Source organism: Spiroplasma apis B31 (genome assembly GCF_000500935.1).
In the GTDB taxonomy this organism is placed as follows: domain Bacteria; phylum Bacillota_I; class Bacilli_A; order Mycoplasmatales; family Mycoplasmataceae; genus Spiroplasma_A; species Spiroplasma_A apis.
The window spans coordinates 403701-634386 of record NC_022998.1; the positions used below are offsets into that span (position 1 = coordinate 403701).

166 protein-coding genes, 2 tRNA genes and 1 CRISPR repeat array (2 of these 169 only partly in view) are annotated in these 230686 nt (G+C 26.1%); of the genes, 148 read left to right on the forward strand and 20 right to left on the reverse strand.

Features of this window, described 5'->3' with window-relative positions; genetic code table 4:
• From efp to SAPIS_RS01920, 13 genes are all read left to right on the forward strand, one after another.
• Positions 1-381: the 3' portion of an elongation factor P gene (gene efp / locus SAPIS_RS01860; protein ID WP_023789138.1), read on the forward strand. It extends 177 nt beyond the left edge of the window; only the last 381 of its 558 coding nucleotides appear in the window; its start codon lies off the left edge, out of view; it ends in the stop codon at positions 379-381.
• Positions 382-400: 19 nt separating this feature from the next.
• Complete coding sequence (locus SAPIS_RS01865) at positions 401-694, forward strand: MMB_0454 family protein (RefSeq protein ID WP_023789139.1); 294 nt, start codon at positions 401-403, stop codon at positions 692-694.
• Between the two features lie 285 nt (positions 695-979).
• Positions 980-3082, forward strand: coding sequence for a hypothetical protein (locus SAPIS_RS01870; protein WP_023789140.1), 2103 nt, complete (start codon positions 980-982; stop codon positions 3080-3082).
• Position 3083: 1 nt separating this feature from the next.
• Complete coding sequence (locus SAPIS_RS01875) at positions 3084-7520, forward strand: ABC transporter permease (RefSeq protein WP_023789141.1); 4437 nt, start codon at positions 3084-3086, stop codon at positions 7518-7520.
• 9 nt (positions 7521-7529) lie between these two features.
• Positions 7530-9491 (forward strand): hypothetical protein, encoded by a 1962-nt coding sequence (locus SAPIS_RS01880; RefSeq protein WP_023789142.1) that lies wholly within the window; start codon positions 7530-7532, stop codon positions 9489-9491.
• 207 nt (positions 9492-9698) lie between these two features.
• Entirely contained in the window at positions 9699-11507 is a 1809-nt protein-coding gene (locus SAPIS_RS01885; RefSeq protein ID WP_023789143.1) for a hypothetical protein, read from the forward strand.
• 202 nt (positions 11508-11709) lie between these two features.
• On the forward strand, positions 11710-12936 hold the full coding sequence (locus SAPIS_RS01890) for a hypothetical protein (RefSeq protein WP_023789144.1): 1227 nt from the start codon (positions 11710-11712) through the stop codon (positions 12934-12936).
• An 88-nt stretch (positions 12937-13024) separates the two neighbouring features.
• Complete coding sequence (locus SAPIS_RS01895; protein WP_023789145.1) at positions 13025-14380, forward strand: hypothetical protein; 1356 nt, start codon at positions 13025-13027, stop codon at positions 14378-14380.
• A gap of 131 nt (positions 14381-14511) precedes the next feature.
• The gene (locus SAPIS_RS01900; RefSeq protein ID WP_041612578.1) at positions 14512-15045 is read left to right on the forward strand and encodes a hypothetical protein; all 534 of its coding nucleotides are present in this window, start codon (positions 14512-14514) and stop codon (positions 15043-15045) included.
• Between the two features lie 54 nt (positions 15046-15099).
• Entirely contained in the window at positions 15100-16389 is a 1290-nt protein-coding gene (gene tig / locus SAPIS_RS01905) for a trigger factor (RefSeq protein ID WP_023789147.1), read from the forward strand.
• 102 nt (positions 16390-16491) lie between these two features.
• Positions 16492-18873: an endopeptidase La gene (gene lon, locus SAPIS_RS01910; protein ID WP_023789148.1), complete on the forward strand. Its 2382-nt coding sequence runs from the start codon at positions 16492-16494 to the stop codon at positions 18871-18873.
• A 64-nt stretch (positions 18874-18937) separates the two neighbouring features.
• Positions 18938-20176 carry a replication-associated recombination protein A gene (locus SAPIS_RS01915; RefSeq protein WP_023789149.1) on the forward strand — a complete coding sequence of 413 codons (1239 nt, stop codon included), beginning with the start codon at positions 18938-18940 and terminating at the stop codon, positions 20174-20176.
• A 26-nt stretch (positions 20177-20202) separates the two neighbouring features.
• Positions 20203-20982 (forward strand): hypothetical protein, encoded by a 780-nt coding sequence (locus SAPIS_RS01920; protein ID WP_023789150.1) that lies wholly within the window; start codon positions 20203-20205, stop codon positions 20980-20982.
• A gap of 26 nt (positions 20983-21008) precedes the next feature.
• On the opposite strand, the gene SAPIS_RS01925 is transcribed toward SAPIS_RS01920, so the two are convergent.
• Complete coding sequence (locus SAPIS_RS01925) at positions 21009-23330, reverse strand: hypothetical protein (RefSeq protein ID WP_023789151.1); 2322 nt, start codon at positions 23328-23330, stop codon at positions 21009-21011.
• A 126-nt stretch (positions 23331-23456) separates the two neighbouring features.
• On the opposite strand from SAPIS_RS01925, the gene SAPIS_RS01930 reads away from it, so the two are divergent.
• The 4 genes from SAPIS_RS01930 to SAPIS_RS01950 all read left to right on the forward strand — a co-directional run bounded on the left by SAPIS_RS01930 (position 23457) and on the right by SAPIS_RS01950 (position 32440).
• On the forward strand, positions 23457-24935 hold the full coding sequence (locus tag SAPIS_RS01930) for a hypothetical protein (RefSeq protein WP_023789152.1): 1479 nt from the start codon (positions 23457-23459) through the stop codon (positions 24933-24935).
• Entirely contained in the window at positions 24936-28742 is a 3807-nt protein-coding gene (locus SAPIS_RS01935) for an ABC transporter permease (RefSeq protein ID WP_023789153.1), read from the forward strand.
• A gap of 795 nt (positions 28743-29537) precedes the next feature.
• The gene (locus tag SAPIS_RS05400) at positions 29538-31307 is read left to right on the forward strand and encodes an ATP-binding cassette domain-containing protein (protein ID WP_023789155.1); all 1770 of its coding nucleotides are present in this window, start codon (positions 29538-29540) and stop codon (positions 31305-31307) included.
• Positions 31308-31933: 626 nt separating this feature from the next.
• The gene (locus SAPIS_RS01950) at positions 31934-32440 is read left to right on the forward strand and encodes a hypothetical protein (RefSeq protein ID WP_023789156.1); all 507 of its coding nucleotides are present in this window, start codon (positions 31934-31936) and stop codon (positions 32438-32440) included.
• A 30-nt stretch (positions 32441-32470) separates the two neighbouring features.
• Here the strand turns inward: SAPIS_RS01950 and SAPIS_RS01955 are convergent, their stop codons facing one another.
• A complete protein-coding gene (locus tag SAPIS_RS01955) occupies positions 32471-32896 on the reverse strand; it encodes a hypothetical protein (protein ID WP_051372140.1) in 426 nt (141 codons plus the stop codon).
• A 67-nt stretch (positions 32897-32963) separates the two neighbouring features.
• Here SAPIS_RS01955 and SAPIS_RS01960 point away from each other — a divergent pair, with 67 nt between their 5' ends.
• The 15 genes from SAPIS_RS01960 (at position 32964) to rbfA (ending at position 51480) form a co-directional block, all read left to right on the forward strand.
• Positions 32964-33539 carry a DJ-1 family glyoxalase III gene (locus SAPIS_RS01960; protein WP_023789158.1) on the forward strand — a complete coding sequence of 192 codons (576 nt, stop codon included), beginning with the start codon at positions 32964-32966 and terminating at the stop codon, positions 33537-33539.
• A gap of 125 nt (positions 33540-33664) precedes the next feature.
• On the forward strand, positions 33665-35503 hold the full coding sequence (locus SAPIS_RS01965) for a hypothetical protein (protein WP_023789159.1): 1839 nt from the start codon (positions 33665-33667) through the stop codon (positions 35501-35503).
• 247 nt (positions 35504-35750) lie between these two features.
• Positions 35751-37619 carry a hypothetical protein gene (locus tag SAPIS_RS01980; protein WP_023789160.1) on the forward strand — a complete coding sequence of 623 codons (1869 nt, stop codon included), beginning with the start codon at positions 35751-35753 and terminating at the stop codon, positions 37617-37619.
• A gap of 208 nt (positions 37620-37827) precedes the next feature.
• Positions 37828-39678, forward strand: a complete 1851-nt coding sequence (locus SAPIS_RS01985) for a hypothetical protein (RefSeq protein ID WP_023789161.1) — start codon at positions 37828-37830, stop codon at positions 39676-39678.
• A 295-nt stretch (positions 39679-39973) separates the two neighbouring features.
• Positions 39974-41428, forward strand: coding sequence for an NCS2 family permease (locus tag SAPIS_RS01990; RefSeq protein WP_023789162.1), 1455 nt, complete (start codon positions 39974-39976; stop codon positions 41426-41428).
• A gap of 23 nt (positions 41429-41451) precedes the next feature.
• Positions 41452-41979: a phosphoribosyltransferase gene (locus tag SAPIS_RS01995; protein WP_023789163.1), complete on the forward strand. Its 528-nt coding sequence runs from the start codon at positions 41452-41454 to the stop codon at positions 41977-41979.
• Between the two features lie 385 nt (positions 41980-42364).
• Positions 42365-44008, forward strand: coding sequence for an ABC transporter permease (locus SAPIS_RS02000; protein ID WP_023789164.1), 1644 nt, complete (start codon positions 42365-42367; stop codon positions 44006-44008).
• 27 nt (positions 44009-44035) lie between these two features.
• Positions 44036-45661: a hypothetical protein gene (locus SAPIS_RS02005; RefSeq protein ID WP_023789165.1), complete on the forward strand. Its 1626-nt coding sequence runs from the start codon at positions 44036-44038 to the stop codon at positions 45659-45661.
• 16 nt (positions 45662-45677) lie between these two features.
• A complete protein-coding gene (locus SAPIS_RS02010; RefSeq protein WP_023789166.1) occupies positions 45678-46427 on the forward strand; it encodes an ABC transporter ATP-binding protein in 750 nt (249 codons plus the stop codon).
• Between the two features lie 233 nt (positions 46428-46660).
• On the forward strand, positions 46661-47104 hold the full coding sequence (locus tag SAPIS_RS02015; protein WP_023789167.1) for a lipoprotein: 444 nt from the start codon (positions 46661-46663) through the stop codon (positions 47102-47104).
• 249 nt (positions 47105-47353) lie between these two features.
• A complete protein-coding gene (gene nusA, locus SAPIS_RS02020) occupies positions 47354-48682 on the forward strand; it encodes a transcription termination factor NusA (RefSeq protein ID WP_023789168.1) in 1329 nt (442 codons plus the stop codon).
• Positions 48683-48689: 7 nt separating this feature from the next.
• Entirely contained in the window at positions 48690-48962 is a 273-nt protein-coding gene (gene rnpM, locus SAPIS_RS02025; RefSeq protein ID WP_023789169.1) for an RNase P modulator RnpM, read from the forward strand.
• Positions 48962-49255: a L7Ae/L30e/S12e/Gadd45 family ribosomal protein gene (locus SAPIS_RS02030; RefSeq protein WP_023789170.1), complete on the forward strand. Its 294-nt coding sequence runs from the start codon at positions 48962-48964 to the stop codon at positions 49253-49255. The genes rnpM and SAPIS_RS02030 overlap by 1 nt, the downstream gene beginning before the upstream one ends.
• Positions 49256-49271: 16 nt before the next feature.
• A complete protein-coding gene (gene infB / locus SAPIS_RS02035; protein WP_023789171.1) occupies positions 49272-51134 on the forward strand; it encodes a translation initiation factor IF-2 in 1863 nt (620 codons plus the stop codon).
• A 1-nt stretch (position 51135) separates the two neighbouring features.
• Positions 51136-51480: a 30S ribosome-binding factor RbfA gene (gene rbfA / locus SAPIS_RS02040; RefSeq protein WP_023789172.1), complete on the forward strand. Its 345-nt coding sequence runs from the start codon at positions 51136-51138 to the stop codon at positions 51478-51480.
• 106 nt (positions 51481-51586) lie between these two features.
• Here rbfA and SAPIS_RS02045 read toward each other — a convergent pair whose 3' ends face one another.
• Positions 51587-52288, reverse strand: a complete 702-nt coding sequence (locus SAPIS_RS02045; RefSeq protein WP_023789173.1) for a hypothetical protein — start codon at positions 52286-52288, stop codon at positions 51587-51589.
• A 96-nt stretch (positions 52289-52384) separates the two neighbouring features.
• Here SAPIS_RS02045 and SAPIS_RS02050 point away from each other — a divergent pair, with 96 nt between their 5' ends.
• The 3 genes from SAPIS_RS02050 to SAPIS_RS02060 are packed head-to-tail and all read left to right on the forward strand — an operon-like array spanning position 52385 to position 55646.
• Positions 52385-53098: an RsmE family RNA methyltransferase gene (locus SAPIS_RS02050; RefSeq protein ID WP_023789174.1), complete on the forward strand. Its 714-nt coding sequence runs from the start codon at positions 52385-52387 to the stop codon at positions 53096-53098.
• A 24-nt stretch (positions 53099-53122) separates the two neighbouring features.
• On the forward strand, positions 53123-54319 hold the full coding sequence (locus SAPIS_RS02055) for a hypothetical protein (protein WP_023789175.1): 1197 nt from the start codon (positions 53123-53125) through the stop codon (positions 54317-54319).
• Complete coding sequence (locus SAPIS_RS02060) at positions 54312-55646, forward strand: hypothetical protein (protein WP_023789176.1); 1335 nt, start codon at positions 54312-54314, stop codon at positions 55644-55646. Before SAPIS_RS02055 ends, SAPIS_RS02060 begins: the two co-directional genes overlap by 8 nt.
• A gap of 28 nt (positions 55647-55674) precedes the next feature.
• Here SAPIS_RS02060 and SAPIS_RS02065 read toward each other — a convergent pair whose 3' ends face one another.
• On the reverse strand, positions 55675-56259 hold the full coding sequence (locus SAPIS_RS02065; protein ID WP_144083784.1) for a hypothetical protein: 585 nt from the start codon (positions 56257-56259) through the stop codon (positions 55675-55677).
• 57 nt (positions 56260-56316) lie between these two features.
• On the opposite strand from SAPIS_RS02065, the gene truB reads away from it, so the two are divergent.
• The 9 genes from truB to SAPIS_RS02110 all read left to right on the forward strand — a co-directional run bounded on the left by truB (position 56317) and on the right by SAPIS_RS02110 (position 63299).
• The gene (gene truB, locus SAPIS_RS02070) at positions 56317-57243 is read left to right on the forward strand and encodes a tRNA pseudouridine(55) synthase TruB (RefSeq protein WP_023789178.1); all 927 of its coding nucleotides are present in this window, start codon (positions 56317-56319) and stop codon (positions 57241-57243) included.
• Positions 57230-57982, forward strand: a complete 753-nt coding sequence (locus SAPIS_RS02075) for a nucleotidyl transferase family protein (RefSeq protein ID WP_023789179.1) — start codon at positions 57230-57232, stop codon at positions 57980-57982. The genes truB and SAPIS_RS02075 overlap by 14 nt, the downstream gene beginning before the upstream one ends.
• A 109-nt stretch (positions 57983-58091) precedes the next feature.
• Positions 58092-58358, forward strand: a complete 267-nt coding sequence (gene rpsO, locus SAPIS_RS02080) for a 30S ribosomal protein S15 (RefSeq protein ID WP_023789180.1) — start codon at positions 58092-58094, stop codon at positions 58356-58358.
• Between the two features lie 62 nt (positions 58359-58420).
• Positions 58421-59638 (forward strand): FGGY family carbohydrate kinase, encoded by a 1218-nt coding sequence (locus SAPIS_RS02085; protein ID WP_023789181.1) that lies wholly within the window; start codon positions 58421-58423, stop codon positions 59636-59638.
• A 147-nt stretch (positions 59639-59785) separates the two neighbouring features.
• Complete coding sequence (locus SAPIS_RS05175; RefSeq protein ID WP_023789182.1) at positions 59786-60346, forward strand: hypothetical protein; 561 nt, start codon at positions 59786-59788, stop codon at positions 60344-60346.
• A gap of 223 nt (positions 60347-60569) precedes the next feature.
• Positions 60570-61499, forward strand: a complete 930-nt coding sequence (gene miaA, locus SAPIS_RS02095) for a tRNA (adenosine(37)-N6)-dimethylallyltransferase MiaA (RefSeq protein ID WP_023789183.1) — start codon at positions 60570-60572, stop codon at positions 61497-61499.
• 21 nt (positions 61500-61520) lie between these two features.
• Positions 61521-62300, forward strand: coding sequence for a MurR/RpiR family transcriptional regulator (locus SAPIS_RS02100; RefSeq protein ID WP_023789184.1), 780 nt, complete (start codon positions 61521-61523; stop codon positions 62298-62300).
• A gap of 139 nt (positions 62301-62439) precedes the next feature.
• Positions 62440-62513 (forward strand) — tRNA-Gly (locus tag SAPIS_RS02105).
• A gap of 57 nt (positions 62514-62570) precedes the next feature.
• Positions 62571-63299, forward strand: a complete 729-nt coding sequence (locus tag SAPIS_RS02110; RefSeq protein WP_023789185.1) for a DxFTY motif-containing membrane protein — start codon at positions 62571-62573, stop codon at positions 63297-63299.
• Positions 63300-63302: 3 nt separating this feature from the next.
• Here the strand turns inward: SAPIS_RS02110 and SAPIS_RS02115 are convergent, their stop codons facing one another.
• Entirely contained in the window at positions 63303-64103 is an 801-nt protein-coding gene (locus SAPIS_RS02115) for a phosphotransferase (protein ID WP_023789186.1), read from the reverse strand.
• A gap of 53 nt (positions 64104-64156) precedes the next feature.
• On the opposite strand from SAPIS_RS02115, the gene rdgB reads away from it, so the two are divergent.
• The 30 genes from rdgB to SAPIS_RS02260 all read left to right on the forward strand — a co-directional run bounded on the left by rdgB (position 64157) and on the right by SAPIS_RS02260 (position 113817).
• On the forward strand, positions 64157-64765 hold the full coding sequence (rdgB, locus tag SAPIS_RS02120) for an RdgB/HAM1 family non-canonical purine NTP pyrophosphatase (RefSeq protein ID WP_023789187.1): 609 nt from the start codon (positions 64157-64159) through the stop codon (positions 64763-64765).
• 117 nt (positions 64766-64882) lie between these two features.
• Entirely contained in the window at positions 64883-65398 is a 516-nt protein-coding gene (locus SAPIS_RS02125) for a tRNA (cytidine(34)-2'-O)-methyltransferase (protein WP_023789188.1), read from the forward strand.
• Positions 65399-65434: 36 nt separating this feature from the next.
• Positions 65435-66799 (forward strand): DEAD/DEAH box helicase, encoded by a 1365-nt coding sequence (locus SAPIS_RS02130; RefSeq protein ID WP_023789189.1) that lies wholly within the window; start codon positions 65435-65437, stop codon positions 66797-66799.
• Positions 66800-66870: 71 nt separating this feature from the next.
• Positions 66871-68376 (forward strand): AAA family ATPase, encoded by a 1506-nt coding sequence (locus SAPIS_RS02135; protein ID WP_023789190.1) that lies wholly within the window; start codon positions 66871-66873, stop codon positions 68374-68376.
• 21 nt (positions 68377-68397) lie between these two features.
• The gene (locus tag SAPIS_RS02140; RefSeq protein ID WP_023789191.1) at positions 68398-70065 is read left to right on the forward strand and encodes a vWA domain-containing protein; all 1668 of its coding nucleotides are present in this window, start codon (positions 68398-68400) and stop codon (positions 70063-70065) included.
• Positions 70066-70085: 20 nt separating this feature from the next.
• A complete protein-coding gene (locus SAPIS_RS02145; RefSeq protein WP_023789192.1) occupies positions 70086-70448 on the forward strand; it encodes a hypothetical protein in 363 nt (120 codons plus the stop codon).
• 179 nt (positions 70449-70627) lie between these two features.
• Positions 70628-72166, forward strand: a complete 1539-nt coding sequence (fib, locus tag SAPIS_RS02150) for a cytoskeletal motor fibril protein Fib (protein WP_023789193.1) — start codon at positions 70628-70630, stop codon at positions 72164-72166.
• Between the two features lie 74 nt (positions 72167-72240).
• Positions 72241-72651: a hypothetical protein gene (locus SAPIS_RS02155; protein WP_023789194.1), complete on the forward strand. Its 411-nt coding sequence runs from the start codon at positions 72241-72243 to the stop codon at positions 72649-72651.
• A gap of 67 nt (positions 72652-72718) precedes the next feature.
• Positions 72719-74479, forward strand: a complete 1761-nt coding sequence (locus SAPIS_RS02160) for a YitT family ABC transporter (RefSeq protein WP_023789195.1) — start codon at positions 72719-72721, stop codon at positions 74477-74479.
• Positions 74480-74560: 81 nt separating this feature from the next.
• On the forward strand, positions 74561-74836 hold the full coding sequence (locus SAPIS_RS02165; RefSeq protein ID WP_023789196.1) for a hypothetical protein: 276 nt from the start codon (positions 74561-74563) through the stop codon (positions 74834-74836).
• 9 nt (positions 74837-74845) lie between these two features.
• The gene (locus tag SAPIS_RS02170; protein ID WP_144083785.1) at positions 74846-78742 is read left to right on the forward strand and encodes a protein translocase SecDF, variant type; all 3897 of its coding nucleotides are present in this window, start codon (positions 74846-74848) and stop codon (positions 78740-78742) included.
• Between the two features lie 17 nt (positions 78743-78759).
• Positions 78760-79272 (forward strand): adenine phosphoribosyltransferase, encoded by a 513-nt coding sequence (locus SAPIS_RS02175; protein WP_023789198.1) that lies wholly within the window; start codon positions 78760-78762, stop codon positions 79270-79272.
• 822 nt (positions 79273-80094) lie between these two features.
• The gene (locus SAPIS_RS02180; RefSeq protein WP_023789199.1) at positions 80095-80814 is read left to right on the forward strand and encodes a hypothetical protein; all 720 of its coding nucleotides are present in this window, start codon (positions 80095-80097) and stop codon (positions 80812-80814) included.
• A 112-nt stretch (positions 80815-80926) separates the two neighbouring features.
• Positions 80927-83233: a RelA/SpoT family protein gene (locus SAPIS_RS02185; protein WP_023789200.1), complete on the forward strand. Its 2307-nt coding sequence runs from the start codon at positions 80927-80929 to the stop codon at positions 83231-83233.
• Positions 83234-83297: 64 nt separating this feature from the next.
• A complete protein-coding gene (locus SAPIS_RS02190) occupies positions 83298-85034 on the forward strand; it encodes an ABC transporter (protein ID WP_023789202.1) in 1737 nt (578 codons plus the stop codon).
• 108 nt (positions 85035-85142) lie between these two features.
• Positions 85143-85961, forward strand: coding sequence for a hypothetical protein (locus SAPIS_RS02195; RefSeq protein WP_023789204.1), 819 nt, complete (start codon positions 85143-85145; stop codon positions 85959-85961).
• Between the two features lie 584 nt (positions 85962-86545).
• Positions 86546-88195 (forward strand): amino acid permease, encoded by a 1650-nt coding sequence (locus SAPIS_RS02200; RefSeq protein ID WP_023789205.1) that lies wholly within the window; start codon positions 86546-86548, stop codon positions 88193-88195.
• A gap of 311 nt (positions 88196-88506) precedes the next feature.
• Positions 88507-90108 (forward strand): APC family permease, encoded by a 1602-nt coding sequence (locus SAPIS_RS02205; RefSeq protein WP_023789207.1) that lies wholly within the window; start codon positions 88507-88509, stop codon positions 90106-90108.
• Positions 90109-90387: 279 nt separating this feature from the next.
• Positions 90388-92835, forward strand: coding sequence for a glucose PTS transporter subunit IIA (locus SAPIS_RS02210; protein ID WP_023789208.1), 2448 nt, complete (start codon positions 90388-90390; stop codon positions 92833-92835).
• Entirely contained in the window at positions 92822-94258 is a 1437-nt protein-coding gene (locus tag SAPIS_RS02215; protein ID WP_023789209.1) for a glycoside hydrolase family 1 protein, read from the forward strand. Before SAPIS_RS02210 ends, SAPIS_RS02215 begins: the two co-directional genes overlap by 14 nt.
• A gap of 434 nt (positions 94259-94692) precedes the next feature.
• On the forward strand, positions 94693-98142 hold the full coding sequence (gene cas9, locus SAPIS_RS02220) for a type II CRISPR RNA-guided endonuclease Cas9 (protein WP_023789210.1): 3450 nt from the start codon (positions 94693-94695) through the stop codon (positions 98140-98142).
• A gap of 6 nt (positions 98143-98148) precedes the next feature.
• Positions 98149-101747: a CRISPR direct-repeat array (repeat unit 36 nt; unit sequence GTTTTAGTTATCTGACATATCTAAGGAATAGACGAC).
• 228 nt (positions 101748-101975) lie between these two features.
• Entirely contained in the window at positions 101976-102917 is a 942-nt protein-coding gene (gene cas1 / locus SAPIS_RS02225; RefSeq protein WP_023789211.1) for a type II CRISPR-associated endonuclease Cas1, read from the forward strand.
• A 10-nt stretch (positions 102918-102927) separates the two neighbouring features.
• Positions 102928-103236, forward strand: a complete 309-nt coding sequence (cas2, locus tag SAPIS_RS02230) for a CRISPR-associated endonuclease Cas2 (RefSeq protein ID WP_023789212.1) — start codon at positions 102928-102930, stop codon at positions 103234-103236.
• Positions 103236-104408 (forward strand): hypothetical protein, encoded by a 1173-nt coding sequence (locus SAPIS_RS02235; protein ID WP_023789213.1) that lies wholly within the window; start codon positions 103236-103238, stop codon positions 104406-104408. The genes cas2 and SAPIS_RS02235 overlap by 1 nt, the downstream gene beginning before the upstream one ends.
• A gap of 822 nt (positions 104409-105230) precedes the next feature.
• On the forward strand, positions 105231-108053 hold the full coding sequence (locus SAPIS_RS02240) for a hypothetical protein (protein ID WP_023789214.1): 2823 nt from the start codon (positions 105231-105233) through the stop codon (positions 108051-108053).
• Positions 108054-108322: 269 nt separating this feature from the next.
• Positions 108323-108517, forward strand: a complete 195-nt coding sequence (locus tag SAPIS_RS05405; RefSeq protein WP_327194847.1) for a hypothetical protein — start codon at positions 108323-108325, stop codon at positions 108515-108517.
• A gap of 508 nt (positions 108518-109025) precedes the next feature.
• Entirely contained in the window at positions 109026-111146 is a 2121-nt protein-coding gene (locus SAPIS_RS02245) for a UvrD-helicase domain-containing protein (RefSeq protein ID WP_023789215.1), read from the forward strand.
• A gap of 112 nt (positions 111147-111258) precedes the next feature.
• Positions 111259-112107: a type II restriction endonuclease gene (locus SAPIS_RS02250; RefSeq protein WP_023789217.1), complete on the forward strand. Its 849-nt coding sequence runs from the start codon at positions 111259-111261 to the stop codon at positions 112105-112107.
• Position 112108: 1 nt separating this feature from the next.
• A complete protein-coding gene (locus SAPIS_RS02255) occupies positions 112109-112921 on the forward strand; it encodes a DNA adenine methylase (protein ID WP_023789219.1) in 813 nt (270 codons plus the stop codon).
• A gap of 176 nt (positions 112922-113097) precedes the next feature.
• A complete protein-coding gene (locus SAPIS_RS02260) occupies positions 113098-113817 on the forward strand; it encodes a GntR family transcriptional regulator (protein ID WP_023789221.1) in 720 nt (239 codons plus the stop codon).
• Positions 113818-113848: 31 nt separating this feature from the next.
• On the opposite strand, the gene SAPIS_RS02265 is transcribed toward SAPIS_RS02260, so the two are convergent.
• Both SAPIS_RS02265 and SAPIS_RS02270 read right to left on the reverse strand, forming a co-directional pair.
• A complete protein-coding gene (locus SAPIS_RS02265) occupies positions 113849-114853 on the reverse strand; it encodes a PfkB family carbohydrate kinase (protein WP_023789223.1) in 1005 nt (334 codons plus the stop codon).
• Positions 114841-115479 (reverse strand): bifunctional 4-hydroxy-2-oxoglutarate aldolase/2-dehydro-3-deoxy-phosphogluconate aldolase, encoded by a 639-nt coding sequence (locus SAPIS_RS02270; RefSeq protein ID WP_023789224.1) that lies wholly within the window; start codon positions 115477-115479, stop codon positions 114841-114843. Before SAPIS_RS02270 ends, SAPIS_RS02265 begins: the two co-directional genes overlap by 13 nt.
• Before the next feature lie 139 nt (positions 115480-115618).
• On the opposite strand from SAPIS_RS02270, the gene SAPIS_RS02275 reads away from it, so the two are divergent.
• From SAPIS_RS02275 to SAPIS_RS02380, 22 genes are all read left to right on the forward strand, one after another.
• Positions 115619-117310 carry a PTS transporter subunit IIC gene (locus SAPIS_RS02275; protein ID WP_023789225.1) on the forward strand — a complete coding sequence of 564 codons (1692 nt, stop codon included), beginning with the start codon at positions 115619-115621 and terminating at the stop codon, positions 117308-117310.
• Positions 117300-117938, forward strand: a complete 639-nt coding sequence (locus SAPIS_RS02280) for a hypothetical protein (RefSeq protein WP_023789226.1) — start codon at positions 117300-117302, stop codon at positions 117936-117938. The genes SAPIS_RS02275 and SAPIS_RS02280 overlap by 11 nt, the downstream gene beginning before the upstream one ends.
• Positions 117939-117947: 9 nt before the next feature.
• Positions 117948-118790, forward strand: a complete 843-nt coding sequence (locus SAPIS_RS02285; protein WP_041612584.1) for an SDR family oxidoreductase — start codon at positions 117948-117950, stop codon at positions 118788-118790.
• Position 118791: 1 nt separating this feature from the next.
• A complete protein-coding gene (gene uxaC / locus SAPIS_RS02290) occupies positions 118792-120186 on the forward strand; it encodes a glucuronate isomerase (protein ID WP_023789228.1) in 1395 nt (464 codons plus the stop codon).
• Position 120187: 1 nt separating this feature from the next.
• The gene (locus tag SAPIS_RS02295; protein WP_166484597.1) at positions 120188-120901 is read left to right on the forward strand and encodes a copper homeostasis protein CutC; all 714 of its coding nucleotides are present in this window, start codon (positions 120188-120190) and stop codon (positions 120899-120901) included.
• Positions 120885-121943, forward strand: a complete 1059-nt coding sequence (uxuA, locus tag SAPIS_RS02300; protein WP_023789230.1) for a mannonate dehydratase — start codon at positions 120885-120887, stop codon at positions 121941-121943. Before SAPIS_RS02295 ends, uxuA begins: the two co-directional genes overlap by 17 nt.
• Before the next feature lie 977 nt (positions 121944-122920).
• Entirely contained in the window at positions 122921-123055 is a 135-nt protein-coding gene (locus SAPIS_RS05595; RefSeq protein WP_407636228.1) for an IS3 family transposase, read from the forward strand.
• A 61-nt stretch (positions 123056-123116) separates the two neighbouring features.
• Positions 123117-124766 (forward strand): chemosensory receptor, encoded by a 1650-nt coding sequence (locus tag SAPIS_RS02305; protein WP_023789231.1) that lies wholly within the window; start codon positions 123117-123119, stop codon positions 124764-124766.
• A 1975-nt stretch (positions 124767-126741) separates the two neighbouring features.
• Positions 126742-127305, forward strand: a complete 564-nt coding sequence (locus tag SAPIS_RS02315) for a lipoprotein (protein ID WP_023789233.1) — start codon at positions 126742-126744, stop codon at positions 127303-127305.
• A gap of 1347 nt (positions 127306-128652) precedes the next feature.
• Positions 128653-129972 carry a hypothetical protein gene (locus SAPIS_RS02320; RefSeq protein WP_023789234.1) on the forward strand — a complete coding sequence of 440 codons (1320 nt, stop codon included), beginning with the start codon at positions 128653-128655 and terminating at the stop codon, positions 129970-129972.
• A gap of 8 nt (positions 129973-129980) precedes the next feature.
• Positions 129981-130700 (forward strand): ATP-binding cassette domain-containing protein, encoded by a 720-nt coding sequence (locus SAPIS_RS02325; RefSeq protein WP_023789235.1) that lies wholly within the window; start codon positions 129981-129983, stop codon positions 130698-130700.
• On the forward strand, positions 130687-131541 hold the full coding sequence (locus SAPIS_RS02330; protein ID WP_023789237.1) for a hypothetical protein: 855 nt from the start codon (positions 130687-130689) through the stop codon (positions 131539-131541). Before SAPIS_RS02325 ends, SAPIS_RS02330 begins: the two co-directional genes overlap by 14 nt.
• Before the next feature lie 7 nt (positions 131542-131548).
• Positions 131549-132481, forward strand: coding sequence for a hypothetical protein (locus tag SAPIS_RS02335; RefSeq protein WP_023789239.1), 933 nt, complete (start codon positions 131549-131551; stop codon positions 132479-132481).
• Positions 132481-135258 carry an endo-beta-N-acetylglucosaminidase gene (locus SAPIS_RS02340; protein ID WP_023789241.1) on the forward strand — a complete coding sequence of 926 codons (2778 nt, stop codon included), beginning with the start codon at positions 132481-132483 and terminating at the stop codon, positions 135256-135258. Before SAPIS_RS02335 ends, SAPIS_RS02340 begins: the two co-directional genes overlap by 1 nt.
• Positions 135259-136004: 746 nt before the next feature.
• A complete protein-coding gene (locus SAPIS_RS02345) occupies positions 136005-137426 on the forward strand; it encodes a lipoprotein (RefSeq protein ID WP_023789243.1) in 1422 nt (473 codons plus the stop codon).
• A 614-nt stretch (positions 137427-138040) separates the two neighbouring features.
• Positions 138041-138358 (forward strand): SemiSWEET family sugar transporter, encoded by a 318-nt coding sequence (locus tag SAPIS_RS02350; protein WP_023789245.1) that lies wholly within the window; start codon positions 138041-138043, stop codon positions 138356-138358.
• Positions 138359-138634 carry a SemiSWEET family sugar transporter gene (locus SAPIS_RS02355; RefSeq protein WP_023789247.1) on the forward strand — a complete coding sequence of 92 codons (276 nt, stop codon included), beginning with the start codon at positions 138359-138361 and terminating at the stop codon, positions 138632-138634.
• A gap of 81 nt (positions 138635-138715) precedes the next feature.
• Entirely contained in the window at positions 138716-139438 is a 723-nt protein-coding gene (locus SAPIS_RS02360; RefSeq protein WP_051372143.1) for a DeoR/GlpR family DNA-binding transcription regulator, read from the forward strand.
• Between the two features lie 3 nt (positions 139439-139441).
• Positions 139442-140380, forward strand: coding sequence for a 1-phosphofructokinase (locus SAPIS_RS02365; protein ID WP_023789251.1), 939 nt, complete (start codon positions 139442-139444; stop codon positions 140378-140380).
• A gap of 10 nt (positions 140381-140390) precedes the next feature.
• Positions 140391-142742, forward strand: coding sequence for a PTS fructose transporter subunit IIABC (locus SAPIS_RS02370; protein WP_023789253.1), 2352 nt, complete (start codon positions 140391-140393; stop codon positions 142740-142742).
• Positions 142743-143665: 923 nt separating this feature from the next.
• Positions 143666-144034: a hypothetical protein gene (locus SAPIS_RS02375; protein WP_023789255.1), complete on the forward strand. Its 369-nt coding sequence runs from the start codon at positions 143666-143668 to the stop codon at positions 144032-144034.
• A 1-nt stretch (position 144035) separates the two neighbouring features.
• Positions 144036-144746, forward strand: a complete 711-nt coding sequence (locus tag SAPIS_RS02380; RefSeq protein ID WP_023789257.1) for a hypothetical protein — start codon at positions 144036-144038, stop codon at positions 144744-144746.
• Between the two features lie 1453 nt (positions 144747-146199).
• Here the strand turns inward: SAPIS_RS02380 and SAPIS_RS02385 are convergent.
• On the reverse strand, positions 146200-146637 hold the full coding sequence (locus tag SAPIS_RS02385) for a DDE-type integrase/transposase/recombinase (RefSeq protein ID WP_023789259.1): 438 nt from the start codon (positions 146635-146637) through the stop codon (positions 146200-146202).
• A gap of 996 nt (positions 146638-147633) precedes the next feature.
• Here SAPIS_RS02385 and SAPIS_RS02390 point away from each other — a divergent pair.
• Positions 147634-148344 carry an ABC transporter ATP-binding protein gene (locus SAPIS_RS02390; RefSeq protein WP_023789261.1) on the forward strand — a complete coding sequence of 237 codons (711 nt, stop codon included), beginning with the start codon at positions 147634-147636 and terminating at the stop codon, positions 148342-148344.
• 66 nt (positions 148345-148410) lie between these two features.
• Positions 148411-149658, forward strand: coding sequence for an FtsX-like permease family protein (locus SAPIS_RS02395; protein WP_235049099.1), 1248 nt, complete (start codon positions 148411-148413; stop codon positions 149656-149658).
• Between the two features lie 126 nt (positions 149659-149784).
• Here the strand turns inward: SAPIS_RS02395 and SAPIS_RS02400 are convergent, their stop codons facing one another.
• The gene (locus tag SAPIS_RS02400) at positions 149785-150756 is read right to left on the reverse strand and encodes an ATP-binding cassette domain-containing protein (protein WP_084203611.1); all 972 of its coding nucleotides are present in this window, start codon (positions 150754-150756) and stop codon (positions 149785-149787) included.
• A complete protein-coding gene (locus SAPIS_RS02405) occupies positions 150710-151369 on the reverse strand; it encodes an ABC transporter transmembrane domain-containing protein (RefSeq protein ID WP_023789267.1) in 660 nt (219 codons plus the stop codon). The genes SAPIS_RS02400 and SAPIS_RS02405 overlap by 47 nt, the downstream gene beginning before the upstream one ends.
• Positions 151370-152832: 1463 nt before the next feature.
• On the opposite strand from SAPIS_RS02405, the gene hisS reads away from it, so the two are divergent.
• From hisS to SAPIS_RS02560, 29 genes are all read left to right on the forward strand, one after another.
• Positions 152833-154068 (forward strand): histidine--tRNA ligase, encoded by a 1236-nt coding sequence (gene hisS / locus SAPIS_RS02415; RefSeq protein ID WP_023789271.1) that lies wholly within the window; start codon positions 152833-152835, stop codon positions 154066-154068.
• Between the two features lie 5 nt (positions 154069-154073).
• Positions 154074-155795 (forward strand): aspartate--tRNA ligase, encoded by a 1722-nt coding sequence (aspS, locus tag SAPIS_RS02420; RefSeq protein ID WP_023789273.1) that lies wholly within the window; start codon positions 154074-154076, stop codon positions 155793-155795.
• 87 nt (positions 155796-155882) lie between these two features.
• Positions 155883-157367, forward strand: a complete 1485-nt coding sequence (locus SAPIS_RS02425) for an HsdM family class I SAM-dependent methyltransferase (protein ID WP_023789275.1) — start codon at positions 155883-155885, stop codon at positions 157365-157367.
• Complete coding sequence (locus SAPIS_RS02430) at positions 157348-158094, forward strand: hypothetical protein (protein ID WP_023789277.1); 747 nt, start codon at positions 157348-157350, stop codon at positions 158092-158094. The genes SAPIS_RS02425 and SAPIS_RS02430 overlap by 20 nt, the downstream gene beginning before the upstream one ends.
• Positions 158078-159931 carry an AIPR family protein gene (locus tag SAPIS_RS02435; protein WP_023789279.1) on the forward strand — a complete coding sequence of 618 codons (1854 nt, stop codon included), beginning with the start codon at positions 158078-158080 and terminating at the stop codon, positions 159929-159931. The genes SAPIS_RS02430 and SAPIS_RS02435 overlap by 17 nt, the downstream gene beginning before the upstream one ends.
• Positions 159932-160156: 225 nt before the next feature.
• Positions 160157-162361: a PTS transporter subunit EIIC gene (locus SAPIS_RS02440; protein WP_023789281.1), complete on the forward strand. Its 2205-nt coding sequence runs from the start codon at positions 160157-160159 to the stop codon at positions 162359-162361.
• Positions 162349-163203, forward strand: coding sequence for a 1-phosphofructokinase family hexose kinase (locus SAPIS_RS02445; RefSeq protein WP_023789283.1), 855 nt, complete (start codon positions 162349-162351; stop codon positions 163201-163203). Before SAPIS_RS02440 ends, SAPIS_RS02445 begins: the two co-directional genes overlap by 13 nt.
• Positions 163204-163612: 409 nt before the next feature.
• Complete coding sequence (locus SAPIS_RS02450; protein ID WP_023789285.1) at positions 163613-165415, forward strand: lipoprotein; 1803 nt, start codon at positions 163613-163615, stop codon at positions 165413-165415.
• Positions 165416-165683: 268 nt separating this feature from the next.
• Positions 165684-169175, forward strand: coding sequence for an AAA domain-containing protein (locus SAPIS_RS02455; protein WP_023789287.1), 3492 nt, complete (start codon positions 165684-165686; stop codon positions 169173-169175).
• Complete coding sequence (locus SAPIS_RS02460) at positions 169175-169717, forward strand: hypothetical protein (protein WP_023789289.1); 543 nt, start codon at positions 169175-169177, stop codon at positions 169715-169717. The genes SAPIS_RS02455 and SAPIS_RS02460 overlap by 1 nt, the downstream gene beginning before the upstream one ends.
• A gap of 269 nt (positions 169718-169986) precedes the next feature.
• The gene (locus SAPIS_RS02465; RefSeq protein ID WP_023789291.1) at positions 169987-171816 is read left to right on the forward strand and encodes a hypothetical protein; all 1830 of its coding nucleotides are present in this window, start codon (positions 169987-169989) and stop codon (positions 171814-171816) included.
• A gap of 398 nt (positions 171817-172214) precedes the next feature.
• Complete coding sequence (locus SAPIS_RS02470; protein WP_023789293.1) at positions 172215-172700, forward strand: helix-turn-helix domain-containing protein; 486 nt, start codon at positions 172215-172217, stop codon at positions 172698-172700.
• A gap of 2 nt (positions 172701-172702) precedes the next feature.
• Positions 172703-173281 carry an IS3 family transposase gene (locus tag SAPIS_RS02475; protein ID WP_023789295.1) on the forward strand — a complete coding sequence of 193 codons (579 nt, stop codon included), beginning with the start codon at positions 172703-172705 and terminating at the stop codon, positions 173279-173281.
• Positions 173257-173526 (forward strand): IS3 family transposase, encoded by a 270-nt coding sequence (locus SAPIS_RS05600; RefSeq protein WP_041612588.1) that lies wholly within the window; start codon positions 173257-173259, stop codon positions 173524-173526. The genes SAPIS_RS02475 and SAPIS_RS05600 overlap by 25 nt, the downstream gene beginning before the upstream one ends.
• 384 nt (positions 173527-173910) lie before the next feature.
• Positions 173911-174195 (forward strand): integrase catalytic domain-containing protein, encoded by a 285-nt coding sequence (locus tag SAPIS_RS02485; protein ID WP_023789297.1) that lies wholly within the window; start codon positions 173911-173913, stop codon positions 174193-174195.
• A 373-nt stretch (positions 174196-174568) separates the two neighbouring features.
• On the forward strand, positions 174569-176221 hold the full coding sequence (locus tag SAPIS_RS02490; protein WP_023789299.1) for a hypothetical protein: 1653 nt from the start codon (positions 174569-174571) through the stop codon (positions 176219-176221).
• A gap of 385 nt (positions 176222-176606) precedes the next feature.
• Entirely contained in the window at positions 176607-177692 is a 1086-nt protein-coding gene (locus SAPIS_RS02500; RefSeq protein WP_041612590.1) for a hypothetical protein, read from the forward strand.
• A 395-nt stretch (positions 177693-178087) separates the two neighbouring features.
• The gene (locus SAPIS_RS02505; protein WP_041612592.1) at positions 178088-179914 is read left to right on the forward strand and encodes a hypothetical protein; all 1827 of its coding nucleotides are present in this window, start codon (positions 178088-178090) and stop codon (positions 179912-179914) included.
• A gap of 711 nt (positions 179915-180625) precedes the next feature.
• Complete coding sequence (locus SAPIS_RS02510; RefSeq protein ID WP_023789307.1) at positions 180626-181975, forward strand: DUF2130 domain-containing protein; 1350 nt, start codon at positions 180626-180628, stop codon at positions 181973-181975.
• 202 nt (positions 181976-182177) lie between these two features.
• Entirely contained in the window at positions 182178-182876 is a 699-nt protein-coding gene (locus SAPIS_RS02515) for a GntR family transcriptional regulator (RefSeq protein WP_023789309.1), read from the forward strand.
• Positions 182877-182892: 16 nt separating this feature from the next.
• Positions 182893-184794: a PTS transporter subunit EIIC gene (locus tag SAPIS_RS02520; RefSeq protein ID WP_023789311.1), complete on the forward strand. Its 1902-nt coding sequence runs from the start codon at positions 182893-182895 to the stop codon at positions 184792-184794.
• A 17-nt stretch (positions 184795-184811) separates the two neighbouring features.
• Positions 184812-186260: a glycoside hydrolase family 32 protein gene (locus SAPIS_RS02525; protein WP_023789313.1), complete on the forward strand. Its 1449-nt coding sequence runs from the start codon at positions 184812-184814 to the stop codon at positions 186258-186260.
• A gap of 3 nt (positions 186261-186263) precedes the next feature.
• Positions 186264-187187, forward strand: a complete 924-nt coding sequence (locus tag SAPIS_RS02530; RefSeq protein ID WP_023789315.1) for a carbohydrate kinase family protein — start codon at positions 186264-186266, stop codon at positions 187185-187187.
• A 1009-nt stretch (positions 187188-188196) separates the two neighbouring features.
• Complete coding sequence (locus tag SAPIS_RS02535) at positions 188197-189966, forward strand: ATP-binding protein (RefSeq protein WP_023789317.1); 1770 nt, start codon at positions 188197-188199, stop codon at positions 189964-189966.
• Between the two features lie 3 nt (positions 189967-189969).
• The gene (locus tag SAPIS_RS02540; protein ID WP_023789319.1) at positions 189970-191466 is read left to right on the forward strand and encodes a Z1 domain-containing protein; all 1497 of its coding nucleotides are present in this window, start codon (positions 189970-189972) and stop codon (positions 191464-191466) included.
• Positions 191467-192390 (forward strand): hypothetical protein, encoded by a 924-nt coding sequence (locus SAPIS_RS02545; RefSeq protein ID WP_023789320.1) that lies wholly within the window; start codon positions 191467-191469, stop codon positions 192388-192390. It begins immediately after the preceding gene.
• The gene (locus tag SAPIS_RS02550; RefSeq protein ID WP_023789322.1) at positions 192374-193813 is read left to right on the forward strand and encodes a phosphoadenosine phosphosulfate reductase domain-containing protein; all 1440 of its coding nucleotides are present in this window, start codon (positions 192374-192376) and stop codon (positions 193811-193813) included. Before SAPIS_RS02545 ends, SAPIS_RS02550 begins: the two co-directional genes overlap by 17 nt.
• Entirely contained in the window at positions 193789-194679 is an 891-nt protein-coding gene (locus SAPIS_RS02555) for a hypothetical protein (protein ID WP_023789324.1), read from the forward strand. The genes SAPIS_RS02550 and SAPIS_RS02555 overlap by 25 nt, the downstream gene beginning before the upstream one ends.
• A 1-nt stretch (position 194680) precedes the next feature.
• Positions 194681-196216, forward strand: a complete 1536-nt coding sequence (locus SAPIS_RS02560) for a DUF262 domain-containing protein (RefSeq protein WP_023789326.1) — start codon at positions 194681-194683, stop codon at positions 196214-196216.
• A 407-nt stretch (positions 196217-196623) separates the two neighbouring features.
• Here SAPIS_RS02560 and SAPIS_RS02565 read toward each other — a convergent pair whose 3' ends face one another.
• Both SAPIS_RS02565 and SAPIS_RS05180 read right to left on the reverse strand, forming a co-directional pair.
• The gene (locus SAPIS_RS02565; protein WP_023789328.1) at positions 196624-196971 is read right to left on the reverse strand and encodes a hypothetical protein; all 348 of its coding nucleotides are present in this window, start codon (positions 196969-196971) and stop codon (positions 196624-196626) included.
• Positions 196972-197189: 218 nt separating this feature from the next.
• Entirely contained in the window at positions 197190-197651 is a 462-nt protein-coding gene (locus tag SAPIS_RS05180; protein WP_023789330.1) for a hypothetical protein, read from the reverse strand.
• A gap of 686 nt (positions 197652-198337) precedes the next feature.
• Here SAPIS_RS05180 and SAPIS_RS02570 point away from each other — a divergent pair.
• From SAPIS_RS02570 to selB, 11 genes are all read left to right on the forward strand, one after another.
• A complete protein-coding gene (locus SAPIS_RS02570; protein WP_023789332.1) occupies positions 198338-198976 on the forward strand; it encodes a hypothetical protein in 639 nt (212 codons plus the stop codon).
• A 106-nt stretch (positions 198977-199082) separates the two neighbouring features.
• Entirely contained in the window at positions 199083-199628 is a 546-nt protein-coding gene (locus SAPIS_RS02575; protein WP_023789334.1) for a hypothetical protein, read from the forward strand.
• 142 nt (positions 199629-199770) lie between these two features.
• A complete protein-coding gene (locus tag SAPIS_RS02580) occupies positions 199771-201612 on the forward strand; it encodes a hypothetical protein (protein WP_023789336.1) in 1842 nt (613 codons plus the stop codon).
• 95 nt (positions 201613-201707) lie between these two features.
• The gene (prdC, locus tag SAPIS_RS02585; protein ID WP_023789338.1) at positions 201708-203030 is read left to right on the forward strand and encodes a proline reductase-associated electron transfer protein PrdC; all 1323 of its coding nucleotides are present in this window, start codon (positions 201708-201710) and stop codon (positions 203028-203030) included.
• A 39-nt stretch (positions 203031-203069) separates the two neighbouring features.
• The gene (gene prdA, locus SAPIS_RS02590) at positions 203070-204911 is read left to right on the forward strand and encodes a D-proline reductase (dithiol) proprotein PrdA (protein ID WP_023789340.1); all 1842 of its coding nucleotides are present in this window, start codon (positions 203070-203072) and stop codon (positions 204909-204911) included.
• Complete coding sequence (locus SAPIS_RS02595; RefSeq protein ID WP_023789342.1) at positions 204911-205102, forward strand: CBO2463/CBO2479 domain-containing protein; 192 nt, start codon at positions 204911-204913, stop codon at positions 205100-205102. The genes prdA and SAPIS_RS02595 overlap by 1 nt, the downstream gene beginning before the upstream one ends.
• Positions 205103-205114: 12 nt before the next feature.
• Positions 205115-205831, forward strand: a complete 717-nt coding sequence (gene prdB / locus SAPIS_RS02600; protein WP_023789347.1) for a D-proline reductase (dithiol) protein PrdB — start codon at positions 205115-205117, stop codon at positions 205829-205831.
• A 28-nt stretch (positions 205832-205859) separates the two neighbouring features.
• Positions 205860-206879 (forward strand): proline racemase family protein, encoded by a 1020-nt coding sequence (locus SAPIS_RS02605; protein WP_023789349.1) that lies wholly within the window; start codon positions 205860-205862, stop codon positions 206877-206879.
• Position 206880: 1 nt separating this feature from the next.
• Complete coding sequence (locus SAPIS_RS05185; protein ID WP_023789351.1) at positions 206881-208440, forward strand: sulfite exporter TauE/SafE family protein; 1560 nt, start codon at positions 206881-206883, stop codon at positions 208438-208440.
• A 44-nt stretch (positions 208441-208484) separates the two neighbouring features.
• A complete protein-coding gene (locus SAPIS_RS02615) occupies positions 208485-209237 on the forward strand; it encodes a hypothetical protein (RefSeq protein ID WP_023789353.1) in 753 nt (250 codons plus the stop codon).
• Positions 209238-209239: 2 nt separating this feature from the next.
• Entirely contained in the window at positions 209240-211087 is a 1848-nt protein-coding gene (gene selB, locus SAPIS_RS05190) for a selenocysteine-specific translation elongation factor (RefSeq protein WP_023789355.1), read from the forward strand.
• A 138-nt stretch (positions 211088-211225) separates the two neighbouring features.
• On the opposite strand, the gene SAPIS_RS05415 is transcribed toward selB, so the two are convergent.
• The 6 genes from SAPIS_RS05415 to selD form a co-directional block, all read right to left on the reverse strand.
• Positions 211226-211323, reverse strand: a tRNA-OTHER gene (locus SAPIS_RS05415).
• Positions 211324-211337: 14 nt separating this feature from the next.
• A complete protein-coding gene (locus SAPIS_RS02625) occupies positions 211338-211682 on the reverse strand; it encodes a hypothetical protein (RefSeq protein ID WP_023789357.1) in 345 nt (114 codons plus the stop codon).
• A complete protein-coding gene (locus SAPIS_RS02630) occupies positions 211667-211927 on the reverse strand; it encodes a hypothetical protein (protein ID WP_023789359.1) in 261 nt (86 codons plus the stop codon). The genes SAPIS_RS02625 and SAPIS_RS02630 overlap by 16 nt, the downstream gene beginning before the upstream one ends.
• Complete coding sequence (locus SAPIS_RS02635) at positions 211905-212135, reverse strand: sulfurtransferase TusA family protein (RefSeq protein ID WP_023789361.1); 231 nt, start codon at positions 212133-212135, stop codon at positions 211905-211907. Before SAPIS_RS02635 ends, SAPIS_RS02630 begins: the two co-directional genes overlap by 23 nt.
• Entirely contained in the window at positions 212119-213498 is a 1380-nt protein-coding gene (gene selA, locus SAPIS_RS02640) for an L-seryl-tRNA(Sec) selenium transferase (protein WP_023789363.1), read from the reverse strand. The genes SAPIS_RS02635 and selA overlap by 17 nt, the downstream gene beginning before the upstream one ends.
• Before the next feature lie 2 nt (positions 213499-213500).
• Positions 213501-214487, reverse strand: coding sequence for a selenide, water dikinase SelD (selD, locus tag SAPIS_RS02645; protein ID WP_023789365.1), 987 nt, complete (start codon positions 214485-214487; stop codon positions 213501-213503).
• A 504-nt stretch (positions 214488-214991) separates the two neighbouring features.
• Between selD and SAPIS_RS02650 the strand changes: the two genes are divergently transcribed.
• Genes SAPIS_RS02650 through SAPIS_RS02660 form a run of 3 tightly spaced genes read left to right on the forward strand, consistent with a single transcriptional unit; the run spans position 214992 to position 218463 of the window.
• Positions 214992-215603, forward strand: a complete 612-nt coding sequence (locus tag SAPIS_RS02650) for a LemA family protein (protein ID WP_023789367.1) — start codon at positions 214992-214994, stop codon at positions 215601-215603.
• A 13-nt stretch (positions 215604-215616) separates the two neighbouring features.
• Positions 215617-216600, forward strand: coding sequence for a hypothetical protein (locus tag SAPIS_RS02655; RefSeq protein WP_023789369.1), 984 nt, complete (start codon positions 215617-215619; stop codon positions 216598-216600).
• Between the two features lie 48 nt (positions 216601-216648).
• Entirely contained in the window at positions 216649-218463 is a 1815-nt protein-coding gene (locus SAPIS_RS02660; RefSeq protein WP_023789371.1) for a M3 family metallopeptidase, read from the forward strand.
• A gap of 16 nt (positions 218464-218479) precedes the next feature.
• Here the strand turns inward: SAPIS_RS02660 and SAPIS_RS02665 are convergent, their stop codons facing one another.
• Complete coding sequence (locus SAPIS_RS02665; RefSeq protein WP_023789373.1) at positions 218480-219172, reverse strand: hypothetical protein; 693 nt, start codon at positions 219170-219172, stop codon at positions 218480-218482.
• Positions 219173-219242: 70 nt separating this feature from the next.
• On the opposite strand from SAPIS_RS02665, the gene SAPIS_RS02670 reads away from it, so the two are divergent.
• Genes SAPIS_RS02670 through SAPIS_RS02680 form a run of 3 tightly spaced genes read left to right on the forward strand, consistent with a single transcriptional unit; the run spans position 219243 to position 223199 of the window.
• Complete coding sequence (locus SAPIS_RS02670; protein ID WP_023789375.1) at positions 219243-219974, forward strand: hypothetical protein; 732 nt, start codon at positions 219243-219245, stop codon at positions 219972-219974.
• A 28-nt stretch (positions 219975-220002) separates the two neighbouring features.
• Positions 220003-221940: an ABC transporter ATP-binding protein gene (locus SAPIS_RS02675; RefSeq protein WP_023789377.1), complete on the forward strand. Its 1938-nt coding sequence runs from the start codon at positions 220003-220005 to the stop codon at positions 221938-221940.
• A gap of 11 nt (positions 221941-221951) precedes the next feature.
• Entirely contained in the window at positions 221952-223199 is a 1248-nt protein-coding gene (locus SAPIS_RS02680) for a hypothetical protein (protein WP_023789379.1), read from the forward strand.
• A gap of 19 nt (positions 223200-223218) precedes the next feature.
• Here SAPIS_RS02680 and SAPIS_RS02685 read toward each other — a convergent pair whose 3' ends face one another.
• Entirely contained in the window at positions 223219-223599 is a 381-nt protein-coding gene (locus tag SAPIS_RS02685; RefSeq protein ID WP_023789381.1) for a hypothetical protein, read from the reverse strand.
• A gap of 454 nt (positions 223600-224053) precedes the next feature.
• Between SAPIS_RS02685 and SAPIS_RS02690 the strand changes: the two genes are divergently transcribed.
• The 4 genes from SAPIS_RS02690 to SAPIS_RS02705 all read left to right on the forward strand — a co-directional run.
• Entirely contained in the window at positions 224054-226600 is a 2547-nt protein-coding gene (locus SAPIS_RS02690; RefSeq protein WP_023789383.1) for a glucose PTS transporter subunit IIA, read from the forward strand.
• Positions 226590-228002 carry a glycoside hydrolase family 1 protein gene (locus SAPIS_RS02695; protein WP_023789385.1) on the forward strand — a complete coding sequence of 471 codons (1413 nt, stop codon included), beginning with the start codon at positions 226590-226592 and terminating at the stop codon, positions 228000-228002. The genes SAPIS_RS02690 and SAPIS_RS02695 overlap by 11 nt, the downstream gene beginning before the upstream one ends.
• 347 nt (positions 228003-228349) lie before the next feature.
• Positions 228350-228859 carry a lipoprotein gene (locus SAPIS_RS02700; protein WP_023789386.1) on the forward strand — a complete coding sequence of 170 codons (510 nt, stop codon included), beginning with the start codon at positions 228350-228352 and terminating at the stop codon, positions 228857-228859.
• Between the two features lie 163 nt (positions 228860-229022).
• Positions 229023-230686: the 5' portion of a hypothetical protein gene (locus tag SAPIS_RS02705; protein WP_023789388.1), read on the forward strand. 175 nt of this gene lie beyond the right edge of the window; only the first 1664 of its 1839 coding nucleotides appear in the window; its start codon is at positions 229023-229025; its stop codon lies off the right edge, out of view.

The following is a 230686-nucleotide window of genomic DNA, read 5'->3' on the forward strand; positions in this document are numbered from 1 at the left end:
GATAAAGCTATGATTGAAAAGAAAGATATGCAATTCCTTTACAATGATGGAACCAATTGTGTATTGATGGACACAGAAACTTATGACCAAGTTGAAATACCTTCTAAAAAATTAACTTGAGAGTTAAAATTCTTAACAGACGGAACAATGGTTAAATTAACAGAATATGAAGGAGAAGTGCTAGGTATTTCTATTCCTGAAAAACTAGAACTTACTATTATTGAAGCTGAACCAGCCGTAAAGGGTGATACAACTAGTGGTGCCCAAAAAAAGGCAAAACTTGAAACAGGTTTAGAAATACAAGTTCCGCTATTTATTAAAAATGGAGAAAAAATAATTGTTAATACTAATGACGGTAAATATTCAGGAAGAGCTAATTAGCAACTAAGGGGTAAAATTGATGTATATTGTAATGGAAAGAAATACAAGAGGAAATCTTGAAATAGATGAAAAAATACTTAAAAAAATTATTGAGTATGTTGTAACGAATAATGTAAACACTCCAGTTAAAGTAGAAGCTCGTGTTAACTTGCATTACGATAATATATTGTTCATTTTAGTAAAAATTTACACAGACTCAATTGACAAATTATCAACAAGTGAGAAAAAGTTAAGCTCCCTAATATTTGACTCAATGGATAAAACTTTATCAATAAGACCTAAAAACGTGGCTTTTGCCTATATAAAACGTTAATTTTCTATTTAAAACAAGCTTAGCTTGTTTTTTTTCTTTTCTAAAAAATTTTTATTTTATAAAAGAAAAATACAAATCTCCAAAAGAGTTGATTTTAGTCTTTAAATTCACTATAACAAAGGTAATGAAGTAGATTACTGAAAAGGTTAACTAATCAAGACTACTTTGTTTGGTAATTAAACATGTAGTTATCAATAAGATTAGTTACTGATATTTGTTAGATTCAAGGTAATCATTCATTTGTAAGGTTATAAATTGAATATCAATATTTAAAGGAGTTTATTTATGAAAAAGCTATTATTATTTATAAGCATGATGACATTCTCTTCTTCTGCAGCTGTCACACCTTGTATTTATGTTGCTAATACAACAGACAATAATTTCAAAAACGAAAATATCACACCTGATTCAGAAAAAGAAGATGAGAAATCAAAGGAATTAGAAGAAAGCAACCAAGGTTATCAAAAAATACAAGACCTTAAATTGTATACTGATATTGGTTTGATAAGTGATTTTAGTGAAGAAGAGATCTTAACTAGCTTTAAGAAAGCAAATCCGGGAGTAAAAGAGAAAGTATATTTGAACTCAATGACTTTAAATAGCGGAAAAATAACTATAAAAAACTACTCTGGCTTTATTAATATAAAGTTTAGATGTTCTTCTCTTAAAAAAATAATCAACGTTTCATCTATTGGAAGTGTAGAAAACATCAAGTCAGAAACCATATTTAATAAACTAATTAAAATGAATAAAAACTTAAGAAATGTAGATATAAATCAAGATTTAAGTCTAGAACTATCTAATATATATGAAGGTGTGTTATCTGCAAAAGGTTACAGTGACAAAGTAAATATAGATTTTAAACCAACTTCATTGGATGGTGTTATTTTAGAAAGAACATTGGAATCAAGTATTGGTAGCTTGGATGATAATGTGATCATTAGTAAAGTAATTGAAAAAAATGAAATTCTTAAAAACTATAAAAACCAAGTAATGTTAAACCAAGACTCAAAAACTTTAAATAATGTTTCTTTGTACTTAAAAGACATAACTTTCGAAAAGGGTTCTAAATCAGTAATTAATTATTCAATTGATGATATAGCAGCTATTATCCCGGTAACTAATATAGGAGAAGTGGATAAAGTTGATGAATCAACAATTTTAAGTAAACTAAAAGAAAAAAATCCTTTATTAGATAAATATCTACAAGAAAAAAACAAGAGTTTAGTTCTTGAAAAAGAAATCGAGTTAGATAACTCAACATTTCATATTTCCGATTTCGCTTTAAAGGGTAAAATAAACGTAGTTTATAAATGTAATAAACTAAGCGGAATATTAAAAACAACTGATATTGGTGGAATTGATGACTATGATGATTCAAACGCTAAAGATAAAATTTTGGCAAATTTAAAACAAGCTAATCCGTTACTAAAATACATGAAAAGTGATTTTGATATAAATATTTCCAATATTGTTAAAGACAAATTTACTAAGTTAGACTCTAAAATTAACACTAGATTTGACCTAAGAATCAAAAATATGACTGGTAACGAAAAAATGAACTTCAAGATTATTAGAAAAGATATTAAAAACATGATACCAAGGGATAATCTTAATAAGGTATTTTGAAGAAATAGACAAGATATTATAAACAAAATTAAAGATGTGAATGGTAAAAACTTCGATGAAAATAACCTTAATATAGGTAATCCAACTTATTCAGAAATAAAACTATCAGCGTTAGATAATTCCTTAAAATATTTTGGAGAAGTTATTGTTAAATTTGTAACAATCTTTTATAAAGAGGATAACTATAATTTTTCTGATTTTAAAAATACAACTCCTCAAGGTACTAGCTCAAAAACTAAATCAAGAATTTCTTCCTCACCAACTATAGGCTCAAGTCATAGAAACGACGATGACGGAGATCAAACTTTCATTGGTGAATATGAATTTCCTTTAACATTAAACGATGTTAAAAGTTTAGCTAAAAAAACTAGCTTGAAATTTAAATACTCAATTCAAACTGAAAAAATAAATTCTTCAAAACAAATAGACACTAATCAATATAAACAAGCTCGTAATGAAGTTTTGAGTGTTCCTTTGAATGATATAAATGGTAATAAAAAAGAATACAAAATGCAAGAATTCAATCCAATAAAAATTCCGTATAGAAAAAGAGCTTGGTACGGTGTTTGTACAAGTAATTATGATTCATTAAATTTGAAAACAACTTTTAAAGTTAATTTTTGAAAAGAAAACGGGTCTGACAATAATGAAAAAATAAAGTTTCAAGTACTTGTTTCTAATCAACTTGATGACTTTACTACATGTGATGATATCGATATTAGTTATAAAATAACTATCGAATCAATAGATATGAGTTAATATGAAAAAATCTAACTTAAGTTGACTAGTAATCAAGTCTGGTTTTAAAAACTCATTTAAAAACCCCTTGCAATTAATTGGGCTTAGTTTTTTAATAGCCATTAGTTTAATTGCTTGTCTTTTTATGAATGTTGCTTACCAACGGATTGAAAAAAATTATCATAATTTATCAACTCAATCTAATCTAAGAGATTTTATTGTTGATTCTCAAAAAAGCCCTAAAATATCATTTAACGAAAATGATATTATCGGTGGGGAGACAATTTTAAATTACTCAAATCAAGATTTATATCAACAGTATTTATTAAATGTAATATCTAACAAAGGTAAAAAGTTTGAAGAAGGTGAAATAAAAGGTAAGAACTTTTTTGATTGATCAAGAACAGAAAGTAGACTATTTACTAATATAAAGAATGGTGTGACAGAACTTAATATCAAGGGTGTTACCAAAACAAGTATAGTTAAAGTTAATGAACAAAAGGAGTTAGAGGAGCATATAAACGTTGATAAACTAGTGGTTTATTCAGGTCAAAATTTCTCTAATGATAAAAGTTTAGCTTTGCATCAAATAATAATTCAAGATACATTTGCTAAGAAAAACAATATTTTCTTAGGAGATATTATCAGATTAGTACCAGACCAATATGGAAATCAATTATTGGTGAAAAAAGATGTTCATGATTTACCATTCGGAATTGGTAAGGATATAAATGACCCTATAAATGGGATAGAAAAATCAGTTTATAAAAGTATAATGTGATTCCAAGTTATCGGAACAGGTTCATCAATTGATTTTGTGTATCCATCTATCAATAATACAAAATCATTACCCAATAATTCTAAGGAGATGATTGCCTACCTATCTCCAGAAGTTTTTGGATTAACTTTGGAAAGTATTTCAGAAGAATATTATCTTTATAGTTATAATTTTTCAAAAGCTAAACTAGTTGCAAACTCAGAAAGTGAACGTGAAATATATTTTTCAGGTTCTTTTATAGATAGAGAAAAAAACACCATTGAACAAATTTCTGCTTTTAATAATCAATGAGTTAAGAGTGGTAATATTTCAACTGACAATTTGAAACTTTTTTATTCAAATAAAGACCCTTCGTATAAATTTTTCTCAAGAGTAACAATCTTGAATAATGTTTTATATATTTATAAAGTATTATCAACTGTTACAACGGTTATTATTAGTTTGGTTTGTTTGTTTGTTACTGTTTTACTTATCAAAAAGCAACTCGCAGATACAAAAAGTAAGATGGGAACATTTAAAGCTTTGGGTTGCAGCAATATGAACCTAATAAATTTTTTCTTGATTACACCAATCATAGTCGCTTTGGGTGGTTTTATAATTGCTTATTTAATGATGGTTGGACTCCAAGAAGTATTTGTAAATGCCTTTTCGAGTTATTTCAATATAAGTTATGGAAAATTTACTTATTGTGCCGAATATGCCCCAGTAATCTTATTGGGGGCAATAGTGATTTTGGTTTTAATTTCTTTTTATAACGCATTTCTTGTTTTGAATAATAAAGCCATCGTTTTACTTGTTGGAGATTCATCACAAAAACTTTCTTGACTTGATAGGTTTTATAAAGGATTCTATAAAAAATCAAGTAAAAGCGCAAAACTACATGCTGCGCTAATGATTAGTTCTAAGGTTAAAGTGTTAGGTTCAACGTTGATTCTACTTATCTCGACAATCTTGATTTCATTTTCTGTAATGTTACCAACAATAGTTTCAAATAATAAAAAAGAATCATTTAAAGGTTTAAATTATCAAGATATTGTTGAATATACAAACCCAATTGCAAATAACCCATCGACTTTTTTGAAAACATATAACCCGAACAAAAAAGATGACTGAAGTTATTTAAATGGTAAGAATATTGTTGAAGACTTTAGTGAGTCAAATAAGAAAAAACAAAAATATATAACATCTTATCCTTTGATCGATATCGAAGGCAAACCAACTTATGATTTCAATAAAATATTAAAAGATTTAATAGTTGGTGATGTTAGTCGAAATTATTATTCATATAATATACCAATTGTTGAAAGTAACCCTGATTCTGAACTGGTGTTAAACGAATTATCAAAAAATAATTACGCTAACTGAAAAAACTTATCAATCAGGTATTTAGAACTCTTGGACAATATTTCTATACCAGATTCTAATAATTTCCCTGGACCTTATAAAGCAATAGCGTCGATACTTAATCAATGAAGTGACTATTCTGAATTAGTGAATATTGTTTATGAAAAATCAAATGAAGTAAAAGATACTATTGATCCAAAATATAAAAAACTAGCAGGTATTGCACTTTCTCAAAAGTTGATAAACTTTTATAAAAAAAGCATAAATGCATTACCTTTAAAAGTTAACTCTAACTTTATAAAAGATGGCGCATTGAGTGCAGAGTTGCTAGAAAAAATTGATTACAATACTCAAATTCTGACTATTGACGATTTTGATGTTATCAATAAGGAAGTTAAAACACCATTCAAATTTGCATCTACTGAAGATGTTGGTTTGTTGATTGATAATGCAAACACTAAATGAACAAAACTCTTGAAAGATTTCTTAAACGATTTCTCCTCAAAAACTAGTGAGTTATCATTTCAGGGAAAACCTATTTCAAATACAGATTTTGAGAATCTAAATATCGATGAGTTACAAGAAATCAATACATATTTGGTACTCTGATATTGAATTCATTTTGAAGGTAAGATAGGAACCTCTTTTATTCAATCTATATATCAAAAAGAAACAAGTCAAGTTCAAGACAATATGAAAAAAGCACTTCTAAAAAATGAAGATTACAACATCACCTATAATGTTGTTCCTTTTGATAAGGAAAACGACGAGTTAGGAACTATGTTGCATGGTGTTTTTGAAGTTGGTAATAGTAAAAATAATATAAATATTCTTGGTTTAGAACCTTCAACTAAGGCAGTCTCACTAATAGATTCACAAAATAGAGACATCAAAGAAAACTTATTTAAAAATCTTAATGATAATTATAAGGAGTACATACCAATAATTGTTAATCAAACTTTTGCTAAAAAACTCTCAGTTAATGTGAAAGATAATTTAGAAATAACTATAAATCAAAAGTTAATCACAAATAATTCAAATGAACCTATTTCACTTGAAGCGGTAAAAATGGGTATTCAAAATAAGAATGGTGATAATCAATATTTAACAGAGTATAACAAAAATTATTATGCATATAACGAGACAGATACTGGGTGGAGTACTAATGAATCTATAAAAACAGCAACTATTAGTGATAAAAGTATAGCTCCAAAATCACTATCTGAAATTAGTAATCAAACCGAAATACAAGAAGCTGCTTCTAAATCAAATATAAAATCATCGCTATTAAGTAGCCAAAAGAAATTTGTTGTAGTTGGTATACAAGATGGATATGGTGAACCTAAATCATGAATTTCTAATGAAAATGCCAATAAAATCCTTGGATATGATGAAGCTGAAAAGTTCTTTTTCAATAATTTCTTCATAAATGAATGATATAAAAAAGATGCTTTGAAAAACTTTGACAATATCGATATATTTGAAGATCTAACTCCTGAAAAATGAATTAATTGACTAACTTATTTCGATGATAATGTTATTTCTTGAAGAAACGGTATCTATAACACAGACGCTAAAAATCCTTATGATGACTTTTGTAAAACTTTCTTGAATTTACCAGAAGACTATAATGACAAAAACGGTTATAAAGAAGGGGCTTCAATTCTTTGAAAAATCTTTAAAAACCAATACCCCGTTTTCAATTACAAGTATACTTTGAATAACGGTTTCAATGATGAAAGGATAAATACTTCAAGAACACAAGAGTTTGGTGATTATAGTACTCAGGGACTTATTGGAAAAGAAACTACCATCTATAACAATGATGGTACTAAAACATCAAGTTTTAAAGAGGGTTATCAGAAACCCGGTGTTCTAGAAACTATCTCCTTAAATGATCAAAAAGCAAAATTAGACCAACTTGGAATTTTACTTGAAATGATGACTTACATTCTTAGTTTTATATCATTATTCATTTCGACAATTATAATTCTCTTAACAACTATTTTAATAATTAACGAAAACTCACAATTTATTGCAACTATGAAAGTACTAGGTTATACAAATAGATACGTAGTTGGACAAGTTTTGTGATTATACTTAGCACCTTTAACATTCACAATATTTACTGGATTTGCGATTGCTTGGTTCTCAATTTACTCGGTGATAAATGCAATTTCAAGTAATTCCTTTATTGTAATACCATTTAACTTTTATTATCTATGACCAATTTTAGTAATTGTGATAGTAATGTCTATTTATTTGTTTACCGTTCTATTTGGGTATAGACAAATTTCAAGGGTTAATCCAACATTAGTGTTGCAGATAAATAATTAGGAGGAAATTATGAAAAAAATATTATTACTTTTTACATCAATGACTTTGATTGCTACACCACTAAATATTGTGACTAGTTGTGGTACAAAAAATGACTATAATGGTCTCTTTGGTGATGAAAATGAGAAAAATGACGGAAGCTATATAAAGGAATCATCAAAAAAAGTAGTTGACAAGTTTAATGCTGAGTCTTCTAAGTTATTTACTGTCAATTCTAAAGTAGAGGGTGTATCAGAAGCTGGTTTAAAAGCAACTCTTTTGGAGGAATTGAAAGAAAAAATTATTCTAGAAGATAATAAGTTTCATTTAGAAATTGTTGAAGATAACTCATTCACTAAGCCTATAATGAAAGGTTATGAAGCAAATGGTACAACAAAAAAAGAAATAAAAATTGAATATGGGAAAGCTAGAGTTAATTTATACTATTTAGATACACTCCTAAAAACTAATTCAATCCAATGATCAACTGGGTATTTTGATATCTATATGAGTATGATAAATCTAATAAATGGTAATAGTTTAGAGACTGTTGGTAATTACAACTCGGCAAAAGTTGATTTAGCTATATTTTCTTTCAATATTGGTGGGTCAGTAACTAAGATAACTCTTGGAACATTGTATAGTTTCATTGAGTTACTCGATAGATTGTCATCATTCGAAATACCATTGGTGGATGAAATTATGAAACCGATAAAAAGCATTTCTAATATGAATTTGAATAATTTAACAGAAGTTGATCCATCTTCTGTGGCCGGTAAAAATAAATATGAGTCTTTCGAAAATGAATTCAAAGACCACTTGAAGCAATTTGTTAAAAAATTAGGCGATCTATTGATATCTTTTGGCCTTCCTGAAGAGATCGAAATACCTAATATAAAAGGGGATAACAAAACTAAAGTAAAAATTAAAGACCTTCTAAATATTAATCTGATAGATACTCTTGGTTTAGATTTATCTTCATTAGGTAATGAAGATATGAAACTAGAAATTGGAAATACTAATGGAAAGAATAATTTGAGTCTTATGAATGTACTAATTAGTGCCGCACCTAATATGTGTGAACTATTGAAATACTTATTTTCAACCGATAATTATAAAAAAAGTCATAATTTTGTATATAACATGATAAGTTATTTTTTTAATGATATGAGTGATGCATTAAAACTTATAAATAAAAAAAATAACGAAGATAATTTGAGTGTAGCAAGAGCTAAGACAAATATTGATAGTTTATTATTTAATGCACTGATAGGTTTTAATAAAAATAAAAGGGGTGTTAATGGAAACTGGTACCTTAAACTTGAATATTCATATAAATTACAAGGTCTTGAGACATTCAAAATAATTAATGATTACTTAGATAGTTTATTAAATAAGGTTCTTCTTAATCCTACAAATATTGCTTTAAACATCTTTAATTCTATAATCACCCCTAAGAAATCAGGCGCTACTAATATTGAAGACTCAATTTTATCACCTAACATGAATGTGAACTTTATTGAAGATGTCGATGCAATAAAATTAATCGATGAATCTGATCTAAGTGATTTCATTAAAGGAATAATTAAACCATTTGCAGGAACAATTAGAGAAAAAGTCTTGTCAACCGCTAATGAAGCTTTAAACAAAATAATTCCTGAGTTAAAAATGTCTACACTACTAAATAAAAGTTTAAAACAAATATTAGTGTCATTAGGAGTTCCCCAAACTGATTTAGATAACTCTAACGTTGAATTATTAAAAGGAGAGTATTCTTTCTTGTTTTATTCAAAAGAAAATGAAAACTGAGTCCCAACCAATTATGGTCTTTCAACTTCTGATTTCCAGAAATACAATAGTTTTAAACTGAAATTTAGAAATTGTCAATTTAAAGTATCTTACATGATAGATGGAGAAGTATCATACACAACAATGACAAAAGATGATATTACTTTTGATTTAATTTTCTCTGATGAAGATGGAAAAAAATAAAACTTTAAAAACTCTCTTTATAAAGAGAGTTTTTTATTTTAAAATTAAAGAAACTTAAATAACTATGTTCAATTTATGTTGGTTATAAGAATTCATTTAGTATAAAATAATATAATAAGCTATAGCTTCAAACCTAACTTAACACGGAAAATCGACCTAAAATAGTGTATAATAATATTGTTTATAAATAATTAGGAGGAATAAGGCATGGCAGCAACAAAAAAATCGGCATCAAAAAAAACTAATAATTCAGAATCTGTAGAAAGTTTTGGATATATATTTCAACCATTTAGTCCAAAGTCTTTAGCTCTTATTCATAAATATAATTTACAAACTGATGAGAGTTATAAAAAATTAATAACTTCATTTGAAAGAATTGATTCTTTACCTGATGAAGATCCAAGAAAAATAAATTTGGTACAACTATGAGAAGCTGAATTTAACAGACTGTTTAAATTCTTTTGAGAAAATTATACAAGAGGTCAAAAAAAATCTACAGATGGAATTTCTGGTTGAAAAGAACGTCTAGATGTTAAACCACTTGCTACGTCTCCTGCTGAAAAAAGAAAAGACTTTATGTCTAGACTTTCTCCAGGAGCAAACAATTCTGGAAGATTAACAAAAGAAGAAATTATGAGTAGAGCTGGTTATCAATCAAAAGTAACTAGTGAACAATTCAATTTTACAGCAACTCCTAAAACTGGTAAAAACTTACACGAAATCGAGAATATTTTAAATGATGTAACTATGCAAGTTGAAGAAGAAGAAAAAATCATCGAGCCCGAAAGCATTTTGGATAATTCATTTAAAAACAATCAAAATGTCGAAGAAAACAAATTTGTTGATGAAGAGACCGAGATAATGACGCAAGAAGCTAAGCCAGATCCGAATTTATTAGCATTTGTTAATGGTAGTTTAGATAGTGAAAATAAATCAGAAGAGACAAAAACTGAGTCAAAAGTAACTGAAAATAATGCTAATGGTTATGTTGCTAATGAAAATATGTCAAGAGAAGAGTTTAACATTAGAAATAATATTGAAGCTGTGGAACCAATTAGAGATGAAAATGAAAAAGATCTCTCAGCACTAGAACTTGGAATTGATTTCTTTCAAAACTATTCTGAAATTCAACCAAATTCTATTCATACACTAAAAAAGAAAAATCAGCCTATCGCATATAATGAAAAGGATGAACTTATAAAACCTGATAAAAGAAACATTATCCCAAAAGATGGATTTGAAGTTTTTATTAATACCGAAAGAAATTCTATTGATGGGAAACAAAATTTTGATATCAAAACAGGTGAATCATCAAAACCTTATCACGAAATAAAACCAATTGGTCATTACAACATGAATTATGATTATATGAAAAGACCTTCAATGCAAGAGTTACTTGAGTCAAATAGACGAGAAGGTAAAGCTATTGATGAAATGACTGAAAAAATTGAATATCTTCGTGAACTTCGTAACGAGAGACGTCATAGAATTAATATGATGAAAGTTGAGAGAGCAAACAGTTACATAGTAGCGCGTGCTAGAAGACTTGCTGAGGAACGTGAATTAAGAAGAATTAAAAAACGTGACGAGTTAAACTTAAAAGCAATTGAAAAAGCAGATCGATTAAGAAGGATGCAAGAACGCCAAAAACTTATTGAGTTAATGCGTGAGCGACAAATGAGAAGATCTGAAGAAAAAAGAGTTGCAACCGTCTTAAAACTTGAACGTGATAGAAGAGTAGAACGAGACGCTAAATATAGATCAGAAATCGCATCTATAGATGCTGAAATAAGACGTGAACAAGAGTTAATTAAAAACACTGAGTTAAAAATGAAAGCTTACTTTACAAGAGTTCACGATGAAAAGTTATTTGATGAATCATTAAAATTAGCTAAAAAAGCTAAGAAACTTTCAAGATTAGATGATGAAGAAGAAAGACTATTACAAATTGAGGAAAGAAAAAGAAGAGAAAAAGTTGAAAGAATTAGCAAAAAATTCAACGAAAATCTTAAATAGAAAAAGATGGGTAAAAGTTTTAAACAAACCCATTTTTTTATAACATACTTATGAAATTAACAAGAATGTAATTATTTTTTTATTAGTTTATAATTAGAATAATATTAATCTAAAAATGAAGTATATATTTAAAGGCAACATTCTAAAAAAATCATTTTTAAATTATCTTTACAAAAGAAAGAACTAACCGAGGTATAAAAGTATGATAGTCATTGATAAGAAAAGTAGTCCCAAGGACTTCACATTAATAACAGAAAAAACTAAATTAAGAATCAAAGGTTTGATTGAGAAAAAACTTACTACACAAACCATCGCTTTATTTGCGCAAGAGTATGAGTTATATGAACCTGCAATTAGATCAGAAATTATGGAGTTTATTTTATTCTTAATTTCTAAAGAAGAAGCTGAAATTAAATCTAAAGATACCCAACACTTAGATACAAGAACCAGATTACTCTTAGAAATGAGAAAAATGGAATTCAGTGAAAAAAAATCAAACATCAAAAAAATCCAAGAAGTTCTAATAAAAAAAGAGGTTGACGAAGAACGTAAAAAAGCCGCAAAATTAGCAGCTGAAAAAGCAAAACTTAATAAACCTGAAATACCAAAGATAAATGATAAATTAGAAAAAATGTTGCGAGAAGCTCGTGAACGTGAACTACAACGCGAAAAAGAAGAAAAGTTAGCAAAACAAAAAAAAGAAAAAGAAGCTTTACTTAAAAAAGAAGCTGCAAAAAAACTTGCAGAACAAAAAAGAAAAGAAAATCAGAAAAAAAGAGAAGAGCTTCAAAAGAATAAAGTTAATAATTCCAATATAAAAGATAAAAACTCTTCTAACGACCTAAAAACTTTAAATAAAGATAATAAAGCTGAATCTGTTGAGAAAAAAACCTCAAGTACTACAACAAAAGCTAAAAATGATAATAAGAAGCCTTTGAGTTACGAAGAAAAGCTATTTGCTGCAAAGAATAATCAATTCACTCCAGTGGAAAGAGATTATGAAAAAGAACAAAGAGAAAAAGAGAAGTTGTGAAAAGAACTTTACGGTAATCCAAGAGATCAAAAATCTGGTGATAAGCCAACTACAACTTCTAAAGAAACTTGAATAAAAGAAATCGATAAAACACCAACAATTGAAGAACTAGTACTTGAAGACTATAGTCTTTATGGCCACAGATACCCAATTGATGAATTAATTAATCCAATAAATAAATACTACATTTTTTGAAATTCAATAAAAAATAAATACCATGTTTCCAATATAACAAGTTGATTGAAAGAAACAACTCCTAAAATGCATAAGAAATTATGAAAAAAACGTAAGAAACTACAAAAAAAGGTAGACAAAAAAATGGGCGTTCCTAAAAAAGTTGCTCCTAATAAATCAAATAATAAAGTCGAGACTAAAGAAAGTCAAAAACAAGATTAAAATTAAATACACAAAAAAAGCACACAATTGCTTTTTTTATTTTGAAGCACATAAATATATGTATAATTATACTAACTTGGAGGTAGTTATGTTTTATACAGCAACAGAAGCAATAAACTTGGCTTATAAAACTATTGGTTATCTTTCAGCGGAGATAGTAGCCTTTAATCACGATAAATCTATAAAAGAACTTATAACACTAGACATTAAAGAGTTTTATCGCTTTATTTATAAAAATAACTTAAATACTGAGGCAGAAGTTTTTAATGCATTTGAAAATTTTAATTGAACTTATAAAAAAGCTTCTGATGATATTTTAATTGCCGACAATATTAAAAGTCTTTTACGAAATTATTATTTAACAAAACCAGCAAAAAACTATTATTTAGATTATAAGTACGTTAATAAAGAATTAAATAAAATTTATAATCAATCTCTTAACAATACATTTATAATTGAAAAAACTAGCATTGATTGAAATAAAACCATTAAACTAATTGAATCAAATTTTTTAATGTGGGTCTATAATAATAATTTCAAACAAGATGAAAATTTAAAAAACAATTTATTAGCGCTCTTAAAAAACATGAATGAAGATGAAGAAATAAATTATCATAGTAAATATAAAATTTTGATCAAAGAGTTAAATTCAATAAACAAGTTCATGTCAAGTATGGACAATAATAATCTAGAAAAAACAACTTATAACTTAATTAAATACGAAAAGTTTAAAGAAACAATAGCACTAAAAAATTTATTACAAGGCCAACCAATAGATATTTACTTAAAATACGAAAATATCGTGAGTTCCATAGAGTTCCTACCTGACGACGCAAGATATTGAAATTTTGGTGTTACAATTGACACTCTTATCAGAGTGTTTTTTACAACTCTTATTTTTAAGCTTATTAAATCAGAAACAACTTCTATTTGAGGTCCTACATTAGAGATGATTAGATCAAATGGGGGATGGGAAATAGATACTGGAAAGATACCATTAAGAAATATGCTTATTGCAATAACACAAGATCATAAAACAATTAATAAAATGATACCTATGGATGAAAAAAAGTTGATTCTGAACTTACCCATTTTAATCTATGCTTTATTAGAAGAATACTTTGTCATTCTAAAAAAGAATAACACGGATTCTAAACCACAAATAAAAACTAAATTGGAGCTATTTGAGGCTATATTTTATACATATTTCAATAAACTAGCGAAATTGATAATTTACTATCAACAAGAACTGGAAAATAATCTATTAATGAAACCAAAAGAAACTTTATCTGAGGTTGATATGACACTAATATCAAAGCTCCTTACATTTGATGATAAAAATGAAATAATCAAAACACTAAGAGAAATTAACTCTAACTTACACGATTATACTGATAAAGATATTTTACAAGTACTAAATTTTCTTTATAATATAAAAGGTTAATAACTTTCAAACAAAGAAAAGTTAAAAGGAGCGTTATGGAATGTTGTAATTGTGATACAAAATATATTCAAAGTTGTAATTGCGTGATTCTATCGGATTTATGTGATATTGAACTATGTTGTTGATGCTGCTTGCATTCTATTATTCAAAACTTTAAGAAAACAACAAATTACGAAGAAAAATTAAACACATATATTAATGATCTAATAAAAAGCAACGAGCATGGAAAATATATTAAAAAATTATTCAAACAATTATCAAAGGATATGGAAATAAATCAAAAATCTTATAATAAATTATTATCAAAAAATTATTTAAACTCTATCGATAAGAATTTAGGGTCTCTAAATTTAGCGAGAGAAGTTGATAATGATTTTGGATTTAAGATTAGAGCTCAGTTAAATGAATGAGAATATTTAATAGAACTAATTAACTTATATATAGATTTTGGACCAGAAGAAATCAAAAAAGAAATTCACATAGAGTTTCAAAACTGAATATCTTTTTTATTTAAGTTAATTGGTGACATTGCGGTTCTATTTATACGTACAACCGTAGTTGATGAAAATGCAAGTTATATTGCAACTACCAAGGAAAAACTTATTGATATAGAGGAAAACCTTCACAAAACGGAGCTAAACTTAGGTGCTAAAACTATTATATAATCGTATTATTTTGATATAATTAATTTTGTCAATATTATAAAGGAGAATAATAATATGAAATTTAGTGCGAAAAAATCTGCACAAAATGTGCAAGGTATATGAACTGTAACAATTGATGGAGAAGAATGAAAAAAGGCAGTTGCTAAAGGTAAAAATAAAGCGGCAGCAAAAATTCAAATACCTGGTTTCAGAGTTGGGAAAGCACCCAAAGAGAAAATTGAACAATATTTAACACCAGTTAAGTACTTAAATGCAGCAGTTCAATCAGTTTTATCAAAGGCTTGAGACTTTGCTAAAGAGCAAAAAACTGACATTCAACCTTTTAATTCACCGGTTCCAACACCAAAAAAAGTATCTGAAACTTCTTGTGAACTTGAATTTGTATTTGATTTAAGACCAGAAATAGAGATTAGTGAATACAAAGGTTTAAAATCAAAAGACCTAGTTAAAGAGAAAATTGAAGTAACAAATGAAGACTTAGAAAAAGCAATCGATCAATACAGAGAAAAATTTGTTATGGAAAAAGAAAGAGGACCAGAAGATAAAATCAAAAAAGGGGACAATGTAAAGTTTGACTTCGAAGGATTTATTGATGGAGTAAGTTTCAAAGGTGGAAAAGGTACCGATTTCCAATTAATAATTGGTTCTGGTAATATGATTCCTGGTTTTGAAGATGCTATGATTGGTAAAAAGTTAGGTAAAACAAAAATAAAAGTAACTTTCCCTGTTGACTACACAAAGGAATTATCTGGTAAAGAAGCGGAATTTGAATTAAATATTAAATCTATCAAAGAAAGAATTCTACCAAATAAAGACGATGAGTTGGCAAAGGATTTAAATCTACCAAACATTAAAACTTACAAAGAGTTAGAAGATAGTATCAAAAAACAAATTTTAGAACAAAAAACTAATATTCAAAAGAATACTTTTGTAAATAAAATCATTGATAAAATCATTGAAAAATCAAATATTCAATTACCAAAGTCAGTAGTTGACAAAGAAATTGATAACTTATTTAAAGAGTTTGAAAGTAAAGTTTTAAGTCAAAAACTTACAATGAAAGACTATAAAAAACAAACAGGTTTAACTGATGCTGACATTAGAGAAGAATTATTTGATGATGCAAAACGTAAAATTTGTAGTTATTTAGTAACTGATAAAGTGCGTAATACCGAAAAATTTGAAGCTACTAAAGAAGAACTAGATGCTAAGTATCAAATGCTAGCAAGTCAATTTAATCTTGAGTTAGATTACATCAAAAATGTTATCTTACCCGAAGAACAAGTTAAAGAAGAAATTATAAGAGAAAAATTAGTTACTTTCTTATATGAAAATAATGGATAAAATACATAAAAAAATGTATTTTTTTTATTTTTTAGCACTTAAACCTTGCAAGTGCTAAAATTTGTGATAATATAATTTTGTACCGAAATAGGAGGAAGAAAGATGAATATTAGTAAAAAATTACCGTTACTTGTAACACGTGGAAGTTATGTATATCCAACATTTGAACAAGTTTTGGAAATTGGTAGAGATAAAACTACCTTGGCGGTTAAAGAAGCTGTAGCTAATCACGAAGGACTAATCCTAATCGTATCGCAAAAAAAACCACTTGAAGATGATCCTAAAATTGAAGATTTATTCACATTTGGAGTATTAGCGAAGGTTAGCGTTAAAAAAGAATGAAAAGATGGTACTTTAACTGTTAATATTAAAGCAATTTCAAGAACAGAAATTAAATCAATCGAATTAAATGATTATTACACTGCAGAATACGAGGAAAAAGAATTAAACAAAAACGAAGATAAAACTGCATTAGATAAAATAACAAAATATATCAAAGTTATGATTACTTCTCAAGATGAATTTCCTTCTGAAATGGAAGACATACTAAAAGACACTGGTCCACACATAAATCCGAGTTATTTAGTTGATAGTGCAGCACATTTAATGCCTTTCATGCCAATAGAAAAAAAACAAGCTATATTAGAAGAATTGGACCCAGTTAAGAGAATTACAATTATTAATGACTTTTTAGATGAAAAACGTCAATCTGCTGACATCGAGACTTCTATTAGCAAGAAAATAAAATCAAGAGTTGATGAACAACAAAGAGAATTTTATTTAAGAGAAAAATTAAAGGCTATTAAAGACGAATTAGGAGATATGGATGGTGAAGGAGATGATATGAAAAAATATCGCTCACGCCTTGATAATGAACCATTTCCTGAAAACATTAAAAAAAGAATTTTACAAGAAATTGATCGTTATGAGGGACTTCCCGCAGCTTCTAGTGAGGCTAACATAATTAGGTCATATATTGATTGAATGATGCAAACTCCATGATGAGAAAAATCAGAAGAAAAAACTGATTTGAAGTTTGCGAGAAACATACTTGATAAATACCACTACGGTTTAGAAAAAGTAAAAGAAAGAATTATCGAATATCTTGCTGTTAAACAAAATACAAATAAAGTTAAAGGACAAATCATTACTCTAGTTGGACCTCCGGGTGTTGGTAAAACAAGTTTAGCAAAATCTATTGCTGAATCAATGGGTAGAGGTTTTGTAAAGATTGCTTTAGGTGGTATTAAAGACGAATCAGAAATAAGAGGGCACAGAAAAACTTATATAGGTGCTATGCCAGGTAGAATCATTCAAGGTATGAAAAAAGCAGGAGTTAAAAACCCAGTTTTCTTACTAGATGAAATTGATAAAATGGCTAGTGATTATAGAGGTGACCCTGCTTCTGCAATGTTAGAAGTTTTAGACCCTGAACAAAACTCAAAATTCTCTGATCACTATTTAGAAGAAGAATATGATTTAAGTGATGTTGTATTTATTGCAACAGCAAACTATCCTGATAATATTCCTGAAGCTCTTTACGACAGAATGGAAATTATTGAGTTATCTAGTTACACAGAAATAGAAAAATTAAAAATAGCAGATGAATATTTGGTACCTAAAGTATTAGATGATCATGCTGTTACAAAAGAGCAATTAAACTTTACTAAGGAAAGTTTAAGTGAAATAATCAAGCATTATACTCGTGAAGCAGGAGTACGTCAATTGGAAAGATGAATCGCTTCTATTACAAGAAAATTTGTAGTAAAAATGCTAAATAAAGAACTAGAAAAACTTGAAGTAACTCCTCAAGTAGTTAACGAGTTATTGAAAAAACGAATATTTGAGCACACTGAAAAAGAAAAACAACCACAAGTTGGGGTAGTAACTGGTTTAGCTTACACTCAATTCGGGGGAGATATTCTTCCAATTGAAGTAAATCATTTCCCTGGTAAAGGTGGATTAATTTTAACTGGTAAATTAGGTGATGTTATGAAGGAATCTGCAACAATCGCTTATGACTTTGTAAAGGCAAATTATAAAGCCTTTGATATCCCTAAAGAAGTTTTCACAGAAAACGATATCCATATCCACGTTCCAGAAGGAGCTGTTCCAAAAGATGGACCAAGTGCTGGTATTACAATAACATCAGCAATTGTGTCAGCCTTAACAAATAAACCGGTTCCAAAAGATATTGGTATGACTGGTGAAATAACTCTAAGAGGATTAGTTTTCCCAATTGGAGGATTAAGAGAAAAATCAATTTCTGCTCATAGAAGTGGTTTGAAAAAAATATTGATACCATTTAAAAACACTAAGGATATAGATGATATTCCAGAGGAAGTTAGAAATGAATTAGAAATTGTTCCTGTTGAAAAATATGAGCAAGTTTATGAACACGTTTTTGGTGTAAAAGCAAAAGAGTTCACAACTGAATTACCAATTGCAACAATTTCAAACAAACCAGATGAAGCATCACATTAATTAGAAAAACCAAGAAATTGGTTTTTTTATTTTGGTATGATACATATAGTGTATGGAGGTAAATATGGTTAAGTCGCTTAGTTTCTTGTTGAGACCAAACTCTTTGGATAATATAGTTGGTCAGACACATTTATTAAATAAAAAAAACGGAATAATTTATAAAATGAAAGAAAAAAATTTCATAACTAACATCATTTTTTATGGACCACCAGGTATCGGAAAAACCTCTATGGCTATCTCATTAGCTAATGACTTGAACTTAGAATATATTTGTTTTAATGCTGCTAATGACAAAAAAGATAAACTTTTAAAAATTGTGGAAAATTCAAAAAACAAAAAAATAGTTTTATTAATTGATGAAATACATAGAATGAATCGTAACATCCAAGATTTTTTATTAGAGTTTATTGAGTCACGTGAGATTACTGTATTTTTAACAACGACCGAAAATCCCTTTTTTGTCATCAATCCAGCTATTCGAAGCAGATGTACTATAATGAAATTAAATAATATCACTTTGGAAGAAATGCAAGATGGCTTAGTAAAGATATTAAAGAACAACCATATAGACTTGCAATTTGAAAAAGATGCATTTGAACATTTGTGTAATTATGCAAATGGCGATTTAAGAGTCGCTATTAATGCAATAGAAATCATCTTTAATTTATACAAAGATCAAAAAATAGATGTTGAAATTATAAATGCAATATTTAATAAGTCTTACATTAGAGGTAGTGGTGTTGGTGATGAATTCCACGATTTAAAGAGTGCGCTACAAAAATCAATAAGAGGAAGTGATGTTAATGCCGCACTACATTATTGATCTAGACTTATGGAATTAGGTGACTACGAAACCTTGATGAGAAGAATGATAATTATTGCCTATGAAGATGTTGGTTTGGCAAATCCAGCTATAGCTACTAGGGTTTACCAAGCATGTGAGGTTTTTAGAAAAGTTGGTATGCCAGAAGGAAGATTAGTTTTGGGAATGGCTATTATTGAAATGGCTTTAAGTGAAAAGTCTAACTCATCGTATTTAGCCATTAATGAAGCACTAGATGATGTAGATAAAGGTAATACACCACCAATTCCTAATTTTTTAAGAGATACTAGTTATAAAAACGCAAAAGAGCTAGGTTATGGTTTAGGGTATAAATATCCTCATAATTTTGAAAATGATTGAGTAGAACAACAATATCTTCCTAATGAAATAAAAAACCGTGAGTATTTTAAATTCAAACCACACTCAGCTTATGAGAAAAAATTAAAAGAAATTTATTATAAATTTACTAATAAAAAATAATAAAATAAGTAAAGGAGGCATTTAAGATGAAAACCAGTTTAGAAATAGTAGAAGATTTAGCCAAGAATGGTTATAATTGAATGCCAAATTACAAGAACATACTAGAAAAAGTTTGAAGTAATATGGAAACGTACTTCAACGAAAATGAAGAAGTACTTTCTGCTCTTTGAGCGAGCTTTAAAAGATATGATGATGATATGTTAGGAGTTGTTTTTATAACCACAAAAAGAACTTTTACATTGGAAGTTCTTGATAATGATAGTAACACACAAATAAGGTATTTGCCTTTTGATTCATATCGACTGGAAAAAATTCAACTACAACTAGCAAAGACTCCAAAAGGACTTAATTACGTTTCATTACAAAGCGATAGTTTTGGTAATGGAATAACTTTTGCAACACCTAACAAAGATGTTGCCAAACACTTCATTGACACCTTGAGAGGTTCCACAAATGGAGTGATAGAAATTTTACCTGAATCTGATGATCCATTATTGGCTAATAATGAAAAAGAACAAGTAATTGACGAAGATTTAGAAAAGGCAAAAGAAATAGTTCCACATAAACATGAAAAAAAACACGAAGAGTTAAAACCTATAGAAGAAAACCCAAATTGAAGAAAAGCACCTCCATTGAATTCACAAAAAGAGGTAGAAATAAAAATTGTTCCTCCAAAAAAAGAAAAGAAACCAAAAATTAGAAAAGAAGGATATGCATCTAAGTGGAAATCAAAACTATGATTATGTTGATTTTTATTACCCGTTGGATTAATTTCAATAATTATATCAATGATGATTCTCATTTAAAAAAACTTGTACAAAAGTACAAGTTTTTAATTTATTTTTAAAATCGATTCTAGTTCCCAAGCTTCCATATAATTCATTTGTTTAATTTTAACTGCATATTTGGTTACTTTTTTTGTTCTTGGATCGGTATATATAATATTGTAATTGATCTTTGCATCATTATTATTTTCAAATCCATCATGTTCTATTCCATCGATTATGAAGTTGTTTTCACTTAAATATGATTTAAAATTGTCGTTGATATAATTTCGTTTATTCTCTTGCATTAACTTTAATGAATCAATAGCATCGTTTACGATTTTTTTCACATTTTCATCTGCAAAAATCTTTTCTGCTCCACCCAAAATAGAGTTGCCTTCAAATGTATTATTTTTTTGCCTATAACCTAAAAGGTACATTGCAGCTTTAGTTCCTTTTAAATCACCATCAGGACTTGTATATATTAGTCCTTTATATTGAGTTGTGTACATCGCTGCTTCTAAAGAAGATAGGCCAGTTTTAAAAATCTTATCATTCTCTTTTAATTCGATAGTTTTTTCTGTAAGCAATTTGCAAATACTTTCAATTCCTTCTTTGATTTTATCGGCACTTTTTTGAGTTTTCTCATTATTTAGTGCATATGTAGAAAATTCTTCATACAATTTTTTAAGGTAATCGGATATAGTCATGCCATCCATTATGGTAGCGTTAAATAAATTGCTTAGATTAAAGTTTTTATTATTTATTTCTAAATTTAATAACTCTTTGAATAATGTTGAATCTTCGTCATAAAGAGCACTAAAAGGTTTAACCATTTTTTCATTATTTTGACTATAATCTAAATTTATAGAAGATGATAATGATTTTATAAGCGGGAATAAACCACTAGTATTAGTATTCTGAGTAATATTATCAACCACTTGGGTTATAAGATAACCAGGATTTAAACTTTTTAATCCTTCTGCTAGTTTTGGGTCAAGTAAACTACCAACTAACCCATTTCCTAGACCAGTTATTAATATACCTAATGGTGATTGAACTCCTTGTTTTTTTATTTTTTCTAGTAAATTAGAAATACTCAATAAATCTCATTTTTTACCTTTTATCTCTATATCGCTTCCACCTGAGTAAATAATTAAATTTAATAGCTTCTGCATTTGAATTCCATTTGGGTTATCAACGTTACTTGTTGCGATTGCTAAGTTTTTAATCACTTTATTAAATGAAAAACTCTCAAAAGGTTTATTTCGTAAGTTTTCTAGATAAACGCTATTACTTTCATTTGTAGCATATAAATGTTTTGAATCAGTTGGGGTGTAATCTTCAAAATCAATAGAACCAATTATTTGTAAAAACCCACCGATTATGAAAAATAAATCATCGATATGAGAAATAATATTTAGAAATTTTACATCATTTATATTTTTAATTAACTCTAAAGCTGAATCGCTTATATTATTTAGAAAATCATTATCACCTACAATATTTTTATATTTATTTGACTCTATTTTTCCTTTACCTGTTAAATCAACAAGTATGTTGTTTATTCTTATTACTATTGAGTTTTGTATGTCTTTATTTGTTAATTTTTCTCTTTGTGGAAAATCATTGAACATTTCGTTATTTATGTAGTTTTCAAACTCTCTGAAATTTCTAAATATTTTGAATAATCCTGTTATTACACTTAAAATAATATTCCCAATCTCTTTATTTTCGATTGCTTTTAAAAATGGTACATTCAAAAAGTTATCCATTATTCCTTTTAATAGCCCAGATTTAGATAAAAAGGTAATTGCTTTAGCAAGTGAACCTGCATTCTTACTTATGTTAGTCAAAATATCATCAGGAATAGGGAGGTTAACATTACCATCTTTTACTATAAGATTAGCTAAAATTGGAAGTGCTCCTTCTAAAAAACCAGCTAAGCGAGTATTTATACCACCACTAGATTTAATAGCGGTTAGGAAAATTAATCCATAATCAATAACTTTATCTATGGAAGTATTAGCATTCTTACCTCCAAGTGTTAAATTTGAATTTTCTCCCAATTTTTTTATGCTATCTGTGTTAAATGAACTTTTGAAATAAGATTTACTTAATGACTCCATAGTTGTTTGTTTTGTTTCACCAAAAGCAGTATTCATATCTTTCGCTTTACTAGGTAGAAGAATACTTTGTAAATAGTCATTGTCTAATCCAGAAGAATCATTAACTACAGCACTTCGTAGAAGTGTACTAGAAACATTAACAAGATTTGATATTTTGTTGGCAATATATTGTTTTTCATAATTAACCAATGTACACCCTGTAACTGAAACTGTTGATGTTCCAATTGATATACATGACAATATAATAAGTAATTTTTTCATTTCAACCTCTTTTAAAACAATTTTAATATTTATATTATAATATTTTTATTTAATATAAAACTTTAATAATTTAAAAATGTATTTATAATAATCATATGTAAATACTAAAAAATATAAGGGGAATATATGTTTAAGAAAAGAAAATCTACACTAGCATTATATTTAAAACAAGGTTTCAAAGGAATATTTAAATTTAGAATACAATTTTTAATAATAATAATTTTAGGATTTATATCAACTTTTGTTCTAACTATTTCACTTTCTCTATCACAGAGATTAACAAATGAGTATGACAAAGTTATGAATAAAATGGACCGTTTTGATTATATTTCTAGTAAAGATGTCGGTGTTAAGGCCAATGGTAAAAAAGATGCGAAATTTGTACCAATGATGGACTTCATTAATTTTCAATCATTAACAAAAACTTTTGGTGATGGTAGTTCATATAATAGTCTTGATTCTGGAGTAAATTACAATTTCAATATAAGTAATTTTGACTTCGGTATGTATGAAAACGATGAGAATGTTAAAAGTCTAATCAATGATTATAAATCAACTTATAGAGAAACTTTTTTAACAAAAGGTTTTTCTGATAATGAAATAATTAAAAATAATTATTTTGGAATGGTTAAATCAGAAGATTTTTTAGAGAGTTTTTTTGATTATAAATATGATGGTTTGAATGGTAATACAATATACCCACCAAATCAAGATGGTTGAACTAATCATATAGATGGTAGTTGAATGTACCGTGAATTTGATAACAAACCAGAACCAATAAAAAATTATTTTATGAATTCTTCAGAAGAACTTAAAAGATTGTTATTAAATGATCTATTTAAATATGATGGCAAAGATGGTATTGGTAGTGATAAAAAAACCGCACCATATTTGATAAACTCTCCATTTTTCCAATTAAAGCAAAAATCTTTAATCAAGTTTGAAGACTTTTCTGTGAATGGTTACAATGAAGAAAATTTGAATCCCTATGATATTTATCTATATACTTCTTTAAAAACTGTTTTAAGTCAAATATTTTATATGTCTTGTGATTATATAAAATATTATGTTAACCAAGCAATTTCAACTGCTGAAGAAAATACTTTAGAAAGTGTCGAAGAAAATTTTAATCAAAAATATAAAGAAGCTGCTGGTTTTGGGTGAAAAGACAATAACGATACCATTGCGAATGTGCTTTTTGCATTTATATTTGGTAGACCTTATAATGTAGAAAAAAGCAAAAATAGCACAAAAATTAATAAAATGGTAGTTAATAGAGATAACAAACCATGAATACAAACTTTAAATCTAAATGAATTGACTGTTTTAAATTACAAGGGTTTAGTGTTACAAGAGGCAAAAGATCTTTATGAATTTGGTGCGAGAGGTTCGCTTAATCAATTTTTAGTTCAATTAGATTTAGAAGGTAGAGTTGCTGGAAGTGTTGGAACAACAAATCAATCTATAATACTTAAAAATGAAAGCCCAAATGAAACTTTAAATGAGGTATTGTCATATGATACAAGTTTTAATAGTTTTACAGATAGAAATATGATCACAAGAAGTAAAGTAAGTACACCAAAACTTTATTACTTGCGTAATTAATTGATTGGGCAAGCTAGTGATTTAAATATTGAAGAAAGAGCTGAGTTTCTTTTTCAAGATAATTTAACTGAAATAAGATATCGTATGGTAGTTTTGGATCCTCTTTGAAGTGAACGATTAACAATTTACCAAGGAAGAAAACCAAGAGATAAAAATGAAGTTATTATAAATAGTCAATTTGCAAAAGCACAACACATAAAATTAGGACAAAATCTAACTATTGGTGGTGGTGAATTTATTGTAAGTGGTTTAGCATCAGATCCTCTTAGTTATTTTCCAATTAGTGATACTCTAGAAGCGATACCTAATAGTGCTAAAACAGCGATTGTTTATGGAAATGATGCGACTTTTGAAAGTGTTATTTCAAAAGATTTTCAAAAACAAATTACTAAAACTTTGTACACCTTAGTAACAAACAAATCAAACGAAAAAAATTTGGATAAAAACATGTCTAGATTCGTAGCTAGCAAATTCAATAACCCATCTGAAATCGTTAGAAGTTTATCAACTTTAAACAAATTGAGCAACGATGAGGATGTAAAATTCAATAGCTCTGAAAGCAGTGAGGAATTCACTAAATTTGCAAGTTCACCATTTGCCTATAATTGAGAACTAACTCCAAAAGTTGTAGAAATATTCAAGTTATGTTCTATAATTTTAAGCAGTGTTGTTATTATAATTGCCTTAGTTGCAACTGGTATTACAGTTAAAAAGACTATTGAAATGAATTCAAGTGAAATAGGAATTTTAAAATCATTAGGTGCAAAAGCTAGTGAAATTTCATTATCATATGTTTGATATGGGATCTTTATAATGATTTTTGTTATACCAGTAGCTTGATTAACTGCTGCATTTACCCAAGAAACCATTGCCCGACTCTTTTTAAGTTATATGGGTGGTGTATATTGACAAGTTATTTTTAATTGACAATCATTCTTGATTGCATTTCTATTGTTTGGATTGTTGGTTGGATTAGTGTCATACCTAGTAGCTTACATTTTAACTAGAAAACCAGCCCTTACAATTATGGATAAAAAAGACGTTGTCAAACGTATAAAATTTCTTGATAATCTTAAATTTAAACTTACAAAAAGAACTAAGTTCACAACAAGATTTAGTATTGAGTTAGCTGCTTCTGGATTTTCAAAAACCTTATTGACAGGCGCTATGGTGTTTCTATCAGCGTTTATAGTTTCTGGTTGTTTAACACTTCTTGGTGTCGTTGATGTTGCACTAAGCAATTATTACAAAAATGTAAAATACGCGAATAATATTCAAAATGTTGAGTCAATTGGTAATGCACCGATGTCAAAAACATCTTTATCTGCTTGGCAGGGAGTGGAAGAATATGATAAATATTTATATGATTCAAAAGGTATTTTTGGAGATGAAGTAAAATCTATTTCAGAAGCACCATCAAATTTAGGTGGAGTTTCAGATACTTCTGTATTACCACATTTAACCCTAAATGTTAAGGATGGTAAATTAGAATCTGAATGACTTTATCAAACTTTATCAAACTCCATCAATAACAACCAAAATGAAGACAATAACAGCCTAGTATCAATTATTGGTAGCATATTTGGTAATAATATCAATCAACTTTTAGGAAAAGGTATATCTCTTGGAGAAATACAAAAAACATTAGATTGAATTATTCACTCTAATGAATTCAAAAGTGATGAATTTATGGCGAGAAAAGAAAAGGTAAAAACTGCATCAGATTTATTGTCTAGTACATTTCCACCAATAATTGCTCAACTTATGAATACTAGCGCAAAAGGAGAAGGTACTTGAAAAGAGCAAATTCTAGATGTTATTGTTTCTCAAACACCTTCATACATTAAAAACTTCTTTAACAAGTCAGAAAACAGACAAAATCAATTCGAATTTGGTTGAACAATTAACAATTATATTCCAACTGTAGATAATCTATATACAAAAATTAATGCTGAGACTAATAATAATAAATTATCTATTATTGGTCTTCAATCAACACAAAATGCATACAACTTTTCTAATATTAAAAATAATATATTTTTAAGTGAGTATAAAGCAAGAAAATTGCAAGATGTCATCTATGGCAAAGAAAATCAAAATATTTATATTGATAATTTTAAAGTTTACGATAAAGATAACGGGGAATTAACAATCCCAACTATTACAAATAGTCAAGCAAAATTAATATATCCTTTTAAAGATGATTTATTAGATAAACTAACTTTCAATGCAGATCGTTTAGTATTGTCTGAAGATCAAACCAATATACCTAATGAAGCTTGAATGTATGATGATAGAGATTATCAAAAATTCTTAAATCATGACATAAAAGAGGATAAAGGTTGACTCAGAGCTAGTGCTCTTTCAGCTAATAAGATGACTTATGCACCTATTTTCAATTACAATAATGGTACTAAAAAAGGGTTCGAAAAATATGATGGTGTTATTCCTAACTCTTTGGTTAAAGATTCTTATGGATTCTTTAATTTACAAAGTGAATATGACGAAAATGAACATGAAACTCTTAAAGCTGAGATAAGACCTTATTATCAATATGACAATATAACATTATTCATACCTAAATCAAAAGCAACTAGATTTGAAGCTATTAAAAATTTAGGAAATAAAGATACTTCTGAATGGTTTGGTTATATAGATAAAAATGCTGTTCCAAAAGACACAGTTAAACAGTGGGAAAATATCGATCCCGCAACAAAAAGCAATGATTATGTTTGAATAAGACCATACTCTTTGTATTACGATGTAAGGGGTAAATATGAGAAACCAAAAGCAAACCTTACAGGTATCGAATTATCACAATTAACAGATTCTTACAAAAACTTTTTGTGACAATCATTTAAATCTCAAAATAATCCATTTGCCATCGCAAACAAAACTATGGATTGAAACAAAATATCTGGGGGTAATATAAAAAAAATTAACCTTAAATCAGTTGGAGACCTTAAAGTTTATGGTAATAACTTAATCATCGCTGATCAAAATATCGTTAACTTAGTACATGGATATTCTATTGACAAGTACTTGCCATTCAATTATCAATATGAGGATAAAAACTCACAAAATAATGGTAGTTACACAGAAAATGGAGTAAAAGTTAATACATATGACTATGTTAATCCTAATAATCTTATAAATAATGAGAGTTCAAACAATTTAATATATGGAACAAACGATAAACAAAGAAGCATAAGACCGAATCTTTGATACAATGGAGTTTATTCTAATGCAAAAGAACCTTATTTCTTAACAACTCAAGCATCTTTCTCAAGAAATCCAAAAATTGGTGAAGATACTATAAACGGTGATAGCACTTATAAACTATGGGTTGAAACGACAGATACCGAGTTCTTATCACAACAACAAGCACTTATTGACCAAATATCTAAACTGATTATTTCAATAGGTACCTTATTTATATCTATGATAATTATTATTTCTTCGTTAGCAACAACATTGATTGCTGATCTTTATGTAAACCAATACAAAAAGTTCATGATCATAATGAAATCGCTTGGATACTCTAACTGAAAAATAATCAAATACTCGTTTGGATTTGTAAGTTTATTCTCTATGATTACTTATGTAATGGGTGTTTTAACAAGTTATTTAGTGATATTCGGAATAACAACATATATAAATAATAATTTCATTGCAATTCCATTTGGTTACACTTGGTGGGCACCGTTTGTCTCAACAATATTAGTCGTTGGTATGTTTATTTTATCAACAATTATAACAACCAGAAAGATTCGTAAGGAACCTCCAAGTTCATTAATGACGGGATAAAATAATTAATATAAAAAATATTTTAAAAACTACTTATTAAGTAGTTTTTTTTTATGAAAATTATATGCTTTTAATAAAGTTGTGATAATATAACTTTTAAGGTGATTAGTGTGAAAAAGTATAATCTAAATTTAACATTGAAATTTATACTCCTTTTAGGAATTATTTTTAATATTTTAGTTATTTTACTTTTAAGTGATCTTCCTTATATTTTTGCGATTTATATTTTTGCAATTGGTTTCATTTGATTTATTCAAATTATGTTTTGAATATTAATTTTTAAAAGATTCAAGCTACTAAAGGTTTACAAAAACACATATATAGAATATAAAAAATCTTTGAACGAAGTCATCTTGTTGTTGTTAAACCTATTGCTATGATTTACATTATTCTTTATGAATATCAAAGACTCTTATAATAATTACAGTAAGGTCTTGATTAATAGATTACCAGTAAATATCTCTTTGATTGTCTATTTTTTAATTAGAATTAAATTATATGAATATTACAAAAACTTTGAATTGAAAGAAATTTGAACTTATGAATTTAATTTTGCAATTGAAAAGAATTTTAAAGACTATAAAAATGAAAACCATAGTCATTTTTTAAGTACATACATTCATTTTTTGTTATTGAAAGAAATTTTTATTTTGCGTTTCAATATTTTTAAAGGTAATAACATCTACAAATATTTTTTTACTAGCATAACCAAATTAAATAACATCTCTAGGGGTGACAAATTTAAACCTTCATATATTAATTAACAAGAAAAAAATATTTCGAAGGAGGTTTAATATGCTTAATAAAGTAATCGAAGTAAAAAACTTAAATAAAAAATTCAAATCAGGCTATGGTATATTTGATATTAATTTCACAGTTGAATATGGAAAAGTTTTTGGTTATTTAGGACCTAACGGTGCTGGTAAATCCACTACAATAAGAAGTTTGATGGGATTTATAAAAGCAGATAGTGGGAGCTCAAATATAACATATAAAAATAAAAATGAAGAGTTAATTAATGATATTGTTTCATATGATTCTTGAGTTGATTCAAACAAAGTACAAAGAAATCTAGGTTATGTTCCTGGAGAAATATCATTCCCAATTCATATGACAGGAATTGATTTGTTAAAACAAATATTTAGATTAAGAAACATGTCAGATTGAAATGATGTTAGAAAACTTATTGACTATTGAGAGTTTAATCCCAATATGAAAATCAAAAAAATGTCTAAGGGAATGAAACAAAAAGTAGCATTAGTTATTGCATGAATGCATAATCCAGACATAATTGTTTTGGATGAACCAACAACTGGACTTGATCCTTTAATGCAAGACAAGTTTGTTAAGTTAGTTCAAAAATCCAAAGAAGAAGGTAAAGCAATCATTTTATCATCACATATTTTCTCAGAAATAGAAAAGACATGTGATTATGTTGCAATAATAAAAAGAGGAAAAATAGTTTCTACTGTTGATGTCAAAGATATTCAATATAATGAAGAAAAAACTTATGAAATAAAATTCAAAAATGAAGTAGATGAACAAAAAATAATCTCTCATAAATGAAAAGTAAAAAGTTTTGAAAATAATATAATGTTTGTTGTCGTAGAAAATAAGGATATCAATGATTTTATCCAAACTATTTCACATAATGATATTGAGTTTATCAAAGAGCATCCTTTAGATCTTGAACAATATTTTATGAAATATTACCAAAATGAAATTGAAAAGGACGTTATTGAGAAATTAGATAATATAGAACTAAAGTCGGGTGCCAAAAAATCATTTGTTTCATTCGAACTTATAAAAGATACTTCAAGAAAATCATTTTGGCTATGATTCTTTATGACTATAATACCAACTATAATGTCTATTGTTGTGTTTTCGGTTATGTTTAACAATCAGTCGGTTTTAGATAAGGTTGCAAGCGGGGTTAGTTGAGAAATTATTATAAATGGGGCAATTACATCTTTGATTACAAGCACAACAGGAATTGCGTATTTATTGATTTTAGTATATCTTCTTGTAACTGGTAATTCCTTAGTAGCGGGTGAAGTTGAAAAAGGGACAATGGTAAATTTACTTACAACTAACCAATCTAGAAAAAGTGTTCTATTAACAAAAATGTTAACTTACATATCATTTTTAGTTCTAAGTATATTTATTCTGTTCATAACTTCTATTAGTACAATTGGAATTTTAGGAAAAGGTTCAGAAATTAATTTCGGATTAATAGGGATGTATTTCATTGGTTTATTTCTAATAATTTTATTGATGTCTTCAATCAGTTTTCTTTCAAGTTGTTATTTTAATAAATCAGCTTACTCTTTAGCAACAGCTGGAGGAATAGCTATTATATTTTATGTATTATATTTCGTAAGTAAAATTAATGAATCAGTAGAATTTTTAAAATACTTCTCATTGAATACTCTATTTACAATTGATTACACTGAAGTTGGTCAAGTTGGAAAGTATCTTGGACAATATTTATCTATGTTTATCCTTTCAATTGGTTTATATACTACTTCTTACTTCGTTTTCACTAAAAAAGACTTACCATTATAATATGGTTATCAAATATTTAGATAAAAGTTATTTGTAATTACCACAAATAACTTTTTTCTTTTTTTACAATAAATATTTATTCATTATATTTATCTTATATTAGTTATTTTTATCAAGTTTTAACTATTTGTAAGTTAATTTAATCGATGTAATGTAAAAAAATTCTAATATTTTAAAATATGCAACAAGTTTAGATATATTAATAGATTATATTTAAGACTTAAAATTTAAATAAAAATATTTTTTAAACAAAATATCAATTTACCATTTAACGCAATGTTTAAATGATTTAATTAATTATTGGTTCCTGCAATTGTTAACAATTTACATTAAACTGTCTCAATCAATGTTATGGCTAGGTAATAAATAAACATGTGTAAATTGGGAAATATAAACTCTAAACTAGTAATAGGTAAATATGATTTATCGATTATACAAGATGTCTTTATACTTGGCATAATATGTTTATAAGTTACTAAATGGGTATCTTTAGAATTTATGATAAATGTATAAATATAAAATAGATATCATTTCAATTTAGTTTATCGTCAAAATCTTATCGTCATAACCACATAAAACTTACTTTATATATTATGTTATAATTACCTTTGAATAAGGAGAAAAGTATGAGTGAAAAAATTTATCAAATAAATTCAAATCAAATCGGCGTTGTTAATTTTGATAAACCTTGATTTCTATGTCACTTTGAAATTGAGGGCGAAAAACCTGTTCAAGTATTTTTCCCAAGTCTAGAGCTAGGTGTAAAAAAAATCGCATTATTTTTTGAAGAAACTGTTATTAGTAAATGATTAAAACTAGGACCAATGGGTATTGAAAAAATAGAACGACTAAGAAAATACTTATTAACAACTTGATTCAATCCCGGAGTAGAAACTATGAGAGAAGCTATGTATGAACAATATGGTTTTCCTGAGTTTAGAGATAAAACTGGTGAACAACTGATTTATGACGGCTATAATTTCATGGCGGTTGTAATAGGTCATATTGCTTTAAGGTTTAATAAGTTACACTTTTATTTTGAGGGTTTCCATTTTTCTGGAAGAGTAGTTGACAAGTTCTTAGCTATCAACTTTTGAGACAAAGTTAAACAAGATGCATTAAATAAGAAATAAAAGAGTCCCACAATATTGTTTGTGGGACTTTTATCTATAAAGTTTTAATATGTCATTATTTTTTATATTCAAATATTTATTGGAATTTGGTGCTAAAACATAAATAGAGTAGGTTCCTTCTACATATCTAGTCATCTTATTCACTCTGAAATTAGAATATGTTTCTATAACTTGGTGTCTTTTGTCGCAAAAAACTAAATCGACTTCTTCTTTAAAACCAAAAGAATTAAAACCATGAGAGTTGATTATTCTAAATCCAGCTTCCATTTTTATTCTATCTTTGAAAAATAATGCTTCCATTTTTTGTTTGTAATTTTTTATAGTCCTTATGTATACATTTTTCAAGCGATTATTATGCATAAGTTGATGTGTAGCATCTTTTCTAGAAATTTGATCATAATTTTTTTCTGGTTTCAGTAACTTTAGAAACTCTTTAGTAAATCTATAAACAGACAATTTAATCACCCGTTTTAATTATAACTTATTTTTTTTAGTTATAATTAATTAAGAAAGAGGTATAAATATGGCAAATATAGCGGTTTTTGTTGCTACTGGTTTTGAAGAAACTGAAATGATAGCAACTGTGGATGTATTAAGAAGAGCAGAACAAATTTTTAAAGGAACTTTTCCAGTTATTGATATTATTTCAGTAAATGATAAAAAAAATATTAAAGGATCACATAACATAGAAGTTATGGCTGATAAAACAATTCAAGAGATAAACTTTGATGATTATGATTGCTTTGTTTTACCTGGTGGACAACATGGAACTGATAATTTAATGTCTTGTGATAACTTATTGAAAGGATTAAAAGAACAAGCAAAGTTAGGGAAAGTAATGGCAGCTATTTGTGCTGCACCTCAAATTCTAGGTTTCTTAGATTTAGTGGATGGCATAGAAGTAACTCATTACCCAGGATGTGATAAGTACTTAGATAAAGCGATAAAAAAACCACATATGAGTGCTATTGCAGACGGTAATGTAATAACAGGTAGTTCAATTGGTGGCGCTTTACAATTTGGTTTGCAAATAGTCGATCATTTTACTTCTACTGAACAAATGCTACACATCCACAAAACATTAGTGTTTAATTACTAATATCCCTTATGGGGATATTTTTTTTCTATTTCATTTAATAAGTGAGAAACTATTTTCAAAACATTAATCAGTGTAGAAACTTTTAAGTTATTTGATAAAATACTACAAAGTGAGTTGATTGAAAAATGAAGAAAATTTTATTCTTATTCAGTGCTTTTTATATGAGTTGCTTTACAATGACACAAACTATTGCTTGTTCAACAAAAAATAAATATCCTAATATCGATATATCTACTCCTAGTGACTTAGATAAAAACATAGCTGATTTACTAACTAAATTTAAAAACGAAGTTGGTTCAATAATCAAAAAAAGTTTAGATTCTGCCCAATCTAAACTTTTTGAGTATGAAAGTAACGCACAAAAAAATGACATTTTAAGAAGCGATACTTTAAATGAAATTAGTCGTAATAAGATTACAGATGAACAAAAACCACTTTTAATTAAGGACTTAAAAAATAAGATAAACTACAAAGATATGTCTAATGAGATAGAAAGTTTAAAAAATAGATCTGAGTACGATTTATTTTTAAATGGTATTAACGATATAATTAGTCCAATATCAATTGATTATGAAAGTTTTGAAATCAAAATGCCAAAGAAATTCACAGAACTTAAGATTATAAATGTTGTATTTGATTATACAATTGAAATAAATTATTTTAATAATTGACACACAAGAGACAACTTTAAGTTTACAAATAAGTTTAATTATTCACTTACCGATAGCAAAGATTTGGTTGAATGATGAGAAAATATTGTTAATAATTTAGTAAAAGAAGTTTGAAATCAAACCGATCTTACTTTCATAACACCTGAAAAACTGGGTATCACAACAGATGATAAATTCATTTCTAAAAATAGAAACCTATTTCCAAATTATATTAATAATGAAGTTTTTGCAAAAGAAGTTACCCAATATTTTGACAAGAAATTAGACTCAAAAAATAAAATCAAAAGTAGTTTTAAAAATTTTAAAAATATTTATTCTGATGTTGAATGAACAAAGGAATTAAATGCTAATAGTGCAAGTACTTATGATTATAAAGATGGAAAAACAGGTCAAAAAACCTATGATTTTATATTTCGTGATACTTCATCAAAAATAGATAAAGTTATTGGCAACTCAAATTATAGTTTTGAGGAAGGTATATATAACTATATAAATTCGGAGTCAGAAAAATGATTAATAAATTATAAAAAAGATCTTGATGTTCAAATTAATAAATTATCTCTCAACATCAATAAAACAAATTCTATAAATAAGCTTGGATACATATATTTAAAAGGTTTACAAATTAGCTTTGATGATTATACACAAGAATTACCTACAATTAAGTTATTTTCATCGTATTCAATTAACAAAAATGAAAATATATATGTTAACAACAAAAAGATAGAAAATTCCGACTTACTAAGATCGATTTATAACAATGTTTTGAGCGGAGTGAAATCCTTTAAGAATACTTTTGGTATTAGAAAATCAAAGTTTTCTTATCCACTTAGCGCATTCACGGGATCTAATCCTTCTCTTAATAAAAATATATGAGATATAGCCGTAAATGAAATTGGCTTTACAGATGGTAAATTATTTTGATGACTTTATGAAGAAATAAATAATGTTTTATCCCTAACACATTCTTTATTAAAAGAGCAATATAATTATTTATTAAAAAATGGTAATCAAGATAACTATAAATGAAATTTTGGAAGAAAGACCTATTTTACTTATGGTTATAGAAATACCACTGACAAAAAAGGTTTTTTTCTTGAGGCTTTTGTAGCGAATCCATCTTTAGAAGGTGTACCCGGTGGTTTAGCTGCTGGAGAAAAAGCGGTAGAAATAGATTATAAGCTTGATTTTCTGAACCTGATATTTAATTCATATGATGGTTGACGTTGGCAACCAGCTGGTTCAAATGTTATTCAACGAAATGGTACGCGTATATTTGAAAGAGTTACCTAAAAAATTTTAAATGCTTTTTTATCATCTAAAAATATGATAGCTAGTAACAAAATAAATAACTTTTGAAAAAAGTTATTGATGCTTGATTTAATCTCATTGATTTTGGTTTATGTTAAGCTGAATTATTTGGCTCTTTTTAAAAATAACCATTGCATAAATCTAACCATTATTGTGGGTAGATTTTTTTTTTTTTTGTCATACTTGCCTTGTATCAAAAAAAAACATATTCATATAAGGAGAATTTTTTATGAAAAAACTTATGTCGATGTTGGGGGTTTTATCCTTGACAGGGTTAATAGGTACACAAATAGTATCTTGTAGTACAAAAAATAATACTAAAGTAGACCCTACCGAACCTGAAAAACCTGAAAAACCAGGAACAGGTGAAGAAGAGTCAATAGATAAACTAATAGAAGAATTTAAAAGTGATATAAATAAAATTGTGAGTGATGAGCTGAATGCAACAAAATCAAATTTGTTTGAGCTTGAAAGTCATGCACAAAATAGTTCATTCTTAAAAAATGACGTATTAAAAACAATAAAAGGAAATAACATAACAGATCAACAAAAAGAAGCCTTAATTAAAGACTTAAAAAATAAGATTAATTATAATATAATGGATACTAAAATACAAAAACTTAAATCTAATCCTGCATATGATATATTATTGAGAGATATTGAAAAAGTTCTTCAAAGAATTGAAATACCTACCGACACCATTAAAATAAAATATACAGAAGATAAATCTACAATCAAGATTTCTAATATTACCTTCGATTATTCAATAGTAACTAACTTCAAAAATAAAGATAGAGTAACAGAAGAGTATAAAGTTAATAATAGTTTTAATTACTCTCAAACAAATAATGAAAAAATAACTGTTTGATGAGAGAACTTAATGGATGAACTTGCTAATGTTATTTATGATAAATCTGATATTACACATTTAACATCTAAAAATTTACAAGTAAATGATGTTAATGATAAATTTTTTACAAATAATAATAAATATATTTCAAACTATATTAATAACGGTAAATCAGCAGAAACAATTCTAAAACTTATTGATAACAACAATGAGCTAAGCCAGTTTGGTAAACTTTCTTTCAAAGATCAAAAAGACATTTTTTCTAGAGTTGAATGAAACTTACAATTATCCGCTAATAATAACTCAACTTTTTATAATTGGAAAGACAAAGATTTTAATGGGAGAGGTTTATACGATTTGATTTTTAGAAATAAGTCAGATTTAATAACAGAGCAAATGGGAGAAAAGGATATTAAAGTTGAGAATGCTTTATATTACCATTTGAATAGAAGTATAAATTATTACACTTCGGGATTTAAGAATAATGTCGAAAAACTTGCAAAAAAATTGAAAATTGATAATACAACTAGTTATTTCAATTCTGCAATAAAATTTGGTTATATATTTTTCTCTGGCCTTAAATTAACAATTGGAGAAAATTATACACAAGAGCTTCCGGAATTTAAATTATTTACATCATATTCAATAGATGAAACAGAAAATATTTATGTAAATAATAGAGGTTTTGTAAAGTCGCCACTTAACAAATCTATTTATTACAATGCTTTAAAAGGCATAAACGCATACAAAGAGATATTTGGTATAAAACCTACTAAATATCAATACGCTTTAGCTGCATTTACTGGTAAAAGCGAAAAAATAAAAGAAAATTTATGAGATTTGATTTATAAACTAGCACCTTCTAAAAATGAAGGAAAAATATATATGGATAAAAAATTGTCTGATATTATGAGTCTAGACTTAAATCAGTTAAACAAATATAAAGACTACTTGTTAATGTTAGGTAATCAAAGTACATTTAAATGAAAATTTGATAGAGACTATCATATTGTAATGAAAGCCGATGACAAAATTAATAGGGGAATTTATTTCTTTAGATACATTGTTAATGATGATTTAAAGAATGAACCTAATGGCGCAGCAGCTGGAGAAACAGGGATTAATATAAGATTCAATTTAGACTTTTTAAATTTGAATTTCTATTCTACTGAAGGATGAAGATGGCAGCCTAAATATCCTAGTGCATTTGAAAGATATGATACTGCTATTTTTGAACAAGCATTCTAATTTTATAAATTATCTTACTAAATAAGTACATTAATAATACACTACGAGTTGATTCTAAAATAGAATTTCTTCTGAATGAATCAACAATAATTGTCACTTTTGTGTCGCTAAATTTATAATATGATTATGAAAGCAAGTAACTACTTTGTTAATTGCTTTTTTTTTTTTTTTTGTTATCTTCTTCATTGTATAAATAAAGGAGATAATCGTGAAAAAGCTTTTAACTATTCTTGGTTCCTTGTCTATGGCAAGTTACTTTGGTATTCAGATTATTGCTTGCAGCACAAACAATAAGGGCGAGGATGGGATCGATAAAGAACCACCAACTACTGAAGAAGAGGAATCTTTGAATAAAATCATAGAAAAGTTTAAGTATGAAGTTAGCACTATTATCAATAAACAAGTTGAAAATACTATTTCAAATTTTTTCGAACATGAATCAAATGCAATGAAAAATAGTTTTTTAAAATATGATTTGTTAACAAAAATTGAAAATAATAACTTAACAGATCAACAAAAAAAAGACCTAAAAACAGATGTAAAACATCTTGTAGATTATAAAACTATAGAAAATGAGATACAAAATCTAAAGAATGAAGCATATTATGATTCAATTCTTAAAAACGTAGAAAAAGTCTTGAAAGATATAGAATTTGACTTTCACACATTAAAAATAGATTTTCCTAAGGATAGTGAAAAACTGAAAATCATTAGCGTTCGTTGTGATTATAAATTTGTTGCTAATTATGAAACAAGAGATCATTTTATTGAAAGTTATAATGTAAAAAATACAATGAAATACTCTCAAACAAGCGACACTAAAATAGTAGGGTGATGAAAAAACTTAGTCGAAAATTTAAAAAATGAGGTATTTGAAAAAGCAGAGTTGACGCACTTGAATGCTAATCTTTTAGGAATAAAACAAGAAAAAGATGATAAGTTTTTTAATAAAAGTAGTAAATTGCTACCAAACTACGTAAATACAAATACTTTTTCAACTCAAGTTCTTAAATTTATCGATAAAAATAGTTTGTTAGAAGGTCAAGGTGAAATAAAATTTAAAGATAACTCAAATCTTTATAAAGAAGTAGAGTGAGTTGAGGAACTTGTTGCTAACAAAACCACAGACTACAACTGAAAAGATAATAAAGAAGGTCAAAATTTATATGACTACATTTTTAGAGATAAAAAATCAACTGATACAAAATCAGTATCAGGTACTCAAAAAACAGTCGATGAAAGTTTATATAACTATATAAATGCAAATGCATCAACATGAGTTGATTCACACAAAGAAAATACTTTTGATTTCTTAAAAAAAATTAACTTAAAAACAGACACCGATGCCGTTAAATCAGCTAATAAGATTGGTTATATTAAACTTACTGGACTTCAATTTCATATAGGTAAGAATTATGTACATGATTTACCCGATTTTAAATTGTTGACCTCTTATGCAATTGATGAAAAAGAGGATATTTATCAAGAAAATAAAACAATTGAAAACTCAAAATTACTCTCTTCGATTTATTTCAATTCATATAATGGAATAAAATCATATAAAGAAACGTTTGGTATTAGAGAAACTAAGAATGATTTAGCTTTAAGTGCGTTCACAGGAAAAAATAAAAACATAAATAAGAATTTCTGAGATATAAGTAAAGATTATTGAACCAATTCTGATAATTATATTTATTTTTCCTCAAAAATTTCAAAAACATTTGGTCTTGTTTTAGATGAACTTAAACCATTTAAAAATTATTTATTATTAAGTGGAAATCAAAACATATATAATTGAGATTTTGGTAAAAACGCTATATCATTAAAATACTTTGACGGAGATAAAAAAGGATTATATTTTCATAATTATGCAGCAAACCCATCCTTAGAAGGTGTACCTGGTGGTGGAGGGGCCGGTGAACAAAGTATCAATATACGTTATCAACTTGATTTTATAAACTTAAAATTTAATTCACAAGAAGGATGGCGTTATAATCCAACAACCCCAGGTAGCATTACTAGATATAATACTTCGGTATTTGAAAAGGTAGATAATTAGTATTTTTAGGTTAAATTATATTGTATTGAATTCAATATAATAATTCATATAAAAACAACTAACACATTGAATTTGAAAAAAAATACCCTTATAATAAAAGAGTAATTAATAGTCACTTTTATAAGCCTACATAAAGGGTAGGCGTCTCTACGTTAGACCTATCTAACTCTATTAGTGCTATTACTGTAAGCATTTATTTTTAAACGTCTCTATTAATTACACTTATAAATTTGTTTATTTGTGTGAGACGTTTTTTTCATCTCGCATTTCAAATAAAATAGTCTAAGGAGGACTTATGGATAAAATCAAAAAAAATGATGATTTTAAAATAAATAAAACAAAGGGTGAGCTTGATGAATCAATCAAGCGCAGAAGTTTCTTTAAATTTGATTATTTAAAGACTACTTTCAAAAAAGAAATAATTGGTGGTTTCAGTACATTTTTAGCAATGCTTTACATTCTTTCAGTAGAACCAGATATATTAAGTAAAGCTAAAAGTGTTGTAGAAGGTGGAGCAAACATGAATGCTGGTGGTATTTTTGTTGCAACAGCCGTGTCTGCATTTATTGCAACTTTAGTAATGGGTTTATGTTCTAATTTACCTGTTGGACTAGCACCAAGTATGGGTTTAAATGCAATGTTTACATTTAACATAGCAAACAACGGTATTGGATATGAAGGTGCTTTGATTGCAACCCTAATATCTTCAATATTATTTACAATTGTATCAATTACAAAATTAAGAGCAATATTAATAAGAAGTATTCCTCACTCATTACACTTAGCAATTGGTGTAGGAATTGGTTTTTTTATAGCATATGTTGGATTAACAAACATTGGTTGATTCAAAACTAGTGGAGGAATTCCTTCAGCAGAATTATCAAATTTCAAATTAAATTACCCAGGTATAATACTAGGAACAGTAATTTTATTTGGATCAGTTTTATTATATTTCAAAAAATTTATTGCACCAGTAGCAGTTATGATGCTTGGTGGATTTATATTAGCTATTATATTAGCAAATACAACAAATGATCAAGCTGTACAAGAATCATTTAAATCTGCTAAATGAGTGGGTTGAAACTATGATGACTTTGATGGAGTTTGATATAACTTGAAAAATACATTTACTCAATTTGGTAATACAAATATATGAAATAAACCTATAATTTATGTATCAATATTTATATTTGTTATATTAAACTTTTTCGATGCAACTGGAACATTAAAAGCTATAAACATCGAATATAATCGTATTACTGGTTTAAATACTGAGTTAACACAAAAATCATTGATTATCGATGCAGGAGCTACAATTGGTGGATCTTTACTTGGTGTCAGCCATATGTCAGCTTATGTAGAAAGTTGTGTTGGTATATCTCAAGGTGCAAAAAGTGGATTTGCAAATATCATAACATCACTTTGTTTCGCATTAAGCTTAGCATTGTTCCCAATATTTAAAATGATGCCAAGTTGTATAAGTGGTGCAGCTACTGTTTTCATCGGAACTGTAATGATGAAATCAATTATAGACATTGAGTGAAAAAAACCAGAAATTAGTCTTGGTGCTTTCTTGTCAATAATATTTATGATAACAACATACTCAATAGCAAATGGTATCGCACTTGGGTTAATGGGTTATACTATCGGATGTATTGGTACTAAAAAAACCAAAGAAATACACCCTCTATTATGATTCTTGGATGTAGTATTTATTCTATACTTTATTGCCTACGCATTCATTCAATAAATATAAAAATATTAAGGAGAAATATGGAATTTAAACATAATCTAAAATTATTAATTAGCAATAATGAAATACAAGAAAAAATCAAAGTTTTTGCTAAAGAAATAAATGAAAAATATAAGAATGAGACTTTAACTGTTATAACAATTATGAATGGAGCTGTATTCTTTTTTGCAGATCTTGTAAAACTATTTGAAATGCCTATAAAAATGGATACAATTGTTGTTTCTAGCTATTCAGGTACTAATTCCACTAAGGAATTAAAGTTTCATAAAAAAGTGATAAAACCAATTATTGAAGGCCAACATGTCTTGATAATTGAGGACATCATCGATACTGGAATAACAATGACTGGAGTTTATGAATATCTAAATAATTTAAATCCAAAAACATTAGACATTGTAGTTTTGGCAACTAAGAAGGAAAACCATCCTGAATTCAAATACCCTTATAAGGCACTATTTGAAGTACCAAATAAATTCATAGTTGGGTATGGTTTTGAAATTGATGATCTTTATCGTCAACTAGATTGTGTTTATACTGTCGAGGATTAAAAAATTAATAATAATAAAATTAAAAAACAAGTTTTTATAAAAAACTTGTTTTTTAATTTACCTCATTAATACATACTTTTATTTGTTATGAAATCGATATTAATAACTTACTAACACATTGTACATATTCCATTGTAAATATTTGTCGACTTCTATAGACGGCTTCTTATAAATTAGTATATTTGATAAGTTTCACTTTCTAATAAGTCACCATATTAATGTATAATAAAAAAAATAAGGAAAAAAAAGACTACAAATAGAATATATCGATTACTTAATTTAAGATAGTGTGATTTGTTAGGTAGTGTTTTTGTTTTTTGTCACATTAATAATGAACAAAAAATTCCAAATTTTAAAAGGAAATAAAAGGGAATAAGGTAAAAATATGAATAACAGATTATTTCTCTATAATTTGAGACAACCACTTAAAAATAAATGAACTTGAATTTTAAGCACACTATTTGTGGTTTTATCAATAGTAATTGAGCTTGTTTCATTTATAAATTTTTTTAATGATTCTAAAACTATTGCTTCTGGATATTCAACTTTTAATTCATTTTTTTCTGTCAAAAATATTTTTGATTTGATATTTTTAGGCATTTTAATTATTTATTTAACTGTTTTATTATTTTTGATTGATAAAGAAAATGGTAAATTGAGTTTAGAAATTAAAGGTGGCATAAGTTGAAAGTTCATATTCTTACAAAGAATATCGACTTTTATAATTTACCTTTTGTCAATACTATCGATATTTATCTTACTGGAATCTTTAATTGCTATTTCAATAATTAAAAACTATAAAGATGCAGCCTTAAAAATTTTCAAAACTTTTCCCTTTCTGTTTTTATACTCAATAATTGTATTTTCTATAACATTAGTTTTAATCTTGTTCATAAATAAAAAAATTAGCTTACCTGTAATTTCTTTTTTTATAACCTTATTATCTCTTTCTCCAATAATAGGTATCTCAAATTATGACAAAACAAATAAAATTTATGAAGTGATGGGTAAATATTCGGGATTAAAACGTTATCATAATTACGATACAAATATGAAAAAGGATGAAAATTTAAAAAATATTGATAAATCATTTTATAAAATTTATTCAAGTACTAAAACAGATGATGCCACAGCCTTGTTAACGGGTAATTATCATTATCTTGTTGAAAAAACAGATATTTTTAAAGATGAACCAAGTTTAGTTGAGTTAATCAAACATTTTGACAAAATTTTCGAAAACAATATTAGTAGTTTTAAAAAGTATGATTCTCAATCAAATTATCATAAGATCAAACAGAGTTATATCTATAAAATGAATATTTTATTCATGAAATCATCAGAAGTTAATGATAATTACCTATATAATTTAATAAAAAAAGTGAGTGATTTAAATAAAGAACCGAAGTATGACTTATTTTTGAAAACTTTAGAAGAATTTTCATTAGAGTTTTTAAAATTTTTCGATTCAATTAGTTTCTCTTCAATAGATATTTCCAGAGTTAGACTTGAAAATTTTATTAATGAAAACGAAAACCACCAAAAATCATTTTTGAACGATTCTGACAATTATTATAAAACTGTAGATCAAATTGATTTTTATTGGTTTTTATCTTTAATTTATTTTGAAATGTACAGTATTGCTAAAACAAATCTTTCTAATTTAGTGTTAGATGATGGCTTTCAAGAAAATCTGTCGGAGCTAAAAAAACAAGCAAATTATAACCCATTTAATCAATTATCCTCTTTACAATTTGGAGATTATAAAGAAGATAATAGTGATGTTTATTACAAAACTTTTGGTAAATCAGTTTACCAAAGTTCATTACCTATAATGATAATACCAAATTCAATCAAATATTATAAAGTTGCAAGTAAACCTGAAAACTCTAATATAAGTTTCGATGATATAGAAGAAGTTGAAGTTACTATCACTAACTATGTAGAAACTTATTTAGTATATTTACTTTTGTTTATTTTATTAATAGCTCCAAGTTATTTAAGTTTTAGAAGATATTTAGTTAGTCAATAAAGTTAGATATTTAAAGGAGGAGCTAGAATGAGAGAATTTAGAGATAATATTTCAATAATGAATTTCTTATTTAAGAAAATCATCATGAACTATAAATTCATTTTGATAATGTTTTTATTATTCATCTCGGTGACTGTAATGCAAATTATAGTTGTTTTAGCAACCTCTAATAATATCAAATACAAAAGTTCTATTTCCGAACTTTCTCAATATGTTGTTTCCATAATTTATTTTAAAACTATAGTATCAAATATTCTTTTTACGATTTTAAGCTTTGTATTTACATATTATTTTATTAAAAAGCATCAAGATCAAGGAATTTTAAGCTTAGAAATTAAGGCTGGAGTAAAACTAAAATATGGAATATTATATAGGCTAATCATTATTTTCACTTATTGTATTAGTACATTATTAATATGCTTATTTTGCGAATATATTTGTACATTGTTCATAAAAGAAAGTTTCAAGCATATTAGTAGTTTAACATTAAATAAATATAGCTTTTACTTGTTGAATATTATAATTACAGTCAGTTTTACTTTTCTTCTATTTAACTTTATAAAAGATTACGTCGTTTACATACTTTTTGGATCATCATTATTGATATTGCCATTAGTCTCATATTTAATGCCGGTCCTGTTAAAATCAAATCAAACATATTTTAATACAATTAAAAACTCTGCTGAAATAAATACAAAAAGCATTATTTTTGATGATCTATATAAACTATCCAATAGTATACTTGAAGATAATCTTTTGAAAAGTTCATTAAACTTGAAGTTTGATATAGGCTCAACTAAAGATAAAACTGTAAGTCAAGGGAACTTTTTAAATGATAATTACTTAAATAGAATAAAAAAAGAAAATCAGGAGTTTTTTGACTTTATAAGTTACATTCATGATCGGTATAAAACAATATATCCTAATTCATCAATATCGGATTATCCACAGTTAAATAATTTTTATTACAACAAGGTTATAACCATCGAAACATTTGACCCATATTATTTTTTCAATATATTAAAAGACTTTAATAATCATGACAATAACTTACTTTACAAAGATTTTTTTAAAAATCTAGAAATATTCTCAAAAAAGTTTATATTTAATAATACTTTTAACGATAATTTATATATTGATGATAATTCAGCTAAAATAGATATAAATTTATGAGAATACAAAGATTTAAATAAGTACACTTCATTCCAAGAAATTTCTATGTATTGATTGATTTCAACATTGTATCAGTCATTAGATAATTTTTCGATTGAACGTGAAAAGGGTGTCGATAGTATAGAAATATTGATCGATAATAAAAATAGTAAAATAATAAATAGCATAAAAACACTTTTGTATCTTAATCCAATAGAATTATTTAATCAAATAAGATTAGGAAGTTATTACAATAAAGGATTATATTATCAAAATATTGGAAATTACTTTGATGATAATAATTTCACTCTTGGACGTGAATATTGATCATTAAAAGAAAAAACTATACCGATAATAAATACAGATTATAAAATATTAAATTATGAAGGCAAAAAAAGAGTCATTTTTAATTATGAAGGATTTTACTTTTTCCTATTAATTTTGAGCTTTTTTATAATTTGATTAAACTATTATAAATTGAAATTAACAATAATCAGTTAAGAATAAGGAGATAAATATGATTGAAGTAATTAATTTAAGTAAAAGCTTTAAAAAAAATAAAAACCCCGCAATCAAAGACATTAGTTTCAAAATAAACAAAAATGATATATGTTTATTTTGTGGACCTAATGGTGCAGGTAAAACCACAACTATTAAATCAATTTTCCAGGAACTAAAATATGATAGCGGACAAATAAAAACAAACCAAAATAAACTAACTAGTAAAGATCTAAATAAGTTTGCTTTTTTCCCTGACAGCAACAATATCCCTTTAACTTTGACTGTAAAGGAATATATTGAGTACGTTGGTATAATTTATAAAGTAGACAAAAAAACTTTGGCAGAAAAGTTAGAATCGTTAAAAGAATCCTTCAATTTAGAGGAGCATTTTAACAAAAAATTAAAAGAATTATCCGCTGGTTGAAAAAAAAGAGCTATTTTCGCAGCAATTTTAGTTAATGAACCAGAATATATATTCATGGATGAACCTACAGCTAATTTAGATATCGCTTCTCAAGATTATTTTGTGAAATTAGTCAAAGAATTGAACAAAAAAGGAGTAACTTTTTTTATTACAACACATCAAATAGAAGATTTTGCTAAAATAACTAATCATTTAATATTGATAAATAAAGGTGAAGTTTTACTAGATAAATATGTAGATGGTGAAAAAGAAAATTTGAAAGAATTGTATTTAAAGTATATTAATGAAAATGAGAAAAACCCTAATTTATATGAAAAAATATATAAAAATAACAAAAAATAAAGATTTTTTCTTATTACTTAGACTGAAATACTAAATTTTGTATTTAATAGCATAAAATTTTGAAGTTTATAATATCAATCTTTAATGACTTTTTTCATTCTATTAAATTTGAATTTTAATAATATATGGTTTACAACATATTTAGGACATTTATAAAATTAGTTTTAATATGATATAATTTATTTGTGAATAAATATCAAATTTATTTATCGAAATAGAAAGAGGGAATAAATATGAAGAAATTAATTATGTTAGGAGCGTTTGCTTTAACCGCTTCTTCAAGTACTTTAGCAGTATCATGTAGTGAAAATATACCAGAATTTTCAACAACTAAAAGATTAGGATTTTTAGATAAAACTGAATTTACATCAAAAACTGATAGAATAACTATTTTTATTATTTTGCCAGAAGATTTAAGTTCAAAATATAAATTCGATGTTTTCTTTAATAATGCAGATAGTACTAAAAAAGATGAAACTTTAAAAGTTTCAGAATTGAAACAAAATGCTGATAACAAAAGAATTTACCATGGTGAAATAACATTCAATGCGGAAGCAGAGTACCCAAAAACAGAAAAAGTTGTAAAACTTAATATTGGATTTAAAGATGTTATCACACAAAGAATTTTTGCTGATAAAGAAATAACAATCAAACCAGAAACAAGCAAAGTTGATTAATAATTAAAAATCGATGTTTTAAAGTTAAGTAATTTTTTAAAGATACAAACTATATAGCTAATCAATTAGTTAATTTGTATCAAAAGTATACACAAAAACACCAAATTATTTTAATATTTTAGAAATTTTGATTTATAATTAAATAGTCAGATTCAAAAAGGAGGGGAAGACGTAAGTCTTCTTTTCTATTTCTTGGGTAATGTAATGACAAAATATATATAAATAATATATTAGGAGGATTAAAATACCATGATTGATGGTGCGAAATTATTAGAAGCAATTTATACAATTGCAAAAGAAAAAAAAATCGAAAAAGATTTAGTATTTGAAGGAATTAGAGAAGGTTTTCAAAAAGCTTATGAAAAATACTTCGATCCAGAAGCTATCGTGCGAGTTGATATTGACGAAGTAACTGGACAAATTAAAGTTTTTAAAGAATTGACTATTGTTCAACAAATTGAAGATGAGTGATTAGAAATAGGAATAAACGCTGCTAAAGAAAAGTATGGTGATGATGTAACTATTGGTCAAAATATTTATGAACCAGTTTTATTCAATAAAGATTTTTCTAAACTTGCAGTTGCTCAAGTAGGTCAGATAATAAAACAAAAAATACGTGAAGGTGAAAAAAATAAAATATATGAAGAATTTTTACCTAAAAATCATGAGATTGTTGGGGGGTTTGTAAAAGATGTTACAGAAACCAACTACTTGATAGACGTTGATGGTTCAATTATTCCTATTTGAAATAAAAAAATGATTCCTGGGGAAGATTTCGATGAAGGTGATAGAATTTGCTTCTATATTGAGGAAGTATCTAAGGATAATAAACATTCTCAAATACAAGCTTCAAGAATCCACCCTGAATTCTTATCTAAATTAATTGAAACATATGTACCTGAAATTGCTGAAGGTATTATTGAGGTTAAATCAGTAGCTAGAGAACCTGGAAAACGTTCTAAATTAGCTGTTTATTCATATGAAGAAGGTGTTGACCCAATAGGTGCTTGTGTTGGTGCTGCTGGAAGTAGAATTAAAGACGTTTCAAAAGAGCTAAATGGAGAAAAGATTGACATTATTCTTTGAAATGAGGATCGCAAGACCTTCGTTATGAATTCTTTGGCACCAGTTAAAGTGATTAGTATCGAGATTGATGAAGAAGAAAATGAATGTTTTATCGTGGTACCTAATGAACAATTATCATTAGCTATTGGTAAAAAAGGTATGGCAGCTAGATTGGTTGCAAACCTTGTAAACATGAAAATTAATATTTTTTCATTAGATAACGCAAAAGAAAAAGGTATGGAAATTCACTGAAATGGAAATATTACAGAAGATGAATTATCAAACCCTGATTTTTTAAATAAAGTAAATAAAAAAAGGGAAAGAACACCATACAAACCTAAATACAATGATAATAAGTTCCAAGATGATCTTGAAGATGAACTACTTTTCGAAAGCAACGCTTCGATAGATGAAATTCAATCTAATATTGCTGCTTTTGAAGATTTGGAAGATAGCAATGTCGATGATTTAACAATCGATCCTGATGAATATGATAATTACTACGAAGGGTAAGAATAATATGCAAAATAAACATATTAGTTTGAGAAAAGACGTTGCATCTAATAAAATGTATCCGAAATTAGAATTAATTAGAATTGTTAAAAATAAAGAAGGTAAAATTTTTATAGATAATACAAGAAAAGCAAATGGTAGAGGAATCTATATTAGACCAACAATAGCTTCAGTAGAGAAAATTAAAAAAACAAAAATTCTTGAAAAAGGTTTGAAAACTAAAGTTGAAGATGAAATATATAATCTATTAATTGAAGAAATTGAAAACAATTGAGATTAATGAAAAGCTTACTTAATTGCTTAGGTATGGCATCTTCTGCAAATAAATTGGTTTATGGTGAACAATTATTCAAAAAAATACAACAAAGAAAAATTAAATTAGTATTAACAACTTCGGATATGGGTAAAAGTCAATTAAAAAAAATAAATGACAAGTGCAGTTTCTATGAAACTGAAATCATAAATGGATTATTCAACTCAGATGAACTAAATAAGTCAGTTGGAAGAAAAAATGTGAAAGCTGTTGGTTTAGAAGACATCAATTTTATTAAACTTATCAAAAAAAATATATAAGCAAGGAGATGATTTTATGGCAAAAAATGAAAAAAATCAAAAAAATAAACAAATAGCCAAAAATAAGTCTAAAGCTCATACCGCTAACTTAAAGAACAAGTTAAAAGAAACCAAACAAACCGGTTTAATTGATGGTGTTTTTGTATATACAGAACCACTTTCAATTGCAGACTTTGCAAGTAAAATAAATAAAGGTGCAGCCGAAATTGTTAAGTGATTTTTCACTAATGGGAGTATGGTCACACAAAATCAAATGTTAACAGAAGAGCAAATGGGAGAGTTGTGTCTAGAGTTTGGATACGATTTCAAGAAAGAAACAGCAGTCACAAAAGAAAATATTTTTGAGACATTTGATGTAAAAGATGACCCAAAAGATTTAAAAAACAAACCACCAGTTGTGACAATAATGGGTCATGTCGATCACGGTAAAACTACATTATTAGACTCAATAAGAAATGCCAATGTAACACAAGGTGAGTTCGGTGGAATCACACAACATATTGGTGCTTACCAAGTTACATTAAAAAATAACAAAATTACATTTATCGACACTCCAGGTCATGAAGCTTTTACAGAAATGAGAGCAAGAGGAAGTGAAGTTACTGACATTGTAATATTAGTTGTAGCTGCAGATGATGGTATTATGCCCCAAACTGAAGAAGCAATTGACCATGCCAAAGCAGCAGAAGTTCCAATTATAGTGTTTATAAACAAAATAGATAAACCAGATTCTGACCCTAATAAGGTTAAGGTTGAATTGATGAAATATGGTATTGTGGCTGAAGAATTCGGTGGAGAAGTACCGTTCATAGAAGGTTCTGCGAAAAACAAAATAGGTTTAGATTCTCTACTTGAAACAATATTATTAATTGCCGAACTTAAAGATTTAAAAGCTAATCCTAATAAGTATGCAAAAGGAACAGTTATCGAAGCTCATTTAGACAAATCAAGAGGACCTGTTGCAACAATTTTAGTTCAACAAGGAACTTTGAATTTGAGAGATATAATGATAGCAGGGGGAACTTTTGGTGCAATTAAAGATATAGAAAATGAAAATAAGAGCAAAATAAAGCTAGCATTACCTGGTCAACCAGCTTTGATAATTGGATTAAACGATGTACCAAGAGCTGGAGACAAGTTCATGGTAGTTTCTGATGAAAAAATGGCAAGAACTATTGCCCAAGCTCAAGCAGAAAAACAAGCTTCAGAAGCTAGACAAAAAAATCAAAGTTTTACATTAGATTCTATTAAAAATCAAATTGAGTCTGGTGAGCTAAAATCTATTAATATCATTTTAAAAGCAGACACTCAAGGTACTGTTGAAGCCGTAAGGAATTCAATGCTTAAAATCAGTATTGAAGGAGTAAAAGTCAATGTAATTCGTGCAACTGTTGGTGCTATATCTGTAAGTGATGTTACCTTAGCACTAGCATCTAATGCGCTTATTTATGGTTTTAATGTTAGGCCTAATGCTCAAGTTAGACAAAAAGCCGAAGAAGATGGTGTAGATATCAGATTGCATAATATTATTTACAAATTAATCGAAGAAATTGCAGAAGCAGCCACTGGTATGTTAGACCCAGTTTTTGAAGAAAAATCACTAGGTGAGGCTGAAGTTCGACAACTATTTAGACACTCACAAGTAGGGACTATTGCTGGTTGTAGAATTGTTTCTGGTTCTGTTCCAAGAGCGTCGAAAGTACACGTATTAAGAAATGGTATAGTTATTTATTCAGGTGAATTATCTTCACTTAAAATAAAAAAAGACGATATCAAAGAGGCTCGTGAGGGACAAGAATGTGGAATAACTATCAAAAACTTTAATGATTTGAAAGAAAATGATATCATTGAAGCATACAAGGTAGAAGAGGTGAAATAGTATGGCAAAAGATATTAAACTAGAAAGAACACAATCTACAATCCTAAGAGAATTAAATTTGATCTTACAAAGAGAGTTTCCAGATAGTGAATATGTAAAAACTCTATCAATTCACGAAGTTAGATTATCTAGTGATATGAGTCACGCAAAGATTTTTTACTCATTTTTAGATATAAATGCAGATAAAGAAGAAGTTCAAGAAGAAATCAATGATTATCTTAAAGAAATCAGAATGATTCTTGCAAGTAAAGTTGAAATGAAATCAGTTCCTGAACTAGTTTTTGAATACGATAAATCTTTGGAAAATGCTAACAAAATTGAAGAAATTTTGAAGGACATAAAATAATAACGATAACATATTTGTTTTAAAAAAAATCTAACCATAAATTAAATCGTAATGATTAATTTCCAGTTAGATTTTTTTGTTTATAATCGTTTGTTTAAATATAAATTTATGTTTTAAACTTTGATACAATGAACTGAATTCTATTAGTTGTGAGTGTGAATAATATAATAGCAAATAAGTCAAAAACCATTAAGCTAATTCATGTATTAACAAAGACGAACATTCCATATAATGTGTCTTGTTCAATTGCTGCTCTACCCAAAGAAAGCAAAGCAGAAAAGAATGGTTGAACAAATAAAATTATTGTTCCAGCACAAACTGAACACATAACTTTATATATTCGACTTTCAACATAATATATTCTAAAAATTTTATCAAATAACAATCAAAACATTAGGACCCAAATCATTAGACCTAATGATGATGTAAACCTAAATAAAGGGCTTAATCCCCAAATTAAAAATTGTAATAATCCATCTAACAAACCTGTTATCATACCCCAGTATACGCCAACTACTTGAAAGCTTATAGCTATCACAAAATATTTTAATACAAATCCCAAATTTATAGTTGTTAATGGGACGGGTATAATTACATTGATTAAGCTAACAGCTGTAGAAATACTTAGTAACAAACTGACAAGGGCTATATTAAGTGTTTCACTCTTAACTCTTGCTCGTTTATTTAATTTAGAAAGTTTGCTGATTTCATAATCTAAGTCGATATTATCTAAATCATAACTTATCTTATCTTGAACCGTTACATTTTGATTATCAACCTCTTGATTAATGTCATCAGTATTTTTCATTTTAATCTCCATTCTAATTAAATTTATTAAATAGAATTCAATTCATTTATTCACCTCGATAATTATTATATAATATTCTAAATAGGAGATAACAAAATGCATAGTTTTTTTTTGGAAGAAAAATTTGAGGATAAGTTTGTTATCAAAGGTGACGATCTACATCATCTTAGAAATGTCGTAAAATTAAAGACAGGGGAAGAAATTTATTGTATTTTTGAGGAAAAAAAATATTTATGCGAAATATTTAATGTAACTCAAGATGAATGTACAGCAATTATAAAAAAACAACTTTCTGCTCAAAAATCATTAATGACCACTAACTTAATTGTTGGAGTAATTAGAGAACAAAAATGAGATTTAATTTTACAAAAAGCAACTGAGTTAGGGATAGATAATATTTATCCTGTTATTTTTTCAAGAAATGTTGTTAACATAGATCCAAAAAAAGAAGAAGCTAAATTATCTCGCTGACAAAATATATGTGTTGAAGCTGCAAAACAATCTAAAAGATTAACTATCCCTAAAATACATTCGATAATAAGAGATATCAATAAGATCAATAATATCAACTCTGATCTAAAACTAGTTGCTTGAGAGCAAGAGAATGAAAAGAGTTTCAAACAATTTCTAAAAACTAATTGAGAAACTATCAACATAATTATTGGACCAGAGGGCGGAATTAGTGAAAATGAAATATCAAAACTACAACAAATGAATTATAAGACAGTATCGCTCGGTGATAATATTCTAAGAGCGGAAACTGCGGCTATTTATGCGCTTAGTGCGATTGTTTATGAAAAGAATGATTAATTAAGTATTGAGATGAGGTAAACTATGTTTGAGAAAAAACAAAGTCTTTCTGTTACAACGGATATAAAATTGATAAACAAACAGTTAAAGACAGTTTCTTTACCTAATGAACTAAAAAGGTTTATCGATAAAAATATTAGGTTCATTCAAAATGAGCTTAAGAAATATGTAAGAATAAAAAAACATGGTAGTTATGCTATCAAGAATGTTTTTAATTTTGACAATCCTTTCAAAGTCGACTTGTTAGCTATAAAATATGTAAGTAAGAAAAATTATTTTGTCTATGAAAATGAAATAAAAACAAAAGATCATTTTTTTGATTGTGAAATTTGTAAAGTGAACGAAATTGTACTTAAGGCACTAAGAGATAAATATCGAATTAATGATAATATAAATGTTGGATATTTTATTAAAAAATATCCGGCTAAATACATCAAAAACGAATTTATTTATCATACAGATTCAGTCAAAATTGATTTTATTAAAGAAAATAAAATAGTTTTTTCGATAATTATACGTGGTGCTCTTACTCACAATGAATATCCTTTAATTATTTGTAGTAGAAATCAGTATTCAAAATCTTTTTCACTAAACTTTGTTAAAACTTATAAAATACTTAATAAGTTAACCCTAAGAAAACTTGAAATATTATTCTTTTATATAAGGTTAAACTTTCGAGAAAAATATACTGCCAAACAACGTTGATTTATAAAACTAAAAATAATGGAAGATTTGCAATGAAATCTGATTAATAATAATTATTTTAAAGAATGATTAGCATATGCTTTCTATCAACTTTTTCCTAAAAATAAAATTTTAGATGAGTTATTTGAGACTAAGAATATATATTATAAGAAAAGTAAACCATTTGATAAGTTATATTCGTTAGTAAAACTCAAAAATTTAAAATGAGTATATAATAATAGTTATTCTAGTACAAAAAGTTTTTTGGAAAAATATATGAAAATGGCTGAAACCTTTTTTGAAGATGGTAACGAAAAAAACGATATTTTATTCTGATATGATACAACACCATATTTAAAAAATACAACCGGAAATTCTAATATAACTATGAAAAAAAGAAAAAAATTATATGATGATTTAGAGATACGTATAGTTACCAAAAACGTTTATCCATCAGATAATAATATTGGTTTATTTCTTGTTTTTATAAGTTTTTATAAATACGATATAAATTTAGGAGAGATTTTTAATGTCTAAACCAAATCTATGTGCCCAATGAAAGATAGCTATAAATAAAAATTTATCCATAAATAAAGAGTTAATCAATTACATTAAGGAAAGTTATTTTGAGATTAAAGCTACTACGAATAATTCAGATTATCACTTTGAAAAGTTAGGTGACTTTCGTTATAACTCTTATATTTTAAATGATAATGTAATAGATTTAGATCTTGCTTTGATAAAATACATAACTTATAACTCTTTTGATATGAAAAAAGCTCATGATGAAGTATTAGATTTCTTTAAAAAGCTTCCTCATAAGTTTTCTATCAAAAGAAACGATAACTATATAGTTATCTCAACTCAGTTTAAAAATATAAAAATATATTTTAGAATAATTCTGATGATTAGAAATCACGATTCTAAAAATTATATTGATTACGCAAATCGAAATGGGAACATAGAAAAAGATTATTGTTCAAAATTAACAAATGATTTCATTAAAGCTAATAATATTAGTAACGGAGTCTTGTTTAAGTTCAAAAAACTATTAAATTTTATTCTTGGTGGACAATTTAAGTACACCTATAATATCGATTATGCGATTATCACTTGATTTTATGAATATTTATGTAGAACAATAAATACTTATGTAGAGAGTAAAACTGCAAGGGAAGGGTCTAGTTTTAATATTGATCAATTTATGAATAGAAAGAATTTAAAAAAATGATTTGCTAAAGAGATAAAAATCAATAATTTATTCTATTTTATACTTATAAAGTTTCAAGATACCAATACTTATTACTTTAATAGTTTAGAGTTTGAAGATTACGAAATCTTTCAAGGTGTTTCAAGGTATTCTCTAAATACAAAAACCTCATTTAGACAACCAATCACATATTTTGATGGTTTTAGAATTTTTGACTTGGAAAACTATGATGATCTTAATGATATATCATCAAAATACTCTAATAGCGATGGATATTCAAAAGTTTCTTGGGACAAGGCTAAAAGTGATGGTAAAAGATACTTTGTAAGCCCAAAAATTATTACAGGATTTTCTAATTATGCAATGTTTAAAAAATGATTCACAAAATTAGGAGCTTCTTTATATACTAAATTATCAGATGATTTAAAAAAAGACATCAGAACTAAATATCAAAGAGAGGCTATGGAAGATCTTAATATAATCGCTCATAATTGATTAACAAGTTATCAAAACAAAATCAGTTATTTAATACCTTATTTTGATAAAAAGTATCCATTCAACTCGCAAGCTAACTTTGACATAACTATAAAGGCAATTCTTACAATACTAGAAAAAATCAACCCAGAAGATTGGATTATTGAAAATGATAATTAAGAAAAAACAACCTAATCTAAGGTTGTTTTTACTTATCTTTTTGCTTCATAAGGTCATTTCTTCGCTTGATATGAACATTTTCAGCTGTTTTTCCGATATGTCTATAAAGATCTCTACTAGCTTTTATTCTCAATTTTTTCAATTCTTCGTCACAAAACACTCATGTTAATCAAATGATATGAAAATGTCTTAAATACTTTAATTCTCTTTCATCATACATTTCATAACTAAGTTTATATGCTTCACTTTGAGCATAATCCACTCATTTTTGTGGGTCAATGTTTTGATTATAGGTTTCTTTAGCCAATTGTTGGTAAGATAAAGCCTTTTTAACAATTATGTCTTCAAGTGATTGAATTGTATTTGCTACTTCACTAACAACTGCTTGATCAAAATCATCGAAAGAGTTGAACTGATGTTTGGACAAGTAAAACATTTGAGTGCTCAAGTTACTTACAGGATTTGCTCCTCCACCCAAGTTTTCTTTTTCGGCAATAGTTTTAAATTCTGCTTCGATTTCACGATAAAAATCTGATTTTATACGCACAATATCACCCCGCCGCTTATCAATTGTAAATATTATAACATAAATATGACCATTTTTCCTTTTCAAACAGGACAGTAGAGGGTATAATTAAGTTAAATGTGATTAGACAACTTGGAGGTATTTATGTCTCAAAAATCAGGTATTTATTTAATAAATAAACCAAGCGGTATAACTTCAAATGATCTAATACAAAAACTAAAAAGAAAATTCCAAATAAAGAAAATTGGTCATGCAGGTACATTAGATCCATTGGCGACAGGGATAATGGTAATACTTGTTAACCAAGCTACTAAAATTTCAAATTACTTATTGAGTAAAGATAAGATTTACAATGTTACAATGAAATTATTTATTCAAACAGATTCTGATGACATCACTGGAGCAGTATTGAAAGAAGAAACACCAAGAAAGTTTAGTAAAAAAGAAATTACTGATGTTGTCAATAAATACGATGGATATATGTATGAACAATATCCACCAATCTATTCTGCTGTTAAAGTAGAGGGTAAGAAGTTATACGAATATGCAAGAAATAATCAATCTGTTGAAATAAAACCTAGAACTGTGACGATAAATAGTTGTAAGCTTTTAGATTATAATTCAAAACTAGGAACAATTAAGCTTAGTGTTAGTTGTAGTAAGGGAACTTACATAAGAAGTTTAGTAAAAGATATTGCAAAAGACTTATCAACGATTAGTACAGTCAAGGAGTTAGAAAGAGTGGCTTCTGGTGAGTTCTTCTTAACTGAAGCAAAAACTATTGAGGAAGTGACTGAGAACGATATCATCTCTATCTATGATGGATTAATTCAAAATAAACAAGCTCTGATAGAATACCATAAAATTGAAGATATAAAACAAGGTAAAGCTATTACATTAGTTAATATAAACCTTCCAATTGTTTTTATAATTGATGACAAAAAAAATGTCATAGCAATATATCGATGAGTGGCACACGAACTTTATGCATGTCAAAGAGGATTATGAGAAGTTGATGATAAGGCAATTTTAACAGACGCTGAAAGGTCAAATTTTAATGGTATTAATTAACTCCAACCTTGAAGAAAACGAGAATTTTAGTTTTCAAAAGGGGACAGTAGTTTGTATTGGTTTTTTCGATGGATTACATAAATACCATCAAAAAATATTAAGGAGAGCTCAAAAAATAGCCCAAAAATATGATCTTGATTGAGGTGTAATTACATTTTCAAAAAAAATAAGAGATTATTTAAGGAATAAAAATATTATCATTCAATCAAATCACATAAAATATGATTTAATTTCATCTTCCTACAAACCAAATTTTATTCTTGAGATTCAAGTAAACGATAAAACAATCGCCACCTCAAAACAAGAATTTATTAATTTTTTAAAAGATAAGGTTCTTGTAGAAAAGATAATTGTAGGAAGTGATTTTACTTTTGGACACAAGAGTTCAGGAAATGTTTCAGATTTAATAAATGTTTTTAAATCTGAAAATGTAATTATATACAGACGATGTGAAAAGTACTCAACATCGAACATCAAATATTATTTAAAAAATGGTTTGATAAGGAAAGTTCGGAGACAAATCAAACGGGATTTAGAAATTGAAATTATTAATAATTCGAACAAAAAAAATATGTTTTCAATAGTTGATAGTAATTTAGAATTGAGAGAAGGAACTTATAAAATTGAAATTGATAACAAAAAGTTAAAAGTTCAATATATAAATAATTTTTTTAAAATCGATAATCTAATGCACTCTAAAAAATATTGCATAAAAATATTAAAATTTTATAAAAAATAAAAAAATTTGCTATAATTATTCGGTATTGATGTTTTTACATTGCTATGATTTTCCCTAAATTTTAGCTTTGTTTAAACTTTTTCAATCAAGTTTAAAAGGGGAAAGAAATATGGTTTCAAAAAAACAAAAAGAAGATATTCTAAACGAATTTGGTAGCAATCCAAAAGATACTGGAAAAGCAGAAGTTCAAATTGCTTTGCTTACAACAGATATATCAAACCTTACTGAACATTTGTCTGTTCATAAAAAAGATATAACTTCAAGAAGAAGTTTATTAAAAAAAGTGGCTAAAAGAAGACACTTACTAAACTTCTTATTAAAAAAAGATGTTGAAAGATACAAATCAATAATCGAAAGATTAAAAATAAGAAAATAACCTTTAAAAAAGGTTTTTTTTATCTTTTATTATTATAAAATATTTAAAATCGAGGTAAAAAAATGAACGAAGTTTATGTTAATTTCAGTGCTCTTGCATTAAATGTTGAAGTTTATAACGAAAAACGCAAGTTGATTTTCAAAAAAAGGAGACCTAACTATGAGTTTTTATACGATTATAACAATCGTATAATCGTAGAGAATATTATGCCTGAAATCTATGATATATTTGACGAAGTGTTGAAAAACAATCCAAGAGATACGAAAGTCTTTTTATCATCATTTGGTCACAGTTTGATCCTTTTGGACCAAGATAAGAGACCAATTGATAAAGGATATTGTCCAATTGATAATGTTTCATCCAATGTCGAACAAAATCTAAAGAAAAAACTTAAAAAAATAAATGGATTGATAAACGGTGGATATTTACCTATATTTAAAATTAAAAATGCAAATTATGAGAACCTTAGCGAATGAACAACGCTGAAGGGATGAATTTTAATCAATTTAATTCAAGAAAATATTATAGAAATAACAGATGCTTCCTCAAGTGGATTCTTAGATTACAAACAAAGGTGTTTCTCAGAAACAATTATGAAATTGGTTGATAAGAAAAATCTGATTTACCCAAGTATTTCCAAAAAGGATATAAATTACAAATTTGAATATAAGGGTTATAACTTTTTAATAGGCACTGGAATTTCTGAAGTATATGCTAAACATCTTGCAATTACCAAAAAACAAAATAATATATCCTCGGCTATTGATGACTTTATTTGTTCGAAAGTAATCGTGAATAAAGCTATTCAAGTAGATGACAAATTAGATTTCTGTTATCCAATTACAAATGGTAAATATATTTACGGGTATTTTTCAAAAAACGGAATCAATAACATAAAATTTGTTCTTTCTCAATTGGATATAGATTATGAGAACTTAAATGAATTAGATTTCTCAGACTCAACAATAGAAGATGGACAAGTATCATTTTTTAAAGAAGATGATTACTTGTTGTATCAACAAAAAGTTTTAACTTACAATTTTACAAAAAATACAATCTTCACAATAATCTCTCAAATTGTAGACAAAGTTAATGACTTTCGAACAAATATTGAACTGAAACTTAACAAAAAATGCCAATTATTTATAAGTGGTAAAGGGTTGAAAATCAAAGATATCAACAATCAATTAAAGAACTTATCAAACAATAATTTCACTTTTAAAGAAGTGGAAGAAGCAAACCCAATTAATGGTATGAAAGAGTACTTTAAGAAAAACTAAGAATTTCCTTAAAAAATTCTGAAAACAATTAGAGTGCTAAATAGAAAAAAACTATTTTTTGGTGTATAATAGTAATATGTTTTGGTGTTCCAAAAAAGAATATTAAAATGATTATGTTTTAAGACTAGAAAGATGGTGCTAAAAATTATGGCAAATACAACAAATAAAGGACCAGAAATAAAAGCAGTTAAAAGAGCTGCCTCTAATGCAAAAAGATCACAACATATCCAAACAAGAAAAAAAGTTACTGATCCAAAACCAAACAAAATTGTTAATAAATTAATTAAGTTAACAGAAGGTCAAGAAAAATTCATATGAGAAAAAGCAGACCCAGTATCAGCAACAAACTCAGCTATATATAGAAAAGATGTAGCGGGAGCAATTATTAAACACAATGAATACGGTTTAGAATCTGAATTCGGTTGAGTTCATGCACTAGTTGATCCAGAAGGTGAATACGATGATGTAAACAACATTGTGGCATTGCACTGAATGAATGCTAAAATTAAGCGTAAAGCTGGTGAACCTTGAGTTGCTGCAGTTACTGGCGCTAGAGAAATGCAACAAATTTACAACTACATGAAGGAAGTAAAAGTTCCTGGTGATGCATTGGATAAAGCAAGAAAAACTGTTTTGTTCCAACCATCAATTGTTGAACCAAAAAAAATCAATATTGAAATTAGAAAAGCTCCTTTATCTAAGAAATAATAAAAGATATCCCCGAGAGGGATATTTTTTATATTATAATAATTATGTCCTTTGGGACACCAAGAATATTTGTTATTCTTACGTTTGCGTGAGTGTCCAAAACCGCTCTATAAATTAGTATTTCCTATCTCATGCATTTCATAGCGGGTGGAAATATTTTTTTTGTTTTTTTAATGAGAATTAAAAATTAATAGTTGTTAAAAAAACAAAAAAGGAGGTTAACTTGTCAAAAATAGTCGTTATTGTTGGTCCAACCGCATCAGGTAAAACTGATTTGTCAGTCATACTAGCACAAAAATTTAATGGAGAATGTATCAATGCAGATTCTACCCAAATTTTTCAAGGTACAGATATTGCAACTAATAAAATATCAGAAAGTGAAATGCAAGGCATTCCACATCATTTATTTTCAATAAAAAAAGTTAATGAAAGTTATAGCGTTGCTGATTACCAAAGAGATGGTCGAAAGATAATAAATGAGGTATTAGAACGAGGAAAACTACCGATTATTGTTGGAGGCACTGGACTTTTCATTAATGCACTTATAATGAACTATAATTTTAATAGTAAAGAACATATTCCTGATTTTGAAAATAAATATAGTAATTTGGATAATCAAGAATTATGAAATGTATTAAAAAAAGTTGATAAAGAAGCAGCTCTTTCGATACATCCAAACAATAGATACAGAGTTTTAAGAGCGCTTGAAATTTTCGAAATAAATGGACAAGTAAAATCAACGATAATAAAAAATAATAAACATATGTTTTATGACGAAGTAATTATTATTGGTATAGAACCAGATAGGAAACTTCTACATAAAAAAATTGAAGATAGGGTTTTAAAACTAGTCGAAAAAGGTTTATTCGAAGAAATAAAAAAAGCATGATCAGATAATAATTACAATGAGACTTCGCAAGCTTTGAAGTGTATTGGTGGACCAGAAATTCTATCTTATCTAAAAAATGAAATTAATTATGAAAGATGTATTGAATTGATGCAAAGAAATAATAGAAGATATGCAAGAAGACAATTAACATGGTTTAAAAATCAATTTGAGGACGTAAAATGATTTAATCATGATTATCAAAACTTTCAAGTAATGACTGAAAATGTATCAAATTATATACATTTGAAGTTAAATAATTTATAATAAAAAAAATGAGGCGATATTATGATTTCAATGTATGAACGTGTAGAAAACCTAATCAAAGATAACAGAAATACCACTTTTAAAATTATAGCTAAACAGTTGTTACTTGATTTCCAGCAAGGGATATTTAAATCACAAAATGAACTTGCTGAAACTTGTTTTGTTTCATTGGCAACAATTACTCAATTTTCTAAAGCAACCTTGTGTGAAGGTTACAAAGAATTAACAATCCGTTTGAAAATAGAATACGAAAACACTCTTGGTGGTAATCGTCATGATGCACCAAAAAAAATAGATTATGAGAATCTTGATTTGACCAACTTTGAGGCTATTAAGACCTGAGTTTATGAGTCTTCTGATTTCATTTTAAAGTTCTCAAAAATTATTAATAAAAGAAGAAAATTGTGAATTGCACCTTCGTTTCAATCAATGCAATCAGCAGTTTATCTTCAAACAATTTTAAGAAATCAAGGCATTGAAGTTCATATAATGGATAGTTCTATCAATGTTGAAATTGTAAGACATATTGATTTTAAAAATGAAGTTGTTTTAATTCTTTTCACAGGGAGAGATACTGATACACTTTCTAGAATGCTTGACTTCTTAAAAATATTGACTGCTCATGTATTTATTATTACAACACAAAACCACATAACAGAAATTCCAGACGATAGTAGATGAGAAAAACTTATGGTTAATTATCCTATAAGCACAAATGATTATCGATACCGTTCAATTGCAATGATGATATTGTTTTTCTTAATCTCAGAAAAAGTTTTTTTAAATGCTAAAATAAAATAATTATTATTTTATTTACAATTATTTATTTTATTTGGTGTATTATTGTTTGTAGGTTGATAACATAAAAAAATATCAAAAAAGTTTTAAAATTTATTGACACAAATGTATTAATGATATATTATCTACTTGTGTTTGATTCGCGGGTGTAGTTTAATGGTAGAACTTCAGCCTTCCAAGCTGACTGTGAGGGTTCGATTCCCTTCACCCGCTCCATTATGAAAGTTAACCTCAATATGAGGTTTTTTTATTTATTAATTGGAAAGGTAAGTTATGAAAGAAAATAAAAAGCAAATAAATTTTATAAGAGAGTTTAATAATGATAGAACTAATTTTTTATTAAGTGTCTTATTCGTATCTATCGAATCACTGATCCCTGGAATCACAATTTGAATTCTTGTAGGGTTTGATTTTGGTGTAACAATGAACCAAAATTTACCACAACCAGTAATCGGTTTTGTTGCACTTATTTGTTTTGTTTATTTTCTTTATACTTTTTTATCTACAACAATCTTTTATTTTTGTAAATTTCATAAAGCTGATAACTTTACATTCTCGATCACAATTACTGTAGCAATAATAACTGTTATTTTGATTGGATATAAGTTACCTAATAAAAATGTTTGAATTCTAGTCAAATTCATAATAGTGGTAGTGGCAATTATATTAAGCATGAGTATTTCTGTTTTTACTACATTAGTTTTTAAAAATTATGAACTTCGCCGAAAAGAAAATTTAGAGATCATGTACAAAGCATGAAAAAATGGTGACAAAATACCAACTAATAAAGAGATAAAATTAAGAAGGTACGAAACTTACATCTTCAAAAAAAATAAGAGACAAGAAGATTTGCAAAAGTTTAAACAGGAACTAGATTATAAAATCAACAAACAACTAGAAGAACGTGAGAACAAAAAAAATCAAAGAATAAAAAATATAAATGATAAACTTGATGAAAAAGAAAATAAAAAAAGAAATAAAAAAAATAGTAACTTTAAATAGTTACTATTTTATATCTTTTCTTTCTTTAAGTACTTTGTATTTTATTTTTGCAATTTTGTAATATATTTTTTCCTTAGTTTTTTCATACATATAATTAGCTCATAAAGTCCACAATAAATCTTGATATTTGATAACAAAGTTTAAAATATACATTTCATTTTTCTTTAAAATTCCCTCATTTAAACATTCTTCAATAAAAATATTAACAAAGTCATCGTTACTAGAACAAGTTTCTGTAATGAAACTTGCTATATCAAAGAACTTATTATTTAACATAACAAAGTCGTAATCTATCAATATTAACTCTTGGTCCTTAATTAAGATATTTCCTGGAACCAAATCATTATGACTAATAACTTGTTCCAAGTTATCGATGATTTTCAACTTTTGCTTAATTAATTCATATTCTTGAGTTAAGTCATAAAACATTGTTTTAATACCATTATAAAAAAAATCTAAAAAAAACTCATAATCAAAGTTTTTTATATTTTTTTTATTGACATCAACTTCATGCATTTTCTTAATAGCTGATGCAACCATTTTGAGATGATTTTCTTGAAGTCCAAGTTCCTCTATTGTAAAGTGATTTGTTAAAATTTGAAATTTTGAGGTTAGTTCTCCATTTTCAAATGAAAAAGCTGCAGGTTTTAACATAATTTTTTGATCAGCATCGATAAACTCTAATAATACGTTTTTTTCATTTTTCTTATCTAGATACTCTATGGTTATTGGTTTCGATTTTTTAACTATGTAGCCTTTTTCAACAGTGATATCATTTGTTAACCCCTTGTAAGTTTTTTTCATTTTTGCCACCTCAAGTTAATGTTATTCTATATAATCTAAAAAAAGAGGGAAATATGAAAAAAATATGAATTGCAACTAATAATGAAGGAAAAATAAAAGACTTTAAAACTATACTAACTGATTATGAAATTAAGACTTTAAAAGATTTGGATAAAAATATTGATATTCCTGAGAATGAAAACACTTTTGAAGGCAACTCATTAGCAAAAGCAAAGTACTTAGCTAAAATTGTTAATGAAAAAGTTATAGCAGACGATTCTGGAATTTGTATTGATAATCTTGATAATTTTCCAGGGGTTTATTCTGCAAGGTGAGCTAAACCATTGACTGATTGGTCCAAGATAAATGATAAGTTATTATCTAAATTAGAAGAAGCAAATTTATTGGCACCAAATGACAGAAAAGCTCACTTTATTTCATGCATCACATTCTTAGATGAAAAAAACAATATTCATAAAACATTTGTTGGTAGGGTTGATGGCATTATATCATTCGAACAAAAAGGCGAAAATGGTTTTGCATATGATAAGATATTTATTCCTAATGGTTATACTAAGACTTTTGCGGAAATGACATTTGAAGAAAAAAACTCTATATCACACAGACGACAAGCGATCGAACTGATGAAAAATTTTTTTAAAGAATATAACAAAGAAAATTAATATGTAGAAAAACCTTGAAACTTGTTAAAATATTAGTAAGTAATTCGAAAAATTATTAAGATATTTTATAATGATAATCGTAGAGAGTTTCTAGCTCTCTTTTGTTTTGGAGGAATTATGCGTAAATTAAATGTTGTTTTATATGAACCAGAAATAGCTGCAAATGTTGGTGCAATTATGAGAACATGTGCATTAATTGGGGCTAAATTACACTTAATCGAACCTTTTGGTTTCGTATTTGATAAAAGAAACTTTCTTAGAAGTAGTGCAAATAACTTTGAAGGGTGCGAATTTGCTAGATATGAAGATTGAGATGAGTTCATAAACATAAATCAACCAAAAGAATTATTTTTTATGACTAGATATGGAAAAAAACCGCCATCTTCTTTTGATTTCAAGGTCATATCTGAAAGCATATTTTTAGTTTTTGGTAGAGAATCTACTGGAATTCCAACAAATATTCTGAAAGAGAATCTTGAAAGATGTTTTAGAATCCCTATGTTATCAACTGGTAGAAGTTTGAATATTGCAAATAGTGTAGGGATAGCATCTTATGAAGTATTAAGACAATGAGATTATGAAGGTCTTAGCCTAGTAGAAGTTGAAAAGGGCGAGGATTATTTAGAAAGATAAATTATAAAAAGGTATAATCAAAAAGCGAGGTAAAAAATGAAATTTTCAGATTTTGGATTTAAAAAATTCTTAAATGATGCATTAGAAAAAATAGGATTTGTTAGTCCTACAAAAATACAAGAAAAGGTAATACCTTTACTTAAAAAACATAAATCAGTGATTGCTCAATCACATACAGGGACTGGAAAGACACATTCATTTTTATTACCTATTTTGAACAACATTGATTATGAAAGTAAAAAAACACAGTTTGTAATAGTTACGCCAACTAGAGAACTTGCAAGACAAATTTATAAAAATGTTAAAGAGTTATTAGAATTTAACTCTGAAAGCTCAGTTGCCTTGTTTGTTGGAGGAGATGACTTCGAGAAACAAGCTATAGCTTTAAAAAATAAACAACCATTAATAGTTGTTGGGACACCAACTAGGTTAAAAAACTTGTATGAGCAAAATGCTTTACAAATCACAACAGCTAAAAATGTCGTTATCGACGAGTGTGATATGATATTTGACCTAGGTTTCATTGATGAGTTGGACTTCATATTATCTAAAATGAATGAGAATGTTTCAATAAGTTTATTTTCAGCAACTATTAGTAATGGTTTAAAACCATTTCTATCAAAATATCTTTCTAAAGCTATTTTTATAGAGAGTACTGAAAAAAAACCAAGTAATAAAAATATTGAACACGTTCTAGTATGAACAAAAAACAAAGAAAATAAAGATGTACTAAAAATAATCGTAGATTCAATTAATCCATATATCGCAATGATTTTTGTAAATAAAAAAGATCAAATAAAAGAAATAATTTCATGACTAAATGAGTTTGGTATAAAAAATGTTGGTGAATTACACGGAGATTTAGATGCTCGTGTAAGAACAAATATGCAAAAGAGAATCCAAAATATGGAGTTTAAATGAATAGTTGCAAGTGATGTTGCATCCCGTGGTATGGATATTGATGGTGTTAGTCATATAATTTCGATAGATTTACCAAAAGAATTGGAATATTATGTTCACAGGAGTGGAAGAACAGGTAGAAATAACTATACTGGTCAAAGTTACATTTTATTTAATTCAAATAATCAACACCAAATTGATACTTTGAAATCAATGGGGTTCACTTTTACAAATAAAAAACTTGTACAAAACGATTTAGTTGAAATAACTCAAAAAAGTAAAAAGAAAGTTATAAATAAAAATAATCCAGCTAACATCGAAGAACAAAAAATAATCAGCAAATATAAAGCTAAATCAATTAAACCTGGATACAAAAAGAAACGTAAGGCAGAAATCGATAAAATTAAGAAAGACATTCGAAGAAAACATATTAAAGAATCAATTGCTAAAATTAAAAAAGCAAAATACAAAAAAAGACGTGAAGATTTGTTTGACAATTAAAAAATTACAATATTAAAGTTTAAAAATGAACTTATATGTTCTATAATCATAATATTTAAAGGGGAGCAATTATGGATATAACAGAAAGAATTAAAAAGCTGATTGAGGTACTTTCTTATCAAGTTTATGAAAAAGAAACAATCTTCAAATTAGCAATGTTAGCACTCTTGGGTGAAGAGTCTATTTTTTTACTAGGTAAGCCAGGTATAGCAAAGTCGCTTATATCTCGTAGAATGAAATTCGCAATTAAAAACGGGAAAAATTTTGAATATTTGATGAGTAAATTCTCAACTCCAGAAGAAATATATGGTCCTATTGATCTTAAATTACTTAAAGAAGGAAAATATGTTAGAGTTATTGATGGTTTCTTACCATCAGCTAATGTTGGATTTTTAGACGAAATTTGAAAAGCTGGACCAAGTATTCAAAATACACTTCTTACAATTATTAATGAGAAACTTTTTAGAAACGGACCAAATGATATTAAGGTTCCTTTGAAATTATTAATTTCAGCATCAAACGAACTACCAGCAGAGGGTGAAGGATTAGAAGCCCTTTTCGATAGATTCATTATTAGATACATTGCAGAGGGTTTAAAAAGTGAAAATAACTTTGATGATCTATTAAATTCAGATTCTGCATTAGATGTTGATGTTGATCCAAGTCTACAAATCTCAATTGTTGAATTAGAGGCTTGAAAAAAACAATCTAGACAAGTCAATATGAGTAGAAAAACTTTAGACTTTATACACTATTTCAGAAAAAAAATGCAAAAAGACACAAATGGAGAAGCTTATATATCAGACCGTAGATGAAAGAAAATAGCTGGTTTGATGAAAACAAGTGCCTTTTTTAATGGAAGAGGGGAAACTGACATCCCAGACTTATTCGTTATTCCTTTTTGTATATGAGATAATGAAGAACAAGAGAAAACCTATAAAGAAATCTTTTTCCAAGCATTTTTGGACCAGTTTGGTTTAGATTGAAGAAATGAAAAAAGAAACTTATTAAATCAACTTGATACAATTAACTCTCAAATTGGTCAAGTAGAAGCACAATATTTAAGATTAACTCCATACGACTCTCCCTTTAGAGGAAAACTTATTGGTACCTATTATTTAATCAACTTTACAGACGGTGGTGACAACTACAGATATTGTTTTATTTCCGCTGCTGACTGAAATAAAATAAGTAAATTAACTAGTGAATCTTTCGAAGTGGAACTACACTTTGGACCAAACATAAATAAATATGTTGGTAGCCAAGTTACATTAGTTAAATCTTACAAATCTGATCAAATACTTTTTGTTAATGAAAACAAAAAGTATCAAGTTCAGAATGATAATCCTGGAGAATTTAATAATCAAATGATAACTTTAAGTCAAGAAGTTCAAGAAGTTGAAAAAAAAGTCTTAGAAGTTTCAAAGAAAATGTACAAAGAATATAAAAAATATACAGGTATGAATTGTATTTTCTTTGAAGATATTTATAACGAAAAAATATCTGAAGCATTTGATACTTTTAATAAGAAAACTTCTAACGAAGAACAATCAGACATCGAAATTGAACAATATTAATCGATAAAAGAGGGTGGCATTATGGAATTTGATTTAGAAAAACCTAAAAGTGAAATAAACAAAGAGCTTGAAAAGTTAAGAAAGAAAGATCTTCACAACAGCGAATTTTTGTTATTCAAAAAAAACCATGAACATGCCGCAGAGCAATTAGATGATAAAATTAATAATTTTTATAGCGCCTCTAAAATGTCGACTATCAATCAAATAAAATTACCTGAACCAATTAGAAAAGAAATTGTCTATTACAACTTTATTTCCGATAAATATGATGAAGTAAGTTTTGCTAAGAATATCAATTTAATACAAACAAAGTTGATGGAGTTTGACTCTCCATTTTCAACATATATTGATACAATGAAATGAAAAATTGATAATGGTTATGTTGAACTAAGAGGACGCGAATGGTTAACTGAATTTTTTAGTACTTGAACATTTATGTTAACTAAAAGAATTATAGATTTTCGTATGAAGACTGTCGAAGATTTGCGCTATAACTATTTAGTTGAAATTTACTCTATAATAAAAAACTACGGAAAGTATGCCCGTATTTATAAAACTATGTATGACGTTTTTGGTAAGGTGGCAAATATCGAAGATGAATTAAAAAATCAAAATATAGAATCAATCTCTAGATTCACTGAGTTCCTTTTTAAAGATCCATCAATTCTAAAAATTGCCGAAATGCTTGGTAGGCTTAATGGTGAAGATGACAAAATGGAAGTAAACATTACTGAACAAATTACAACTTACCCTACAGAAGTTAAATTACCTTATAACCCAGAAGAGTTAGTTGGTATAACAATGTCAAAAGATATTGAAAGACTATTACCAATGGAGCTTGCAAATCTTTTTGATGAAGATTTAGAAATTATATTTTTTAAAAAGTTTGTTGAATCACAATTACAATCATTTTTGTTTGAGTCAAATGAAAGAATTATTGAGCATGAGATTGAAGAGGTTGAATACGAAGCTCCAATTCCGTTGGAACAAGGAAAGTTTATAATTTGTATAGATACTTCTAGTTCGATGGAAGGTGCTGGTGAATATATCGCCAAAGCATTATCAATGGCGGTTGCAAAAGTAGCTTTAAAAGAAAACAGGGATTTAATTTTTTTAAACTTTGCAAATCAACATGTTGAAGAATTCGTTGTCAAAGCAAGAAATGTAAATATTAAAAAAATGTTAGAGTTTCTTGCAAATTCATTTTATGGTAGAACAAACTCTGTTCCTGCTTTTCAAAAAGCAATACAAAAAATGACAACCGAAGAATTTAAAAGAGCTGATCTTTTAATGGTTTCAGATTTCATGATGGATTCTGTTCCAAATAAAACTAGACTACAAATTGCTAATTTAAAAGAAAACTATAATAGATTTCATTCTTTAGTGGTTGGTACAATGCCAAATGTTGAAACACAAGAAGTTTTTGATAATGTTATGTACTACGATCCTAACGACCCTTATGCAACTCAACAAATTGTAAAATCATTAAATGAAACTTTAAGAGACCTAAGAGAACTTAAAGAAGAAGAAGTTGCTTATCGTGATGAACAATTAGCTGAAATGAATGCTATTAGAGATAAAAAAAGAATGCGAGAAGTTCATAAGACTTCACCAAAATCTAAAAAATTAGAAAAAGCAAAACAAAAAGCTCAAGAGTTAGAGAAAAGAAATAAAGAACTATTTGGTTAAGTTTCTTTGAGGGGATATATATGGAAATTAGAGAAAAAGGAAACTTGATAATTCTTTATTTTGAAAAAAATGAAGATTTGTTTTCAATGCTTAATAATGTTGTTCGTGAATATATGATAATCGATGCAAAAATAACTGGCTTTGGTTTTTTTAAAAGAATGGAGTTTGGTATTCTAACTCAAACAGAACCACTTTTTTTTGGTAAAACTCTTGTAGAAAAGTTAGTGACAGTATCAGGGGTTCAAGGATTGATTGATAATCGAGATATCTCAATTATGTTTCACGGAGTTGACGCAGAAAAAAATAACTACAATGGCAAATTATTTTCTGCTGAAACAATTGAGTCGTTTGTTATGACTTTAGATATTTTGAAAACCGAGTAATTAATATTTTTAAAGTAAATAATAATAATCGTTTAGAAGTTTGTATTTATTTTCCGCAAATAATTATTTGTTGAAAAAAATCAACCCCTTTTATCGATTTTTTAGTATAATAATAATAATCTTTATATATGTTAAACATACTATAGAGGTAAAAAACGGAAATTATGAGGTGACACAAGATGATCGGAATTATTTCGACAGCCTACTTTACAGTTAAAGATCGTCCTGGAATTAGAACGGTAAAAAAATACTGATGAAGAAATATGGTTATTCAACATGTTAAATATAGAGGAAAATTTTTTGTTATAGCTACTATCGGATATGGTAAAGCAAATGCTGCTATGGCAATTACATACTTAATGGAAGAATACCCAGGTTTAGAAACAGTACTAAACGTAGACTTGGCATTATCAACAAACGACAAATTTGATACAACAGATACAGTTATGGCAACTAAATTTATTTATAGAGATGCAGACTTGACTGTTTTCAAAGATATTAAATATGGACAAATTGTTCATGAACCAGAAGCATTTACTTTCAACACTGAATTTGTAAATGAAGTAAAAAACTTCAAACTTGGAGTTTCAGATGGGATTGTAGGAACATCAGATATGTTAATCTACAACTCAAAACAATTTAAAGAAATGGTTGACAAATATGGTCAAACTATTGATGTTATAGATACAGAAGCTGGAGCATTAGCTCAAGTTGCTAAAAAATCTAGTGTAAACTTTGTTGCAATGAAAATTATGTACAACAATGCTTTATCTCCATGAGATAACGATCCACTACACAAATTTAAAATCTATGAAACTGCAAATACATTAAAATACTTATTAGCAAGATTATTCAACTTATTATCATCAAGATATGTGTTAGACTTCACAAAAAACTCAATCGATGAATTAGAAGTAATTAACGAGTTATTTGAATTAGAACACGATTCATGAGTTAAACGCTTTAAGGGTGATGTAGCATCAATCATCTCAGGTATGGGACCATCAATTATGTTGGTTGACAAAAAAAGTCTTAAACCAGAAGCACTTGATATTGTTGAAGTTATGAAATCAAAAATTGAGGATGAAGGTCCATCAAAAGTTATTCTAGGAGAAGATGAGTGAAAAAATGCTCCTAAAAAATGATTACGTAAATTAATGTTCTTACAAAATATGCATGTTAATGATGATGAACTATTATGAAATAAATCAGCTAAATATGATGTTAAGAAAAGTAAAATAAACTCAATCGAAGAAGTTTCAAAAGCTATTGCTAAAGCAATTGCAGAACGTTCTCAAGATAAATCTTCATATACTTATGATGGTGCAACAGTTAACAAAAAACACTTGTTAGTAACTGTTGATGCTGCTATCTCTTTCTACATTACTCACAACCAAACTCACGAGTTTGTAGAAGGTAGAAAAAAAGGTTCTAGTCTTGTTGCTAACGAGTTCATTAAACACTTAAATGAACAATTAGCAGATGTTGACTCACCATTTGAAAAAATAGTTGTATACATTAAAGTTCCTGCAATGGGAGCAATCAAAATTCCTGTATTTATCGAAACTAAATCAAAAGCCAACCAACCAGTTGTTTTTGGTGGATTCTCAGCAAAAGATCAAAAAGATTTCACTGTTGTTGATATTACAAGAAATGATTATGACCCATTGAAAGTTGGTTCATTCAAAGTTACAATTCGTTTGAAAACAAAAGGATAATTACAAAATAAAATCACTTTATGTGATTTTTTTTATTTGTTTATGTTATTTTTATATTAAAGGTGGCCACAATAATGAGTAAAAAAACTTTAATTGATAATGATAAAACGGTTGAACTCGCTTTTGAAGAGTTATTAGAATTATCAACAATGGAGTTAGAAAATTTAAGTTTCAGTATTGAAACTAATTCTAAAAAAACACCGCAACCTAATAAAATTTCTTATGATAACTTATCGGGAATTCAAAAGATTATTTTTGACGCGAAAAATAAAAATACTAATATCAAAAAAGAAATAAAATATACACCCGAGTCTAGTGATGAAAGAGAGATTATAATGCGTGCAAGCCAAAAAGGTAAATCAGCTTATGATTCGGATGTATTAAGAGAATTGATATTAAATCGACAAAAACAAAAAAGAAACTCAAATAATTTGTCAAGTTTAATAAATAATGTCAAAAAAAATAAAGATGACTATAATAAATAAAAAAAATTTTAAAACATAAATATTTATAATACAATACTTGTAAATAAAAAAGAAGGAATTTTGCAAAATGAATGATGATATCTTAAATGACAAAGCAACTAAAACTTTAGAAGATTTGGTTATTGATGAGCCAAAAGAATCATTTCATTCAAAAAGCGAACAACGAACAATAAAAAAAGCAGCAAAAGAACTTGCTAAAAATGAAGGTAACACTATAGAATTAAGCAATATTGAAAGTATAGTTATGTCAAAAAGGGAGCAAAGACTATTGGTTCAAGAGTACTTCAAAAGTAAATTTTGAAGAGAACTAGGAAAACTAGCATTAGCTGCCCTAATGATCACCATAACTTTTGACTACTTTATTTCTGCAACTGGTAGAACAGGTTTGTTTCCCGCTGGAGTTGGTGCAATTGCTCGTTTTCTTGCAATTTTAACTTTCCCAACTGACATTGGACTTCAAAGTTCATTTTATTTCATTTACTACTTCACAATAAACATACCATTGATGATTTTTGGATACTTTAAGCTAGGTAAAAAGTTCACTTTTACTACTGTTTTATTTATAATTTTGCAAATAGCATTTGACCAAATCCTTCAAATCATACCATTTTTCAACCCAACAGATTTTCATATAATTATTAATTTCTCTCTAATTCAAAACCTTTCAAATTCTTGAAATACTTCTATATGGTTATTTATTTTTGGATCATTAGGGGGAGTTTTGTTAGGTGCTTCATATTCAATTGTCTATAAAATCGGTTCATCATCAGGAGGAGCAGATTTTTTAACTATTTTTTTCTCAAAAATTAAGAATAAACCAGTTGGTAATTTAAATAGGAATGCTAATTTCATGATATTAGGTTTCATAATCATAATGAACTCAATCATTCTACCAGCTAGTATGTTGAGTGCAGAACAAAAGATGAATGCCTTGTACAATCTTTCAGTTGATGACGCTTTTCAAACTTACACAAAGGATGGTAAAAACCTAATAGAGTCATTATTTGAATATGTTCTTGGTAAAGACAATCGTGGACCAGCATATTTGGACCCTGCATTCTCAAAATATTTTGATTTATTGGGAGATGCAAAAGCAAAAGAAATTTATAGTGTTTCAGAATTAATTGATTATTTAGTAAGTAAGCAACCTGATAATAATTACCTATACCGTTATTTAGTTCAATTAGCTTGCAACAATGGTTTTGGTGAAAATCTTGCTGGTTGAACACTAGTAAAAGTAAAATTAACTTTTATATTTGGTCCATCATTGTTTGCATCAATTGTCTTAATTTTGTGCAGTTCAGCAACAACAAATGCACTATATCCTAAATTTAAACTAAGAACATACTTAATTACTACTAACCAACCAAAAGAAATAAACAATTTTTTCCTAGAGCGTGGTTTTCAAAATGATATTGTAACTTGAGATGGTACTAACCGAATAAATAAAAACTATTTACACAGAAGTGTTATTATGGTTGCCATGTCAGTTATGGATTGAGACTCCTTAGAAAAAGAAGTTTTTCTAATTGATCCACAGGCTAAAATTAACATTTTAAAAACGAAGGCTGTTAAAGGAATATTTAACTACGAAATCAAGAAAAATGATGAAAGAGATTTCATTCATAGAAAAATAAATTCTGATGAAATGGAATTGGAAAAAATCAGACAAATAGCAATTGTAAAACTTAATAGAGAAACCGAAAGACAGAATCGTAAAAATAATAAGAAAAGAAGAGATAACATAAGCCTCGATAAAAACGGTTTTGTAAGGGCGAATAAGCACAAAAATAACCGTATGACTCAAAAAGATATCTATGATGAATAAAGTGTAGTTCTTATAACAAAAATAAGATTTTATCATTTCTTTAAAAATTTTTGTTTATAATAAATAAGTATGGTGATTTGAATGTGAAATAATTATTTGCAAGATATTATTTATAAAATGTTAGAAATAAAACTCATTGAGGTAAAAAAACAAATAAAACAAATCACAATTGTTGATATATATGACTATTTAAAAAATGTCATTTTTAAGAAAAATAAAATAAGGGATGTTAATGATGCTTCTTTCTACATAATGAATATCAAAGTTAATAAGTTGTTTGAATACATGAACATAAATGTTTTATTGGATAAAACCAATACGATAGAAACAGATTTAAAATCTATATTAGAGGGATAAGTGGTCAAAGTGAAAAAAAATCAAAAAACAAATCAAAAAAATATTAATAAAAATGTTTTTAGGTTTTTAACAATTTTCTTATTATTATGTTCATTAGCACTTGGAATTTTATTTAGTACATGACGTTTTTCAAAAGATTACAAGCTAGGTAATGACTTTAGGGGTTATTATTCAGCATTGGTTTCAGTTGATAACGTAAATAATGAAAAAAAAGCCAATAACCAACCTAATGGTGATGCAAAAGAGGCAGCCAAGGTATTAGAACAAAGATTAAACCCTATGGGTACAAATCAAATAATAATTGAAACTGCTGGTTTGAATTATTTAAAAGTTTTGTCACCAATAGAAGCATATAAAAACAAAATTGTTTTCCAAAATCAAATTCAAAGAAAGGGTGGAGCCATCCTTTTAAATGAAGAGTACAAAGATTTACAATTCAAAGATCAAGAGAGAACTGGAATTAATGACTTTTTCTCAAGTGCTAAATCTACTTCTATAACTACAGCTAGAGGTAAAAACCCAGCTGTGTCATTTGAATTAAAAGGTTCAAACTTTTCTTCTTTATTTAAAGCAGAAGAAGGTCAAACATCTGCTAAGTTAAAAATGTCAGTATTAATTGATGCTGATGGTTTTTATAATGATATTAGAAACTTCTATAATTTAGTTGAGGCTGATAAAAATGAAGAAAAAGTAAATCTTTACTTCGAACAAATAATCGAACCATTTAGAAATATTTATAATAATAGCGAAACAAATGCTAAAGCTAAGCTGATATTAGCTGACTTTTTTAAAGGTCGTTATACAATTACAACTTCTGGTAATAATAAATCTTATTCTTATGTTAATTTACTTGACAAAAATTTTGAAAGAAAAACATTTTTAGACCACTTTAGTGATTTTGAATTTCTATCAGATACTTCTGGGTATGTTTATGATCCCAATGCTAAGACTGATGATTTCAAAGAAGGTGGAAAATATGCCGAAGAAGTTATTGGTTATTCAATATCAAGCGGTAATGACCGCAGTACAAAATTAGGTAAAGTAAATGAATTATTCAATGAGTTTAACCCTGTTATGGCTAAGTTTCTTAATACAAATGCTAACTCATTGAATAAAAAGATTTATAATTCTTTAACAAATTACTTCTTATTTGATGGTACTGCTTCAAATAGTGGAAGATTAAATGAAGCTTCTACATCAGTTAATGGTGCTTATGGTTATATAAAAGATAATCATTTTATTACAGAGTACCCTAAAGATCCTGAATCTAAAGCTAAAATGGGTGCATCTGTATTTAACGCTTCTACAAAAGGTTTTGTTTTCACAGTAAACGAAATTTCAGAAATATCTGGTTCAATTACTAGTTTAATGCTTTCATTCGCTATTATATTTATGGGTGTTATCGCCTTAGCATTGATGATTTATATAGCCTTTTTATATAGGGTATTAGGTATTTTCATGATTGCAATAATATTAGCGATTACAGGCCTTACATTGTTATCTACTACTTGATTTGGACTAACTTTAGGACCTGAAACAATCATTGGAATAATTTTAATTATCGCTCTCAACCTTGAAATATTTGTCCTTATATTTGAAAATGTTAAGTACAATATTTTCAATAAACAAAGGGGAGTCAAGACAAGTTTCAACATTTCAATTAAAGAAAACCTTGGTATTGCCATTGATGTTATAGTTGCCCTAATTGTGCCAAGTATTTGTTTATTTTGAATTACTTCTAACGCACTTCAGTCATTTGCAATAATAATTTCAATGGGAATGGCTTTCTCAATATTGTTGACAGTTTTATTTGCTGTAATCTTATTCAAAATGTTAATAAATACAAATATCTTCAATAATAATCTATGATTATTTGCATTAAACACTAGTTTCGCCAAAAATGGTAGACCAGTGTTAAATTACAAAATATACACTTTGAAAAATAAAATTCAAAAACTAGATTATGCAACAATTAATGATAAAAAAATTGAAGTTTTAGAAAGACAAAAGTCTTCTTTAAATGACTCAGTTCATTCATTGTCAAGTAAAAGTCAAAAAGCTACGCTTAAAAAAATAGAGAAAATAGAGAAGAAATTATTAAATCTAAAGAGTTTCAAAATAGATTCAAAAGATATTGATAAAAGAAAAACTTTACAAGCTAAATTAGCAACTTTAGAAACTAAATTAGCACAAAAAGAACAGAAACACGAAGAACTGCATGTGTTAAAAGCTGAAAAAATAAAAGAGAAACTTAACAAAAAAATAAACAAAAAAATAACTAAAATCAAAACTAAAATCTCTAAGTTAGATCAAGAAAAATATATTACTAAGATAAATAAATTAAATTTAGCTATCGAAGAACTAAATTATGTTTTGAACGATAATACAGAAACAATTATCGAGCAAGAAAGTGAAATAGTTACTTCAACTAAAGAAAAGTTGAAAGTAAAAACTTATGAAAAGGTTATTAAACACGGATCTAAACTACTCGCATTTATTTTAATTATTTTAACTTCAATAGCAGCCTTGGTTGGTGGTTTATGAGGACCTAATTACGACGCAACATTTGGTAACAGAACCGAGTATACAATTTGAGGAAGTAACATTGATGAGTTCTATCAAAATATCGAAGCGGTATCTAATAAAGATGAACCGAATAATGAATTAATAAATATTGCGAAAAACACAGTTAAAAACTTCAATGATTTTGAAATTGAGAATCCTACTCTAGAACCTAGTTCATCTAAAAGACAACTTAAGAAAACTCAATTAGTAAGTAATTTCATATATACAGTATTTCTTGACAAAGAATATGTAAATTATCTAGCGAATACTACAAATGCGATAACTACATATGTTAATCATAATCATAGTGTCTCATATGGTTCTAAATTTGAATATAATTCTAAAACATCTGATGAAGAAAATTATCCATGAATTTCTTTATCAGTAGCAACAACTAACTCAGAGCAATCATCAATTGCTAAAAACGTTTTCCAAAGAATGGGAATTAACATCACGAACGCTCGTGAAGACAGAGGGTTTATTTCAAAAAGAATTAGACCAGCTACTATGCTATGAATGTCATTCCAAATGCTATGAACAGTTCTAGCTATTATATTAGGCTTATTAATTTATATATTGATAAGATTCAAATGAACATACTATATTGCGATGATTGTGGCAATCATATTAACTCCTGCAATTACCCTTGGTGCTATTGTTGCATTACAAATACCATTAGGAATGAGCTCATTAATATCTATTGTTGCTTCTATCTCATTTGTATGTATGGCATTATTTATAATTTTTGGAAAAGCAAGGTCATTAATTGTTTCAAAAGATGAAAAGAGTTTAAATGAATACTTCAAAAAAGAAATTGAATATTCATTCAACACTAAATCAGAAAAAAAACGTATCAAGGATGAACTTTTCTTAATTAAAGCAGATCTTAAATTAGCACTCAAAAGTAAAGATTTAACTGTTAAAGAAAAAAGAGAACTGTATGCACAGTTCAGTAAGACAAAACAAGAAAAATATTTAGCATTTAAAGATATCAAAAAAGAAAACAAAATCAAAATTTCTAGAGTAGCAAAAGAGAATAATTACCTTAAAGAAGTGATGGTTCAAACATTTAGGTTTGGTGTTAAAAGAACTTATTTAATTGGATCGGTATATATAGCTGTTGCCTTACTATTGGCGATGACACTATCACCACTATTAGCATTTGGTATCAGTTTAATTATAGGTATATTATCATCAGCATTAGTTGTATTATTTGTAGCAATACCAATATGAATTGGTTTAGAACAATTAAGAATTAGAAATCATCTTTCAAGAAAACACTTCATCAACAACCTTAAAGTTTCTGGTGAAGAGCAAATTATTGAAGGTATAAATGATTAAAAACTAGGAGTAATATTATGGATTTAAAAAAATATATTTGAGATGTTCAAGATTTTCCAATAAAAGGAATAACTTTTAAAGATATCACACCTGTCCTAAATGACATAGAAGCTTTTAAATATACTGTAGACCAAATGTCTGAATATGTTAAAAGCAGAGGAGCAAACGTAATTGTAGCTCCAGAAGCAAGAGGATTTGTTTTCGCAAGTGCTGTTGCATATGTTACTGGTTGCCGTTTTGTTTTAGTAAGAAAACCAAACAAACTACCCAGAAAAGTAAAAGATATTAAGTATGATTTAGAATACGGTTCTGGTCATATTCAAATTCATGAGGACGATCTTAAAGCGAATGATAAAGTTGTTATCATTGATGACGTTCTTGCAACTGGTGGAACTATGGAGGCTATTATAAACTTAGTCGAAGATAGCAATGCTTCAGTTGAAGGAATTGTCTTTCTAGCTGATATAACTTCACTTCATAAACCAGAAATATTTGATAAATACGATTGAAAAACACTAGTTAGTTACTAAAAAAAGCCCCTATAAAGGGCTTTTTTTTATTAATAACTTATAAATAGAGTGGAAATGTTTTTTGTAACAATTCCTTGTCAAAATTTGATTATATTATTAAAATAAAGTAAATTCAGTTAATTAATCAATTATTATACAAGTTACACTATAATACAGACTAATTGAACTTTAATACTTACATAAACAGTATGTGTTGAATTTACTAATAGAAGTGCAATTTATGGTATCTTAAATAAACTACTTATCTTCTGCGATAGAATAATTTATTTGCATTTTTATTTGAATAATATTTTTTTATATACTAAATTTTGATAGGTGTAAAAAAACCACAATATTTTTTTACTATTTCATATTAACATTTACACTCAAAATAGCAACGGTTTTAAAAACAAACACAATTTAGTAAATTAATACTAGAAAAAGTATATTTATTATTTATTATTTTTATTTTCTCGATAATTTAGTCTCTTTTTTCGTGTTTTTTAATATTAATTTGTATGAAAACTCATTAGTATTAATAATCATTTATCTCCATTAGAAACCTATTTGTAAATGGTTACTATTGTTTGTTTCCTGTTATTTAATAGATGATCAAGCTTTGATGTATTCACAATACTAAAATAAACTTTATTCACTTAGCTAAGAATTTTTTTAAAATATAGATAAAATATTTGCTAAATTAAAATAAACCAACTATAATAAAAGTAATAAGCATCAAGCTAATTTAGTTATTGAACGTGAAGTAACCTAGCACTAGGAGTGGGTTGCTTATTTTTGTATTTTGTATTATAATATAGTTAATAAATTAAGGAGGTCGCGCATATGAATTATGTTTTTGCAGACGGTATGAATTTTTGAGTAGTTGACAGAAACTTTAACAGAGTAGCTAAGTTCACTAATTTCTCAGAAGCACAAAACTATGCTAACTCTTTAAATTTTCAATCTAAAGGTTTAAATACAAATTTCCAAGGAAATTTTGGAAATAATGGATTTGCAAATTATTTACCTAGTTCTTTTCCAAACATACAAAAGAATTTATTAGATTCACCTTATGGAAATGAATCAAGAAATTTACCAGTTAGTTACGGTAACATAACAATCAATTGTTCACCAAACCCACAATCAACTCCAATAGCATTTGGTCAACAACCTTTTGTACAACCTAAACAGTTTGGTGGTTTTGCTCCTCAACAAATGCCTTTCTTACAACAACCACTTAACCCAGTTCAATTTAATCAAGAGATTCCAAAACAAAAAGATCTTGATAGTGAACAAAAAGAAAACGACTATGTTGAAAGCAACACCAATAAAAAATCTAAAAAAGCAAAAGCTTCATTTGATGATTCTGATGACACATTAAATCTTGAAAGCTTGGATGATGAATTTGTTGTTAAACAAGAAAAAAAATTGAACAAAAGAAAAAAAGAAGTTACTGATACAAATGATTGGATTGTAGAAGAAACCATCGAACCTTCAAGTGCTGGTGAACTTAGACTGTCTAAAAGAGACATCGATAACTTTTTGGAAAAAATGAAATCTTAAAACCAAACTTGTTTGGTTTTTTTATTTTTTGGGTACTGGGGTAATTATAGACTTATTCACTATAATTAGTTATAATTAATCAAAGAAAAGTAGTATTGAGAGGGGTGTCAAGATGTTCGAAGATTCAGGTAGTTTTAATTTTGTAGAATGTCGAGACGTTGAAATTTTAATAACTGAGATAAAAAAGTATATTCAAAATCCAAAAATTATTGCAGAGATTAAAGAAGCTTATGACTATGCTGAAGAAAAACATAGACCTCAAAAAAGAAAAAATGGAGATCCATTTATAATACATCCATTATCAACAGCATATTATTTGGCTCAATGAAGAATGGGACCTAAAACAATAATTGCTGGACTATTACATGATGTTATTGAAGACACACCCGTAACATTTGATGAAATAGAAGAATTATATGGAAATGATGTTGCTGATATTGTTGAAGCAGTTACTAAGGTGAGTTATTTTACTAAAGAAAACCGCGCACAGATGAAAGCAAATTATTTGAGAAAACTTTTTGTTTCTATGATAAGGGATATAAGAGTTATCATTGTAAAAATTGCGGATAGAATGCATAATCTATTAACTCTTAAATATATGACACCAGAAAAGCAAAAAATTATTGCAAAAGAAACTCTGGATATATATTCAACAATCGCCCACAGAATTGGAATGAAGTCTGCGAAAAACCTTTTAGAAGACCACAGTTTTTATTTTTTAAATCCAGAAGAATTTGAAAAAATAACTCAGCTTTTAGAAGAAAGTAAAGAAGCAAGAACACAAATGATTAGTGAAATCATAAATGATATAAATAAAAGAGTGGAAAATGAATTAAAAGATGAACAATTAACTATTTTTGGTAGATCGAAAACAATATATTCTATTTATAAAAAAATGTCTATCTTTGGAAAGTCTTTCTCAGATATTAATGATATTTTAGCTGTTCGTATTATAACCAATACTGTTGATGAATGTTATAAATTATTAGGTTGAGTTCATCAAATGTATACGCCTTTATCGGGAAGGTTTAAAGATTATATTGCAACACCTAAAAACAATTTATACCAATCTTTACATACAACTCTAGCCAACAGGGACGGGATAATTTTTGAAGTACAAATAAGAACCAAAGAAATGGATGATATCGCTGAACACGGGGCTGCAGCTCACTGGAAATATAAAGAAGGCGAAGGAAATGTTGACGTAGCTACAAAACAAAGAGAAATAGATGAAAAAGTAGATATGTTTACAAGACTAATGAATCTTGAAAAACTAGCTTCTGATGGTATGGAAGTGGAATATAACGAAAGTGGAATTGGCAATCTAGAACAAGAAATTGAAGAAACTGTTAAATCAGACTATCTTGCTCCCTTGATATATATTTTAACCCCTGATGGTCATGTTGTTACGTTACCCTTTGGTTCTACAGTTTTAGATTTTGCATATAAAATACACACTGAAATTGGTAATAAAACAATCGGTGCAAAAATCAATGGGGTTTTCTCTCCTTATAATACAACCTTAAACTCGGGTGAAATGGTTGAGATACAAACTTCAAAAGAAGCAGCTCCAACAGAAAAATGACTTCGTTTTATTAGAACTTCCACTGCCCGTAAGGCAATTGAAGCTTATTTAGCTGAACGTAAGAAAATCGAAGAAGAAAAAGAAAAAATAACTAATCAAAAAATAATTAGAAATACTAAAAGAGAAATCGATAGATACATCGTAGCTAACAACTTAAAATGACAGATAAACTCGATAGATGAAATTCAAAAGAAGCTTAAAGTACTAGATTACAAGAATATTGATGCTTTCTTACTTTCTATTGGTAAAGGTGATTTTTCGATTCCTGAAGCCGTTGAAGTCGTTTATGTTTCTAAAGAAGAATTACGAGATGTTGAAAAAATTAATGATCTTAAAACAAGAAAATATATTTCTGTAAAAGGAAGAGATGACTTAAAAATCAACGGGATTGAACAAGTTAGTTGTTCAATCGCTCAATGTTGTTATCCAATTCCAATGGAAAAAGTAACTAGTTTTATGTCAAAAACTAAAGGAATACAAGTTCATAGGAGTGAATGTATCAATATTGTAAATATTAGGAAGGTCCACAACCTTTTACCAACTGAGTGAGTTCCAAAAAAAGTAGTTGGAAAAAAATACGCAACAAAAATTAGATTAGTAACTTACGATAGAGTTGGTATCTTGGCAGATATAATCCAAGTTTTCACAAATCGTAGAGTTAATATTACAGAAGCAAAGTTAATAACAGTGGAAGAAGAATTTTTAGGAAAAGGTAGCTTAATTATTGAAGTTGAAAATACTGAACATTTGAACCAAACTATGACAGCGCTTGCTGAAATTGCTGGAGTTTCTAAGGTGACAAGAGCATTAACATCAGGAGATAATTTTGAATAATAATATATATCAACCATTAACATAGTATTTATGAATTGTAGAAATATTAAGTTTAGAGGGTTTTATGAGAAATTTATTTAAAAGTTTATCAATTGAAATACAAACACGGGTATTATCATCACCAAAAAGAATAATTAAATTCTTTGGTGTACTAATAGTACCTTTTTTATATGCCTTTGTTTTAATTATGGCATTTTGAAATCCAATGGCAAATTTAGGAAGAGTACCAGCTTCTTTTTTGGATAACGAAGGAACATACTTTACCTATAAGAATTTAGCTGCTAAAAAATATGGTGTTTTAGTTGATAAAAATGGTAAAGTATTCAAAACAAAAGATGAAATAGTAAAAGCTAAGGATAATGATAATCTTTATTTAAATACAACTAATGAAAATATTACTTACATGTATGATGATAAACTCACCAGTGAAACAAGTCTTTTTGATACTTTAATTAAAAACGGTGTATTTAAACCAAATGATGCGAATTACAAAAATAAAGAAGAAACAAAATGGTCAACAAAAAATCTATCAAATATTACATTTAATAATTTCAGCTACTTGCAAGGTGAAAAAGCAAAAAAAGAATATAAAAACAAATCCGATTTTGTGCAAGTTTATGTACCTGAGAATTTCTCTGCACATTTATTAAAAGAACTTTATGAAATATTATCGCACTCTATTCAATTAAAGGATTTTACAACAGAAAAACTTAAGTTATACACAACTTTCGAAAGGAATTATGTTGTAGGTTACTTTTTTGAAAATATATTAAAAAATAAAGATGCACTTATGGCAGGGATATTGATACAAACATTACGTGAGTTTAGTGGATTATTTCCTCAATGAAGTGAAATAGCTGATAAATTAAAGTTAGATAGTTTCATTGACACTCAAAGTGGTGGTTCTAAAGAGGGATATTATGGAATTGGTTTAGGTCAATTATTTATAACTCTTGGACTATTTGTTGGTGCCTTTGTACAAACTTTCATTTATGATCGTGCAAAAAGATTTATCAAAGCAAATGCGATCCAATGATATTTTTCAAAAACACTACTTATGTATTTGACTGGCGTTTTACAAGCGACTTTACTTTTAGCAACATTATCTTTGTCACCATTTAATATAATCGGTTCAAGTGCCTTATTATCAACTTGATTATGAATGTTATTCATAGAATTGATAATAGTTATTTGTGTTCAAGCATTATGATTTAGTTTTAGAGACGAGACGGTTGGGAGATTTATGGTCATAGTATATATGGTTATGAACATTTCGAGTGGTTGAGGAACTTTCCCTGCAATCTTGCAATTTGGTATCTTCCATTTTTTAAGTCATTTCGCAATATTTAGTTATTCTATTAGTGGATTTGGAGCTATTTTCTTTAGTATTAGTGAGAATGGATTTAACATTATAGATACCTTGTACTTACTAAAACAAGCTGGTTTCTTGAGCTTATTTTTGTTATTTTTTATAACCTTAGGAATTTATGGAGCAATTAAAAGAAATAGGGAGATTTGTTTTGGTACTTACAAAGGAAAACAAATAACCAATGCTTTGGATATTTTAGGAATGGAAGAATATAAAAACAACTTCTTCACTAAGTTAGGCTTTTTAAAACTTTATAAATGACATAACATCAAACAATTAGAATATAATCAAGAATTGAAAAAACACATAAATGAAAGTCATCCATGAGAAAAACAATTCAAATGATTTAAGAAAAAAGGTTACACTGATGTAAAAAAACCTAATGAATCAGATAACGACATCATGAGTAGAAACGACAGCACTGAGGTTTAATAACATCATTTATTTGAAACCTATCCCCTAAGCCGTTTGGTAATTGGTAACTAAGAGTTGGTATTTTTGTGATATAATAAGCTTAGTAACTTATAAGGGGAAGAAGTAATGAGAAGAGAAATGATTTATTTACCTATTCAAGAATTTGTTGATGCAAACTTGGATTTTAATTTAGCCTCAACAAGAAAAGAATCAGAGTATGACTTTAATTTTACAAGATGAAAAACATTGATTTATTCAAGTCAAAAACTTAAGTTTGTACTAAAGTATGCACAAGCAGTTCTACAATGATTAACAAAAGTTGTTGATGTTAAAAACTTCAATGTTTCAATTGATACAACAACTGTTGATAGATTCAACTTCTCTATTTATGAATTTGATAATCATATCTTCAACTGTACTTTATTTACTAATTTTTATTTAATACCAGAATCTGATTGATCTTCAAAAGTATTTGAAATGCATTACTCAAAATATGATTTGATTAATGGAGGACAACTAGTCTTGAATGATGAAGCAAGTTTTTGAAAAGGTGAATCTGGATTTGAAAAATTTGTTAATATGTTATATGCAATAATAAAAGAACCATATAAATTTGAAGACAAAAGTCCAGTTCAATGACAAGTTGATTTTAAAGATAAAAAATTATCTAGCTCACAAATTAGAATGCAAATAGCTTCATTAGTTAATAAAGGTGTAAGACCTGAAGATCCATACCTTACAATGGAACAAGCAGTTAAAATTGAACAAGGTGCTAATCCTGCACAAGTTGCAGAACAAGCTAAAAAAGAAAGCCAAAAACGTGAGGCAATTAACCCTTTATGGGATGAAGCAATTCAACTAGAAGAGAAATTCAAAGATTTAAACTATGCTATGAAAAAAGTTAGAGGTATTGAAACTAAAAATAATAAAAAAGGAAGAAGATAATAAAAAACTAAACAACCTTTTAAAGAAATGAATTAATTTAATTATTATTCTAATCATTTCTTCAAGGTTGTTTTTTATTTATAAAAATAATTTTATAAATTAAAATTACTACAACTTAATCAATTAATTTTATCAGATAGTGTATAATGAAAAAAGATAATAAAGTTAGTACTTTATTAGAAAAAAATTTATTTGTATTTAATACAAAGCTTTACTTAAAACTAATGTTTAAGAATGTACTAACTTTAAAAATTCATTTATAACTTTATAAAAGAGACAATGAGTTTAATTTATCTACTGATTAAAGAGATAAAAAAATTATTAGAAACGGAGATCAAGTTATGCGTAAATATAACATCATTAAAAATAAGTTTATGGCATTTAAGAAACACAAAGTATTTACTTTTGGTACGTTTTTTGAATTATTTTGCGTGTAATGATGAAAACAGTTTTGAAAAGGTTGTCAATTAATATTTAATAATTAAACCACCTTAATACAGAAGTAAATATAAATTTAATTAAGAAAAAATTAAATTTATATTTTTTTTATATTTTTTTATCAAATAGAAAACGAGGAGAATTAAATGAAGAGTATAAATGCAGAAAACCAGAGGATTGATCCTACTGGAAATATGCAAAATCAAATTATCAACAAAAAAAGTCGAAACTCTGCAGCTTTTGATTTTTGAAGAGTATTCTCAATAGTCTTTGGAAATTCAATTGGTGTTGGAGTTTATCTAAAAAGTAAACAGGCATTGTTAGCAGCACATAACCCATATATTGTTTTAATTATTTTAGGATTAATGGCGTTTATTGGTATTTCAATGGTGTTTGTATTTATTGAGTTAGGAACTAGTGCAAAAAATAGGTATCATACGCATACATGTTTTGCAGAGACTTTTATTGGAAGAAGAACAGGAAGTTTATTCTCGCTCTTTTATTCAATAATATATGTTCCTGTTTATGTTGGTCTAATGGCTATAACAGTTTCTTACTATATTTTTAGAGTAATTGATGATTACCACAATAATGAAGCTTGAATCAATCCAGATACAGAAGCCTTCTTAATAATATTTATAGCGGTATTAATTATCTTTTTCATGTGTATATCAAATGCTCATGCTTCAAACGGATGATTTAAATATTTACATATATTTTTTAACAACTTAAAGTTTTTACCACTAGTTTTTGTCATCGGATTAGGTTTTTATGCAAAGTTCCATTTAAGTACAACAGCTTTCAATGAAGCAAATACTACACAATGAAAATTTAGTTATTTTATTCTTGTTATACCAATGCTTTTATTTGAACTAGATGGATTTATGTATGGTTCTAGTATTGAAAAAGAAATCAAACATAAAAAAATGTTAGTTGCTGGACAAGTTGTTGGTGTTATTTTAGTGGTAATGGTAAATATCTTATTTGCAGTTTCATTATATTTTGGAACATTGGATGCAGATTCATTTTCATTGATATCAGCAATTATTCCTAAAGATTGAGCATTATTTTGTAAGTTACTAATTGCAGTAGTTGTGCTAGGATCAGTTGCTGGATTCACTAGTTTTGGAGTAATAAACTTATCTAGCACAACTGACAATAATGGTCCGCAATTAATATATTACAAACAAGGTAAAGCAATGATTTCGCATAAGTTGAGCGGTTATATAAATGCTATTATTATTTCATTAACATTAGTCATTATCACAACAACTTCATGACTAGTTTATCGAAACTCACTTGATAGAACTAATAAACTCAGCGAATATTATTATGTTGGTCAAGCAGTAACATTCTTGATTGACAAAATATCTGACTCAGCAGTTGTTATTGCTTTTACAACTTATTTAACTTTGATGGTGGCAGCGCTTGTTAATCATAAGACCAAAAAAGTTGATGATGTTTTAAATGTCAGAGGTAGTGTTTATTATAATGTTATAGCTTCAAGTATTATGAGTTTATTTTTGATATACATTTATTATGATATCTTTAAAAAATTATGATCAGATGATGTTGGTCAAATATTACAACCAATATTTGTTATTATCTTTACAACATTGTTGTTAATAATATTCTTAATAAATGAGTTGAGAATTTCAAAAGCTAACATAGATGAAAATGATTTTATATTAAAAATAAATCCTAAAAATTGAGGTAAATCTTATAATCGTTTAGAAGCGATCGAGAATTATAAAAACAAAAACAAAAGTTTCTATAGTAAATTAAATAGTAATTAAATTAAAATAATTAAATTTGAAGTGTTATACTCATAGAGTTGCAAAAAAATTTGGAGGTGAATACTATGATAACTGATAAGAAGATAAAGTGTAAATCAAAAATCAAAAACTTAAATTTATATATCTGTAGTTTAACTAAGATAAGTTTTCATAGTATTTATTGTGAAACCTTTTATAGTTATCTTAAATAATATTATTAATAATAATGTAACAGACACTTTGTGTAGAGTTACAGTTTTCAAATATTATGGAAATATAAATTTTATTCAAATAAAATTTATATTTTTTTATTTTTAAAGGAGGAAAATATCATGAACGAGCGTAAAAAAACCTTGTCGAAACTCACCATTATATTTATGGTATTTGCGACAGTTTTCGCTTTAAGAAATATTATCAACAATCAAGTTCAGTTTGGTTTATTATCAATGTTACTATTTTTAGTAGGGGGAATTGTTTATGCAATTCCAATAGTATTCATATCTTCTGAATTTGCAAGTATCAAAAAATTAAAAAATGCTGAAGCAGGATTAGGGAGTTATTGTTCCCTAATCCTTGGTAAAAAATGTGGGTTCTTAGCAAGTTGATCGTCATTTTTTACAAACCTATTTTACTTTGCTACCTTGGCACCATTTACTGTTATAGCAATTAGTTTTGTTATTACAGGAACAAATGGTTTTGACTTGTTGGCTTTAAAATTAAATGAAAATGGAATGGACGAAAATAATGCTAGTCGAGTATCAGCTATCTTATTAGCTTGTATCGCCATTGTTATTTTTTGAACAGGTTCATTTATTGCAAAAAAAGGAGCACGTTGGATCGGAATCATTACCAACATTGGTGGAACTGCTTCACTAATGTTGGGAGTAGTGTTTATTGTTTTATGTTTATTTGTAGCATTACCAGTATTCAAAAATGGACAAGTACCAAGTTCTTTTAATAAAGAACATTTAAATCCAATGAGTTCTTGAGGTTTTGATGGTGACTGATGAGGATTTATGTCAGCTTTTCCTTGAATTATGATTTCTTATAATGGGATTGAAACAATGGCTGTATTTATGAGAGATACTAAAAAAGGTCCAAAAGCTTTCAAAATATCAACATTGATTGGAATGTTGATTGTTATTTTCTTAATGGTTTGTGGAGGATTAGCATTAAGTCTTGTAATTGAACAAGGATTAATTACTAAATGAGGTCTTTCAAATACTTATTATTACGTATTTTCATATATGTTTAATTTACCTTTTGATTCAATTGGTGGAACAATAATAATCAGAGTTGTTGCATTAGTAACAGCATTAAATGGATTAGGAGCTCTGTTCTTTTGAACTGTAGGACCAGTTAAAGTTTTCTTTTCAGAAATACCAGAAGGTGTAATGGGAAAATGAGCACAAAAAACTAATAAAGCAGGAATTCCTACTAATGGAATTATTGCGCAAGCAATTGTTGTAACAATTATTTTATTAATTGTTGGAGTTACTACAACTGGAGCTATTGGAAAAGGTTCTTCTAATTTCTTGACTTTGATAACTCAAACAACTACAACTATGTCGGTTTTTCCATTTTTATTCTTTTTTATATCGTATATAAAATTAAGATGAAAATTGGAAGATACAGAAAGAACTACTAAATTCTTTAAAAATAAATATATTGCGATCACAATAACCTCAATATCCTTAATGGTTATTATAATAGCAATAATATTTGGAGCAATTCCTTCACCAGTGTCATGAAAAAGTGATTGAGTCACTTCTTTAACTAGTTTATTACTTTCGGTTGGTGGCTTAGTTATTTTTATGGGATTTGCAATGTTGATGTGATACTTAAATGTTCAAAGAAAAAATAAAAAACTAAGTTTAAATAATACTGAGATTAATGAAATTATGACATCCAATATTACAAAAGAAGAAAAGTAAAAGAAAATATAAAAACTAAATCAATTTAAATAAGGATAAAAACTAAACCTACTAATTTGACGTAAATGTTAAGTTAGTAGATTTTTATATTATCAAGTGTTTTTATATAAAACTACAAACTCGATTATTCAAATTAAGAAGGATAATTTAATATTTTGATAGTTTAGACATCAAAAGTATCCAACTACTTTCTCTTTTGGAAACCATTTAGTTATTGATCATTTTCACTATCAAAAATAGTTTTCAAGCCGCATTATATAAATACAGGAGGAAAAAAGCATGGATAAAATTAAAATCTTTGCCCCGGTTGACGGGACTATCAAATCAATTGATAAATGTATAGATAAAACTTTCGCTGATAAAATGCTTGGTGATGGATTTTTGGTCGAACCCGAAAATAACTTTATATATAGTATTTTTCAAGAATCCAAGATTAAGATGATTTTTGATACTAAGCATGCAGTGTTTCTAGAAACAATTTCTGGATTAAAAGCAATGATACATATTGGTATCGACACTGTAAGATTAGAAGGAAAACCTTTCAAGTATTTGAAAAAAGTTGATGATACTTTTAATTATAAAGAACCCTTAATTGATGTGGATTATAAGATGATTCAAAAAGAGAAATTGTCTACTGAAACTATTGTTGTCTTTGATAACGATGATGATTTGGAATTTGAGTTAACAAAAACAGGTTATGTAAAGCATGGTGAGGAAATAGGAATATTAACGATAAATAAGACTAAAAAAAATGATGATAAATTAATTGTCAAAGAAAGTAAATTTAAAGTAGCTGCCCAAAAAGTTTATGAGGCTGTTGGAACAGTAAAAAACTTTCAAAACTGTTACAATTGCATGACAAGATTAAGATTTAGTATCATTGATAAAAAATTGGTTAATGAAGACAAGTTAAAAAAACTTCCCTTAGTAAAGGGAATAAACTGAAGTGGTCAAGAGTTACAAATTATAATTGGTGGAGATGTTTATAAAGTAAACGAAGAAGTACAAAAAATAATGAATAAAGAGACCATATTTGAAACTAAAAATAATAACAAAAAGAAATTTAAAGATAGAGCACTAGGATTTATAAGTGGTGTTATTGTACCTACAATACCAATTATCTTAGCAGCAGGATTATTGATGGCACTAAAGGCTATTTTAATACAATCGAATCTTATTGATGATATAAAAAATTATGATCAAATGAAAAATGCACATCTTTTTTCAGCATTCATTTATATAATCGCAGAAGTAGGGATTGGAATGTTAGGAATATTTCTATGTATTAGCACAGTGAAATATTTAAAAGGAAATGTAATTGTTGGAGCCCTAATTGGTGTTGCGGTAGCTAGTCCTTATTTGATGTGAGGAGTAAACTTCACTTTAATAGAATGAAGTTTTATTAAAATTAAGCTAGGTGGTTATTACAATTCAATAATTCCTCAAATTGTTGCAGGAGCATTATATGTTTACATAGACAAATGAGTTAAATCTTGAATGCCAACTTCAATAGATATTTGTTTCAGAACAGGTATAGCATTTTTAATTGTTATGGTTTCAATTATGTTTGTTTTAGGACCGATCCTTGGTGTTATTGAGGGATTGATTGGTGTTGCTGTAAAATGATTGGGTAACATCCCTTATGGTATTGGAACAATGTTATTCGCTATGTTATGACAACCTCTTGTATTAACTGGAACTCATGTTCCAGTTATTATGGCCATTATACAAAACTTACCAAGTCCACTTTATGCGGTGTCAGTGTTTGGAGTTTGTGGACAACTTGGTGCTGTAATTTATGTTGGTAATAGTACAAATAATTATAAAACTAAAGAGATTGCTTACTCTTCAATACCTTCAGCAATTGTTGGTATTACCGAACCAATCATTTATGGTATTACTTTACCAAGAGTAACTCCATTCTTAACTGGGTGTCTAGGAGCAGCAATTGGTGGTTTAACAACTGGATTGCTTGGAATTAATGCAACTGTTGCAGGAGGAATGGGTGTATTAGGAGTAACAAGATTTCTACCTGGTGGAGCCTATCAAATTGGTCTCTTTGTGTTAGGGTCATTTATTTCAATTGGTTCTGCCTATCTATTTACTTTCTTATTCTTTGTAGAAAGAGAAAAAGAAAACAAATCTATTAATAAAGTTAATAAAAGATTTACAAAATATTTATTTAAAAATAACTATATTTCACTTGAAGAAAAAAAAGAATTATTAAAAAACTTAAATAATAATTTAAAATTTTCAAAAGATGAAAAACATCAATTTAAAGATATTGAAAAAGTATTCAAAAATAACTCACACTTTGAAGCCAAGATTTCACAAATAAAAGATGAACAAAATGAAAAGTTAGTTAAGTTAAATGAAAAAATAGTTGCTTTAAAAAGCAAAAATAAGTTAATGAGTATAAAACGAGTTGAAAATAATATAGTTAAAACAGAAAATAATAAAAAAATGATCATACTAACAGAGAAAAAAGAGAAACTAAATGAGCTTTATTTAAAAAGTAAAAATAAGCTTAAAACTTTACAAAGTACAATTTTAGAAAAAATCAATAACATTGTAGAAAGTAAAATAAAGTATGATAAAAAAATAGATCTGATAAAAAATAATTATTATAATGCTGTACATTCATTAGATATTTACTTTGAAATCAATCAAAGAAAAGATGATACTTTAAGTTTCCAAAGAAAGAAGGTTAATAATGAAATTTCCTAAGAACTTCTTATGGGGTGGTGCAACTGCTGCACCTCAACTTGAAGGAGAGTACAACAAAGATGGTAAATCTTTGACTGTGGCTGATTTAAAATATTTTGAAGATATTAAGAATCGAAAAAATATTACAGATTCTAAAGAAGTAACAAGCGAAAAAATCAATTACGCAATCGAAAATGAACAAGATTTATATTTTCCTAAAAGAATGGGTGTTGATTTTTACAACAACTATAAAGAAGATATAAAACTATTTAGCGAAATGGGTATGAATACATTTAGAATGTCACTTTCTTGAGCCAGGATTATTCCAAATTGTGATGATGGTGTTATTTGCCAAGAAGGTTTAAACTTCTATAAAAGGGTTTTTGAAGAGTGTAAAAAATATAACATAGAACCATTAGTCACAATATCTCATTTTGACTTACCTTACATATTAGTAGAAAAATATGGAGGGTGAAAAAATCCTAAATTAATTGATATTTATCTAGAATATGCAAAAGTTGTTTTTAATGAATATAAAGATTATGTAAAATATTGAATTCCTTTTAATGAAATTAACGCTGCGATATTTTCAAGTTGGGTCAGTGTCGGTATAATAGTTGATAAAGAAGTGAATGTATTAGAAAGTTGCTATCAAGCGTTACACAATCAATTTGTTGCTAATGCAAAAGCTATTAAAATTGGTAGAGAAATTGATAAGAATTTTAAATTTGGTTGTATGCTTGCTCAATTCACATGTTATCCGTTAAATTGCAAGCCAGAGAATGTCTTCTTAAATCTTCAAGACCAACAAACAAAAGTATACTTTTATTATGATGTATTTACGAAAGGGTACTACCCATCTTATATTCTCAAATATTGAGAATTAAATAATATTAAAATAAATTATACAAATGAAGATATGGAAATAATAAGTAAATACAAAATAGATTTCATCTCATTCAGCTATTATATGAGTGGAGTTAACTCAACTGAAAATACATCTAAAGTAGAAGCTAATTTAGTAAAAATGGGAAAAAATCCTTTTTTGCAAGAAAGTGAATGAGGTTGACAAATTGATCCTGTTGGTTTAAGAACTACATTAAATGATCTATGAGATAGATATCAACTACCATTATTCATTGCAGAAAATGGAATTGGTCTTAATGATAAACTAAATGATGAATTAAAAGTAATTGATAATGAAAGAATTGAATATTTAAAGTCACATTTAGAACAAATAAGTTTTGCTATTGAAGATGGTGTTAATGTATTTGGTTATACTACATGAACTCCAATCGATATAATATCTAGTGGAAGTAATGAGATGTCTAAGCGTTATGGTCTCATTTATGTCGATCAAGATGATTATGGTAAGGGAACAAAAAAAAGATATAAAAAAGAAAGTTTTTATTGATTTAAAAAATTCATAGAATCTTTGGAATAACAATATTGCTTTGAAGCATTAGTTATGTTAAAAAACAAGGAGTATTATTAACTTCTTGTTTTTTATTGGCTTTATAACTTATATTTAAACTTGTTCTGTGTTCAGTTTCTGATTTTTTTATCTCTTTGATTAATTATCTTTAAATACACGATTTTAAAAAACTCGATATTTTATATAATTAAAGGGGTAACTCGTTAAATAATACATTTTTTAAGAAGTATTTAAATATTTTTTAAAAAATTATAAAAAATTTATATTTTATGTTATTATATTTTTGTCAGGCAACTAGTCGTCTATTGCTTAGATATGTCAGAAACTAAGATAAACTTCTTAGTGAAGGGTTGAGCATCCCTAAACCTGCTCTTTTTTTTATTTTCAAAACAAATTTATATAAGTTTGATAAAATATTTTTGAAAGTAAAAAAGGATGAAAAAATGAAAAAATATATATTAGGTCTTGATCTTGGTATTTCATCAGTAGGGTGAGCTGTCACAGGTTATGATGATGAGAATGCTATAGAACCTTGATTAGATGATTTTGGTGTTAGATTATTTGAAGTACCTGAAAATCCAAAAGATAAAACATCTTTAGCTGCTGAAAGAAGAGGATTTCGTAGTTCAAGAAGATTAAAAAGAAGAAAAAAAGCTAGAATAAAGTTATTGAAAAAAATATTGATAGATTCGGATATTATTAATGAGAATTTATACGAAAAAACTTTCAATTTTTCTATTTCTTCATTAAAACCAACAAATAAAATTGTATATGATGAAAAGAAATACTTTAATCCATATGTTATTAGAAAAAAAGGGTTAAAGGAAAAATTAAGTAGTGAAGAACTAACTATTGCGCTTGTACACATCGCCAAAAATAGAGGTTTTGAAAACTTATTTGATCCAGAAAAAGGTGAAGATAAATCAGAATTAAAAGATGATGCTGAAATCAATGAAAAAGAAGATTATGCAAATTCAATTATAATTGCTAGAAAATTAATAGGTTACGATATAGCCACAAAAACTTGTAAAAAAACAATTGCAGAAGCTTTCATTGATGAAGAAAGTTCTACAAGGATTGAAAAAAATAAAAATTTGTTAAATGTTCGTAATAAAGATAGTCAATATAGATTTCTTTTTCCAAGAGCGGCATATAAATACGAACTAGAACTTATTTTAAATAAACAAGCAGAGTATTATCCTCAACTAAACAATGAAATTATTGATAAAATCATGGATACTATATTAAGACAAAGATTCTTTGAGGATGGTTTTGGACCTAAAAATATCTCTCGAGCAGAAAACATTGAATTAATTAAACAAAAATTATCAAACATTAAAGACAAAAATAATCATTATATTGCATTAAGAGATTCTTTAAGGGCATATAAATTATATAAACCATTTACTGAATTAGTAGGAAATTGTACATTTTTTCCTAATGAAAAAAGATATATTAAGTCAAGTATAATTTTTGATTTATATCAAATGGCAGTTGAAGTCTCTAAGTTTTCTTCTTTTTTAGAGAATAAACAAACAATAAAAGACTTTCATAATAAACTATTCAACTTAGCTTTAACCGATGAAAAATTTATTTCAAATAATAAAAAGCAAATTGAAAGTGTTTTAAAAACTGATTTTGGTGTCAAATCAGAAGATTTAAAAAACTTAAAGGCATTAGATAATGCTAAAAAAACTGATTTATTTGGATTTACCAAAAGATTCATCAAAGTTTTTGGAATGGAAAAACTAAAAGAATTAAATATTGATAATTTAGACTCAAATATAATAGATGATTTAGGGGATATTTTAAATAAGAATATAACTCCAGAGTTGAGAAAAAGTAACATAAAAAAATGAGCAAGCGATAATAATGTAACAATTAACGACGAAAATATAAATCAATTACTTTTAACTCCTTCAAAAGTAACTACAACAAGTAATCTTTGTAAAAAGGCAATGTTAATGGTAATAAAACACTTCCTTGAAGGTGAAATCGCTGGTGTATATCAAGATGAATTAAAAGCAAAAGCAAATGAGTATACAGACTTAAACATCAAGAAGTTCTTACAACCTATTGTTGATGGAGATTTGGTAAGAAATCCAGTAGTTTTCAGAGCAATCAATGAAGCTAGAAAAGTATTAAAAGCACTTTTCAGGAAGTATAATGATTTTGAAAAAATAAATGTGGAAACATCTCGTGAACTTGGTAAGTCTGGTGAAGTCAGAAATGAGTTGAACAAAAAAAATCTTGATTCAAGAGCTAAAAATGAAGTAATAAAATCTGAACTTGAAAAAATTGGTATTGTAGCAAACACAACCTCAATATTGAAATATAAGCTATGATTAGCTCAAGATAAAAAATGTTTGTACTCACTTAGAGATATTAAAATAGAACAATTAAACTCACATGAACTTGAAGTCGATCATATATTACCGATTTCGAAGTTTCCAGATGATTCATTTGATAATAAAGTGCTAGTTTACACAACAGAGAATCAACTTAAAAAAAATCGTACCCCATTAGAATATTTCAATGCTGAAAATCCAGATATTATAAATAGCTATAAAAAAAATTGTCTTGATTTATATCGTAAGGGTAATATCACTTGAAATAAGTATGAAAACCTATTAATTAAATCAGTTTTAGATATTGATCAAAATAAATTTTCTTCTAGAAATTTAGTAGATAATTCTTATATTGCTAGGTATTTTGCTAATTGACTTAAAAATAATTTAATTCATAAATATAAGAAAGAAAATAAAGAATACAAATCTAATGTGTTAATGATTAAAGGGGTTGTCACCTCAAGATTTAGAAGAAAATGGTTACGCTTTTCTCCATGAGGATTAGATATAAAAGTTCGTGATATAACACCATTTCATCATGCTGTTGATGCGATAGTATTATCACAGTTTAAAAACCAAGGAAGTGTTGATTTTGCTTCTGACTTGATAGCTATTGAAAATGAATTTAAAAGTTTTAAATATAAAAACATTTCTTTAGAACAATATCATAATAACGTTAAAGAAATATGTAGTAAGTGACATGATAATAGTGGTTATCAGTGACAGTTTCAAATTTCAAAGCCAATTGAGAGAATTGATGATTTTATAAATTCAGATTGCCAAGCAATTAAGATGTTTCCTTTAGTAAAAAATTTAGATAAATTAATTGATTTAAGAATGCCGATTGAACTATCAGTTAAAGTTGATGTTGATACAGTAAAATTAACTGAAAAAGAACTGAAGAGAAATTTCAAAAATCTTAACGAGTTATCAATTTTAAATGAAAAAGACTTTAAAAAAGAAATAAAAGTTAAAAGACCTGTATTTGTAAAGGTTAAACATCCACAAGAATATATTGAAACTTTAAAGAATGCTAATGTTGCTGGAGATATCCATTATCCTTTTGTTTCCTATAAAGTAAATCATAAAGTTTCTGGATCTGTTACATCAAGTGAAAAAATGGCTGCAAAAAAATTATTAAAAGATTCCAACAAAGATCAATTTCACATTGATAGACATGGAAACCTCTGAGAAACTAATGTTTATTATGGAGTTATAATAGACAAAGAAGGTATTAATAAACCTAGATGGATTAAAAAAATAGATATATTTAAAAATAAAAACATTCTAAAACTAAGAGATAATGAGCTGATTTTGAGACAAAATGACACAGTATTCTATAAGAATAAAGACGACAATTATGAGTACAAAGTGTTTAAATCTAAAATGGGAGCACAAATTTGTGCAACAAAAATAAATACTACATATATTTCAACGTTACACAAAAATAAAGAGATATTCGGTACACAAAACTGTTATGACTCATTATCAAATATTTTAAAAGAAATTAAGATAATAACAATAGATATTTTAGGTAAAGCATAATTTGAGGTTTTAGTTATCTGACATATCTAAGGAATAGACGACAATCGCTCTAAATATTCTCAAACAGATCTAGTTTTAGTTATCTGACATATCTAAGGAATAGACGACAAACAACGAGACGTTACATTTTATGATAAAGTTTTAGTTATCTGACATATCTAAGGAATAGACGACCTTTACCAATTAACAATGTATGTGTACCTTGTTTTAGTTATCTGACATATCTAAGGAATAGACGACAGTATCACAAGACGAGTACGACACTCTAGAGTTTTAGTTATCTGACATATCTAAGGAATAGACGACCTATTTTTATAAACAAAGTACCTATCATTAGTTTTAGTTATCTGACATATCTAAGGAATAGACGACATTTTGCCGATAAAGGATTTGCAAGTTGAAGTTTTAGTTATCTGACATATCTAAGGAATAGACGACGAAATGTATTTCAATAGTTATATTATAACAGTTTTAGTTATCTGACATATCTAAGGAATAGACGACATAACTTTAAAAAATATTGACAATTATTATGTTTTAGTTATCTGACATATCTAAGGAATAGACGACAAACTTAAGATATTTGCTATCGTAACTTTTGTTTTAGTTATCTGACATATCTAAGGAATAGACGACGATAATTACAAAAATAATAAAATGCGCCTTGTTTTAGTTATCTGACATATCTAAGGAATAGACGACATTATTGTAATACTCGCTTGCTTGTACCAAGTTTTAGTTATCTGACATATCTAAGGAATAGACGACCATTTTTATAATGAAAACTTGTCCGTTAGTAGTTTTAGTTATCTGACATATCTAAGGAATAGACGACACCTGTTTTAAAAAAACCAATTGAAGGTGTGTTTTAGTTATCTGACATATCTAAGGAATAGACGACGATTTTGTCATCATAGACATAATCGTTGTAGTTTTAGTTATCTGACATATCTAAGGAATAGACGACTGAAAAGGGAAAAGAAATGTCACGTCCTATGTTTTAGTTATCTGACATATCTAAGGAATAGACGACTTTTTCAATAACTAATATTTTTATTAGTTGGTTTTAGTTATCTGACATATCTAAGGAATAGACGACAAAAAGGTTATTATTAGCATTCTACAAGCCGTTTTAGTTATCTGACATATCTAAGGAATAGACGACTTTTTTTTCTCGTGTACGATTTCGTTCAGTTTTAGTTATCTGACATATCTAAGGAATAGACGACTTTTTTTTCTCGTGTACGATTTCGTTCAGTTTTAGTTATCTGACATATCTAAGGAATAGACGACATATTCTTGATCGACAAGATTGTTAAAAGTGTTTTAGTTATCTGACATATCTAAGGAATAGACGACCTCAATAGATGTAAACAATGTTTCACAACCGTTTTAGTTATCTGACATATCTAAGGAATAGACGACAAAATATGAATACAATGCAGACGGAAAAGGTTTTAGTTATCTGACATATCTAAGGAATAGACGACTTATCTTTAAACTACTAATTTGTAAACTAGGTTTTAGTTATCTGACATATCTAAGGAATAGACGACTTTTTTTCAATACATAATTACTTGTTCATAAGTTTTAGTTATCTGACATATCTAAGGAATAGACGACGACAACTTCGGAATCATCATTATCAGTAGTGTTTTAGTTATCTGACATATCTAAGGAATAGACGACATCAGTCCGAGAGACTTAAAACAAAGGAGTGTTTTAGTTATCTGACATATCTAAGGAATAGACGACATTAAAATTGAAATTAATAATCATATTTGAGTTTTAGTTATCTGACATATCTAAGGAATAGACGACACGATTTCGTTCAATAAAAAATTCAATCTAGTTTTAGTTATCTGACATATCTAAGGAATAGACGACATCTATTTCATCCGTCACACTTACCACATTGTTTTAGTTATCTGACATATCTAAGGAATAGACGACATGGGAGATCCTGATTGAAAGGGGAGTTTAGTTTTAGTTATCTGACATATCTAAGGAATAGACGACAATAAAGAAATAGTAAAAATTGAAATTATAGTTTTAGTTATCTGACATATCTAAGGAATAGACGACCAAAAACATTGAATTTGAGCATTGGTCTTGGTTTTAGTTATCTGACATATCTAAGGAATAGACGACCAGTATTTAAAACGCAATATTTTTCCCATAGTTTTAGTTATCTGACATATCTAAGGAATAGACGACAAGTTTTTTTCGTCAACCTTCAAGTCTTTCGTTTTAGTTATCTGACATATCTAAGGAATAGACGACTAATAAGTTATATTTCTTAGCTAAAGATGGGTTTTAGTTATCTGACATATCTAAGGAATAGACGACGAACCTATTAAAAATAGTACAACTAATAGAGTTTTAGTTATCTGACATATCTAAGGAATAGACGACTCAATAGTTAGTTTCTCAACGAACTCTTTTGTTTTAGTTATCTGACATATCTAAGGAATAGACGACTTTTTCATTAACTAATATTTTTATTGGTTGGTTTTAGTTATCTGACATATCTAAGGAATAGACGACTCGTAAATTGTTCGTTATAAGTCTTCATTTGTTTTAGTTATCTGACATATCTAAGGAATAGACGACGATTTTATGTACAACGAAATGGAAATTAGTGTTTTAGTTATCTGACATATCTAAGGAATAGACGACTCAACAAAAGTCTTATCATATGGCATTCAAGTTTTAGTTATCTGACATATCTAAGGAATAGACGACCAAAACACAGACCCTACGATCAAGTACAAAGTTTTAGTTATCTGACATATCTAAGGAATAGACGACGTCATTGAAAAACTTTTATTAGAGGTAATTGTTTTAGTTATCTGACATATCTAAGGAATAGACGACGGTTCATAGCTTTTGAACAACCACAACTTTGTTTTAGTTATCTGACATATCTAAGGAATAGACGACACTTGCTGAAGGCTTTGACCAAGGTACGGGGTTTTAGTTATCTGACATATCTAAGGAATAGACGACGTATTGACATACATATTTTTTACCTATAAGGTTTTAGTTATCTGACATATCTAAGGAATAGACGACTTTTTTTCATTTTAAAACCTTTCCATTTCTGTTTTAGTTATCTGACATATCTAAGGAATAGACGACTTTTTCATTAACTAATATTTTTATTGGTCAGTTTTAGTTATCTGACATATCTAAGGAATAGACGACACATTTTCGTTCAATAAAAAATCCAATCTAGTTTTAGTTATCTGACATATCTAAGGAATAGACGACAGTGAAAACAAAGTATCCGCATCTATTTGAGTTTTAGTTATCTGACATATCTAAGGAATAGACGACGGACCAATATATACCTATTTCCCCGACAACGTTTTAGTTATCTGACATATCTAAGGAATAGACGACGCAATAAGCATTTTTACATCATGTTAGGGGTTGTTTTAGTTATCTGACATATCTAAGGAATAGACGACAACAAGATCAAGTATCTTATACAACCTATAGTTTTAGTTATCTGACATATCTAAGGAATAGACGACTTAGATTTAAATAATTACGAAACAAATAATGTTTTAGTTATCTGACATATCTAAGGAATAGACGACAAGATTGAGAGTAACAAGGAGTTGGAGATTGTTTTAGTTATCTGACATATCTAATACATAAGGACTAAAAAACCCTACAAAATTACCTTTAAAATTTTACTAATTTTGTTAGGTTATTTGGAAATATAGTTTGAAAACTAACATTTTCAAACTATAGTGGTATGGTCTTTTACTTTTTTATTACATAAAATGAACTTATATTTATGTATATAGGAAAGGAATAACGTTTTGTCTTGGAAAACAATAATTATAAATAAGTATGATAAATTATCGCTTAAAAATAATTTATTAAAAATAGAAAATACTAAACAGGAATCTGACAAATCATTAACATTCTCATTAAGTGATATTAACTGTGTAATATTAGAAAATAATTACACATTAATTTCTACACAACTTATTTCTAAATTATTAGATAATAATGTGTTTCTAGTTGTTTGTAATGATAGTTATGAACCTAACGGAATTATGCTCTCATATCACAATCATTGAAAACCATTAGCTATTATAGAAAAGCAAATAAGCATTAATTCAGAATATAAAAAAATAATATGAAAACAAATAATTGAAAAAAAGATCGAAAATTCTTTGAATGTTATGGTCATGATTGGTTGTAGTGATAGATCAATCGAAATGGTATCGAACTTTCAAAAAACAGTCAAATTAAACGATACAACCAATAGAGAAGGACTTGCTGCTAAAGTCTTTTTTAGAGAGTTATATGGAAGTAATTTTATTAGATTTAGTGATGATATCATAAACAAAACTTTAAATTACGGCTACACAATTTTAGCTTCTGCAATATCTAGAACCTTGGTTAAATACGGATTACTATGTTTTCTAGGTATCTTTCATATTGGTAAAACTAATAATTGAAACTTATCTTATGATTTATTGGAACCGTTTAGACCACTTGTTGATTTATGAGTAATTAAAAATCTTGATGGTTTAGAAGGGGAGAACATTAGTTATAATAAAAGACTAGAATTAATCAACTTACTTAATCAATTTGTATCAGTTGATGGTAAGTTTCAAACTATTACAAATGCAATTGATATAATGGTTAGAAGTTATGTAACAGTTTTAAAAACAACAAGTTCTCTAAAACTTAAGCTTCCTACAATAATATATTATGAAGAAAAAGTAGATGACATCTATGAGTATGAGTAGGTTTCGACAAATGAGATTATTTGTGTTTTATGATTTACCTAATACAACTAAAGGTGAAAATAAAGAATACACTAAGTTTAGAAGAATATTAATTCAAAATGGTTTCTATATGATTCAATTTTCTATATATGTAAAGTTATGTATAAATTATGATCAAATGTTAATCTATCAAAAAAAGATTGAAAACTTTAAGCCTAAAAAAGGAGACGTTAGAATGATAGGTATAACAGAAAAACAATATAAAGATATGAAAATTTTAGTGGGTAGCAAGACTTTTCAAGAAGAAAATCAAAACATTGATTTTATATTGGAATTATAGTGGAAACTAACTTAGTACTTAATAGTAACTTTTTTGGAAAAACCACAATAAATTTTCATAATAATATAGCATATTTATATGGTACTAATAACTCTAAAAAAAGCCTATTATTACATGAAATCTATGAAGGTCTTAAAGGTAAAGAAATATACAAACTTTCATTTAATTCCTCAAGCTCGTGTGTTGCTAGATATCAATGTGTTTTTTTAAAAGAACTATTTGATTTACAAAATGAATTAAAACTAACAAAATCTAATCTTTTACGTAATTGTATTTTGAAGAAAATCAATAGCCACATAATAATGCAACAAGATAATGAGAATTTTCAAAACCGACTAAATACTTTTTACAATGATTTAGAAGAGGTTATTAATTCATTAGAGTTCAAAGAAATGTTTGATTTAGATGAAAAATTATCTGTTAAGTTCAATATTGATACCAAAGCAATAGATAGCCTTATTGATAAATTATTAAAAGTTTATTTATATAAAGAAGATGAATCTAAAGAAGTTGATGAGAAATCATATAGCAGATTTACTATAAGAATGTTGATATTAGAGATCTTGTTTTTAGAGATTGATTTCAATGATAAAGAACGACCAATATTTTTATTATTAGATCTTCCCGATGCTTGTGCAGATGATAATAATATTTTAAAACTTAGCGCAACTATATTAGAATGGATTGGTAAATACAATATTAATGTTATTATTACCGTTAACAGTTCTTTTACCTTAAAATTATTCAACCCTGATTTACGATCAATAAACTTTATATCTAACTCAAAGATTATCAATTTAAAAAAGTTAAAAAGTATTTTCAAAAACATAGCAGTTTGCTATTCATTTATTGAATCTAAAAGCACAGATTTAATAATATACAAACAACAAATTACTAGTTTGATTAATAATGATGACTTACATTTTGAATATAGTTACTACAAGAAGAGAATTGAACATTACTTATATATGACTCATATCTTTAGAAAAATTGTTGTAATTGAAAGTAAAGATGTAAGTAACTGAAATGTTGATCACAAAGCGTTAACTTTAAATATTAACTACAAAGATATTGTTTTCCTTTTTGTTTTATCTTTTGAGTTGGAACTCTCAAAAAAGATTGATTGAAATATAGAAAATATTAAATTGAAAGCATTGATAGAAAACTACTAAATATATTTGTTAACTACATAAGATGTTTTTAAATTAATTCAAATTTTTATTTCAAACAACAATTTTTAATAAGTTCTCTATAATCTTTTTAATTTATACAAACCTATTATGTTATTTTATAAATGTGTTTTATTACATCGTCAACGTAATAAAAATATCATAGTTGTTTTTTCATATAAAATTTAAAGTTTTAAATTTTTATTTAAATATAAACAGAATTTTATAAAATATACCATCCTAATAATTTATATTTGATTATTTTTTGTTTTAAATACATTTAATAATGAGTATAAATAAAAAAATAAAATGTTATAAATTTACTCATTATTTATGTAGTTTTTTATATTGGGGAAATTACTTTGTAAATTTAATCTATAAATTTTCTTGCAAATAGTAACAAATATGCTTATTCAATCTTTTACTCAATAATTTAACCAGCAAACTTCAACCTTGTTATTTATTCACTAGCTCACTTCCTGCATTAACATTATTTATATGTATAAAGTTATGAAGACTTATACTTTTCAATAGTCTAGCTTTCTATATGTGTGGCCATTAGCATAATGAAGTGCATAATGTAGTTCTTCTAATAACATCAGTTTTTTTCTCATTTTAACAACCTCTCTTTTACGAGTTTCATGAGGTTTAATATATTCAACTTATAATATCTGTCTAAAGTTATATATTGTTTTCTAAAAAGCTTTTTGTTTATTAGCTATATCATTTTGTTGAATGCTTTAAAAATATATTTTTTTAATTCAACAAACAAAAGTTAATAAATTCATTTATAATAAAAAAAAATTAAAAATGGAGTTTTAAAATATGGATGAATTATTAAATAATAAAGATAAAATTTTCTCAGTTATTGATTTTTTTAGTTTTAATTTATTTGCAAGTGATATAAAGTATCCTATGAAGAAAATATTTACATTTGATGAGTATAAAAAAGCAATTATAAATTTCAAAGATAATAAAAATAAGGAAAATGCTATTGATGAGATAACAAAAAACACTGATAAACCCTATCAAAAAGATGTTAAAATTTTTTTGAATTTTAATTGCATTTATTACTATGGTAGTAGAGGCTCTGGTAAAACTATGTTCACAAAAAACTCAGCCAATCATAAAGATATTGAAGCATATTATTTAAAAGATCTTAGTTATGAAAAAATTAAAGACTTGGAAGAAAACATAAATACCAATAATTTAAAATATGTAATTTTTGATGGGATAAATGAATTTGATTTTTCTCTTAAACGCATTTTTGAAAAAATCATAATAAATCTTTTAGCTATTAATATCAAAGTTATAATTACTGGTGTTTGCGAAAAGGAAATAAAAAAACTTGATTTAAATATAGGAACAATTGAATTTAAAAATTCTTTGGAAAGTAACTATATGTATAGAGTGTCTACTCTTATAAGTCCAAGTAATTATGAGAAATATTATAAGATAATTCAAACTATTTCTTTTAATTTACTGTCTTTAAGAGAAATTAATTACTTTATCCATTCATTAATTATATTATCTAATAAAGGATTTGTAATCAAAAAAAATACTGATCACTTCATATTTATATGAAGAAATATTCTGGAGCATTTTTTTGAGTTTTACTTCGAAGGAGAGAAATGTGTAGACTGAAAAAGTTATTGAACTTTTTTAAAAAATAATATTAAAACTTTTTACTATGGTATTGATGAGAAATCAGAATTCTTTAAAAAAAATAAAAGTGAAATAATTTTTTTTAACTCTCGAAGTATAGTGGCAAAAGAAAAAGAAAAGTTTGTTTTAAAAGATAGAATGTTATACCTACCATTGTTACTAACGCATATGAGAAAATGTAAGGATGATAAAGAATATAGGGATGACGTAGAATTGAAGGAATGATATACAGCTTTTGTTCTGTTGTTAAAATCTGAAAAAATGGAAGAAGTTAACATAGAATTTATTATAAATAAGGACGATGATATCTTACTAGTAAAAAGAATTAATAAAAGTATTTTGAATAAACTTATGCTTCTTTTTTCTTTTAAGGAAAAAAGGAAAAAACTAGTACTCAATAAGAATCATGAATATAAAATATCTTTTTTTTATTTTTTAATATCAAACTTCAACGTTCAAGATTTAAATGAATGTATTGAGTTGGAAAGGGAAGATTATGAAAAATGTATCACATTTTTAATAGATAATATAAATATTATGAAGTTTGAAAATATTCTATGTAATTTTATTGATTTGACAGATTTTAATGACAGAAATATGGAAATTTTTTATATAAGTTATTTTACAAATCGTATATTAAATTTATCTGAAAATGATGCAATCATATTTTATAAAAGATTATTTAACTCATTTTCTTGTTATAAAACCTTTGTTAAATGGGCCAATATTTTTCTAAGAATTAAGATATTTCAAAAAGCTAACAGTCATGTAAATATTTTAAAATATTACTTAAAAAAAACATTTTGTAAATATAAAAAAACATTGACATATAAATATGTCTTTTATAATTACTATTTTTTGCACTTAGATTTAATAAATACACCTGTAAATAACAACTTTGGAAACATTCATGATAAAAAATATTTAATCAATATAAATAATAGCCTAATTCAAAATGCGTATATATTTTTATGTTATTTTTTCAAACAAACTGAATACCATACATGTGAAGAGATAAAAGAAATTATGAATTTAATAAATGATAAATTTTCATTTCCAAGAAATGTACAAATTAATTCTTATTTTAAACTCCATTACACAACATCTACAAAAATATATAATAGTTTTGATTGAAAAGTTATTGAATTAATAGATTTTATTATTTTAAAGTATTTTAAAAAGAAAAAATGCGACGCAAAAAAGAATAGAATATATTATTCTGATATATATTTAGAAAATAACTTAAAAATTGAATGACCATTGATAAACAATAATTTTTTTATATGCTCCAATTTAATTTTTTGCGATAATAAAATTTCTGATGAAAAAATGTGAAATATAAAATATTATCCTTTGGATAAAGAAAAATTTAGAAAGATTACGAATAATTTCATTAAATTTTTATTAGAAAATAAATTTTACGCCTTTAAAAATAAGGTTAGGATAGAGACGGGTTTTAAAATATATTACATTTTTAAAGAGATAAAGTTCGAAAAGGAGTTTTATCATCAAAATATCTCTGATGTTGTAACAAATAATTGTTACATAGATACTTTTGAAGTATCAGAATTTTCAAAGGAACAGTTCATATTCCAAATTCAGTTGTATTCAGAAACAATATTCTCTTCGGAACTTTTAAATCATAAAGATATTTGTATTAATTATAATGGTGAATTAGAAACTTTTTTTCCATCAAATCACTTGACCAAAAAAAGAATCAATTGATCGACAAAAGAGGGGACTGTTTTTTTCGATGATGATTCACAAACTTGATTCAAAATACCTAATAATGATAGAAAAAAGAATTTTTTTAAATATTATGTTTGTTATTGCGAAAGTTGAAATACTGGTAATATAATAAGAAGATGAATAATATTAAAATATAATAAAAAAGAAGTATTTTTTCAAGAAGTTTTTGATACAAGTGAACTTGGGATGGAAGTGTTTAAATTAAAGGAAAACAAATGATTGTCTTTAAAATAATCAAAAAATAATATTGTCTAGTTATAGAAAAAAATGGTTGCATATATTTCAAAGATTTTAAAATATATTGTCTCATTTTAAATAATCAAGGCATAGTAGTAAGTCAATCTAAAGTTGCTAGAATAATGAAATTATTCAATTTATATTCAGTTATAAGAATAAAAAAGATGTATAGAAAACCAAAAGAAGTCAAAAAAATAACTTATGGTCCTAATCATGTTAATAGAAATTGATCTTTGTATTCAAAAAATGAGCTTTAAGTTACAGATATTACATATATACCTTTCAATAAAAAATTTGCATATTTAAGTGTTTTGAAAGACGCAAACACTGGATTCATAGTAGGTCATGAGGTATCTTTAAAAAATGACATAGATATTTACAGAAAAACACTTGAGAAAGCTTCGTTTCATAGACAAGATCTAACTAAAAAACTTACCATCCATTCTGATAACGGAAATTAATATACATTTATATTTGCAAAGCATTATGTTAGAAAAAATATCATAATCTAGACCATGTATCTCTATTGATAATGGAATGTGTAAAACTTTTTTTTCTTTAAAAGAAGAGTGCGAAAATAAAACTAAAGCAGAATAATTTTCATAAGTTAAAAATAGCAATCGATAATTATATATAATTTTACAATTATAAAATAATAATGATAAACATAAGACCGTCCAACATATATTTATTTAGATTTCAAACTATAAAAAAAAGTACTTCAAACTTTGTTTAAGTATTTTTATAAAAAACATTTTGCATACTTGACAAATTATATTTAAAATATTGATTATATTAGATTTTTTTATTTAACTCTATACATAGAGGGTTTATTCGTTTGTATAAATGAGTGTTTTTTTAGCATAATGTATACTTAGAGAATTATATTCACACTTTTAGTATTATATTTTGATTTATTTAGGTTATAATAAATCATAATTAAATGTGTAATGCGGAGCATGAAAAAATATGAATTTTAAAATTAGTGATGAACAACAAAAAATAATTAACTACCTTAAAGCTAATTATAATTTAAAAATTGAAGCAGTAGCTGGAAGTGGTAAAACTACAACTAGCTTATTTATAGCAGATGCTTTTAAGGACAAAAATATAATAATTTTAACTTATAATAAAAAGTTAGCTGATGAAACTAATAAAAAAATTAAGAAGCATAGTTTAACAAATATTAAATGCAAGACATTTCACTCATTTATTGGAAACTGTTTTGGTGACACTTGTAAAGATGATCAAGCTCTAAATAATATAATAATCAATAAAATTGAAGTAATTAAAAATCTAGAACACTTTGATTTACTTATTTTAGATGAAGTTCAAGATATGTCCTTCAATATTTTTAAACCTTTAGTCAAGATTATTAAAGAAAAATATTTTAATTCACAACTATGTATTTTAGGAGATTCAAGGCAATCAATATATAGTTTTAGAGGGGCTAATCCACTTTTTTTATCAAAAGCAGAAATTGCTTTTGGAAATCTTAATAATTTTAGTTGAAAAAGCACTAAGTTAAGTACTAGTTACCGAATCACAAAAGATAATGCAACTTTTTTGAATGAAGTTTATTTTAACGAAAATTTCATTACTTCAAATCAAGAAAACAGCGAAAAGAACTTATTTTATACGGTGATTGATGCATTTAATACTAAGGCTTTATATGAATATTTGAAACCTGTTTTTGAGAAATACGAAGATGAAGATATTTTTATATTATCGAATAAAGTTCAGGGGACAAACACCCCTCTGTCAAGATTAGCAACGCTTTTATCGGAAAAAGGTCATTTAGTTTATATATCTTTAAGTGAGGAAGAAAATTTAAGTGACAAAGAATTGAAAAACAAAATCGCTTTCTCAACTATTCACCAATCAAAAGGAAGAGAAAGAAAAGTAGCCATCATTTTTTCTATGGAACATAGTTATTTTGAATATTATGATAGAAATTCTGATCATATGAAACCCAGCAATCTTCATTATGTAGCTCTTACAAGAGAAACTGAAAAAACAATAATAATCAACCACTATAAAAACTCAGCATTTAAGTTTTTAAACTTTGATAATTTGAATAAGTTTATTGATTTTAAAGTAGAAGAAGATAAAAAAAGAACTTGAGAAGAAGCTAACAAAAGTATTAATAGGAGAATTGAAAATACAGTTTTAAACACATCTGTTAGTGATCTCTTGAAGTTTTTACCTTTAGAAAAATTAAGAGAAGATTTAGATAAAATGAAAGTTGAACGTTTTGTCATAAAACCAAGTTATTCTTTGGAGAAAGTGCCAAACTCAAAAACCTTTTTTAAAAAAAAGAAAGAATACTCTGAAAATTTATCAATCTTTAACGGTAAATACTTTCCAATTATGTTTTTAGAAAAAGTCAATAAATTTGATGACATAATCAAATCCATTAAACAAGTTTTAAAAGAAATATCTGAATCTAAATCCGACTCTGACACCTTATTAAGTTTTCTAAAACCAAAAAAAGCTTGGGTTAAAAGTATTATTGATGAATATGAAAACAAGAATATTAATATATTAAAAGTAGTTCTATTGCTTTCGGCAATAGAAAATGAAGACATTTCAAGAATAAATCAAATCCAAGAAATAGACTGAATTACAAAAAAAGATGATCAAACAGCCAATGATGTATTTGAAATCATATTGGGAGATAATGCAGGAGTTTTAAGCAAGAAATTTAAGTTCGAATATAATATAAAAATTGAAAATATAAATGGTAGAAACTACATAGGAATACTTGATTGTGTTGATTTTGAAAATAAAAGAATATGAGAATTTAAATTTACAAATGAATTAAGTAATATTCACAGATTACAGTTACTTTTATATAAATTAATCATTTCAAAAAATAGTGATTTAAGATCTAAATTTGATAAATTTCAATACTATTTATTTAACTTAAAGAAAAATAAGGTTGAACGTATCAGTATGAACTATGAAGACTTAGAAAGAATGTTTTACAATATTTTGTTTATAAAAGAAAACATGAATACTGTAGAAATAAACTTAGATAGCTTTTTAGATGAAATCAATAAAATTAAAGAAATGAATTATTTTATATAGTTTGTTTGTAAATCATATAAATATATTTTTTTATTATAAACTAATTTATTTTCTATTTATTTAAGAATTTTTTTCATTGTATAATTAAAAAAGATTTAAGGGGCAAATTAAAATGAAAAAAAATTTTGATAATTTTATCAATAATTTTAAAGATAAAGTCTTTAATTTAGATTTTTACGTTGATTATGACAAAGCTATAAAAAATGTAGATATATACAAAAAAGAGATAGAAGTTTTAAATAAAGCAATTTTAGCAAAAGAACCTTTACACATACTTAAGTTAGCTTTTGAAGAAAATAGCAATTTGCAAAAACTCATCCCTTCATTAATTGCTGTAAGAAAGAATGTTATTCAAACAATATCTGAAAGTTACGATTTTAGCAAAAAAATGGATGCTAATAAGATTATTGAGTTTATAGACGGTGTAGGTTTATTGAAAATCATCCAAAATAATAGAATAACTAACTTTAATGATTATTTATTAGGTTTAGAAGTTGGAATGGACACAAATGCTCGAAAGAATAGAACTGGTAAAGCTATGGAATCATTAGTTTCAGATTTACTTATTGAAAAAGGTTTAATTTTTTCGGAACAAGTTTCTTTAAGAAATATTGCAAATATAATTCCTGATTTTGATTGAGAAGATTTATCTAGCCAATTTGATAAATTTAACGCGGATAAAAGAGTAGATTTTCTCTTTAAATATAATGAAATATATTACTTAACTGAAGTTAATTTTTATTCTTCTGGAGGAAGCAAATTAAATGAAACAACAAGATCATTTATAATGTTAAATAATAAACTAAAAAAATATGAGCATATTAAGTTTTTGTGAATTACAGATGGTATTGGTTGACTTACTGCAAAAAAACAAATTAGAGAAGCATATGAAAAGATTGACTTACTTTTCAATTTGAAGGAGTTTGAAGAAAACTCCCTTGAAGATTTATTAGGTATATAGCTTGAAACCAATTGTTAAATGAGTAGGCGGTAAAACACAACTATTAAATGATATTAAGCAACGATTACCAGAAAAGTTCAATAGATATATTGAACTATTTGTGGGTGGGGGAGCAGTTTTCTTAAATTTACAATATGAAAAAACCATTATTAATGATCTAAACTCAGAATTAATTAATATGTATGAATGTATACGTGATAATTATATTGAAGTAATAAAGTATATCGAGATTTTCAGGATTAAATATAATTCAAACCCTAGAAAATTTTATTACGAACTTAGAAGCCTAGAAAAATATCAAAATGATTTTGAAAGAGCGGCAAGAACAATTTTTTTAAACAAAACTTGTTTTAATGGACTTTATAGACAAAATAAAAACCATAAATTCAATGTTCCATGAAACCAAAAAACTATTGCACCAAATATTTATGAACTAGATAATTTAGAAGAAATATCAACATTCTTGAAGTCTGTCAAGATTTTAAATTTAGACTTCAAAGATACATTAAATTTAGTTAAAAAAAACGATTTTGTTTATATAGACCCACCGTATGATAAGTTAAATAATAATACATTTGCAAATTACTCTGGAAATGACTTCCTTAGATTTCAACAGGAAGAATTAAAGATTTTTTGTGATGAAATTTCAAAAAAAGGAGCATTCTTTATGGTTTCAAATCACAATACAGAATTTATTAAAGATTTATATAAGGAGTATAGTATCGATGTTGTTATGGCGAAGAGAAATGTTAATTCTAATGGTCAAAAAAGAGGGAAAATAGAAGAAGTATTAATCACTAATTATAGAAAATAAAGTGAATAAATATTCATCATTTTATAAAGGTATAGAATTGCAAAACAATCATTAAATGTGTTAAGTTCATTATTTACTTAAACTATATTTTTAATTGATATTAAAACGCCATATATAATAATTTTTATGTAAAATTTTATTAGGAGAATATTATTAATAGACAAATAGAGGAAAAAATGAAGAAAACAGAGATTATCAATAATGAATTAACACTTATTATGGATGATAAAAATGAGCATAAAACAATCAAATCTTGGATATATAAAACATTAAAAAACAATATTATCGAATTAGTTATTAAACCTAATCAAAAGATTTCTGAGTTTTATTTAAGCCAACAATTTAAAGTTTCAAGAATACCAATTCGTGAAGTACTTACTATTTTAGAGAATGAAGGTTTGGTGGAAGTATTACCGCAAAAGGGTACATTTGTTAAAAAGATATCTTTACAAGAAATTCACAGTGGTATATTTTTTAGAAAAGCAATTGAAGCTGAAGTACTATTTGAAATTGTTGAGTCTACTCAAAACTATGATTTAAGTTACATTTATCATACTTTAGAGTTAATGAAAAAATATGATTGAGAAAAAAATAATGATCCTAAAAAGTTTCATTATTTAGATAATGAGTTTCATCGACAAATATTTAAACTTGTCTATAAAGAATATCAATGAGATAAATTAGATCATTTTGTTAGTGGTCACACAAGAATAAGATTTTTAGAATTGTTTGATAAAAAAACAATTGTTAATATAATTAATCAACACGAAGAAGAGTTAGAAATAATAATTGAAAAAAATAAAGATAAAATTAGAGACTTTTTATCGCGACATACTTCAAACTTTATTGATCACTTAAATAATATAATCAAGTTAGACCCTGATATGTTTGAATAATATTTAAAATTGTAATTGCTTACAATTTTTTTTAACGCTTAATATCGCTATTAATAAATTTTCATTCTTTAATTAATTTAAAACTTATTTTAGACCAATCTCCTAATAGATAATGTTTGAAATATAGACAACTTAAACCATTTCTTAAAATATCATTATTTTTTAAGTCCATTAAAATAGAATGAACAATACTTGCTGAAAAAGCATCACCTGTACCAATTCTTTCTACGTAATTGTCAATGAAAATAGTATCTGATTTGGTCATTACATCGTTTTCTCAAAGATATCCCGTTACTCTGGATGAGTTACTGGTGATGATCTCTCTTTTAGTAGAATATATTTTTTCTATATTTGGGTATTTTTTTGTGATAACTTGATAACCTTTAACTAATGATTCATCATAATTCGAATCTGAGTCTAATAATTTTAGAATATAAACTAAATCTTTAATCCCCATTGATATGTAGGTTGACAAAGGTAAAATCTCTAAATAAGTTTTTCTCGCCTCCTCATAATTTCATAATTTAGACCTATAGTTAAAATCAAAAAATATTTTTTTATTTTTTTTACTAAAAGTCTTTACTAACTTAATAAGTGATAACCTAGTATTTATGTTTGTGGCAAAAGATATTCCTGATATATAAATACAATCAAATGTATTCGATAAATCTTCAATTTGATTATTTGTTAGAAGTCATTCTGTAAAACAGCTACTAGAACGATTATAAATTATCTCATCGTTAAAAGGCCCTAAACCTTTTTTAACATAGTAAGTTCCTAAAGGTTTGTAATTATCTAAACTTATATTTTTAGTAATAACATTATTTGTTTTCAAAAAATTTAAAATACTTGCCCCAATAAAATCGTTAGAGAGTTTAGTTAAAAATGTAACCTCGTTTCCTCATATCCCTAAATAATTGGCTACATTAAATTCAGCCCCTCCAAAGTTGATTGTTACAAGTTCATTGTTAGAAAACTCTTTATTCGGTAATGAAGTTAATCTTAACAATGTTTCTCCAACAACTAAGATTCTCATTTGTTTACTTTCTCTATGTATTTTCTGGCGAGGGCTATTGTTCCTTTATAATCATCATTATCTTCAATTAAATTAGATAAATGATTTCCTATACCACAAGCAAACGCACCGCCATTTAATCAAAATATAAAATTATCTAAATCAACTCCACCCGTAGGCATTACTTCGATATCGGGCAAAGGACCTTTTAAAGTATTTATAAAATTCTTTTCAAAGTTATTGGCAGGAAATAATTTTATAAGATCCCAACCTTGTTTATTTATAGTTGTTATTTCATTAATAGTCATTGCTCCAGGGATATATAATAAATTTTTTTCCAAACAAAAGTTAGATATATCAATACTAAAATTTGGTGAAACGATAAAATCGCATTGATATTTATAAGCTAGTTTGGCCTGATTGATATTCATAACTGTGCCAGCACCAATTATACAATTATAAGTTTTTTTAATTTTATCAACTTCTTGTAATACTTTTTCTACATCTGGAATTGTGAAGGTTATTTCAATAAATTTAAATCCACCTTCTAAACATGCTTTGATGGTAAGCAAAGCTTTATCGATTGAACTAGTTCTTATAACTGCTACAAGTTTTTCTTTTTGTAATATTTCTTTAATATTTTTCATATAATTTACCTCCATAAAAACTATACTCTTTTAAAAACTAGTATACAAGATTAATTTATTTTTATTTTTCCCTTTAAATAATATATTTTATGTGTTTTAATAAATACGACTTATATACAAGTTAGAAAGGAGTAAATATATGAATTTATTATTTTTTGCAGATTATGGTTCAGTTGGAGATGGATTCTTAGGTTTTTTTAAAGGATTCTTTGGTTATCCCGCGATTTTAATAGGTATATTTGCTTTGGTAGGTTCTTTGATACAAAGAAAGAAATCATCAGAAGTATTGATATCTACCTTAAAAACGATTATTGGATTCTTGATTATTTCAGGTGGAGCTGGAGTATTATCGACAACTTTAGGTAATCTTACAAGTGTTATCAAAAATGGATTTAAGTTAGGTTCTGAAAGCGGAATGGATTTTATAATTCCTTCCAATGAAGCCGCTATGGCTTGAATGACCGCAAATATTCCTGATATTATGACGTCAGCTTCCATTATTTTAATATTAGCTATGATATGCAACATTATTTTAGCTAAGTTATCTAATTTAAAATATATCTATTTAACTGGTCATGTAGCATTTTATACATCTTTGGCACTTTCAATCGCCATGTGAATGGCTGGATTAAAACCAATGCAAAATATTCAAGATACTGTAATAGTTCTTTTAAGTGGTTCACTATTTTTAGGATTATATATGGTTCTTAGTCCTGCTGCTAGTGCAAAATTAGCGGCTAAAATTGCAGGAAACGAAAATCTAGCCCTAGGTCATACTGGAGGTTTTGGAGTTGCTATTTCTGGAATAATGGGTATAGGCTTACTAAAATTAAGCAAAAAGCAAGTATTGGTTAGTACCGAAAACATTCGAATACCTGAAAAGTTAAAAGTACTAGCTGACAATATAGTTTCATTATCATTAACAATGATAGTTATTTATATGACAATTATGATGATTGCTCTAGGGATTTCTGGTTTAGATGCTTTTGCGAATAAATGAGATGCAGACGGAAACGCAACCAGTTGGCTTATAGGTAATGATTCTATTTCCAAAAACGTTGGTAATGCCATTGTCTATGCTTTTGTTCAATCATTAACATTCGTAGCTGGAATACAAATTATTATTTTTGGAGTAAAAATGTTTTTAGGGGAGTTAATTCCTGCTTTTAGCGGAATTGCAAACAAACTTATAAAAGGATCAAAAGCAGCGGTTGAGGTACAAGCATTTTGACCTGCTGCCCCCAATGGAGTAATATTTGGTTTTCTAGCCTCCTTTTTTGGAGGATTAGTAACGTTTGGTATATTATTAGGAGTCCATTTTAGTTTAAGAAATGGTGACAGTAATTTGGCTAGATACTTCCCAGTAGTGTTACCTGAACTATTTCCTCATTTATTTATTGGTGGAACCGCTGCTGTATTTGCTAATTACAAAGGTGGAATAAGAGGGGCTTTGATTGCACCATTTATTGTTGGTTTCATATGAGCGTGATTTCCTGTTATTTATAAAGATTTAGGGATGGTTCCGAGCGAATTAACCGATCAATTATTACCAAATGGTGAAAAAGCTGTCATGAACTCTGCTACTTTTGCGGAAGTTGATCATATCATTGCTGTAATTCCTTTCTTACTAATCAAATTAAATAAATGATTATGGCTAGGTATTTCAGTTGCACTATTTTTAGCACCGATTATTATTTCTGTAGTAAAAAATGCATTCGACAAAAATAAAACAAATAAAACCGATGTAAAAACTTTGAAAGAAGAACAAATAAAAGATATCAGTTTAAACACTAAGGACTCTAAACAGGTAGGAGAAGTAAATGGAGTATAAATATATCATTTTAATATGTTTGATTTTAGTGGCTTCAATTGTTATTGTTTTATATTGAATTTCATTCTATAAAAAACCAGCACTTTTTAAAAATAAAGCTAAGCTTGATGGTGAGTTATTAAAAATGGATAGAATTGAAAAAAGTTGAATATTTCTTTCTAATACTAATATGAAATATAAAAATAACAAATGAATATTATTTGACAATATTATCATCACCGATAATTGCGTTTATTTTATAAATGATATTTCTTCTTTTGAAAAAATCATCAGTCCGGACTTTTCTTCGAAAGAGTGACTAGTTATAAAAAAAGAAAAAGAAAATACAATACTTAATCCAATTTACGTTTATGAAAATCAAGTTAAAAAGCTTAAAAAAATTATTAATTTTGATTATGATTACAAAATATTATTAATAGTTCCAAGTAATCTTGAAGTTATTAATTATCCAAATGGGTTTTCTGTAAACTTTAATGAACTATTTATACTCAATCAAATAATTAAAGATTTTGAAAATAAAACAAAGTTTACAAAAACAATAAATATGAAAGCTAAAAAAGATTTATTAATTAGAATCCAAAATACTAACTACGAGGTTAATAAAAAGTTAGTTTTAAATATTAAATAAAGGAGGAAAATTATGAATACATATACTAATTTACAAAATAAAATTGTAGCTATAACTGGAGCTGGAGGAGTTTTATGTAGTTTTTTTGCAGAAGAATGTTTAAAACTTGGTATGAGTGTAGTTCTTATGGATATAAATGAAACCAGCATTCAAAAAGTTAAAGAAGATTTAGGTAACGATGACAAAGTTATGGCAGTACAATGTGATGTTTTAAATATCGATTCCGTAAAAGAAGCTTGTGATAAAGTTATACAGCATTTTGGTAAAATAGATATTTTAATAAATGGTGCTGGAGGAAATCATCCAAAAGCATCAACATCAAATGAATATTATGAATTGGATCAAAAATCATCGAATAGTGAAGTTGGTTTCTTTGATTTGACAACTGAAGGATTCAAATTTGTTTTTGATTTAAATTTTATGGGAACCTTCAATGTCACTCAAGTATTCGCTAAATATATGTTGAAAGAAGGGTGTTCAATTATAAACATATCATCTGCTTCATCAGAAAATTCTTTAACAAAAGTTCCTGCATACTCAGCTGCAAAGTCAGCTATAAATAATTTTACTAAATGATTAGCAGTACATTTTGCAAAGACTGGATTAAGAGTTAATGCAATGGCCCCTGGTTTCTTTCTAACAAAACAAAATGAGAAATTATTGATTGATAAAGATGGAAACTTTACTCCAAGAACTACAAAAATTTTAAGTCACACTCCAATGGAGAGGCTAGGTGTACCAAAAGATTTGATAGGAACTTTAATATATTTAATGGATAATGAAATGAGTAATTTTGTAACAGGTAAAGTTATATACGTTGATGGAGGCTTCTGTTCATATAGTGGAGTTTAAAATGAAAAACTTTGTAGATGATAATTTTTTATTAAATAATGATTTATCCATAAAACTATATAACGAGATAAAAAGTGAACCTATTCTTGATTATCACAATCATTTGAACGTAGATGAGTTAGCAAGTAACAAAAAGTTTTCTAACTTAACAGAACTTTGATTAAAATCAGATCATTATAAATGAAGACAAATGAGAACTTGCGGCGTGAGTGAAGATTTTATTACAGGAAATAAAGATGATTTTGAAAAGTTTGAAAAGTTTGTTGAGTGCTTAGAAATGATGCAAGGAAACCCTGTTTCGCAATGATGTCAATTAGAACTTAAAATTTATTTCAATATTGAGAAACCTTTAATATTAAAAAATGCCAAAGAGATTTGAGATACAGCCATCGAAAAACTTAAAGATATGAGTTGTAGAACTTTTCTAGAAAAGTCAAATGTTTACTCTATTTGTACAACAGATGATCCTATTGATAATCTTGAACAACATAATTTTTTGAAAAAGGATTGAAAAGAAGTTAAAGTGATACCTAATTTCAGACCAGATAAAGTTATTAAAATTAATGATGAAAACTTTGTTGATTATATTCGTCAGTTATCAAATGTATCAGGAAAAAATATATTTAGTTTTGACTCTCTGATGGAAGCTTTAGAAAATAGAATTGATTTCTTTCATAATATGGGAGGAAGGTCAGCTGATCACGGTTTAAGTTCTTTCAATTATGAACATTGTATTAAAAAAGAATTAAATAGCCTATTTATGAAAAGACTAGCCGGGGAGAGATTAAGTGATTTAGAATTAGCAAAGTACACCGGCAATTTGATGTATGAACTTGCAAAAATTTATTACAAAAAAAATTGAGTTATGCTCTGACATATTAACTGTGATAGAGATAATAATCCTCATTTATTAAAAGCTATTGGACATGATGTTGGTGCAGATTCTGTTGCTGAACATTTCGTTGCAAATCAGCTTAATGCTATTTTTAAAAAACTAAAACAAGATAACTTGTTAGGAAAACATCTACTCTTTTCTTTAAATAGAATGAACTGAAACGCTATTGCTACATTAGCTGGTAATTTCCAAGATAACGAGGATGAGATCAAGGGTAAAATTCAACTAGGAACTGCTTGATGATTTGCAGATACTTTCAGTGGTAATAAAGAACAAATTATAACTTTCGCAGAGTTGCAAAGTTTAGGAGTTAATGTTGGTATGTTAACTGACTCAAGAGCTTACTCTTCTTTTGCTAGACATGATTACTATAGAAGATTATTATGTGATATTGTTGGAGAATGAGCTGAAAAAGGTATGTGTGTTAATGATTGAGATATTTTAGTTAAACTTTTAAAAAATATATCTTTTAAAAATGCGCAAGCTTATTTTGGTTACTAATATGCAAAAAATGGAGATTGTATGTCTAACATTAAAAGATGCTCTTAACATTCAACAATCTGATGCTGAAAGAATAATTTTAGTAGGTGATATTAAAGAGGGTGGCTTGACACCCGAATATAACTTTATCAAAGAAGTTTCAAGAACTATCAAAAAAGAAGTTAGAGTTTTAATTAGAAGAAATAAAATCGACTTCAAGGCCACTAATATTGAATTTGAATTAATGAAGAAGGACGTCGAGTTTTGTAAAAAGAATAATATTAAAACGATAGTATTCTCTGTGATGAATGAAAATAATTGTATTGATTGAAATCGTAATCTCGAGTTATTAGAAATAGCTAAACCAATGCAAGTAATTTTTGGTAAAGGTATAGATTATTCAACCAAAGTCTTGGAAGATTTAAAAAAAGTAGAGAAGATTGGTTTTAAAGGTGTTTTAATGCAAGGTGGCTTAAAAGGTTTTACTAACTATTTAGATGCATTAAAACAAGTGGGTTCATCTATAAATTCTCATGCTAACTTTGAATTAATATTAGCAGGTGGAATTGGTATTGAAAATATAAAAGATGCTAAATCTTTAGGTTTTAATTGATTCCATATTGGAAATCTAGTTAGAGAAAATAATTCTTATGAAAACGATATTGATATTAATAAAATAAATTTATTGAAACAAAAAATAGATAGAGAGAGTGAAAATAATGAAACTGTCATTTAGATGATATGGTCCTAAAAAAGACCCTATAAAAATAGAATATATTAGACAAATACCTAATGTTGCTTCTGTTGTAACTCAATTATATGAATACGTTCCAGGAGAAGCTTGGGATTTAGAAAACATACTAAAAATGAAAAAACTTATTGAAGATAATGGTTTAAAAATGGAAGTAATTGAATCAGTTCCTGTCCACGAAGATATAAAATTAGGAAGACCAACAAGAGATAAGTATATAAAAAATTATTGTATAACTTTGGAAAATTTAGCAAAAGCAGGGGTTAAAGTAGTTTGTTATAACTTTATGCCTGCATTCGATTGAGTAAGAACTGAATTGTATAAAGAAATGGAAGACGGCTCATTTTGTGAAGCATACGACCAATCTATAATTGATAAATTAGATGCTGAAGCTGCTATAAAAAAATTCAAAGAGCTTCCAGCTTGAACTTTAAGTTTTCCAGATGAAGAAATTGCTGAAGTAATAGATACATATAAAAATATGAGTAACGAAACATTATGAGAGAACATTGCTTACTTTATTAATGGGGTAATTCCTACTTGTGATGAGTTTGGCATAAAAATGGCGATTCATCCAGATGATCCTGCCTGACCAATATTTGGAATTCCTAGATTAATGATAAACGAAGATAATATTGAAAGATTTATTAATATTAATTCTTCAATTAATCATGGTTTAACATTATGCGTAGGTTCACTGTCGACAAACCTAGAAAATGATATGGTTAGAATAATTAATAGGTTTCACAAAAGAATTCATTTTACACATATTAGAAATATAAGATACGACACTGGTCATAGCTTTCATGAAATAGCTCATGCAGACGCAAATGGTGTTTTGGACTTGAAAAAAATAGTAGAAGCATATTATTTAAACGGCTATGAGGGGTATGCTAGACCAGACCACGGTAGAATGATTTGAGGAGAAGAACAAAAACCAAATAATCCAGGATACGGTTTATATGATCGTGCATTGGGGCTAAGTTATATAAACGGTCTATGAGATGCTTTCAAAACAAATAAATAAATATTTTTAAACTCTTGATAATAACTATAATTCTCTGAGTAAACATTATGTCAAAAAAACATAAAATTATACAAAGAGAATTTTTTTTATGGCAAATTTAATGAAAAGCAAATCAAACACTCCAAATTATGACATTGAAATAATTTAATGATCAAGTATTTTGTTCAAATTTATCTTATAAAGATAAGTTAAAAAGATTCATTATTTCATATTCAACAATTAGAAGAATGTGTGTGGTTTAAGAATTTTTTGGGATGATTAACTTACTTCAAAAACAAGAAAACATAATAAGTACAATGGAAAAATTACAAATAATTTAAAAGGTTCAAAAAAATAAAATAATTGCAAAACTTAACAAAAAAAATTAAGTTAATTTAAAAAGAGAATAAATTTTTTAAAAAGTTCAATGAACTAATGGATGCTTCAAAAAAATACAAGACTATAAATGAATATATTAACAAATACAGCGCTCTTTCTTTATGCAAATTATTCGATATCACAAGATCGGGTTATTATTGTTGATGTAGTAAAAATAAACTAGTTTATAAAACAAAAATAGATATGAACCTAGCATATAAAATAAAAAAATATTTTCGTATTTAAAAAAATGAACTTTGAGTTACAGATATTACATATGTATATTCCATCAAAAAAATGTATATTTAATTGTTTTGAAAGACGAAAACACTGGATTTATATTAGGTCATAAGGTATTTTTAAAAAATGATATAGATATAAACAGAAAACATTTGAGAAAGCTCGTTTCATAGACACGATCTATCTAAAAAACTTATTATCCATTCTGATAACGGAAATCAATATACATCTATATTTGCAAAGCGTTATGCTAAAAAAATAATATTATAAAATCATTATCTATACCATGTAATTCTATTGATAATGGAATGTGTGAAACCTTTTTATCATTGAAAGAAGAGTAAAAAAAACTAAAGCAAAACGAGTTTTTCAAAATTAAAATAGCAATTAACAATTATATAGAGTTTTACAATTATGAAAGGATAATGGTCAAACTCAAGAGCCCTCCAGCATATGCTTATTTAGATTTCAATTTATGAAAAAAAAATTCAAACTTTGTTGAAGTATCTTTATAAAAAACATTTTGTATACTCGACAAAATATATTTATAATTATTTTAGAGAGCGAAGTTATAAAATGAATAAATTGAATTTTAAATTGTTTAGTTTTAACTATAAAAATGTTATAAAAAACAAAATGCTATTATCAATTACAATAACTTTTTTGATAATATCTACTTTGTTAGAGATAGCTTCATTTTATAATTATTATTTTAGTTCAAATATTTATATAGACAATATGAATGATCTTTTTAACAAAATATTCTTTTTTAAAAAAATATTTGACATGCTAATGCTTTCAATAATTGTTATTTATTTAACAACAATATGTTTTTATATCGATAAAAAACAAGGCAGATTAAATCTTGAATTAAAAGGTGGGATAAGCTTATTTCAAACATATCTTCAAAGAATAGTTATAATAACATCATTTATATTAACTATAATATTATTTTTACTAGCAATGCAATCGCTATTCACATTAACAATTAATGATTATTTTGTAGAAACGAGACATAAAGTTATTAACTTTATGTATTTTTACTTTCTTTTAGCAATAATGATATTTTCAATAACATTCTTTTTTATTATGATATTTAATTCAAAAGTTGTCTTAACTGTTGTTAGTATTATTTCTTGTTTGATTTCATTATCTAGTACACTTAGCTCTTTTAGATATAATGACTGTATAAATTTATATAGATATGGGTCATACACAACAACATTTCAAAAATGAACGTCTTTTAATAATGAATTAAAATCAGACAAAACTTTTTTTGATTTTTTACCAAACTTTGAAAAAATATATGAAAATAGAGGTAGTTTCGACAAGTATCAATGAGCTTATGGAAATTATTGATATGTTATGAACAATTTAACTTCTGATGATAAAAAGCTCTATGGTGATAACTTTATAAATTTTATTAAAGATATGGATAAGTTATTTAATGATAATTATCATTTATTTAATAATCCAGATTCAACTGGTTTTAAATTAGAAGATAGTTTTGTATACAATTATAGAAAAAACTATGCTAGTTATAAAACATTAAATCAAAACTTAATATACAACATTATTAATAAAATTATAGGATTATCAAAAAATGAACAATATTCTAATTTTTTGAATATATTAAAAGATTACTCTAACTACTTTTTAGAATACTTAGAAAAATCACCATTGTCCATTGCATACCTTAATCAATCATTTATTTCTAGATCTGTACTTGATGGTTATTTTGATGAAACTTTTAAAAATTACAAAACAAGTGATCAATATGATTTTTACTATTTCTTGTCTTCGATAGCATATGATATTTTTAATTGACAAGATAACATTAGACAGAAGTATGAAAAAAACATAAAAATTGATTTATCGCCAGAACAAAGTTTGGTTGATGGTTTAAAAAGGAATGCAAATAGCAATCCTTTTAATCAATTAGCACAATTACAGTTTGGTAATTACTTTTCAAAAAACAGTTTATATTATTACAATAGTTTGTCGGGAGGAGTATTTTATAATACTTTTGAATCACCAACTATTCCTTTAGAGTTCAAATATTTTAAAAATAGGGATGAAAATGACCATCCAATTAAATTAGATGATCTTGAAGAAGTAAATGTAAGCTTTTCAAGTTATTTTGCCTTATATTTTTCTTACTTATCTATTTTTATTTTAATTGGAGGTCTATCTTACTTAAGATATAGAAAAGTAGCACTTGATTAATAATAGGGTAGTAAAAAATCTAAAAATATGATAATAATATCTATTTTTGAAAATAATTTATAACTCGATACGTCACAAAATAAAATTAGCCAATAAATTATTTTTATACATATTCTGTCAAGTATAAAATATGTTTTTTTAAAAAATAATAATAAACTTAAGTGTATACATGAGACAAAAAAGTAATGTTTTACAATAAATATTTGAAAAAGTTTAAAAATTGATTTACATAAGCTAGGGACAGATGTTTACTATTTATACCTCGTTATTGCGATAAAAAATGTTAAATTGATTGGATAATTTTCTTATAACTGATTTGATAATAATTTGATAGCGTATAATATTTCTTTAAGCAAAAAACTTATAATTAATATGAAAATATTATAGATGTTATTATATTAATTAAATATTTACGAAGCTGACTTTGTAATCATTTAAATGGATTAAAATATTTAAATTTATCTTCTGTAGTAAAATAATTTATGAAAGGTTGTCATAATATAATATTACTTTGTAAATGTTAGAATTTAGCATTAAGCACAATGATTTGGTAAAAGCATTGAATTAATGATATATTTTTCATGTTCGCAGAATACTAAAATTAATTTAAATATTCAACATAAAAAAGAATTCAAACTTCATAAGGCACTTTTGGAATATTTGCAGATTCTTGTTTTGAAATGTATAGTTTATTTTTATTGATAAAAACATTAGTTAATTTTTGTTTTCTGGTTTCTAATTTTAGAAGTATATATTTTTAAAAGAGTATTTATGAATCGAACTAGTTTTATGAATTATTTAATTAGAAAAAAATTAAGGATACTCTAATAGAATATGAAAATTTTGAAGATTTTTTTTTCTAAATAAATTGGGACTTGAAGATTACTCGATAAACATAAATTTACTTTTATTTAATAAGTTAGGATTAAAAAGTACCTGAAATATATTTTTAGAGAAATTGAAAACTAATAGTAAAAATAAAAATGATCTTTTAAATTATAATAATTTATCATACTTATATGAATATGGTTTAGCATATATAAACAAATCATATAAAAAAGATTTAGGTAAATATTATACTCCGGAAGATGTTGCGAGGTTTATGGGCGAATTTTTATAAAAAAATTACGATAAAGAAGACTTAATAGATGTTGCTTGCGGAGCGGGTAATCTTATTATTAAAACTCTAGAGTTATTATAAGAAAATAAAGGTATGCTTTTTGTAAAAAAACTTAGTTTCAAATAAAAAAAATTGAATCGATGATAAAGTAAATATAATTCAAGTCTTTTATTATTACCCTATAATAAAGCAATAATTTTTGATATAGAATCAGAAAAGTTTTTTTTGCTTTTTTTGACTTGGATCGGGCTTTTTTGTTATAAGTGATTTTAAAGACATTACTATAAAAAAATATTATTTAAGAATTTCAAATTTATAATTGTTTTTTTGTAAAAGTCTTATTGATTTTTTGCTTTGAGAAGTTTTTTAATTTATGAGTAACTATCTTTATCTCTTCAAACTAATTTCTAAAAATGTTTAATATTAAAGTCAATATAAGTCTTTTAAAAAAATTAAAGATCTCATTTTTAAGACTTTGTTAAATATTATCGATGGTGTTTTCAAAGGTTTTTAATAATAAAAGCCTTTGCGTCCTTTTTTGATAATTGCTTAACTTTCTTTTTATGAGCCTAATGACTCATCCAAATTGACGTGCAGTATTTCTTTTTTTTCTTTTTCTTTTCTTTGTTTAGAGGTAGAACCCAAAATAACATTAGTTTTTATTGTTTGAAAATTTCTTTATTCATATTTTCTCCAATTATTTATTATAATTATGGAAATAATTTTTTATTGATTACTTGGTATAGAATCACTTATTATTTCTGAAAATTTTTTTCTAAGTTTTTACTTAACTTGAAAAAGTGAAATAATATTTTAAAATAAAAATAATAATAAAGGAAGGAAATATAAAAAAATATGAAAAAAATATTAAGTTTATTAGGAGCAATGGGAGTAGTTGTATCAGCTTCACCTGTTGCAATATCTTGTTCAAATAAATCGGTAGAAAAAAAACAAGCAACAGAATTAAGTTACATTGAAGGTAAAAAAGACTCCGATTTTATTAGTTTGTTAAAATCTAATAGTAAGTTACATTTATCTAATGGGGGAAACGATGATACATATAGGAAATTTAAGTTAAGTGCAGACGAAAAAAGCCTAGGTGATGATTACGGTGATACCAAAAATAAATTATTCGAGTTTGGTTTGGGCGAATCATTTTCTTTAGAAGGTACTGCAATGACTGATTTTGATGAACATGCACCTCTGTTTGAGCAAACAAAAAATTTAAAAGAAATTAACTATGATGAGAATTATGAAACTTTTGATGAGCTTAACACTTTTACAATTAAAGGTAATAAGGGTGATACTGAATTCAAACTAAATTACTTTTTTATAAAAGTAAAACATAATAAAGAAAAAGGAACACTTGAATTAATAAGTGTCGAAAACTTATATTTTAAAACAATCAAAATAAGTTAGTTGATTGAAATGCATAAAAAAATAAAATAAATATAACTAAATATAATCCTCTGCTTATAGAATTAGAGTAAAAGATCTCTAATATAATCTATAAATAGAGGATTTTTATATGAAAAATTTAATAAAAAAATACTTTTGTTAAACTTTATACTGAAACTATAAATAGTAAAAAACAATGTATAAACTAGTAACCTTTAAAGAATTAAATAACAAATAGATTATATGGTAGTATAACAGTAGAAATTTAGTATCAGGTCACAAAAAAAGAAAGTTCATATACGATAATATTTAAATAAGAATTTGTCAAATTTAAGACGTGCATGAATAAAAAAAATAATCTTAAAGGTTATTATTTTAAGAAATGCTTTTATGAGTAAAAATATCAAGTTCTTAAAAACGGAATTATAATTATAAACCACACAAAAATAATAAAAATTTCAAAACTGTTGAGTTTGCTAAATAACTTTCCTTTCAATATACACTAGAGAATATATTTTTATATTTTAAAATAAACATTTTTTTATATAATAGTTTCCAATATATTTTTCTAAGTATACATTATGTTAAAAAAACATAAAATTATACAAATAAAATTTTTTCATGTGGTAAATTCGAAAGAATTCAAATCAAATATTTTTAATATGGATAATAAATAATATTTGATAATCAAGTTTTTGATCAAAATTATCATATAAAAATCTATCAAAATGTACTACATTTTATATTCAACAGTTTGGATAATATTTGTAGATTGAGAAGCTTTTGGTTATGAGTTATTTTTTCCAAAAACCAGAGAACACAATAAGCACAACATAAAGATTAAAAGCAATTTAAATAATAAAAAAATTTGCATAATACAACATAAAATTGTATTCATTAGAAATGGAGAATAAGGTTTTTAATAAGTTAATGAACTGATTGAGCATTCTGAAATAATAAAAAGTATTACAAGACTATATATAAATATAATAACGAATGATGAATCTAACTCTAAGCTAAGAAAAAAATTTAAAGAATATATAAGTGCTCTTATTAATAAAATTGTAAGATTACTGAGCCTATTAATTACAAGTGAGAATTAATAATTAGTAGTAAATAATCTTGTATTTATTAATTCTAGATGTGTAGTCAATCAAATGTGAATACTTTTAAAAGATTAGGTTATATTCGAAAGGGCTATGAGCAACTGTTGTCAAGCTTTCAACAAAAATACCCATATATTCATGATTTTTTTTTGATATCTCTCACCCAAAATGATATTAAGTTTAATAAAACACTAAAAATGTTACGAAACTTATGATTGACATTGTCCTTGTAAACTTATATAATCATTTTTGGAGAATTTATATGAAAAAGAAAATAATAAGAAGTAGATATTTATTACCAATAACATTAAGCGGTGTATTAACAATACCATTATTTTCTAGTGTCTCTTTAATCAAACAATATATGGATTCAAATAACAATAAAAACTTAAACTCTTTAAGTAATTTGTTAGATTTTAAAGATATTCCGTTGGAACCAAGTTACCGTTCTAGTTTAGAAAGTCTTGCTGAAAGCTCAAATAAATATTCAGCAGCTTATGACTGAAATTACAAAGTTATTTTAAATAATAATATGATAAAAGTCATAGATGGTGATATGAATTTTTTAAATGCTGATTTTAAAGCTAAAAAACCAATTACAGTAAAAAGTGAACTAACTGATGCTATTTATCTTGGTTTACAAGTAATGGGGCACAATGCTCCTGCAGCTTCTGAATTAAATGAGATTGGTAGATACGAAATTAGTAACTTTCATGCTTTAGAGAAAAAAGGGTATAGTGTTTACTTGAATAAAGTTGACAATAATGAATTACTAGAGATTTTAAATATAGATCAAGAAAAAACTTACGAGTATGAAGGTAAAACTTACTTTAAATTAGATAATTTAAATGAAACAGATAACATCTATTTCAAATCTAACTCAAATGTTGTTAATAAAGAAACAATTGAAAAATGAAATGGTCAAGTAGTTCCAATAAATTTAATTGCTGTTAATGAAGAAGAACCTAAAGATGTATTAACTGTTTATGATCCTAATTACCATCGAAAAACAGTCAATATTTCTATTTTAAATCATATTTCAAATGAGTTTATTCAATATAAACTATGAGATTGAAATCAATATAATTCAAACGAAGAAAATTTACAATGTTACATCGCAAATAACCTTATAAAAATTTATATAGAAATAGCCTTAAGTTATATTAACTTTATTGATCCTAAATCAAACATGTATAACGTTAAAGCACCTCCTTTAGAAGGAATTCAAAATGTATTCTCTCACAAAGAAGGTGGAGGTGGAGGAGCTACTCCTGGTTCATTGTTATATTACGCTTACAAATATAATTCATACTATGACTTAAGAATATTTTTATTTAAATATGACGACGCTGATTCACGTTATATTTATATAAGTTATGATCAAAATAATTGAATTGAATTTGAAAAAGACATTAATGGAAAAGACCCAGTAATTGTTGACGAAATAAAAAATACAAATAATAATATTGAAAATAGAACAAAACTATCATTTAATCCTTGAGTAGAGCTTAATCAACAAATAAAAGATTTTGTTAAAAAAACTTGAAATCTTTTATTATTTGCTATGGAAAAAATGAGTTAGAGGTACTTATGATTAAAATAAATAATTTAACAAAGAGATATAATAAAGATAAAATCGTTTTAGAAAACATCAATTTAGAAATTCCAAATGGTGAAAGCATTGGTATTTTAGGTGCTAACGGAAGCGGAAAATCTACACTTGTTGAAATAATCGCTGGTATAAACGAGCAAACAAGTGGTGAAGTTCTCTTTTTGAACCAAAATAATGAAACTGACAAGGAATTAAAAGAAAGCATTGGTATCCAATTTCAAAAAGGAGATTGACCATTTAATACAAGGGCTGTCGACCTTTTAAATCTTTTAGTTGGAAAAAAATGATCAAGTAGTGAATACATCAATGAATTGATAGATATTTTTGAAGTAAAAAGCATCATTAACAAAAGATTAAATGAATGTTCAGGTGGTGAACAACAAAGATTCAACTCTTTGTTATCTATTATAAAAAAACCAAGAATATTAATTTTAGATGAGTTAATCACTGGTTTAGATTTAAAAATGCAAATGAAACTAATTAATTTTTTTGACGAGCTTAAAAAGAAAGAAGACATCACTTTAATAATAATTTCACATATTCCAGAAGAAATTGAACAAATTTGCAAACGCGTAATTGTTTTAAATGAAGGAAAAATTTATAAAGACGCTAAAGTAGTTGACATCGTAAAAGAACATGGTTCAGTTCGTTTGTTTTTAAATAAATACTTTAAGGAAATTAACAATGAAATACAATAATTTTTTTACTAAAAGTAATTTAACAAATTTTAAAAAAATGTTATCAGTTACTTTTTCATTAAGTATTAGAAATGAAAGAGCATGAGTTATTATAAATTTATCTTCAATCATTTTAGTTTTTGTGTTTGCTTATGCATATTCAACATATTCAAAAACATACGAACTTTTACCACCACAATTAGCAAGCTTTTTATTAATTCCAGCCTTTATAACAGGTGCTTATTTTGCAATTTTCTTATCAAACCTGAAAGACACTTCTATTTTAAAAAGAATTAAGTTTGTTGGAATAAAAAGATCTTCTATAATATTTTCTTTCATTATCTGCGCTAGCTTTTTCACTCTAGTTAGTTCATTGTTATCAATTCTTTGATTGTTTATAATGTCAAAATTTCAATTACAAATAAACTTTGTTTATATGAGTAACTTATTATGATGAAACTGACTTTGATACTTAATAGTTCTAGTTTTTATAGAAATTGCAATTTTGTGTTTAAGTGTAATCGTAATGGATTTACTTAAAGGAAAATTGATAAGAACTTCAGTTCCATTAGTTGTTATATTAATATCATTAATAATGTCGGATGTAGCAATACCCTCACTAATTGGAGGAAAAAATTGATTTTTAAATTATTTTGGTTATCTATGCATAACTAAATATATGGTTTGAATATTATTAATCACATCATCATTCAGCTTTATAGATTTTGGTGGAATAGAACAAGTAGTGCAGTCTAAAAAAAGTTTCATGTTCTTGAATAATTTGTATGCATTAATAACGATATCAATAATTGTGTTAGGGTTATTGATATATTTATCAATAAGATTCTTTAAATGAAAGTAGGTATGTTATGGAAAAATTAAATATTTCAAAAGTTTCATTCTCTAGTTTACTTAGTTATACTTTTAAAATAACATTCAAGTCAGCTAAAGTTTATTTAACTGCAATAATACTTCCTGTTTTACTTTCTATTTTGATTTACTTACTTGTGACTTCTTTTGGTTTCAAAGATTATTCAAATCAATTGGGACAAATAACTAAATTATTTATAATTCCTTTCACATTTTCGTTTTTCACATTCTCACTTTTAATATTAAACTGAGAAGCCAGTGTCTTGGTAAAGCAATCTAAAATCTTTTTGATTAGTAGATGAAGAATATATTCATCAATATTTTTGGTTACTTGTGTTATGACAGTGCTTTCTTTCTTGACATTTATAATTTGTTTAAACTTATTCGATCTAGTTTTAAGAGTACAAAATTTTAATAATTACTTTATAAGCTTACCAAAATTATTTTTTGTTAAAGGAACCTTTGCAGAAGCATGTGGATTTTTATTTTCGATAACCTTAACTGCAGTGATGTTCTTCTTATATTTATTTTGTATCTTAATTATTTCTTATATAATTTGTAATTTATGTAAGTCATTAGTTATTGTACAAGCAATTAATTTTATTATTGTTATTTTATTTTTACTTCTTGGTGATTGCATAATAAATGTTAACGATTTGTCGAATAGTAATTCAAATATTGTATTGAATATTTTAGGTTATTTATTACCTATTAAATCATTTCAATGAACAATAGTATCATTATTAACAAATACATATATTTATGAATATAATATTTTACAAACTATTTTTAATCCAAAACTAGAAATACCATTTACATTCTTAACTAATAAAGCCGAACTTGTTTTACCAATAGCTTTATTTAATTCATTTTTATGAATAGCAACTTTTTGATTAGTTGCAAATAGTCTAACTAAAAAGGGGATAAAATAATGAAAAAAATTCTTAGTTTATTAATGTCAACTAGTGTTATTGTTGGTGTTTCAAGTAATGCTATTTCTTGTAATATTGGAAAGTTTTCAACAAGAGCGCATTTAGAATCTTTTGATGATTTCAATTGAAAAACAGGACAAACAAGTGATGGAGATGGATACAATTGGTATTATGATGATTTTGGAAATAAAATCACCAATGATGAATTACCTTTAGAAAGTGTACAAGGAGAACAAGGCCCAGTAGATAAAATATTTAATTATGATAAATATTCTACTTCATATAAAGGTGCAAACTTTATAAAAAAACAAGCAACCACTGGTTCTCCTATAATAAAATCATATCGTCCAAATGGTAATAAATGATTGGACTTCGGTTTTGAATCAAGATCTCGTAAATTTAATTACATCAATTCTCTACCTGATTGAAACGATGGAACTGATATGGATCTTGATTATAATAAGGCTAGTCAAAAACTAAAAGGTAGAAACTATGTTGCTAAAAAAACTGTAAATACGCAACAAAAACAAACCTTTTTTAATTTTTTTCATGACCCTTCAAATTCTTCAAGTTCAATTGTTGGAACTAAAAATACGTTCGGAGGTAATTTAACTAATTTAAGTTATACACACCAAATGTATACTTGACCCGCAATTACTAACAAGGGTTGATTAACACCATCATTTGCCGATTATACTGATTATATGCACAAAAACGGAGTTCCTGTTTTAGGTTTATGGTATATGTCAGGATGAGAAGATTTAACAAGAGAATCATTAAAATCAATTTTGACAACAGATGCAAATGGTGTTTTTACAATGGTAAATATTTTAATACAACAATGTATTGATTTAAACTTTGATGGCTGAATAATAAATAACGAAGCAAATGGTTCTCAAGGTGATGGATACGTTATTGAGAATAGTGAAATTAACAAAATTATGGAGCAATTCAATGAAAGAGCAAAAGAGTTGGAGAGTTCATTAGGTAGAAAATTAAGTATAATTTATTATACTAATGATAGTTCTTTGGAATATGACCCCGTAACTCAAAAACCTAACTCTAGAAAAACTTTTGAAGCAGCTAAAAGTGCAAGTGCATTTCAATTAGATTTTGTTAAAAGCACACCTAATCTGGATAGATATATAAAAGAAGAACACGCTGGTAATAATGAAAAAAGAAAAGATTTATATACACTATTAAACGAAAGTGTAACAATACCTGGACTTGGTGCATTTGATTATAAAAATTTGATATTTAATAAAGATAAGTATAATAGATATGACTTAGAAAAGGCTAATAATTCTTTTTCAATATTTGGTTCAGGTGGTGCTAATGAGTATGCTAAATCTTTCAAAAACTGAGCTAATTCAGAAAACTTAATAAATGATCAAAACGAGTATAAATATTTACTAATGCAACAAGAATTATCAAATTTATACTCAACTTATCAAATGGTTGGAAAAAATGGTTATCTTGAAAACGATCAGAAAGGTTTTACTGATATGATTTCGCAAGGACAACAAGATATTGATGAACTTTATCAATACGATCCAAGAATTAATTTCAAAAAATTTAATAAAAGTTTATCAATTTCTCCTATCGATTATTTATTCAAACGAAGTGAGAATAATGTTTACAAATATAGTGTTGGAGTAGGGAGTTCATTTTTAGAGAAAACCGTAGTAGCAGATACAGTTATTGATAACGATTACAGTAGTTACAGTAACAAAGAACCAAAAGAAATTGAAAATGATCCATCAATGACAACTTATTTTTCTACTGGTTCGGGAATTAAATTTATTAACAGAGATAGTAAAGGCAAAGCACTTTATGACAAAATTACTCCTTGAACAAATTCTCGCTTAGGAGATGTTATGCCAACATATCAATGAGATTTTTGAAGTAAAGAAAAAGTTCATGACACAATTCAAATTAATACTCTAGATGGTGAGAAAAACGTAAGTACAATTACAAGTGAAGGGCAATTAGCACCATATTTTGATTATTACAATCCTTACATGAAAGGTAATTCCATTTCTGTTGGTATGGGTTATGACTTTGATAATGATGGAGTTGTAAAACCAGGTATATGATATCCAAATCAAGATTATTACTGAAATATAATGGGAACTAATCTAAGTAAAAACAATTACAATGTTAGTTATTTTGTCAAAAAAAGTAAAAGTGATACAAAGTCAAATGACATCATTAATGATAAAAATACCAAAATAACTTATACAACATCAAATGAAAATCAAGGACCAAAAGTCATTGATGATACAAAAATAACAGAAATTAATGATGGTTGGTATAAAGTTACAGCTGATTTGAGTAAGCTATCAGGTATTAATAGTGGAAATAGGATTGCTAAATTAGGACTTAAAATAAATCCTGCTAATGAAACTAAGTTTTTATATTCTGTTGGTGGATTTAACATTTCTAAAAACTTGGATGCTGAGCAATTAACTAATGAAACTAAGGTAAAAAAAATAAAAAACGAGTATGTTGTTAAAAGATCATCTGACAATAACAATGTAAATATAAGATTTAATTGAGATATAGACAATAAGGAAAGTGATTACTTCAATATCTTTTATTCAAATGATGGGATTAATTGATATCGTCTTGGTCAGACAACCATCAATAAGTACTATTTAAGAGAGTTGAACGATAATGAAGACCATTTTATCTATATAGGAATACAACCAGTTAATAAATCAGGTATACCTAATAAAGTTTTTTACTCAAAAATCGATACAAACTATAATTATTAAAAATTTAAACACCTAAAATAAAATCAGCGATTAAAAGAGACTCTTTTTATTGTTAGATTTTATCATAGGTGTTTTTTATGACTAACTTCATTTTTGATTCAAAGAATTGAAATATCTTAAAAGTCTCTTAATTCATTTGATATTAATAGGATTTTAAAAACATACCTTTATTAAAACTTGTAATTATTTTCAACAATTTGAGGACACATTCATTTTGATTAAAATAGAACTGTGTGTATTATTAGCTAAAGTTGATAGTTACTATACTTAAAATATATTAATAATTTTAGAACAAGAATGGTATTTATAAATACTTTGCCGAGGTTAAGGATTGAAACAATGCCATAATTTGAAGGTAATTACAATTATGAAAAAAAACGTCAATAATAAGTTTTAAAACATTTGATTATGTACATAATCAAACTAAATCAGAAAATTTAATATAGCTAAAAAACTAATAATTTGACCTTTTTATATAAAAGATAAATTTTTCGAATTTTGAAAAAATTAATTAAAAAGCAAATTTTATTTATATATATATATATATATAAAAGTCGAAAAACTAAAACCTTTTTAACAAGCATATGATTTTTTTACTACACTTTGTAAAAAAGTCTAGTGGTAAAATTAATTTTTAAAATATTTCTAAATTTTAAAAATCATTTTACTTTGATAATTATTTTCACTTTGTTGTGTATCATATTAATAAGTGTATTAAATATTAATATACCAAAAGGAGAAAAAAAATGAAAAAACTATTAGGATTATTAGGCGCACTAGGAATGGTGGCCTCAACAGGTGTATCTGTTGTATCATGTGGCAAAAAAAATGAAGCTGAATCTATTGGTAAAGTTTCTTTAGGGAAAAATAACTTAAGGTCAAAAGATGACTCAACCACTTTAACTGTTGAACTTAATAAAGATCTAGCAAGTGCAGATAAAATTACAGTATCAAGTAATAAAGGTGAAGATTCATTGTTAAAAGTTGAAGAAACAAATAAAGAGACAAAAAAAGTTGTTTATAAAGTTTCATTAAAAAATGATTTACCTGAAGACAATATTAGTGAAGCATTAACTGTTAAACTTAATGATAAAGAAGTTGGCTCTGTTGAAATAAAAATATTTAGCGAAGAATCAAATGATAGAGCTGAATTTGATTTAAGTTTAATCGAAGAGGCAATAAATCACGAGGGAATTGCGGAAATAGTAACTAAAAACTATGGTAATAAAGGTTATTTATCAGTGGAACCAGGAAAAATTAAAGATCAAAATGGCATTATAGAGGCTGTAAAAACTTACGTAACCAAAGTTTTAGAAGATGCTAATAATTTAGGGTTAAATTTAAATATATCCGTTGATACTATTATAACTATGGTAAACATCGATTTCCTAGATAGTAATGGGGAGAAAATTATTGATAATAACACTAAAGACATAAATTCAATTAAAATTTCTATAAAAGAAGGGCATGAAAATGACATTGATGGTTATAAAGTTTCGGGTGAAGCAAATGTTAAAGTTGCAGAGAAAAAAGACCTTACGGGAGTTAAAACTAATTTAGATGAAGTTACTGTTGTTTCAGAAAGTGAATCTATAATTTTGAATGCAGTAAAGGAAAAATTTGGAGAAGCTAATCCTAATGCTAAGGATGCAGTTGAAAAAGGAGATTTTAGTTTTGAAAAATTAATTAACGATAGCTCTAAAAAAACAGGAAGTATCGAAGTAACAAATAAATTTAATAGTAGTGTAAAGCTAACTAATGATGAATTTACAATCACTTTTAATTATAAAATTGATAAAAATGGAATTCATGAATTAGATATAGAAAAATATGTGTTTAAAAACATTGATAGTATCATTTTGTTCACTGATGAAGAAGTAAATAATGATGATATCGTTAATGCATTATTCGATTCTGACAGTGGAGGGTTTAGTAATCAGCTTATTGAAGACGACTCATTCTATCTGACTTTAATGGAAGAAGAAAAAGTATACGGGTTTGATGAAGAAGAATTTAAGCAAAGATTTTTGGAGATATTTAACATAAACATAGCGAGTGATAAGAATTCATTTGTAATAAGTGTTAAAAATTCAAAGGTGTTTGAAAAAGCTAATTTTGTTGGTGGTCCAGTAACTATTAAAATCACAAAAGAAGATCAGGCTTTTTAAATACTCTAAATAAAAAGATTAAAAATATTACTTCTATAACAAACAAAAAATAAATATAATTCTCTAAGTATATAGTGTGTTGAAAAACATATATTTATACAAGGAGAATTTTTTTATATGCTAAATTTTAAAAAAAATGCAACATTATATATCTTAAAAATTAGAAAAATGTGTATTGTTGAATAAGTTTTTGTTTTGCTTAGAATAAACAGTATTGTGAATAATAAAGGTATAAATGCAAGCCGGGTTAAATCTGTTATGTTAAAATATTATTTTATATTAATCTTGGAAAACTCAATTGATGATGAAATGTTTAAAATTTTCATCTTATTTAAATAAGATTAATAGTGAATATAAACAGATTAACTTTGTTGATTTTAAATAAAACGTTAAACAATTTTATAACATTTTACTTCTATATAAGTATAATGATTGAACATAAGATTTCCCCAACATACATCTCTTTAGATTTCAAATAATTAAATTATATTTTTTGATATCATTGGAGTGTTCTTAAAAAAGATTGGTGTACCGAGCATTTTTTTTTTTTTTTTAAAAAAAAAAAAAAAAACTCAGAGTTTAATAATTATAATGAATTTACTAGGAGATTATATATGGCTTATTTAATAATTAGTTGAGTTGCATCAATCTTATTAGCATCGTCACTAATACCACAAATAATTAAAATGTGAAGAACAAAAAGTGCCAGAGATGTAAGTTTATTTACAATCTTGTGTTTTGTATTTGGGAATGGAAGTTGATGTATTTATGCTTATTTACAAATTTTTTTGTATGATCAAAGTACTTTGATTCAACTAGCTTTTACAAACACACTTTTATTTAGTTTTGGTGTTATTTTGATGATTTTGAAGTCAATTTCAATCTTAAAAAATAAAGTATCTAAGAACCAACCGAAAGAAGAGGAACTCTAAATGGAAATTTTTATTCAAATAGTTTCATGATTTGCGACTATAGTAAGTTGTATTAGATTTATTCCACAACTTATTAAAATTATAGTAACAAAATCTTCAAAAGATGTTTCCTTGATAATGTACATTATTGCAGTTCTAGCTGCACTGTTATGATTGATAGCAGCTGTCATGATTATGAACTATCCCTTGATAGTAACTAATGTAATAGTGTTTATAATTGCAAGTTTCATTTTAACATTCAAAATATGAGAAATTAATAAATCTAAAAAAGATTAACAGTATATTCGGTTGTTTTTGGTTGTATTTTAGAAAATTTGGTTGTTTTTGGTTGTTTTTCTTATTTTATAAGAGTACTATATGAGTGAGGTGCTAAATATGTTGAGAGAAGAAAGACTTAAACTGATAATCGATTTTGTAAATAAAAGCGGTTATTGTTCAAATGAAGAAATTTCTAAAGAACTTAATATTCCTTTTACCACCTTGCGAAGAGATTTAACGGATTTGAATTATGAACAAAAATTAAAACGTGTTCATGGTGGAGCTCAATCCATTAAAGAAAAGTCTATTTTAGAGGCAAAATTAGATGAAAAACTAACTTCTAACATTGATGCAAAACAATTAATTGCTTCAAAGGCTTTAAACTGTATTAAACCTTTTGAAACTGTATTTTTAGATGCAGGATCAACAACTTACTTTTTAGCTAAACTTATCACACAGGATTTGAATGTCAAGGTTTACACAAACTCAATAATTAATGCTCAGGTTTTAGCAAATAATGGAATAAGAGACATTTATTTATTACCTGGTAAATTAAAACTATCGACGGGTGCTATTTGTGGGGTTGAAACTATTGCTGCAATTTCGAAGTATAACTTTGATGTAGCTTTCTTAGGAATTAACGCCATAGATAAGGAATTTAATTTTTATACTACTGACGATGACGAAGCAGAGATTAAAATGAAAATTATCAAAAACGCACAGTTTGCTTTTGGTTTAGCAGACACAAGTAAAATGAATTCTAAATCCTTTGTAAGATTTAGTGACAAGAGCAAAATAGCTCTTATAAATGAAGAGGTATAAAATATGATATATACAATAACATTAAACCCAGCAATTGATCATATCATTCTAACAGATAGGCGGGTTGAATTGGGTGTAACAAACTACTACAATGATGAGTATAAAGTAGTCGGTGGTAAAGGAATTAATGCTGGTATCATTTTGAACAATTTAGGTTCTAATGTCCAAGCAATAGGTATCCTTGGTGATGAAAACAAAGACATATTTTTAGAGAAATTTAAGGAAGTAAATTTAAATAATAAATTTTTATCAAATCCAGGCAAAACAAGAGTTAATTATAAAGTTAAGAATCTTGAGTCTAAACAAGAAACAGAACTTAACGGTTTAGGTTTTGAAACTCAGAGTTCTATCATTGATGAACTTATTAAATATTTAGATGGAGTTATCAAACCCAATGACATTGTTATGGTCACAGGAAGTGTTGCAAGAGGAATTGAAAAAACAATTTATCAAGAAATTGGAAAATTAACAAATAAACACAATGCAACACTCGTTTGTGATGCCACAAACGAGTTATTAAAGTATGCTTTAAAAGAAAAACCATTTTTAATTAAACCTAATTTAGAAGAAATTTGCTCAACTTTAAATATCGAATTTAAAGAAGACATTACTTTTGATGAAACAAAAGAACTTATTCTTCAATTGAAGAATATGGGAGCTCGTAACATATTATTGAGTAAAGGTTCACAAGGTAGTTTATACTTTACAGAGTTAGGTGAAATATATAGAGTTGGTGTAGCAAAAGGTAAGTTAGTAAACTCAGTTGGAGCAGGAGATAGTATGCTCGCTGGTTTTGTTCATGGGATAGACCAAAAGTTATCTATTGAAGAAACACTACAATATGCAGCTGCCAGTGGTGCTGCAACAGCTTTTAATGAATGATTAGCTTCAAAAGAAGAAATACAATCATTAGTTAATAAAATAACAGTAGAAAAAATATAAGGAGGTTCTTATGGAATTAAAAGAACTGTTTCATAAACAAATCGCCTTTTTTGAACAAGATTTAAATACAAAAGACGAAGTTATTGAATTTTTAACTTCAAAATTAAAATCACAAAAATTCATAAAAGACGAAAAAGATTTTAAAGACGCAGTTTACAAACGTGAGGGCGAAGGTTCAACAGGTATTGGTGATGGAATTGCAATTCCACACGTATTAAATCCAACTGTTGAAAAATCAGCAATTGCATTTGTAAAACTAAAAAATAAAATTGATTGACAATCATTAGATGATCAACCAGTTGATTTGGTTTTTATGATCATGACAAATGGAAAAGATGGAAATGAGCATTTAGATGCTTTAGCAAGTTTATCAGGTTATTTAATAAAACAAGAAGTTCAAGCAGGACTAAGAAGTGCAAAAAGTGTTGACACTGTAAAAACTTTATTTAGTCAACCAAAAGAGAAAAAAGATAACACACCAAAAAATGGTAAATATGATGTTATCGGAATTACTGCTTGTCCAACTGGAATTGCACATACATATCTTGCAGCTGAAAAGTTACAAGAATACGGAGAACAACAAGGTTTAAGTGTAAAAATAGAGACACAAGGTCGTAGGGGTGTAGAAAATAAACTTACTGCAGATGATATTGCAAATGCAAAAGTTATTATTTTAGCACATGATAAGGCTATTCAAGGAATGGCTAGATTTAACGGTTACAAAGTAATCGATACAACAACTAAAGAAGCTATTTATAAGGGAAAAGATCTAATTGTTGGATTTGATAATCACCCAAAAGCTCAAAAAGTTGAAAATGCAAAAGATGATGAGGATTCAGGATCTGGAGAATTAACATTAAAGCAATTTAAAAAAGTAAAAGATAATTTATTAGCAGGTGTATCAAGAATGTTACCATTTGTTGTTGCAGGTGGTATTATTCTAGGATTTGGTTTCCTATTAGACTATATTTATACAGCATCTTTAGGAATTACTGCTATCGCTGATGAAAATAAATTCAATCAAATATTTAACGGAAAAGTTTTTGATGATTTCAAAAACGCAGTTGGTTATTGAGTAGCATCTGATGGTGCTAAGTATTATTATTCTGGCAGTTTTGGTTCTGTTTGGGGAGTCGCTCAAGCAGTCACTGCTGTTGGTAAAATAGGAATGGAATTAATGATTCCAATCTTGGCAGCATACGTGTGTTACTCATTGGTAGGAGCACAAGGATTGATGGTTGGAGCAGTTGCTGGACTTATTTCTAATGGAGATGGTTTCGTTTATAGTGTGGCTGTTAAATCATGAAGTGGGGGATGATCAAGATTCCTTCCAGAAGCAATCAGAAATGTTCCTTCATCAGGATTTATTGGTGCTTTAATTGGTGCCTACCTTGGAGGTTTAGCAGTATTTGGTTTAGCAAAAATGATGAAAAATCTACCAAAAGGATTACAAGGAGCTAGAGACATTGTTTTTGTTCCTGTGTTATCATTAGCAGCAATTGCTTTAATTATGTTAGCAATTAATATTCCTTTAGGATACGTAATGTTAGGACTACAAGAAGGTATTGTATTCTTAGCAGACAAAAATTTATTATTCATAGTATGTACATTAATCGGATTTATGATGTGTGTTGACATGGGTGGTCCAATCAATAAAATCGCTTACTCACTTGGAGTTTTAGCTGTTGGAAATCAATTGGTTAAAGACCCAAATAGTGCAGCATATTCATCACAAACTATGATTATGACAGCAAGCTTAGTTGGTGGAATGGTTCCACCAATCGGAATAGCAATATCAACTGTTTTATTCCCAAGACAATGAAGTGCAAAACATAAAGATTCTGCAAAAGCTAACTGATTAATGGGAGTATGTTTCATTTCAGAAGGTGCAATTCCATTTATGATTGAAGATCCAAAAAGAATTTCAGTATCAGCTATGGTTGGTGGTGCAATCGCTGGAGCCATCGCTGGTGCAATGCAAATTACTATTACAGCTCCACATGGTGGAATATTCATAGCACCTTTAACTAATTCATTAGTATTTAATGATGTAGCTTTATCAAAAGGACTTGGTATTGCATTCTTTATCACAGCATTTATGGTTGGTTCAATAATTATGGGTATAATCTTAGGATTCTGAAGAATGGCAGATATCAAAAACGGTAAATTAGTACTTTCAGGTACTAATGGAGTTAGAGAATCAATTCAAAATAGAATTTCTAAGTATACAGGTAATGATAAAAAAATTGCTGTTTTAGAAAGCAAACTAAATAAATACAATCAATTCGAGGAAAACTTGAAAATTAAACAAAATGAATATCAAAAACAATTGGCTGAAAAACAAAAGTTAAAAGCTAAATAATTTATTCAATAATATTATTGAAGTAAATCTTTTTAAAAAAATTTTACACATAAAACAAGTGTAGATATAATTCTCTGAGTATACATTATGTAAAAAACATAATTCTATACAAGGAGAATTTTTTTTATATAAAATTCATAAAACCAAATCAAACAAATTGAATCTCGATACTAAAAAGTTGCCGTGCAAGTACTTTATTTAAAAATCAGCACATAAATTTTTAATTAAAATGAAATTAAACATAATAACTTTTTTAGTCAAAAAACATCTGATAATCATATAATTTTATATAACTAAAAAAACTCAAACATTAATGAAGTAATCATATAAAAACATTTCGTATACTTTAAAGGGTCACCCCAAACTACAATTATTTTAACAAATTACTTTTGTACATTTCTATTGGAGTAATTTTTAATTAATATAAATGTAGCAAAAATTAATGGGGTAAACATATATCCATATCTATATCATTACAGTGATAAATTACTTGAAGATAAAATAGTTGATGATTACTTTATATTAGTAGATGAAGTTATTAAATCAAAATATAAAAGTTTATATAGAGTAAATATACCTATAATAAAAGCTGTTAAAAACCTATATGGTGATATAATAATAAAATTAATCAATAAATAAAATAAAAGTATCAAATAAATTTGCAAAAATAAGAAAAAACCAACTTGTCTTCCAAGCTTTTTTGTGCTGCATTAATGCTAGTGCAAAAATGGTAAGTGCTAGCACAATTTTTGAGAAAAAAACCTTTATTAAAGGGTTTTTTGAAAAAAGAGCTAACCACGCTTATCCTGCCACCAAAAATTTTCAATTTTAGGTAGAAAAAAATAAATTTATTTATTTTTTTCCACAAATATAAACAATTAATTGTTATTATGTTGTTAAGTAATTAATGGAGGTATTATAATGTGAAAAAATTACTAAACATAGTAGGAACTTTTTCTATAACAGCTTCAGGAGCTAGTTATTCAATAAGTTCAAAAAGCGAAATTCAGAAAAATAATTCAAATTATGAAATTAAAGATGAATTAAACTGAAGTGAAACAAATCAAGCACTTATAAGCTTATTCGATAATGTAAAAAAAAGCATAGTGTACAATAATGAAAACAATTCAAATTTTTCTAAAAAAATAAATCAAAGTGAAATTATAAAATACATTGAATTTTCACAAAGTAAATCACAAGAAATTCTTAGTAAACTCTCAAATCAGACTTTAATTGCTTTATGTGCAACAATTGGAGCAATAGTTGCATGAATAGATTTGGTAAAATTTTAGAATGTGATACTATATTTCTTTAGGTATTATTCCTATTATATCTTCAGGTTATTTTGGATTTATGATTTTTCAATATATTTTATGAAGAAATATCACTTCAGTTAAAAAAATATTTAATAAAGAAACCCTTACAACAGTTTTTCCAATTTACATAAAAAATGAAAAATGAAAAATATATACTTCTTATATTTTTTTCATTATTTTAAATTCAATAATTTTTATTGGAAGTTGTTTTATATATTCACAAAATGACAATGGTTATTTACAATATATGTTATCTAATTCTATTGTTTATACAATTTCAATCTTTTCTATAATGTATTTTATCTATATAAGCTCTAAAAGAATGAAATTAATCAAGTTTTCAAATTATAACGAAGTAAAAGAATTTATAAATAGTCAATTTATAAATGCTAAAAACTACGAAGATATATCATATGATTTAAATTTATTACCTTTTAATAATTATATAAAATATTTAGAACTAGCACGAAAAAGATATATAAATAAAATTAATTATTCATTAAATTATGAAAAATTATACAAATTATTTTTGAAATATATTAGAGCTAATTCATGGATTTTAAACCAAATTTTAGTAAAAGAATCTATTGATCTAAGTATCGAAATTCAAGCAAAACTTAAAAATATGCCAGAAATTATTTTTAAAAACTTTTGATGCAATGCGTATGAAATTTTTCAAAAAAAATAATGCTAATTAGACTTATATTTAAATTAAAATATAAAAACAGTCAATATTAATTTTAATCATATTCTGTCAATTATAGAATATGTTTTTTTATTGTAGATAGAGTTTAATGAATTACAAGGTGCTAAGTTATTTTTATAATGTCTTTCACAAACAAGTTAATAATAATAATAATAATAATAATAATAATAATTGTAAAGTCATAAAAATATAAGAATAAGCTTTTTTAACTTTGAAACTTATTCAACACTATTTAATGTTAATTTACCAAATCATCAATATAATGGAAATAAAACCGCTTCTTATAGAACTTCAATCATTATATATGCGATCTCATTGAACATATATTTAAACATTACATTCATAATATTAGTTATTATGATAGTCCTAGTCAGGATTCAATACTTGGTAATAAAAACTATAAAACTATTCATATGAATGATTTTCACCTACTTTTTTAATTTTGAATAAATTTTTTTAAGTTTCATAAAAGCTACCTATATTCACTTTTAAAACATAAAACTTTCTAAATTCTTTCTTTTATACATATTTGATAAAATTTATTGGTAATCTATTAGAGAGGTAACAAAAAATGAAAATAAATTTTAAATAAAAAATTTAGAAACTTAACTAATGGCCATAAAACACTTGAAACTTTAGATAATAAATTAAATTATTTATTTGGAGAGATCAGTTCAGGTAAAAGCAATTATTTAGATTCTATTTATTGATTTTTTTTCTTGCTTAGAGATGATAATATAGAGACTAACTTAACTATTCATGGTTTAAAGATACTAACAGAAAATTACACAGTGAAAAATAAATTAGAAATACGAATTAAATTTCAAACAGATAAGTGTTTGATAAAACAAATAAATTTATTAAATGATGGAACAATTGTGTAAAAACGAAATAATAAAAGTGGATTTAATTTATGAAACTTTGTTAGAACCAAAATAATTATTTATTAAATGTTTAATAGATTTTGTTTCAATTTTATTAATTATTAATTTATAAAATGTAATAAATAATTATACAATGAAATTAATTTTATTATTTATTGAATAAAAAGAAATATAACATTTTAAAATTTTTTAAAGTCAATTAAAAATAATTTTTAATACATTATTATTAGTCTAAAGTTGCTGATTCAACATTATCTATACAGATCTTCAATTCTTATTATAAGTGTTTATGATTTTTTTGCATTTTCTATATAAAATTTATTAAAAAAAATTACATTTAATAAAGGGTCACCCCAAACTACAATTATTTTAACAAATTACTCTTGTACATTTCTATAGGAGTAATTTTTTTTATTTATTATTCTATTGTTTGAATAATTTCAGATACAATTTTCCATTCAAGATAGAAATTCTGTTTTGTTTAAAAATTTGTATCCTTTAAAATAATTTTGTTTAATAATATTAAAAAAAATTTTTACTATTGCGTTTTGTTATGAAGCATAACCATCCGTCATACTTTGTTGTATTTTATTTGCTTTACAAAAGTCCATCATACTAATACTTCTAAACTGGGCTCCTCTATCTGTATGGATAATTGAATTACATATATTGTAGTTATTTTTTAATATATATAGCGATTTTATTAATTCTTTTGTAGTTTGATTACTTGAAAAATAAGTTTTTAAAGGTAATCTAGAATAAACATCAATATATGCAAACATATATAATTTAGAGTTATTAAACTTAAATTCTGATATATCTAAACATATTTTTTCCAATGGTCTTGAAGCAAAAAATTCTACTTTACCAGTAATTGGATTTTTCAATAAATTTGGAGCAGTATTTACAGGTTCTTTTTTTCCACTAACATAAGATTTTCACTTTCTACTTTTTTCACAATTATCAGGAAAAAGTCCTTGACTTTTCATTGAGCTTAAAACTGTTTTTCTACCAATGCCGAATTTTAAAGCTATTTTTTTATGACCTCATTTACGGTGTGTACCATATTTTAAGTCACAATCATTAAATACTAGTTTTATGAATAGATCATAAGAAGTATTTCTTTTTGTTTTATAATCTTTCGAACCATTATTAACTCAACTTTTATAAGTTTTAAAATCAATGTTTAATAAATTTAATAGTTATGAAAGTTTTATATTTTTTTTGCAAGTATTTACTTATTATTTTATAAAATTCAATGTTTATTTTTTGTTTTTAAAATCCTTTACCAGAGATGTTGTGAACTTTTCCATAATTTCGACCTTATTAATTAACTCTCTATTTTCCTTATTTTTATTTTGCATCTCTTTTCTTAAAAAACTTAACTCTTGTTTGATGTTTTCGATGTTTTTTTGTTTATCAATATTGGATTTTCTACCTCTTTTTTGATCAAATAAACCAGGGATCCCACTAGTTACATACCTATTCTGTCCTTGATAAATAGTACATGGTTGTTTAATATTATATTTTTCTGCTATTTTTTTGCACTTATGTCAAATGTTAAAAATTCATTTACTATTTTCATTTTTTCATCTGCAGTAAATAGTTTTGTTTTAACCATAAAAAAGACACCCTCCTATAAAAATTATTTGCATAATTTTTGTGTAGTTTGGGGTGACCCTTTACTTGTCAAAGTATATTTACTGTATTTAATAATATCCATTAACCAACCTTTTCACTATTTTTTTGCTTTTTTGTTAGTTAATATTTAGTGTTAACATAAATTGAAAAAGTAAATTTAGGAAATTCGTTTATACTAGTATTGAAAAACAAATTTAATTAAATTATTAGATTTGTTTTATAAATAAAATCGTAACCATTTAAAAATACTATTTTTAAAATCTTTCATATTTGGTATTTTTTAAACAGAATTTCATATAAAATTTTTTATCTGAAATTTAAAAAAAAGAAGAGAGTTGAAGTACATGAATAAAACCATCAAGTTAAAAAATATATGTCACCACATAAAAAACTTTGAAATTTTAAAAGACATAAATTGTACTTTTTATGCTGGAGAAATTGTATCTATAATTGGTTTGTCAGGATCTGGAAAAACAACTTTACTAAACATCTTATATGGTTTAGAAAAACCTTTAAAAGGCGAAGTTTATATTAATGATAAATGTATTAATACTTTAAAGGAATCAAAATTAACAAAATATCGTAGAGAGAATATGACCTACATATTTCAAGATTTAAACTTAGTAGATTATTTAAACGTTAGAGATAATATATTACTAATTTCTAAATTAACTAAAACAAAGCTTGATTTAAAAAAATTTGAGTATGTAATCAATAAACTAAATTTAGCAAATAAACTCGAGAATAAAATAAATTATTTATCTGGTGGTGAAAAACAAAAAGTAGCAATCGCAAGATCGATAATGTGCAATAGCAATATAATTTTAGCTGATGAGCCAACGGGTTCTTTGGACATAAAGGATAGAAATAACATCACACAACTACTTAAAGATCTTTGCTTAGAGTATAATAAAACCTTGATATTAGTTACTCATGATCCTTATGTTGCAATTGAAAGTGATAGTATATTTATAATTGATAATAAAACCTTAAAGAAATATAATGGAATAAAAAATGTTGAAAATGTAGAAAGATATCTACTTAACTCCAAATAAATGAATAATCTATTCTTATCTTATTTTAAAAAGAATATAGTAATATCAATCGGGGTTTTATTAACATTGATATTATCAACATTTCTCATTTTCACTTTTGGTTTACTACTTGCTAATAGTATTTATGCATATGCTTATAAAGATGTTTTGGAATTAACAAACCCTTTAGGTCCATTAACTTTTTTTAATGGAATAGTAGGTATAATATTTTTTGTATCCATTTTCTCTATTTTTAGTCTTATCACATTATCTATGAGTTTAAGAGATTCTAGTTTTAAATTGCTTAGAATTATTGGTATCAGTCACACAAAACTGAGAGTATTTATTTTTTTTGAAATTTTTATTTACATGACTATTGCAATTTTATTTTCCTTCTTTTTAAATATTCCATTTGCAAATTTTATTCTAAAGGAGTTAAAAAATAAGCAAGTAATTGAAAGTAATTTCAAAATATATAATGAGTACTCATATCATTATATATTTGTACTAGCAACTATTTTAATTACATTGCTTTCAACATACTTTTCAACAAAAAGATTAAGAAAAATAGCGAGCGTGAGTTTTGATATACCAGAAAGTAAGAAGAAAAGAAATCTACGTATTATTTTTTCTTCTATTTTCTCTTTGATATGCATTGCATTATTGTCAAACAGTTACACTATGCGAGGAGGTTTAGGATTAGGTTTATTGATAATAGTTATTATAAATTTTGTTTTTGCTTTCAGTCTTATAGGAAAAAAACTCTTATGTTACTTTTTAAAACTATTTAACAAAAGATCAAAAAGCATTTATAAAACAATTGTTTTAGAATCACTAATTGAAAATATTAATAAAATATTCGTTCTTATTAACTTGTTAATGGCTTTTTCAATGTTCGCTTATTATATTTATTCTACATATTCGTTTAGTGCAGTAGAAAAAAATAACTCACAAAACAATAGGGGGATTTATATACTCTTAATCATAAATTCTATATTTGGTTTAATAGTATTTACAAACACGTTAGTAGCATTTTTTACAAGTCAAGAAAGTAATTATAAGGTGATATACAAAATTGGTTTTAGTAAAAAGCAGATAATGTTCGTCATTATTATTACAAACTTTGTAATAACTCTTATAAGTCTGTTTGTTTCAACATTATTCTTCTCAATATTTATATTTTGTTTTTATGGATTTAATGCTTCGAATTTTAACTTGTTAAAGTTATTTGAAAATATAGCAATAATGAATATTTTAATTTTATTAGTAACTACTTTATTAGTGATTCCATTTTGTATTTACAACAACAAAAAATTAATGCACAAATACGATTAAATAAAATATCTCAATGTAGTATAGATATTTTATTTTTTTTATAATGTTATATTTAGTCATAAAAAAAATCTCCATATATAGAATTTATGAATAAATAAACATAAATGTATATAAGGAGAATTGTAGTTATAATTTTATTATTTCATCAAAATTTTGATTGTTTAAAATATTAGTTGTGTGGGAAATAAATATAATAGTTTTCTTTAAACCACCTATAATATTTTCTATTATTTCTCTATTTCCTTTATCTAAATTTGAAGTTATTTCATCAAAAATCAATATTTGTTTATTTTGTGTTAAAGATCTTGCTATTGATATTCTTTGTAACTCACCACCAGACAAATTGCTGAAGTCATTATTTAAATCACTTTCCAAACTAGCGGAATTTGCTAATTCATTCAAATTAACGTTTTTCAAAGCTTTGAATAGTTTTCCATCTTCAATACTTGGATCAAACAAAGAAATATTATTTCTCAAACTATCATTAAAAATGATAGTTTTTTGGGGCATATATCAAATTAAATTTTTAATATCCTCCTTACTCAATGATTTATAATCGTGTTTTTCATTTATTATCAAATTACCTTGATAGTTATCTATTAAACCGAAAACAATATTTAGTAAAGTAGTTTTACCTTTTCCAGAATCACCAACAATCAAGTATTTTTTATTTTTTTCAAAAGTTAAATTAATATTTTTGAATATGTCTTTTTCAGCAACTTTATAGCTTAAATTTTTTACTTCTAGCTTTTCAAAAGCAATAAATTTTTTTGGATGTACTTGTTTCTCGTTATAATTAAATTTTTTGATCATGATAGTTCCTGCTTTTATAATAAAAGCAGAACCGAATAAACCGTTTACACCATTAAAAAATGTACCTGATATATTTGTAACTGCAAGTATTGAACCAACTTCTGTGTAATTATTTAACGATAAGAAAATTGAAACAAATAGCATAATCATTTGACTAGAAATAAATAAAGAGAATAAGATTAAACCTTGAAAAGCGTTTACATATTGATAAGAAGCGACAGCTTTTTCTTCGCGTTTATTAGCTATGTTTATCAAGTTTGCAAACTTTCTTTTTTTCATTTGCATAAGAAAAAATTATATAACCATTTAGTAGGTTTTCAACCTTGCTTGAAAAAATTTCTCTCTCTTTTGACATTTTCTCGGTTTTTTTAGTAACAATTGATTGAACTAATGTCGGTAGTACTATCATAAGTATTGTTATCCCTAAAAGTGATAAACCTATTATTCAATGAAATGTAAAAATAGCATACGTTGCTAAAATTATAGCAGACAAGCTTTTGATCACATTGAACAAGTTTTCTATGCATAAATTTTCAATTGAATTGACATCATTTGTAAATCATGATATCAATTCTCCTTTTTTATAACTGTTATATTCTTGATCACTAAATGAAATTATTTTTCTGCATATAAGGTTTTTTAATTCAATTTTTATTTTTTTAACAGTATATATTTTTAGTATGTTAGATATATAGTTTGATATTATTGATAATAAAAACGATATTGCCACTATTATCGTATCTTTTGTAACACCTTGAATATTTTTTTCAAAGACATTATTTAAAACACTAGATAATTGATATCCTGCATAAACCATACAACCGTTTGAAACGGATGTTATTAAAAAGTAAGCGAAAATCAAATACCAATATTTATTAGTTAATCTTGTAAGTTTCACAATTTTAATCCTTTCTAAAATTATTTACAAATAATTTGTGAAATGTTCAAAAAATTGTTAGCAAACTGATCACCATAAAATAATCTTAATCTTTTTATAAATTGTGTTTTCAAAAAACTTACAATTAAATACGTGATTCTTTTATAACTTTTGTAAATCTCAAAACTAATCAGAAACATAAAGAAAATTAAAGATTTAATATACTCATAAAAAGTTGTAATCACAGAAAAAATATTCTCTATAACTTTTATCTTTATTAAATTTGATTTTGCAAAACTTATTTGCAAAATCAAAAAAGTATAAGCATATGTAATCAGAAGTAAAATTGTTAAAAGATTAAAAAAAACAAATAAATCAACTTGTTTATTATTTGTATACAAATAAAAGATGATATTTAACATAGATATAAGAGAAATAGTTAAATAATATTTAAATCAATATATTATTTCATAACAATATGAAGACATTGTTTTAACTAAGTTTATAAAAAGTAACATTGTAGATACAAAAAACAAAAGACTAAAGAAATTAATCAAAGATGTAAATAAAAATAATAAAGAGTTTTGTAAATTATGATATATAAATGTAAGTGTTAGAGACAAAAGTATCATGAAGAATATCGATATCATTTTATGATTTATAATTATTTTATTATTTAGCCTTATTTTCATATCATCACCTAGTTTTAGTATACACCTCTAGTTAAATTTATTTTTTTTATTGCTTGCTAAAAAAACTTAATCTTCTTTACTCTTTGCGTATATTTTTTCAGTGATTGTTCTTTGAAAGTCAAACTACTTGAATTTTATCTTTTGCTTTGAAATGAGAAAAATACTTCAGAGAACAAACAAAATAGCACTTATAAGATTCGACAAGAATCTTATTTGTAACAAAACAAGAGATTTCGTTCGTCTGTTAACGATTTAAATTATTATGCATAGTGAATTTCTAACAACCAACTTGATAGTAAATACTTTTGATTATTTTTTTAAACTGTCAGAAATTTTTTCAAAAAATAAAATATTATAATATTTAAGTTTAATAAAAGAAAAGAACTGACAATAAAATTTCGCTAGTTCTGTATCAAACAAGCGGATATAAAATGGTATAAAGATCGAAAAAAAACTAATTGATGGGGTTATGTACCATTTTAGAGTGTAAAAGCAAATAAATATAACAGCTTCACTTGACGGAATATTCGTAGCATTTTTAACAAATTCATTAGTATTTATTGATGTAGCCTTATCAAAAGTACTTCGTAATGCATTCTTAATTACGACAATTATATCCGATATCAAAAGTTAAAATTAGTATTTTTGGGTACTGATGGAATTAGAGATAAGTATAAAACTATTAAATAATTTATTAAAACCTTCTTTATGAAGGTTTTTATTATGCTCAATTAGTATTTTTAACCTTTTAAAAATGGTGTAAAATTATATGGTTAGAAATAGGAGATTAATATGATTCAAAAACCAAGAGGAACAGAAGATTTATTTAATGAAAAGGTGAGAGAATTCTTTGCGTTAGAGTTAATTATTAGAAATTTAGTTGATTTATACAATTATCAAGAAATAAGAACACCAATTTTTGAGTCATTAGAGCTATTTAAACGAAGTGTTGGTGAGCAAACTGATATAGTTTCTAAAGAAATGTACGTATTTAATGATAAAAAAAACCGTGAACTAGCATTAAAACCAGAGGGAACTGCACCAACAGTTAGATCTATTATTGAAAATAAACTTTATATAAACGAAAACTTACCATTGAAACTATTTTATTTTGGTAGCATGTTTCGTTACGAAAGACCCCAATCAGGAAGACAAAGACAATTTAACCAATTTGGCGTTGAAGTTTTTGGTAAAAAAACCCCTGAATTAGATGCAGAAATACTATGTTTAGCTGTTTCATTATTAAGAACTGTTGGAATAGAAGAGTTTCAAGTAAACTTAAATTACTTAATTACGGGAGAAAAAAGAGAAACATATATTGCATATTTAAAAGAAACATTAAGTGGTTTAGATTTATGTCAAGATTGTCAAAAGAGAATCGAATTAAATCCTTTACGTGTTTTAGATTGCAAAATTGATGCACCTAAATTCAAAGATTTAAAAGACATGAAAGAATATTTGAGTAATGATGAGAAAGAATACTATCAACAACTTAAAAATAATCTTAATAACTTAGGAATAACTTATCAAGAAAATGGTATGCTTGTTCGTGGATTAGACTATTATACTGGTTTTGTTTTTGAAGTTATTGATGATACTGGAAGCACCCTTATTGGTGGTGGAAGATACGATAATTTAGTTCAAGAATTAGGAAATGTTGAGTTACAGGCAGCTGGATTTGGGATGGGTATCGAAAGAATCATCAATAAACTGGAAACACTAGGTATATCATTGGCTGAAGAACAAAGTGTTGATTGCTATATTATCGCTTTGTGTGAAAAAGCTAAACAATTCTCAAATATTTTATTACTAATGATGCGTAGTGCAGGTATAAAATCAGAGTTCAATTACCAAGAAAGAAATTTAAAGTCAGCATTCAAGTTTTCAGAAAAACTTAAGGCTAAAAATATCATAATTATTGGAGAAAATGAATTAAAAAACAATGTTGTGGTTATTAAAAATCAGATAACCAAAAAGGAAATAACTGTACCTTTTGATAAAATTATAGAAACAATAAGGGAGAAATAAAAATAATGAGAAGAAGTCACACCTGTGGTCAATTAACAATTAAGGAAATTAACCAAAATGTCGTTCTTGAAGGATGAGTTGCCAAAGTTCGTAAAATGGGAGCATTGAATTTTGTGGATTTAAGGGATCGTTATGGTATTACACAATTAGTGGTAGATGAAAATATGAGTTTAGAGTTTTTGAAACCTGAATATGTTGTTAGAGTTTCGGGAGTTGTTATTGAAAGAAAATCAAAAAACGCAGACTTAATCACTGGTGAAATTGAAGTTAAATTAAATAAAATTGAGTTAATTAATAAATCAGAATTAACTCCTTTTGAGATTAAAAACAACATTGACTCACAAGAAGACACAAGATTAACTTATCGTTATTTAGACTTGCGTCGCCCTGAAATGCAAAATATTTTAGTAACAAGAAGTAAAGTTAATAATATTATTCGTAATTATTTTGTAAATAACGATTTTATCGAGATTGAAACACCAATATTTGGTAAGTCTACACCAGAAGGTGCTAGAGACTTTTTGGTTCCTTCAAGATTAAATCCTGGTAAATTTTATGCTCTACCACAATCTCCACAATTATATAAACAATTATTCATGATTGCAGGGTTAGACCGTTACTTTCAAATAGTTAAATGTTTTAGAGATGAAGATTTAAGAATTGATCGTCAATTAGAGTTCACTCAATTGGATATGGAAATGGCTTTTGCAGAACAAGAAGATGTTATGCAAACAATTGAAAGTTTATTGAAAAAATTAGTATTAGATTTAAAAGGTGTTGACATAAAAGGTAATTTTTTACGCCTAACTTACCAAGAAGCTATGGAAAAATATGGAAATGATAAGCCTGATATTCGTTTTGGATACGAAATTCACACTTTAAATAATATATTCGATAATACAGAAATACCTTTATTTTCTAATCTTCAAGATAAAAAAATTAGAGCGATTTGTGTTGACGCACTTTTAACTAAAAAAGATTTAGAAACATTAAGCGAAGTAGCTAAGCAAAATAGCGTGAATATCTTAGCCTTTGCTAAATTTGATCAAAACGAATGATCTGGTTCAATTGGTTCAAAATTGAATGATGCAGAAAAACAAGCATTAATCAAAGAGTTTGATATTAAAGAAAAAAGCACAATTCTATTTGTAGTTGATGAATATTATCGTGCAAGTAAAGCACTTAGTGCCGTAAGAAACACAGTCGCAAGCTTATTGAATACCTTAGACCCAAATGAATTGAAATTCTTATGGGTTGTTGATTTTCCGTTATTTGAGTTTTCTGAAGAAGAGAACCGTTATGTTGCTGCTCATCATCCATTTACAATGCCATCAGAAAATTGTTTAAAAGATTTTGACATAAATAAAGAAAAAGCTTTTGCAAAAGCATATGATATAGTTCTTAATGGTTTTGAAATTGGTGGTGGAAGTCAAAGAATTACTGATCAAACTATTCAAAAACGAATGTTTGATGCTATCGGGTTAACTGAAAACCAAATTAAAGATAATTTTGGTTGATTTGTAAATGCCTATAATTATGGGGCTCCTTATCATGCTGGGTGTGCTCTAGGTTTAGACAGAATAACAATGATATTAACTGGTGCACCAAATATTCGTGAAGTTATTGCATTTCCAAAAAACTCTTCTGGTATTGACCCGATGACAAATGCACCTGACATAGTAACTGAAACACAACTTAAAGAGTTATCAATTAAATCAGTTAAATAATTAATTTTAAGTTAAAATATTTTAAAAGGTAAATAAATGTATTTACCTTTTAAACTTGTATAATAAAGTTGTTTGGGGGATCTTTTCATGAAAATGTATAAAAAAACAGGAGAAGTATATACACCTGAGTTAGTAGTTAAAAATATGTTGGATATGTTATCTTATAAAAATAAGAATATTTTAAAAAAGCATATAATTGATAATTCTTGTGGTTTAGGAGCTTTTTTATCTGTTATTGTTAAACGATACATTAAGGTATCTCTGGCCGCTAATATTAGCTTAAATGAAATTAAAAGAGATTTAGAGAAGTACATACACGGTATAGAATTAAACAAGGAAAGTCATAAAGTAACAATATCAACTTTGGATGAAATTTGTTTAGAACATAAAATACCTGGAAAAGTCAAATGAGATATTATTAATGGCGACTCCCTTTATATTAAAAAATATGATAAAAAGATGGATTTTGTAGTTGGTAATCCACCATATATTAGAATTCATGATTTAGATGCTAAATATAAAGAATTTGAATTCTCAAAAAAGGGTATGACAGATTTGTATTTGATTTTTTTTGAAATAGGAATAAATATGCTAAATGAAACTGGAAAACTAATTTACATCACTCCAAATTCTTATCTTACAAGCAGCTCTGGGTCTTCTTTAAGAAAATACTTATTAGAGAATAATTTGATACAAAAAGTTTTGAACCTAGGTCACGATAATCCATTTAAAAATATTACTACTTATCCGATAATTACAATGTTGAAAAAACAAAAGAAAAATAAAGATGTTGAAGTATATAAAAATGACTCTATCAAAAACAAATATATTAAAGATTTTACAATTAAAAATGAGACTTACCAGATAGAAAACAAGTTTTATTTTCATAAGTCTAATGATATAAACTTTTTAAAAGAAATACTTACCGTTAAATCAAATAATAGCAAAGTTTTTGTAAGAAATGGTCTAGCAACAAATTTCGATAGTTTTTTCTATAATGATAATTTTGAAGGTGAGTTTATAATTGATGCAATCAAGGCTTCAAATTTAAAGTATACAAAGCTATTCTATCCTTATGATAAAAGTGGAAAACTGATACCTTTAGATGAAATAGAGAGAAAAAATAAAAATATTTATGATGAATTGCAATTGAAGAAATTTTCTTTATGTGATAGATCTTTAGAAAATATGAGTAATTGATATGGATTTGCAAGATCACAAGCAATTAAAGATGTTTACAAAGAAAAAATCACAATGAATAATATTATAAGAACTATTGAATCAATTAAAATTATTCACGCTCCTTATGGAACAGCTATTTATTCAGGTTTCTATATCTATTCAGATTGTATAAGTCTTGAGGAAATTCAAAAAAAGCTGAAAAGTCAGAAGTTCATAGAATACGTAAAACTATTAGGTAAAGATAAAAATGGACATTATTACTACGTTTCATCTAAGGATGTTCAAAAATACTTAGATTATAGCTTTTTAGACTACGAATATAATAAGATTAAATTAGCAATAAAAAAATGTGATAGGGATTTGAATTTATATGAGAAAATACGAAAATAATCTTCTAAAAGAAATAAAAAATACATATGCATTTATTTATCGACCGAGTCATAAAGAAAATAAACGAAGTAATAAAAAAGTCGATAATTTACATTATGCTTTATTACGGCATTTAAGTTCAGAATTGAATGATTCTAGTTTTGAGTTGTTCACAAAAGAAACGGATGGCTCGGAATTAAAAGCCAATGGATATTATTATGATAAAAAAACAGATGTTTTAATCATGAATAAAAAAACAAAAGAAACAATTGCAACAATTGAGTTCAAAATGTTGTTATCAAGTGTTCAAAAAAATAACAACAATAATATTTCTAATATGATAGGTGACGCAACTAATATAAGAAAAGCAGGTATAAAAACCTACTGAATATATTGTATAAGCAATACTACACCCGTTTATAAATCAACTGGTGAAATACAAAGTCTATATAAAATTAAAGAAAAATATTTTGATGTATACAAAAAGATATACAACGATAATTACTCAGAGGATGATTCAATACCTAATGCTGTCTCTTTCAATATATTAGAAGATGATATTGATTTAACAAAGTTGAAGACTAAACAAGAGTTGAAAATAAAATATGACAATCACATCAATAAAGATGGATTTGATATAAAATTAGTTGATAATATCAGATATGAAAAAAATAATCTATTTATTAACGAATATGATAAATTTATAAAAAAAATGAGTGAGGAAATAAAAAATGCAATATACCAATAAACTTGAAGAATATCTTGATCTATGATTTTCAAATGAAAACCCAGAAACAAGAATAAAAATATTAACACACTATATTTTTTCAAGAGAAAATAATATAGATGAATCAAAATATTCATACATAAATTTACTAAATTTTTGTAACAATGAAAATTATCCATCAATAATTATTTATGATGAAGAAGAAGATGATAAATTAGCACAGCTATTTTATGTAGCTAATAGTGAGGAAGACGTCAAAGATATCATCAAGAAAAATAAAATATTTATTGATAACTTAAAATCTAACACTTTAAACAAAGATGTACTTTTCACAAAAGGCTATATTAATTTAATAAATAAACTTTTCGAAAATAATGTCACTGACTACGAATTGATTATTATCTATAATGATTATCTACAGGATCAAAAAATTATTGCTATGGAAGATTATTTTTTTAATGATCCTAATATTTTTAATTATTGTGAATTGAAAATAATAGATAAAAAAAGATTAAACTCAAAATTTATGGGTGAAATTTTGGATGAAAGTCAACAAGAAGGAAATAAGTTTAATTTTGAATTCAAAAACCCGTCAAATATGGAAACTGGAAAGAATAATGCAATAATTTATCAAGAAGCAAACGTTGAAAAAACCATCATTCTTTCTTTATCTGCAAAATCGCTTATAAGTTGTTATCATAAATTTAACGAGAGTATTTTTGATAAAAATGTTAGGTTTGCTATAACAAAAGGGACAGCATCTAAAAGTGTGGATGACAGTATTAGAGAAACTGTAAAAAACAATCCAGGGAAATTTTTTATTTTCAATAATGGTGTAACAATAGTTAGTGAAAAAATTGGCGAAATAGATATCCTAAATAACTTAGTTTCTTTGAAAAACTTCTCAATTGTCAATGGAGCTCAGACTATAACTAATCTTGAAAAAATTAATAGAGACTCATCAATGAAAGACAACATAGATAAGGTTTATGTTGTAGCAAAAATTATTGAGGTTAAAGATGAAAATCAAGATGACTTGGTAGAAAAAATAACAAAAGCATCAAATAATCAAAAACCAATTACACCTAGAGATTTAAAATCGAATGCCAAAGAAATGATAGCTTTAAAAGAATTCTTCAAAGAAAATAATGTAATCTTAAATGTTAAACGGGGAGACCAAGCCTTAGCTGATAAAAAATATATAGCTAAAAGATTGGGAATTAATGATGTAAGTAAAATACCTAGTGTACTTAATGATCAAGTCGCGCAATACGTTTACTCACTTATATTAATGAATCCAACATTCTCTTTACAAAATAAATCTAAGATATTTAATGAAAAAAATTACGAAAAAATATTTTTAAATAAAAGCGTTTCACATGAAGACATATTCTTATCATATTCATTCTACTCAAAGGTATCTAAGTTATTAACAGAATTGAATAATTATATTATTTTTGGAGATATTGAAGGTGTTCAGCCACTTATAGGTAACATAAATTCTTGAGTAATTTCTTTAATTTGATTGATTTGAAACATTAAAGACTCATTAGGAACAATTGTTAATTACAAAAGTTTAGAAACTTTCAAAAACGTAAAAGGTACATTTGTAAACAAGACAATAAACGATGAGTTTGAGTTCAATAAGGATGAATTAGCATCTTTTATGTATAATTGTTACGAAATCATATATAAAATGTATCTGGAGAAAAAAAATAAAAAAGGAGAACTTTTCTCACATTCAGCGTTTTCATATAAAGAAGAGTTTTATCAAGAATTTATAAAAGAAGTATTTAAAATTAAAATAATAAGTGAATTAGAAAGAAAAGTAAGATACTTAAGTAGTATCTTCAAATAATACTGTAAAAACTTGTTGAATAATTACAAGTTTTTTTTTTTTTTTTTGTGTTTAAACTTTTTTAAACTTTTTTAAACTTTTTTAAACTTTCCTTATTGTGGTTTAGTTTTAATGCTAAGATACTTACAGGAGATACATCAAAATCACATAGTTTTTAACTATATATTACAAAAATACCAAAACTTTTATTAAACTGTTAATTTATTTCGAAAAAGGGTGTTGGTTATGAGAAAAAAGAGTGAAGAGCAATCTTTATTAATTAGAATAATTGATCTTGTTGGTACACATAAAAACATAAAAGATATCTATAATTGTGCAACAAGAATTAGATTAACTTTATATAATAATCAGATCGTAAATGTTAATAACTTGAAAAAAATTAAAAGTTTCAAAAATGTTTTATGATCAAATAACGAACTACAAATTATAGTTGGACCTGGAGTTGAAAAACTAACGAGTCTATTGAAATCTAGGCTTGATGACTTAAGGAACAAAGAAGATTATGACAGCTTTAACATTAACTCTAAGATGTCAAAACAAAACAATATTTCATATGGTAGCAAGTTCTTGAAAGCTGTATCAGCTATTTTTGGTCCACTTATTCCTTTCTTAATAGGAGTTGGTTTATTGATGGCTTTTCAACAACTGCTTATAAGAATGAAGGTGAGTTCACTTATTACTAAAGATGGTGTAATGGGAGTCGATTACAATGTATTTGATTATGTCTTAAATATTATTACTGGTACAGGGTTTAAAATGATGGGTGTAGTTGCGATGTGATCAACTGTCCGTTATTTAGGTGGCAAACCACCAATTGCCATTACTCTTGGTTTGATAATGGTATCCCCAATTATTCCAGAAAATGGAGTTCATCTCTTTGAAATTGGTAATTGAGATATTGTTATTAAGCCGTTTTATTCAACAATATTAGTTTTTATTGTTATGGGAATAGTTATAGCATATCTACAAAGTTTTATGGATAAATATTTTAATTCAGTAGCAAATTTCTTATTAAATCCATTTTTGACTTTATTGATAGGAGGAATATTAGCATTTTTTTTACTAGGACCTATTATGGGTATAATCGAAAATGTACTTTTATTAGCCTTTGATTGATTCATGAAATTACCGTTTGGTTTAGGAACTATGATAGTTGGTTTAACTTGACAACCATTAGTGGTGTTAGGGGTTCACAACATTTTGTTTTTTGCAGCAACAGCTGATCTGGTTGCGAATAATAACCCGTCATTGTTTCTAGCAGCAGCATTCGCTGCTGCATGAGCCCAAATGGGTGCTACTATTGGGGTTTGTTTAAGAAGTAAAAGAATTATTGATAAAACATCCGCTATTGCCGCTGCATTACCTGGAATTATTTCGGGTCCGACTGAATCTTGTATATATGGTGTAAATTTACCAAAAGGCTTACCATTTATAACTGGTGTGATCGCAGGAGCATTAGGTGGATGATTAATAGGAATATTTGGCGTAGCTTTAAACAATTTAGCAGGTCTTGGAGGAGTTGTTGGTTTCTTGGCCTATACTGATAAATTGTTATTAGCAATTTTGATTGATTTAGTTTCTTTTGGTTTAGGAATAATAATAACCTTTATATTTTGGAAAGAAGAAAAATCAGAAAAACGACTTGTTATGAAGACTACAAAAAAATTAAACAAAGTTGAAAGACTTTCAAGTATTATAGATTATCAAGCACTTGAATTAATACAAAACTTAAGAAAGCATAAAAAGAGAAAAACTTCATTAGATGAAATTTTAAAGACATCAAATAAGATTTTAATGAAAAAAAATCTTATTGATGTCAATCTATCTAATGATCTTGAAGAGCTACAAGTTGATTCTAACAATCTTATCAAAAATAAGTATTTTATTAGAAGGCTTGAAGCACAACTTAAATTAGTGCGTACTAATAGACAGTCGAAATTAAATAACATATATTGTGATATAAAACAAAAAGCTTTATCTCTTAAAGAAGTTCTTCCTAAAACAAAAGAATTTTTAATTTTACTAGTAAAAATCAAAAATCTTGATTTTAGCCTCAAACGAATATTAAATAGAGTGGAAGAAAAAAAAGAGAAATTAGCATCGAGAGGAAACAAATTACTTACATCAAAGAATAAAAACGATTTTACTAAGGGTTTGTCACTTATAGAAAAATCTAAGAATAGTATAAAACCTTCATCGAAGTATGATAGTTTACTTGAAAAAAAATCATACCTTGAAGTTGACATAGAAAAAAAAGAAAAACTTTTAGCTCAAGTTTTAAAAGATAAATATGATGAATTTGAAAAAAGTATTATAGATATTGAAAACATAAAACAAAAGGACTTATCTTATTTTAAAAATAAATATTTTGATGATCTCCATACTATTTTCATTAAAGAAAAAATAGTGACATCTAAATGTGTTCAATAAATATAAGGGGTGGAAAGGGAGATAATTTTTATCTAAATCAAAGAATGAAAAAGAATATATTTATAATATCTTTAAGTCCTGCATTAGACTATGTATTACATTTTGAAGAGTTAAAAAAAAATAAAACAAATAGACCAATTAAAATAGATTTATATCCTTCAGGTAAAGGAATACATGTTTCTATGTTTCTAAATAATCTAGGTGTTGAAAACAAATCATTGATATTCACAAATGGCTTATTTGAAAACTATTTTTATGATAATCTTGACAAGTTTGGGATTAAATACCAAAAGTTTAAAGCTGATAGAGATATAAGAATCAATTTAAAATTAATAGATGAAATGCAGACAGAATGTAGCGTTTCTACTTCAGAAATAAACGATTCAGAAATTGAAAAGCTCATAAAGTACTTAAAACAAAATGTTAAAGAAAATGACTATGTTATATTAACAGGGAGCATACCCAATAATATGAGTTACAAAATATATGGTAATTTATGTGAGATAATAAATAATTTAAATGCTAACTGCGTAATAGATTCCTATGGAGAAACTCTTAAATACGCAATTACTAAAAAACCATTTCTTATAAAACCTAATATCGATGAACTTGCGTTAACTGCTAATATTGAAATTAAGAATGAATCAGATATTATTAAAGCTTCAAATATTTTATTGAACAATGGAGCGCAAAACATCTTAGTGTCAATGGCTGAAAAGGGTGCGTTATTTGCAAATAAAAACATAATTATAAAATGCCCAGTAGGTAGTTGAAATGATAAATTAGTCAATGCTGCAGGATCTGGTGATACTATGTTAGCGGGCTTTTGAGTCAATTTATAATACATAGTGACTTTTCTAAAGCCTTATTATATTCTGTAGTTTGTGGAAGTGCTACCGCATTTTCTAACAGAATAGCTACAAAAGATAAAGTTTTAGAGTTGATTGAAAGCGATAAAACTCTTAAAGTCATATATATTAAGCAATAAATAGATATTTATTAAAAGTAAAACAAGTGTTTACTTGTTATTAAAATATTAATAAATTGTTTTGTCACTATTTAAAACTTTGTAAACATTTTATCAGCTAAAATTATCTATGTGTATTTATAAAAGAAATGAAAGATAAAAAGTCAAATAATAGTAAATATGAGTTTATTAAACAAATATTTTAAAAAAAACAACTAATAAGGTTGTTTTTTAATTTCTATTTGATATAATTTCAATGTTTTATAAAAGGAGTAATTAAAATTATGAAAAAATTATTAGCTATATTAGGTGGCTTAACTGTAACGGTTTCACCAACAACTTACATGATTTCATGTGGAAGTAAAAACAAAGAAACAAACAATAGTAATGGTGATGAAGGTGCAACAGATAGTACTCAAAACACCTTAAAATTAATCGAACAATTTAAAAAAGAAGTAAATGACATCATTTCTAAACAATTTAATGATTCTATCAAAAATATGTTTGAACTAGAAGGTGACCAATCATCTAAGAATAGTTTCTTAAAAAACGATATATTGAAAGATGTACAAAAAGGTGAAACTGAAAAGCCCACTTTAACTAATGAGCAAAAAATCAGTTTAACTAAAGATTTAGAGTCTAAAATAAATATTGAAAACATCAAAAGTGAACTTAATCGTTTAAAAACAAATTCAGAATATGATATTCTATTAAAAGATCTAGATAATGTATACAAGGAAACTTCAATAGATTGAGATACTTTGAGAATCAAATACAACACAGACAGTATTACCATTTCAAATGTAATATTCAATTTTTCAATAGTTACAAATTATAAAAGTATTGACTTATCTACTGAAACTTATGATACGAAATTAAAATTTGTGTATTCTCAGTCAAATAATAAAAAAATTATCGAATGAGGTCAAAGTGCGTATGACGAAATCAAAAATACTTACTTGTTCAATAGTGAAAAAAGTGTCATTAACTCAGATTCAATGGAGAAAGATGACAAAAATAAAATATTCTCTGACAACTCTGATAAATATGCAAAATATATTAATGATGTAAATAAAGGTATTGCCGCTGATGTTATTGGAAAACTAAAGCCAATAGATGATAATCAAGCTGTTAAAGTTGAATTTTCTGCTAATGAAGATATATTTAAAAGCATAAAATGAGATGCATCTTTAAAAATGAAAGATCAAGAAAACGGAGTTTGAATACCTGATGATAGTGAAATCTTTAATTATTTGTTTAAAAATGAATCTAACAAAGTGGAACAAAAATTAAACGATTCTTCTGTTGAAGTTGAAAAATCTATTTATGAGAGAGTTAATAAAAATTACAAAAGCATGATCGATTCTTATAAAAAGGATGTTGAAAATGTATTAAAAGCAGCGAACAAGAGTACCGAACTTGAAAATATAAAAATTACAAGTTCTTCTAAACTTGGTTATATGACTTTAAAAGGTTTAACACTAAAAATCAGTAATTATACTCATGAATTACCAGATCTTGATTTATTAACTGCTTTTAGTGTTGATGGAAAAGAAAATTTATTTGATTCAGAAAAATTAAATATGGATTCTTCAAAAAATCTAGCAGCAATATACTACAATGTTATGCAAGGTGTTGAAAGTTTCCATAAAGTTTATGGAATTCAAAAACCAACTGATAGCAACACTTTATCTGCATTCACTGGTAAAACAGAAGGAATGAATGTTTCATTGTGAGATAAGTTCCAAGAAATAAACAACGGTAGGGATATGAATTACTACTCAAGACACGGAAATTGAATTTCTGATTACATTAATCTTTCATCATCAGCTCTTGCTGAATATAGAACTTTGTTACTAAAAAATGGTGAACAAAAAGACTTTAAGTTTTCTATTCAAGATCCTGGTTATAACAAAAGTGAGAGAGGTATTTTTGCCCTTAATGATAAAGGGATAGTTATAAAAGAATTTACTAATGGTTTGAGATATTCACCTGTAAAATTAGAATTTGAGTTAGATTTTGTAAAAATTAAATTTAGTATCGGAATTCTATTTAATAGACCTGCAACTGTATTTGAAAAAAAATAATATCTTTAAAAAACATATCTTGATTATAAAAGATATGTTTTTTTGTTCTTGTAACTCCTATATGTATAATTAAAGTAAAAAAATTACACACAGTATCATAATTATTAATTAACAACTTGCATCAGATAATCTTGAATATTAATATATAAAATATTTATATTGAATTAAATTTATCACAAAATATTAATTAGAATAGGTTATTTAAATACAACGAAGTTTTTTTTGTGTATTATATTTATAAAGAAAAAAGTATTAAGGAAATAAAAAAATGGAATCAAATAAATTATTAAAAGACTTTAAAGGAAGATTATTAAATTCAAATAAAAGGACCTCTGTAATTTATGATAAATTTAGAAGAGGAAGTACAAGTATAAATTTAAAAGTTTTAGAACAGCATGGTTTACTCAGGCGTGGAAAAGGAGATAAGGTTCCTATAACATTAAAACAAGCGTTAGATTATGGAGAGTTTTTTATATCTTTCATAGATATTTCTATTTCGGACACAAGAAATTACTTCTCAGAAATTAATTTAATTTTAAAAAAATACAAAGAAAGTCTAGAAGAAACAAATTTACACACATTGTATATGGGTAAATTTTATATTGAAGGCTCATTAATTCCCAATATAGAGACAGATTATTTTAGATGCCCATTAATTTTACAATCAATTTCAATAGAATCTATATCACCTAAGGTATTTAAGGTTTCGTTAAATGAAAACAAAATAATTAATAACCCCATTTTCAACTTAATGTCTGCTTCCAACAGGAAGCCTTATGAATTTAAAGATTTAGAAGAAGAAAAACTAGAGGATTATCAAAGCTTAAAATTATATTTGAAAAATCTATTACTAAATGCTGGATACGGTATTAAAAATACAGAACTTTATGAAAAAGCCTTTTCAAATGAGTACTCAACTTATGAATCATTATCTTCAAAAAAAGAAGAAGCTCTTAGATTTTTCAATGAAAATTCTGATCACGAAACATATGTTAACGCTTTAAATATTTGTAGTATGGGTATATATAATATAGCAAGTAGTACTATTTTATCAGCATACAACATTATAGAAGAGAGAAATGATGGTTTTATAGATACCTTATTTAGTAATTCAACAGATACAATTGGTATAGATATTTTAGAACCAAAGGAAACAGAAATAAAAACAATATCAATACTAGATAATTCTCAAAAAAGTGCGGTTTTGAACTCTTTAAAAGAGTCAAGTTATATATTTGGTCCCCCAGGAACTGGTAAATCACAAACCATTGTTAATATAATTGCAAATATAATTTATAAACACAAAACAGCTTGTTTTGTAACAGAGAAACGTGTTGCATCTGATGTAGTGTTTCAAAAATTAACTCAATTGAATCATTTTGTTTTAATGGTACACAATAACCAGAAAAAAATTGACATATATAATAAAGTTGCAAATTTTATGAAAATATTCGAAGATTATAAAAATGATAGGGATGCTATAAAAAGCAAACTTGAAGAGTATAAATTTGACAAAGTATCTAAGGATATGGAGAATATATTTTCTAAATTATCTGACTATAAAATTATTATGAAAACAGAAGAAGGAAAATTATATCAAAAGTTCTCCAAGTTAGTTAAAGATTCAAATCTAGAAACTATAACTTTAAGTACTGATTTGTATCAACATATCGAAGCCATGAGTGAACTACTATTTCATAAACAAGACTTAGTCATTGTTTTTAAAGAATTAATCAAGTTATTCAATCTAAAATATTTGGACAATAAACATATAGATCTTATGTTTGATAACTCTAATTATCTAGATATATTATTATTTAATATAATTATATTAAATAAGCCAATGAAATTTAAACTTGGATTATTTAAAAGAAAAAAATTTATGGCTTTTACTGATAGTAAATTATTTGTAACTATTAAAGATATCATAAGAAACTTGATACAAAGGCACAAGATTGATGATATATTTAAAATCAATTATTTATTTAAATTTTTGTTTAAAAATGGTATTGACATTGAAAATATAACTAAAGATATATTGATGAGTTCATGATGCCAAAAGTTTTACTTAGATAATAAAAATAAAATAGATTTTATTTCAACAAATTGAGCAAGTGATTTAAAAAAACTACAAAATTTAAAAGTTAAGCAAGACATTAATCATATTTATTTCAATCATCTTGAATATGTTTACTCTTTCATTAGCGATGAAACAAAGACCTTTCAAAATAGTAAAGGAGAATTAATTACATTTAACTATGCTTACAAAGAACTTATAAAGCATATGAACAGAGTGAAAAAAAGCATATCAACGAAATCTCTTTTTGGAGTACATAGAAAACTTTTAAGACTATTCTTTCCAATATTTATTGGGTCTCCCGAAACTATATCGGATCACAAAATGCTACTACTGTCAAAAGATAGCTTTAATTATGCAATTTTTGATGAAGCATCGCAGATATTTACAGAAAAATGTATTCCAACACTTTATAGAGCAAATAAATATATAATTGCAGGAGATGAAAAACAACTTGGACCATCAAATTGATTCAGCATTTCTAATGAAAGAATTTATGAATTAGAAGAAGAAGTTGAGGAATTATCTATGAGTTCAAGTAAAATTGATTTTGATAGTGTTTTAGAATACGAAAGTTTAATTGATTTAGCAAAGGCAAAATTTAGGGAGAATAAACTTTTGTTCCATTATAGAAGTAATCACAAAGAGTTGATAAGTTTTTCAAATTCAAGATATTATGATAATCAATTGATAATTGGAGATTATAACAGTGAAATTATGAAACCTTTTGATGTAGTTGAAGTTGATGGAATTAGAGAAAATAATATAGTAAAGAAAGAAGCTGAAAAAACTATAGAGTATTTAATTAAATACATCCAAAGTCCAAGGTATTCTACAAAAACATTTGGTATTATAACCTCAAATGCTCATCAACAAAAATATATAGCGGATTTATTGGATAAAGAAGCTTCTAAGGATGTTGACCTATATAATAGATTAAATTTACTACCACCAAGCGAAAGAATATTTATCAAAAATATTGAAAATGTTCAAGGAGATGAAAGAGATATCATAATTCTAGCTTTAGGTTTTGCTCCTGACTTCACAGGCAATTATCGTCAATTATACGGACCTTTATCAATTAAAGGTGGTGAAAGACGTTTAAATGTCGCAATTACTAGGTCTAAAGAAAAAATGATCATAATCAAATCTATCAAATCAGATATCATTCGTTCAGAAAAGACAGGGGTTATAGACTTGAAAGATTTTTTGAAGTATGTAGAACTATTGGACCAACCTATTGTTGATGAACAAGCTGTTAATTCTTTATTAAATAAAGAAGTTTTAAATAATGAAATGATCTCTTCTATGATTCAGAACACTAGTTTTGATTCTGAATTTGAATCAGAAGTTTATGATGAAGTTAAAAAACTTTTACCTACAAGTGACTTTAGTTTGTTAACACAAGTACCTGCATCAGGGTTCAAAATTGACCTTGCAATTTTCGATAAAGTAAATAATAAATTTGTACTTGCAATCGAGTGTGATGGTTATACATATCATAGCAAAGCATTTGATAGACAAAGAGATTATGAGAGACAAATTTACTTAGAAAGCAGGGGTTGGAGATTTGAAAGAATCTTATCAACGCATTGATGATGCAATAATGTTGATATGAAAAAACGCTTTTTGAATACAATAAAAACACATATTGATACATATATAGAAATAGGTGATTATTAATGCCGAATGATATTTTAATAATAATTATAGTTGGCGTAGTTATAATCCTTGCTTTTATAACAACAACCATAATTATTACGTTTAGAATAAATACTAAAACAGAAAGATCAATATTAGCAAGTCGGACACTTAGCAGGGGCCATTATAATAATAAATATGATACTGATTTTATGATTAATCTTGTAAAAGAATACGGGAGACGCTATTTAGTTTCTAAGAACTTAATATCTTATGAGTTTAATGATAAATCATCATATTTTAAAATGTTAGAAAATATAAAAGAGACAATACTAACGGTTTCTGGAACTATTAGAGTAGCTGCAAAAGATTTTAAAAAAGACATAGTGGATAAAGTTTTTTATATCATTGATGAGTTCATTGAAGTTGATAGACATAAACCTAAAGATAATAAGTGTTTTTATAAGTTCGAAGTATTAGAAGCTGAAAAACAAAGTTCTTGGGATTCTGATTCATCTTCAAGAGAAGAATTTATCAAAAAAAATAATAAACATGTTGCAAATGATGATTATCATAACTGATAATTTATCTTTTTTCTGTAAAACCATTTAATAAATGGTTTTTTATTTTATTGAAAATAATATTCATCATTTGTTGATTTTTTAATATAAAAGTCCAACTTAAAAATATTTCTTTCATTTTGATTGTTAAATATAAGTCCTATAAATCCTACCTTTAAAGATAATGTAACTAACTTATAAGTTGTTAAACTTTTTACTTTGTCTTTCAAAAGTTGTTTTTTTTTTTTTTTTTTGTTACTATGAAAAAGGAAATCATGAAAGGAAACATAAGTATGAAAAAGTTATTAAACATTTTAGCAACAATTTCTTTAGCAACAATTCCCTCATTAACAACTTTATCTTGCAGCACAAAAAATACTGCAAATAAACCAGTTAACCCAATAGAGGATAAAGATTATTTAAAAACAATCGAAGAATTCAAAAGAGAAGTTAATTCAATGGTGTCTAGCGAATTAATGAAAGCTAATGAAAAACTAATTGAACTTACAAAAGATGAAAATAGAAATAAATTTTTGAATAAATCAAATATTACAACTTTTGCAGGTAAAGAAAATACATTAAATAAAGAAAATAAGAATAGTTTATTAGTAGACTTAAATAATAAATTATTTATCCAAGATATAAAAAGTAAACTTAACACTATCAAGAATGATACAAAGTACAACATTATTTTAGATGGTGTTGATAATTTATTTGATAAATTAGAAATAAGTTGGAATACTTTGAACATAACTTACAAAAATTATGATAGAGATACAAGCACATCGGAAAATAAGGAAAAGGGGTTTGCATCAAATGTTAAACTTAATTTCGCTTTAGTTATTAATTACAAAGATAAAGAGGGTGTTTTAGAGGAACATAAAATTGATGGTTCGTTTATTTATTCGCTAACTAATGATGAAGCTATAAAATATTTTGGTGAAACTACAATAAAAGAATTAAAAAATAAGTACTTCATTGAATCTAATAAAACAAAGAAAAATTCATTATTAGATGCATCAGCTTTGGGGTTAGATTCTAAAAAAGATAAATTTTTCAATAAGGATTCTCTTGTTGCAAGTTATTTCAATAATGAGTCTTTTAAAAATAATTTGCTGTCATTTATCAAAAATGATCTAAGCTCAACAAAAAAAAATGAATTTATTCAAAGACTTGACCTATCGTTTGCTTCTAACATAGATACTTTCTCAAAAATTGATTATCTTGTAAAATTACAAAATAAATCACCTAAATCCTATGCATGAAAAGATGAAAAAGATAATGGTAAAGACATATATGATTTCATTTTTAAAAAAGAGTATGTAGAACCTAAATCAGATTCTTCAAATAATAATGATAATAAAATACCTACTTTATATAAATATTTGTCTGGTGAAACAACTTCTATGTTAAAAAAATATAAGGAGGATTTGCAAACATTTATAAACAATTTAGATTATTTTGATCAAGCTGAAAAAGAGAAACTTTTGACAAAAGATTTATCTTGCACATCTAAATTAGGATATGTCAACTTAAAAGGTCTACAATTTAAAATTGGTAATGATTATTCTCAAGAACTACCTGAGTTTAGAATTTTAACAGGATATGCAGTTGATCTTGATGATAAAAACTGAGATGATACTCGATTCGCTTCAATAGATACATCAAAAACTTTGTCATCTGTATACTATAATACATTGAATGGTATTGAGTCATTTCATAAAATCTTTGGAATTAAAAGTCCCAAAAATGAAAGAGCAATGTCAGCATTTACAGGTTCTACACCTGGAATAATAACTAATTTATGAGATTTATTTAGTGCACAAGATAATCAGTATAGAATGGAATTAAATAAATCATTGTCATTAAAACTACCTAAACAAAAAGAATATTTGGATAAATTATTATCGGAAGGAAATCAATCAACTTTTAATTGACAATTTTTAAGAGAGGCATTTGATGTTGTAATTTTTATCAATAATAGCGGGTTGTTCATTCACCAAATTTATAGTAATGGTGAAAAAGCTGTTGACATTAACTTCAGTTTAGATTTTCTAAATATTAATTTTACAATTGATGGTATTTGAGCATATACCACTGGATTAACAATAATAGAAAAATAATTCGTGAAAAAGCTTTAATTACATTTTAAAAAACTACTTTTCTTTACATTAAAATAAAAAGTAGTTTTTTATTTTTTATTACAAATTGATTAATTGGCACAATACCTAAAATTTCTTAGGTATTTAAAATATTTCCAAAGTCTTTTAAGACATCTTGCAAGATGTCTTAAAATTTTCATATTATTCAGCCTAATAAAAGATTGATAAAGATAGAAAAGTCAAATACGAAGATGTTAGTTCGATGGTTATTTATAAGCAAAAAAAACTAAAAAATAATTAAATTTAAAATACATAGAAGATTTCTATAAAAAAAACATAACCTCAAAAGTAAATGAATATAATTCTCTATGTATACATTATGTTAAAAAAACATAAATTATACAAGGAGAATTTTTTATATGGCTAATTTAAAAGGAAACAAATCAAACATCCTAAATTTTGAGACTAAAAAAGAGTTGATTATCAAGCATTTTGATAAAAATTTATCTTATAAAGACCTATCAAAAATGTACAATATTTCATATTCAACAGTTAGAAGAATGTGTGTAGATTGAGAAGTTTTTGGTGATGAGTCGCTTACTTCAAAAACTGGAAAACACAATAAGCACAACGGAAAGATTAGAATAAATTCAAAAGATCCAAAAGATAAGAAAATTGCAGAACTTAATAAAAAATTAAAATGATTAGAAATGGAGAATGAGGTTTTTAAAAAAAGTTCAATGAACTGATGGAGGATTCAAAAAAAAATTATAACGTATTACAAAACTAAAGATAAATATAATAGCAAATACACGGTTCTTTCTTTATGTAAATTATTTAATGTCACAAGAGCAAGTTATTATCGATGATGTTGTAAAATAAACCGGATTATGAAACAAAAATAGATATGGACTTAGCATTTAAAATAAAGAATATATTTATAATAAACAATGGAATTTATGGTGCACCCAGAGTAAAAATAATTTTAAATAATCAAGGCATAGTAGTAAGTCAATCTAAAGTTGCTAGAATAATGAAATTATTCAATTTATATTCAGTTATAAGAATAAAAAAGATGTATAAAAAACCAAAAGAAGTCAAAAAAATAACTTATGGTCCTAATCATGTTAATAGAAATTGATCTTTGTATTTAAAAAATGAGCTTTGAGTTACAGATATTACATATATACCTTTCAATAAAAAATTTGCATATTTAAGTGTTTTGAAAGACGCAAACACTGGATTCATAGTAGGTCATGAGGTATCTTTAAAAAATGACATAGATATTTACAGAAAAACACTTGAGAAAGCTTCGCTTCATAGACAAGATCTATCTAAGAAACTTATTATCCATTCTGATAACGGAAATCAATATACATCTATATTTGCAAAGCGTTATGCTAAAAAAAATAATATTATAATATCATTATCTAGACCAGGTAATTCTATTGATAATGGGATGTGTGAAACCTTTTTTCATCATTAAAAGAAGAGTGAAAAATAAAACTAAAGCAGGATGAGTTTCTCAAGTTGAAATTAGCAATCGACAATTATATAGAGTTTTACAATTATGAAAGAATAATGATTAAACACAATAGCCCTCCAGCGTATGCTTATTTAGATTTCAAATTATGAAAAAAAATACTTCAAACTTGGTTGAAGTATTTTTATAAAAAACATTTTGTATACTTTAAAGGGTCACCCCAAACTACACAAAAATTATGTATATAATTTTTATAAGAGGGTTCTTTTTTATGGCTAAAACAAAACTATTTAATGCAGATGAAAAAATGAAAATAGTAAATGAATTTTTATCATCTGACATAAGTGAAAAAAAATAGCAGAAAAATATAATATTAAACAACCATGTACTATTTATCAATGACAGAATAGGTATATAACTAGTGGGATCTCTAGTTTATTTGATCAAAAAAGAGGCAGAAAATCCAGTATTGATAAACAAAAAAACTTCGAAAACATAAAACAAGATTTAAATTTTTTAAGAAAAAAGATGCAAAATAAAAAGAAAGAAAATAGAGAGTTAATTAATAAGGTCGAAATTATGGAAAAGTTCACAGCATCTCTGGTAAAGTAGAATTTTTTGCTTTAAGACTAATGGAAAAAATATGTTTAGATATATCAGAATTTAAGTTTAATAACTCTAAATCATATATGTTTGCATATATTGATGTTTATTCTAGATTACCTTTAAAAACTTATTTTTCAAGTAATCAAACTACAAAAGAATTAATAAAATCGCTATATATATTAAAAAATAACTACAATATATGTAATTCAATTATCCATACAGATAGAGGAGCCCAATTTAGAAGTATTAGTATGATGGATTTTTGTAAAGCAAATAAAATACAACAAAGTATGACGGATGGTTATGCTTAATGACAAAACGCAATAGTAGAAACTTTTTTTAATATTATTAAACAAAATTATTTTAAAGGATACAAATTTTTAAACAAAACAGAATTTCTATCTTGAATGGAAAATTGTATCTGAAGTTATTCAAACAATAGAATAATAATTAAATTAAAAATCACTCCTATAGAAATGTACAAGAGTAATTTGTTAAAATAATTGTAGTTTGGGGTTACCCTTTACTTGACAAAATATATTTATATTTTTATATTTGTGTATTTAGTTTTCTTTTTACTTAGTTGACTTTTAAAACTTACCCAAAAAATATTTATTAATTAAAAAAAATTAAAAAATTATATGATAATATTAAAGAATTTATAAATAGTGTGAGGAAAATAAAATGAAAAGTATTAATTTTAAAATATTTAATTTCAATTTTAAGAAATTAATAAAGAATAGAATTTTAATAATATTAACAGTTGTTTATTTATCTATTTCAGCGTTACTTGAAATAATATCTTTTTACAATTATTTTGATATCACAAACAAGTATTTTGATAAAATTGACTATTATTTTGATTGTTTTTTCTTTTTAAAAATAATTTTTGATGTAATTTTACTTTCAATCATTGTTATTTATATTATAACATTGCTTTTTTATGGAGATAAAAAAGAAGGTAAAATAGATTTGGAAATAAAAGGTGGAATTAGTGTATTTCAAAGTTTTTTTTCAAGATTTATTATATTTTTTGTTACATGCATTGTAATACTTATATTTAATTTAATAGTCCAAAGCTTATTAACGCTTTCTATAAGTAACTATTTTATAGAGGCAAAATTAAAAGTTTTAAGTTTTTTTGCCTATAAGTTTTTATTAATAATTATTGTTTCTGCTTTAGCATTTATATTATTAATGTTAATTAAAGCAAAAATATCACTTACTTTAATTTCTATATTAGCTTCTTTAATATCTGTTTCTCAGGCAGTTGGAGGAATTAAATATAGCGAAATTAATGAACTATATCGTTATCAGGCAAATACATTTATGTATGAAAAACAAACTTCTTTTATAAATAAATTTAAAAATGATGATATATTTACTGATATATTTGAAAGTTTCAAAAAAGCATATAATTACACAAGTCCAGATTTCATTCAATATCAATATGGAAATTATGATTATATTCTAGAAAAATATAAACAAGAGGCAATTGATACTTTTGGAACTAACTATATTGATTTCATAGTTTATTTAAATAAGTTGTTTGATGAAAATTATACTAAATTTACTAACTATAATTTAAATGGGTTTAAAATGGAAGACACTCTTACTTACAACTTCAGACCCATTGTTCTTAATTTTAACTATTTAATGAAAAATAATAATAGAATTTACAACATATTAAATAAAGTTATTAGTTTATCAAATGAAAGTAAATACAAAAATATATTAAATGCTCTTAAAGATATTTCAAATAATTATTTTGAATTTATAATGACCTATAAAGGGAATGTTTCATATCCTGCCAATAGTTTTATAGATTATAGCATCAACCAGGGTTATTTTAAAAACACACTTATAAATTATAAAACACCAGATCAATTTGACCTATATTATTTTATTTCCTCAATGTTTTTTGAAATAACTTATTGAAATAACTATTATGAAGTAAATTACAAAAAAGGTATAGATTTAAAGTTAACACCAAGTGAAGAGCTACTAAATAAAATAAAATTAATTACACATATCAACCCATTTAATCAACTATCACAACTTTCATATGGTAATTATTTTCGAGAAAACTATAAATATTATCATGATAAATTTTCAATTACTTCACCAAATAATTTATTTGAAAGTCCAACCACACCTTTACAATATAAATATTTTATTGATACTTCTAATGAGGAAGGACCAGTAAAACTTGAAAATTTAGAAGAACAAACCATTGAGTTTGTAAATTATATTTACTTGTACTTTATGTACTTTATATCAATGATTATTTTGTGGTATATTGGTTATCTAAAATATAAAAAAACTATTAAATTATAACTAAATAAAATTAGCAAAAAGGAAGCTAAGTAGACCAGTATAAATTACTGGTTTTTTGATAGAAAGCAAATAATGCCCAAAATTTATGATAAGAATATAAAAACTGAGGCCGTAAAAAGGTACAAAAACGGTGAAAATATAGACAAAATAGCTAATGATTTAAATATTAAAGCAGGATCGCAATTAATAAGAATCTGATATAAGTCCTCAAAATCTTGTTATTCTTATAGTATATATAAGGATTGCAACGAGGTTAAATTGATGAGTCAAAAGTTAAAAAAAAGATTTTATTTCTAAGGAACTTAAAAAAAATAAGGAAAATAAAATACTTAAGGACCGAATAAAATAATTAGAAAAAAACTTAAAGTTTGAGATAGAAGAAAAAATGTTAGCAATAGCGAGTAAAGAAATATTGGAAAAGTCCATTCCTTCTTGCACGGCAACAATATTGATGAATTTATTGAAAATGAGCAAGAAGGAAAAGATAATGATAATGGCAACAAAAGCTTATAAATATTATGCATGCTCTCAAATGTATTATTTAGTTGCTAATTATGGTATGGGAACCAATAGGTTAATAAATTATTTTAAAGTTCATAAAAATATATATTCGAAATTTAAAACAAGATTAAAATTAGAAAATCCTATTTTGTTATACAAATTCAAGCTAAAGATTCCAACTATTAATAGCTTTGAAAATGAAAGATTTGAAAATGCAGTAGACTTAGTAAAAGATTTTAAAGAAGCAAATAATGATGTACAAACAGGTTCTCTTTTAATAAGGAAATGAATTTTTGTTAATAAGAATAAAAGAGTCTCTGAAAAAATGATTAACCTAATCAAAAGAGAAAAACCTGAGGTATTTAAAAACTCATTTAATAGGGACAATTACAAAAAAACAAGTTATTTCAATGAATCTAAAAAACATAACTCTTATGTTAGAAATAATTTGATTGAAATGAATTTTAATACTCCTAATGTAGTTGGAGTTGATGGTACAAATCTAAAAATAGAATTAAATAATTTTTATTATAAAACAAAATTAAATTGCATGATATCTTATGACTGTGATTTAAAAACTATTGTTGCATATAACTTTGATAAAAACGAGAATTCAAACAGCTCGTTAAAGGTTTTTAAAAGAATAAATGAGTATTCAGTAAACACTAAATCAAACAAAGTAATACAATCTAACAAAGGTTTAGCTTTCTCATGTGAAAAAATATTTGAATATATAAATAAGAATAATAATATAGTGCATTCTATGTCTAAAAGAGGTTTTAAACATTACGCCTCAACCGAAAGTTTAAATAGATGAGTAAAAGAAAAGTTTTTTAAAACTTATGGGTGTGAATTTAAAAATATACAAAATTTTTATGATACTTTTAGAAAATTTGTTTATAACTTTAATAAACTACAATTTTTGAAATATAATATATTTGATCAAAAAAAACTAACATTCATAAAATAATTGGTCTACTCAGGTTACACGATGCTAACCTGAGCACAATAAATACTTTTATAATTTTTTTAGTATATATAAAAGATAAAAAAAATAATAAACATGTTGCAAATGACGACTATCATAACTGATAATTTACCTTTTTTCTGTAAAACCATTTGATTAATGGTTTTTTATTTAATGAAAATGATATTCAACATTTGTTAGTTTTTTAATATAAAAGTCCAACTTAAAAATATTTTTTTTATTTTGCTTGTTAAATATAAGTCCTATAAAACCTACCTTTAAAGATAATGTAACTAACTTATAAGTTGTTAAACTTTTTACTTTGTCTTTCAAAAGTTGTTTTTTTTTTTTTTTTTTTTGTTACTATGACAAAGGAAATTATGAAAGGAAACATAAGTATGAAAAAGTTATTAAACATTTTAGCAACAATTTCTTTAGCAACAATTCCCTCATTAACAATTTTATCTTGCAGCACAAAAAATACTGCAAATAATCCAAATGAATCTGTTGATGTTAATGATTATTTAAAAATAATTGAAGAATTCAAAAAAGAAGTTAATACTATAGTAACAAATGAATTAATGAAAGCAAATGAGAAACTTATTGAGCTTACAAAAGATGAAAAAAGTAATAAATTTTTAAATCAGTCTAATATAACAAAATTTTCAAATAAAGAAAGTACCTTAGATGAAGAAGATAAGAAAAATCTTTTACTAGATATAAATAATAAATTATTTATTCAAAATATAAAAACTAAACTAAACGAAATTAAAAAAGACACAAAGTACAATATAATTTTGGACGGTGTTGACAATATATTTGATAAGCTTGATATAAATTGAGATTCACTTAAAATTAGTCATACAAATTATGATAAAAGCGAAAATGTTTCTAATGATAAAAAAGAAGGATTTACTTCTAATGTTAAACTTAATCTATCATTAATTACAAATTATAAAGATAAAGAAGGAATTACAGAAGAACACAAAATAGATAGCTCTTTTATTTATTCATTAACTAATGATGAAGCTATAAAATATTTTGGTGAAACCACAATAAAAGAACTTAAAAATAAATATTTCATTGATTCTGATAAGAATAATAAAAACTCGTTATTAGATGCTGTTTCACTAGGTTTAGATACTAAAAATGATAAGTTCTTTAATAATGAAAAAGTCGTTTCTAATTATTTCAATAATGATAATTTTAAAAGCAGCTTGTTAAACTTTATTAAAACAAGTTTAAAGTCATCAGAAAATAATGAGTTTATCAAAAAATTAAACATATCATTTTCTTCAAGTATTGATACTTTCTCTAAAGTAGATTACACAGTTAAATTGCAAAATAAATCTCCAAAAGAATATGCATGAAAAGATGAAAAAACTAATGGGAAAGATATATTTGACTTTATTTTTAAAAGTGAGTATGCAGAACCTAACATAAGTCCAACCAAAGATGAAACTTTGTATAAGTATTTATCAGAGGAAACCACATCAATGCTAAAGAACTATAGAAAAGATTTGGAAACATTCATTAATGATTTAGATTATTTTGATAAAGATGAAAAAGAAAAACTACAAAGCAAGGATTTATCAGCTACTTCTAAGTTAGGTTATGTTTATTTAAAAGGATTACAATTTAAAATTGGAAGTAATTATATTCAAGAATTACCTGAATTTAAAATTTTAACAGGTTATGCAATTGATATAGATGATAAAAATTGAGAAGGTGAGAATTATAAGACAATTGAAAATTCAAAAACATTATCTTCTGTCTATTACAATGCTATGAACGGAATTCAAGCATTTCATAATGTTTTTGGTATAACAACACCAAAAAATGAAAGAGCTATGTCTGCATTTACTGGTAAAACTGCTGGAATGAAGGATAATCTATGAGATTACATAAAACCTAGTTGAGCCCAAACAAAAGAAGACATAAGTAAATCTTTATCTTTAGATTTCCCAAATCAACATGAGTATTTAACAAAACTTAAATATAATGGAAATCAATCAACTTATAATTGAAAATTTATTAAAAGGGTTTTTAATATATCATTTGCAGTCAAAGATACAGGTCTAGTAAATAATATCATTTACTATCAAGGTGAAAAATCTGTCGAAATGAATTTCGCTCTAGATTTTGTTAATATTAACTTTGTTGTTGATGGGATTTGAAGAATCTCTGACAAAGATTTAACTGTTATCGAGCGAGCCTCTGAATAATCTATTTAATAATTTTAATAAGAGAAGGTTGAATTAGTAACATTTTTAATATTAATTATATAATATGTCTATAAAATGCCTAAATAAAAGTTGAGGCATTTTTTTTATTGTAAATTTATGGAAATTAACATTATCAATATTATAGTTTTTATAAATAAGTGAAATATGACAATTTGTTCTATTTTCTTGTACACATTCTTTTTATGTAATACGATCAAATTAAGTTTAATTTAAATAAGAAAATGCTTAAGTATTTCATGATGGTTAAAATTTTATCTATAAATAGGTTATTATTCTTAAACATTATTAGAAGTTTATAAGCTATGGATTTTAATTTTCTTTAAGATTAATTATATTACTTGACAAAGTATGCTTACAAAATACCTAAAACTTGTTTAATCTCTTTTGCGAATTTTATGAATAATTTAAATAACTAATTAACTTATCAGTATTATAGATAACACTTTTATGTTACTATAAAATTATAATAAATAAAATATACATACTAAGACGGTGACTAGTTCATGATGAAGAAAGATACTTATAAAATGATAATTTATATCATTTTAGATTTAGTAAATTATTAGCACACATATAAATATCAGACATTTAAAATAATGTAAAACGTATTGAAAAGTTTATATATTAAGTTTAAGTATAAGAAAATATATAAGTTAATAAGATGAAAAATTTATAGAAGGAGAATAAAACATGGAATTCAAATTTAAATGTCCGAACTGTTTAGAAATAGTAAATATATCGGATGAAAATTTAGATAAACACACTGCTGAATTTAACGAGTTCAAAAACTCGATAATAAGTAAGTATGAAGAAAAACATTATCAAGAATTAAAAAAACAACTTGAAAGCAACTATCAAGAAGAATTAAGAAAACAAGTTGAGTTAAAAGAATTAAACATAAAAAGCGAAAACAAAGATAAAATTAACAATTTAGAAAAACAAATCGAATGATTACAACTAGAAAAAGAGAAATCAATCTTAAATAAGGAAAAGGAATTATCTGATAAATATCTAACAAAAATTAATGAACTTGAAAAAGCTCTTGATTCTAGTGACAAAGATAGAGAATTAGCTTTAAAACAAAAAGAGATAGAAATAATTAACACATACTCAAAATTATTAGGAGAAGTTAAAGAAAAAAATAGTAATCTTAAAAATGAGTTAAACACAAAAACATTAGAATTCCAATCTTACAAAGAACAAGTAGATAATATTTGAAAATCAAAAGTTATGGAAGTTGAGTTAAGTAAAAACAATAAGATTGGTTCATTAACAGAAGAGGTTAATAACTTAAAAAACTCTTTAAAAACTGAGTTAATTTTAAAAGAGCAAGAACTATTAAAAATGAATGCCGAATTATTGGAAGAGAAAGATAAAATAATCAATGAATTAAAATTAGCAAATGCCACAAATAGAATTTTAAATAATAAAATAAAAGGCGAAAATTGAGAATTAGAAGTTGAAACGGAATTAAGAAAGTTAGCTGCAATTTCGAATGATGAAATCAAAAAAATAACAAGAGTAGGTAATAAAGCTGATTACCTTCAAATTGTTAAAGTAGATAATGAAGAAATAGGAAGAATTGTTTTTGAGTGTAAAAATGGAGAGTGAAAAGAAAGCTGAGAGACTAAATTGGCTGAAGACATGGCTAAGGAATCTGGTTCTTATGCTATATTAGTGGCAACTTCGGTTGTCGACAAATTCAAAATACCATTTTTAGTATCAGATAAAAATAAAAATATTTTTATAGCAGATCCAGAAAGTTTTGCTTTTGTTATGGGAATGATTAGAAGAATCATCATTATGGAAAATAACTTAAAAAATCAAGGTGCTTCGAGCGATGTTATGAATGATTTTATTAAATGAAAGACATCATCTTTTGATTTATTTAAGACAGTATTCCAAAAAAGTATCAATAATATTGAAGCTGATGAAGTAAAAATTATAAATAAAGTTGCTGATATTACCAAAAATCGAGAGATAATTATTAAAAAATTCCAAGAATTAATAATTAATTTTATAGAAAGTTTCACTTTTTAAATAAAGAAACCTTAATTCACTAAGGTTTCTTTTTTTGACCTTATTTTACAAAACTTATGATTATAGGTGTTTCTCTATTGATGTATTTATTAAATAATCATTATGTATCAATTCACAAAATAAATTATATATTTAGATAAAATGATTGATTAACACTAAACTATTGATAATCATTGTATAATTTCAATAAAGGAAACGTATAATGGACAAAAAATGAGAAATAGTATTTGACTATTTAATGTATTTGATAAGAGAAAATAAAGTCTTACCTGGAGAATCATTACCTAGTCAAAATATGTTAAAAACTAAGTTTCAATACTCTGAACAACCTATAAGAATGGCTTTTAATAAACTAATAGAATTACAAATAGTAAAAGCTGTCAATGGTAAAGGTTTTATTGTCCAAGATAAAGTTGCAAATAATCTTTTATTTAGCTTTCGAGAATTATTCCCAAGATCTAAAAATATTTACAAAGATTTTATTGAAGTAGTTTGTGATCAAGAAATCTCGAAACTTACTGGTTATCAAGTGGGCCAAAGAATTATCAAATATAAGTGTGTTAGATTTACATTAGAAAATGAATTAATCTTGTTTCAAGAAAGTTATTTAGCTAAGGAAAAATTTAAAAATCTAACATTAGATGACTTAAACAACCATGGTTTGATTTATTTTATTGAAAATAAATCAAAATCGATATTGAGCCACTCTTCTAAGAAAATTTCATTTATAACTGATAGTGAATCTTTGAAACAAGAATTCGCTTTAAAAGATGAGATAAATAACGGTTTGATATTAGATGAAGGAAGAGTTTACGATATTTTTGGTGAACTATTAGAGTTCAGAAAAAGTTATTATCAACCAAGTTTTTTTGAATGAAACTTTATTGAGTGGAGAAAATAAGAAAGGTTAATAAACAATGGCAAAAATTAATTATGCTGATGAAGCAAAAAGATTTCTTGATGCAGTTGGTGGAAAAGAAAATATTGATACATACCTACATTGTGTCACTAGGTTGCGATTTAATGTTTACGATAAAGAAAAAGTAAACATAGATGCAATCAAAAGCTCACCAATTACAAAAGGAATTAATTGAAGTCAAAATCAATTACAAATTATATTAGGTACAGGTGTTGTAGAGGCTGCCTATGCAGAAGTTAAAAAACTTCTAGAAACAACTATTGAAAGCAATAATGCTTCAAAAACTAATAAAAATACTGACTTTGAAGAATTCAAAATGAAAGCAAGAGCAAACAAAGAAGCCTTAAGAAACAAAGGGGGCAAGTTTGCTTGAATACAAATGAGTATGAAAACTTTAGGGGATATATTCCTACCAATTATTCCCGCAATAGTAGCTGCTGGGTTAGCAATGGGACTTGCGGCTTTATTTCAAAATATTTTTCATTACGATAAAAGCTCATTATTTGGAAAAATCATTGACATCGTAACTAAAACAGCTTTTAGTTCATTATCTGTTTTAGTATGTTGATCAACTGTAAAACGTTTTGGGGGTAACCCTGTATTAGGAATAATTATTGGTTTGATGCTAATAAGTCCGTTACTACCTGATAAAGGAGCTATCGCTACTTGAGATGCTCAAAGTGCCTTCCAAAATAAACATGGTGAAGGTTGAGAAAAAGAATGAATGGCTTCTACTGGTTTAGGTATCATGGATACTCCAGTTAAACCTCTATATTTATGAATTATTCCAATAACAGGTTATCAAGGATCTGTTTTACCAGCTTTAATTATTGGGATTGGAGTCGCTTATTTAGAAAAATGAATAAAGACTTGAATGCCTAAATCAGTTAATATCATATTTACACCGTTTTTAACAATAGCAATTTCACTTGCTGTCGCATTACTAGCACTAGGACCAATCCTATTGTTAGTAGAAAAAGGGGTACTAATTGGTACAAAAGCAATCTTAAATATTCCATTTGGATTTGGAACTGCTTTAATTGCTGGACTATTACAAGCAATTGTTATAACAGGATGTCATCAAGTTTTACAAGGACTTGAAATGCAATTAGTAATTGATGGAAGCATTCCTGAAAATGGAGTTGCACAAGGATCTATCTTTAATGCAATTTGAACAGCTTCAATTATATCTCAAGGAGGTGCTGCAATGGCAGTAGCCTTGAAATCAAAAGCTAAGCAAGAAAAAAATCTAGCAATTTCATCAGCTGTTTCGACAGTTTTTGGAATAACTGAACCCGCAATTTTTGGAGTAAACTTACCTAAAATTAAACCATTTATATTTGCTTCTGTTGGTGGATTTGTTGGTGGATTTGTTGCAGGTTTACTAAAAGTAACTTGTTCTGGAATGGGAGTGACAGTACTTCCTGGATTACTATTATATTCAAACAATGTAAGGAATTTATTATTAATAATCTTAGTTAATATTGTTGCCTTTTCATCTGCATTTGCACTAACTATTTTCTTTTATTGAGAATCAGGAAAAAAAGTTACAGAAAAACAATTGCAAGTGTTCTCAACTAAAGTTGTTAATGCTGAATTAGATCTTAAGAGAATTAAAAAAGATACTTCTGTTGATAATCATGATAAATTATTAGAAAAAGCAGAAAGTAAATTAAAAAAATATAAATCACAAGAAGAAAAACTAAAAAATGCGAAACAAAAGTACGATAGTTATCTTGAAGAAGTTAAAGTACTAAAAATGAATGAAAAAGCAGAAAAAGAAGCAAAACTTAAAAATAAAGAAGAACTAAAAAATCTGAAAAAAGACCCTCAAAAATGACAAGCTCACTTGGATAAAATCAAAAAAGAAAAGCTTGAAAGTAAAAGAAGTCAAAGATAGAATGGTTGGTATATAAAATGAAGTGAGAAAAATATAGTTTAATTAATGAAGATCACTTAAACTTGTTTGAAGAATATCATATGAAAAAAGAACAAGACTGATATAATAACCAATACCATTTATCTGGCTATTGTGGTTCTACAAATGATCCAAACGGTTTAGTTTATTACAAAGGACAATATTTTGTATTTATGCAAAATTGTCCTTTTAGCATTGAACACCATAATAAATCTTGGGCTTTATTTACAACTAAGGATTTCATTAATTATGTTTATGAAGGTCTTACACTAATACCTTCAAATAAGTATGATAAAAATGGTGTATTTTCAGGAAGTGCCAGAGTTAATTCAGATGGACAAATAGAAATATACTATACAGGAAACATAAAGTTTGATGATATTAATAGAACAAGTTACACATTAAAAGCTTTCATAGATTTAAAAGAAAAGATTGTGAAAAAAGAATTATTATTCGAGTGTGATTTGGATAAATATACTGGTCATTTTAGAGATCCAGTTGTATTTGAGAAAAATGAAAAGCTATATATGCTAAATGGGGCACAAACTAAACAAAAAGAAGGTGTTCTTAATCTTTACGTTTTCAACGGAACAACTTGAGAATGATTTAAAGATATTAATATTGATTCTGGTGATGAACAAAACTCATATATGTTGGAATGCCCTAATTATTTCAAATTGGAAGGCAAGGAATTTATCTTTGCTTGCCTTGAACAAGATGCTCCCTTAAATGAAGGTAGTCATTTTGTAAAATATAGAGAGATAGAATTAGATGATGAAATAAACTTCAAATACAAATCTAAACTAATAAAAATTGATTTAGGTTATGATTTTTATGCACCTCAAGTATTTGCTAATACAAATGAGTGTGTAATCATGATGGGTTGATTAGGTAATTCAAAATCTAATCCATATCCTAATGAGTTAACGACTTGAAGTAATCATTTAACAGTTCCAAGAGAGTTATTTTTGAAAAACGGAGTCATTCATCAACTACCAATAAAAGAATTAGAAGCACTACGTTCTAATAAAATTGAAACAAACAATAACGAAATAAATTATTATAATGGAACTGTGGAATTGTTATCAACAAACATAAATAATAATGACTTCGAAATCTCTATAGGTAATGATAATAACTATGTAATTTTGAAAAATGTAAACAATGTTTTTTCAATAGATAGATCAAAAATGGATTATATAGATGAAACTAATTTACCTTCGCAAATAAATTTTGGTGAGTTAAACATCGAAGATATTAGAATAATGATCGATAGAAGTTGTTTAGAGTTATTTATAAATAATGGTCAGTATGCAATTTCATTAAGATTTTTCATAAAAAATCATAGTAAAATTAAATTAAATTTAAAAGAATTTGAAGCGTATCAGCTGATTTCAAACAAATACATTTGAAATAATATAATCTTTAAAAATGAAATAGAGGAATAAAATATGAAAAAAATAGTTTCAATAGGTGAAGTCTTAATGGATGTCTATTCTGCTGATGGTATTGACAAGGCAGAAGTTGGGGGAGCAAGTTTTAATGTTGCATGTTCTATTGCTGCTTTAGGAACAAATGAAAGTTATTTTATGGGTTCTTTAGGTAATGATGATCATAAAGAAACAATTAATTCTTTCTTAAAAAAATTTGATGTTAAAACAAATTTTATACAAGATTCAAATTTGCAAACCACTATAGCTAGAGTTACATTAGATGAAAATAAAGAAAGATTTTTTGAATTTATTAGAAATAGTGATGCTGAATTTAATCTTGACTTGATTGAAGATGTATCACTAAAAGAAATTGATTTCATTCATTTCGGTAGTGCCACAGGTTTTTTACCAGGTAATCTAAATAAATCTTATTGAGATTTATTTAGATTTGCTCAAGAAAACAATATAAGATTCAGTTTTGATCCTAATTTTAGAGATAAGCTATGGTTGACAAGTGAAGATATTAATAATTTTTGTAAGTTCACAAACGAGTTTTTATTGAAAGCGGATTTAATCAAACTTAGTGACGAAGAGTTGCAACTTTTAACAGGTATCAAGGATGAAGAAAAAGCTTTAAAAAAACTAATGGAAAATAATAAAAAGGCATTAATATGTATAACTCGTGGCTCAAAAGATACAATGTGTGGTTGAAATAATGAGATTTTATATGTGCCAACAATCAAATGTGAAGAATTGGTTGATACAACAGGGGCTGGCGATGCTTTTGTTTCAAGTCTTATTAATGAATTTGTTTCTGAAAATATAGATTCTGATTCAAGCAAGGAAAAGATTTTTGAAATAGTTATGAAGTCTAATAAATTTGCTAATCAAACAGTTAGACATTTAGGGGCATTAACATTCCTTGATTATCTAGAAAAATAGACATATGAATGAGTAATTTTAATTAATATTACTTCGCATTAATAATAGGAAAAAAGCATTTAAAAAAGTATACGACTAAGCGCAGGATAATGTAAATAAATTAAAAAAGGATGGAAAATACATCCTTTTTTGTTTGATTACATTTTAAGCACACTTTTTTAACATTTGACCAAAGCAGAATTTAAAACTTATTATACTTGTCTATGTTGTTTGAATCATTAAAATGGAGTGATAAGGAAATGTCAAAAATAAGAGAATGTAAAATACGTTTAGGGGACCGGAATGTGAATTGGCTTTCAAAGAGGAAACCGTTAATGATGTCTGCTCTTGCGATTTTCATCAATTGAGTTGATGTGTTGGTTCTTTTTTTCTAATGAAAATTATTAAAAATCAAAATAGTATCCAACTTATATGCTTTTATATTAGGCATTTTTTCAACTACTCTATATTTTTGTAAAAAAAACTTTTTATATAGAATTTAATCATAATCAAAAATTAGAGTTTTATTCCAATATTATTAAAAAAAGTTACTTTGTTTTACAGAAAAAAGTAACTATAAAGGCATTTTCTTATTTACCATTTTCTTTGTTCATTCTTATATGGCATTAAGATTGCTTGATTGTTTTAATTAATAAGTATTTAAAGATGAGCAATTAAAGTTAAGAATGATTTATTTGTTATTTTAAATTTATGAAAGTTGTTTAAAAGTATTTTTTTTACATATTTTTTAATAATCCTATTAGTTGATACGAAAATTATGCGTTGGTTTAGACTAATATATAACGATAGTATAGATTACATCATACATATTGATAAATTAATTATTTATTCCGTAATTCTATAATAATAAGTCTTAATTTACTATAGTTAATGAAATCATTAAAATAATTTATAATTTATCAAAACCGAATAATTTTTTTTATAATACAAAAATAATTTGGTAAAATTAATAAAACTCACTTTTAAGTTTGTTATTTTTGAGTAAATAGAAAAGGTTATTATTAATTTGATGAGTAATTATAAAAAGTTTGAAATGAAGATTGAAACAGATTTGAGTCATATCATAAACGGAAACTCAAATATTTTTATTATGATTAGTGAGATAATTGATAATTCTTTAGGTTCGTTAGGAATCAATATTGCTTCAAATGACATTTCACTAGATAATAATATCGAAATTTATTTTAAAAGTTATAAAGATAGTAAGGGTACACTACAAACCAAACTTACGATAACAGATGATTGTGGTGGTATTGATAATTCAGATGAAAATATACAAAGAATAATGACATATGGTAAAAGAAACGATGTTTATAAAGAACCTTTTTTTAATGTTTTTGGTCAAGGGCTTAAGTATGCTGCAATTTGATCTGCGAAGAAGTTTGCCTTACTTTCAAAAAATGGAGAAAATAGTAATTTAGAAATTAAAGCCAATTGATTAGAAAGAGACTTAAATGAAAAACCACAATATTTTTGTAATAAAATAGATAACATTGATATCAGTTTTTTGGGTGAAAGTTACAAAAATATTAATTTTGGAACAAAAATAATCTTTGATGAGTTATATGTTGAAGGACAAAAATATGAGTTGTCAAATATACAAAAATTATATAAATTTTTAGGATGAAGATACTCTAAGTATATAGAGAAGGGGTTGAAGTTAAGGATTTACTACGAAGATTTTGATAATAAAATGCGTTACAACTTTGATGGAATGAAAGAAAATACTTCTTTAATTGAATCTACAAAACCCAAATTTGACTCATTTAGAAAGTACTTCGATTACATTGTTGCAGAAAACAAAAATTTAAATATTACTAGAGAAGAATATGATAGCTATTTAATCAAAAACATAGTTAACGATGTTGAAAATATAAAAATTAAAGATTGATTAATGAATTGTATTTTATCAGACAAAGAATTTTTTTTCGAGGAAACTTTTACTATTAAGTACAAAAATATAGATGTGGAGTTTCCAGTAATTGTTGGTATAGTAGAGTTTAATCGTTATCATAATATGTATAAGTACTATGAAATACAAGGACTATGCATAAGTCAAGCACATAGATACCTTGAACATGGTCCAATAATAAAAAATTCTGGTATGAACCTTATAAAACCTAGAACTTTTAAAGAACAAACATCATCGAGGGGTGGTACAGTTACAACCCAAAGATATATCGGTGAATTAATTATTGATGACTATGTTAAAAAATTTTATGATAAAAATATTCTTACAAATAATAAGCAATTTTTCAAGATTGATGACGAAATATTTCAAAACATCCTTAACAATATTTCATCAACAATATTGAAAGACTTATTACATTTTGCTAATCAATTGAAATCCTTACAAAAGGAAGAAAGTTTTTTAAAACATTTAAAATCTTCAAAAGCAAATAATTTACAATCTAAAAAAGAAACTATTGACAATACTATCATGAAGAATGAGTTAAAACAAAGTATAAAAAATAATTTATTAAGTTCAAATCAAAAATTAATAAATAGTTCTATCAATTTAGGATGGGAAATTAAATTAGTTCCAACTCAAATTGGAAATATTTTGTATCATAATCATATAAATTTCAACATGGAAACAAAAGTTATTAAAATTAGTGTAAATGAGACACTTTATAACTCTTACTCGTTTACCAAAAGCATGGAATTTATTGATTTTATTGCGAAAATGGCATTTACAGATTATTGCGAAAATAATAAAAATCAAGATAAAGACTTTAGAGACCAACTTATTAAAAAAATATTAGAAAATAAGGTGTAGATAATGATAAAAATGAGTTACAATGAATTGTTAAAAAAATATTCAAATACCCATAGTCAAACAGTAAATCTAACGAAAAAAATGCTCAATTTAAATGAAATCGAGAACGCTGAATTTAATACAAAAAATATAATTGATGTTATTTCTAAAAAGGAAAAAAATATAAAAGTAACTTTGATTGGTGAAGTACAATCGGGTAAAACTAGAAATTTAATTACGCTTGTAAAAAAAGTTTTGGATGATAATCTGTTTGATCATGTAATTTGATTATCTGGTACAAATAAAAACCTTGCAGGGCAAACGCTTGAACGTTATGCAAGAGAAAACTCAGGTACCTTGTATAATGGAGAAATTATTTTTTATGATTCATCTGAAAATAAAGGAGAAGAGGATTTCTTAATAAATAACTGAAGTAAAAATGACAAAAAAGTTATATCTCTTGTATTAAAACATTCTTCGCATGTATCAAAATTTTTTACTACATTAAGAAAATCTTTATTAAGTGGCAAAAAATTATTATTGATCGACGATGAATGTGATTACTATTCTATTTCCACAAAAACTAAGAACTCATCTATAAAGAGTTACTTAGAGAATATTATTAGTTCTCTAAACTATAATAAAACAGTCTATTTAGGTGTCACGGCTACACCGTATTCTAATTTCAACCCAAAAAAGAGCGGTAACTTATTTCCTGATTATGCAATCTTATTAAATATAAATCATGATAGTTATACTGGAATTAATTGGTTTAACAAACATAAAAATTCAATTTATGTTATAACAAAAAATAATAAAGGATCGGAAAATTATGATGACTCATTGAGTAAAGGTCTAGTAAATTTGATATTTTCTTACATAGCAAGAAAAGATAAAATGAAATCGGAGATGTTAGTAAACATTGATCTAGAAAATAACAAACACGAAGAAATTAGAAGAAATATACTCATAATTATAGATGGCTGACAACAAGACATTATATTCAATAAAAATAAATTAAAAAAACGAATTTCAGAAATATGCATAAGCTTAAAATATTCTAGAAATGAAGAGATAGTTGAATCAATAATTGAAGTTATAAAAAACTTTTGTGATATTTTTAAAATTTATATTTTAAATTCAGAAGAACAAAATGATTATATTAAAAACACTTATGAGTCTGGCGTAGAAAATTGTGTAGTTATAGGTGGTGTTATGATTTCTCGGGGGTTTACATTTGAAAACTTAACGACAGAGGTTATGATAAATGGACCTAAAACAAAAAATAAAATTGATGTACTTCTTCAAAGAGCTCGTTGATTTGGTTATAGAAGGTCTTCGAAACACTATATAAGAATAATTATGAGTGAAGAAATACAAGAAGCTTTTGATGAAGCTGAATTTATACAAAATAAAATAGTTAATTTATTTGGGGAAAAGTGAGTAATTGAGAATGTCTTAACAATTTACCAAGTTCTTCAAAGATATGAAGATAATTTTAAAAGTTTGGAGATATGATAAATGAAAATTTTAATGAGGAATGAAAAACATAGTACCAACTTAATTTTAGAAAATCTGAAAAATGGAATTTCTTATAGAATATCAAAACCTACTTTTCAAAATAAAAACTCTAAATTAAGTGGGTATGCTAAATTTATATATTACCCATCAGTGCAAGACCCTGATGATTTGTCTAATTTTGAGGAATTACTAGTTTTTAATATAAACGAGATGAATGAACAAGATGTAAAAAGAATTTTCAATTATATTAACGACTGCTTGGAAAATGACGGAATAAACTCAATTAAAGATTGTATAAAATACATTCAAAAAACTTTTGGAAAAGTGTTGGGATACACTAAAGAAAAAGTGCTAGGAAAAATAGGGGAGTTGCTTTTTGTTAAAAATTGTTTGACTCATAACATTGATTTAACTAATTCATTTTTTATAAAAGAGAACTCATTGTTTGATTTTTATATTCTCTTCAATGAAAAGTATTTAGAGGTAAAAACAATAGCAACAGAGTCATTATCAATAAAACTTAATATCAAACAATTAACATATAAACCTGACGCTACTTTTTTTGGAGTTGTAAAAATTAAAGAAGATGAAAATGGAATAAGGTTGATAGATTTGGTTGATGAGATTCTCTTGATAAAAAATATTAATTATGAATTTAAAAGTTACCTAAATTCATTAAGAAATAATATTTTAGAAGATATATTTTGTGAAGAAGTCAAGTTCGATCATGAGAACATTCTCTACTTTTTATATTTGGAAAATGTTATACAAAATGAAATATCTATTTTGAACTTGTTGAATGATGAAAATAATTGAAATCATATAGAAAAAATTCAGCTTACGATAAATTTATCCGGAATAAAAACGTCAAGCTTTGAAGATTTAAAGAATAAAATAGGTGCTATAAATGAAAGAAATTACTAAAGAATTATATGAAAAAGCAAAAAATGAGGTTAAAAGAGTATATCGGTTAAATGACGCTCCTTTCTTGTTAGGTTTTTCTGGTGGAAAGGACTCCACTTTAACTTTAGATATAGTATTAAGGTCATTAGATGAATTATATAGGGATAATCCGAAATTAATTACGAAACCAACATTCATAATTTCATCAGATACTTTGATTGAAAACCCTTTTGTTGTTAAAAGAATTGATGAATTAGAAGATTATATAAATTCAAATAACCTTGAGTATCTGAAAATCAAGTTTATCAGAGCAAAGCCATCAGTAAATGAATCATTTTGAACACTAGTGATTGGAAGGGGTTACCCACTGCCATTAAATAGATTCAGGTGATGTACACGTCACTTAAAAATAAAACCTATGGAACTTGCATCTTTTGAGATACAAAATGAGTATACTAACATAATAAATGTTCTTGGACTTAGAAAAAATGAATCAAGTTCAAGAAAAAAGAAGATGAATGAATCAATTGTAGAAAATGAATCTTACCTTTTTAAAAATTTTGAGGAACAAAGAAATGTAATATTTGCCCCAATACAAGAGTTCGAAATAGAAAACTTGTGAGATTACTTGGTAAGTGTCGAGCATAGTTTTTGAAAATCAAATTTTAAAATATTATTTCAAATGTATCAAGATTCTTCTAAGGAGTGTCCCACTTCAAATGAAATGCGTTTAATTGCGGGTAAGTCAGATACTTGCGGCAATTCAAGATGAGGTTGCTGAATTTGTCCTTTATCAAATAATATTTGAATTGATAACATGTTTGAAAATGGAATCCTAGATTTTAAACCTGTAGTCGAATTTAGAAAGATGTTATTATTTGAAAGAGATCTTTTAATTAATCGATATCTTGGAAAACATATAAGGAGAAGTAACGGGAAATATATATTAGGGATTAGAGGTTTACAAAAGCTTAAGTATGATGAAATTAATAAAATTTTTTACCGACCTGAAAAGCAAAAGTCAAGAATAAAAGAAGTTATCATTGAAAATGGTTTGGTGAAAGATGGGTACAATTTATTAAATGAAAGTAAAATCAATGATATTCCAAAGCAAATCCTTTATAATGAGTCCTTGGGTGCGGCCTCGAATATTGTAGTAAAAAAAAATAACGAGTTTTTTATTTTAGCTCCCGGCCCTTACACATTAACCTATAGAGTAAATTTATTAAAAAGGTTAATAAACTTGAAACACTTTATGAAAGATAAAAAAATTAGAGCAGGCACTGAGGATGCAAATATAGATATAATAAGTAATAATGAGTTTAAAGTTATTATAGAGATGTTAAGAGTAAACTCAAAAGCGATATCTGATGAGAAATTTATTGAAATCAATCCGTTAATTAAAGAGGTTGAGAATCTATGAGAAAAAACTTTGAAGATATAGTATCTTTTTTTAAGACACACAATTTCTCCTTTGGATTTAAGATATCAAAAAAGGATTTAATATATTTTTTAAAAACCGAAGGAATATATGAAAAACAAAAAATTGACATAGTTAAAGAAATTATAATTGAAAAAAACATGTTTTCTACAAGCGAACTTATAACAGAGTTCAAAATAAGTAAATTAAAGCAGGAACTTAGTGACTTTACTTCAGGGAAGTCTCAAAATGAAGAAGAATCTTTATTCAAAATAGTAAAACCTCAAAATTTATTTGCAAAAATAGAAAATACGGTAAATAAAAATAATGAAAACACTCCAGTTTTGGAAAAGTTTGAATACCAATCAAATAAACCAAAAGAAAATGAAAAAACAGCTGGTTTATTTCAAACAAAAATTAAAAGAAATATTTTTAATAATGAGCAAAAGCAAGTTAAAACAAAAAATGAAAAAGTAGTTCTGATATCTAAACACTCAAATTTTTTTATAAATTTTGAGTACAAAGATGTTAAAAAAGTAAAAATCAACTTAGATATTTTAATCTATTTAGAATCACTTATAGACTTTTATGATTTCTTATTTAAAAAATTATTTAAAGTTTTCGATGTTATAAATTTAAATGAACTGTTATTTTTGTTAAAAAATAATGTTTACTTCATAAGAGATGTTGATGATTTAAAAAAAATTAAAATAAAACTTTCAAAGATCATTGAAGACAAAGGATACTTTTTGACAAAATATCCTTTGTACTTATCTTCTCAAACTGTTAATGATCAATTTGAATTAGAATTTATTGATTATTTAGATGAATTTTATTTTCCTAATTGGGTTAAAGTTCAAAGAAAGTATTGATATAAAAAGGAGAATTAAAATGATAGCAGAAAAAATTAATTTCACTCAATTAATTGGAATTGATGAAAAAAACAATATAAAAGAAGAATTTGATTATATTTTTATAATTCCAGAATTTCAAAGAGGTTATGTTTGAAACAAAGGACAACTAGATGAGTTGCTCGAAGACTTATATAAAGCATATAAAAATAAAGATAAAAAAGGTTTTTCTTCCTTGGGGGTCTTTTATTTCTATCAAAGTTACGAGTCTAATAAGTTAGAAATAATTGATGGTCAACAAAGATTTACTACATTTTTAATTATTTTAGAAGCTATTAAAAGCTTAATTAGAAAAGATTTGCACCGTCATTCTTTGTTTGATAGAAGTATACAAAGAATTATAACTAGTTACTCAGAAGTTTCACATTTGGAATTATCTTATAAGCAATTTTTTGATAATCATTTATATGAAAAGTCGAATGTTGATGAAAATTACATGAATAATGACTCTACATTTAAAGAGTTAAGTGCTAATTATTTGGAAGCAAAAAAATGAATAAATAACAAATTTGAAAATCTTGAGGATAAAAATTTGTTTTATAACTTTTTATTAAATGATATTTATTTTTGACCATATTTAGAAAATGATGAAGAGGTTAAAATAGATTTATTTATGAAATTAAATAGTAGAGGAAGACAGTTGGCTTTCAGTACTCTTTTAAAAAGTTTTTTGTTCTCAATTGACAATTTAGAACTACAAGATGAATATAGTGGTAATAAAAAAGCACTAACTATAGCTAAATATTACGAAGAACAAATAGAAGAACCTTTATTTAAAGAATTTTTATCCGACATCAAAAGCACTGATACAAGATATAAACATATAATGAACGCCGCATCTTGCTTTTTCTTTATAGAAGCAAGAAATTATTTAGATTCTTATAAAAATTTAGAAGATGTTATAGGAAAAGAAAAAGAGTTATTTGTAGGTTATGTTAAACTTTTCACAAAAATATTTGAAATAGTAAAAGTGGAGCGTAACTCAGATAAAAATGTTTTGCTTCTAAAAAAAATTATGTCTGATATGAAGACATATATGATTAAATACATAACTTTATCAGTCTTACATCAAAATCAACTTGTTAAAAAATTAGTAGATATTGAAATTGTAAAGTATAACTCTCTAATTTCTTGAATTGAAATAAAAAGAGGAAAAAAACTATTTATTGAGGAATCAATAATCGAATTGTATGACTTATTGTTTATATATTTATATTCAAGAAGATTAAAATGATTTGTTGATAATAAATTTGAACTTGAGCATGGGAAAAAAACTGAGCAATTGAATCCTAGAAATCTAAGCTTTTATATTTTTTTTCAAACATTAATCAAAGATTCATCTAACCTAACAGAATCAAGGTCCTTTTTAAAGAGTCTTTTGGACGAAGAATTGTTAAGTAAAGCTAATGAGTTTGAAAATGGAAATTTTGAAATCTGAAAAAATGCTAAATCTTATCAAAAAGTTATTCAATATTTAGATGAATATTTAAAATTAAGAAAAAAATATAATATTTAAAGTTTATAAAGATGATTGATTAGATAAGATAACTTATCTTAATCATAACTATAAAAAATCTAACAGATTCAGTTGTTAATTTATGTAATATATTATCTTGATAATACAATAAGCCAAAATTTTATAAAATTTAGTGTATCGTCATCTATCAAAATAACTTTGAAGTAATTATTTAAGAAATAAAATAATAAAGTTAATTAATTGAGCACCATCTAGTTTTAAAGAAATAATTTAGTTTAAGCAGATTATGATTACGTATTTATTTTGTGTATTGGATAATTCAATACAAGATATTTGCTTTAAAACTATTTATTTTAATAAAAAAAATAGTCAGTGAACTTTAAAGGGATATATAAAAAGAATTTCTATTTAAGAAATTCTTTTTATATATAATTATAGTTTTATTATTATGCGTTTTTAACTTTTCCACATAGTGTTAGAGTTCCACCAACAAGAAATAAAATTAATGGTACGTAATAAGCTGATCATGCAAATGTTACACATATTAAAGATAAAATACCACAAATAATTTTGAATGTATTTGATTTTTTTGATAATGCCAACCCACCAAATATAATTACAAGTAGAGGACCAAGTATTAAAAAAACACTGACCATAACTAATAATGTTGCACTCATAAATTTAAATGTTTTAGCAATTGTTGATCCTTGTACAAGTAATAGAATACCAACAAGACAACAAATGCTAGCTCCTATAATTGATGATATTATTCCACCTTTGGCTAATCCGTTCATCTTTTTATTACCTTTCTATTTGACATTGAGTCGCAGTTTATGATACTAAAAAAAAGGTTAAAAGCAACGATTTGAGCTATCTATTATTAAATAATGTTATCTTTTATAAAGACATTGAGTTGCAAAATGAAGGTGAGTAACTTTGGTCTTAAATTATTTAAGTAAGAAAAGTGATTCTAAATAAAATACTCCCATACTATATGCATGAGAGTGTTTATTTAAAGCACAAATATAAAAACGATGCTTACTATTAATAAGATTGCACCAGTTATGAGAAAAATTTTTGCTATTCTTCTCATAGTTCCTTCTTCATCAGAAAGAGTTGTTTGATATCTCTTACGTTTATCATTATAGTAATTTGCTACATAATTGTTCTTTAATCAACTTGTTACGAGACCACCGATTATAGAAAAAACTGTAAAAGCTGCTGTTACTCACTCTGTTCGAGATATATTCTTTAGTAAATATATTGAAATTAAAAAAGATATACCAATAGCAAACAAACAAGCCAAAATAATTATAATGTAATCATAATATCTTAATCTTTTAGAATTCCTAAAAGATAATTGTTTTTCCATAGGATTATCTAGGACTTGACTTATTTTATCTTGCACATATTGATTATGTTCTAGTTTCGCTTTTTTTCGCTTTTCTTTTATGTAATTATTTTCTTTACTCATAAAGCCCCCTAAAAACTTATTATATTACATAAGATTATAATTTCCTAATTATATTAATACTAAGAATCCTCCTTAAATTTCTTACTACCAGTATATCTAATAATTTTTTTTAATTTGATGCATTCAAAATAATTAGTTGTAGTAACTTAATATTTGTAAAAATGCTTTTATTATATAAAATTATCTTTCTCCAAAATATTGTTAATATAAAAATATTCAACAACTGTTAATTAATAAAGAAATGGTGATTAAAAAATGAATATTAAGTTTGGAATACTTTTATTAAGTTCAATAGGATTAACAGTTTCTGCAGCTTTGTTTAGTTTATAAAAAACATAAATTTTTAAGAAGAGAAACTAGAGAAAGATTATCATACACAAATAAACAAATTGGAGTTATCGATTATATACTTTTAACTTGTTTAGTCTATATGCTGCTTTGATTTTTTCTAAGTTTATAAGTAACAAACTAATATTTTTATCAATAAAAAATAAATTATGTTATTTTCAAAAGAAATATAAGTAGAGTTTTTTTTGTTTTTATGAGAGTTAGTGTAATTACTGGTATTATCTAAAACAAATTTCTAATAATTTTGTCTAAATAAAGAGTGAAACTTTAAAAAAACTTATAATGTGTATTGTAATAACACTTATTATTTGTTATATTTTTTTTGAGGTGAATAGAAAATGAAAAAATTAATGAGTTTAATGGCCGCTATTGGCTTAGTATCATCAACAGGAACATTATTTTCTAATGTTGTTTCTTGTTCAAAAGCAAAACCTTCAGATGAAGTAAAAACATTAACTTACAAAGAAGGAAAAAATGACAAAAGCTTTGTTGAAGTTTTAGAAAATAAAACTAAAATCGGTAATGATTCTGAGGGAAGAGGATTATTAGTTGAACAAAATAAATTACAAAGGGATTATCTTGATGAAAAGAATGAATCAGATGAAGTAGATTTTGGTAACTATGAAGGATCAGCAGTCTATTTTACTGTAGATAAAACAACCGCAATAAATAATGAAGAATCAAATGAAGATTCAAGAATAGAAGATTCATTTCCAAATTACATGAAAGAAATTTTTAATGAATTAAATGACTTTAAAAATAAGCAAGTTGTAAATAAAACAGAAAAAAGAGTAACTGTTGATTATTATTTTATGACTATCAAGGGAGTAAAAGATAGCTCAGAATTTACAACTTTTATTTACAACTTTAAATTAGATGCAAAATTACCAGAGGAAAATCCGTCACAAAACAACGTTAAAGAAAAACTTAAAGGTGAATCAACCTTAATGTATAAAAAAACAATAACTATATCTTAATGTGAAAACCTTCTTAAAAGAAGGTTTTTTTGAAGGTCTAAATTGTATAAAAAAAATAATATTATTTGTTACAATTTTTATAATATAAAAATCAAGGAGAAAATAAATGAAAAAACTTATATCAATAATAAGTACACTATCACTTTCGTTTTCTTTAGGTACTACATCATCTTTAACTATTTCTTGTGGGATCGAAGATCCTGCTAAGGAATTAAACTTTGAGAACGAAAAAAATGATAAAACATTCATAAAAGACTTAGAAGACAGCAAAGCAGAATTTTGTAATGATTTTGATTGTTCAAAAAAGAAAGTATTCAATTTAAGTGAAAAAAAGGATAAATTAAATGACAGTTATACAAAGACTAGTTCAATCAAATTAAATGACACTTTAATAATTAAAGATATTTCCTTAGATGGTGAGTATACTGATACTCTTGAACCATTCATCAAAAACTTCACAGAACTAAATAACTTATCTGATATTAAAGAACAGGGTGTTTCTTATATACCGACTATTGAAGGTCAAAAAAATAGCACAACTTTCAAAATATATATTTATAAATTTACATATTCATACTCAAGCACATCGAAAATGAGTGTGACAGAATGAAAATATAAATTACTATTTTTTAAAAATATCAATATAATTTAAACAACATAAAAGTCTCTTACAAAGAGACTTTTTTATACACATAAAATGTTATAATATAAGAAATAATATTTTTTTATTTATATTTAGCTTCATTTTTGCTAAAATATAATACAAATTTTTTTAAGGAAAGGGGGAATAAAGTATGAGTACAAGATTTAACTCATTTTATTTAAAAAATGACGGTGACATGTGTGAACATTTAAAAATTGCTTATGATAAAATTTGTGGGCATTACAAGTGTATAAATTGTTACACAGAATTTTACTTTAAAAATAAAAAACAATATTTACATTTTAGGTCACGAATAGTTGGTAAATATGATTTTAAAAAAAGTCCAAGTATCCAAAGTTGCCAAATAGAAACAAAGATACAAGAGAGTATTTCAAAAAGAAAACCTTCAAATCTATCTTATGAATCTCATATGCAAACTAAAATAAGGAGAGTAAATCCTAAAAAAATGTATTATATGCTTTTTGTTCTCTTGATTCCTTTAATTTCAGCTATAAGCTTTGGGGTTTGAAAAGGGTTATCTAAACCTAATACTTCACCAGACATTAATGAAAATGTGCCAATTATTGGAAACATTTTACCTCAAAAAACTATAGCATTCGATGAAACTAATGAAACTAAAAAAATTATAAACTTTAACGAAAAAATAAACGACCTTAAAGTTGTGGAAATATTCACAACTATGGGTATAACAGTAGATATAAATAATGAATTAAAAGAAATTGTTATTCAAATCGATAAAAACTTTAGTGGTGATCATTATTCTGTTGCTTTTTTTAGTGAAGAATATCAGTTAAAAGAAGTTTTAATTGTAAGTATTAAAAAGGAAAAATTTGATATAGGGTTAAGTAAAAATAAAATTGATTTGATCATAGAAAATAATGTATTGCCAGCTGCAACAATAACATACAGTGATAAAATCAAAAACCTTAAATTAAAATCACAAAAACCTTCATTTTTAGATATAAACATCAACGAATCAAATAAGGAGATAAAATTAAATGTCAAACAAGCTGGTTCAACATCTCTTGTTTTTGGAAGTGACAATGCAGTTAGTGATGAAACAGTAGAAGTAAAAGTTACAGAAAAAGTAGTAGAAAAACCAGTTATTGAAATAGTTGCCGATCAAGCGCTATTTGAAAAAGATGGTTCAAAAAACGTTTTATTATCTATTAAGAATCCAATTGCAAATGAGTTACCAGTAATTAAAAGTTCTGTAGAAAAAGTTGCTAAAGTCGAATACAATTCTAATCTTAAAGCAATTACAATTACTCCTTTATCTAAAGGAAAAACAGTTGTTACGATATCATATAAAAACACTGACTCAGTAAGCTTTAATTTAGAAGTTTATGAAAGCATTAATATTTCTAAGTTTGATCGTATATTAGGATTTGTTGAAGGTTATGCAAATAAAAATACTGATTTAGACCTAAATGCAACAGATAAATCTAACTTGATAAAAGAGTTCTTCAAACAAAATGGTTACGCTAATATTTCAGATGATATAGTTGGTCAAATTCAATTATCAAACTTCCATGTTATACAAGGACAAAAAATAAATAGGAAATTTAATCTAAAAGCAAACTCAAACTCTACAAAAGTTAATGGATCATTAGATGATGTATTCATAAGAGTTGCACCATTAGATTTAAGTGATAGTGCAAACCAAATAAAAGAAAGTGGTAACTTTATTGCCGAAGATTTTCTAAATATGAGTGATGTTGATAATCCTGTTAAAGTTGAAGAATCAATATTAAAACAATTTATGAGTTTAAACAAAGACTTGAATCCAATGAAGCTTGAAGATATTCAAATAAGAAAAGGAACTGCAGTTATTAGTAATCAATTTAGTGTCGTTATTGAAGCTAAAAAAGGTCAAAATAATGTTTCTAAGGAAATTAAGTATACTTTTGGTGGATTCTATATAAATGGTACTACTGTAAAAATAGACATAGTAAAAATGTTTAATAGCTAGTACTTCCAAAATAAATATACGTAAAAAAGATGCAAATCTTTTTTTTCTTTTAATTACCTTTTTTCACTAATGGGTATATCATATTTGTGAAGGAGATGGTTTTTACGGCTTTAAAAATTTTATTAAAGCAACACGTTGGTGTTCCTTGTAAACCAATCGTCAACACTGGTGATATGGTAAAAAGGGGACAATTAATAGCCGTTCCAAATGGATTAGGTTCCAACATACATTCTAGTTTTAGTGCGCAAATAGGTAAGATTGATGAAAAATCAATTGAGCTTCTTAATTATGATTTGAACGAAGATGATTCGCAATATATAAGACTAGACGAAAAACTATCTAAATTAGATTTAATAAAAAGTGCTGGAGTAGTAGGTGCTGGTGGAGCAGGATTTCCTACTTATGAAAAATTTAAAATAAAATTTAGTGATGATGATAATGGAAAAATTATTGTTAATGCAGCAGAATGTGAGCCGATATTGAATCATAACATCAGCTATGTTGAAAACAATATAAATGTCTTAGTTAAAGGACTAAAACATTTAATGGAAATCACTAACGCTAAAAAGGGATATTTTGCTACTAAACATAAGTACACTAAAGCATTCCTAACTATAAGAAAAGCACTTTTAGAAGAAGAAAATATTGAAATTTTTGATTTAACAGATATGTATCCTGCCGGAGATGAACGAGTTATTATACGTGAAATAACCGGTATTGAATTGCAACCAGGCGAATTACCATGGAAAACCAAGTCTATTGTAACCAATGTGGAGACTGTTAAAAATGTTAGTAGAGCAATTGATGAACTCAGACCAGTCATAACAAAAGATTTAACGGTTGGTGGCAGAGTAAATCAAGTTTCTCTTTCAGAAGGAAAAGTTTTTTTAGATACACCTATAGGATTAACTGCCAAAAGTATTTTGGAAAAAGTTTTTGGTTCTATAGATTCGTCTGGTCCATTGTATGTTGGAGGACCATTTACAGGACAAATTAGAGATATGGAAACCCCCGTCACTAAAACTAGTGGGGGTTTTTTAGTTGCGACCCCATTCTATCAATTTGAAAAAGAAAAATTTGGACTTATTGGTTGTGAGTGTGGCGCTCAACTCGAAGAGTTGAGAGAACTAGCAAATATTATGGGTGGACAAGTTGTTGGTGAAAGAAATTGTAAAAGAATGCTCCCTGATCAAAACGGAAGACTAAGATGTAATTTACCTGGTATATGTCCAGGTCAAGCACCAACAGTATTGGCTTTAAAAAAAGAAGGAGCTACAGCAATATTAATTGGTACCTGTGAGTCCCGGACTAATACTGTTGCTAAGGTAACTCCAAATATGGGTTTGAAATTAATCCATAAGACAGATTTTGTATTAAGAGCTTCAAATCATAAACTTTATCGAAAAATTGAAGATTAAACGGTTTGAAACAAATACATTTCAAAAAAGGAGGAAAATATGTCCCTAAGTAAAGAAAAAATTGAGAAATTTAAAGACAAACCAGCAATTACTTGTTGTAGATTTGAAAAAGGTTCACTTGTAGATGAAAAAATACTGGAAGATCCAAATTTATTACCCGACTTTATTGATTCTGGATTAGTAGTACTACCAGACAATATATTAAAAATTGAGCAGGTAATTGGTGGTAAGTTAAAAATGACTGTTGATGCTTTAACACCACTTACCCCTGATAATGTTGAGGGTTGAACAAGTGCATCAATACAAGAAGAAAAAATAGTTGAAGATAGAAAAACAGATACAAATGTAATGATAAATGAACCTTTGATAAACAACGGTATTGTAAATATAAAAATTGGTAAAGGTGAAAATATTAATATATCATTTCCAATTACTAATTCAAGTTTTGATTATAATTCTAATAAATCTTTTAACGAGAAACCTTTGGATAAAACAAAAGAAGATGCAATAGAAAGTGTTGTAAGATCTTTGACTAAAGAGTACGTTAAAGTTGATAAAGTTGTTCTAGGTAAAAAAACTAGTATTGAAAATAACGTATTAACCATAAATAAAAACTTGTCAGAATTAGCCATATCAAAAGGTAATAATTTAGTTAAAAAATTAGAGTACGATATATTAACAGAAAAAGATTATGGAAAAGTTATCGACACAATTATGGACATTCAACCAATAGCAGTAAAGGTTGAAGGAGTTCTTGGAGAAGGTAAAACAAGAGTATTAGATAAAGTAATTCTTTTACTAACAGGTGTTGATGAAAATAATAAACAGATAGGGGAGTTCGGTTCATCAGAAGGTGAAATAAATCGAAACATTATGTGAGGTCGACCCGGTGCACCAGATTATGGTGATATATTTATAAGATGTCATGTTGTAATTAAAGCTAACGCTGGTATGGAAAGACCCGGTCCACTTGCTGCTCACTTATGTTCAAATGTTATTGTGCAAGAAATACGTGATGCACTAAAAGAAGCGAAAGATTTAACCATAACAAAAACCGAAGAATTTAAACAAACTTCCCGTGCAGGTAAACCAAAAGTTGCAATTTTAAAAGAGATAATGGGTCAAGGTGCTATGCACGACAACTTAATATTACCTGTCGAACCTATTGGAACTATTGGTGCTGTACCTAATGTTGATTTAGGTAATTTACCAATTGCTATCTCACCATTAGAATTGTTAGATGGTGGAATACATGCATTAACTTGTATCGGTCCAGCTTCAAAAGAAACTTCACGACATTATTTTAGAGAACCATTGATTATAGAAGCTTTGAATGATCAAGATATTGATTTTGTAGGGCTCGTTGTTGTAGGTTCTCCACAAGTAAATAACGAAAAATTTTATGTAGCTAGAAGAGTTGGGATGATGTTTGAATATATAAAACCCGATGGAGTGATTATTACAACAGAAGGTTTTGGTAACAATCATATTGATTATGCAGAACATCATAGAGAAATAGGTAAACGAGGAATCAAAGTTGTTGGTGTTACTTATTCTGCTGTGCAAGGTGGTCTTGTTGTTGGTAATGAATATATGTATGCCCAAATAGATATGAACAAATCAAAACAAGGAATTGAAAATGAAATACTTTCTAATAATACATTGACATTAGAGGATGCCATTAGAGCATTAGAAATGTTAAAATCAGTAATCTCTGGTGAAGAAATAATTGAAGCAGAAAGACGATGAGACCCTCAAATTAAATTAAATAACATTAAATTAATTGAAGATGGTCTAAATAAAAAAATTGAGTTGGTATTGAATGAGCAAATACTTGAGAAATCTAGAAAACGTAGAGAAATCTACGAGAAAGAAGTTTAATGCTTTTAGATATCGACAATATCAGATTATATCAAGGTGTTATTACTAGCGTTGATGATGTTAGTGTTTCTATAGATTTATTAGGTAGAATGGGAAGTATGAGATTACCGTTAAGATTAATAATTACAAACAAAAAACTTATTGTAGGACAAAATATTACTATTTATATGAGTTATGTAGAAGTAGAATAGAAAGGAGAAAATATGGCAATAAAAGGAATGCAATCAGAGGTGTATGTACCAGTTACACCACAACCAGTGTGAACACCGGTTACTAAAAAATTGGTAGATATGAATGTAACAATTGTTACTGCTGCAGGGGTTCACTTGAAAAGTGATCCACCATATAATTTGGCAGGTGACACATCTTATAGAATAATTCCCTCAAATACTTCCGTTGATGACTTAATGGTTTCGCACGGAGGATATGATAATGGTGATGTTAATAAGGATATAAATTGTATGTTTCCTATCGATAGAATGCGTGAGTTGGTAGATGAAGGCTTCATAAAAGGAGTATCACCAATAATGATTTCAACCATGGGTGGTGGAGGAAACCAACAAGCATTTAGCGAGGTAACAGGACCAAAAGTAGCAGAAATATTAAAATCAGAAAATACTGATGCTGTAGTTTTAACAGCAGGCCGGGGTACATGTCATAGAACCGCTGTTATTATTCAAAGAGCGATTGAAGCTGTAGGTATACCGACAATTATAATTGCGGCATTACCACCAGTTTGTGTACAAAATGGTACTCCAAGAGCGGTTGCTCCATTGGTTCCAATGGGGGCAAACGCAGGAGAGCCTAATAACAAAGAAATGCAAATTAATATATTAAGAGATACATTAACACAACTAGTAAAAATAGATCAACCAGGAAAAGTTGTACCATTACCTTATGAATATCATGCAAATATTTAAAATATCATAAAAGGAGGGAGCAACGAATATGAAAACTAGTAAATCAGCAATTTACACAGTGGAGTCTCACACAGAAGGAGAACCCACAAGAATTATTTTCTCTGGCATACCTAATTTAAAAGGAAAAACAATGGCGGAAAAAAAAGATTCATTATTAAATGAACACGATTGATTTAGAAAAATATTAATGAATGAACCCCGAGGTCATAATGATATGTTTGGTGCTATTATTATTCCACCGTGCAACCCTGAAGCTGATTTTGGAGTTTTATTTACAGAGTCTGCAGGTTGTCTAAATATGTGTGGTCATGGAACAATCGGAACTGCAACTGTTTTGGTTGAAACTGGAATGGTAGAAATTAAAGAACCCATAACAGAAATAAAATTAGATACACCTGCTGGATTAGTATTAGCAAAAGTTAATATTGTGAATAATGAAGTTAAAAATGTATCTGTTGAAAATGTAGCATCTTTCTTATATAAAGAAAAAATTATTTTAGATGTGCCTGAAATAGGTATAATTAATTTTGATATAGCATTTGGTGGAAGCTTCTTCATTTTATTGGAATCTAGTCAACTTGGATTAGATATTATCCCAGAAAACGATTCAAATTTTGTTGAAAAAGGAATGAAGATTTTAAAGTTTGTAAATAAAAATGTAAAAGTAGCACATCCAATAAACAAATTTATAAATAAAATTGATTTGATTGAGTTTTATGAAAAACCTAACAAAAGACATCCCAATAATTATTCTAATTGTGTTGTTTTTGGTTTAGGACAATTTGATAGATCTCCTTGTGGAACTGGTACATCAGCAAAAGTTGCAACGTTAGTTGCAAAGGGTGAATTAAAACTTGGAGAAGAGTTTGTTTACGAATCTATTTTAGGAACAAAATTTATTGGAAAAGCTTTAAGTAAAACAAAAGTTGGTGACTTTGAAGCCATTATGCCAGAGATTACTGGTAAAGCTTGAATAACAGGTTATTCAAATTTCGTTCTTCAACCAGATGATCCATTTAAGGAAGGGTTTAATCCAAAGGTAAAATAATATGAAAGCATCTTTACTTTCATCGCATGAACTAGAACTCAAAAAAGAACTTCTAAAAAAAGATGTAACGTTAGATAAAATTTGTAACGAGTTCAATGACAGTGTTGATAAATTAAAAAAAGAACATAAAACTCTTTGGAAGAAAAACTCAAAGTTAGGCAAGTCAAGTCAAAACGAAATACAAAATCAATACAATGAGTCTTATGAAGAACTTAAAAGTAAGATTAAAAATTTAACAATTAAAATGGAAGAAAATTTTATTGATATCAATAATTTTAAAAAAACAAAAAATGCAAAAGAGACAAAGAATAAAATAAAAGAAGAAATAAATGTTTTGAAGTCTCAAATAAAAGTAGAGAAAAGTGAGTTAAAAAAAACCACAGCTGAAAATAAAAATGAGTTTAAAGAGAAATCTAAACAAATTGATTTAAAATATCATAAAGAGCTTGAAAAGTTAATTCAAGAGTATAAAGTTTTCAAAGGAACAATTAATAAAATACTTTTAACTTTAATTTTTATAACCTCAACTATATTTGTATTGATTACTGCTTTAACAATTAATTACACAGTGTATTATCCGCAATCAAATAATGGCGAGAGTTATAATTTTGGTGCCAAAGAATCAATAATAGCTTTAGCTCTTTCTGGAATTTTAATTGTGATGGTTGGTGTTATTTCTTTCTTATTATTAAAAGATAGTTCGAAAACTTTGCCAATAGAAAGAAAAAATTCAAACTTCACGAAGGGGATATTTATAGGATTCATAACAGATTTCTTTGACACAATTGGTATAGGTTCGTTCGCACCAACAATAGTATTTTTAAAAGCTTTTAAAGCTGTAGATGATGATAAAAAAATACTTGGTATCTTAAATGTTGGTCATACAATTCCTGTTATTTTTGAAGCAATCATATTTATTGCGGCTGTAAAAGTAGATCCTTATACTTTGATAGTATTAATATCAATGGCAGTTATCGGAAGTTACTTAGGAGCTGTGATTGCAAATAAAATAAATAAAAATATTGTGAAAATAGTAATGGGAACATTACTATTTATAACCGCTATATTGATGGTGTTATCTCATCCGATGATCAATGCATTTGGTGCTGGTGGTGATGCTATCTCCTTGCCTTTTAATGAATGAAAAATTTATGTATCTGCATTTATATTTCTAATACTTGGTGGCTTGATGAGTTTAGGAATCGGTCTTTATGCTCCTGCAATGGCTGTTGTTACTTTAATGGGTATGAACGTTACAGTTGCTTTTCCTGTTATGATGGCAAGTACAGCATTTCTAATGCCTGTAGGTTCTATTAGATTTATTCAAGATAAAAATTATGCTCCAAAAGTAACAGTTGCAATTACCATTGGTGGAGTTATTGGTGTTATATCTGCATTTTTAGCAATTTTTGTAGGTTTCGCTGGTAACACACAATTTGTAAAGTATCTTTTATTTTTAGTCATAATAGTTATTTTCTATACATCTATAATGATGTTTTACGAGTATTATAAATTTAAAAGACAAAAAGTTATTAAAAAACATTTAGATGCAGTCAAATAAAAATACAAAGACTGTATTTTTATTTGCCGAGCAAAGGAGAATTTATGAAAAATAAAAGTAAAATAAATAATCTTCGAGCAATGAATTCACCATTTGCAAAGTACAGATCAATGATTTGAGTTAATGTAATTACATTAATTATTTTAGTTATATTCTCTATAATAACTTTTAAGATGATTGGTTATTTATTTACTTCTTATAAAACATTTGCTTGAGTTTTCATCTCTTTGTTTGTTTTGTTTTATAACTTTGGGTTTGTTGCAATGTATAAAATGTCTAAACATCTAGTCTTATACAACTTACTAAGTTGTATTGTAATTTTGTTAATGATAGTTAGCATAAGTTTTTTTGTTACAACAACCGATAATAAAAGCAAGCTAATAATTTTAAGCGGTTTATTTTTAAGTTTAATTCCGTTATTGTTGTCGACTATTTTCGCTTATATTCGCGTCAAAGAAGTTTATAAATATATTGCTTTTAATGAAACACTGTATGATTTAGAAAAAAGAAATTTTGTAAGCGAAGATAAAGAAGCAAAAATAAAATTGTATCTTAAACCAGGACATTTTTATTTTCAAATAAATGGCGTTAGAAAAAAATATCCAACATCAAAAATTACAAACCTTGTATATAAACCAGCAAATATATTTTTTAATGTTGGCTATATTAGTTTCAAAATCAATAATGAAAAATTTATTTATAAATATAGTTCAGCTTATGAAGATGGAATTATGTTTAGCTTAGCATATAACATTTTAAGAATAAATAAAAATGCTTTGAAAGATGGTGATGAGTAAAGGTGAAAAAAAATATATGTCTTGCTGTTGCTGGTCATGTTGATCACGGTAAAACAACATTAGTTAAAATATTAACAGGAAAAGATACAGATAAGCTAAAAGAAGAGAAGGAGAGAAACTTATCTATTAATATTAACTTTGCTTTTTTAGAAAATGAATCTATTAATATAGCATTAATTGATCTACCTGGTCATAAAGATTTTATAGATAATGCTGTTGCTGGTTTAAGCGGAATTGATGGAGCAATCCTTATGATTGCAGCTGATGATGGAATTATGCCACAAACTTTAGAGCATTTGAATATCCTAAAACTATTAAATATAAATTATATATTACCAATAATTTCAAAAACAGATTTAGTTTTAAAAGAAAGAGTTTGAGAAGTTGAATCAAATATAATAGATCTTTTCAAAAAACTTAAGTTAAATATATTCTCTATACAAAAATATACAAGTAAAAATATAGATGACATTAATAATTTAAAAAACAATTTGTATAATTACTCCAATACAATTATAAAAAGAGAAAAGCAGAAAGAGTTTCGTTTGGACATAGATAGGTCATTTGAGTTAAAAGGAATTGGCACTGTTGTAACAGGAACATGTCAAAATCAAATGTTGAGTATTGGCGATCAAGTAACTTTACTTCCACTAAATGAAAATTTTATAGTAAAAGACTTACAAAGTAATAATGTCTCGGTACCTAATGTAGAACCAGGACAAAGAACATCTATAAAACTTAGTAACATAAATTGGAAAAGTATTCATCGCGGAGATATATTAGTAAAAAATTCTAATATCTTATTTGGTAAATGTTTATCTGTTGAAATATTTACTTGCGAAGAAAAAGAAATAATAGCTTCAAAAAGTGCCAAAATTTATGCAGGTTGCAAAAGATTAAAGGGAGCTTTTAAATTCTTGGGAGAAAGAGAAAATAAAATTTATGGACAAGTAGTTTTAGAAAAAGAATGGTATTTTTCTATTGATCAGTTATGTTTAATTAAACTTCCAAAAGACAAAAATATAAATAAAAGTTTCAAAGTATTAAAAGAAAGTAATGTAGTTTCTAATAAAACTAAAAGTAAAGAGCTTAATAATTTAAGTATTTTAACTAGCGATAACAAAATTGAAAAACAAAAATTATTTATAGAGCTTAACAAAAATTATCTTGTTAGTATAAATGATTTGGATAAAAATATAGACATTGATGAATTGAAAACACAGAGTAGCGGTGATTTAATCTTTCAAAATAATTATGTTATACATAAAACTAATTATACATATTTAAAAAGTAAAATTATATCCGGTCTTACTTCATATCATTTAAAAAAACCATTAAGCCCTGGCTTAACAATTACAAGTATTAGTACTTACTTAGAAAGTGATTTAAAACAATTAGAGATAGAACACTTTTTAAATATAATGATAAAGAAACAAGAAATCAAAAAAGATAATTTGTTTTACTCATTGAAACATTTCGAAGTAAGACTTTCAAAACAACAATATAAAATAAAAAACTTTCTACTAAGTAGAATGAAGGATTATAAATATAATGTAAAAAATATAAATCAATTAAAAGAAAAGGTCGACAATAAAATTGTGTTCAATCAAGTTATAAAATATTTAATTAATATTAATTCAATTATAATGTTGAACTATGATTACTATATTTTAAACTCACGTTATCAAGAACTAAAAAAATTAATAACTAGTTTAGATACTATCAGTTATGAAAACCTAAAATCAAAAATAAACATCGATTATGATATATATTTAATTTATTTAAGTAAGTTAGAAAAAGATAAAATAATAAAAAAAATTAATAATAAATATTTTGTTATTAAAGATTAACTACAATAATAATTTACGTACTTTATTGAAGTACGTTTTTTTTTTTTTTTTTAGTAACTTAAAGCATTTAATATTAATCAAAATTAAAATAACGCCGACAAGTGTCAACGTTATTTTATTGCAATAGTTTTTTCTATGTGGCGGAAAGGTGTACGAATCGAACATACCAAAAAGTTTTCAAAACTCTTAACATAGCTTCGGAGGCTAGTGGGCGCACCAGCGACCCAACCCTTTCCATAAATTATTGATATTATGGCTTTATAACTTTAGTAGAGTTATTTAAAATACTTACTATTTCTAACATGTTTGAAACTTTTCCAAATAATAATTTTTTAATATCGTAATAATCTAGACATGTACCACATACCAATATAGATACTTTTCTATGTTGAAGTTCTAAAAAATGAGTACATAATTGATCATTGATTGTTACTAATTTCGCAGCCTTAGAATATAAAATAATATGACTTGGTAAATCATCATCAGGAGAATTACACAAAGAATAAATAAATGATAAAATCAATTTTTCTCCTAATTCTGGATCGTCATTACTTCCAATAATTGTATTTGTTAATAGGACTACATTTCTAATCATACATTGTAATCTCCTTTCAAAAACTTTTTACCAACATTTATTTTATTTTTAAATAGGTTATACATCCTTAAACATGTATCACTGTTTCTAAAACCTAAACATCATTCACAATACCTATCAATATTTAATGGGGTAGGGAAATAAATGCTATCTATTTTTTCATCCTTACAAACTAGGTGAGCTATTTTTGAAGAACGTCCATCAATAAAAGTAATTATATATTTATATTGTGAAACTAATTTCATAATAATCTCCTTTGTTGATAGACTCATGTTCATATTTTAAGTCGTCAAGCATAGCTGAAATATTATCTTTTGCATTTAGAGATTTTACTTCTATTATGAAACTTGTTCCTGGAAGATTATTGTCAATTAATTTTTTAGTTTCTATCAAGGGCACTGGGCAGGAGTAGTTCTTAAAATCTCCTCTTACTTTTTTATCATTTTGCATCATTTAAAAACCTCGCTATAATTTCTATTTCATTGACTTGAATTGTTTTAAAATCTAAAATTAATTTCTTATCATGTAGTGTACCAATTACAGGAATAGGTAGGTTCACTAACTTTTCATAAACATAATTTATTTTTTTATTTTTATATTCAACATTAACTCCATAACTATCAATAATATCTTTGGGTAAGCTACCTCCTCCAATTGTTGCTTTGGTTTCCACAACAGTCAAATTGAAATTATCGTTCTTAACTAGTTTTATAAAATATTTAACTCTATTTTTAACCATGTTAATGTTTTCGCATATCATCCTTAATGTAGGGATGGTTTTAATAGCTATTTTCTCTTTTTTATACATTTCAAGAGTAACTTCAAGTAAAGATATAACTACTTTTGATGATCTTAACATTCTGAATAACTGATTTTTCTTAATCTTACTTATTAATTCTTTCTTTCCTACAATTATTCCAGCTTGAGCTGAACCTAATAACTTATCTCCTGAAAATAAAACCAAATCTACGCCATCTATTAATGATTGTCTTACAGTGTTTTCTTTAGTTAACTTGTTATTGTATTTGGTTAAGTCTATCAATGATCCACTACCTTGATCTTCTACTAAAATGATATTCTCATTCTTAATAGAAGCTAATTCTTGTGCGGATACAGAGTTATTAAAACCAACAATATCATAATTAGATTTGTGAATTTTTAAGATCATGTTAGCAGTTTTATTTTCTAATAGTCCTGTTTGATAGTCTTTCAAATAAGTTTTATTGGTTGTGCCAACATCAACAATTTTAGCTCCACTTGCTTTTATAATATCTGGTATTCTAAAGCTTCCACCAATCTCGACATTTTCACCTCTTGAAACTAGAACCTTTTTGTTTTTAGAAAAAGTATTTAAAACTAAAAATACAGCTCCTGCATTATTATTTACTACACATGAGTCTTCACAATTAGTTAACTCGTTCAGTATTTTAGTTAAATGCGTTTCTCTGTCACCACGTCTCATAGTTTTTAAATTATATTCAATATTTGAATATCCAGAATTTACTTCAATAAAATTCTTGATAGAGCTTGTAGGTAAAATGCTTCTTCCTAAATTTGTGTGTAAAATAACTCCAGTAGCATTGATGACTTTCCTTAAGGAGAATAGAATACTATTCTTAAATTTTTCTAATATTTCAAGAACTATTTCTTGATAACTAATAGTACTTATATTTTTTGTTCCAATATTGTACCTTAACTCATATAAAGATTCTTCTATTAGAAAATGTTTATTCACTTCATCAATTGGATAGCTTTTAATATCTTCATTTTTAAGTAGTTCGCTAATGCTTGGAATAGCTCTAAATAAATTTGACATATTTAAATTTCAACCTTTATAAGATAGTTACTCTTTTCTTTTATTACACCAATTTTAGTAAAAACATTTTTAGGGTCTTGAATCAATCTAAGATACTCTTTTTCAGAAAGTGTTCCTAAAAGTCCACCAGATGTTTGAGGATCAAAAAATATTTGTCTCATAGCAAAAGGGGTATCTTCATCAAAATATATATCTTTCGAATAATTACGTCTATTATTAGCCAAAGCACCATTAACAATATAATTGCCTAGGTAATCCAAAACATTCTTAATTAATGGGATACTTTTGAATTGAATAGATGCTGTAAATTTATTATTTAGTTTTTCAAGTAAGTGTCCAGCAAGACCAAAACCAGTGACATCAGTTAATGAGTTAAAATTATATTTAATTGATTGAATACTAGCTAATTCATTTGGTGTTGTCATTCACCTAATAGCTTCTTCATAATCATTTGAATTAACCATATCAATTGATTTAGCTGCCATAATTGTTCCAAAACCAAGAGGCTTAGAAATTACTAAGATATCTCCAACTTTTGGAGTGTTATTTAATTTAAGGTCAATATTGTCAACAAATCCAGTAACACTTAAACCACATAATAAGTCATTAGTAATAATTGTATGTCCTCCTAATATTTTGATCTTCAATGGATCTAATATTGACTTCATTCCTTTTATAATTAAGGCAATATCTTCATCTGACATATCTTTTGTCACTGTTAAAATAGATAAAGCAAACTCAGGTTTGCCACCCATTGCATATATATCGCTTATAGAATTACAAGCCGTTATTTGCCCATAGGTATATAATGAATCTGAAATTTGGGGAAAGAAATCCAAAGATTCTATTAAGGATTTTCCGTTTTCTAAGTTTCAAATACTAGAGTCTTCGTTTCCAATTAAATTTGTGCTAGCCAATTTTAAAATTTTAGTTAATCTATTATTATCTAATTTAGAACTACAACCACCCATACAGTTTATATCTTTCAAATTCTCACTCTTCTTTCTCTCATTGATATTCTAACTAATATAAAGAAAAATTAATAACAAATTAAAATATTTTTAGAAAATTTTCTATAAATATTATCAATTATGCACTTTAATACAAAATAATTATTTGTGACAATAATAATCTTGATGTTAGAAAAGCTTGAAATAAGAATGCCGTATGATTTAAAGAGTTTATATCTTGTCTGATTACGTTTGTGACAAATTTAAATTATAATAACCAGGATTTAGTTTTAAACACATTTATTTACTCGAATCTAGATTAACGAAACATCCATATACACTCGTATATCTTGTCTTTTTTAATGTTTTTGACTTATTTTTTATTATAATAAAAAAGTTAACACGAAAAAAAAGAATAGCAACATAATAAAAAATATTTCATTAAATGTGTAACTTTTTTCGAATTAATGTGATATTAATTAACATAATTATAAATTTAAGTGTAAATTAATTTAATGTATAATTTACATTGTAAGGAGAAATATGATTGTATATCCAGATAATAAAACTTTAAATAGTGAAGTAGGAAACAAACCCAAAATACTTTTTATAGGTAAGGTATTTTTTGTGATAAGTTGATTATTAATAATTCCTTTTATAGTACATTTAGTTAACTTAAATAAGTTAAGATCTCTAAATATAAAAATAACAGAGGCAGAATCAGGAATAGATGTTCAACTAAAGAATAGGAGAGATACTTTAATAAAACTGATAGATGAAGTTAAAGAAAGTATCCACTTCGAAAAAGACATGCTTATGAATTTAACAAAAATGAGGGTTGGTGGTGATGTCAACCAAATGATAAAAAACTCAAATGATTTAGATAAAATTACAAAAACCATTTCTTTACAAGTAGAGAATTATCCAAATCTAAAATCTAATGAATTAATTAGAGAATTAATGCAAAAAACAAGTAATATTGAGGATAATATTGCAGCAGCAAGAAGGATTTATAACTCTAATGTAAGTTATTTTAATCAATCTATAAACTCTTATCCAACAAATATAGCAGCTAGGCAACTTGGTCTGTGTTTTCAACCTTTTTTTGAAATCACAGATAATGAACGTGAAGATATTAAAGTATCTTTTAATTAGAAAGAATTAAAGTATGGATAAAGCCGCTTTGAAAACAATTATAGGAAATATCTATGATAAGGATATAGAATTTGTTAATATTATTAATTCCTTAAGTAAAGTAAATAAAAAATTTTATATTTACGCTGGTGTTGCTTCCCTAATTTTAATGGTGGGGGTTTGTGTTTCAACAGCTCTTGGTCTTCTTTTACCACTACCATATTTATGTATTGGATTGATTATATTAGGTGTAGGTATCTTTTTCTTGATATCAGCAATTAAAATATATATAAATAGCGATCGAAAGGAACTAACTAAAAACTTTATAAATCATCACTTTTCAAAAGGTAAACTTGATGAAGTTTATCGCATTTCTATAAGTGAAGAAAAGGGGAAAGATTACATTAAAGATTTGAAGTTTTTCCTTGTTAATCCAAAGACAACTATTGCAAATAATAGTTATTTGGAAAGAGATGATGAAGTTAATTATGTGACTTTTTTATATAAAGATATTCCCGTTAACTTTAGAAATAAATTACCAATCAGACATGTTGAACGTCACACTGTTGATGGTGAAACTGAAGAACATGTCTATTATGAAAACTCTACTTTGTTAAAGTGTGAAAATAATTTATATGATAATACTTTCAATGGCTTAAAAATAACTCGTGGAAGAATGTTTGATAAGAATTATCAAACTGAATCAGTGGTATTTAATAAATTATATGATATCAACTTAAAAAAAGGTGATATTAGAGCAGCGAAATTTCTAACTCCAAAATTAATCGATGGGTTTTCAAATATCAAGCATAAGGATTTCAATTATCTAATTATAGAAAATGATTTTAAGATAGAACACACTTCATTCCGAGATAATGCTCCTCAAGAAAGTTTAGGTGTTATCAGTTTCGACACAGTATTTAGCTATGAAAGTTACAAAAAGAAATTAGCAAACAAAGTCAAAGAAGATGTTCACAACTTGATTAAAGCAATGAAGTATATTGAGTATATTTATTAAGTAGAAATTAAAAAACTATCATTTTAAATAGAATAAATGAGGAAGTGTATGAATCGTAACAGTGCTTCAGAAAAATATAAGTGAAATATAGGTAGCTTGTACAAAGATAAAAAAACTTTTGAAAGTGATTTAGAAATTTATTTAAAAAACTATCGTGAGCTTCAAAAATATAAAGGTCGTTTAAATGATTTTGACACATTCAAGGAGTTTTTTTTAGAATCAAAAAAAGTTTCTGACTTAGGAAACAAAATAAATCATTATTTAAAAATCTTACTTGTTGAACAAAATAACGCGCTCGCTCTCGAAAATGAATCTCTATACTACTTAAAATTGCAAGAATTCGATGGTCAGTTTACATGAATCACAGAGCAAATAAAGGAAATAGGAGAAGAAACTTTTTTAAAATGAATCAAGAGTGATCAAGATTTAATGTCATATGAGCTACATTACCAAGATTTTTTTAAAAATTTGAAGTACTTATTACCAGAAGGCGAAAGAAAATTAATAGCTCAAGTCTCTAACTCAAGCTCAATGATTTATGAGTTATACGAAACATTAAGATTTAAAGATAACAAAATTGAAACTTTGACTTATAAAGGAAAAGAATATAAGCTAGATCAATACACTTTAAGCGATGTGTTAACCTATTCTAAACCAAAAGAAGATCAACAACTTCGAATTGAATTAAGTCTTGCTTATAAAAAGAATCAAAAAAACAAAAAGTTTACATTAGCTAAACTTTATGACTCTATCGTAAAAGAAGAAGTAGAAAGTACACAACTTGTTGGTATGAAATCTTTTACAGAGAACTATTTTGAAGATGATAATTTTTCCTTAGACAATTATTTAAGTCTGATTAAGCTTGTTTCTAATAATAATCAACCATATAATGATTTTTATAAACTAATAAAGAGATACTTTCAATTTGATAACAAATTTTATTCAACAGATTCTTGTCTTGCACTAGCAAATATAGAGAAAAAACAAATATTAGTTGAACAAGGGATATCCATTTTAAAAAAAGCATTGTCTTCTTTAGGTTCAGAGTACTCTGAAATGTTAGATTTATGCATAGCTGATAACAAAATTGATTTTTTCGAAGATGATAATAAATCATCGGGTGCTTTTACTGTTTATAGTAATGGATATGGTTCACTTGTCTCGTTAAATTATACAGATGATTACGAATCTATTTCCACTTTAGCTCATGAAATCGGACATGCAGTTCATAATAGTTTTTCAGAAAAATATCAAAAGGAACCTCTTAATACATTCGGTAACTTGATTGCTGAGGTTTCTTCAACACTTAATGAACATATTTTATTTGATTATCTAATAAAAGAAAGCACTGATATTCAAACCAAAATTGTTTTAATACAGAATAGAATAGAATTTATAATTTCTAATTTTTATTCAGCTGTTAGTGAATCATTATTTGAGTACAATTGCTTTAAAACAGTCGAAAAAGGGGATACTCTAACACTTGAAAAAATAATATCATTATTAAAACAATCATCTAAAGAGGTTCTTGGTGAATCTATTTTTGATAAATATAACGATGAAGTTATTGAATATGGATGAACATCAATTTCTCATATTTTTGAGCAACCGTTTTATATATATAAATATGCCGTATCGATCGCAGTATCTTTTAAATTATACGAAGATTTTAAAAAAACAAATGACTACACAAATATATTAAGTTATCTTAAAGATGGTGGTTCAATGAAAACAATAGATTTATTTAAAAAATATGGTTTTGATCCAAATGAAGAAAAAGCTTATGTACCATTGATAAGTTATTTAAAAAACTTAATAGAAGAACTAGAGTTACTTCTAGAAAAACAGAAAAAATCAGTTTAAAAAACTGATTTTTTAATTATAAATTCTCTGAGAACCTTGAAAGAATATTTGAAATAGTCATTAAGTAAACACCCGTTTCAATAGAGTTGATGCTATTTTCTAAAAATATACTCTCAGATATTTTTTGTTTTTTTCTCAATAATTTCGAATATTTCATCATATTGCTTATTAAATTTTGGACATTATATATAGCGACTTCAGTTATTACAATGCTTTCAAAACACATTTCAATATATTTATCATTTGGTAATTGTTTCTCAAGCATTTTTTTATAGATGCTTATGTTTTTTTCAATAAAACTATTTGACAAAGAAACTAAATGATTTCTTTTATTGACAATATCCTTGGTTAAAAAATCTTCAAAAAATTTCGCAATAATCTCTATAGCTTTTGCTATTCCCAAAATGTTACAATAATCAAATAACAATTTATGAAATTTTTTTAAAACTCTCGCATTAGTTTTTAAATAATCATACTTTTGATTTATAAAATTCCTGTAATTATTGATTTGTTGGAATAACACAATGTAACCATTGATACCTTTTTCGTTATTTAGGGGGAAATCCTCTTGTTTTTTGTTAAACTTTAATAATCATAATTGCAATTTTTTTATTGTTTTTGATAAATCTTTTGCTCAGAAAGGATTGATATTTTTCAAGTGTTCTATATCATTATTGGTTATTTTATTTGTTTTGAAATATTCTATCATTCTTATCAACTTTCTATTAAAATACATTTGTATTATATAACATATTTAAATAGTTAAAGAAGGTGAAAAAATGTTAGGAAAATATGATTTTTCTAAGGAAAATATAAATAAAATTATGGTTTTTTTTACCCCGATTTATGCAAGTATTTATGCTTCATTAGATTTATTTGAAGATTATTTAGAAAGGAATAAATTATTGATTGAAGGTTTTCTAAATTTGAAAACTAGAATTATAAATATGGAATATTTCGATGAATTTCAAGAATATAAAGATGAGTTTTTAGATTTTACTGAAAAGACAATCGTTTTATTCAATAAATGGGATCGTGAAAATTATGACTATAATCGATTGGATTTGCAAAGACTACTTTATTCAATTAAAGAAGTTTTTTTATTAATTGATTATCTAATTAAAAAGTCTTATAATAATGTTAACTTTGGCAAGGATGTACTTTCGCTAAAAGAAATTAAAGTTATTTTAAAAGATAATATTTTAGATTATGCGACTTTAATTGCAAAGATAGTAAGTGAGAAGCGAATTTTACTGACTAATGAACAAAGAAACATATTAAGAGATATGTTCAATATGAAACATATGGAAGAGTGAGGGATGGGAACTCAATTTATTTTAAATATCTATGAAGATAAGTACGAAAATTCAAAACAAATAGAAAATTACTTTGAAGACGACGCAAATAAGTTTTGAGTTGTTTTAGAATTATTTGTAAAAATTGAGGCTATGTGTGATATCAATGACAATTTAAATATCAATAAAGTATTAGTAACTGATAACTTGGAATAAATTATCAAACGAAATTCAGGAGATAACTATGAATCTAACTAAAACTAAAAAAAATGAGTTCTTTAAACTACTGTTACGAACATGATGAAATAATAAAATATTTGCATTATTGACGATAATCTTTTCTTCTTTTGTTGTGTTTTTATTAGTTATAAATGTTAAATTAGTTGAATGAATTACAGCTATTCTGATTTCTAAAAATATTGTTGATCTTTTTAACAACACACCAAATCTAGAGAAATTATTTGATATATTAGGTTTAGATAAAAATTTGATTCCTATTTTTAGTAATAAAATTAATAATGAAACATTAGAAAAAATAATTCATGAGTTTTATTTTAAATATATCAATTATGATGGCAATGATTTGTATAAGGAACTTTTCGGTTTAAAACTGAATATGTTGGATTTATGTTATTGTATGGTTGGTTCAATTGTGTTTGTTGTCTTGTTTACTTACTTTGCATATATGACTAGTGGAGCGATTGCTGCTAACGAGGAAATGAAATTACGAAATAGCTCAATTAAAGCCTTGTTAAAAAATGATCTAGATTATTTCAATGTACATAAAAGCGGTGATTTGATTTCAGTTGTTGTCAAAGACACTCAAATAATCGGAATGCAATTGAAAAATGCACCAGTTGTAATTTATCAAGTCTTTACAACCATTTTCTTTTCAATTGTTATAATGACAACTATCGACTGAAAGCTTTCAGTAATAGTTTATGGTCTATTGTTATCGATAATAGTTCTCGTATCTTTAATAATATTTATAAACAAAAAAAACTCTATTAAGTTAGAAAGTTTTAAATCAGATATCAATAGTCAAGTAAGTGAAAAGATAAATTTGATGGAATTGATAAAAGCATCTGGAACTTGAGATAGCGAGATTGAAAGATTTGAAAACTTAAATAAAGAAAATGCCAAAAAAACTAAAAACAATCTATGATTAAATGAAATGTCAACAGCTATATTAGTTGGTGGGGTTGGTTGTTTTGCTATGGCGACATTAATTTTTGGAGTTGTCTTATACAACAACGAAATGCAACGTTTACTAAGTATTATAACTTCATTTACTACTGGTGTTATTATTATTGTTCTTCCTGTTTTGCAATTGAAAGATGTACTAGCTACATTAAATATTAGTGAAAGTGCATGTACCAACATTAAAGCAGTTATTAATAGTAAACCAAATATAAAAATGGAAGGTAAGAAAACATTTAAAAAACTAGATGGTGATATTGTTTTTAAAAATGTAAGTTTTTCTTATCCGAATAAAGAAGAAGAAATTATAAGTAATCTTAGTTTATCTTTAAAGCAAGGAAAAAAATATGCCTTCGTTGGTAAAACTGGAAGTGGTAAATCAACGATTACCAAACTTCTTTTAAGATTCTATGATCCAACAAAAGGAGAAATTCTCTTAAATTATGATCAACCATTAAAGAGCTTTGAAATGAAATCTTGATTAGATCAGGTTGGATATGTCGGTCAAGAACCACAAATATTAAGTGGAAACATATTTGAAAACGTTAGATATGTAAAGTATTCAGCAACCGATGAAGAAATTATTGAAGCATGTAAAAAAGCAAAGCTACATGATTTAATAATGAGTTGACCTGAACAATATAATACAGTCTTATTTGAAAAAGGCTCACAATTATCTGGTGGACAAAAGCAAAGACTAGTCATAGCAAGAATGTTTGTTAAAAATCCTCAAGTCCTAGTGCTTGATGAAGCTACTAGTGCGTTAGATAATATAGTAGAGAAAGAAATTCAAATGGAGTTAGAAAAACTTATGGTTGGAAGAACAACAATTTCCATTGCTCATAGATTATCAACAATAAAATCTTTTGATAAAATTTTTGTAATAGAACCCAAAAAGGGGATTGTACAAGAAGGAACATTTAACGAATTATCTAATACTCCCGGAGTATTCAAAACATTGAATGATATTTCAAATAATTAGAAAGGTTAAGTATGAAAAAATTAATATACCAAATAGTATTTATATCAATTATGACATTCATGTATTATTTATACAGTTCATGAATTGAAAGTTTACAAAAACCTAATTTAGACTCAACAATTTATCAAATATTCAGCCCGTTTAAGTTAATAATATTAGGGGTTATCTTTTCAATTGTTTATGCAGCGATAAAAAATCTTTTGTTTTCTCGTTTTGTAAATATAAAGAGTTATAAAAAAAATCTAAAAAATTATATTTTATATGATTTTGAGATTTGTATAAACTTTATAGGAAAATTAAAAGGCACTGTTAAAGATGATGACATAACACAAGCTAAAAAATTACTGAAAGAATTTCAATCATTAAGCTATCGACCTCATTATTTAGTTGATCTAATAGAAGTTATAACTTCAAAAGTTTTAGCTGAGGAATCATTAGTTGGTCTTGAAAATGCATGTACTTTAGTAGAGGAAAAAATAAAAAATAACTTTGAAAAAGAAAAACAAAGAAAGATAAATAAAAAAAATGAAACCTTTCTTGATTTCAAAATGGTCAATGATTATTACTCAAAAAATAGTTGAAATACAATTGATTACTTACTGGAAGTAAACGGGGAATCAAATTTAAATAAATGAAAAATATCAAGTTTATATATTTCTAAAATTTATAGCGCATTAAATTTATCTATTATATTAAATCTTGTTATGTTTACATTTACAGGGTTAGGATTATATTATAGTAATATTACTTTAGGAAATGTTTTCTTCTATTCATTTATATTATCAATCTTTTTAACAACCATGGTTATTTATAATATATGAATCATAATAGCAGCAAAAAAATATAATTTGACAATTTATTGATTAAATATGTTAGTTCTATACTTTTTTATTGCTTTGATTTTTATAAACATTGTTATCAATATAGTCTTCTTTCCAAAATATCAAATTGGCGAAGAATGATATAAGTCAAACTTGATTCAATTCTTGATGTCATTACTTTACATTGTTCTTTCTACAATGTTACTTGTTTATTCTTTTGCACAACTTATTTCAATGTTGGAAGAAAAAAAATATAATGTGTTAAGTATTATCTATATGTTCGTTATACCGTTAAGTATATTCATTCTAACTGCAGTAATAAACTTCATGATTGTTTTTAAAACATTACCAATTGATTTATACTTTGCTAACTTCTCGATATTGTTCATTTATTGAACTTGTTCTTGAATTTTTATAAGTTACTTTACAAATAATTAAAATAAATAAAAAGAAGTTATTAACTTCTTTTTATTTTTAAGTTATCTTGAATAAAAATCATCCAGTAGTTTTGTTTTTGATTTAAATAATTTTCAACTTCAGGAATAAATAAAATAGCTACTCTTAGAGGGTAGTTTTTTTTGCCATATTTTTCTACCAATAGTTTTTCTATATTCTCAAAGACTTGAGAAGCCTTAATGTCTGTGTACTTGTCAAGAAACAAAAAATTATAGTCTCGTATTTTATTTATTTTCTCATTAGCAATATTAACATCTTCTTCAACTGAATTAGAAGTAATAAAATAATCAGAAAAGTCTACTAATAAGTTATTGCCAAATCTTTCTTTTAACTTTCTGAATTCGTATATTCTTATAATATAACCAATTTCTTTTTTTTCCATTTTTTAACCTCACTATAATAATATTGATAATGTTACAACAAAGCAAACAATAATAAATTTTTTTACTAAATTAAAAAAGAAATAGCATTTTATATTAAAAATAAATAACTAATATAAAATAATACTCTTAATTTTTAAAATATATGAGTTTTTTAAAGTTCCTAACTTTCTATTAATGAGAGTATAACAAATTATCAGGTAAACACTTTTTTTCTTTCATAAATTATCCTTAATATTCTATAAAAAAAGTAATTTTCCGTTCTAAATAATAAGTTCATTGATAATAAAGTCATTTTATATTACTTGATATGTATTAATAAAGGATATTAAAAAGTTTTAAGACTTGCTTGAAAACTAAACTACTTTTTTTATAGAGAAACTACTTTTATAAAGTGATAGCAAAACATAAATTTTATATAAATAGTGGATAATGATAGCTGAAAGGAAGTAAAATATGGAACTCAAAATATATGCACCAGTTGATTGCGAAATAAAAGAAATTGAAAAATGCTCTGATAAGGTTTTTGCATCGAGGACATTAGGGAATGGTATCGTAATTATACCTAAAAATAATCTTTTCTATTCCCCGCTGGATAAGGGAACAGTAGAATTAATATTTGACACCAAACATGCAATCTATTTTAAACAAGATAAGTTTAATTTATTGTTACATGTTGGAATGGACACAGTAAAACTAGAAGGCAAACCATTTGAAATTTTTATTAAAAAAGATGATCAAATTTCAACAACAAACAAAATTTTATCTGTTGATCTTGAAATGTTGAAAAAAGAAAATATTTCAATTGAAACACCACTAGTGGTAGAGGAAACAAGTGATTACAAGATAGATGTAAAGATTTTAAAAAGAACTGCTAAAGCAGGTGAATTAATAGCGATCTTTGAAATAAAAAACATCAAAGTTCATGATAAAAATGATTTAAACATCAAAAACATAACTAATAAATTTCAAGATACAGCAAAAGAAATCAAAACTATTTTAGGTGATGACAATAATTATAGTTCTCCTTACAATTGCATGACAAGGTTTAGAACAGTTATTAAAGATAAAAAGAAAGTTTCTTTAAGTAAGTTAAAAAAAATAGCTTTAGTTAAAGATGCTTTATTCCAAGGTAATGAGTTACAAATAATTATTGGAGGGGAAGTTGTTAAAGTTGTTGAAGAGTTTAACAAACTTAAAGAATTTAGTAAGAAGAGTTTGGATACACCAAACACAATAATTAATTTAGATAAGATCAATTTAGGACGTAAAATATTGATGACTATAACAGGAGTTATAAGTCCGATACTGGGAATATTTATAGCTGCGGGTTTATTTGCTGGTATTTATTCTATTTTATCTGAAACAAAAGTTATTCATCAAATTGATGATTTGAGTAAGATATCAGAACACGATATTTTCTCTGCAATAATGTTTGTTTTATTCAAATTCATTCTTAGTTCAATAGGTATTTTTTTCATAGTTAGTATTGTAAAATACTTCGATGGTAATATTTATTTCGCACTAGCTGTAGGAATAGCATTAACATCTAGGGGATGAATTCCTGTAACTGAAGGAATTAAAGAACCAGAATTAGCAAGTTTCGGTAAATGAATAAACTATGGTGGTAAAAGTGGATTTTTATTATTCAATATACAAACATTACCTATTGTTGTTGGTAGTTATGAAGGTGGAGTATTACCGTTTATTACTGCAGGAGCATTCATTATAATTCTTGATAAATGAGTGGGCAAATGAATTTCACCGCTAGTTGATACTATTTTTAGAGGTTTTATAGTTGTCTCATTAACATTAATAATAACTTGATTTGCTTTTGGTCCCATAATGGGGTTGGTTGAGTTTGGTATGTTTAAAATATTTAGTTTATTTGAAAAAATACCATTCGGAATAGGGGTAGGACTATATGCAATGTTTTGACAACCTCTTGTTTTAACAGGAACTCATATTGCAATTAGTACGCCAATTGATTTAAGCTTGTGACAAGGTAATGCAAGTTTATTGTACCCAGCATATAATATTGCAATATTTACTCAGGTTGGTGCAGCAATTGCAATTGCAATTAGAACAAAAAACTTTAGTTTTAAAAGAGTAGCAATTGCATCTACTGCTGGAAGTTTCTTCGGTATATCAGAACCAATTATTTATGGAGTAACACTTCCTAAATTGAAACCGTTTGTTATTGCTTGTCTTGTTGCATTTCCTATTGGAGTCTTATCCGGTTTATTAAAAATTAAACTTGATTATCCTTCTGGTTGAGGTGTATTTGAAATTGTTGGTTATGAGACTACATTCAAAAAAGGACAAATAATAGTTATTTGAATATTATCATTTAGTAGTAGCTTACTGATAAATTTCTTTTTCTACAAAGAAAGAAAAAATGAACTAAAGCATATGAAAAAAGGAATTAACTTAATAAATAAAAGTATCTTATTCAAAGATAAAAAAGATAAAAAAGAAAATTACTTAAAATTAATTGAGAGATTTGATGTTGAGTTAAAAGATATTTTACAATCTAAAAAAGATTACAACAATTATGAAAAATATCTTTCACAAATATCTAAACTTGAATTAAAATTGAAACTTTTAGAAGAAAGAGAACAAAAAAAGAGAGAACAGTTATTTAAAAAATTAAATTATTTAAAAACATTATATGATAAAAAACAAAACAAAAAAATCCTTGATAAATTTAAAACGCTAAATGATTTTTACGATCATTACAATTTAGATTTAAAAAAAGAAGATGTACGAAATAATATCAGTAGTTTACAAAAGAAAAATTTAAACTTTGTAAGCGCACTAACAACAAAGAAAAATAAAATCTATTCTGACACAATTACAAAACTTAAAGATATCGGTCAAGTAAAAGAAGAGTTTAAGAATATATTTTATAATGCTATATATTGTGTTGAAATTTCATTTCAAATACTAGATCAAAAATTAGAATACATCAAAAAAGATGTAAAGGTGAATCATGTTAAATAAAAATTGAAAAAAGAACTTTTTATGAGGAGCATCAACAAGTGCTTATCAAGTAGAAGGTGCTTATAATGTGGATGGTAAAGGATTAAATATTCACGATGTAATAGAAGCTAAAGAAAATGTATGTAGTTTCAATATTTGTTCAGACCATTACAATAAATGAAAAGAAGATATAAAATTGATGTCAGAATTAGGACTAAAGTCTTATAGGTTTTCCATTTCTTGAACAAGAATTTTTCCAACGGGTAAAGATAAAGTCAATCAAAAAGGAGTCGATTTTTATAATAACTTAATAAATGAATTATTGAAATATAATATAGAACCGATCGTTACTATTTATCATTTTGATACTCCATTAGAGCTCGAAAAACAAGGGGGCTGATCAAATAAAAAACTTATGATAAATGCTTATTGTAAGTATGCAGAAACTTTATTTGAATTGTTTGGTGATCGTGTTAAATATTGATTAACAATTAATGAATTAAATATGATGGTATTGTATGGTCATGTATTGTCGGCTAAAAAAATAAATGATGCCGAAGATAAGTTTAAAGTTTTATTTCAAGAAGCACATAATATGTTTGTAGCACAAGCGCATGTAATAAACTTATTACATACTAAATTTGCTTACCAAAATTCTTTTATCGGACCTGCACCAAATATCGCTCCGGTTTATGCAGTTGATTCTAATCCAAAAAATATTGACGCTGCATACAAAACTTCAGCTCTAAGAAATTGAATGTATTTAGATATAGTTGTTTACGGTGAATACAATAAGTTAGTTTGAAACTGGTTGGTTGAAAAAAAATACGAACCTGAGATCGAAAAAAATGATATGGTAATAATTAAAAAGGGTAAACCAGATTTTATTGCATTCAATTACTACGACACAATGACTGTTGCTGCTGATAACAATGAAATAAAAATAAATTTTGAAGGTTTTGATCAACAAAATACATATGATATGCCAGGCTTGTATAAAGTTGTTAAAAACAAATACTTGGAAAGAACACAATTTGGTTGAGAAATCGATCCTGATGGTTTTAAACAATGCTGTAGAGAGTTGTATGATCGATATAGATTACCATTGTTACTAACAGAGAATGGCATTGGTGGTAAAGATAGTTTAACAGAAGATTTAAAAATTCACGACCAGTATCGTATAGATTATTATGAGCAACATATCAAATTAATACCTGAAATTATAGATGAAGGCATCCCTTTGTTTGGTTATCAACCTTGAAGTGCCATTGATTTAGTGTCTACCCATGAAGGAATGAAAAAAAGATATGGTTTTGTTTATGTGGATAAAGATGATCAAGAAAATGGCACAATGATGAGGTATAAAAAGGACTCCTTTTATTGATATCAAAAGACAATAAAAAATAATGGTGGAATAAAATAGTAATTAAATAATATGTGTATATATCTTTTATGGATTTAAACAAGAGATAATAAAAAGACGATACATATCGTCTTTTTATGTTTGATCAACTTTTAAAAATGATGTAACTTATTTATTACTTATATTGAACATTTTTTATAAAAGTTTTTTTGATTCTAAATAATTGTTAAATCTTTTTTTCATATTTATGTATTACTATTAATATTTTAATTTGTCGATAAGTGTTAATTAATTGAAATAATACTCAATTATATTGCTTTTTTGTTTATTTAATTTAATGTTAAAAATATAAATACTATAAAACTAACACATAAACAGTGTATACACTTATTTAAAGGAGAAGAATAATGAAGAAATTTTTAAATATAATTTCAAGTTTAAGTTTAATTACTATGGCTGGAACTTCAGTAATATCATGTAAAAGCGAAACAAAAAAATATCAAAAGTATTTTCTTCCAAAACAACCAAAAACACGCGAAGAAATAGGACAAGCATTAGATAAGTTATTTTTGGAGGAATCCGCTTTGAATTATGAATTAGGGGAAGCATGAAGTAATTCGGAAAGGCGAAATTGACTAGATTTTTTATATGAGAGTGAAGACTTTCAAAATATTCAAATCAAAGAAGGTTTTATTAGAGCATATTGTTCATATAAATTGTTTCAACTGAATATCGAGTCATTTGAATCAAAAACTGAAAAAAATGTTTGAACTACCCCAAGATATAATAAAAGTGTTTTTGATGATTGATATGTGATCCAACAAAATAAACCTGACTCAGGGATAACAAATAAAACTAAGGATTATTTAAAAGCTATCAAAGTATGAACCTATACAGATGCTTCAACAGAAAACTAAAAAAACCATAAATATAATCTCAACAAAAATTGTTTAATTCAATGGAATAAATTTTTAATTAACAAAAGATAAGATTGTTAAATAAAGATTGATTCCAGAAAGGAAAACTAATGAAATAAAAATCAAATATTTTAATTAATATGATTATTTCTTAGGTGAATATATGAAAGAAAAGAAAAGTGCTTTAACAGAACTAGTTGACAAACTATTTAAAAAAAATATTAGAAGAAAATTTAAAAGTAAAATGATCTATATTCCAATTTTAACCTCCATATTAGTCATAACACCAATAACTGTGGGGTGCATCCTATTAACATCTAAAAAAGAAGAAAAACACAAGAGTTACGATTTTTTAGGAAAAAACTTTAAAAATAAAGACGATATTTATAAATATGCGTATGAAAATTCTAATAAATTATCATTCAAGTATGATACAAATACATATAAATATAATAATAAGTTATTCAATACAAAAAATAGTATGAATGATTACATCAAACAAAAATTTAAAATAACAGAAGAGTACACAATGAGAAATCCTCGAGATTTTACTATTAATAGTTCTGGCGAGTTGTCTTCTGATGTTATAACTTCAAACAATGAATACAAAACAAAAGTCTATAAGGGATATGATAAAAGTGCATATCTTACAAAAGATAAAGCATTAGAAAGTTATATGAATTACGAATCTTCTGTATTCGCTGATGGTATCGAATTTAACAATGAATCAGATGCAAGAAAATATTATGAAGATATTAAAATAAAAGAACTTGAAAAAAATGGTGGTAAGTCAACTTGTTATTTACAAAGCGGTATATGTCAAACAGAACAAGAAATAAAAAGTTGATTAAGAAAAAACATAGTTAAAGGATATGAATATCAAGGAAAAAGCTTTTCGGAGTATAATTATTCAGAATTTTTGAATAGTATGAAGCCGTTAGACCAAAAAATTTCAAGAGAATATATAAAAGAAGTAGTTAATGCTGATATGAAATCTTATTGAGCACAAGTAAGTGATTTGGATTTGAACAATGGTTATTTAATTGGACCAAAATATTTTGAATCAAGCGAAGAAATAGATAACACAAAACTTTCATTTGAGCAGATTGATTCTGTTGATATCAATCCAGTTATTGCATATAGTTATGCTATGACTTTTTCATCTATGACTTCGACTTCACTTGAGTTGACATCACCATGATCAAACGGAAAGGGACCTAATTCATATAACCCAGTTGAATATTTAAATTACTTAGGAAATAAAATTAAATGAAGCAAAGAAGGGAAGAAGGGGTTAGAAATATTGTTATCATTTTCTAATTCAAATAAGTTAAAAAAGGTTGCAGTCGATTTGGAACTAATAAAAGATCCTGAGTTTAAAAATTTCCATAAATTGTTAGTAGTTTTTGATAAATTCTTGTTTTTAGATAAAGTTAATCAATCAACTACTCAATATGATTTACCATTAGAAAGATATTGTGTTCATATATTGGCTGATATAATCAATCAACAAGATAAAATGGTGTCAAACATTTTTAGCAATGATTCGCAAAGTGGATTGGAAGTTTTACAAGATGCTAGTTTCAAAGATATTTACTCTTTATTTATAAATGTAAACAAATTTTACAACAAGGGTGGAGTTAATCAAAAAATATTGAATGCTGTAACAAAGTTCCAAAAATTGGCTGAAATCGTTATGAATCCAATTGAAAATATAAGTAAAATTAAAGACGATATAAAAGATACATTTACTAATAAAAACACTTCACAACAACAAATAGATAAATCAATGGATAATATTAACGTAAAAAATCAAAATATAATAAG